Origin of the sequence: Enterococcus sp. AZ091 (genome assembly GCF_051714805.1) — a bacterium.
Classification (GTDB): domain Bacteria; phylum Bacillota; class Bacilli; order Lactobacillales; family Enterococcaceae; genus Enterococcus_D; species Enterococcus_D gallinarum.
Window position 1 is genome coordinate 1,895,050 of record NZ_JBIOSO010000001.1, and the last position, 214,951, is coordinate 2,110,000.

Here is a 214,951-nt window from a genome sequence, read left to right on the forward strand (position 1 = left end):
TTCAGTGAAGATCATCTATGGCATAACAGTACCCTAAAGGGGGAGCAATGTTATGATAGAAGTAGTCGGTGTACGCTTTCGCGCTGCGGGACAAATCTATTTTTATGCGCCTGAGAAGCGAGATTACACGTCGGGGGAACGAGTGATCGTTGAATCACAAGAAGCAAAGTTTATGGCGACCGTCGCGATTCCTAAGCAGTTGATCGATTCGCAAGATTTGCCTTATGACATAAAGCCAATCATTAGACAGGCCACGCCTAAAGATATCGAGAAAGAAAAGAAAAATCGTCAAGATGCTGAAGAAGCGCTGATCATTGGCAAGCAGAAGATTCGAGCGCACAATTTACCTATGAAACTTGTTAGGGCAGAATATACATTTGAGCGGTCAAAGATGCTGTATTATTTTACAGCGGATGGTCGAGTTGATTTCCGCGAACTAGTCAAAGATTTGGCGAGTCATTTTCATACAAGGATCGAGTTGCGACAAATCGGTGTACGAGATGAAGCAAAGGCGATCGGCGGAATTGGTCCATGCGGCCGCAAGCTCTGCTGTTCGACGTTCTTAGGCGATTTTATCCCTGTCTCGATCAAAATGGCCAAAGATCAAGGGCTGTCTTTGAATCCGACGAAAATTTCCGGGTTGTGTGGTCGTTTGATGTGCTGTTTGAAGTATGAGAATGATGAATATGAACAAGCAAAACGAGAATTACCGGATCGCGGCAAAGAAGTTGAGACTCCGGATGGAAAAGGAAAAGTAGTCGGTCTGGATTTATTGCAGCGCATTATCAAAGTCCGTTTGTACGATCGACAAACGCCCATAGACTATGAATATGAAGAACTAGTGACAAAATAAGTAGGTGACCATAATGAGCATGGACAAGCGATCGATTTATGATGGATTGAATCAGTTAGAAAATGAACTGCAAAATTCGTTGAATAACTTAGCAGAGATGAAACAGTCTTTGCAAGAAATCGTTGAAAAAAATACGACGCTAGAATTAGAAAATCAACGTTTACGGGAACATATCCGTGAATTGAATCAAGTGGCCGAAGCGCCCGCAGAATCGGTCAAACAAGAATTGTCCAAATCGCGAATGAATTTGGAAAAGATATACGAAGAAGGATTCCATGTTTGTTATGACTTATATGGATCTAGAAGAGAACATGATGAACCGTGTGCTTTTTGTCTTGAAGTGATCTATCGAGAAAGCGGACGATAATAGGAAATGACCAGCGCAGGTTGCTGGTCTTTTTTTGAAAGTAGGGAAAGTATGCAGAAACAACAAAGCTATAAACAATCGAATGGAACGCTTTATTTAGTGCCTACACCAATTGGAAATTTGGAAGACATGACCATTCGTTGTGTCAAAATTTTAGGGGAAGCCGATTTGATTGCCAGCGAAGATACTAGGAATACCCAGAAATTATTGAACCATTTTGAAATAACGACACCGCAACGAAGTTTGCATGAACATAATTTCAAGGAACGTGTGCCGCAACTCATCGATCAATTGCTAGCTGGAAAAATAATTGCACAATGTAGTGACGCAGGGATGCCATCGATCAGTGATCCTGGTCATGAATTAGTCAAAGCGTGCATTGCAGCTGATATTCCAGTGATTGCCTTGCCTGGTCCTACAGCAGGATTGACTGCTTTGATCGCTTCTGGTTTGTCTCCGCAGCCCAATCTTTTTTATGGCTTCTTACCTCGAAAAAAGAAAGAGCAAAAAGAAGCATTGGCTGAGCTGGCGAACCAGCCGGCTACGATGATCTTTTATGAATCACCTTACCGCTTGGCAGCGACGATCGAAAATATGATTACTGTTTTTGGTGCAGAACGTTCTGCAGTCATCTGTCGAGAGTTGACAAAAATCCACGAGGAATACTTGCGAGGTTCTTTAAAGGAACTGTTGGACTATCTAGGGGAAAATACGGTCAAAGGAGAGTGCTGCCTTTTGGTTGAGGGATCGACGGACTCTGTCGAAATCGTTTATGACGGAAGCCTTAAAGAGCAAGTAACAGCTCTGATGGAGACCGGGATGTCTTCTAAGGAGGCTATCAAGGAAGTGGCGAAACGCAATCAAGTAAAAAAACAAACGGTCTATCATGCCTATCACTTAGACGCTTAACCGATGCCTGTGCATCGGTTTTTTTGAATAATGAGTTTCATTTTTAGTGGCATGGATGATTGGGTGAAACCGTCACAAAAGGACATGATATACTAGTTTAAAAAGGAGAAAAAGATGAACATACGAGACATGCAAAAAGCGATCTATCAAAACAAAATCGATCATCAATTTAATGTCACCAATATTGAAAAGGAATTTTTGTCATTATATGGTGAAGTGGCTGAAGCTTTTGATGCTTATCGCAAAAAACAAAATGTGGGGGAAGAATTGGCAGATGTAGCCATCTACCTTCTCGGTTTAGCGGAGATCTTATCGATTGATCTAGACGGAGAGATTCAGAAAAAAATGAAAATCAACCAAGCCCGCCGCTATACCAGTTATGGCAATGGGTATGCAAAACGAATCGATGAATGATGGTTCGTCATTCGATTGAACTGACAATGAATTGTTAAAGGAAGTGGGAAACGAAATGACAACCAACTTAAGCATGCGTGAGCTAACAGAAAAAGATTTAAAGGAAGCTGTTGAAATGTATATTGCAGTCTTTTCAGCGGAACCATGGAATGATCAACTGACCGTTCCTCAAATTACAGAATATGTGTCATCCATGATGGCGATGAATACTTATATTGGCTATTTTCTAACGGACTCATTGACCAATGAAAAGATAGGGTACTCGTTAGGCTTTATTAAGCCGTGGTACCAAGGAAAAGAATATGTCATCGATACCTTTTTAATTGCTGGCAAGCATCAAGGGAAAGGTTTCGGCTCTGCTTTTTTAGAAATGATCAAAGAAGAGTTGGTCAAAAAAGGCATTCCCACGATACTATTAGATACAGAAGAAAAGATGCCAGCTGCCGATTTTTATAAAAAGAATGGCTTTAAGCCTTTGACGGATAATGTGACTTTTTATGCGTCGTTTTGATCGCCATTACCCAAGAAAACCATCACTCGAATTGCAAATGTCAGATTTCTTAACATATAAAGTGAGCTTTTTTCAGAATAATTGCAAAAATTAAAAAAAACACTAGCGATCTCCTGAAAATGATGGTAGGATATCTAACATAAAAAGGAGTGATTGGAATGGGAACAGGCAATAGTGGGTTTATTTTGGTTTGCAGTGGGATGGTCTTTTTAATGACTCCTGCGCTAGCTTTTTTTTATGGTGGATTGGAAAGGCGAAAAAATATCTTGAACACAATGATGATGGTGATTTGCACCATGGGACTAGCTTCAGTTCTGTGGGTGGCGGCTGGGTATTCGCTTTCTTTCAGTGGTACCGGTGCCTTTATCGGCAACATCGATAAGTTATTTTTCCAGCAAGTTTCCATGACGGACGGAGAAGGGATTCCTGAAGGATTGTTTGCGGCTTTTCAAATGATGTTTGCACTAATCACAACAGCGATCATTACCGGATCAGTCGTAGGACGAATGCGTTTTTCAGCTATTTTCTTATTTATTGGCTGCTGGCTGTTTTTGGTTTACTTTCCGATGGCCCATATGGTTTGGGGTGGCGGCTTCTTAGATGCTATCGGTTCGATTGATTTTGCAGGAGGCAACGTTGTCCATATTAGTTCAGGAATCAGCGGTCTCGTGCTAGCATTAGTCGTGGGTAAGAGACGCGAGTTTCATCAAACGGAGTATCGTCCCCATAATATTCCATTTGTCGTATTAGGTGCAGGGTTGCTATGGTTTGGCTGGTTTGGCTTCAATGCTGGATCAGCATTAGCTGCTGACGGGATCGCCATTCAAGCGTTGTTAACGACCAATACGGCAGCCGCAGCTGCGATGCTCTCCTGGATGTTGATTGAAAAAGTTCTATTAGGGAAGCCAACCATTGTCGGAGCTTGTACCGGAGCTGTCGTGGGTCTGGTAGCAATTACTCCTGGCGCAGGTTTTGTTTCCCTTTGGTCATCCTTTGTGATCGGGGCATTAGTGAGTCCGTTTTGTTATTACTTTATTTCGGTCATCAAGCATCGCTTAGGTCTGGATGATGCTTTGGATGCTTTTGGTTGTCATGGGATTGGCGGAATCTTTGGTGGAATCATGACGGGGATTTTCGCTGATCCTGCTGTCAATCATCAAACTGGGTTGCTCTATGGTGGAACAGAATTGTTCATTGCGCAGATCATTAGTATCGTATTTACGATTCTTTTTGCGGGGGGCATATCCTTTCTATTGATCCATGTGATCAAACGCGTGCTACCGATCCGGGTCACAGAACAAGAAGAAGCTATTGGAATGGATCGCAGTGAACATGATGAAACAGCTTATCCAACGTTCATGGGGCTGGATTCATAGATGGAGGAATGCAGATGAAAAAAGTAGAAGCGATCATTCGACAAGAAAAATTAGAAGAATTAAAGGCAGCTCTTGATCAAATAGATATGGCTGGAATGACGGTGAGTCAAGTATTGGGCTGTGGTAATCAAAAAGGGGTCAAAGAATTTGTTCGGGGACAAGCAGTGATTACGACACTTTTGCCTAAAGTAAAGGCGAGTTTTGTTGTAGCAGATGAAGAGGTTGAAGCAATCATTGAACTGATTTTGTCTATCTGCCATACAGGTGAAGTAGGTGATGGTAAAATTTTTATTTACCCAATCGAAGAAGCAGTACGAATCCGAACCAATGAACGAGGCCCATCAGCGCTGTAAGTCTAGACGTTTTTAACGAAGCGAACCAAATTTGAAGTCTTAAATCATAACGGGAAGCAAAAAGAATTTCTGTCTTTTTTACAGGGATTCTTTTTGTTTGCAACAATCGCCGATGCTTGGAATGAGCCTCTTGATAGGGAACTTCTGTTCGTTTATAATAGAGGAGAATGGAGTGGTGAAGATGGCTGAGTTGCGTTTTCCGTTAAAAAACGATACTTCTCGGAAAATCATCCATATCGATATGGATGCCTTTTTTGCATCAGTAGAAGAAAGAGACAATCCTGAATTGGCTAAACATCCCTTAGTGATTGCCCGCCACCCAAGTGATACTGGGGGTAGAGGTGTCGTCACGACTGCCAATTATAAAGCACGTCAGTATGGGATCCATTCTGCAATGAGTGCGCAAAAAGCCTTTGAATTGTGTCCTCATGCCGTCTTTATACCTGGCAACCATCAGAAATACCGCGAAATTTCTCAGCAAGTCCGAGAGATCTTTGGGCGCTATACCGATGTGATTGAACCGGTTTCTATCGATGAGGCTTATCTGGATGTGACCGTCAACAAGATCAACTGTCCTTCAGCGATCAAAATTGCTCGCATGATCCAGCAAGACATTTGGCAGACGACCCAACTTACTTGTTCAGCAGGCGTCAGCTACAATAAGTTTTTAGCCAAATTATCTTCGGATTTTCACAAACCCCGGGGGTTGACGGTAGTGATGCCGGAAGATGCCGTGGTCTTTTTAAAAAAATTACCGATTGACAAATTTCATGGTATCGGTAAGAAGACAGTGCCGAGAATGCACGAATTAGGGATTTATAAAGGATCTGACCTTTATGAATGGAGCGAAATGGCATTGATCCAAGAATTTGGAAAAATGGGCTACTCGTTATACCGGAAAGTTCGAGGAATCCATGATTCTCCGGTCAGTGTGACGAGAGAACGCAAATCAGTCGGAAAAGAACATACGTATGGCAATGCTTTAACCACAGAAGATCAAGTCATCAGTCAGCTAAGAAACCTGGCAGAAGAAGTAGAAAGATCATTGAAACGTACGCAAAAACACGGAAAGACTGTGGTGTTGAAAGTGCGTTATGCCGATTACTCCACCATCACAAAACGGGTCACGTTGCCAGAGTATATGCACAAGAAAGAAGCTATTTTTTCACAAGCTAGTTTGATTTGGGAGGAGATTCTAGGAATCGAAAAAGGGATCCGCTTATTGGGGATCACAGTTACGAATCTTGATCCATTAGCTTATGAAAATATCGTATTGCCTTTGTGGGAAACCGAATAAAATATATGGAGGCGCATAATGACGACAAACAGTCAATGGAAAGCGTTACTAGAGGAATTCATGGCGCAAGAAAATCCAGCACGAGGAGTTCAAATGCGGGCGTACATGCGGAACCAATTTGACTTTTTAGGGATTCCGTCACCTGTACGCAAACAAATACAAAGACCTTATTTTGCTGCAATGAAAAAGGCCGCCATCGATTGGGCATTTGTTGAAACCTGTTGGCAACTACCTTATCGTGAAATGCAATATGTAGCTATCGACTATCTGGTAACGATGCAGTCGGTCCTCCAACCAGACGAACTGGAGAAAATAAGTGAATTAGTCCTTCAAAAGTCTTGGTGGGATACTGTGGATGGCTTGAATAAAGTTGTTGGTGGGCTGACTATGACCTACCCGGAATTGAGCCAAAAGATGCTTGCTTGGAGCAAAGCAGAAAATTTATGGCTCCGGCGCATCGCCATTGACCACCAACTGCTTAGAAAAGAAAAAACCGATCGCGAGCTTTTAGAGACGATCCTTTTAAATAATTTAGGTAGCGATGAATTCTTTATCAATAAAGCGATTGGCTGGAGTTTGCGCGATTATGCTAAAACAAACCCTGAGTGGGTGCAGGCTTTTCTGTTAACGCACAAAGATCAGTTAGCTCCGTTAAGTATCAAAGAAGCAAGCAAACATTTGTAATGATGGTGTGTTTTATGATCAAAATAAAAGGGACTGTGCCATAAGTCTCCTACAAGTAACACTATCCGAACATTAATGATTATTGCTCCTGCGGTGCAGGGACTCCTCGTCGCAAAAGTCAGAGGAATCTATCCTAGCAATAGACTATTATTCGGTTAAACTTGTTGGATGATGACTTATGTCACAGTCCCTTTTATCTTTTGTATCAGTTTGAAATCTGAAGTTTATTCAAGTCGTCAAATACTCTTTTTGATTTGTTCATAGCTTTTTTCTGCGTCTTTGCATTTGTCCCAAATCACCGCTTCGCCTAGTGCTAGGGATTTAGGAACATCAATGATTCGTTGATTGCTGCTACCGCGAAATTGCAGATTCAAGTTGCGTTTGCTCAATTCGAAACGGCCATCAACTAGGATATCGATGCGAGACAGCAACTCAAGCTTATCTTCTGTTTCCAACAGTAGTTCCTCGAAGGTGTAACCAGACCAGCTCCAAATATCTTTGCCATGACCGAACTCGGAACGGACTCTGTTTACCACTTGCAGACATACTTCAGTATTCAAAAAAGGTTCGCCGCCCAATAGTGTTAGTCCCTGAACATAATCGTGCCGCAAATCTTCAATGATCTGTTCTTCGAGTTCTGCTGTGAATGGGGTGCCATAGCGGAAATTTTGGACTGCTTTATTGAAACAGCCTTCGCAAGCAAATAAACAACCACTGACATACAGGCTATTGCGGATACCTTCGCCGTCAACAAAGTTGAAGGCTTTATAATCTGCAATATGATTTTGACTATACTCTTTTGCTTGCCATTCTTTGGGGCGAGGATTTCTCATGTGCAAAACTTCTTTCTAACTATTCGATTATTCGATAAAAATGTCCTTCGCGACTGTAGCAAAAACCATTAGAAAGCACAAATGCGCGAGCAATTCCAGCACTCGTTTTCTGCGGACTCCTGACCAACAGTTGTCAGTTAGAAAGAAGCAGAATTTGCTTACGCTTTAGTCGCGTAGGGGACACTTGTTTCAGTCATTATGTTTCATATGTTTGACACGAGCGGAAATTTCTTTGTGACGACCGTGAACCATTGGTCGAGCTTGAGGATTTCCTAGGTAACCGCATGTTCGTTTGACGACGTCACAACTCTTTGGATCGTGATTGCCACATTGTGGACATTCGAAGCCGCGTTCAGTTGGATTGAAATCACCTTCATATCCGCATTCATAACAATGATCGATCGGAGTGTTGGTTCCTAGATAAGCGACACGATCATACGCATAATTCCAAACTGCTTCAAGAGCTTTGGGATTTTGTTGCAGAACTGGGTATTCACAATAATGAATAAAGCCGCCCGAACAATACTTTGGATAGTCTTTTTCAAAATCCAACTTTTCAAATGGCGTTGGATTTTTGCGGACATCATAGTGGAAGCTATTTGTGTAATATTCTTTATCTGTGATGTCTTCAACGATGCCGAATTTTTCTGTATCTAAACGACAGAAGCGATCGGTCAAGCTTTCGCTTGGTGTGGAATAGACGCTAAAATGATAGCCGTATTCATCGCCCCAAGCATCTGCATGGGCTTTTAACTCTTTCACGATGGCTAACGTGAATTCTTTTGCTTCAGGATCATTTTCCCACTCACCACCAAAGAAAGCAGCAGCTGCTTCATACAATCCAATATACCCTAAGGAAACAGTAGCACGTTTATTTTTGAACAACTCGTTGACACTGTCTTTGCGATCGAGGCGTTTGCCGAATGCGCCATACATATATAGGATTGGTGCATTTGCCGGACTCGCTTCTTTGCAACGTTCTACTCGGTAAACAAGCGCATCTTTGACGATTTGCAGACGCTGCTCCAGAAGAGACCAGAATTTGTCGCGATCTCCGTTAGCTTCTAGGGCAATGCGGGGAATATTCAATGTTACGACCCCAAGGTTCATCCGTCCTACATTGACTTCTTCGCCATGTTCATCTTTCCAGCCTTGCAAGAAAGAACGGCAGCCCATCGGTACTTTGAAACTACCCGTCAATTCAATCAACTTGTCATAATTCAAGACATCTGGATACATCCGTTTCGTTGCGCATTCCAGAGCCAATTCTTTGATGTCGTAGTTTGGATCTGTGGGTTCCAGATTTACGCCGCGTTTGATACTGAAAATCAACTTCGGAAAGATTGCTGTCCGTTTTTCGCTGCCAAGTCCGTTGATCCGGATCTGTAAGATTGCACGTTGGATTTCTCGCTCAAACCAGTTTGTTCCCAGACCAAAGCCTAAGGAAGTGAAAGGTGTCTGTCCATTTGAAGTAAACAAAGTATTGATCTCATATTCCAAACTTTGCATCGCATCGTAAATGTCTTTTCTTGTCTTGTTCTTCGCGTAAGCTTCTTGGCGATCCTCGCCGTCGATCCATTCACGCGCATCTTGCAAGTGTTTTTGATAGTTCAATTCAGCAAAAGGTGCAAGTAATTCATCCGTCCGGTCTGCAGAACAACCGCCATATTGACTAGATGCCACATTGGCAATGATTTGAGAGATCTGAGCTGTCGCCGTTTGAATCGATTTTGGTGATTCGACTTCTGCGTTTCCGATTTTGAAACCATTGTTCAGCATGCCTTTGAAATCGATTAGACAGCAGTTAGTCATCGGAGTATAAGGATGATAATCTAAATCATGATAATGGATATCACCTTTTTGATGGGCGTTCGCCACATGAGGGGGCAGCATTTTCAAGCCGATGGATTTCCCTACGATCCCTGCAGTCAAGTCTCTTTGAGTATTGAAGACATTGCTGTCTTTATTGGCATTTTCGTTGACCACTGTTTGATCTTTATTCATTAATTTATTGATCGTAAAGTTGATATCCGTCGCTTTGCTGCGTTCAAAATCGCGACGTGTCCGATAGTTGATATACTCTTCGGCCAATGCATATTCATTTTTTGCTAATAAAATATGCTCAACGATGTTTTGGATTTCATAAATTTTAACGTTTTTGGTAAACCGTTCGGCGATCTCATGATCGATTCCTTCTACGATTTCTAAAATCCGTTCATGATCGAGGGGAGATAGTTCTCCTTTAACTTTTCTTTGGGCTTTTACTAATGCATCGTAAATTTTTTGGTCATCGAAATCTACTAAGCGACCATCACGTTTCACGATCTTCAATTGGGTTAATTGAGGATGGCTACCCCCGCTTTGTTCAGTATTTCTCTTTAAGTCCATCATTACTATCACTCCTTATCTTCTCCAATATCATAAAACAAAATATGGTTTTCGGCAACTATATATAGTGGCTTTTATTCGCTAAATAATTCAGTATGCACAATATGTAGTGTATATTCAAAAGAGGTTTTCAATAAAAACTTGATGATAACAAGGACTTGCATGTTTCACGTTTCACAAAATGAATAAAAATTGTAAAAAATTTTTATGTGTAAAAACGAAGCAGGGGCGATAGAGAAGAAAATATGCTACCATAAAGAAAATATGAAGAAAAGTAGAAATAGATCAAGGAGAATTTGCATGAAAAAAATGATCGATGTGAAGCACCTGACAAAAACCTATGGAACCCGCTTCAATCAAACCAAAGTCCTAGACAATCTTTCTTTTTCCGTTGATCAAGGGGAATTTGTGGGGATCATGGGACCAAGTGGTGCTGGAAAGACGACACTGATGAATATCCTTTCCTCCATCTTACGTCCGAGTCTAGGTTCTGTTGCAATCGGAGGGCAAGAAATCACCCGCTTGTCAGAAAATGAGCTAAGCGATTTTCGCCGAAAAGAAATCGGCTTTATTTTTCAAGATTTTAATTTACTAGACACGTTGACTGCCAAAGACAACATTATCTTACCACTGGCGATCGACCGTCTTTCGGTCAATGAAGTTGACCGGCGATTGGCACATCTGGCGAACTTATTGGGAATCGCTCATTTGTTAGACCGCTACCCAGAAGAACTATCGGTCGGTCAAAAGCAACGGGTGGCCGCCGCCAGAGCAATCATCAGCCGTCCTTCCGTGTTGTTTGCAGATGAACCCACGGGATCCTTAGACTCAAAAGCGGCGACAGAGCTGTTGCGTTATTTAGCTGAAATCAATCTGCAAGAAGATATGACGATTCTCATGGTGACCCACGATCCTTTCACTGCAAGTTATTGCCATCGGATTTTGTTTATTAGAGATGGTGTCTTTTTTGCAGAGGTAGTCAAAAAAGGGTCCCGCAAAGAATTTTTCGAAAAAATCATCGATATGCAAGCGACGATTGGAGGCGGGGATCGCCATGCTCTATAAAATTGGCTGGCGCAGTTTTTTGCAGCAGTTTCGCAATTATGTCGTTTACTTTGTGTGCATGATGACGGCAGTCATGATTTTTTATTCATTTAGTGCTATGATGAATGACCGTTTGCTGACTCAACGAGTGCAGCAAGACATTCGCATCGATGGCGTATTAGGTTTTGGTAGTACGATCGTTGCTGTTGTGGTGCTTTTTTTTATGCTAAGTGCCAATCATTTCTTCTTGAATCAACGGCAAAAAGAGATCAGTGTTTATCAGCTCCTGGGTTTGCGCAGAGCAAGGTTAAGCTGGCTGCTGCTGAGAGAAACGTTCCTCCTAAATCTTTTTTCCCTTGTTGTGGGCATTTTCATGGGGATTATATTTTCGAAATTTTTCTCAATGATCTTGATTCGAGTGATGGGACTATCCATCACTAGTCATTTTTTTAATTCGCCTCGTTCGATTTTGACTACCGTGTGGGTATTTTTGCTTGCCATGGTAGTTTTGAGTGGTCAAGTGGTTTTGTTTGTCTGGCAGAATCCTTTGATCGATCTAATGAAGAACAACTATACACTGCCAGTGAGCAAAATGAAGTGTCGCCCATTTCGGATGGCAATGGGGATCATCGGTTTGCTTCTGTTAGGGATCGGCTATTACTTAGCTCTGACGCTACGAACGACACTGGAGCGCTATATTAATTATACAGAAGATTATACTGCTGTTTTATGGATTCCATTGCTGATTTTATTTTGCTGTATCACAGCGACGTATTTGTTCTTTGACTGCACATTGCCAATGTTGTTGCATGTCTTAACGCTCCCCCGCAAAAAAATCAGCAAAGGCACACGCTTGATTGCATTCAACAATATCCGGGCTTATTTGCAGCGGACATGGAAAAGTTTTTCATTACTGACGATCATTACTGCGATCGCGATTTCTTTGATTGGTGGCACGATGGGGGTGATTTCCTTGAATTATCAGGCGACCAATCGTGATTATCCCGTCGATTTTCAAGTCGCAGCAGAAAATGCGGAAGAGTTAAAGCAAGTGATTCTGGAAAATCAGAGTCAGGTCGTCGCGGAGCAGACGCTCACTTTTCGTATCGTGCCGTTAAACATCAACGCGAAATACTTGGCCAATCCGATAAGTACAGGACAAGAAACCGTATTGGTCAATGCGCTTTCTTTATCCGATTACCGAGCATTTCGTCGATTGGTGCCGGATGCACCTGCGGTTTCTTTAGGAGAAAATACTGCTGTTTTGTTTGATGATGATTATGATATTGCATACAACTTGAGAACTTACCAAAAAAATATTGCGCTGGAAAATGGTAAAAAACTCCTCTTAGACAACACGTATCAAGATTATTTTGGTGATATTGCGTTGCGTTACACCTTACCCAATGTATTAGTCGTCAATGACAAGGATTTTCAGGACATGTCGGGATTTGACTATCGATTGACTTATTTCAATGTTCAAACGGAGAATCAAGAGCAATTAACTCGGGTGTTAGATGATCGACTTTCAGTCGAATGGACCTATCCGTTTTATTACAAGCGAAGACAGGACAAAGGCCATGTCAAGTATCAGCTGCAAACGGAGATCTCAGAGAAGCAACAATCATCGAAGGAGTTTATTACTGGTTATCGCTTGAACTTCGCCAATCGCTATCCGAATATGCGGGCCATTAGACGGCAAGGCGGTATTATTTTGTTCGTTTCTTTATTTGTCGGGGTAATCGTTTTGATCACTACGTCTAGCAGTTTGATTGTACGGCAATTTTCTAATACGGAGCGGGAAAAAAGAAATTATCGTTTATTGCGTACACTCGGTTATAGCAAAAAAGAAATTCGTTCGATCGTCTACTGGCAGAATTTTTGGGTTTTCATGCCAGGTACATTACTCGCGATTTTACATGCCGCATTCGCAATCAACACGCTGACGCAAATCATCGTGAGTCCAGGGTATTGGGTGGCACATCTGTTTGCAGGTGTTGCAGCCGTCGTATTCTTTATTGCTTATTTGATTACAGTTAAGTTATGCTTACGGATCATTGAAGAGTAAGCTGTCAGATTTTTTTCAATTTTGAGCTGGTACAAGACACGAGGAATGGTATAATTTAAGGGATAAATGAGTAGAGGAGTAGATAGGATGGATAAAAAAGAAGAGCAATTACTGATTGATCTGACAACTGCCCGTGGTGTTCCGGGGAATGAAGAAGAAGTACGGGAAGTCTTCAAAGCATATGCGAAAGACTTTGCCGAAGATATTTTTTACGATGGGTTAGGAAGCGTGATTGCCAAACATGTAGGGGATGGCGGCGGACCTAAAGTTTTTATTTCCGGACATATGGATGAAGTTGGCTTTATGGTGACAAAGATCACCGATAAAGGTTTCATCGAGTTTCAAACATTAGGCGGCTGGTGGGGCCAAGTGATGCTGGCACAAGAAGTAGAAATCAAAACGCAAGCTGGCAAATTGGTTCATGGTGTAATCGGTTCTAAACCACCTCATGTGTTGACGCCGGAAGTTCGCAACAAGCCTTATGATATCAAAGACATGTTCATTGATATCGGTGCTTCTAGTGAGGAAGAAGCAAAAGATTGGGGCGTACGTCCTGGAGATATGATTACGCCATATATCCAATACAAACGGATGAATGACAGTAAGTTTTTGCTAGCTAAAGCGTGGGATAATCGTATTGGAACAGCAGTTTCTTTGCGTGTGTTGGAAACGTTGGCTGCTGAAGGGCATCCAAATTGCTTGTTTGCTGGCAGTGATGTCATGGAAGAAGTAGGATTGCGTGGCGCACGAACAAGTACGCACCTAGTGAATCCAGACATCGCGATTGCTCTTGATACGGGGACAGCTGGTGATACGCCAGGAATGACTCCAAAAGAAGCAGATTCTGTATTGGGCAAGGGGCCGCAAGTTTTGATTTTTGATGCATCGATGATCCCTCATAAGAAACTCTTGAATTTTGTGATCAATGTTGCGGAAGAATTAGAGATTCCTTTCCAATATACGGTGATCACCGGTGGGGGAACAGATGCCGGTCAAATGCATCTGACCCGTGATGGTGTACCATCGATCGCGATTACAGTTCCAGTGCGCTACTTGCATTCCCATACTTCTGTCATTCATGAAGATGACTACTTAAATACAGTAAAATTAGTAACAGAAGTTGTTCGTCGCTTAGATGACAAAACCGTGAAAGAATTACGAAGCTATTAGAAGGAGTAGAGGATGAGAAAAAATAGTGAGATCCGCTCCATGGCATCACGCGCATTAAAGGGCATGTGGGGGCGGTATATTTTAGCCTTTATTGCTACGATAGCCATTCAAAGCATGGTTAGCAGTTTGGTGCTGTCATTGACAAACCATACCTTTCAACAGACACGAGAAACAATCATTGATTATATTTTGGAATACTTTGTTTTTTTCGCATTGACGATAAGTTTAAATATCATGGCACTGTTCTTGATTCGTCAGCGGGAGATCCATGTGTCGGATATTTTTCTTGTTTATGACAAGCGTTATTACGTACCTTTTCTATTGCTGAATTTGGTGAATGCTCTCGTAAATTATCTGATTAGTTTTGTGACGTTTTTACCCCATTTAGTTGTTGGCGGAATGAATCAGTACCTTGATTTAGTCTTGAATGTCAACAGTCGGATCACTGTTGACTGGAGTCTCTTCCGTTCGTCGATTTCCTTCATCATCAGTTTTCTTATTTCTGTGGTCCTTTTCTTATTTGTCTCCCAGATCATAAGCGGATTATTTCAGTTTGCGATCTATGTACGATACGACCATCCAGAAATGACGACGCTACAAGCGATAAAAGGAGCTTGGCATTTAATGAAGAATCATATCGGTCAGTATATTTTGCTGCAGATTTCTTTATTAGGATGGATGGTTTTAGGTTTGTTTGCTTTTGTTATCGGTCTATTTTGGGCGCTGGCCTACGCAAACACTGCGAATGCCGCCTTTTATCAAGCGTTGATCGAAAAAGAAAATGATCGCGTTCTTAACTAAAGAACACCTCTTGTAAAGATATGATCCACGGTTGTGACGTTGGGTGACTCAATGCAGCAATGAGAGAGAAAATCATCGATTTCTTTTGCTAATGAGCTCCAGATGTCGCAGCCGTTTTTGCTGTTTATTTTTGAGTAATCCAATGCTTTTGTGATAGCATAGGGATAAGGAGGCGGAAGTATGAAACTAACAGTTTTAGGATGTTTAGGCGCATATCCCTATAAGGGTGAGGGAACTACTGGCTATTTATTAGAGTCTGAGGGATATCATTTGTTGCTGGATGCTGGCAGCACGACACTGATTCAATTGGAAAAAATCTTGGATCCGTTAGCATTGGATGCTGTGATTTTGAGTCATTACCATCACGATCATATCGCAGATCTGGGTGTCTTACAGTATTATTGGCAGCTATTTCCTAAGCAAGCAGAGCGGAACGTATTGCCCATTTATGGGCATGGAGAAGACAGTATTCATTTCAATGAGTTGACCATGGCGGGAGTTACAGAAGGGCATGATTATTTACAAACAAAACAGTTGGAATTGGGACCGTTTTCTGTTACATTTATGAAGACGATTCATCCTGTAACTTGTTATGCCATGCGCTTTGTGGAGAATAGTACAGGTAAAATATTTGTATTCACAGGCGATTCCGGCTACTTAGAAAGTTTTGTCGATTTTGCCAAAGATGCCGACTTATTTTTAGCAGATACCTACCTCTTTGCAGGGAATGAACGCCACAAAGCTCATTTTACTTCTCAAGAGTCTGGAGAAATTGCTGCCGCAGCGAAGGTCAAAAAACTGGTTTTGACTCATCTGCCACAGCATGGTGATCTGGAGCAACTGAAAGAAGAGGCAGCAGCGGCGGCCAACGGGATACCGGTTGAATTGGCAGCAGTTCAAAAAATCTTTGAGATTTAAACCCGAGGAGGAGTAGCAGATGCTTTTTGTACCAAATGAAAACAACGACCCAAGAATCAACCTAGCCATTGAGATCTTTTTGCTGCAGGAAATGAAGGTGGATGAACCGATCCTGCTGTTTTATATCAATGAGCCGTCGATTATTATTGGACGAAATCAAAATACGATCGAAGAAATCAATAAAGACTATGTCGATGCTCATGGGATTCATGTGGTTCGCCGTTTTAGTGGCGGTGGGGCTGTCTATCATGATTTTGGAAACTTGAATTTTAGCTTTATCATGCCGGATGACGGTAATTCATTCCGTGATTTCGAAAAATTGACGAAACCAATTGTTCAGGCGCTTCATGAAATGGGCGTCGAAGGGGCACAATTAAAAGGCCGCAACGACCTAGTCATTGATGATATGAAGTTCTCTGGGAATGCAATGTACGCCACCAATGGTCGAATGTTTGCTCATGGGACCATCATGTTTGACAGTGACATTAATGAAGTGGTCAATGCGTTGAAAGTGCGCAAAGATAAAATCGAATCAAAAGGGATCAAATCGATTCGTTCTCGCGTGACGAATATCAAACCTTTCTTACCAAAAGACAAACAAGATATGACAACCGAAGCGTTTCGTGAAGAGATTCTTTTGAAGATTTTTGGTGTGGATTCAGTCGACCAAGTCAAGACCTATACATTGACTGAGGAAGATTGGGTCAAAATCAATGAAATTTCCGACAAGTATTATCGAAACTGGGATTGGAATTACGGGAAATCTCCTGCGTTTGATATTGAACGCCGCAAACGATTTCCAATTGGATCGATCGAAGTTCGCGTTAACGTTCAAGAAGGCAAGATTACAGAAGCAAAGATTTATGGAGATTTCTTTGGATTAGGAGATATTGCTGACGTTGAACAAGCTTTTATCGGCACCCGCTATGATAAATCTGCATTGAAAGATGTGATTGATCAAATTGATGTCAAAAAATATTTTGGCAATATTACCCCTGAGGATTTGTTGGAATTAGTTTATTGATTTTCCAGCAAATCAAAAAAAGATGTGGATATAACGAAAATCCATAGAATAGCTGAAATGCACTAAGAAAAAGCAGCCACAGATCGTAGAATCTGTGGCTGCTTTTTCTCTTAGTGAACATGCCGTTTTTTTACGGGTTGCGCTTTTTTCTTTTTGCTCTTTGCTTAGTAAGCTCGGGCAATCCAAACGGTGTGTTTAGCAGGTTTCCCGCTGACGATGTCAACTGTTTTTTCCATAGGAGCTTCAAATGGGATATTTCTGGTAGTAAAGCCAGTTTCTTCTTTGATCTTGGCTTCAGTTTCTTCTGTCCCGTCCCAACCAATTAAGACAAAACCAGTGACTTTATCTTCTTTTTTGCAGGTTTCGATATGTGTTTTTAACTCTTCCAGTGTTTCGATATCGTAATACTCGTTCTCTTTGTTTCTGTTACGAGCTGCTTCAAGCAAACGTGGTGTCATCGCAGCCAATTGCTGATCCACGAAATCAGCAAGGTCATCAAATGCTACGGTTTGTTTTTCGGCAAGATCACGGACTTTGACCATTACATGCCCATTTTCTAAATCTCTTGGACCACATTCGATTCGTAAGCAAGCGCCCTTTAATTCCCACTCGTTAAATTTGTAACCTGGCGAATTGTCAGAATCGTCTAAGCGAACACGAATACCTTTGGCTTTGAAAGATGCAAACAACTCTTCCAATTTTTCTAAAATGGCAGGATTTTTCTTCCAAGGTCCGACTGGCATCAAGACGATTTGCGTAGGGGCGATCGTTGGTGGGAAAACCAATCCGTTTTCATCACCGTGAGTCATGATCAATGCGCCTAACAAACGTGTAGAAACACCCCAAGAAGTTGTATGTGCATAGGTATGTTTGTTTTCTTTCGATAAATAAGTAATATCGAAAGCTTCTGCAAATTTCGTCCCCATATAATGGCTCGTACCGGCTTGGACAGCTTTTCCATCTTTCATCATGGCTTCGATGGAGTAGGTATCCACCGCGCCAGCAAAACGTTCAGAAGGTGTTTTTTGTCCTTTGTACACTGGAATGGCTAAAAATTCTTCGCAAAGACGTGCATATTCATCCAAAATTCCTAACGTCCGCTTTCTTGCATCTGCTTCATCTTCATGGGCGGTATGTCCTTCTTGCCATAAGAATTCAGAAGTGCGGAGAAAAGGCAGTGTTTTCTTTTCCCAACGAAAAACATTGGCCCATTGATTGATTTCATATGGTAGATCACGGTAAGAATTGATCCAATCAGAAAAGGCTGAACCGATCATAGTTTCAGAAGTAGGACGCAATGCTAATGGTTCTTCTAATTTTTCATTACCGACTTCTGTCACCCAAGGCAATTCAGGAGCAAATCCTTCAATGTGATCCGCTTCTTTCATGAAAAAACTTTGGGGGATCAGCATTGGGAAATACGCATTGCGAATGCCTTCTGCTTTTAAAAAGCGATTAAATTCTTCTTGAATATGTTCCCATAGCTCAAAGCCATCAGGACGGAAGATGATTGATCCTTTAACTGGCGAATAAGCCATCAATTCGGCTTTTTGAATGGTCTGAATGTACCATTCTGTAAAATCATTTTTTTGTGTCATTGTTTTTCCTCCTTAAAAAATAAAAAAGCATTCCGTCCTATAAAAAGGACGAAATGCTTGGATTTCGCGGTACCACCTTTGTTGACTATTGCTAGTCCAACTCATGAAGGATAAGGTCTTCACACCGACCGTTTTGCGGTCACTACCATTGGCAGGTTCTTCTTATTAGCGGGTATTGGATTTCCAGCTTGCTCCAACTCTCTTTAACCATCATAAGAATACTGATCCAAATCTTACATTCATGCTAAATCGAAACTCGGAAAAAAGCAAGCTTTTTTTGTCATTTTGTTATTCATTACTGACTAGCTCTAGGAAATCTGGCAACCCATCTGAAGAAAATGTCAGAGAAAAACGAGTGGCTTGTTCCTCATGTAAGACCGAGCAAGACCCAAAATTTTGCTGGGTCAGTTTTTCAATAATCTGAAGATCAAAATAGTTTTCTTCTTCAAAGGTTTCAATATTCGGTATGGCTTCTTTTTCCGAAGTAGCCAAAGTTGGAAACTGACAGCTGACGAACAACTGATTCTGCTGTTTGATAGCACTTAGATGAATCTTCCGCAGGGCGCGATCTTTGAGTAGATACGTTTCCCGAATTGCATAGTCCATTAAATGAGCAAATAATTGTAGAAAATCTTCTTCAGCTAGTTCTTTGATTGCGGGAATATCCACATCATAAGAGAATTCAATGCTTTTTTGCTGAGTCAATTGCTGATAACTTGTCAATAGCAGGGTTGTTAGAGAATGATCTTCACTTTTGATTGGACAGGATTCTTCTAGCGTCTGCTCGATTAGGTTGATTTGATCAAAAGCTCCCAGCAAACTGTTGTCTTCCAGCATGACTTTTGCAGTATTCAACTGTTTGCGAAAACCGAGAAAAGCTTGTTGCCATTGATTGATTTGTTGTTGAATTATCGGTTGTTGTTCTTCATACAAGCGAATCTTGAGTCCTGCGATATCCTGTTTTTTTGTTTTCCCCTCATTATAGAAAAACAAACGCAGCAAATCATAGCACCAGCAGACAATAATCAAGAGTACGAAGAAAATCGTATTCCAATTGATTTTTGATTGATCGCTGTTTAGGACATCTTGAATGTAGATAAAGCAGTGACCAATCGCGGATAAAACGATCCAGGGAGAACAAAGAACAAAAAATTGATTCTTTTTAACCGCTTCATAGATGGCAGCAAAGGATGTCACAAAAGTGCTAAAAATATTCAGTAAATGGATATAATCCATAATCTCCGGCAAGTGGAGTTGATGGGAAAAGACAGATAAAATGGCTGCTGCACCACAAATGCCATGGAAGATCACCCAAATCTTGTACTTCTGTTGAAGAACTTCCATTTTCGATAAATAAAAGCCGATCAAGAACATTGGGGTAATGATCGATAAGACATTCAACATCACTGAATTTATGGTGGGGTTAAAGAGCAACCCTCCAAGAATATCGCCAAAACCGGCTTCTAGTCCAGCTGACAGTGCAAAAGCACTGAATAATAATTTCGAAACGAGTAATTTTCGTTTCTTAACTAATTTAATCCCTACATAAATCAAATTAAGCAAGCTGATAAAACCTGTCAGAAGAAGCATGAAAATATTGGGAATCGAATGACGAAAGACATAACTGACTAAAGCGTTTGAAGAACCAAGAAAGACCTCAGCGGGATATCCTGAATAATTTTTGAAAGGACTAGATACATAGATACGTAGTGTTTGGCCTTGGTAATTTTCTGGCAAGGTGACAAAAGAGAGGGTTTTCCCAGGATTCACAAGACCATCTGCTACTTCTTTTTTATTGGTATATAAAAGTTTATCATTTAAATAAACCGTCATTTTCTGATGATCGCCCACCAACAGCAATGTCGGGTAGTAGTGCTCATTGGTGATTTTACGTTCCATTACCAAATTTTCATTGGTAGGAATATTAGGCAAAAAATTCACATAGTTACTGTCGAAAGTTGTTTCTGGTTCTGCTGCAGAATAATACAGCCAATCTTCCTGTTTTTCAATAGAAGGAAGACTGATCACTGGATTAATCAGAGCAGAAATATAGAAAAAGATAATTCCCAGAGAAAAAGCAGAAATCGTTAAGAAGGGAATTGCATTCTTCAAGTTTAGTTTGTTATTTTTTTAAACATATATGAATTCTCCTGTTTTTTTATTCACGTCTAGAATAAAACAAAACAATTGATTAAGTCAAATGATAATGGGTGTTATACCAGAAATAATAAAATAACTAATAAAAAAATCATTTAAAAAAGCGGACTCATATTATTTGAAAAAAATCATTAATCGTTATAATATAAACGTAATATACAAAAATATCAAAAATAAAGGAGAACTGTGATGAAAAAAATTTCTAAAACAAGTATCCTTCTTTCTTTTACAACATTAATTATTATGCTTCTTTCTTTACTCATGATTGTTATTCCAAAAATGTTAGGGTTACGCATCGCTATTGTGAAGAGTGACGCAATGGAACCAACATATTCCTCTGGAAGTTTATTATTTGTTAAAAGTGTGGATGCAGAAAATTTGATTGTCGGCGATGCAATCACTTATTTTGTGAATCAAGGGGAACAAATATACACGCGGCGAATTGCTGCAATTGATCAAAATGAGCAAGTGATGTATACGATCGGAGACAATCAAGACCACATGGAAACGACCAAAATCAGAAAAAGTCAATTACTTGGCCAACCTTTGTTCCATTTGCCTCGAATCGGTCATCTAGTCACGAGCGAAACTGTTTCTATTGTAAAAAAGCTTTATTTGGTTTTCACCATTTATATTACAGCAACCACTTTTTTGGTGATGATTTCTCAGATCAAACAAGGGAAACGAATGGTAATGTAAGTTCCACTGATCAATAACAAATACCGCAAACAAGTTCAGCAAGTGCTGTCCTGTTTGCGGTATCTTTTTGTTTAGAATCAGATTTGTTGTTTATTCTATCCCTTTTTTTAGCTTCATACTGGAAGCAAAGTAAGGATCAATCCAGCGCCAAGAAGTCCAAGTCCAAACAACCAATCCTTAAGGGTGACTGAATAATTCACTGCATAGGTTCGAGGTGCATCACCGACAAATCCGCGAGATTCCATGGCTGCAGCTAGAAGTTCTGACCAGCGGATCGATTTGACCATCAGTGGAATCAGTGGTTTTAAGGATAGTTTGGAATAAGTGATTCCTCGAGATTTAAGACTAAACTGGATGTTGCGGTACTCTTTAGGAATCATAGGTGCCATATGAAAGGCTGCCATTAAGCCATAAGCAAAAACAGGAGGCAAGCGAAGTTGCTGTTGCAAAGAATAGATCAGCTCTGTTAGTGAGGTCGTAGCGGCAAAGACACTTCCTAATGTCCCAAAACAATAAACGCGACTGGCGAGACGAATGCCATAGGCATATGCCGCTGTCGTGCTGCCGTTTTGACCTTCTTGGAAAAATAATAGCCCGGTAAAAAAGATCCCGACTGCACTTAAAGACAAGAGAAAAAGTAACTTGAGCAATTTTTTCAGAGGCAGATAAACCAAGAGCAGCAACAAGAAAAATAAAGTCAAACTGCTATTTAGCAATAAATTATCTTGAAAAGAGACGAGCAAAGCCAGCGCGGATAAAGTCAGCAGCTTGACTGTTGGGTTTCGGTACTTCATTGGAAGACTCCTTTACAAAATGATTGAAATCGAATGTTCGGTCACAAAAATCTGACAGAAGACGCAAATCATGGCTAATGATGAAGACCAGTGTACCGCTGGCCGCTTTGTCTGCCAATAACGACATCAATTGCCAAGACTGCCGCAAATCTTGTCCATAGGTTGGCTCATCAACAAGCAAAATCGGGATCTCACGATCGATCAAACAGGCAACAGCTAATCGCCGTTGTTGTCCTTGGCTTAATAGGAAAGGAGAATCTTCCTGTTTCTCCCATAGTCCCAATTGGTTCAGCTTTTCAGAGAGATCCTCTCTTTCTTGACCATTGGCTAATTCTTGTGCCACGGAGGAAGCTAGAAACTGATCCTGCGGGTTTTGCATGACCCAGCTCATCCGATCGAAAGGACGACTGCGAGAGGTCAAGCATTGCTCTTGGTAATAGATCGTTCCATCATAGGGAACTTGCTGCAACAGGGCTTTAAAAAAGGTTGATTTTCCTATCCCGCTTTTTCCTGTGATGCCTATTCGTTCTCCGGTCGAAAAGACTTCGTCTTTGATCAGCAGAGAATGTCTGCCAATTGGCAAACGAAAATTTTCAAACCGCAAGAGGGGCTGCGGCTCAATAAAAGTGGGGGACGGTTTAATCATAGTTTGTCTTAGCTGCTCTTCTTGCTCTAAAAGCAACTGAGAAGGAACCGACTGAAAAGCATCTGTTAATAGGAGCCATTCCTGCACCCAGTCAGCGACCGGTGCTACTTGATGGTCGATTAAAAGAATTCCGATTTTCTTTTTTTGTTGAATTTCTGTTAATTTTTCAATCAATGATTGGGCGGTCAGCGAATCGAGATTAGCGAAAGGTTCATCTAATAGAAGATAGCGGCTTTCTAAAACAAGACAGCATGCTAACGCTACTAGTTGTTTCTCCCCACCTGAGAGGGTTGTCAGCACTCGATCTTCTAAATGACGAATCTCGCAAAAATCGAGTGCTGTCTCAATACGACGAGTCATTTCGTTTAATGGAATGGCTCTGTTTTCCAAACAAAATAACAGCTCTTCTCGGGGAGTTCGCATACAAAACTGCGTATCGGGATTTTGAAACATCAAACTAACGGATGCAATCCGTTGTATAGGGGATAAATCAGTAAAATCTTTCTCATCGATCACATAGTGTCCAGATTCGAACCCTTGATCCGACAAACCGGCTAATAAGCGAAAAAACGTACTTTTTCCTGAACCAGAAGGACCATAGATCCCTTTGATTTCCCCAGGAGCTAATTCAAAGGTAGCGGTAAGTTTTTGCTCATCAATCGTAAAGACACAGGAGTCTAGTGCTAAACTCATTCTTTCACACGGCTTTGTTTGAAGCGAGTATGTTGAGCAATCGGATAGCTATTCAAAACCCCCATTTTTGCTAAGTGATCACAAACCACTTTAACAAGGACAGCTGAAAAAAGGAGCGCGGAAAGCAGACGGATCACGAAAATAGTCAGCAGTAATTGCCACTTTAAATCAAGAAAGCTGGAACGGATCATGCCCCAAATAAAACTGGTGACAGTCGCTCCCAAAGCTCCCAGGATCAAAGAAGACCAGCCAAATTTTCGATAGCGAAAAGCGGCAAAGCCAGCCTCTGTGCCGATTCCTTGAAGAAAGCCGCTGACAAAGATAATTGGACCATAAAAGTTACCCATGAAAACCTCCAACAAAGCGGCGATCATTTCAGTAATCGTGGCTGCACCTGGTTTTCTTAGTACGTAACCGGCAAATGCAGACGCCATAAACCAAATCCCAAAGAGAAATTCATTCGCTAGAATGGCGAGGCCAAATGGAGTTAACAAGGTGCTGAGTAAAACCCCCAAGTGAACGGCCCCTAAATAAACGACACCGAATACGAGAGAAACGATGCCTACCATGATCACATCCTTTAATTGCCACTTACTCATGCAAAGAGGCCTCCTTCAACGAGGGACTATTGACTGAAACGGTTCCTTCAAGAACATAATGAGGCAGCTTTTCGTGTGCATAGGCCAGTGCTTGTTCAAAATAGGCGAATAATTGAGCGGCTGTGCCAGATAGCAGCGTCACGTAATGGGCCGATTGCGGTTGTAAGCCCATGGCATCCGCCAACGAGACGATATGCGCAATTTCTTCCATATAATCTTCACGTCCAAAGACATAAAAAGAATATTTGCACTGAACGATGAACGTACCTTTTGCAGTAATTTGCTGATGATTTGGCCGTTCATGCTTGCCGCTGAGAAAGGCATCACCAGCCAGATCTCCTGGACAGCCTTTCGAAAAAGTGAACTCACCGACCAAATGTGTTTTTGGGTCATAGGCATTGACAAAAAGAGCTGCTGCCGCATCAATCACACTGGCAGCTTCACCACGGTAGAGTGTACTGAAAAGATCTGTCTGCTGCCAAACGGCTGTGGTATCGGTCTCTTTGATGCTTCGAAGAATGTGAGAGGCAAAATCATCTTTCATTGGATAAAGACTGATGCGGCATCCCGTGATATCGATTTGATTCATTGAACAATTTTCCATAGTATTCTTCCTTTCGAATGATTTTCTGTCTACAAAAAAAGCGTTCCTCCTTTTCTATCCACGGGTAGACAGAAAAATGGGAACGCGAAATAAGCTGCGCAACCACTTCCCTACGTTGGTATTAACCAAATCAGGTTCAAAGGGACCAGACAAACTGTCTATCTCAGCATAAAGCGCCCCTAGTGGATAATTCGATTCAATTACTTTCTGAGTGTAGCACAGACGATTTGAAAGAACAAGTCAGACAGCGCGAGCAAAAAGACAAATGAATCACTGCAGATATGAAAGAATAGACATATAAAAAAACATCTTTTTAGGTGTTGACAGATTGTTTTCCCTTGTGTAAAGTAAATAATCAAAAGTAAAACGTAAGTGTTACGATTTGTGTAAAGTAAATCGTAACAGGCTCTCTGGTGTTTTTTTTAGGAGAAATGATCGTTTTGCTAAATCAAAAAAGGGGTGCTGGTAAAGAGATGAATAAATTTTTAAAAATAACAGGTATTTCGCTTTTAACCATAGGGTTGGCTGCTTGCAGTGTGACAAAGGAATCAGCGAATGAACAGACAGAACAATCAAGTGATCCAACGATTCAAGTCCTCGCTAGTTTTTATCCTATGTATGATTTTACTCGCAATGTGGTGGGAAATGAAGGCAATGTCGAATTGTTGATGCCGGCAGGAACAGACTCACATGACTATGAACCATCGGCTAAAGATATGGCAAAAATCCAAGAAGCGGATGTCTTTGTTTACAATAATGAGAACATGGAAATGTGGGTTCCTGCCATTGAATCTACATTGAAAGAAGGAGATGTCACCGTTGTGAAAGCTACGGAGGGGATGGTGTTGCTGCCGGGTGATGAAGAGCATGACCACGATCACGAGCAGGATCATGAAGAAGGGCACTCTCATGAATTAGATCCTCATGTCTGGCTAGCACCAAGCCTTGCAATCAAACAAGTAGCAAGCATTCGTGATCAGCTAAGCAGGGCTTATCCAGAAAAGAAAGCTGCTTTTGAAAGGAATGCTGCGGCCTATTTAGAAAAATTGCAGTCATTGGATGATTCTTATCAGTCAGCATTTAAGAATGCCAAGCAAACGCATTTTGTCACCCAGCATGCTGCTTTTGGCTACCTCGCTTTGGAATACGGACTGACACAAGTTCCGATTGCTGGACTGTCTCCCAATGAAGAGCCTTCAGCGGCACGTATTGCTGAGTTGAAGCATTTTGTAGAAGATACCGGGATCAAGACGATTTACTTTGAAGAAAATGCCAAAGACAGTATTGCCAAAACACTGGCAACAGAAGCTGGTGTCGATTTATCCGTTTTGAATCCGCTGGAAGGATTGACACAGGAACAAATGGATCGTGGGGAAGATTACATTTCCATCATGGAACAAAACCGAGACGCATTGATGCTGACTACTTCACAAGCCAATGAGAAAGAAGTGAAAGAAGCAGAGAAAGAAAAAACCGTTTATAATGGGTATTTCGACGACGCAGATGTTCAAGACCGCTCACTCACGGACTGGAAGGGAGAGTGGCAATCGGTCTATCCTTATTTGAAAGACGGCACGCTGGATCAAGTTTTTGACTACAAAGCAAAACAGAATAAAAGCATGACGGCCGAGGAATACAAAGACTATTATACAACTGGCTACCAAACAGATGTTGCAGAAATTACGATCACAGGAGATACGATGGCATTTACCTTTGAAGATGGCACAACCAAGAAAGCAACCTATCAATATGTAGGCAAAAAGATCTTGAATTACCAAGCAGGGAATCGCGGCGTCCGTTATTTGTTTGAATCAAAAGATAACGATGCAGCCTTCAAATATATTCAATTTAGCGATCACTCGATTGCACCAACTGATTCCCATCATTTTCACCTTTATTTTGGCAATGAAAGTCAAGAAGCATTATTGTCGGAAATGGATCATTGGCCAACGTTCTATCCGACTGATCTGTCTGGATTAGAAATTGCACAGGAAATGCTTGCTCATTAAAAAAAAGATTGACAATTACTGCTCTTTTCGTCAAAGTTAAACTGATAGAAAGGAGCGGTATTTTTTTGGAAAAAACATTGAAAAAATTAGCAAAAGTAATCGATCACATGATGGATCATGTCGCGTTGTTCGGTGGTCCGAGTGTTGTCAGTAATGATGATTTAGATCATTACTTAGATCCGGTTTTTTATTTGATTTTTTGTGCAGAACAAAAGACGAATAAAAGAATGCTGACAGACAAAGAGTTTGTCGAATGGGTCTATACGGAAATGATGCCTCAAGAGATTCCTTATGATTTGAATTTCCTCCCCTTTGCTAAATTAGCTATTGAAGATTTTTATTATTGCATGTATAAAGAACAGCACATCACAAAAGAACAATACCAAGAGATTATCTTTGTTCTTGCAGAAAAACAGCCTGTGTTTTACTCTCGCATGTCAAAACCGCATTTCTGGTCTTCAGAGAAGAAAGCGGCAATGCTAGAGATGCTTCATGATGTCGAACCGGAAGATCATGATTTGGTTCCGATCGAACATCCCTATGAAAATCAACGATCGCCAAAAATCGTCCCTTTTCCAATAAAAAAAGTTCCTGAAGCTAGCGAAGAAAGAATCGCTGCATATCAAATCCGTATTGATTTGGAAGGTTTCAAGCCGCCGATTTGGCGAAGGATGCTCATTCCTGCAGGCATTAGTTATGAACAACTCCATAATATGATCCAAATTGCTTTTCAATGGCAGGATTCGCAGCTCTACCTTTTTCTTGCCGGCAATAATTCAATCGATGTGCCGAACACGGAACCTACAAATGCATTAGTGATCGACCATGATTTCCAAACCTGTCAAACACTGACCTACATTTATGACATGGGTGCTGACTGGACCCACAAAATAAAAATCGAGAAAATACTGACGGCTGCTGAAGCAGGTGAAACAGTCACGCCTGATTGTCTAAAAGCGGTTGGTGATGTGCCAAACGAAGAGCAACCAGAGGAACAAAGAGAATCAGTGAATGTTGAAACAATCAATGAAGAACTCCGGGATTACTGGGAATCTGATCCGTCCGACTAATTTTTTTCTCGGAATAAGTGCAATAATCGATTCATACGATGGTGTGACGAATCTGTTTAACAGTTCGTGACATCTTTTTTGATTGATCCTTGTTTGATTAAGGTGTTGACCATTCATGAACTACATCAAGCTAGCTGATATAGAAATACTCATTTCTGTGGCGACACGCCTGGTTTGATACAGATTCTAATTTTTTAACTCTAGAGCCAATGATTCAACAGATTGATTTTCGAGTACATTCGAGTACAATAGTTCGTAATGATACTGGACAAGCGACGATGCTCTATCTGCTGTGAGGTGCATCTTTCAATCGCTCTAGAAGATGGGCTATCTGTTCTGGCGACAGCTGAGAGCAAGTGAGGGGAGTTTTTATGAAAAAACGAGAATTTATCGTTCAAGATTTGCTTAGTAAAATTTATCAGGAAGAATTTATTGAAGGAAAATTACCGAATCAAAGAGAACTTGCCAGAAATTATGGCGTTTCCCGCTTTACGATTCAACAAGCAATCAAAAATTTAGAAGAAATCGGCATCGTTCGTGTGGTCCAAGGATCGGGAATCTTTATCCATGAGAAGTGGGTCAAAAATCCCATGATCTTTAATTCCTTGACACGGACTCCTTACGTTCGGATCCACTCCAAAATGATTTCTTTGAGTAAAGCACCCGCTACCCCAGATGAACAAAAAATCTTTCAGTTAGCAGACAATGAAGAAGTTTGGACCTTTGAACGGGTGCGAATCGTCAATTATAAGATTGAACAGCTAGAAACGTCGAAGCTACCGGTAGGATTATTTCCTAATGTCACTCAAGAGGTAGTAGAACATTCAATTCAGCGCTATGTTGAGAGTTGCGGATATCGGATTTCCCACTACATCAGCAGTTATACCCCGATTGCGACTTCAATGGCCCAGTCGGCAATCTTGCTGTGCAAACGGGGGACCCCAGCGATGCAAATCACGAATCGGGCAATTTTGGAAGATGGGCGGGTCTATGAATTCAGCAACATCGTCGCCATCGACTATGCAGTCACCTATATTCGACCTTTCGATCGAGAAATCCATCGTTCACGCATCGATTGATCGGCAGAGGAAGAGCCACAAATTTCCTAGACGATAAATCAAAAAAACTCAGAGCTCTGATTCAACAATTTGAGTCAGGCTGCTGAGTTTTTTAGGATTATTATTTAAGGTGTGATTAGTGTACCATCCGGCGTTCTGCTTTGTGTCCACTCATGGGGGCGGTAAACGACCGGAAAATCAGCCGCAGCTTCTTCATCAAATGTAATACCGATCCCGCTTTTTTCCATTGGATAGAAGAAGCCGCCTTTGGGTTGGGGACTGCCAACAAACACGGATTGGGTATTTGCCGGCAACTCGATCGTTTCTTGGATCGCGGCATTGTGCAGATGGATATTCAAATGCGTATTGACTGCCAAGCCGACTGGACTGATATCAGAAGGCGTATGCCAGGCAATTCGAACCCCCATCGCATCGCAAAAATGAGCTAGCTTCAATGCTGGCGTAATGCCGCCAATCTGTGATACATGAGCCCGCATGAAATCGATCTGCCGATTTTTGACTAGTTCTTGCCATTCCATTGGATTATTGAACAATTCACCTGTTGCAATGGGGGTTGCTGACTGACTGCGTAATTGTGTCAGCCAGTGATTTTGGTCAGGCGGCAGAATATCTTCCAAGAAAAAGAGCTGATAAGGTTCTGCTGCTTTGGCGAACTGAATGGCTTGATTCGGATGGAGGCGTTCATGAACATCATGCAGCATTTGAAATTGGTTGCCATATTTTTCTTTGATCGCTGCGAACATCTTCAAAGTCGTTTCCATATAATCTGTCTGATCAAAGTAAGAGCCGGAGATTGGTTCTTCGGGTGTTTGCAACTGGCTTGGATTCCCGCCATAGAACCCGAGCTGGCAACGAATATAGCGATAGCCGGCTGCCAAAAAACGATCGATTTCGTGATAGAGATCGTCTAAATTATCTGCTACCGCATGAGTATAAGCAGGGATCGCGGTTCTTGCTTTTCCCCCCAGCAGTTGATACAGAGGCATATCAGCTAACTGTCCCTTGATATCCCATAATGCCATATCAACACCAGAGATGGCATTGTTTGTGATCGGACCGTTGCGCCAATAGGAATTGACATTCATGACTTGCCAGATGTCTTCGATTTCATTCGCGTCTCTACCCATCAGAAGGGGACGTAAATATTCGTCAACGACTGTTTTGACTGCTAAAGGACGAAATTGAAACGTACTACAGCCTAGTCCGGAAATTCCTTTATTGGTTTCTACTTTAACGACAACAAGGTTATGGCGATCAGGTTTGATCGCAAAGGATTTGACGTCGGTGATGATCGTTGGTGTCATTTTATTCACTCCAATTTTTGTATCTAGTTGATATAGCCATTGAAACACGCAGAGCAACCGCTGTCAATTTGGTCCAAAAAAAGATGACTATGGCTCATAAAACCAGTCCAATTTTAGATAGATTCTTATTTATTTGTTGATACATAGCCTTTTTAGTCGGTTTTTTTAATAAAAGGACTGGTTTTACAAGCGGGTGCAGCCATGCTACTATGTGTGTGAAAACGGACCCACTTGAAAAGGCGCCTCAAGATTCAAGTCCGTTAGCAAACAACAGGAGGAAAAAATGATGATGAAAGAAGACATCGTAAAACAGATCATAAAAGATGTTGGTGGATCCGAGAATATCAATAATGCTTGGCATTGTATGACGCGGCTTCGTTTTGATTTGAAGGATGAAAAGAAAGTTGACTATACTGCTTTAGAAAAAATACCTAAAGTGGTGGGAACGAAATATCAAAGCAATCAGCTCCAAGTGGTGATCGGTACAGATGTAGCGGATTATTATGCTCCATTAGCCAAAGAACTTGGTTTGGATGAAAAGAGTCAAGAGTCTTCAGAGAAAAAAGGCGCTGTCTCGTTGTTTATGGATACAGTCTCCGGTGTATTCGGACCAATTGTTCCAGCAATCGCTGGGGCAGGAATGATTAAAGGGTTGATGGCAGGATTGGTTGCCTTAAATGTGATTTCCAATCAAACAGATACGTATTTAGTCATTGATATGATCGCCAGCGGCGTATTTACCTTCTTGCCATTTTTTGTTGCTGCTTCTGCTGCGCGCATCTTTAAAACGAATCAATACTTGGCGATCGCCATTGCTGCAACATTACAATTTCCAACGATGACGAATGCAGTTGCTGAAGGCAATATTTCGGCCTTTCGACTGTTTGGGGTTTTACCAGTTCCCGTTTTCAATTATGCGGGTACCGTTATTCCAATCATTTTTGCTGTTTTAGCATTAAGCTACATTTATCGCTGGGTAGACAAGGTATTGCCGCAAGTTCTGCGGACCGTCTTTACACCGACGATTTCCTTGTTTGTGGCTGGACTGATTACACTGACAGTTATTGGTCCAATCAGTATTCATTTAGGCAATTTGCTTGCAGATGGTGTAGCTGGCTTGTTTACGATTTCTCCTGTATTGGCAGGAATTGTTGTAGGTGCTATTCGTCCAATTGCGATCTTTACCGGATTACACCATGCAATGACGCCAATCGCATTACAAAACTTTGCCAATCAAGGGTATGATATGTTGATGCCAATGATGTTCATGGCAAATATGGCGATCACCGGCGCAACCGCAGCGATCTACTTTAAAGTAAGATCAAAAGAAGAAAAATCAATCATTTTGTCCTCAGCTGTGTCAGGATTGCTGGGCATCACTGAGCCAGCATTGTTTGGGATTTTATCAAAATATAAAAAAGCATTTTTAGCAGCTACCATCGGTAGTTCGATTGCATCAGCGTTCATCAGCTTTTTTGGCGTAAGGATCTATGGCTATATTTTATCCAGTATCTTTAGTTTGCCGGCTTATATTGGTGAATACTTTATCTATGCGGTCCTAGGCATTGTCTTGGCGATCGGTTCCTCTTTTGCTCTGACTTATTTCCTAGTCCCTAATCAAGCAGAAACAGAAACCTTCACCAACGAACTTGATTTGCATGCTGTAACGCAAGGAGAATACATTCCATTGGAAGATGTACCCGACGAAGTGTTTTCAACAAAAATGATGGGTGAAGGGTATGCCATTCACTCTAAAGACGGCCAAATCTATTCGCCAGTCAGTGGTGAAGTCACTTCGGTTTTCCCTTCCAAACATGCGGTGGGAATTACCACATCGAATGGTGTGGAAGTTCTAGTCCATATGGGAATCGATACAGTTTCTCTTGATGGCAAAGGCTTTGAAGTATTCGTAAAAGTAGGAGAGCAAGTAACCCCACAATCGAAACTAGCAGCGATGGACTTGCCTTATATCGAACAACAAGGCAAAGAAACGATGGTCATCGTCCTAATCACGAACATGGAACGTGTCCAACAATTTTCAGGAACGATCGGTCTTGAAGGAAATCATCAAGCCGGTGCCCTATTAGAAAAGGTAATTTTAAACGCTTAAATTCAAGAAAAAAAGAGGTTTAACAAGAGGGGAGATGCACCTGGCAAAAACAGCTGCGGCATATTCTGTCCAATTGTTCGAAAGAAAGAGCTGCGACAAGACTTTTGTCACAGCTCCTTTTTTTTACCATCAGTGACGTTGAGTAATATAGGCAGCTATAGGTTTACTATATTTCTCAAAAAGTTTTTGCTTTTCAGAAGGGTTCTGACCTTGATTAAAATATTCAGCCAGTAAATAACCGATATAGGGACCTGTGGTTAATCCAGAAGACCCCAGTCCGCTGGCGACCACTAATCCTGGCTCACTGGGAAGCAGTCCAAAAAATGGCGCAAAGTCAGAAGTATAGGCCCGTGTTCCTACGCGAACTGTCATTGGTGCAGCAAACAATTTCTCTGGGGCTGCCAAAAATGAACCGATGCCAGTCAGCAATTGTTGCTTTGCTGCTTCAGTGGGAGTCAGATCCCAACCGCCATCATTTTCGTGAGTTGCTCCTAAAAGGATCTTCCCATTCGCAAAAGGAATCAAATCGCCTTCGCCTTCTAACATCGCCACTGGCCAATCTTTTGCTGACGCTGTCGTTTCGAAGGAGAGCAGCTGTCCTTTTTGGGGACGAACATCGACGTGGTAGTTCAAGTGTTCTAACAGTTGGCCTAATCCTGGTCCGGCGGTTAAACAAACATGATCCGCTGGAATTTCTGCGTATCTAGTAGAAACGACCCAATTTTTTTCTTTATAAAGTCTAGCCTTCCCTTGGATGAAAACGACCCCATTGGTACGGGCCCGTTCTTCTAGGAACGCTAGATAAGCAGCGCCATCTAGTCGACCTCCTCCGGAAATTTTCAAAGCCGGTAGTGGTTTGAGCAAAGGTAAAGCTTGCTGCGTTTCAGCAGGAGAAAGACAGGTGATTTGACCGATTTCCGGTGCCTCTTTGCGCCGTTCCTCCGCCAGTTCCGCTAATGCTGCCAACTGATTTTCTGGGCGAATGATCAATGTACCTGAGCGTTGATAAATATCTGTGGTCAGTGAGAAATCTTGTGTCAATTTTTCGAAAAAAGCAGCCCCATCTTTAGCTAATTGATACCATCGTTTGTTTCGCCGTTTCGAAAGCCAGGGGGAAATGATCCCGGCACTCGCTTTAGTAGCTTGTCCCGTAGGGTCGTCAACCACGGTCACTTGGTACTTCGTCGTATCTAGATAATTTGCTAAGGTCATCCCAATGATGCCGCCACCGATAATTACGATTTTTTCCATAAAACTGCAAACTCCTTTTTTGTTTCAATCATTGTTCCATATTCTTCTCAAAAAATCAAAGACTGAAAGTTCCTGTCGAAAGTGATTCCCAAACTGTTCCCATTTCAAATGACTGGATTTTCTCGTATAATGGACATGGAAAAGAGGATATTATGCAATCAATCAATCAAGTTTTAAGAGATAAATTCGGTTATACCAGCTTTCGGGAAGGTCAAGAATCAATCATCAATGCCATTCTTTCTCATCAAAATGTTTTAGGCATCATGCCGACTGGCGGAGGAAAATCTGTATGTTATCAGCTCCCGGCTTTATTGTTAGACGGTCTGACATTAGTTATTTCACCATTGATTTCATTGATGAAAGATCAAGTAGATGCATTGAATGACATGGGTATCCCGGCCGCTTATATCAATAGTACCTTATCAGCTCCGGAAATCAACCAAAGGTTAAGGCAAGCATCGAAAGGAGAAATCAAGCTCCTGTATGTCGCTCCAGAGCGTTTGGAATCAGATCATTTTCGCGAATTGCTGCGCTATGTTCCTATATCCCTACTCGCTGTTGATGAAGCCCACTGTATTTCACAATGGGGACATGATTTTCGTCCTAGCTATTTACGCTTAGCGGAAACGATCCATAGTTTTGATCAGAGGCCAACGGTGGTGGCATTGACAGCTACAGCAACGCCAAAAGTTGCCCAAGATATTGAACGACTGTTGCTGATTCCACCAGAGAACCAAGTGAAAACGGGTTTTGCTCGCGAAAATCTATCTTTTGAAGTTATCAAAGAGCAGAAAGATACTTATTTGCTGACCTATTTAAAGATGAACAAAGGGCAATCAGGGATTATTTATGCCAGCACACGCAAAGAAGTCGAACGAATCTATCGTTTATTGAAACAACAATCTATCAATGCTGGACGCTATCATGGCGGATTAACTGAAGAAGAACGTACGCAAAACCAAGAAGATTTTCTTTTTGATCGTCTTCAAGTGATGGTAGCAACCAATGCTTTTGGTATGGGAATCAACAAGAGCAATGTGCGCTTTGTGATCCACGCCCAGATCCCCGGTAATTTAGAATCTTATTATCAAGAAGCCGGACGTGCCGGACGAGATGGTGAACCTAGCGAAGCCATTTTATTATACGCTCCGCAGGATTTACAGATTCAGCAGTTTTTTATCGATCAATCTGAGTCCGATATTCAGTATCGTCAAAATGAATACCTCAAGTTGAGAGAAATGAGTCAATATGGGCATACACAAATGTGTCTTCAACGTTACATATTGCGGTATTTTGGGGAAGACGGTCCCGATTGTGGCCGCTGCAGCAATTGCTTAGATGAACGAGAACAGGTAGATATCACCGTTGAGACGCAAAAAGTGTTGTCCTGTGTGAAACGAATGGGTGAACGTTTTGGCAAAAAGTTAGTGGGGAAAGTGTTGACCGGATCAGCAGATCAGAAAGTCACCCAATGGGGATTTGAAAAATTGCCAACCTATGGTTTGTTGAAAGATTGGTCACAAAAAGAAGTCAATCAACTCATTGACTACTTAACCGCATCAGGCTATTTAGTCCCTTCGGAAGGACAATACCCCCTGCTCAGTGTGTCAGCTGCCGGTGTAGAGGTTCTTTTAGGCAAGGCAAAGGTTTACCGGAAACAAGCCAAAGTACGTCAATTGGTCGTCGATGACGAACTGTTTGACCAATTACGTTCCCTGCGATTGACGCTCGCACAAGAACAAAACTTGCCGCCGTATGTCGTCTTTTCGGACAAGACATTGCGGGAACTTGCGGAGCAGCAGCCTAAAACCCCTATCGAATTTCTACAGATCAAAGGTGTTGGTCAAAACAAGTTAGATAAATACGGTGATGCGTTTCTGGCTGTGTTGAAAGAATACCGAGAAACAACAGAAAAATAGTGCTGCTTTACGATTCAGGAAAAAACAAGGAGAAACCAAGATGCTGAAGATTCGTTATGCGCAAAAAAGGGATACGACATTCTGGCTAGAGCTAGATAATCATTTGTCAAAAGCAGGATTAGCAAAAAAGTTCCAAGATCAACAGGCGTTGATCTTAACCGATGAGGAAGAACCTGTGGGGATTCTTCGCTACCAATTGTTTTGGGATACCATTCCCTTTTGTACCATGCTGGTGGTCAACGAATCCCAGCAGAGAAAAGGGAGAGGAAGGCACTTCCTCCGCCTTTGGGAAGCAGAAATGCGGAAACAAGGGTATGGGATGTGTATGACCTCTACTCAGTCTGATGAGAGCAGTCAGCGTTTCTATCGAAAATGTGGCTACAAAGATGCCGGTGGGTTGCTTATGGACGTACCAGGTTTTGAACAGCCGTTGGAATTGTTTTTTGTGAAGCCGTTATGATCAAAAAATCGTCTATCACGTTATCTCAAGCGAGCCAATTCGAGGTTCGCTTTTTTATTTTTCTTGTGCGGAGTTTGTTAGAATGCTGAAACGCATTCCAAACTTTGCAACAGGTTGATTTGAAAGCGGTTCCTGTTCCAATGGACGCCAAACTTCCCTATAATAAACCTACCGATAAAAAAGTAAAGGAGTTTCATCAATGAAAGAAAAAGTGATGGATGCGATGCAGAAGTTTTCGAAAGCCATGTTTGTTCCGGTACTGATATTGCCGATTGCCGGAATCTTGATCGCAATTGGTAATGTTTTCACAAATGTTCGTTTGATTGAGCGTTTCCCATTTTTGGATAATCCGATCACAACTGGTTTTGGGAGTATATTATCTGCTTCGCTCCTACCGATTTTGACGAATCTCGGCATCATATTTTGTGTAGGGATCGCTCTTGGTCTTGCCAAAAAGAAAAAGGCAGAAGCCGGTTTTACAGCGTTATTAGGCTATCTGGTATTCTTATATGCCATGAATAAATTCTTGGAACTTCGGGGGATGCTAGTAGCGGCAGATGCACTTCAAGGATCAGGACAAGCACTGGTCTTAGGGATTCAAGTTTTAGACATGGGTGTTTTTTTAGGAATCATTTTAGGAATTATTGTTGCATTGATTCATAATCGTTTCATCGATACCACGTTCAATAACGCCTTTCAGGTATATGGTGGTGCTCGTTTTGTGTTTATCATTTTGATTCCAGCCGTCGTTTTGTTGGCCATTCTGTCTTCGATCGTATGGCCAGTGATTCAAACGGGTATTGATGGCTTAGGTGGAATCATTCAAGAAACAGGAAACTTCGGCATCTTCTTGTATGGGACGCTAGAAAGATTATTGATTCCAACTGGACTCCATCATCTGATCTATACGCCATTTCTCTATACATCACTTGGAGGAGTCGCTGAAGTCGGTGGTCAAGTCTTTGAAGGAGCCCGTAACATTTACTTTGCAGAAATTGCGGATCCGGCAGTAAAGGTTCTCTCGCAAAGTGTCATCTGGGATGCACGAGGAATTTCAAAAATGTTTGGCTTGCTTGGTGCCTGTCTAGCTATGTATCAGACCGCAAAACCAGAGAATAGAGTCAAGGTCAAAGCTATTTTGATCCCAGCAGTGGTGACTTCCTTTATTGCTGGGGTAACGGAACCGATCGAATTTTCGTTTATGTTCGTTGCACCAGTTTTGTTCGTGATCCATTCCGCATTAAGTGGACTGAGTATGGTTGCATTGAATATTTTTGGCTCAAGAGCGATTGGTCCGAATGGCTTTATTGATTTCCTTTTGTATAACTTGCCGTTAGGGATTGAAAAGACTCGCTGGCCCATCTATATCGCCGTTGGCATAGTATTTTTCTTTCTCTATTATGCTCTTTTCCGCTTTTTGATTACCAAAATGAATTTGAAAACAGTCGGTCGGGAAGATGAAGGGAATGAAACAAAATTGTATTCAAAAAAAGAGTACAAAGAGAAACGGTTAGCAGGAGCTGGTGTTGGAGTGACGGCAGAAGTAATCCCTTCATCTGTACCAACGGACTCGATTTCAGCATTGATCACGAAAGGTTTAGGTGGAGACAGTAATATTAAAACGATTGACAACTGTTACACACGATTGCGTTTGAAACTAAAAAATCCAGAACTAGTGGATGAGACATTGCTAAAAGAAGAAACCCAAGCCAAAGGCGTTATCAAGAATGGTGAGAATGTCCATGTTGTTTATGGATTGACTGTACCAAAAGTACGAGAAGAATTAGAAAAGTTTCTTGGACGAGAAGGAGAGATTGAATGATGAAGAATTTTTCAGTAGTGATTGCCGGTGGAGGAAGTACCTTCACACCAGGGATCGTGATGATGCTGTTAGATAATCAAAACCGCTTCCCATTGAGAAAGCTGACACTTTATGATAATGATGAAGCGCGACAAAGAACTTTAGGTGAAGCATTGACGATCTTATTAAAAGAACAGGCACCACAGATCGAATTTTCTTATACGACGGATCCGCAAGCAGCTTTTACTGGTGCTGACTTTTGTATGGCTCATATTCGAGTAGGCAAATATGACATGCGGGAAAAAGACGAGAAGGTTCCTCTACGCCATGGTGTGTTCGGTCAAGAGACTTGCGGACCTGGCGGTATCGCTTATGGTATGCGCAGTATCACCGGAATGTTGGAAATCATTGATTATATGGAAACGTATTCGCCAGATTGCTGGATGTTAAATTATTCGAATCCGGCAGCGATTGTAGCAGAAGCCTGTCGTGTGTTGCGACCTGACGCAAAAGTGTTGAATATTTGCGATATGCCAGTGGGCACCTTGCGACGGATGTCGCAAATTATTGATAAAAATCCAGCAGACTTAGAAGTTCGTTATTTTGGCTTGAATCATTTTGGCTGGTGGACCAGCATCAAGGACAAAGAAGGCAACGAATACATCCAACAAATCAGGGAATATGTTGCACAGAATGGCTATCTCACTCAAGTTGAAGTGGACACCCAACATACAGATCCTAGTTGGCAAGAAACCCACAAAAAAGCCAAAGATCTTTTGGCTCTGACACCAGAGTATTTGCCAAATACGTATTTAAAATATTACTTATACCCAGATTACGTTTATGATCATATGAAAGAGCATCCCGAATATACGCGTTCGAATGAGGTCATGGAAGGAAGAGAAAAGCGAGTCTTCGACCATGCGAAAAAAATCATCGAACAAGGATCGGCAGAGGGTATCGCATTTGAAATCGATGCTCATGCAACCTTTATTGTGGATCTGGCACGAGCAATTGCGTTCAATACGCATGAACGAATGGTCATGATTGTTGAGAATAACGGGGCAATCGCTAACTTTCCTGATGATGCCATGGTGGAAGTTCCTTGTATTGTTGGCTCTGATGGACCAGAAGCTTTGGCACAAGGCAAGATACCATCTTTCCAACAAGCCTTGATGTTCCAACAAGTCACTGTGGAAAAATTAGTGGTGGAGGCATATGTGGAAAAGAGTTACCAAAAAATGTGGCAGGCGTTAACCCTTTCCAAAACCATTCCTAGCGCAAAAGTAGCCAAAGATCTCTTAGATGATCTGGTCTCAGAAAATGGTGATTATTGGCCGGGACTCCACTAAAATGTTTCACATGCTGAGAAACATTTCTGATCAAAAGATGTCACTTTGAAAAAACTTACAACAATTAGTGCTCACTAAAAAGTCTGAGGATGACAGAGGAGATAGAGGATCTGAATGATAAACGAGAGGGAGTGCATCTGTGGTGCAGTAGTTGATGGCTGCAAGCTGGATGTTTGCCAACCCTCTTGTCAATCATTCGGATTTTTTTGCTGGAATCACTGACATTCTAAATGTTTATCAAGAATTCAAAGGGAGATGAGCAATGGTCTTTTTGTGGGGATCTTTTTTAAGTATGCTAAAATAGAAATGAATTAGCAGAGATAAGGGAGCGAGAGGAATGTTTTTAGGGATTGATATTGGAACGACGGCAATAAAAATCGGTTTGTTGGAAGAACGGAAAATCATTTATCAACGTTCTTTTCCTATTTATACCAAAACAGAAAAAGGTCGCACACAGTCTGCGTCAGAAATTATAGCTGTACTTTTGAAAGGGATCACGGAGATTCCCTCCTCTTTACGAGAGCAAATAACAGCGATTGGGTTCAGTACAGCGATGCATAGTCTAATGCCAGTGATAAATGAGAAATTTGAAGAAATCTATATTTGGTCAGATAATCAGGCTAGCCAAGTGATTGCAGAGTTTCGTCAATCCTCATTGTCAGAATCGTTTTATCGGCAGACTGGGACACCGATCCATGCGATGTCGCCATTTGCTAAGTTGCTTCACTTCAAATCCGCTGGCGGTTTTGATGGTAAGACAAAATGGTATGGGCTGAAAGAATTGGTGATGCTTTTATTTACCGGAGCTCCTTGGATCGACCGAAGTACTGCATCGGCAACAGGCCTCTACTCCCTTGAAGAAAAAAATTGGAGTCAAGAGATTCTTCACTATTTGGACCTTTCCATTGAACAGTTTGCGCCAATCTGTGACACGACCGATCGGTTTCCTATTGCTGCGTCCGCTGCCGCTCGCTATGGATTGAATGAAACAGTAGAGATCATGTGCGGCGCCAGTGATGGCTGTTTGGCGGCTTATGCAGGGTATGTATCGACTGGAATCAAAAATAGTTTGACGATCGGCACTAGTGCTGCTGTTCGAAAGGTGACGGATCAACCGGTGTTCGATCAGCGGCAAAATTTTTGTTATTACCTTAAAGAAGGTCAATATGTCATTGGTGCTCCGTCGAATAATGGGGGGTGCGTCCTTGCTTGGATCAAAGAAACATTGGCACAAGATCCTGACACTTTCTATGAAAGCCTCCCAAGAATCATTGAAGAAACCATAATCGGTAGCCATGGTCTGCGCTTTTTTCCGTTTATCAATGGGGAACGGGCTCCTTATTGGACATCTGATATCAAGGCGTCTTATCATGGTTTGACGATTCAACATACTCGGGCAGATATGATTCGTGGAGCAATTGAGGGGATGTTGTTGAATATTGGTGTTTTAAAAGAAATGGCAGCAATTACCGATGAAGTGACGATCAGCGGTGGCGTTTTCCAATCGAAAGCCATTGCACAATTAACAGCTGATATCTTGGGCGTGACATGTTATTTGTCACCGGCAAACGAACCAATTTTTGGTCTTTATGATCTTTATTTTGGTCATCGTTTGGCAGCAAGAGACCACTTGCAGACCATTACGCCGAATCAAAAAACGAGCGCAGCCTACGCGTCGCTCGCTGAACATTATTTTGACTAGCAGAAAAGGTTGCGGCTGAAGTATCAGCGAGATTGAACAACAAGATTGAACAACAAGATTGAACGACCTGAAAGCAACTGAATGGCTTCATTTATCGATTAGATGCGAAGCGGGCCAGCCAGATAGCAGGGGTGATCCTAGAATTTTTTGGCTACTCCATATGTTGAAGCCCCGGACTCTTTTAGTTGATTTCGGCAGTAAATGCCTCTACGAGGTACTCCATTAGCAGTAAAAGCTTTCCGTAAAAACTCGTATATTGGATGTTCTGCGTATCATATGGTCGTTCATCAGTGACACCAAAAGAAAAATTTGCTAGTTGATGGGCTCGGTGTTCACCATTGCCGCAAAAAAGGACAGTGGGGATTTGATGGTCATTCGCTAGTTGCATTTTTTCTAGCACTTTCTGTGTCTCCCCCGATTTAGAAATCGTGATCAGCATACTGATGTTGTCGATATTATTACTAATGATACCGCCGGAATCAGAAGCACTCACCAGTAAAGTTTTAATACCATTAACCAACATTTTTTTATGAAGGTATTCTGCTATGATACCAGAAAAGCCAGTGGCATAAATGGTAATGAATTTATCATTGTTTTGAGCATAAATTTCTTTGATCGCATCAATAGAGGCTGCAATGCCTTCTGTGTTGATCTGATAGTCAATGGCTGCTTCAGTGGTCATTTGACGATTCAGCCGATTTTTTAAGAAATAAAGTAATTCCAAATAGCCGGAAAAACCTAATTTTTGTGCTAATCGCACCAGTGTTGCTGGAGAAGTATAAAGCTCTTGCGCGATTTTTCGCAAAGGGACGCCTTCGATTTTGTCCGTATGAGACACCAAATAAGTGAGGATGTGCTGCTCGCTTTCGGAAATTTTTTTTCCTTTGGTCAATACATTTAAGTCCATGCTATTGCTCCTTTTCGTAGTAACATCATCATACAATGAAGAGAAACAGAAAGTAAAACTTTTTTCTTTATCCTTTTTTTAAACAACCTTCTTACACCGTCTTCGCAAGAGAAGATGGATAAGTTTGGTTGTTTATTTCATTATAAGAGATTATAATTTCTTATATAGAAAAAACAAAGGTGGAATACAAATGACGAAACCCTATGGGACTGTTTTGATTAAAGCCGCGAAAATCATGGATTATCTTGCGGAAGAACCCAACAAATCGTTGCAAGAGATCGCAGCTGCTACAGACTTAACCAATTCAACCGCGTTAAAGATTCTCGAAACATTACAGCTGATCGCCTATGTTGCAAAGGACAAGCAAAAAGAATACCGCTTAGGATCTAAACTCGTCAAATATGCCAATAAAAATATTCAAGAACTTGACTTGGTAGAGATCAGTCTGCCATTTTTGGAAGAATTGCAGGAAAAAGCCGATGAGACCATCCATTTGGGGGTTTTGACAGCGAATGAAATCTTGTATGTCAATAAACTGGAACCTCAAAATCAAACTATTCGCATGTCGTCGAAGGTGGGAATTTCAAGACCTTTATATAGCTCAGCGATGGGGAAAGCTGTATTGGCAGAATTCGATGAGACAAGCTATGAAGCTTATTTAGATGAAACACCTTTACAACCTTATACTGAGAACACCATCACGAATGTTCTTAAATTAAATCAAGAGTTAAGAGAAGTGCGTCAGCTGAAGATCGCTTTTGATGATGAAGAAATGGAGAAAGAGATTTTTTGTATCGGCGCGGCTCTTTTGAAAGATGAGGAAATTGTCGGTGCTTTCTCAGTCAGTCTGCCAAAATACCGATTGACCGAGAGCTATAAACAAACATTGCTTCAAGAAATACGTGCCACAAAAGATAAAATCGAAGCAGCTATTTGAAATACTTTTGGAAACCCCTTGCAAAAGAAAAAAGACCAGGTATAATAAAGATAAGATTTCTTTATAATAAAACTTAATTTCCAAATAGGAAATTAAGAACGGAGGGGTTTATGAAAAAAGTAGAGCGATTATCAAAGTTAAAAGCCTGTGGAATCGTTGCAGTCGTTCGAGGCACTACAAGGCAAGAAGCGCTGGAAGCTAGTCGTGCCATCGTCCGAGGCGGTATTAAAGGAATTGAATTGACCTTCACGGTTCCGCAAGCTGCTGAAGTGATTGCAGAGTTAGTCAATGACTATCAAGAGGACCAAGAAGTGATCATAGGAGCTGGCACGGTACTTGACGCAGTGACTGCCCGCTTAGCGATTATGGCTGGCGCAGAGTATATCGTCAGTCCGACATTTGATCGCGATACAGCTGAGATTTGTAATTTGTATCAAGTACCTTATTTGCCAGGCTGTATGACGATCACTGAAATGAAAGAAGCCTTGAAATCAGGCGCAGACATCATCAAGCTGTTTCCAGGAAGTGCCTATGGTCCTAGTATCATTTCCGCTTTCAAAGCACCATTGCCCCAATTGAATATTATGCCTACTGGCGGAGTCAGCTTGGAAAATATGTCTGAGTGGTTCAATGCCGGAGTGGTCGCTGTTGGTGTCGGTGGTAATTTGTTAGCGCCAGCTGCTAGTGGTGATTTCGAGAAAGTGACAGCGGTTGCTTCACAATATGTGGCCAAGTTAAATGACATTCGAGGTAACTGAGATGACTAGAATTATTACCTTAGGCGAGATTATGTTGCGCTTATCGACTAGTTCTGGTGTACGCTTGGAGCAAAGCGGACATTTTGCTGCACACTATGGCGGTGGTGAAGCAAATGTTGCTATCTCTTTAGCTAACTATGGGCACGACGTCTCTTTTGCAAGTAAAGTCCCGGCAAATGATCTCGGAAAAGCTGTTACCCATCATTTACGCAATTACGGAGTGGATTGCAGTCTGCTTCTAAGCGGTGGTCCCCGGCTGGGTACTTACTATATGGAATCTGGTGTAGGAGAACGTGCAGCAAAAGTCATTTATGACCGTGCAGGGTCAAGTTTTGCGGAAATCAAGACCAATGAATGGTCAGAAGCGATCTTTAAAGATGTCGCACTTTTCCATGTATCCGGCATTACACCAGCGTTATCCGAGACGTGGCGGGATTTGACCCTTTCACTTGTTAAGCGTGCGAAAAAAGCAGGTTGCAAAATCAGTTTCGATATCAATTATCGTGGCAAACTGTGGACGACAAATGAAGCCGCCGCCTTTCTAAAGGAAATCCTTCCTTTGGTCGATTATTGTTCGGCGGGCAAGTTGGATGCACAAGTTTTTATGGAGATTCCAGCCTATACAGGGCAAGGAAATGAGTTGCTGTATTATTACCAACAAATGAACCAGCGTTATCCGAATATTGAACTGTTTTATTCGACAAAACGAGAAGTGCTTTCCGCCAGTGCTAATACATTGATGGGTACTCTTTGGCATAACGGCCAATATGCAGCTTCTCAAGAACACCGCATCGATCCTATTGTTGATCGAGTAGGCGGAGGGGATGCTTTTTGTGCAGGCGTCCTGCATGGCATTCTAAGTGGGTATTCCTCTCAGGAAACCATTGACTTTGCTACCGCAGCATCTGCATTAAAGCACACGATTCATGGAGATTGTAATCAATTTACAGAAGCGGAAGTAGCTGAATTTTTAGCAGCCGGATCTGGAAAAATCATTCGCTAGGAGGAACCAGCATGCAAGAAATGGAAACCCGTTATACACACAGCCCAGCAGATATTCGACACTATAGTACCGAACAATTACGCAATGAATTTTTGGTAGAGAAAATTTTTGTACCCGGAACGATCCAGTTGACTTATACCCATAATGATCGCATGATCTTTGGCGGAGTAACGCCTACGGATCAACCATTAGAGATTCAATTGAGCAAAGAGTTAGGCGTAGAATACTTTTTGGAACGCCGTGAACTAGGTGTGATCAATATTGGCGGTGCAGGAACCATTGAAATTGACGGCACCAAAGAAGACATGAAAAAGCAAGACGGATACTATATCGGAAAAGAAACGAAACATGTAGTCTTTTCTTCAAAAGATCCAAATGATCCGGCGAAATTCTATGTATCCAGTGTACCGGCACATCATAAATACCCGAATGTAAAAATCAGTATCGATCAGGTCAAACCAATGGAAACAGGTGAAGGCTTGACGCTGAATGAACGGAAGATTTATCAGTATATTCATCCGAATGTGTGTGAAAGTTGCCAGCTGCAAATGGGGTATACGATTTTAGAACCAGGTAGCGCTTGGAATACGATGCCTTGTCATACCCATGAACGCCGTATGGAAGCCTATGTTTATTTTGATTTCGCCAATGAGGACACAAAAGTTTTCCATATGATGGGTAAACCAGATGAAACCAAACATTTAGTAGTCGCAGAAGAGCAAGCAGTCATTTCCCCAAGTTGGTCGATCCATTCTGGAGTCGGAACAAGCAACTATTCCTTTATTTGGGCAATGTGCGGGGAGAACATCACATACACAGATATGGACATGGTTCCCATGGATGAGTTGAAATAATAAAAGAAAGAAGGATGAAGATGGATTTTTCAATGGATCACTTTCGTTTAGATGGCAAGATTGCATTAGTTACCGGCGCAGTTTATGGGATTGGCTTTACGATCGCCCAATCTTTGGCAGCAGCTGGTGCAACGATCGTCTTTAATAATTTAACACAAGAATCAGTCGATGAAGGCTTAAAAAATTATCAAGCAGCCGGCATCAAAGCCCATGGCTATGTCTGTGATGTCACCGATGAAGCAGCAGTCAATGAAATGGTCAAAACCATAGAGGAAGAAGTAGGTGTCATTGATATCTTAGTCAACAATGCAGGGATCATCAAACGGATCCCAATGTTGGAGATGTCAGCCGCTGATTTCCGTCAGGTAGTTGATGTTGATTTGAATGCGCCATTCATCGTTTCTAAAGCCGTTTTGCCTTCCATGATCAAAAAAGGACATGGCAAAATTATCAATATTTGTTCTATGATGAGTGAACTTGGCCGCGAAACCGTTGCTGGTTATGCAGCTGCTAAAGGTGGGCTTAAAATGCTAACCAAAAACATCTGTTCTGAGTTTGGTGAAGCAAACATTCAGTGTAACGGCATTGGCCCTGGTTATATCGCGACACCGCAAACTGCACCCTTAAGAGAGATCCAACCAGATGGATCTCGTCATCCCTTTGATCAGTTCATTGTGGCAAAAACGCCAGCAGCGCGTTGGGGAGAGCCCGTAGACTTAGCCGGTCCTGCTGTCTTCTTGGCTTCTGACGCTTCTAATTTTGTCAACGGACATGTTCTCTATGTGGACGGTGGTATTTTGGCTTATATTGGCAAACAGCCTGAGTAATCCTCCTAAGTTCCTGATTTCTAAAACAGGCGAACTTAGCAATCAAAAAAGCTCCTATTCTTCGCACATCCTCAATGGATTTTGCAAAGAGTAGGGGTTTTCTTTGTCGAATTTTCCGATAAAAAAATGAATGGAAGAACCTCTTCTCTGAGAAGGCGGATCGTGGTTCTAGCCAAGTTCGATCAAGAAGAAGGGGGGAGCCGCTTACTAAAGAACAAACAGTTAGTTTTCTTGCAGCTTTGCTCTAGTTTTTTTCTTTATTTGATAAATTTTTTAGACTATTCAATTGTCATTGGATATGAGTAAATAAATTAGGGGTTCTATCGATTTTCCACTAAATCAATTGATAGAAAGAACAAATTAAATTAGGAGGATTAAGATGAAAAAATGGTTTCTAGTAGCAATGCTATTTATTTGTAGTGTCTTTGTTAGTACGCAAAAGGCAGCTGCCCAAACGGAGGGCTCGATCACAGATTCCTCTTATTATCGCAACGCTTTAACCGAGAAGATTCCTGCAGATAATGCTTTTATTATGAGAAATGGTGAATCAACCACGATAGAAAAAGTGTCTGGAGTCGTGAATAGTGAAAGAATAGTTACTGGGATTAATTCTGTAAAAGAGAGCGCTGCTCTGATAAGAAATGTTGGGTATTATCAAGGGCATCCGGTCAATGTCAAGGTGACTGTCAAGATGTTGGAACCTTCAGGTGCGGATATGCTTATCACGAAAAACGAATTTCTAAGATTGAAAATATGGGCAAATGGTACCTCAGAAATCACCTATGAATTTTTAGACGATAAGATGCAGCCAATTCAACTAAAGACGACTTTTAATGAAATGGGTTTGAACAAATGGAAAGACATACGAATTCCTCAGGCTGCTACTGCCATAGAACATATCTTTGCTGCTCCCGATTCCACGATCCAATACAGCGAAGACGAGCAAGGCACTTTGACGTTAAAAGGACAAGGAAACGCAGATAATTGGTCAGATGATGCTTGTAAACTGGCAATCACAACAAAATCTATCTCGAAGTTTCAGTTTATTGTCAAAAATAATGACTCAAGATCTTCTATCGCTGGGATATCTGAATTAAAGTATTTATCCGTTTTTTTCCCAGCAGTTGAATTTCCTTATGCCTATCCACAAACACTAGCCACTCAGAACATCGAAAACAATGAAGTGATCACTCGTTTCCAACAAACAGTTCCTTACACTGAAACAAACAATTCTCGAACAACTTTATCTTACAGAATCGAAAATCCAGATCAAAATCAGTTTCAATTAAAAGGAGTCGAGATCAAAGATTTTTCTGGAACGGATCGAACAAATTGGTTTGACCAGACCATCGATGATGAGGGGAATTTGCTTGTTCATGCAAAAGCTTCTACACTAAAAAACCGGGCCTTTTATGACAATAGTTATCAGTTTACCATTCACCACACCTTTACTGGAAGTGCAGAACAACCGGTCGATCCTGCACTGATCGAGAATGACTGTTTTCAACTTCAACCAATTCTTTATGAAGATATTGGTGATGGTGAACAGTTAATCGGAAAACTTTCTGCGTCCATTTACTACTATAACGAAGTGAAGATCAAATTTGTTGATGAAAACAATCAACCGCTCTTAGATTCGGGGGAAATCAGAGGGCTGATCACCCATTCTGTTGATTTATCTTCGTTCTATCCCACCATTACTGGGTACTATCCGATCCGAGAAGAAAAAGACCACATCATTGTCATGCCAGATTCTCAAGAAGTTTTCCATCGTTACAAAAAAGGTGTCCCACTACTCTTTACATTAAAAGACCGACAACAAAGAATCGTGATTCCACGCTTTTCTAAAGAAGTCAAGTTATCTTATGACCTTTCCCATGACAGCCATCAAAGCGTCCAAGTTGTTGCCCAATATGGAGAGAAAAAACAGGTGCTAAGAAACTATGATGTGGGAAATACACAAACGGAAGACTCGGTCGTTTTCGAAGTACCAGAAGAATGGCTTAATAAAGAGGTAAAATTATATCTAGAGAATAAAGAGGGGGATCAATCAGCAGCAGAAACTCGCGTGTTTGTTCCTGAGTCAGGACCAAGGCTGCAAGTGCCGGCAGTCTTATCTTTTGGAACACACCCTATTCCAGCTTTTAATCAGTATCTTTTTGCTGAAAGTCAGCCAATCAAAGTGGAAGATAACAGTCGCTTAGAAAAAAGCAAATGGACAGTGAAAGTAAAAATCGATACGCCGCTTAAAAACAGTCAGCAACAAGAGCTGCGAGATGCGCTGATTTTTGTTGATAAAACAGGGGATATTCTCTTGTCGGACAAAGCACAGCCGGTCTGGGAAGGCAGTGGATCCGCCACATTAGCTGAGAATCGATTGAAGCTGTTATTGCGACCAACGGATCATGTCGGGGAGTATCACGGCTCGCTGGTTTGGATGTTTGAAGATGCGCCTCAGTAAAAAAATTTTCTATCCGTAAAGTTCAACCTTTTTTCATAATAAAACAAAGTAAGAAACAAGCCCTTAATTCACTAAGGCTGCGACATTCACATAGCTGAAATAAACAAGCAACGTGTTTCCAAAGGGAGAAAAACACGTTGCTTGTTGTTGATTGGTAAACAAAGAATTCTAACCGAATTACAGCAATATCTCACTGCTGAGAGAAAGATTCGCTTCTTTGATTGCTTGACAAATCAAGCGAGCAACGATTAAAGCCCCTTGATCATTCAAGTGAGTATTGTCACTGATACCTTCGGGATAATTCGGATATTCGTTTTTTGAAAGATGCAAAAAAAAAACTGGCGAGCTTGCCTAGTTGCAAATGTGGAAAAATAGTTTTGCGTCATCGTGAATATATCCAGACAAGGAATCTCAAAGGCAGCAGCAAAATCTCTCATAGCTTCTGGATAAGGTCCCACGGTTAGGGGATCCAAGTCATTATGCTGATGGAACTTCAAGCGAGTGATAGAAGTCAGTAAAACTGGATTTGCTTGCTTTTTTGTGCAACAGCAATAAACTGTGCTAAATTTTCTTGATGTTCTTTTGGCGTCGTTCCTCGTTCAGGATCTGTTTTCTGATCGTTATGCCCAAACTGAATCAAGAAATAGTCTCCGGGTGCAAGTAGTTGCTCTGCGTGCAAGAGGCGTTCTTCTTGAATGAAGCTTTTGGTTGAACGTCCATTCATTGCTAAATGAATGACCGTAACCTCTGGGGAGAGGAAGGTTGGTATTTTTCTCCCCAGCCAGTTTCCGGACGCTTGTCATTCATTTTTGTTGCAGCAGTTGAATCACCGGCAATAATTAGTTTAACCATCATCCACCTCTAAAAATCAAAATAATCCGCTGCATTTTGGTAACAGATACCTTCAACAAATTCTTTTAACTGTCTGGTATCACATGGTGCTTCGCCGCGAAGAATGAGTTCTCCCAACCATTCACAAAAAACTCTTCGGAAATATTCATGTCTGGTATACGAAAGAAAACTACGGGAATCAGTCAGCATACCAACAAAATTTGCTAACACGCTACCATCTGCAAACTTCGTCAATTGCTGACGCATGCCGGCACGGGTATCGTTGTACCACCAGCCAGAACCTAATTGTATTTTATTTTTACTTTCTTTTTGATAACAGCCCATCAGTGCCACCAGTACGTCATAATCATTAGGATTCAATGAATACAAAATCGTTTGAGGAAGAGCCTCTTTCCTCTCCGCAGCATCCAGTAATGCTTGAAGTGAGCCAGTGATCGGCTGATCGTTGATGCCGTCATAACCTGTGTCAGGTCCCAATTGATTGAGCATATTCGTGTTGCAGTTTCTATAAGCATGAAGATGCAGTTGCATCGTCCAGTCATGGTTGTGATATTGTTCAAATAAATGAAGCAAGAGGGCAGAGCGATAGACTGCTGCTTCTGCTTCTGTAATGATTTCCTGATTTCTCGCTTTTTCAAAGATAGCTTGAGGAGACACGCTGTTTTCTAGGAAATGCAAGTGATCCAATGCGTGATCGGATAAGCGACAATTCATTTGGTGAAAAAAAGTAATTCGGCAGTCAAGTGCTGTTAACAAATCTTCATAGCTATCGATCCTGTGGCCAACAACTGTTGCTAATTGATCGATATAGTCGTTAAATCCACTTTGTTGGATATTTAAGGCTTTATCAGGACGAAAGGTTGGTAATACCCGAAAGCGGCTTTCTTCGTTAGCCAATTTGCGATGAAATGCTAGTGAATCTGTCGGATCATCGGTAGTACAAATGAGTTGCACATTGCTGTTGGCGATGATTTCTCTTCTGCTAAAGGTCTTTGATTGCAATTTTTGGTTGACGATTTGCCAGATTTCTGGCGCGTTTTCTTCATTGATCATAAGATCGACACCAAAGAAACGTTTTAACTCCAAGTGGGTCCAGACGTAAAGGGGGTTGCCGATAATTTTAGGAACTGTCTGGCACCAAGCAATAAATTTGTCATAATCCGCTGCTTCGCCAGTAATCAACGATTCATCTACTCCACATGCCCGCATCAACCGCCATTTGTAGTGGTCACCGGCCAACCAAGCTTCGGTGATATTTCGGAAAGGATGATCATCATAAATCTCTTGGGGATCTAAATGGCAGTGGTAGTCAATGATAGGCATTTTCTTGGCGTATTGATGATACAAATCTTTGGCAAAGTCATTCGTTAGTAAAAAATCATCATTTAAAAACATTGGCTTCCTCTTTTCTTCGTTTATAAAGTGACACCATTCTTGAAGATGGCGATTTCTCGAACATTATTTGCTTCATTACGGGTTTTGGTCCCACTAGCGACCGCAATGATCGCTTGAATAAAATCAGCGAGAACGTCTTCCATTGGTTCATATAATAACCGACCTGCATTGAAATCCATCCAATGGGGTTTCTTCTCGAATAATTCTTGGTTGGTGGCAACTTTCATCGTAGGGACAAAGGCACCAAAGGGGGTTCCTCGTCCTGTCGTAAATAAGACCAACTGACAATCAGCCGAAGCGAGAGCAGAAGCAGCCACTAGGTCATTACCAGGTCCTTCAAGAAGACTGAGACCGCTTTCGCGGATTTTATCTCCGTATTTCAAGACGTCGACGACCGCAGAGGTGCCGGATTTTTGCGTGCAGCCTAAAGACTTATCTTCCAATGTGGTGATTCCACCCGCTTTATTGCCTGGAGAAGGATTCTCATAAACAGGTTCGCCATACGAAAGAAAATAATCTTTAAAGTCATTGATCAGATGAAGAATCTTTTCAAAAGTTGCTTGGTCTTTGGCACGAGACATCAATACTTGCTCGGCACCAAACATTTCCGGTACTTCCGTCAACACAGTGCTGCCACCTTGAGAAACCAAGAAATCTGAAAATGCTCCTAATAACGGGTTGGCAGTGATACCAGAAAATCCATCTGAGCCGCCGCATTTTAAGCCAACTTTTAACTCACTCAACGGAACGTCTTCACGTCGATCATCTTTGGCTGCTTGCAGCAATTCGTGCAATAATGCTTCACCCGCTTCGATTTCATCTTGGCTTTCTTGAGCGACTAAGAATTTGACACGATCTGTGTCATAATCACCTAGCTTTTCTTTAAATTCAGCGACCGTATTGTTCTCACATCCGAGTCCGAAAACGAGCACCCCACCAGCATTTGGGTGTTGCACAGCATCAATCAAAATTTGCCGGGTGTTTTGGTGATCTTGCCCTAATTGAGAACACCCATAAGGATGTTTGAGAATCGTGACCGAGTCAAAGGTTCCTAAGTCGGGACGACTTTGTTTGAAATTTTCGACGATGATCTCAGCGATTCCATTGATACAGCCCACTGTGGGTACGACATACAAATCATTACGAATCCCGACTTTGCCATTTTTTCTCCGGTAGCCTTTAAAAGTCAATTGGCTTTTTGGATACACTACTGGTTGTAGATTCGGCTCATAGGTATAAGCCAGCGTTCCTGAAAGATTGGTCTTGACATTGTGGGTATGTAAACACTGTCCAGCTTTTACATCGGACAAAAGATGACCAATAGGGTAACCATACTTGATGACGTGATCGCCTTTATTCAAATCAATAAGTGCGATCTTGTGACCTTGAGGAATCTCCTCTGTAAAACTATAGGATCGGCCTTCAAATGTAAGCTGTGTCTCTTTCGTGATTGCATGCAGAGCAACCGCAACATTGTCTTTTGGATGCAATTTGAGAAAATCGCTTTTGTTTTTTATTTCTGTCATAATCATTCCGCCTTTTTTTGAGTCGGCTCATTTTTTAATGAGTCAACGAGGTGTCGAGAACCCTTGTATGAAAGTAGCACTACCATTTGTGAAACTTCTTTGTTGAACACGCTCAAGTCCACTCCCCATAACTTTTCTTGTCCTAGAATAAAACTGACTTGTTTAGAAGAGTCGAGCGCCCGTGCCTTTTCAAAGAGAGCTAGCACAGCTTCATCGTCTTGACAATCGGTCGTTAAATACAAGTAAATCAGTCCGGCTAATGATGCAATGATTCTTGGCGGCAGTAACTGTTGCTGATGATGACGGAGCAACAACGGCAAGAGACGTGCTTTAAATTTTGAGACGCTATTCAAGGCGATCGACTGCAGTTGATGATGAACATAAGGATTTTTAAACCGTTCTTTGATCTGTTCCGCATACTGGATCAATTCTTCTTGCGGCAGGTCTAGCATAGGAATCAGTTCTTCATTGAATAGCTCATCAATGAAGCATGTAAAATCAGGATCAAGCATCACCTCTTCAACCGTTGCCAAACCAGCTAGAAGGGCCAGAGGGACCATGGCTGTATGAGGCCCATTCAAAAGATGCACCTTCCGTTCACGATAGGGGGTTAGGTCTTCAGTAAAGATTACATTCAAACTCGCAGCTGGCAATGGAAGTTTCTGAGATACGGTATGCGATGGGTCTTCGATCACCCACAACATGAATGGTTCGGCAGTGACCATCAAACGGTCCTCATACCCGTGTAATTGATTCAACTCCTCTGCTTTTGATTGGGGGTAACCAGGAACGATTCGATCGACTAAACTACAGCAGAAAGTATTTTCATTTTCTAACCAAGTATGAAAGCTGTCCTCTAGTTGCCACAGTGAGCAATATTGTTGGATACACGCTTTTAATTTTTCTCCATTTCGATCGATCAACTCACAGGGAATGATCGTGTAACCTGATTTATTCGCTTGGTATCGTTGATAGAGCAGCGCAGTTAATTTAGCCGGAAAACTTTTTGGCGGCATATCTGTCCGTTTATCTTGAGGATCAAAGGCAATTCCTGCTTCAGTCGTATTGGAAACAATGATGTCCAAGTCATCAATTTCAGCTAGAGCTAAATAATCCTGCCATTGTTCATAGGGATTCAATACGCGGCTAATCGTCGTGATGATCTCAGAGGTTTGGACAGGACGGCCGTCTGCTAATCCTTCTAAAATTACCGTATACAAATGATTCTGCTCCGCCAATAGAGATCCTAGACCTTGTTGAATTGGTTGGACTACTACAGCGCTGCCATTGAAGAGACCTTGCTTATTCATCTGCTGTAGCTGCCAGTTAAAAAAGCCTCGCATAAAGTTTCCTTCGCCGAATTGAATCACTTTTTCCGACTTGCGAGTAGGATGAGTCATTTCAGTTATTTTTTTCATTGTAACCTCCAATATTCATTGATTTATAATGAACGTCTGCCATTTTGCACACGTTAACATTTTTTGGCAACAGCCAAAAGCATTCAAGAAGCGAATGCTAGAGGGAATCTCTGATTGTTAGTTCTGTATCTAAAAGGTATTGTTTTTGTGAAACAGAACCGTTGATTGAATCTAGAAGCAGTTGTGCCCCAAGCTGACTCATTTCAAAAACGGGCTTGCTAATGGTTGTCAACGGGGGATTCGTATATTTTGAAAACGGGACATTGTCAAATCCAATAATGGCGATATCGGCAGGGATTGCAAGGCCATATTCAAGACAAGTGTTGATTGCGCCAATGGCCATGTCATCGTTGGAACAGAAAATCACTTCTGGCGGCTCTGCAAGTTCCAGTAATTGTTTGGCACATTTTCGACCGCTCTCGATAGAATAGTCTCCAGTGACAGCGTATTCTGTTGGAAACGCTAGCCCGTGCTTAGTAAGAGCCCGCATGAAACCTTTCTTACGCTCTATACTGGAACGAAAAGTTGGCTTGCCTTCAATGATCGCAACTTTTTTATAGCCTAACTGAATCGTGTAGTCAATGGCTTGATAAACGCCTTGCGCATCATTGCTTGTGACATTTAAAAATGATGGCTTATCCATTTGCCGATTGAGAACGACCACCGGCAAATCTAAGTGACTGATTTCTTCGATGAAAGTGTCATCTTGATCGCTTTGACTCATAACGATGATGCCATCCATCCTTGGCAAGTCCTCAACTGGACTGGTGAGGGTCGTCATATCGTGGACCGCTAAGCGATACTCTGGCGGTAGGGTGGTATTGATTCCCTTGATCACTTCAACCAAAAAGCGATCCGATGTACCTGCCGACAAATTAGAAAAGTAAAGGCCAATAATATACGACTTCTGATTGACTAGACTTTTGGCATTGACATTCGGCGTATAATTTAAAGAACGCGCAATGTCACCAATTTTCTTTTTTGTGGCTGGCTTGATTAGTGGACTGTCATTTAACGCTCTTGAAACCGTGGTATGGGAGACGCCTGCGATTTTTGCAATATCTTTGATAGTGACCATATGTATCCCTCGACTTTCTCATTGGTTTTAGCATATATCCTAAAGAGAGGAATGTCAATATATCAATAATGCACACGTTAACTTTTTTCTTTGAACCTGTATTCACAAGAAATTTTTTATGCTAGAATGGACATATCTTAAGAAATGATTCTGTCAGTAATTACAGGAGAAATCTCATGAAAAGGGTAGGGCTAATCAGAAACATTCAACCTTTTTTTATAACATTTTCCTTCCAGTTTCTATAATTGGAAGCGTTTTAATAATGGCGTTTGGAAGTTTCATTTATCATCGCACGTATAAGGATATTCAGAAAACATTGGTCCAAAATCAGCAAAATTTCGTTCAGCAAGTCAAAGGAAATCTCGATCAAAAAATTCAGATCGCTTTAAAGGATTTGCACAGCTGTGCAAACTAGCCTTTTAATAGAACCTTTAAAGAAGGAAGGGGAAAAGAATGGAAATTAGTATTGACATCAACGATTATTTAAATGAAAAGTCAGTGACAGCAACAATCCAAGGGTATATCGATCAGCTTCATCAGGCAGGAGGAGGGAGGCTGATGTTTGCCTCGGGTGTGTATCCAACAAGTTCACTGATGTTAAAAAGTAATGTTGAACTCCATCTACAACCGGGAGCTGTTCTTCGATTCTCGGATGATCCCAAAGAGTATCCAGTGGTGGTTTCGCGTTGGGAAGGGGTGAAACGGGAAGTCTATGCTTCTTGTATCTATGCCGACGGTGCCGAAAATATTGCAATCACAGGTTTTGGCACGATAGATGGTCAAGGTCAGAAATGGTGGGATGTCTTTCGCAATCATCCAGAGCAGCTAGAATATCCGCGACCAAAACTGATCAGTTTTGATTCCTGTCAGCAAATCACATTGCGAGATGTTAGTTTGGTTAATTCTCCTAGCTGGACAGTCAATCCAATCTTATGCCAAGACATCACTGTGGATAATATTAAGATCAAAAATCCTGCAGACTCGCCAAATACTGATGGCATTGATCCGGAGTCTTGCAAAAATGTTCGTATCAGCAATTGTTTGATCGATGTAGGGGATGATTGTATTGCCATTAAATCAGGAACAGAAGAGACAAAAGAACGCGTTTCCTGTGAAAATATCACGATCAGCAACTGTCAAATGCTCCATGGTCATGGTGGGGTCGTTTTAGGAAGCGAAATGAGCGGAGATATTCGCAATGTGACCATCTCAAATTGTATATTCCAAGACACCGATCGCGGCATTCGTTTGAAATCTCGTAGAGGACGCGGCGGGGTTATTGAGGATATTCGAGTGAACAACCTAATTATGGACAGTGTGATTTGCCCATTTACGCTGAATTTGTATTATTTTTGTGGTCCCAAAGGAAAAGAAAAGTATGTTTGGGATAAAAATCCTTACCCAATCTCTGAGGAGACTCCTCAGTTTAGGAGAATTCATTTTGCCAATATCTCCGCGCGAAATGTTCATGCTGCTGCTGGTTTTATTTATGGTTTATCTGAACAATTCATTTCAGATATCTCGTTTCATGAAGTAGCAATTTCCATGGCAAAAGAGCCCATACCCGGAAAACCAGCTATGATGACTGGAATGGAAGAGATGACTAGTCAAGGATTCTATATTGGCTGTGCTAAAAATGTTCATTTTGACCGTTTAGAATTAGTCGATGTTGAACATGCCTTCCATATCGAGAATAGCCAGGGGATTGAAGTTGACCGTTCCCAAGAAAATGGTAAGCCTCTCGTGCTTCATGGTGATTTTTCGTGAAACAGCGGCAAACGTTGCAAAGGTTTGGATCATTTCATAGAAAGGAACCAATAGTTCTTGTAAGAAAGTTCTTTTATGAGAAAACGATTGTCTCGAAAAGTTTTTGTTAGAACTCAATTAACAAGAACCAGTGTCGGCTTATTTTTGCCTATCCTTATGAGAAAAAGCTAGTGCCGTTTGTTCTTTTCAACCACTCTCATGGAGGCAGTTTTTCTATTGGCAAAGAAGAATTACGCAGTAGCAGTCACTATTTGCAGCCAGAAAGTTTTCTCGAAACATTGATCGCTGAGGGCTATGCAGTTGGAGCAATCGATATTTGGGGATTTGGTGAGAGAAAACATGGTGAAAGTACGGTGTTTTAAAATTTTAGTTCATAGGACAAACCACTCTGAACCACCATACTCAATAACAATCAACAGTTCTGAAACTACAATGATGCGTATTGATGGATCAGAAAGTAAATCAGATATAAAAACGGCTGGCAGCCTAGAGGGGGCTTGCCAGCCGTTTTATATCGTCTGTGCTTTATAAGAATTTATTTTATTAGAGAAGCCAACTACGCCAAAAAGGGTTTCCGAAAAAACAATTATCAAGCCGAAAGTGGTAAAATAATGCGAATGCTGCTTAATTTCAATAAGGAAGGATTTTTGAAATGGAAATTAAATTTTTGCAAAAAGATCAACCAAACTGGTTGGCTTATGCGGATCAAATTGCCAGCGTCGATTGGAAAGCTGCTGCATTTGTAGCAAATAAGATGCGTCAGAGAATCTATAACGACTGGGAAGGCGTTTTTGTGGCTGTTGCCCACAATCAATTAGCTGGATTTTGTACGATCGTCAAAGAGGATATTGTCCCTCTTCAAGTCGCTCCTTTTATTGCGACCGTGTATGTTGCTCCCAGCTATCGCGGCAATCATCTTAGTCAGCAATTGGTATCTGCTGCAGAACGACGCTTGCATCAGATCGGTTTTGATACGATCTATATTGTCACTCAGCTGACAGGTTTGTATGAAAAATTGGGCTATCAACAAATTGAGACAGCCACCGATCGCTTTGGGAGAAGGATGCGTGTTTTGGCAAAAAATGAAGAATTCTGCTAGTCAAGCAAATCTCTTTACTTACTTTAAGTTAGTGTTATTATTAAAGTAACAAGTCATCCATTCGAGATGAGAAAAGGAGCAGAAACAATGACGGTGATTATTCCAGAATTTCAACTTCATGAACAGACTCAAATTGGGAAAGTTGTCTTAAAAGTAGCCAACTTAGAAAAAATGATTGCTTTTTATACTCAAGTGATCGGACTATCATTGATCGAAAAAAATCAGCAGACAGCTCGCTTAGGTACGGCAGAGAAAATACTGCTTGAATTGATCAAAGTCGAAAATCCATTGCCTCTCACAAGGAAAACAGGACTGTTTCATGTCGCTTTCCTTTTGCCGACTCGCAAAGATTTAGGCAATACATTGATCCATTATTTGCAAAGCAATGCACCGATCGATGGCGCCAGTGATCATGGCTACAGCGAAGCATTGTACTTAACAGATCCCGAGGGGAATGGGATTGAAGTGTATCGTGATAAACCTAAATCTGAATGGGATATTCGAGAAGATGGCGAAATTGTTGGAATTACAAAAGAAATGGATGCAGAGGGGGTTGTCGCAGCAGCAGACAGCCAACAATCAAGTTTCCCCACAGGTACTATTGTGGGACATGTTCATTTAAAAGTTGCTGATTTAGCCCAGACAGAAACTTTTTATACCCAAGTCGTAGGACTGAGCTTAAAAAATAATTTTGGGAACCAAGCAAAATTTTTTGCGGCAGGAGATTATCATCACCATATTGGCTCGAATACTTGGATGGGCAAAGGTGTGACTCCTATGGCAGACAATGATCTAGGATTGGCTTATTATACCTTTGTGCTCCCAGACAAAGAAGCCTTTGAGTCATTGCTCACGCATCTTGAGAAGGAAAATGTATCCTTTACTCTTGAATCAAGTAGGCGTTTGGCTTTATTGGATCCAAATGGTATCCAAGTCAAAATGGAATACTAGGTAAAAATGATAGCTTTTGATGTTTTTGAATCCTTGATAGCAGTTTCAGTCTAAAGACGGATGGGGAAAGATCGGCTTTATGAGATACTTGGCATATCAAAAAAGGAGTGCAGGAACATGAAATGGTGGCATCTGATGAATACGCTATGGGTTTCATTGATTTTAACTAGTTTGCTGGTACTATTTGTTCAAGACCCATTTATGACTAATTATGGCATCGATCCAATGGCGAAATTTGCTTACTTGGCATTGATTGGTATTCTTGCGATTGGATTATATGGCGTCCAATCCGTCTGGAAACATCAATTAATGAAAGTATCAATGACAAAAAAATAAGCGGGGACCCGCCAGCGGGTCCTTTTTTGTTTTTGAAAGTCAGTTGCGGATGTGAAGCAAAAAATACCTTTTAGATGATAGTTTGCCGGGCAGCAAGTTTTGTGCACATTGATGAGGGGTGACTGGCGGGTTTGACAAAATAGATGCCAGTAAAAAGTATCAGGGCTGTGCGGACTGATTCCAGCACAACCCCATGAAAATCAGGAGATATCTATGATCTGATAAGAAAAGCCATTGACCGTTAAAAAGTTGAATACATCCTTGGTAGCAAGGAAGATCGTCTTGGTATTTGTATTAGGATGGAAACTCATTCGTGGTTCTTTAGTGATTTCGCGCTCAAAGAAAATCTGAATATCTCGCTCCGAATTGTTTAAGAGCCCAAATATGGAGACAACGCCAGGTGGCAAGTGCATTTTTTTCCTCAAAAGATCAGGAGAAGCTAATTTGACTCGTGATTCACCAGTGATTTCTTTGAGCAGATTTAGATCAAGCCGTTTTTGATCGTCCATTATTAGGAGATAATAGGCGGTCTTTTTTTTATTGGTTAAAAACATCGATTTTGTTCGAACCCCATCAATTCCAGCAATATAGCTGTCTGCTTCCGCAGTTGTACTTGCAGGCGGGTGTTCGATCACTTCAAAGGAAATGTTCAAGTCGGTCAGTTTTGCAGCAACAGATTCAAAAGGATCCAATACGATCAACTCCTAGTCTCTTTTTTATTACTATATCATAAGTATAAGTTTTAAAATGCCTATTCAATCGCATGAAAGATAGAGAGAGTAACAAAAAAGCAGCGTAGCTGCTAGTGTAGGTCGTTAGGTCGTTAACTTTAGTGATCGAAATCTGAAAACAGATCTGAAAAAATTTCTCATAAAGAATTGAGGAGCAAAGAGCTTTCGTCATGCGCATGGATCGAGCGTCTGTCAGTGAGAAGAAGCTGCTTTTTACAGGCTGATTCTGCCATTAGTTGTCAAAATAACCCCTTTTGCTTGATAAAGAGCAAGTAAGCGTCTCGTTACCAAATTATTTTTCCAAAGATTCATAAGCAGAAAGTTACTGAGATTCTTCGGCTGCAAGTTTGAGACCAAATTTAGAGATCACCCACAGTAGAACAGCAGCAATCAGGGTACCAACAAATCCAAAAAACATGTCTAGGGGATCGGGGGTATTCATAACGCCTAATACCGTTTCGCTTAATAAATTGGCAATCAGCAAGAAAATAGTCAATCCGAGAGTATAGGTGAATTTGACGCCCATCAATAACCAAAAATACCCTAGCAGACCAATGATCAAGCTAATAGAGAAATTGGAAATGTGTAAATAAAAGTCGGGGTAAATCGCTGTAAAAAAGGTTATATCTAGATATTTTGATAAATAGGCAAATAGTGCCAAAAAAATCAGTAGTAAATAGAGTAAAGATGCCCAAACTTTTGGGTAATAATGTAGCTTTATTTGATTTTTCAATATGAACTCCTGTAATCGATTGATTGGCTCAAAAACGTAGCTATTGTTCTGGTATAGTTAGGGATTGTTAATAAAAAACGCAGCTAGTGTTTTTTTTATTTGTTTATAGTCTTTTGTAACAAAATAGTTGGCTGGGACATTGATGATCGGCAGATCATTTTCGTTGTCAAACGGGACAAATGGATCAGGTACAACCAAATAATCCACTTGGTCTTTATCGCGGAAATAATTGATTGAGACATCATAATCATTGGCGAAATAATTCTTAAGCTCAGAATAATCTGCAAAAAAGAACGCTGGTGACAATGTGGTATAACTGAGCCCATTACTTGCAGTCAAAACGAAACAGATTTTTTTCATCTTATTTCTCCTTTTTTATGATTTTATTCGTACGTATATGTTAAGGGGGAGATCGATGAGAATGGTGTAAAAATACTAAAGGATCAAGAAAGTGTCCTGCACGTATTTACCAGACAATGTTTAAACCAAAACAGCTCGGTTGTCTGTGTCTTTTTATAGACAAGTTCATTCTTTTTTACTGGTCAATCGAGTGCTGTTAATTAGTGAGATCTGACTAACGACGGTCTAAATGAAAAGCAATTATTTGCTGACTCTAGTTTCTTTTTTTTGGTTTCTTTTATCATAGAGAAGTTTGAGCAACTCATAGAGAGCCGTGAGTACTGCAATGCAAAAAAGTAAAGTCGTATATCTGATAAGAAAAATTAGATTGAACCATAATCCGTAGACCATCGGCATAACCACGATCAAGCAAAGATACAATTCGATTTTTCGGCGTCTCCTCAATTGCAGCCATCGTTCATCAGACATGTTCTCGCTCCTTTGATCAAGATAGAATTTCCATGCAATCTTCTATGTGTTTGACTCTACGTATAGACAAATAGAAGAAATACTTAGAAACAGTATAACCGAAAATGACAAAACCACATAACTAGGACGGCAATTTCGTCCTAGTTGTGTTTTTGTCATAGATTTATAAATAACAATTGCATACAACTAATTGAACTGGAAATACAAAAAAAGCAAATTACCGAAGTAATTTGCCGGTACGATGCAGACGATGGGATTTGAACCCACACGAGCTAAGCTCACACGCCCCTCAAGCGTGCGTGTCTGCCGTTCCACCACGTCTGCTTATTGTTTTTGTAGACTGACAGCTGATTGCAGCCATCACGTCTAAAAAACATGTTACCGATTATCTTCACGTTTGTCAATGCTATTTTAGGGATTTATAAAAGGGCATTTTTCTCGCTTTTTATTGAAAAAAAATATTTAAGTGGCAGAATCTGGTATAATGAGAAAATAACTTTGGAGCTTTAAGGAGATTGATAAATGAACTACTTTAAAAATCTGCTGGCTAAATCGATTCGGCAGCGCCGTTTTTTGTTTACGATGATGGCAGCGTTCTTGATTGGTGTGGGGCTCGCTTTTTATCTTACATTCATGGAACCAGTGAATGTACAGGCAGAAATCACTATGCAAAAAGCGCAAGCATTACGGCTTGTAGACAATTATCAGAATTATCCAAATGAATCTCAGGACAAGCAAGAAACCTATCAACTGCTGCTGGCAAACAACACATTATCTAATCGGCAAGCCTCGAATCTAATCATGGAAGAATTTCCTCGTTTCAATCGGACCAGTGAAGAGATTGCAACAATTCAGCTGCAATTATGGGAAACCGCTTTACCAGATAAAGCCTTTTTACCATCTATCTGGCAATTGCAGCAAAATAAAGTGGTAGCAGCGCAGTTAGAAGAACAGGAAAAAGCTCCTTTTCTTACTGTTGACAATGCGCAGACTGCTGTTGCGTTGACTATTCAAGTGTTATTGGGATTTGGCTTTTTATTCTTGGCATTTTTTGCTAGCGATAATTTGCTGGAAGAAAAGCGCCATTTTTCTCTGATCCATTCCTATCCACAAGTCTTCCCTATAAGGATGATCAGTAAAGTCGGGGTAAAGATGATTGGTCATCTGGCAACGATCAGCCTGTTGCTTCTAGGAATCACTGCGGCCATGTCGGTGATCGGACGATGGGGGGATTGGCACTATCCAACGGCTATCTATTATCATCATACTTGGCATGCCGTACCTTTCTGGCAATACTTTCTATTGGTACTCGTGCTTTTGACAAGTTTGATTATTGTGACAGAATTACTGGGCTTTGTGGCCAATGTTTTGATTCCAAATCGCTATGTTTCTTTTTTTCTCCTTTGTCTTTGCTATGGTCTCGGTACAATAGCTAGTACACCATTCAGTAAATATTCCCCTTTTGCTGTTTTTGATTTGCAAAAGATCCTCACAGGTGAGTTTGCAGTCAGATCGCAATCGACAGTCGGGTTAGGGACAGCTTTGATCCTTCTTTTCTTATGGGGGGGGGGAGCGGTCGCCTTCTTGTTGATCGCAGATAAGAAAAACTGGCTAGCGAAAGGAGTCATATAATGAAAAATTATTTTCTCTTTGAACTACAGCAATTAATCAAAAGTAAAAAAACGATCGGGCTATGGTGCTTGTTAGTAATCGTTGCTGGCGTATACAGTTTTCGTGATCGCACCTATCGGCCAATTGAGCGAATAGACAAAAATGAAATTGAACAGCGGTATTTGACTAGACAATCCTTTTTGGATGAACAAGCAGAAAATCCCTCAGATCATTGGTCCGCCGTCATGGCAGTAGCGATGTTCGAGCCATGGAATCAAGCAGATAGCTTACGATTAACTTCCCTAGCTGCCAATGATTGGCAAAAGTATGCCAAAGCAACGAGCCAATGGTATCAGCTGAGTCTCCAATATACCGATGATGAAACAATTTTCTTCACGCCTGACTATTATACTTATCAGAACTATTATGCGGCTTATGATGGGAAATACGGCTATGCCTCCACTGCAAAATGGATGGAAAGTGCCAGTCAATTACCAAACAAAAAGCTTTCCAAGTATGTGTTGGAACAAAAAACGGGTATCCAATCTGTCCAGCGGGCATTTACGAATTACTTGCCGTTTCTCTTTCTTGGCGTGACGATCTTTTTGGCAATCGATAGTCTGACCAAAGATCGTCGACACAAAAGCTTATTCTTATCTTTGCCGGTGACGGTAGATGAGATTCTTTGGGCGAAAACAGCGGCACTGTTTATTGTGTCAACACTGATGATGATCAGTACACTCGTTTTGATTTGGATCGGTGTCGGCTGCCAATTCGGCTTTGGCTCATTGGACCTACCCGTCAGTATCTTGTCTTCATCCTTTGATGCCCGTTATCCTATTTCTTCTGCCGATGTTTTTTATACACGCCCTGTTGGAGTTTTCTTACTTCAGTGTATGGGGGTAGGAATCGTGCTGCAATTGATCTATATCCGAGGCATTCTCTTGCTTAGCACACTTTGGCGCTCAGAATTAGCCAATCTCTTTCTTGCTGGTTTTGGCTTGATTAGTCCACTTATTTTTCAGAGACGCTGGTTTAGTGCATTCTTGGATAAATCAAATGATGCCTATTTGTATCAAAATTATGGTCAGATCCTTTCAGGATTCAGCCGTTTTTATTTTGGGTCCTCTGAGTTTGTCCTTGCGAAAGGACTGCTGCTTTTTGGTGTAGTGTGGCTGCTGATCGAGATCGGTCTTTTTGTTCGTGTACAGCAGAAGCAATTTAAGCTTGTTTAGGAGGTTTGGAAATGTTAGCAATGAAAAACGTAACTGTGACATTTAAACGAAATGTTTTGGATGATTTAACGTTGGACTTTCATCCTGGAGAAATCGTCGGCTTAGTGGCGCCGAACGGTACTGGAAAATCAACACTACTCAATGTATTGATGAATTTTGTTCAGCCGACTAGTGGGGAGATCTTTCTCGATCAAACACAGCTTTACACGTCCAAGAAGTCAGAAATGGCAGCTCACCAGAAAATCTCTTTTTTCCCTGATCAGAACGATCTATATAATGATCTCAGCGGATTAGAACATTTAAAACTTTATCAACGAATGTGGCGATCAGAGGAAGCGCTGATTGATCAAACCGTGAATCAATTAAGAATGACTGACTATATCAAGCGGCCGGTTGGAACCTATTCGTTGGGGATGCGTCAAAGACTGTGTTTTGCGATGCAGATCGTGACAGACACGCCCTATATGTTGATGGACGAAGTCATGAATGGGTTGGATCCGACCAATGTGGAATTGATTTCTAACGTTTTAAAAGGGTTGCGGGAGAAAAAGAAATCGATCCTGATTGCTTCCCATATTTTGACCAATTTGGATAGTTATGCAGATCGCGTTTTGTTTTTGAAAGATGGCAAGATTATCCATGAATACCTGGGAAAGAATTCTTTAGTAGATGAACCAATTTATTTAAAAGCAAAAGATCCAGAGTTTTTGGTTTCATTTCCCGAATTAACAACATTGACAATCGATCTTCAAGAACAGGTCTATTTAATCGAAATCAGTGATCCTCAGCTGCCGCAACGCTTTATTGAAGCTGGTTTTACAGAATTTTCAATTGGCCATCTCGCATTAGCTGAACGCTATTTAAAATTCTTTCCAGAGAATGACTGAACAAAAACGAATGAACGGCTAGGCAATAAAAGAGCGTTCATTCGTTTCTTTTAGAAAAGAATTTATTTAAAAGTCGTAAAGTTCTGTCAATTTGACCGTTTTTTTTCTAAACTTTTTGCTATAATAAATGCAATCTTTTAAAAAAGAATATCACTAGAACCAAGGTAATTTGCATTGATTCTACTGTCAAAGGAGAATTCGAATGAGAAAATTTGAAAAGTCATCAAAACTAGAAGGCGTAAGTTATGATGTCCGGGGACCAGTCCTAGAAGAAGCAGAACGGATGCAAGAAGAAGGCATCAGCATCTTGAAATTGAATACAGGTAATCCGGCACCATTTGGTTTTGAAGCGCCAAATGAGATCGTCCGTGACTTGATTATGAATGTGCGGGAGTCTGAAGGCTACTCTGATTCTAAAGGGATTTTTTCAGCCCGCAAAGCCATCGAGCAATATTATCAATTACAAAAGTTTCCAAATGTGACGATCAATGATATTTATACCGGAAATGGTGTATCAGAACTGATCACCATGTGTATGCAAGGGCTATGTAATAATGGCGATGAAGTGTTGGTGCCGATGCCTGATTATCCTTTATGGACGGCATCGATCTCTTTAGCTGGTGGAAAACCTGTACACTACATTTGCGATGAACAATCTGACTGGAACCCAGATATTGAAGATATTCGTTCAAAAATCACAAGTAAAACGAAAGCCATCGTGATCATCAACCCTAATAATCCTACAGGTGCTGTCTATCCAAAAGAAGTATTGCAGCAAATTGTTGATGTGGCTCGCGACCATGACTTGATTATTTTTTCTGACGAAATCTATGATCGGTTAGTGATGGATGATTATGTTCACGTCCCAATCGCTACATTAGCTCCGGATCGCTTTGTTGTGACTCTTGGTGGATTGTCTAAATCACATCGTGTAGCCGGATTCCGGGTTGGCTGGATGGTCCTTAGCGGGGATAAGAGAAACGTTAAAGATTATATTGAGGGCTTGAATATGCTTTCCTCTATGAGGCTTTGTTCAAATGTTCTTTCTCAGCAGATCATTCAGACGGCGTTAGGTGGCTATCAAAGTTCGGATGAACTGCTGCTTCCAGGAGGAAGGATCTATGAGCAAAGAGAGTATATTTATCAAGCATTGAATGACATTCCTGGTTTATCAGCCGTTAAACCTAAAGCGGCATTTTATATTTTCCCTAAGATCGATGTCAAACGCTTCAATATTAAGAATGATGAACAGTTTGTGTTGGATTTTCTGCATGAGCACCATGTGCTATTAGTGCACGGGGGCGGATTTAATTGGCAAGAACCAGATCATTTCCGAATCGTTTATTTACCGAATATGGATGATTTGAAAGCAACGACCGAAAAGATGCGGGAGTTTTTAGCCACTTATCAGCAAAAATAAGTAAGCAATAGTAGGAATGAACAATAGTAAAAAAAACGAACAGTTGGCTCCTTATCCTGTACCTTGTAGCAAGGCATCGGACCAGATCCAACTGCTCGTTTTTTTGATTGATCGAATATCTTAAAATCATAGCGCTTATTGCATATGCTTAGTCAGCAGTCTGCTGACATTTTTTTTACTGATGATCATTCGATCATTGAATTTTTCCAGCATTTCTTCGCTAGGGTCTGTCACTTGCACAAGAACCGAATTTTCATATTCTCTTTCGACTTTTCCTGCATAGACCTTGCCTTCCCAAGTGAAGGTAATGGTGCTGTTAATCGTCATAGAAACACCTCGTTTTAAATTGTTAAAAAATACCAAGATATTGTTGGAATTGCTTTCCTTTTTGCTATTATGTGCTAAAATGAAGAAAATTAAAAATGCGAATTCGCATTTTTTTTAATGTTGAAAAAGTTGGAGGAGAGTCATGGCAAATTCACAAGAATCCTTTGGCCAAATCATTCGCACGTTCCGCAAAAAGCGCAAGATGACACAAAAGATGTTGGCAGAAGATATCTGTTCACAAAGTGTTTTGAGCCGGATCGAAAATAATGAAGAATTACCGAATGTATTGGTCATGCATCAAATCTGTCAACGATTAGGCGTTACCTTAGATCAAGTAATGATGCTCCATGCTGAAGAGATCAATCGAACGAATCAAGTGTTCGCTCAAATGGAAAGCCATTTTGTTCATAAAGAGTACCAAGAGTTATTGACCAAACTGCAGGATAAAACGATCATGGACTATCTATATTTGGACGCAGACATGCAAATGTACTATTACTTTTTAGGGAGTTGCGAATATTTCTTGTTCCAAGATTATGAAGCAGCGATTGAAAGCCTTAAAAAAGGCTTATCCTACTCTTATCAGCAAGATAAAATCAATATCTCTGTGATGGAGATTCGACTCTTAAGTTGTATGGGGCGAGTGTATAATGATATGCAGCAATTAGAAGAAGCACGTTTTTATCTAGAAAAAAGTTACCATGGGGTGCAAGTGCTGCCGGCAGAACGGATGACCACAACCTTGACCAAAGTATTCTACAACTATGCAGTTTTTTTAGCGAAACAAGAAGAATTCACCACTGCTTTACAAATTCTAGAAGAAGGTATCGATCTTGCCAGAGAAAAGAACAGTTTCTATTTTTTAGAAGAATTATTTGAACTGAAAGGCCATGTCTTTGTCGCTCTTGACAATCAGCAAGCAGCCGATGAAAGTTTTGCTCTTTATCAAGCGGTCGTCGATATTCGAAATTCATCGAGAAATGGTGTAGACCTTTCTTGACTTCTTACTCAAATAAGAGTAATTTTAAGGAAGAAAAGAAATAAGGAGCGATCAAGATGAAAACATATATTTATGCGGACAAATTCTTTTTGAAGTCAGCTGTTCATGGGGCAGGTTATCTGGAGATCATTGACGGCAAATTTGGCGATATCGTCAATGAAGTACCGGAAGATGCGGAAGTAACTGATTATTCTGGGCAATGGATAGCTCCAGGACTCGTAGATACCCATATCCATGGGTTCATGAACCACGATGTCATGGACAACGATGCAGAAGGGATCAAAGCTATGTCAGAAGGCTTATTGTCTTGTGGTGTAACTTCTTTCTTGCCGACGACATTGACTTCCAGCAAAGAACGTCTAAGAGATGTAGCAGAAACTGTCGGACAAGTGAAAGATTCTGTTACCGGTGCGAAAATCCAAGGGATTTATTTTGAAGGACCTTTCTTTACTGAAGAACACAAAGGCGCTCAAAATCCAATCTATTTTGGTGATCCAGACATCGATACATTCCACGAATGGCAGGAAGCTTCTGGTGGGATTATCAAAAAAATTGCCTTAGCTCCTGAACGTAAAGGCGTTACCGATTTTGTGTCTCAAGTGACAGAAGAAGGTGTTGTGGTTGCCTTAGGTCATAGTAATGGGACTTTACAGGAAGCTGAAGCTGCTGTTGAAGCAGGAGCCAGTGTTTTTGTTCATGCCTATAACGGAATGAGAGGACTAAATCACCGAGAACCAGGGATGGTAGGAGCATTGCTATCATTAAAAGAAGTATTCTCTGAATTGATCTGTGATGGACATCATGTTCATCCGCAAGCGGCTGAGATCTTGATGGAAAAAGCCGGGCATGACCATGTTGCTTTGATCACCGACTGTATGATGGCAGGAGGTATGCCGGATGGAGATTATATTCTTGGAGAATTCCCTGTTGTCGTAAAAGATGGAACAGCTCGTCTAAAAGAAGGAAACTTGGCCGGAAGTATTTTGAAATTAAAAGAAGCCATCAAAAATGTTGTTGAGTGGGAGATTGCTACCCCGCAAGAAGCAATCATGATGGCAAGTCTAGTGCCAGCAATCAGTTGTAAAATCGATGACAAATGCGGCATGATCAAGAAAGGTCGAGCAGCTGACTTTATCGTGTTGGACCCTCAAATGAATCTGCAAGCGACATTTTTAGATGGTGTTTGCCGGTACGAAGCTTAAGCAGAAAAAAGACACAGATCGCCAATTGGTGATCTGTGCTTTTTTTGTAAAAACGTTTAATTGTTTTATCGATTTTCATCAATAGCTGGAAGGTAGATCAAATTTTTCTTGCCCAACAAAAGAAAACAGCAAAAACGCCTTCCTCACAAGCTGTCTTGATACGTAAAAAGCTAAGTAGTGAGAGGGCGTTTATTTTTGTTCTTGCTGCTTGGAGATTTCTTCTTGAACATCTTCCAGCATAGTTTTCAATTCCGTTTCTCTTTCCTTCAATACAACCAAGTCTTCTTTGATTTCTGCTTGTTTTTCTTTTTCGGGAGGCCTCAAGACAAAATTGATGAAGATCGCAATCAGCGTACCAATAAAAGTGTCTAACACGCGATCTAATGCAAAAATAAAAGACTCTCCTTGTGGAACACTAAGAGTGATCAATAACATCGTAGCAATCCCAGAAATAATACCGGAATTATTATTGATCCCATCCGAAAGAACGATAATGAAGGCCACTAAAGCGGGGAGTACCAATAACTCGATCAAAAAATCATTGTGGAAATACTGTTTCATGAAGAAGTAGATGATGGCAGTAGCCCCACCGATCGAATTTCCTAAAACTCGTGATTTCCCAAAAGAAAGGGTCGTTGTTAAATCTTGACGTAGTGAGAAGACAGCGGAAAGGGCAGCGATCAAAGGCTGTCCGCGATTCAAAAATCGAAACAGCAAGATACACAACATGACAGCAATTGCGGTTTTTATCGTTCGCATCCCTAAACGAAAGCGGCCAAATTGCATGATCGATTTCCTCCTTTTCTTTAATCATAACCAAAATAACCGATAAATTCTAGTGAAATCCTTTTTTGTTTAGTATACTTTGAAAGGAGGTGCAGAATGAAAATTGGAATGAGAACAGTCAAGACAGCGATTGCTTCGGGTTTATCGATGGCAGTGGCTCAAGCGATTGGGTTATTATATGCGCCAGCCGCAGGGATCATTGCGATTTTGAGCGTAGGCAACACAAAGAAAACATCGCTTTATACGGGCATTGGACGCTTGATCTCACTGGCACTGGCGACAATTCTGGCATTTTGCAGTTTTTCGCTTCTGGGATATAATCCTTTAGGGTTTGTGCTCTTTTTGTTTTTGTTCATCCCAATGGCTGTCCGTTTTTCATTGACAGATGGCATCGTGGTCAATTCAGTCTTAGTAACGCACTATTTACTGGAAGAATCCTTTGCTTGGCGCTTGATCGTCAATGAATTCTTGCTCATGATTCTCGGAGTTGGCTTTGCATTAGTATTTAATCTTTATATGCCAGATGGAGAAAAAGAACTGAAAGAATTGCAGCAAGAAACAGAAAAGACGTTTAAAAGACTTTTAAAAGATATGTCTGAACACTTAAATCAACCTTCTCGATTGACCTTGCAAGGGCAATGTCAATCATTATTGGCAAAGATTCGACAAGGACAAGAAAAAGCACAGGTCCATCAAGAAAACCAATGGAGCCAAAAGAATAGTTACTATGAAGCGTATTTCGCGATGCGGCGTGCGCAAGTTCGTTTGTTGACAGAAATGATTGGTCTCTTGCGATCCATTTGGGTAGAAGAAGTTTATACAGAGAAATTTCGTGCCTTGCTGCTGTATACCGCAGAAACATTTGATGAAGCTAACGACGGCGAAGACCTTTTGCTAAGGATCGAAGAGTTGTATCAAGATTATCGACAAAAACCGCTGCCTAGAAATCGCGAGGAGTTTGAAAATCGCGCGCAATTGTTTCAATTTTTGCAGTCGTTTAAACGTTTTATTGAAATCAAAGCCGAATTTGCTGAACGGGATCATTAAGAAAAGGAAAGAATACGACTGCCCAGCGAATCAAATCGCTGGGCAGTCAATTGTTTTATTTTGTTTGCTTCCAAAATTGTTGCATCTGGTCTAAGACGGCAATGACGTCGCTTGTTAGATGGATCGATCCTTTAGAAGTCCCTTCAATAGTTTTAATCATATTGGCGATTTCGTAATTTAGTGCTTGGGTCGTATCGCCTGTTTCAATAAACTCATTGGAGCCATCACGATAGTGGATGGTTGCTTTATCAGCCCGCGGATATTCTTCGACTGTGATATAGCCTTCTTCAAAAGCAACGATTCCTGTTTTTGGCATTTTAGCTTGGAAAGTTAGGGTCACACTGGCCATTTCATCAGCTGGGTTACGCAAAATCGTCACGGATTGTTCATCAACGCCGGTTTCAAAAGGCTTCATGCTGCTGAATTCTACCTTTGGTGACTCACTCATGAAAAAGCGGGCAAAAGAGACGGCATAAGTACCAATGTCAAGCAGTGCACCGCCGCCTAAATCAGGATTGAAAAAACGATTTTGAGGATCAGGATCCTTGTAACTGCCAAAAGGTGCTTGAATCATTTTTAATTTTCCTAGTTTGCCAGAGGCTACGATTTCTTTTAGACGGTGATAAAGCGGCATGTTGTAGATGGTCATCGCCTCTTCTAAAACCAATCCTTTTTCTTTGGCTAAGGCCAGTTCTTCAGCAAGTTCATCGCCACTTGTAGTGATCGCTTTTTCGCAAAGAACGTGTTTCCCTGCTGCCAGTGCTGCCATGATGTAGTGATGGTGGATATCATTTGGTACCGCAATATAGACGATATCGATCGATGGATCAGCCAACATTGCTTCAGCAGATTCATAAGCCTGAGGAATCGAGAAACGTTCCGCAAATGCTTGGACTTTTGAGTAACGGCGGGCACAGACACCGTACAAATCGCTAGCATGGCTTGCAAATCCAGCGGCAAATTGTGTGGCGATGTCTCCAAGGCCAATTATGCCCCAACGATATTTTTTCATTTTCTATCAGCTCCTTCGTTTTTAGTATAACAAAACTTAGTGAATCTTAAAAATATTGCAAAGCCAAAGTTAAAAGTTCCATTTATGTCCAGCTTTCAGTAAAATAGATACAGGAGGGATGTATGATGCATAACGTGTCTATTGCAATTATTTTAAGTACAGTTATTGAACAATATTCTACGGAAGCTCGTTTCTATGAAACGCAGCTTGGAATCGATCGAGAACAATGGGAGGCTTGGAAAAATGGGACAGCGAGTTTGACACCTGCTGAAAATCAGAAAATCAAATTGCTGTTCTCTGATTATGAATGGATGCTGATTCAAAAAATTGTTCGTCAAACGGTGATCTATCCCGAAAAGAGAACAAGTGCGGTAGCTGAATTCAAGAAAATGAAGACACAGATTGCACGCACGTGGCTTTCAAATGATTTGGCAAAAGTGGAATTATTAACACAATCTGAAGAAAGTACCCAATACCTTGATTTAAGAGTCAGTATTACGTATGATGAATGGGGCTATGACGACATTTTGAACTTCCGTCTGCCTGCTTTTGTCCAACAACAAATCAAGAATGAGAAAATTGAGTTGTTGGCATGGGTCAAAGAGAATTTAGAAGAGACATATAATTAAAGGTAGGGTTTTTTTGAAAAAATATTTAGGTATCTTAGCTGCTGCTGGCTTTCTATTAATTAGTTTGGTAGCTAGTCTGCAGCAGGAACATTCAGCGAGCAGCGAAACAATCGCAAGTAGTCAGACAGTGGCGTCTAGCAGTGAAAAAGAACAAGCAAGAGTCTCTCAGAAGAGTAAAGATTTTCCCAAAATATCTTTAGATGATTGGGCGCTTGTTTTAGTGGGCCCCCTGAATAAAGGAACTGAAATCGATACGGGGGGATTAGCAAAATTAACCAATGGCTATCTCGTGGACAAACGAATCGTTTCTGACTATGAAAAATTAAAAGCTGCCGCAGAAAAAGCTGGTCATCCTTTAGTGATGATCTCCGCCTTTCGCTCCATCGCCTCGCAAAAGGCTGTTTTTGATCAGAATGTCACGATGCTGATGAGTCAAGGACAAAGCAAAGAGAAGGCAATCGAAACAACCAAACGAACGATGACAGAACCAGGTTACAGTGAACACCATACGGGTTTAGCCGTAGACGTAGTTGATCGACAATGGTATGATTCTTATCCAGAAACCGTATTGGACCATCGATTTGGTGAGACAGATGGCGGCAAGTGGCTGCAAGCGCATGCCCGGGAATACGGCTTTATCATTCGTTACCCAGAAGGAAAGCAGGCCATTACTCAGATCGATTATGAACCTTGGCATTTACGCTATGTTGGTGTAGAAACTGCTACATATATTGAAAAACATCAACTGACTCTGGAAGAATTTCTAGAGCAAGTAAAAGAACAGGAGGAAGAAAATGAGTAAACGACGCAAAACAACGAAGACTCGACTGCCGTTTGTCTTTTTAGGTATCCTCTTGATTGGACTTGCTTTTATTTTTTCAATGAACAGTTTAGCCGATCCCTTGCCGAAACAAGAGGATAGTGAAGAAATGACTCAGCAAGAATTTATTGATCGCATTGCACCTCATGCACAGGAATTGCAAAAGGGGTACGGTATTTTACCGAGCATTATTTTAGGGCAAGCCATCTTGGAGTCTGATTGGGGCAAAAGTACACTAGCTAGTGAATACAATAATCTTTTTGGAATCAAAGCATTTGGACATAGTAAAAAAGTGACATTAGATACCCAAGAGTTTTATAATGAGCAGTGGGTAACGATCCAAGGCGATTTTCGAGTCTATGATTCGTGGGAAGAGTCCATGGATGACCACACGATGCTCTTTGTCAATGGCGTAGACTGGAATCCAGCGCTCTATGTAAATGTTTTGTCGGCAACAGACTACAAAACAGCTGCCAAAGCATTGCAAGAAGCTGGTTATGCCACAGATCCGGATTATGCAGAGAAAATCATTCGTGTAATTGAAACCTATCATTTAAATCAATACGACCAATAGACGGAAAGAAGTGGGTGCCCATGGAAGAAAAATACATGCCAAAGATCACAACGGAACTGCGAAAAGATATCGTGAAAGTTCCTAAAGTTATCAGACAAGCAAGCGGGATTCAAATTTTTGGCAAACAGATCCGCTCGATCATTTTTACTACAGATATTGCAATCATCCGCAATACCAATGCAGATGCGGTGATTGCCGTCTATCCCTTTACCCCGCACCCTGCGATTACCAAAGCGATTATCGAGGCAGCTGATATTCCCGTATTTTCGGGGGTCGGAGGAGGTTTGACTCAAGGATTTCGTTCTTCTTATATGAGCATGTTTGCAGAAGCGCAAGGTTCCATTGGTGTGGTGCTAAATGGTCCGACACCACTGAAAACTGTGGAGCAGGTCTGTAAGGTCATTGATATTCCTGTGATCAGTACCGTAACTAGTAAATATACCAAAATTGATGAAAAATTGAAGTTAGGTGTCAAAGTGATCAATATCAGTGCTGGAAAAAAAACCGCTGAGACTGTTCGTTATTTTCGCGAGCGGTATCCTGAATTGCCAATCATCGCTACTGGAGGCCCTACAGATGAAAGTATTTTAGAAACGATCGAAGCAGGCGCCAATGCAATCACCTATACACCACCTTCCAATGGAGAGTTATTCAGCAAAAAAATGCAGCACTATCGGGAAATGGAAAAACCTGATTAGTGAGCGTTGAGAAATAAAATGAGAACATTCTTATTTTGGAAGAGTTTTCTAAACTTGCCTTTTTAATCAATCTTCGGCATAATCGAACCTATCATTCATAAAATTTAACTTGTATATCGTCGTAATAAGGTCGACAGTCTCTACCCGATACCGTAAATATCGGACTATAAGTAAAAAAAGTGCCATTGATGCACCTTTTTTGCTTTAGCAAAAAAGGTGTTTTTTTGTTGATAGGCCTAAATGGAAAGGAAAGAGGTATAGGATGAAAAAGTTGATCGAACGGATCGAAAAAGACGGAAATGTTTTAGGTGATGGCGTTCTGAAAGTTGATAGTTTTTTAACGCACCAAGTGGATCCGGAATTAATGCAGGAAATCGGCACGACATTTGCCAAACGATTTCAAGCAGAGCAGATTACTAAAGTAGTGACTATCGAAGCTTCAGGGATTGCACCAGCTTTATTTACGGCACAAACATTAGGTGTGCCAATGATTTTTGCCCGTAAAGCCAAAAGTCTGACAATGGACGAAGAATTATTGACAGCCTCGGTTTATTCCTTTACCAAGCAAGTCACGAGTCAAGTATCGATTTCTCGGAAATTTTTGTCTGCGGAAGACAATGTATTGATCATCGATGACTTTTTAGCAAATGGCCAAGCAGCAAAAGGATTGATCGAATTGTGCCAGCAAGCCGGTGCAACGGTTGCTGGTATCGGAATCGTCATTGAAAAATCCTTCCAATCTGGACGAGCATTGCTTGAAGAAATGTCGATTCCTGTTGTTTCTCTCGCGCGGATCGCTTCCTTATCCGAGGGTAAAGCAACTTTCTTGGAGGGTGACGCTTAATGAACGAACAAAATGGACGCTCTGCTGTCTTAGGGTTGCAGCACTTGCTCGCGATGTATGCGGGTGCTGTCGCAGTACCACTATTGATTGGAACCGGGTTAGGATTTAATGAAGCCCAAATGACTTATTTGATTTCCATTGATATTTTTATGTGCGGGGTAGCAACATTGCTGCAATTGACCGTCACCCGTTTCTTCGGGATCGGATTGCCGGTTGTCTTGGGCTGTGCCATCCAAGCTGTTTCACCATTGATTTTGATCGGAACTAAGTCAGGGATCGGTGCCATTTATGGAGCCATTATTGCTTCTGGTATTTTTGTTGTTTTGATCTCCGGTGTCTTCTCAAAAATCAAAGTCTTGTTTCCGCCATTGGTTACGGGAACTGTCATTACAGTGATTGGTTTGACGTTGATCCCCGTTGCCATTACCAAAATCGGTGGTGGGGATGCTGCCGCAGCTTCCTTTGGCGCACCAGACAATTTACTCTTAGGTTTTGTCACGATTGCATTAATTATTGGTATTCAGATTTTTGCCAAAGGATTTCTTTGTTCGATTGCTGTTTTGATCGGTTTGATCGGCGGAACTTTGCTAGCAGCTGTCTTAGGGTTAGTTGATTTATCCGCGATTTCTCACGCGCCTGTCTTTCATTTGCCGCAGCCGTTTTACTTTGGGTTACCAACCTTTGATATTTGGTCGATTTTATTGATGATCATTATTTCAATCGTTAGTATGGTGGAGTCTACGGGGGTCTATTTTGCACTGGGAGATATTACAGGACAACCTGTTTCATCAGAATCATTGAAAAAAGGTTATCGGGCTGAAGGGTTAGCAGTGATTCTGGGCGGAATCTTCAACACATTCCCTTATACGGGCTTCTCACAAAATGTAGGGCTCGTACAGTTATCTGGTATCAAAACCCGTAAACCGATTTATTTCTCTGCGGTCTTTTTGATTATATTAGGTTTGTTTCCGAAAGTTGGTGCTTTGGCGCAAATCATTCCTGAAGCTGTATTGGGTGGCGGGATGTTAGTCATGTTCGGCATGGTGGCTGTCCAAGGGATGAGAATGTTGTCGAAAGTCGACTATTCAAATGACAAAAATTTGCTGATTATCGCTGTTTCACTGGGATTCGGCTTAGGGTTCAACATTATGCCAACTTTATTTAGCCGCTTACCTGAAACCTTGCAAATGTTTACTGGTAACGGAATTGTTATGAGCAGCATGACTGCGATTATCTTGAATCTTTTATTCAATGGCTTACCAAAAAAAGAAGCGGTCGAATCAGGAGAATTTAACGAAGTTTGATTTACGAAAGCATTCTGGTCAACAGGATGCTTTTTTTGTTTTAGAGAGAAGAAATAATCTTTTGTTAAAAGACGAACAATATATCTCGTATTTTTTCTATAGTTCGATTTTCTTTTGACTTTATGGATGTCACTTGCTAGTATTTAAGTGAATAATCGAAGGGAGTTGTCTTATGGAACAAGTAGCAGTCATTATGGGCAGTACGTCGGATTGGGAGACGATGAAACACAGTTGTGAGATTTTAGAGGAGCTTGGGATTCCCTATATCAAAAAGGTTGTTTCGGCTCATCGGACACCGGACTTGATGTTTTCCTTTGCCGAAAATGCAAGAGAAAAAGGGCTGAAAGTAATCATTGCTGGTGCTGGCGGTGCCGCTCATCTGCCAGGTATGGTCGCTGCAAAAACAACGTTACCCGTGATTGGCGTACCCGTCCAATCACGAACATTAAATGGATTGGATTCGTTACTTTCCATCGTACAGATGCCGGGAGGCGTTCCTGTGGCAACGACAGCGATTGGAAAAGCTGGTGCAATCAACGCGGGACTACTTGCAGCTCAGATGCTTTCCATGTATGATTTAGGAATAGCGGAAAAGTTGGATCAACGAAGAAAGACGTTGAAAGAAAAAGTAGTGGAAAGTAGTGATCAACTTGATTAAACCTTTGATGCCCAATGCGACGATCGGAATCGTTGGCGGCGGACAATTGGGGCGTATGATGGCAATGAGTGCCAAAAAAATGGGTTTCCGTGTCGGCGTGCTGGATCCAACAGCCAATTGTCCGACAGCACAAGTAGCTGACTGGCATATTGTTGCTGCTTATGACGATGTCTTTGCACTGGAAGAAATGGCGCGGCGTTCTGATGTGATTACTTATGAATTTGAGAATGTCAGCGTAGAGGCTTTGAATTCGATTTTGCCCTATGCAAATATTCCCCAGGGAACTGATCTATTGGCAATCACCCAAGATCGCTTGTTAGAAAAATCTTTCTTAGAAGCCAATAATATTGTTATTGCACCTTATGCGACAATCATCAGTCCTACCGATATTCAAGATGCCATCGAGAGTATCGGCTATCCTTGTGTATTGAAAACGACTCGAGGAGGCTATGATGGCAAAGGGCAATATGTTTTATACAGCACAGCTGATTTAGCGCCTTCGATGAATCTTTTGCGGGAAGGAACTTGTGAATTAGAAGCATGGATCCCTTACGAAAAAGAACTCTCGATCATGGTGGCAGGGAATGGTCGTGAAATCACCACTTTCCCAGTGGTTGAAAATATCCACCGCAACAATATCTTGCATCAAACGATTGCACCTGCTCGAATCGATGCTGAGGTAGCGGAGGAAGCAGAACGGATCGCGCGTGTGATTGCGCAAGCCCTTGATTTACGCGGTGTTTTAGCGATCGAGCTGTTCTTAACGAAAAGCGGCGGACTATATGTGAATGAGTTGGCACCACGCCCACATAATTCAGGTCATTACTCGATTGAAGCTTGTTCTATGAGCCAGTTTGATGCCCATGTACGTGGGATCTGCGGTTGGCCGCTTGCAGAGGTTAAACTGTTGAGTGATGCGGTCATGGTGAACATCTTAGGTGATGAACTCATTGAAACATATGACCTGATTGCTCATAAGCCAGATTGGCAATTCCATTATTATGGCAAAGAAGAAGCAAAGAGCGGTCGGAAAATGGGACACATTACGTTGTTGACCGAAGACATTACTGCTTCATTGGAAGAAATCTATCAAACGAATATTTGGGATTAAAGGAGAGTAACGCATGTTAGAACGTTATACAAGACCTGAGATGGGCAAAATTTGGACAGATCAAAATCGATACCAAGCATGGCTAGAAGTCGAAATCTTAGCTGATGAGGCGTGGGCCGAGCTTGGTGAGATTCCCAAAGAAGATGTGGAAAAAATTAGAGAGAAGGCAACTTTCGATATCGACCGTATCTTAGAGATTGAAGCACAGACGCGCCATGATGTGGTCGCATTCACCCGGGCTGTCTCTGAATCGCTTGGTGACGAAAGTAAGTGGGTCCACTATGGGCTGACTTCTACTGATGTGGTAGATACGGCTTATGGTTACTTGATGAAGCAAGCGAATGACTTAATCCGTAAAGATCTAGAAACATTCACAGCTATCATTGGTGAAAAAGCAAAAGAACACAAATATACTGTCATGATGGGACGGACCCATGGGGTGCATGCCGAACCGACGACATTTGGGTTGAAGCTTGCCTTGTGGTATTCTGAAATGAAACGCAATATTGAACGTTTCGAACGAGCGGCGGCTGGAGTTGAAGCTGGGAAAATCAGCGGTGCAGTAGGAACATTTGCCAACATTCCGCCATTTGTTGAAGAATATGTATGTAACAAGTTGGGGATTCGTTCTCAAGAAATCTCTACGCAAGTGTTGCCGCGAGATCTCCATGCAGAATATTTTGCTTCCATGGCACTGATTGCAACAAGCATTGAAAAATTTGCGACAGAAATCCGTGGATTGCAAAAATCAGAAACAAGAGAAGTTGAAGAGTTTTTTGCTAAAGGGCAAAAAGGGTCTTCCGCAATGCCGCACAAACGCAATCCTATTGGTTCAGAAAATATGGCGGGATTAGCACGAGTGATCCGCGGCCATATGGTGACGGCGTATGAAAATGTTTCTCTTTGGCATGAACGAGATATCTCTCACTCTTCTGCTGAACGGATTATTATCCCGGATACAACGATTTTGATTGATTATATGCTCAATCGTTTTGGAACGATCGTCAAAAATCTGACTGTTTTCCCAGAAAATATGAAACGTAATATGAATGCGACTTTTGGCTTGATCTATAGTCAACGTGTTATGTTGAAATTGATCGATCATGGCATGACTCGAGAACAGGCATATGATCTTGTTCAGCCGAAGACGGCACAAGCTTGGGACGAACAACGGGATTTTCGACCATTGTTAGAAGCTGACCAAACCATTATGTCTACGTTAAGTGAAAAAGACTTGGATGATGCATTTGATTATCATCATCATTTAAAGCAAGTGGATACGATTTTTGCGCGCGTAGGTTTAGGTGAATAGGGAATAAACCAAAAAAAAAAAACAAAAGGCACGCTGCTTCAGTAAGCAGCGTGCCTTTTGGGGTAGTTTTATTATTTAGTTATAGTTTTCGGAAAGATAAGACAAAAGATCTGGGGCTAATGCTGTAGCAGAAGAGTTTTCTTGCCGATCTTCTAGCATGGACACCATCAAATACTTTTGATTCTGGGCATCGAAAGCAAATAAGAAGCTATTTTCCTGTCCTTTCTCATCTTGTTTCTCCTTGATCTCAGCTGTTCCAGTTTTGGCAGCAAGAGGCAAACCGAGAGCTGCTAGGGAATGGGCTGTCCCATTCTCATCGGTAACGACAGCTTTCAAATCCTCATTGATCAGTGAAATCGTCTCTGGTGAAATCAACTCTTTTTTCGTCTTTGTTTCTGCACCCATCACTAATCGTGGATAAACCAGAGATCCTTGATTGGCGAAAACAGAGTACATCGCTGCTTGTTGAATTGGATTGATCAACAATTCTCCCTGGCCATAGCCAGTGTCTGCCAGCAAAATCTCAGAATTGAAGGATTTGTCATTGCTGATTTGTGCAGGGTTCATGGCAATCGGCAAGTCCAATTCTTCACCGAAAATAAATTTCTCCAAACCAGCACGGAATTTGTCTTCACCCATCGCCAATGTTTGTTGAGCCATATAGATATTATCCGAATAGACGAGAGCGTTACGCAAGTTAACGGATGCGACATCGCTGACCCGAGTCACGAAGTAATCTCCCCAAGAGCTATCTTTTTGCCATTTCAATCCGTTGATTGAAAGGACGGTTTCTGGATTGATCGTTCCATTGTCTAAACCGATGGCTGCTGTGATTGTTTTAAAGGTTGAACCGGGAGCATAACCAGTTGCAAAGCGGCTGATAAATGGTAGATCTTTGTTGTTTTGGTAAGCATCATAGTCCTCTTGTGAAATTCCGTTGGTCATTTTATTGGGATCAAAACTTGGAGAACTAGCTAGAACGAGCAGATCCCCTGTGGTTGGTTCAGTGACCACGGTAGAACCAGCCTGATCCTTAAGGGAATCAAAAGCGATTTTCTGTGCTTTGGCATCGATCGTGAGTTGAATCGTTTTGCCGTCAGTTTTTTTCGTTTCGATCAATGCTTTTCGCTCTGTGCCTTTTTCATCGGTGATCGCTATCTTACCACCGTTTTTTCCTCGAAGTTCTTTGTCAAAAGCTGCCTCGAGACCAGAGCGGCCAATTTTTCCATTGCTGGCTAATGTATCATCTTTTTCAACATCTTCAGCCGTAATGTCTCCTACATAACCAATCAATTGTGCAGCGGCTTCACCTAATGGATAGGTTCTGCCCGCGGTTTCTTGAATGCTTGCACCGGTTGGGAGATCAGCTGTGGGTTCCACGATTTTCAAAGGAACAAAGTAATCGTCTTGCACCCAAGATTGATCCAATGCTTGCTGGATCGCTTTCTCAGTCAGGTCAAACTGCTTAGCGATCGCTTTGATTCTTGACTCTTTATCCTCTCCATCTCCTAATTGTCCGGGAATCACCCCAAGCTGGTACAAGGTGCCATTAGCAGCCAGTGGTGTTTTGTTGCGATCCACTATTTCACCTCGAACAGCCTCATCAACAGAAATACTTACTTTATCTTGTCCAGCCATGTCAGGGAAAATCAGGTTTGGAGCCCAATCGATTTTTGGCTGATCTTTTTCAAATTTGATGGTTCCGGAATAATTCAGATCTTTGATTTCCCCCAAGCTAGTAGTGAGAGATAACTGATACGTAAACTGATAATCTGCATCTTTGACATCATCGCTTAAAGTGATTTTGGAACCCTTGATGTTGGCAGCATCAATTCCGCTGAAAATTGTTTGATATTTTTCTGCTACTTGATCATTGGTATAACCATTTCTTTCTGCGCTATCAGAAAGAATCAAGGATGGTAATTTGTCGAATTTGTTTTTTGAAAGGTTCTCAATGAATGAGTGGACGACTTTCTCTGCCTGATTTTGTCGTTGCTGTTTGTCATAATAGCGATAGCCGAAAAAGCCACCTACTACAAGCAATAAGAGCAGAGGAAGAACAATCAGTAAAGTCTTCCGTTTTTTTGGTGGTTGATTTTGAGAGCGGCGATTTTGTCGTTCCATTTTTCTTAATTCCCTTCTTGGTTAAGTATCGGTAACTCTTCGCGATTCCGATAAAGCGGCAGCAGCAAGCAATAATCTGCTAACAGTTGCTCCATAGTGAGCGTAGAAATCTGATCTTTGAGATAGACTTTGCCAATCTGTAATTCGCTTTTTTTTACAGTAGTCAGCCGCTCTAGAGCAGCGGGCCATTCTCGGATCGGCTGATAGCCATATTGCGTATGATCCAGAGAGAGGACAAAATCTTGAGGTAGAGTTTCAAACAGTGCCGGTTTCTCTGACCAGCAGCGAGCGATTTGCTGTTGGTTTTTCGGCTGATCAATCACACTTAACCAGACAAAAGCATACTCACGAGTAATACCGATCTGGAAGTGGGCATCCATCTTATAACCTCGCTTGTTTGGTCCAAAAGCTGCCCAAGTTTCTTCTGGAGGATAGACACTTCGCCGTCGGTGCTGTGCGATATGCAGATAAAAAGGAGTGTCTAGCTTTTCTGTGAAAAAAGGGCAGACTTTTTCACCAATTTGCTGAAAAATCGGTTGGATCTCTTTACGAATTTCCTGCATTCGTTCTTCCAAGCTCGAAGCTTGGAAGACGTGAAAGCTTTTATTAGTAAATAACATAGAGTAAAATTCCTTTCTTGTATTCTAAGAGATAGTATAGCAAAAAAACACCCTTAAAATCGCAATTTAGGCGTTTTTTAAGAGTGTGTTTAACTATTTATAAAATTAGGTTTTAAAGGAGTGAAAGTCTTTTCCTCATTGAGTAAGTTTAGCAAGACATCCAAAAAGGCAGTTTGCATTTCTTCCATATTGAAATAAATACGGAAACAATAGGTGTGTTTAAAGAAAGTCTGCTGATGGATTTGATGGATAATCAATTCTTCGTTTAATCCGTTTTTATATTGGAGTACCCGTTTTCGATGTTCGGAATAATGAGGCCGGGCATGTTTTTTGAATGGACTGAATAAATAAAAAGATGTCATTTGATTTGCGGTCAACACTTGTTGAACGGCAAGTAGTTCATTATGTAGCTGTTTTCTGTCGCTGTCCGATAAATGAGCGATAAATCGTTGCGCTTGATTTTTCAGTGACCACATGAATCAATTCCTCCTTGGAGATACCAGTATTCACAAAATCAATATAACATGAAAAAAAATAAATGTAAACGCTTTATAGCGTGTGAACAAGTCGGAAATCAGCAGAACAAAAAATGATTTTAAGTTAAACACGAACGTTTAAAGAAAAATTAGTTGTTAATGTACATTATTTTGTTGACCCTTATTCTTTGCGTTGTTAGAATAGAAAACAACAAGAAGAGACTAAAAATCTATGTGAAAAAACTAACTTTTGTGAGGTGTCCGGTGGTGCAAGAAGAATTGATTTACGAAGGGAAAGCAAAGAAACTCTTCAAGACTAACAAAGATGAAGAGCTCCGTGTGGAGTATCTCGATCAGGCTACCGCGTTGAATGGATTGAAGAAAGATGCAGTTTCAGGAAAAGGAGCGCTGAATAATCAGATTACCAGTCTTATTTTTCAAGAATTAGAAAAGCAGGGTATTCCAAGTCATTTTATCAAAATATTGTCTAAACACGAACAATTAGTTTGTGAAGTTGAAATGATCCCGTTGGAAATCGTCGTCCGTAATACGGCTGCCGGCAGCTTTTCTAAGCGCCTGGGAATTGCTGAAGGGGAGCAGCTGCCTTTTCCGATTATTGAATTTTATTACAAAGAAGACCGCTTAGACGATCCTTTCATCAATGAAGATCACATTCGTTATTTGGGAATCGCCACCCCTGAGGAAGTTGCTCAAATCAAAATGCTTGCTCGACAAATCAACACCGCATTGTGCCAACTCTTTGAGAAAATTAAGATCCACTTGGTCGACTTTAAAATTGAAGTCGGAAAAAGTGATGGGAAAATTCTTTTAGCGGATGAGATTTCGCCGGATACTTGTCGCTTATGGGATCTGACAACGAAAGAACATTTGGATAAAGATGTCTATCGTCGTGAAATCGGGGATCTGATTCCTGTTTATCAAGAAGTATTAAATCGCTTAGAAAAGGAGTATAGTTCATGTATTTAGTCAAAGTTTATGTCACTTATAAAGAGTCGGTCTTGGATCCTCAAGGAGAAGCAGTCAAAGGAGCGGTTCATCGTTTGGGGTATCAAAATGTCTCTGAAATACGTATTGGGAAATATTTTGAGATCAAAGTTACAGACAGCAATAAAGAATCAGTAGCGGCAGAAATTGAAGAAGTTTGTGACAAGTTACTGGCAAATGTCAATATGGAGACTTATCGTTATGAAATCATTGAGATGGAGGACAAGGAACAATGAAATTTGCAGTAATCGTTTTTCCTGGTTCGAATTGTGATGTCGATTTAATGTATGCCATCAAAGATGTGATGGGCGCAGAAGCCGAATATGTGTGGCATGACGAGGCCTCGTTAGCTGGCTTTGATGGTGTATTGCTTCCAGGAGGTTTCTCCTACGGGGATTACCTTCGCTGCGGAGCCATCGCACGTTTCTCGAATATTATGGCAGAAGTCATTCGTTTTGCAGAAGAAGGAAAACCGGTCTTTGGTACGTGCAATGGCTTCCAGATCTTGACAGAAGCTGGCTTGCTGCCAGGGGTTTTACGCAGAAATGAATCGCTGCACTTTATTTGCAAGCCGGTACAGTTGCAAGTCAATAACCAGACGCCTTTTACCTCTGAATACCAGCAAGATGAACGGATCACGATCCCTGTCGCTCATGGAGAAGGAAATTACTATTGCGACGATCAAACCTACCAGGAACTGGAAGCCAATAACCAGATTGTCTTCCGTTATGTGGATAACGTTAACGGGAGTTTACATGGTATTGCCGGCATTTGCAACAAGGCAGGCAATGTTTTAGGGATGATGCCCCATCCTGAGCGGGCAATGGAAGAGTTGCTTGGCTCAAAGGATGGCAAGAAGTTCTTTGCGTCTTTATTGAAAAATTTCGGGAAGGTGCCAGTACATGAATAAAGCAATCATAGCAGAGCCAACACCACAGGAAATCAAAGAAACCAAGCTTTATCAACAATGGGGGCTCACTGATGAAGAATACCAAATGATTTCAGAAGAAATATTAGGTCGACTACCTAATTATACAGAAACGGGTCTCTTTTCAGTAATGTGGAGCGAACATTGTTCCTATAAAAATTCCAAGCCGGTCTTGCGCAAATTTCCAACCGAAGGCCCGCAAGTTTTACAAGGGCCAGGCGAAGGAGCGGGAATCGTCGATATTGGTGATGGCCAAGCAGTTGTCTTTAAAGCAGAAAGTCATAACCATCCTTCGGCCGTGGAGCCTTATGAAGGCGCCGCAACCGGCGTCGGTGGGATTATTCGTGATATTTTCAGTATGGGGGCGCGGCCCATCGCGATCCTAGATTCGTTGCGTTTTGGCGAATTGACGAATGAGCGGACCAAATACCTTTTAGAAGAAGTCGTGGCAGGAATCAGCGGCTATGGAAATTGTATCGGAATCCCTACAGTCGGTGGTGAAGTTGCCTTCGATGCCTGTTACGAAGGGAATCCATTGGTCAATGCGATGTGTGTCGGTTTGATCGACCACAAAGATATTCAAAAAGGACAGGCCAAAGGCGTTGGTAACATAATCATGTATGTGGGAGCAAAAACAGGTAGAGACGGGATCCATGGTGCAACATTTGCTTCCGAGGAGTTCGTGGAGGGAGAAGAACAGCAGCGCTCGGCTGTCCAAGTAGGAGACCCCTTCATGGAAAAATTGTTATTAGAAGCTTGTCTTGAGCTGATCCTTGAACATTCAGACAGTTTGATCGGTATTCAGGACATGGGGGCAGCCGGTCTCGTTTCTTCCAGTTCTGAAATGGCTTCAAAAGCTGGTTCAGGATTAAAACTTTATTTAGATGATGTACCGCAACGAGAAACTGGTATGACACCTTATGAAATGATGCTATCAGAATCTCAGGAGCGGATGCTGATCTGTGTGAAACAAGGACATGAAGCAGAAGTTGAAGCGTTGTTTCAAAAATACGGATTGGAAGCGGTAGTGATTGGTGAAGTAACCGATGATGGCGCGTATCGCTTGTACCATCAGGGAAAAGAAGTTGCCAATTTACCTGTTGATGCTTTGGCAGAAGATGCGCCAACTTATCATAAAGAAAAAGCAGAACCTGCTAGAATCCAAGCATTTCGTCAACAGCCTGATTTTGAACCAGTCATTGATGATGCAACAGCAGTCTTTTTACAATTGTTGCAGCAACCCACGATTGCTTCAAAAAAATCGATTTTTGAAACCTATGATTCTCAAGTGAGAACCAATACCGTTGTTGGCCCAGGAAGTGACGCTGCAGTCCTGCGGATCAAAGGGACCAACAAAGCTTTAGCTATGACCACGGACTGTAATGCTCGCTACTTGTACCTTGATCCTGAACGAGGCGGACAGATTGCTGTAGCAGAAGCAGCTCGCAATATTGTTGCTTCTGGGGGACGACCACTAGCGATCACAGACTGTCTCAACTATGGCTCGCCGGATAAACCAGAAGGCTTTTGGGAGTTATGGACATCGGCAGAAGGGATTGCCAAAGCTTGTGAAATTCTAGAAACTCCTGTTATTTCAGGTAATGTTTCGCTGTACAATGAAACCAACGGGCAGGCAATCTATCCAACACCAGTGATTGGTATGGTAGGGCTGATTGAAAAGGTCGAACATATCACCACACAACATTTCCAGACACCGGAGGATTTGATTTATTTGATTGGAGAAACGAAGGCCGACTTTAACGGCAGTGAACTCCAAAAATTACAAAATGGGTCGATCAATGGCCGTTTGATGGCATTTGATCTATTAGAAGAAAAACAGAATCAGGCAATCGTCTTATCTGCGATCCAGGCTGGACTTGTAAAAAGTGCCCATGACTGTGCAGAAGGCGGATTAGCTGTTGCATTAGCTGAATCTGCGTTTAAGAAGAATGTCGGTATATCTGTTCAACTAGATTTGCCGCAATCTTGGCTTTTTTCAGAAACACAATCGCGATTTGTGCTGTCCATTGCTCCAGAAAATCAAACCGCTTTTGAAGCTTTGGCAGGTGATAGCGCTTGTCTCATCGGAAAAGTTACAGCAGAACCGCAACTAAAAATCCAAGGTAGCGATGGAATGATCGTAGTGGAAACAGCCTTAGCACGTAAGAAATGGGAGGAAGCAATTCCATGTCTATTGAAGTAAAAAGCTTGAATGAAGAATGCGGGGTTTTTGGTGTCTGGGGTCACCCAGATGCTGCCCGAGTTACTTATTTTGGCTTGCACAGTTTACAGCATCGGGGACAAGAAGGCGCTGGGATCGTCGCAAATCAGCAAGGCAAACTTGCCGGACATCGGGATCTTGGCTTATTAGCAGAAGTTTTTTCCGATGAACGACTTCTTCAACGATTGACAGGTGAAGCAGCAATCGGACATGTTCGCTATGCTACTGCAGGCAATGGCAGCGTCGATAATATCCAACCTTTTCTTTTTAAGTTTTTTGATCAGCAGATTGGGTTGGCGCACAACGGGAACTTAACCAATGCCAAGAGTTTGCGGAAATCACTTGAGTCTGAAGGAGCCATTTTTCATTCAAATTCAGATACCGAAATTTTGATGCATCTGATTCGCCGCAGTGGTCAAGCGAATTTGCTGGATCGCATCAAAGAAGCGCTGAATCAAGTGAAAGGTGGATTTGCCTATCTTTTGCTGACAGAAGATGCGATGATCGCTGCTCTTGATCCAAATGGATTTCGGCCACTCTCGTTAGGAAAAATGGTCAATGGTGCTTATGTGATTGCTTCAGAGACTTGTGCTTTAGAAGTGATCGGAGCTGAATTTGTTCGAGATATCTGTCCTGGGGAAGTTGTCATTGTGGATCAAGCGGGCTACCGTGTTGAAACATATACGGAAGAAGTCCAACCAGCGATTTGCTCAATGGAATTCATTTATTTTGCACGACCAGATTCGAATATTGCCGGCGTCAATGTCCATACTGCACGAAAAAATATGGGACGTAATCTTGCCCAAGAAGCACCGATCGAAGCAGATATGGTGATCGGTGTACCGAACTCATCCTTATCGGCCGCCAGCGGGTTTGCAGAAGAATCTGGCATTCCTTACGAATTAGGATTAGTCAAAAATCAATACATTGCACGAACATTTATCCAGCCCACTCAAGAATTACGGGAACAAGGCGTTCGGATGAAGCTTTCTGCCGTCCGCGGTGTGGTTGAAGGAAAAAAAGTGATCATGGTGGATGACTCGATCGTTCGCGGCACTACTAGCCGACGAATCGTTCAATTGTTAAAAGAAGCCGGTGCCAAAGAAGTTCACGTTCGGATTGCTTCACCGCCATTAAGATATCCTTGTTTTTACGGAATCGATATTCAGACGCGGAAAGAACTGATCGCTGCTCGGCAAAGTGTCGAAGAAATTCGCCAAACGATCGGTGCCGATTCGTTGGCTTTTCTCAGTGAGACTGGCTTGATCGAAGCAATCGGGTTAGATTTAGATGCCCCCTATTCTGGATTGTGCATGGCCTATTTCAATGGTGATTATCCTACACCGCTTTATGATTATGAAGAAAGCTATTTAGCGTCGCTCGAATAAATGGTACAGGAGGAACTCAAAGTGGCAAATGCTTATGCAAAGGCTGGTGTTGATGTGAACGCCGGGTATGAAGTCGTTGATCGAATCAAAAAACATGTCAAAAGAACAGAACGGTTAGGTGTAATGGGTGCCATCGGTGGCTTTGGCGGCTGTTTTGACTTGTCAAACTATCCGCTGAAAGAACCAGTGCTGGTATCCGGTACTGATGGTGTAGGAACGAAATTATTAGTAGCGATCCAACAAAATCAACACCAAACGATTGGAATCGATTGTGTTGCGATGTGTGTCAATGATATTGTCGCTCAAGGAGCAGAACCGATCTATTTTTTGGATTATGTCGCAGTGGGCAAGAATGATCCCGAAAAAATCGAACAAATTATCGCCGGGGTTGCAGAGGGCTGCGCTCAGTCGGGAGCGGCTCTGATAGGCGGTGAGACAGCAGAAATGCCAGGGATGTACTCGGAAGAGGACTATGACTTGGCTGGTTTTGCGGTGGGAATTGTTGAAAAATCTCGTCTGATCACGGGAGCATCGATTGAACCGGGACATTTTCTGATCGGGCTGCCTGCTTCTGGTATCCATTCAAACGGGTATTCATTGGTTCGCAAGATCTTTTTTGAACAGCAAGGTTTTCAAATGGCAGAGAAGTTGCCGGAATTAGGCGGAAAAACTCTCGGAGAAGAATTGTTAACACCAACGAGAATCTACGTATCCGCTGTACTGCCGTTACTTGAAAAACAATTAATTGACGGTATCTCGCATATCACGGGTGGCGGCTTTATCGAGAATATTCCCCGGATGTTGCCGCCGCAGACAACAGCAGAAATCACACTGGGAACGTGGCCGCAACTGCCGATTTTTGAGGCTCTAGCTTCTTATGGAAAAATCCCGGCCCATGAAATGTATGAGATCTTCAATATGGGGATTGGGATGGTTCTTGCTGTTGCACCAGAGAAGAAAGAACAAGTGCTAGCTTTGTTAAACGAGCAGAATGAAGCAGCTTACGTTATTGGTAAAGTAACGGAGGCTCAAGAACATGCGGTTCTTTTACAAGGAGATCCGCTATGAGGATCGCTGTTTTTGCATCAGGAAACGGCAGTAATTTTACCGCAATTGCCGATGCGATTAGAGGAGAAGAACTCAAAGGGGCTACATTAGCGCTGCTGTTCTCAGATAATGCCGCCGCATTTGTCTTGGAACGGGCTAAAGACGCGGGGGTACCGACATTGCAGTTATCCCCGCAGAAATTTCCTTCGAAAGCAGCGTTCGAAGCCGCACTGTTGAACGAGTTGGCGGAACATTCGATTGAGCTGATCGTTTTGGCAGGCTATATGCGGATCGTTGGACCTACGTTGCTAGCCGCTTTTCCCAATAGAATCATCAATCTGCATCCCTCATTGCTGCCTAGTTTTCCTGGAAAATCCGGTATTGCCGATGCCTTTCATTATGGAGTGAAGGTGACTGGGATCACCATTCATTACGTTGACAGTGGTATCGATACGGGGCCGATCATTGCGCAAGAAGTGGTACGTATCGAATCGGAAGATACATTAGAAAGCTTAGAAGCAAAGATCCATCAATTAGAGCATCGAGTCTATCCAGCGGTCATAGCTGAAATCATTCATAAAGGAGACCATCAATCGTGAAAAAAAGAGCGTTGATCAGTGTGTCAGATAAACAAGGGATCGTATCTTTTGCCAAAAATTTAGTACAAAACGGCTACGAAATCATTTCGACAGGAGGAACAAAATCTGCTCTGGAAGCGGCTGGTCTTGAACCGATTGCGATAGAAACGGTCACAGGATTTCCCGAAATGATGGACGGACGTGTCAAAACATTGCATCCAAAGATCCACGGTGGTTTGCTGGGTCGCCGGGACCTGCCTGAACATTTAGCAGCAATGGAAAAACATGACATTGCGCCGATCAATCTGGTTGTTGTCAACCTTTATCCTTTTAAGGAAACGATTGCCCAAGCGGATGTGACAGAAGAGCAAGCCATTGAGAATATCGATATCGGTGGACCAAGCATGCTGCGCTCCGCTGCAAAAAACTTTGCTGCAGTGACAGTGATCGTTGATCCTAAAGATTATCCCCTCATTCTAGATGAATTGACGGAAACCGGTCAGACGCAGCTTGCCACGCGCAAACGCTTAGCGGCTAAAGTATTTTGCCATACAGCAGCTTATGACGCCTTGATCGCCGATTATTTGACAAAAGCAGTTGAAGAATCTGAACCGGAGAAGTTGACACTGACGTATGAATTGAAACAAACGTTGCGCTACGGAGAAAATAGCCATCAAACTGCTGCTTTTTATCAAGATGCATTGCCAGTTCCTTATTCGATCGCTAGTGCAAAACAACTTCACGGCAAAGAATTGTCCTACAACAACATCAAAGATGCGGATGCCGCTTTGCGAATCGCAAAAGAATTTACGGAACCCACTGCAGTCGCTCTTAAACATATGAATCCTTGTGGTATCGGAACAGCGACGACGATTTTTGACGCTTTTGAACGGGCATACGAAGCAGATCCAGTTTCGATTTTTGGAGGAATCATCGTATTGAATCGCCCCGTTGATGAAGCAACAGCTGCGGCACTGCATCAAATATTTCTTGAGATCGTGATTGCGCCTGCTTTTGAACCAGCGGCGCTGGATATTTTGACGAAGAAGAAAAACATTCGCTTGATGACGTTAGATTTTGTAGCAAATCCTGTCGAAACAGAAATGGTCTCTGTATTAGGTGGTTTATTAGTTCAAGAACAAGATACATTAGCAGAATCTCCTAAGGATTGGACGGTCGTAACGAAACGTCAGCCTAGCAAGAATGAGTTGGAAGCAATGGCTTTTGCTTGGAAAGCGGTAAAACATGTCAAATCAAATGCCATCGTTTTAGCGAACCAATATCAAACAGTTGGAATTGGTGCTGGCCAAATGAATCGCGTGGGTTCTGTAAAAATCGCCATTGAACAAGCTGCTGAAGCTGGAAAATTAACGGATGCAGTTTTAGCTAGCGATGCGTTCTTCCCAATGGATGATAGCGTGGAATATGCTGCAAAACGGGGAATCAAGGCAATCATTCAACCTGGAGGCAGTATTAAAGACCAAGCGTCTATCGAAATGGCAGATCAATACGGAGTAGCGATGATCTTTACTGGGGTTCGGCATTTTAGACATTAAAAGACATTAAATTCAGGAGGAGCAGATGAAGCTTTTAGTTATTGGTAGTGGTGGTAGGGAACATGCAATCGCCAAGAAATTACTCGCAGATCCGATCGTAGAAACAGTCTACTGCGCGAAAGGGAATCCGGGCATGGTCAGCGATGGTATTCAGGTAGTTGCTATCCCAGAAACAGACCATCAAAGCTTGATCGCGTTTGCAAAAGAGATGGCCATCGATTGGACCTTTGTAGGCCCTGAAGTTCCTTTGCTTAATGGCATCGTTGATGATTTCCAAGCTGCAGGATTGAACATTTTTGGCCCAAATAAAGCAGCGGCGATGATTGAAGGTTCGAAGGAATTTGCCAAAGAATTGATGGCAAAATATCAGATTCCAACCGCTGAATACCAGTCTTTTGTAGATAGTGAAAAAGCGAAAGCGTATATCCAAGAAAAAGGTGCCCCAATCGTAATCAAAGCAGACGGTTTAGCTGCTGGAAAAGGGGTCGTTGTCGCAGCAACAGTGGATCAGGCACTGGCTGCGGTAGAAGAAATGTTGGAAGAACAAAAATTTGGTCAAAGTGGTGCCAAAGTTGTGATCGAAGATTTTCTGGAAGGAGAAGAGTTTTCGCTGCTGGCTTTTGTTCATGAAGAGCAAGTTTATCCCATGGTGATTGCGCAAGATCATAAACGAGCGTTTGATGGGGATGAAGGACCGAATACTGGTGGAATGGGAGCTTACTCTCCTGTTCCGCAAATTCCTCAGTCAATGATCGATCAAGCAATCGAGACGGTTTTGATCCCGGCTGCTACAGGAATGATTGATCAAGGAACACCCTTTACGGGTATTTTATATGCGGGGCTGATTGCCACAGTTGAAGGACCTAAAGTGATTGAATTCAATGCTCGTTTTGGAGATCCAGAGACGCAAGTCGTTTTGAGTCGGCTAACGAGTGGGTTAGCTCAGATTATTGATGCATTGCTCAATGGAAGACAGCCGGAGATTACTTGGGATCAGCAGTTTTCTGTTGGTGTGGTCGTGGCGGCTGAAGGGTATCCAGAAACCTATCAACAGGGAATGATCATTCCGCAAAAAGCGGCTGAAGATGTTCAACTGTTTTATGCAGGGGTTGCTGAAAGAGCAGGAGAATTGGTGGCAGCAGGCGGGCGAGTATTTTTAGCGGAAGGGCAAGGTGCTTCTTTGGAGGAAGCGCAAAAGAAAGTTTACCAAGCGCTAGCAAAAATGCCTTTGAACAAGATGTTTTATCGAAAAGATATTGGTGCCAAAGCATTAAAGTAACCGTAACTTCTCTTTGGTTCCATCGTTTAAACAAAAGATCGCTGGTGAGAGAACAGCGATCTTTTTTTCTTAAAAAGAGGTAGCGTTTTCAAACGGATATGCTAAAATAGAAGAGCAAACAGAGGAGGAAAAATACGTGAAAAAAATTAAATTTGGTTCAACCGATTTAGAAGTTTCAAGTGTCATTTTGGGATTGATGCGAATCAATAATGCAAAAGATCCTGTAGCTGTACTGACGACAGCAATCGAGAATGGTATTACTTTCTTTGATCATGCAGATATCTATGGCGGTGGCGAATGCGAAAGTATTTTTGCAGATGCCCTTGCACAAACCGAATATAAAAGGGAAGATCTTTTCATTCAATCGAAATGTGGTATCGTCCCAGGGAAAATGTTCGATTTTTCGAAAGAACACATTATTAAATCCGTTGAAGGCAGTTTGAAACGCTTGAAAATGGATTATCTTGACGCGTTGCTGTTGCATCGCCCGGATACGTTAGTGGAGCCCGAAGAAGTCGCTGCTGCTTTCGACGAGCTGGAAAAAGCGGGAAAAGTTAAGTATTTTGGAGTCAGCAATCAAAATCCTGGTCAAATCGAATTGTTGAAAAAATATGTCTCTCAACCATTGCTGGCCAATCAATTGCAATTTGGCATCATGCATACTGGAATGATCGATCGAGGCATCCATGTCAATATGACGGATAGCGGCAGTGTCGATCATGATGGCGGCATTCTTGAGTATTCTCGGCTGAATGATATGACGATCCAAGCGTGGTCGCCATACCAATATGGATTCTTTGAAGGTGTCTTCATCGGAAATGAGAAATTCCCAGAACTGAATGCAAAACTGGAAGAATTGGCTGAGAAGTATCAAACGACTGCGACAGGAATCGCATCTGCTTGGATTCTACGGCACCCAGCAAATATGCAGGTGATCGCAGGCACGATGACGCCGCATCGTATCGAAGAGATCGCTAAGGCATCTACGATTGTATTGACACGCCAAGAATGGTATGAAGTATATTTGGCAGCTGGCAATATTTTACCTTAAAAAAAGAAGAAACCCTTTATTTAATGGAAACTATCTCAGGAATGTTCGTAAAAGACGAACATTCCTGTTGCTTTTTAAAAAAAAGATTCTAAAACACTTGTATTTATGAGTGAGCTGGTTTAAATTGTTGTGGGCATTAAAAATAGGCGACAGCCATTTGATGCTTGCTTCACTCTTATCAAGATTTGGAGGATATTTTTATGTTTGACATGAAAGTTTTTGATTACGAAGATATACAATTGATCCCTAATAAATGTATCGTGAATAGCCGTTCAGAATGTGATACGACGGTTACTTTAGGCAAACATTCATTTAAAATGCCGGTCGTTCCTGCAAATATGCAAACGATCATTGATGAATCAATCGCAGAATTTTTAGCTGAAAATGGCTATTTTTATATTATGCATCGCTTTGACGAAGCAGCCCGCATTCCTTTTATCAAAAAAATGAAGGAAAAAGGCCTGATCTCTTCGATCAGTGTCGGTGTCAAAGACTATGAGTATACTTTTGTCGAAACATTGGCTGCTGAAGGACTGGTGCCTGATTATATTACGATCGATATTGCCCATGGACATTCCAATGCTGTCATCAATATGATCCAACATATCAAAAAACATTTACCAGATGCTTTTGTGATCGCAGGGAACGTTGGTACACCTGAAGCGGTCCGAGAATTGGAAAATGCCGGCGCGGATGCAACGAAAGTCGGGATCGGACCAGGGAAAGTTTGTATCACTAAAATCAAAACTGGTTTTGGAACTGGTGGGTGGCAATTAGCTGCATTACGCTGGTGTGCAAAAGCAGCTCGCAAGCCGATTATCGCCGATGGGGGAATCCGCACCCATGGAGATATCGCAAAATCTGTTCGTTTTGGGGCAACGATGGTCATGATTGGTTCATTGTTTGCTGGACATGAAGAATCTCCCGGGGAAACAAAAGTCGAAAATGGTGTCGTTTTAAAAGAATACTTTGGCTCTGCTTCTGAATTCCAAAAAGGGGAAAAGAAAAACGTCGAAGGGAAAAAAATCTGGATCCCTTACAAAGGTTCTTTGAAAGATACTTTGGTTGAGATGCAGCAAGATCTACAATCATCGATCTCCTATGCCGGTGGCAAAGACCTCGAATCGATTCGAAAAGTTGATTATGTGATCGTGAAAAACTCGATTTTCAATGGCGATACAATTTAAGTTGATTCGGCTGTAGAATTGACAGTGGCATGAATAAAAGTTCGATCCAAAAGATTTCTTTGGTCTTACAGCAAGCGATAGGAAAACATTCTTATCACTTGCTGCTGAGGGCAACAAGTCTTTTGGTTTTTTTATTTTCAGCGCTGACCTTCTGCTTTTTGTGGAATCATCTCTATCGACTATTTGGTTTTTCTTAATCTTTCGTTATAATAGAAGAAATGATGAAAAAAACTAAAAAAATATTCTGAGCTAAAAGCGGATATTCAGTTGACTAAGTGAGTAAGAGCAATAACAATAAAGTAAACATGCAGAAAGAAGCAGGTGAGTGTTTGACTATCAAAGTAATGTCCGTTTTTGGGACAAGACCGGAAGCCATCAAGATGGCGCCTTTGGTAAAAGAATTAGAGGCTGATCCTCGATTTCAATCAATTGTCGTGGTGACAGCCCAACATCGCGAGATGTTAGATCAAGTATTAGAGGTTTTTGCGATCGAACCTGATTACGACTTGGATATCATGACATTGGGACAGACGTTGACCGGCATCACTACAAAAGTCTTGCTGGAATTAGAACCGATTCTCCACCAAGAAAAACCGTCAATTGTGCTTGTTCATGGTGACACAACAACGGCATATGCCGCAGCAACCGCAGCTTTTTACGCTCAGATCCCGATCGGTCATGTTGAAGCTGGTTTGCGGACGTGGAATAAACGATCACCCTATCCGGAAGAAGCCAACCGGCAACTCATCGATGTGCTAGCGGATCTTTACTTTGCTCCAACGCTTCAAAGTAAAGAAAATCTACTTGCGGAAAATCATGATCCAGAAGCCATCTTTGTCACTGGCAATACCGCGATTGATGCCATGCGCTACACTGTTTCTCAAGACTATCAGCATCCTACACTAACAGACAGAAAACAGCGAAAGATTTTGTTGACGATGCACCGCAGAGAGAATTTAGGTCAGCCGATGAAGAATGTTTTTCAGGCATTGGCTCGAATCGCAGGCGAGTTTCCAGAAGTCTCAGTCGTTTTTCCGATGCATAAAAATCCCAAAGTTCGAGAAATTGCTCAAGAAACTCTGGGTGCTTTAGAGAATGTTACATTGATTGAACCTTTAGATGTCATCGATTTTCACAATTTTGCCAACCAAAGCACATTGATTCTAACTGATTCCGGCGGTGTCCAGGAAGAAGCCCCTTCTCTCGGTGTTCCTGTATTGGTGTTGCGGGACACAACTGAACGTCCAGAAGGCATTGCGGCAGGAACGTTGAAATTGGTCGGTACAGGGGAAGAGGATGTGTATCAAGCAACGAAGCAGTTGTTGCAGGATCATGCTGCATATACCGCAATGGCGCATGCTGAAAATCCTTATGGTGATGGTAAAGCAAGTCAGCGAATCAAAGAAGTATTGGCTCAATATTACCGTCTGTCCGGAATGGCAGATCCTTCGATCCAATGATCCAAAAACTGAAAATGGAATTGAAAAATAACAAAAGTATTTTCACATAATGGTTGACCTATATAATTAGATAGACTATAGTGTGGATAGAAATAAATAATTGTTAGGTGAGGCTCCTATATGGACACAAGCTGCTGCCGCAAAAGTATCGAGAGATGCTTAGTTGGTAGGACAGGTCTAATCGTGAAGGTTAAACCCAAAGCAGCTGATAACGTCAAGTTATCTACGCCCTATAGTGCTAAAGCTCTACAATGATCATGAGTTTTTTACGCATGCTTATTGGGAGCATGCGTTTTTTTGTGTTAATGGTCACTGATGCCTTTATTTTAGCTGATACATATAGACCTTTATGAGGTGCTGCAAGACAATTGCTGACTGCCTTTATTTTTGACCAACACTTCTGCATGATCCAGAGTTTCTTGCTTGATAAACAGAGAGGAAGATGAACATGGAATACCCCAGTCCCCAGATGAACAATAAAAAGAATGCTAGGGGTAGCAAATGCAACTCCTAGTTATAGGAGGAAAAGAAGATGTTAAAAAAATTATCTAAAGATCAAGAATTAAAATTACTTGCACAACTTTCGGAAAGAGAGTTGCTGATGGAAATGCGGACTTCGTTTAATGGACTATCAAAAGAGGATGCAGCAGAACGTCTGGACGAATATGGACCAAACCAAGTAGATGCACAAAAACCAACACCTGCTTGGCTGATGTTTTTAAGTGCTTTCAAAGATCCTTTTGTATTAGTTTTGGCTTTGCTGATGGTCATTTCTTTTTTCACAGGTGATTATGAAGCAGTGGTCGTGATGGGAATCATGATCTTAGCAAGTGTTACGATCACATTCGTGCAAGAATATCGTTCGCAAAAAGCAAGTTTGGCCTTAAAAGAATTAATTGAAAATACATGTTCTGTCACTCGAGACGGCGAAACGATCGAGATTCCGATGGATGAAGTCGTACCAGGAGACATCGTGACATTGGCAACCGGGGATATGATTCCGGCAGATGCTATTTTGATTTGGACAAAAGATTTATTTATCAATCAATCTTCTCTGACCGGAGAATCTATGCCGGTGGAAAAATTTGTCGATGCTGGGATCAAAGATTCTAAAGAAACGATTTCCGCATTAGATATGCAAGATTTGGTTTTCATGGGAACGGATGTCCTTAGTGGACAAGGTAAAGCAATTATTTTAAAAACCGGTCAAAGTACTTTTTTTGGTGATATTGCCAAAAATGCAACGTCAAAACGAGGAAAGACTACTTTTGAGGATGGTTTGACGAAAGTCAGTAAATTGTTGCTGCGAATGGTAATGGTTTTGTTTCCCATCGTCTTTTTGATCAATGGATTGACAAAAGGCGACTGGGGAGAAGCCCTTTTCTTCGCAATCGCTGTAGCTGTTGGCTTGACTCCGGAAATGTTACCAATGATCGTCACAAGTAATTTGGCAAAAGGTGCCATGTCGTTAGCTAAAGAAAAAGTGATCGTCAAAGAATTGCCTTCGATTCAAAACTTGGGCAGTATGGACGTTTTATGTACGGATAAAACCGGCACGATCACTGAAGATCGCGTCGTATTAGTGCAGCATTTGAATCCGTTTGGTAAAGAAGACCAACAAGTGTTGGATATGACCTATTTGAATTCCTACTATCAAACAGGTTGGAAAAATTTGATGGATATTGCGGTATTGAACTACTTCGAAGATACAGAGCGCCAAGCGCCTTATCAAGAAGTCATCAAAGTGGATGAAATCCCCTTTGACTTTTCCCGCCGGCGTTTAACAGTGGTTGTCAAAGCAGATGGGCACCAGATCATGGTCACAAAAGGTGCTGCTGAGGAAATGGAGAAAGTCTGCAAATACGTGGAAGTCAACGGACAAGTTCTGGAATTGACAGATGAATTAAGAGAAAAACTTCGTGAGGTAAATCACCGCTTGAACAAACAGGGCATGCGTGTCCTAACAGTAGCAATCAAGCGAGATGCTCACGCAGAAGCCGTCTACACAGTTGAAGATGAACAAGATATGATCATGATCGGATTCATGGGCTTTTTAGACCCAGCGAAAGAGTCCGCAAAAACAGCTATTGCTTCATTACATGGTCATGGTGTCAACGTGAAAGTTTTGACTGGTGACAATGCGATCGTGGCGCAAAAGGTGTGTAAAGATGTGGGGATCGAAGTGAACGACTATCTTCTAGGGATAGACGTTGATCGTCTCTCTGATGAAGAATTGGCTGAAAAAGCAGAAGCGGTCAATCTATTTGCTAAGTTGAATCCTATGCAAAAGTCACGCATCATTCAGTCGCTGCAAGCCGATGGTCATACTGTCGGATTTATGGGAGATGGAATCAATGATGCGCCTGCACTACGGGCTGCTGATGTCGGTATTTCTGTAGATACGGCCGCAGACATTACCAAAGACGCAAGTTCGATCATTTTATTAGAAAAAAGCTTGAATGTGTTAGATAAAGGGGTCATTGAAGGCCGTAAAGTTTTCACAAACATGATGAAATACATCAAGATGACATTGAGTTCAAACTTTGGGAATGTTTTTTCGATCCTTGTCGCTAGTGCATTCTTGCCTTTCTTGCCAATGCTTTCTATTCAATTGCTGGTGCAAAATCTAGTCTATGATATGGCACAGTTGACTATTCCTTGGGATAATGTGGATGTGGAAGAACTAGAAAAACCAGTCAAGTGGCAAGTCAGAGGCTTATTGAAATTCACCGTAAGCATTGGACCAGTCAGCAGTATTTTTGATATCTTGACATTCTTCGTGATGTGGCATGTGTTCCAAGCAAATACCATTCAAGAACAAGCGCTGTTCCAAGCCGGCTGGTTCATGATCGGTCTTGTGACGCAAACATTAGTCGTGCATATGGTCCGGACGCGTAAACTGCCATTTTTCCAAAGTATCGCATCGCCAGCAGTCTTACTGTCAAGCGTTCTTGCGATTTTGGTAGGTTTCGGTATTATCTTGTCGTCGCTGCACACAGTCTTTGATTTTGCAGCGCTACCATCTTCTTACTGGCCATGGTTTGTCGGCATTATTCTTGCCCACCTGGTAAGCGTAGAAGTAGCTAAGAGAATCTATATCCATTATACAAAAGAGTGGATCTGAGAAAAGAAACGGATAGTCATAAAAGATTTTAACTTTTATGCTATCTGTTTCTTTTTTATTCTATTCTGTATTATTTTTTCTCATTATCAAAAAAAACTAATTTTACTAAGTCGGAACATTCACAAGGGAAAGTCCTCGAGGTGTTACGTTTCTGTTTAGTTAAAAGGCGAAGTCTGTACTATTCTTAAAAGAAAAAAAGAATTTAATAAGGAGCAAAGCAAGAAAGCGATTGCTTAAATGTGATTGTTTTCACTAATCGTTTCTTAAGAGTTGGTCTAATGGGAATCGTTTTATTAAAAAAAAATACCTTTTCACTTGTCTTATTCTCGTTTAAATGATAATTTATAGTAGTAAATGATTTTTCGATGATACAGATTTTATCCCTGTTACATTCGAAAGTGAATTTTTATATCAGAGAGGAAAGTGTGTCAAGATGGCAAAAAAACAAAAAGCACTTGATTTCCAAGCAATTTTGGAGCAAGTCAATGCAGATTTTCCAACTTATCAAGCATTAGATAAAGACGGAAAAATCGTAAATCCAGATTTAGTACCTGATCTAAGTGACGACGAATTAGTCGAGTTGATGACTCGCATGGTATGGTCCCGTGTATTAGACCAACGCTCTACTGCGTTAAACCGTCAAGGTCGTCTAGGTTTCTTCGCGCCAACAGCTGGTCAAGAAGCAAGTCAATTAGCAAGTCATTTTGCATTTGAAAAAGAAGATGTGCTTTTACCTGGTTACCGTGATGTCCCTCAATTGATCCAACACGGCCTTCCATTGAAAGAAGCGTTCTTATGGTCTCGCGGACACGTAGCTGGAAACCTTTATCCAGAAGACTTGCAAGCTTTACCACCACAAATCATTATCGGTGCGCAATACGTGCAAGCTGCTGGTGTAGCTCTTGGTCTGAAAAAGCGCAACAAGAAAAATGTTGTCTTCACTTATACAGGTGATGGCGGTTCTTCACAAGGGGACTTCTATGAAGCAATCAACTTTGCTGGTGCTTACCATGCAAACGCTGTATTCTACATCCAAAACAACGGTTTTGCGATTTCAACACCTCGTGAAGTTCAAAGTGCTGCGCCAACATTAGCTCAAAAAGCAGCTGCAGCTGGTATCCCAGGAATCCAAGTGGATGGTATGGATCCATTAGCAGTTTACACTGTCTCAAAAGCAGCTCGTGAATGGGCAGCAAATGGCAATGGACCAGTTTTGATTGAAACATTGACTTACCGTTATGGTCCACACACATTATCAGGGGATGACCCAACGCGTTACCGTTCAAAAGATATGGACAGCGAATGGCAACAAAAAGACCCATTGGTTCGCTTCCGTACGTACTTGACTGAAAAAGGACTATGGTCTGAAGAAAAAGAAGAACAAATCATTGAACAAACTAAAGAAGAAATCAAAGCTGCAATCGCTGAAGCTGACCGTGTACCTAAACAAAAAGTTTCAGATTTCTTGAAAAATATGTTTGAAGTACAACCTCAAAACATTAAAGAACAAATTGCAACTTACGAAGCGAAGGAGTCGAAATAGTCATGGCACAAAAAACAATGATTCAAGCAATTACAGATGCCTTAGCTGTTGAAATGGAAAACGACAAAGAAATTTTAGTCTTTGGTGAAGACGTCGGTAAAAACGGCGGGGTTTTCCGGGCAACAGAAGGTTTACAAGAAAAATTCGGTGAAGATCGTGTTTTCGATACCCCTCTTGCTGAATCTGGTATCGGCGGTTTAGCTTTTGGTTTAGCACTAGAAGGTTTCCGTCCAGTTCCAGAAATTCAATTCTTCGGATTCGTTTTTGAAACATTTGATGAAATCGTTGGACAAATGGCACGTACTCGCTACCGTATGGGCGGCACACGCAACTTGCCAATTACGATTCGTTCACCATTTGGTGGTGGTGTGCATACACCAGAATTGCACTCAGATAACTTGGAAGGATTGATTGCTCAATCACCAGGTATCCGTGTCGTGATTCCATCAAACCCATACGATGCAAAAGGATTGTTAATTGCTTCTATTCGCAGCAATGATCCTGTTGTTTTCTTAGAACATATGAAACTTTACCGTTCATTCCGTGAAGAAGTGCCAGAAGAAGCGTATGAAGTTCCATTGGATAAAGCAGCGGTGACTCGTGAAGGAACAGACGTATCGATCATCACTTATGGTGCAATGGTTCGTGAAGCAATCAAAGCAGCGGATAACTTAGCAAAAGAAAACATCAATGCTGAAATTATCGATTTGCGTACAGTTGCTCCTCTTGATGTGGAAACAATCATTAAATCTGTTGAAAAAACAGGTCGTGTGGTTGTTGTTCAAGAAGCTCAAAAACAAGCAGGCGTAGGCGCTCAAGTCGTTTCTGAAATTTCTGAACGTGCGGTTCTTTCATTAGAAGCACCAATTGGACGTGTATCTGCTCCAGATACAATCTTCCCATTCGGTCAAGCAGAAAATATCTGGTTGCCAAATGCTAAAGATATCGAAGACAAAGTGAAAGAAATCGTGAACTTTTAATAGTTGAAGAAGGGAAGAATAGAAAATGGCATTTCAATTTAAATTACCGGATATCGGTGAAGGGATCGCAGAAGGCGAAATCGTAAAATGGTTCGTTAAACCCGGCGATACCATCAATGAAGATGACACTTTATTGGAAGTTCAAAATGACAAATCAGTTGAAGAAATCCCATCTCCAGTCACAGGTACTGTAAAAAATATCCTTGTATCAGAAGGAACAGTTGCCAATGTTGGTGATGTATTAGTAGAAATCGATGCACCTGGCCATGAAGACAATGAAGGAGATGCAGGTGTGGCAGCGCAAGCCCAAACTCCTGCACAACCAGCTGCTGTTCCAACAACGGAATCTGCATCTGCTGGTTCTTCAGAAGGCGAAGGCGTATTCCAATTCAAATTACCAGATATCGGTGAAGGAATTGCAGAAGGCGAAATCGTAAAATGGTTCGTTAAAGCTGGCGACACCATCAATGAAGATGATACTTTATTGGAAGTTCAAAACGACAAATCAGTTGAAGAAATCCCATCCCCAGTCACAGGTACTGTAAAAAATATCCTTGTATCAGAAGGAACAGTTGCTAATGTTGGTGATGTATTAGTAGAAATCGATGCTCCAGGACACAACAGTGCACCAGCTGCTAGTTCTGCAGCGCCAACTGCAGCGCCAGAAAAAGTTGAAACTTCTGGCTCAGCAAGTGTCGTTGAAGCTGCTGATCCAAACAAACGTGTATTAGCAATGCCTTCTGTCCGTCAATTTGCTCGTGAAAAAGATGTCGACATCACACAAGTAACTGCAACTGGCAAAGGTGGCCGCGTGACAAAAGAAGACATTGAGAACTTCCTATCTGGTGGCGGAGCTTCAGCAACTGCAGAAGCAGCAGCTCCAGCAAAAGAAGAAGCGCAAGCACCAGCAGCTGAAAGCAAACCAGCAGCACCAGCTAAAGCCTTCAAGTCTAACTTGGGTGATTTAGAAGAACGTGTAGCATTAACTCCGACACGTAAAGCAATTGCGAAAGCAATGGTCAACAGCAAACATACAGCACCTCATGTAACATTGCATGATGAAGTAGAAGTAACAAATCTTTGGGATAATCGTAAGAAATTTAAAGAAGTTGCTGCTGCCAATGGCACAAAACTTACTTTCTTGCCATATGTTGTAAAAGCATTGACTGCTACAGTCAAAAAATTCCCTATCTTGAATGCTTCAATCGATGATGCAAAACAAGAAATTGTGTACAAAAACTACTACAATATCGGTATTGCTACGGATACGGATCATGGGTTATATGTACCAAATGTCAAAGATGCAGACCGCAAAGGAATGTTTGCTATCGCTGATGAAATCAACGAAAAAGCTAAACTTGCTCATGACGGCAAACTTTCTGCAGATGACATGCGCAACGGAACGATCACTATCAGTAACATTGGTTCTGTAGGAGGTGGCTGGTTCACACCAGTAATCAACTACCCTGAAGTAGCTATCTTGGGTGTTGGTACAATCGCGCAACAACCAATCGTCAATGCTGAGGGCGAAATCGTTGTCGGCCGCGTAATGAAACTTTCATTGAGCTTTGACCACCGAATCGTTGATGGTGCAACAGCGCAACAAGCAATGAATAATATCAAACGTCTATTAGCTGATCCAGAGCTATTAATGATGGAAGGATGATTAACAAATGGTAGTTGGAGATTTTGCTGTTGAATTAGATACAGTTGTAATCGGTGCGGGACCTGGCGGCTATGTAGCTGCCATCCGCGCAGCGGAAATGGGACAAAAAGTTGCGATCATTGAAAGAGAATACATTGGCGGTGTTTGTTTGAACGTTGGTTGTATCCCTTCAAAAGCATTGATTGCAGCAGGACATCATTACCAAGAATCACTAGATTCGACAATGTTTGGTGTAACAAGCGAAAACGTATCACTTGATTTTGCTAAAACACAAGAATGGAAAGACAACAAAGTTGTGAAAACATTGACTTCAGGTGTTGGCTTCCTATTGAAAAAACACAAAGTTGAAACAATTGAAGGGGAAGCTTTCTTTGTTGATGATCACACATTACGTGTGATTCATCCTGATTCAGCTCAAACTTATTCTTTCAACAATGCAATCATCGCGACAGGTTCTCGCCCAATTGAAATCCCTGGTTTCAAATTCGGTGGACGTGTGCTTGATTCTACTGGCGGATTGGCATTGAAAGAAGTGCCTAAAAAATTCGTTGTTATCGGTGGCGGTGTCATCGGTTCTGAACTTGGTGCTGCTTATGCAAACCTTGGAGCAGAAGTAACGATTCTTGAAGGTTCTCCTCAAATTTTGCCAACTTATGAAAAAGATATGGTTAAATTAGTTGAAGAAGACTTCGCTAAAAAAGGTGTAACGATCGTTACTAATGCAATGGCTAAAGAAGCTGTTGATAATGGCGATAGTGTAACGGTTAAATACGCTGTTGATGGCAAAGAAGAATCAGTGACAGCTGACTATGTGATGGTTACAGTTGGTCGACGTCCGAATACAGATGACATGGGCTTAGAGCAAGCCGGTGTTGAAGTTGGCGAACGTGGATTGATCACAGTCGACAAACAAGGCCGTACGAACGTATCAAACATCTTTGCAATCGGAGATATCGTGCCTGGTGCAGCACTTGCTCATAAAGCAAGTTATGAAGCAAAAATTGCTGCTGAAGCCATTTCTGGTAAAAAAGTTGCTGTTGATTATAAAGCAATGCCAGCGGTTGCCTTTACTGATCCAGAATTAGCTTCTGTCGGTATGACGATCAAAGATGCAAAAGATGCTGGAATTGAAGCGAAAGCTTACAAATTCCCATTCTCTGGAAATGGTCGTGCATTGTCTCTTGGTAAAACAGAAGGATTTATCCGCTTAGTAACAACAGTAGAAGACAATGTGATCATCGGTGCGCAAATCGCTGGTTTAGGTGCAAGTGACATGGTTTCAGAATTGGCTCTTGCAATCGAATCAGGTATGAACGCAGAAGATATCGCGTTAACGATCCACCCACATCCATCTTTAGGTGAGATCACCATGGATGCTGCTGAGTTGGCATTAGGCTTACCAATCCATATTTAATGATAGAAGACTCGTTCATCCTTTCGATGAGCGAGTTTTTTTATGGGATCAAGTATCAGTGAATGGCATAAAATACTGGCGATTGCCTACTTGATTGCTGTAGCAAATCTGTCTGAATTATGCTATATTAAGTTGCTATCTAAAACGGATGAAGGCGGGGATTGTATGCGTAAACAATTGGGTGGGAAAACGATTCGTCTCTATTATACAAGTCTGCAATTTCTTTATTGGATGATGTTTTGTTCAATTTATGGATTTGCCACATTATTTCTGATTTATTTTAAGATCGATCCAGCAAAAATCGGTGGGATCTTAGCACTTATCAATATTTTTTCAGCCGCGCTTCAGCCTTTCATCAGTCAAGTGATCATTAAAAGAAAAAGGATTCCCTTGATTGCTGTCCTAAAAGGGATGACACTGAGCCTGATTATCGCTCTTCTAGTAGGGTTATTACTGCCAGCACTGACGATTATCAGTTTTATCATTGGTGCAATCGTGCTAGTTTCCATGCAGTCATTTATCAATCCTCTTGCATTTGAGTATGTGAACACCGGCTATGGGATTAATTTTGGTTTTTCGAGAGCAGGTGGTTCACTAGGATATGCCGCAACCTCTTTCTTATTAGGGCAGTTGTTGGCGAGCTATTCGGCTGCGCTTCTCCCAATAATGGCATTAGTAGAAGCAGGACTGTTTTTTGTCCTCTTACTTTTGCTGCCCACAGTGAAGACAAGGGTTCTGCCGTTGAAGATAGAAGAGAAGCATTCGGATGGGTTAGGAAAAAAATATCCATTTTTACTTTTGTTATTCATAGGATTCAGTTTTCTGTTCAGCTTTCACACAATGATCAATAGCTTCTTGGCACAGATTTTTGCTTCGATCGGAGGCGGCAGCAAAGAAGTAGGAATTTCATTAATGATTGCTGCATTATGCGAGTTGCCAGGAATGATATTCTTCGAACGTTTGGTCAAAAGAAAGTCCAGCAAGTTTTGGCTTTTGTTTTCTAGTATCGCATTTGCAGTCAGAGGAGTAATGATGTTGCTTACCAGCACGATTGTTATGATGGAAATGACACACCTATTGCAGGGCTTTAGTTTTGCTTTATTTATCCCAGCGTCTGCTTATCTCTTCAATCACGTATTGGCAGATGAAGATCGGGTATTTGGACAAACGCTGATCATTATTGCGACGACATTAGGCGGTGTGCTGGGGAATATCTTAGGCGGCAGCCTTTTACAGAACTTCGGTGTCTGGCAGATGTTATTGTGCGGCACGTGCTTTGCTTTGATTGGAGCGTTATTGACGCTATGGGGGATCCGTAAGCTGCCAAAGGCCTCTGTTGTTTCCGATCTTTCCGAATAGCAGACAAGGAATGACAAAAATAGCTAGAGCAATGTTCAAAAATGATAACGAAAAAGAGTGGCGAACAATCATCGCCACTCTTTTTCGTTAAAGTGAATCAGCCTAGCCGGGTTATTTCTTTTCTAAAACAGCGATGAATTCCCGCATATAATCGGGCAGGTCAGGTGGTCTACGGCTTGAAACGATGTGACCGTCGGTGATAACTGGTGTATCCACCCAAGTAGCTCCGGCGTTTGTCATATCGTCTTTTATGCCAGGGGTGCTAGTCACTTTTCTTCCTTGCAATATATTCGCGGAAATCAAGACCCAGCCGGCATGACATATTTGACCAATGACTTTTTCTTCTTTGTCCATTGCTTGAACAAAAGAAATGACTTGTGGGAATCGGCGCAGTTTATCCGGTGCCCAACCGCCAGGGACTAAGATGGCATCATAATCAGCCACATGGATGTCGTCAAAAGCAAACGCGGATTCTGCAGGAACTCCGTATTTTCCTTTATAGCTTTTATGGGCTTCTTCGCCAACTAAATCCACTTGAGCGCCTTCTTCTCGCAAACGGTGAACAGGGTACCAAAGCTCTAAATCCTCGAAATCATTGTCGACTAACGCGATGATTTTTTTATTTTCTAAGCGCAAATGAAATCCTCCTTTATTCTTGCTATTCTTACTGTAACATCAAGGAAAAGGAAACACCAAAAGAATGCTTTTGAAGAAAGACGACTAGCATTTATCTGTAAAGTTTAGCCGCAAGAGTAAAAAAAGCAGTCGTTAAAGAAAATAGAAGATCAATGAAGGGATAGTTTTAGCAGTGTAAGCTTTGTAACGAATAATAAATTAGGTCATAATCAAAGTAACCAATAAGTCTTAGCAAGCCTTAACAAGTCTGAACAGATCTGAACAAGACTGAATAGGAGCGTGAAAATAGGGAACCTTTTGAAAAAGCTAGACAATCTATTTACCAGAATGTACGTCCATTGGAACTTGAACGCTGGCAGGTTTATTTTGAAGACGGTAACCGAGAGAATGTTTTACAGATGTTAGAGGTCTATCAAAACGAGGATGGCGGCTTTGGTCACGGCTTAGAGCCAGACAATTGGAAACCCAACAGCACCCCGATTGCGGCGTGAGCTGCCTGCAGTATTTTATGAGAGATCAATTGCCTTGATGCTAAAAATCCTATAATACAGGGGATCTTGAGGTAGTTGTCCAGTGGGAAAGATTTTTCTGAAGGGAAATGGCGGAACCAAGTACCTCCGACTGCTTTTACCCCCATGCCATCTGGTGGGAGAGTCCTGTAGGTGTGCCGGCTAATAATCCCACCGTGAGTTTTGCTGGTATGATCATCCGCGTGGAAGCTACTGGTTTATCTCAACAAACGGAGGGAATCCTTCAAACCGCCATTGAAGCTTTCTCAATGAGACAACGATGATAGGCATACATTAGTCGTTTAATTGGAAATGCTAAACTATTGTAAAAAAACACATGATCAACCTCTTTTGGAGAACATAAATTTTCAAGAAGTGTTGTGCCAACAAATTCGTCAAACCGTCTCGAAAGACCCAGAAGAATGGTTCACTTCTTACACCAGCAAACCATCGGACTTTTTTTCTCGAAAGAACAACTGCTCACCATTTTTGATAAAGAACTTTGTCAGCAAGAAGCCGCTAAAATCTCAGAGAACCAGCTAGAAGATGGTTCTTTCCCTATTCCATGGCAATGGGGCACAGAATATACAAAGTTTTATATCAGCGTGAATTGGTGGAAATCCGTTCAGATCATCAAGAATTTTTTATTTTTGCATGCTTTTTCAAAATAATTTGAAGCTTCTCATTGCAGTTTGATTTAGAAGGCGGTACTTTGAAAGTAAAGGAGGGACTAGTATGGTCGATGAAAAAAAGAAAGATTTCAATAAGATGCTCCATGAGACGAAAGGAATGCCGAAAATCAAGCAAATCACAGATGAAAAGAGTATTGAGAAATATGGGGGAAAGAGAATGCTTTTGGCTCCTCCAGTGGATTACAATCAAATCATGGGGCGTATCCCATTAGGCCAAGTGATGACGATTAGTAAGATTCGCGAGTATCTGGCAGAAAGGTATGGCGCCGATTTCACAGATCCAATCACCGCGGGTATTTTTGTTTCCATCGCAGCATGGGCTAGTGAACAAAGAAAAACAGATAAAATTCCTTTCTGGCGGACATTAAAAGCGAATGGGGAGTTAAACCCTAAGTATCCAGGCGGAATCGAGAAACAAAAAAGCGCTTTGGAAAACGAGGGACATACGATCCTTATTAAGGGAAGAAAAAACCTACGCTATTATGTTAAAGACTTTACTGAAGTTCTAGCACAACTATCTAAATGAACCAACGTGGAATGAGTTAAGGTATCTCGTATTTTAGTTAGAGCTAGGACTAAGCTCGATTAAGTCTGTAAAAGGCGATATAGCCTAGGCATCATGGGGTCTTCTTCAAAACATTCGTTCATTTTTTTAAATAGGGGGTGCATCTCTCATTGAGAGGTGTCCTCTTTTATTTTGCGACAGAGTCTCTGACCAATTTGTATTTTTATGGTACACTGAATAGGACGAATAGGGGTGATTAAAATGCGTGATTATCAATATCCTCTAGATCTGGACTGGTCAACAGATGAAATGGTTATTGTAATGAATCTATGGGATCGCTTAGAACAAGCCTACGAGAAAGGGATCCCGGCAGCGGAGTTTTTAGAAGCTTATCAGCAGTTTAAGAAAGTTGTGCCAGGTATTGGGGAAGAGCGCCGTTTAGGCAGAGATTTCGAAGACTTGAGCGGATACTCATTGTATCGAACGGTTCAAGCGGCCAAGACGACAAGCGGTAAACTGAAAATGAAGGAGTAGAAATCAACCATGCAAGAAATCGTTAGTGAAATCCATAGCTGGATGATTGCAGCAGGGGAAAAAATCAAAGAAAACCTAAATAAAGAGTCTCTGATCGTTGAAACAAAATCAGGTCGGAAAGATTTGGTGACTGAACTGGATAAGGCGACGCAGGATTTTCTAATTGAGAAGATTCAAGCCTTTGACCCAGAAGCAAAAATTCTAGGGGAAGAAAATGGTTTAGATCGACTTTCAGATTTTAGTGGACGAGTATTTATCATTGATCCTATTGACGGAACCATGAATTTCGTGTTGGAAAAAGAGAATTTCTGTATCATGATTGCTGTATATGAAGAAGGCCAAGGACGTTTTGGCTTTGTTTATAATGTCATGAAAAATGAATTTCTTTGGGGTGGTCCGGAAATTGGGGTCTTTTGCAACGGAAAAAAAATCGATCCGCCGAAAGATATCGCTTTAGAGGAAGGATTGATCGGATTAAATGCGCCCATGTTGATGCATAATCGTCATCATGAAGTCGAAATGAGTGAACGGGCACTAGGTGTACGGATGACCGGTTGTGCGGGCATCGAATTGATTGCGCTGGTCTTAGGTCAGCGCGCAGGCTATATTTCCAACCTAGCGCCATGGGACTATGCCCCTGGCGGTATCTTAATGGAAACATTAGGTTTGAAGATGGCGAATATCACCGGAGAGGAACTTGCTCTAGATGGTCGGGAATTGTTTATTGGTGGCACACCAACAGCATTTCAAGAATTATTGACGATCGCAAATCAATAAATGACGAGCAGATATCTACGGGTATCTGTTTTTTTCTGTAAAAATGAAAACTTTGCACTATATTTCAGAAAGAAATTCTGGTATAATGGCTTGTCGAGTGCAATGTCACCAAAAAAGGAGTTTATAAATTGAATATTAGAAATGATATCCGCAACGTCGCTATTATTGCCCACGTTGACCACGGAAAAACTACATTAGTTGATGAATTATTGAAACAATCCCAAACGTTAGATAGCCATACCCAATTACAAGAACGGGCGATGGATTCAAATGCGATCGAGAAAGAACGTGGTATCACGATCTTAGCAAAAAATACGGCCGTTGAATACAATGGCACAAAAATCAACATCATGGATACCCCAGGACACGCGGACTTCGGTGGAGAAGTGGAACGAATCATGAAAATGGTCGACGGTGTTGTCTTAGTTGTTGATGCGTATGAAGGAACGATGCCGCAAACACGTTTTGTATTGAAAAAAGCGTTGGAACAACATTTAGTGCCGATCGTTGTTGTAAACAAAATTGATAAACCATCTGCTCGTCCAGAACACGTTGTCGATGAAGTGTTGGAATTATTTATTGAATTAGGGGCAGATGACGACCAATTAGATTTCCCAGTCATTTACGCTTCTGCAATCAACGGTACATCTAGTGCATCAGACGATCCAGCTGATCAGCAAAAAACGATGGCGCCATTGTTCGATACGATCATTGAACACATTCCAGCACCAATCGATAACAGTGACGAACCTTTGCAATTCCAAGTATCATTGCTTGATTATAATGATTATGTTGGACGTATCGGAATTGGTCGTGTCTTCCGCGGATCAATCAAAGTCGGCGACCAAGTTGCATTGATGAAATTAAATGGAGAAGTCAAAAAATTTCGTGTAACGAAACTTTTCGGTTTCTTTGGTTTGAAACGTTTAGAGATCCAAGAAGCCAAAGCCGGTGATTTGATCGCGGTTTCCGGAATGGAAGATATCTTCGTTGGTGAAACAGTGACACCAATTGATCACCAAGATTCATTACCTGTGCTGCATATTGATGAACCAACATTGCAAATGACATTCATCGTGAACAATTCTCCTTTTGCTGGTCGTGAAGGAAAATTCGTTACAGCACGTAAAATCGAAGAGCGCTTGATGGCTCAATTGCAAACAGACGTGTCATTGCGTGTTGATCCAATTGGACCTGACTCATGGATCGTTTCTGGCCGTGGAGAACTTCATTTGTCGATCTTGATCGAAAATATGCGTCGTGAAGGTTTTGAATTGCAAGTTTCTCGTCCAGAAGTCATTGAACGTGAAATTGATGGCGTGAAATGTGAACCATTTGAACGTGTTCAAATCGATACACCGGAAGAATACATGGGATCAGTCATCGAATCATTGGGCATGCGTAAAGCAGAAATGCAAGACATGATCAATACAGGAAATGGACAAGTGCGGATCATTTTCTTGGCACCTGCTCGAGGATTGATCGGTTATACGACAGAATTCTTATCTATGACTCGCGGTTACGGCATCATGCACCACACCTTCGATCAATATTTGCCAATGATCCAAGGTCAAATCGGTGGTCGTCATCAAGGCGCACTTGTTTCTATCGATACAGGTAAAGCAACGACTTACTCGATCATGAGTATTGAAGAACGGGGAACTGTTTTTGTTGAACCAGGTACCGAAGTATACGAAGGAATGATCATTGGTGAAAACTCTCGTGACAAAGACTTAACCGTTAATATCACGAAAGCAAAACAAATGACTAACGTTCGTTCAGCAAACAAAGACCAAACATCCGTTATCAAGAAACCTCGCATTCTTTCTTTGGAAGAATCATTGGAATTCTTGAACGATGATGAATACTGTGAAGTAACCCCAGAAAGCATTCGTTTGAGAAAACAAATCTTGAACAAGAGCGAACGGGAAAAATCACAGAAAAAGAAAAACAGCTGATAAATAAAACACCTAAGGAAGTTTAAGACTTCTCGTGTAGATGATTTTCCGAAGGATGGAAAAGGAATTGCTCTTGTGGTGCAGCGGCTCTTCGCCGCAGAGCCTAAAAGCAATCAGCCGATTCTGTCCTTCGGATGTTTTTTGTTCAAAATGTTGGCGAAGAGCCACCATCGAAATAAACAGCGCTTGCAATTTCAGTGATTCCTTTTTAAAATGAGAAAAGCAAGCACAAAGGAGAAACCTATGAAAAATTATCCTGTTAAGAAGAACCAGGAGCTTGAAGTCGATATTTTAGATCTTTCCCATGAAGGAAATGGCATCGCCAAAGTCGATGGCTATTTACTTTTTATTGAAAACACATTACCCGGCGAACGTGCGCTAGTCAAAGTCTTGAAAGTTGGCAACAAATTCGGTTTTGCCAAAGTGATGAAACTGTTACAAGCGAGTCCAGATCGTCAAGAGTTGCCTAATGAAGATTTATTGCGAACCGGTATCGCACCTTTGAGTCATCTGAAGTACGAAAAACAATTGGCATTCAAACAACAACAAGTAGAGAATGTTTTAGCAAAAGTCGCGAAAATGCCGCAAGTTGAGGTATTGCCTACGATCGGCATGGAACAACCTTTTGGTTACCGCAACAAAGCGCAAATTCCCGTTCAAAAAATCAAAGGGCAGTTGACTACTGGTTTTTACCGCAAAAATAGTCATATCTTGGTGCCAATCGAAGATTTCTATATCCAAGATCCGGCGATCGATCAAGCGATCGTAACCGTGCGGAACATTTTGCAGCGTTTTAACGTCAAAGCCTACAACGAAGAAGCTCACGAAGGCTTTTTACGGCACGTTGTGATCCGTCGCGGACACCACTCGGGAGAAATGATGGTCGTTTTAGTCACACGAAAAGCGAAGTTTTTCAAAGGAGAAGAGATTGCTGAAGTCATTCATGAAGAGCTTCCTGAAGTAGTATCGGTGATCCAAAATATCAATGAAGAAAAAACCAATGTCATCATGGGTGATGCAGAGAAAGTCCTTTATGGAAAATCTTCGATTGATGACCAATTGTTCGATAAGACGTTCCAAATCTCTGCCAAATCTTTCTACCAAGTCAATACGGCCCAAACAGAAGTGATGTATCAAAAAGCGTTTGAATTAGCAGATCTACAGCCGGATGACATTGTCGTGGATGCATATGCCGGAATCGGAACCATCGGAATCAGTTTAGCTGATCGTGTCCAAGAAGTTCTCGGAATGGAAGTTGTTGCTGAAGCGGTCGAAGATGCCAAAGCAAATGCTGCGAGAAATGGCTTAGAAAATGTTCATTACTTTGTAGGCAAAGCGGAGAAGATCATGCCTCAATGGTTACGTGAAGGCATTCAGCCAACTGTTGTCTTTGTCGATCCGCCAAGAAAAGGTCTAGAAGCTAGCTTTATCGAGACAACGGCTGCGGTTAAGCCAGAGCGCATTGTCTATATTTCTTGCAACCCAGCCACACTAGCACGTGACCTAGCGCTATTTGCAGAAGAAGGCTATGTGACAAAACAAGTCCAGCCAGTTGATCTATTCCCACAAACCACTCATATCGAGACTTGTGTGTTGCTACAACGAAGAACTATGTAGAAATCCTTAATTTTAGGCACTTTTTCAAGCATATCGTGTTTACAAATGAAGGTGATAAAATCCGAAATAAAGAGATTAAAAACTATATCAATGTTTCAGTAGTTGTTGATATAGAGTGTGGAGATACAAAAAATAAATAATTTTAGATATAAGGGATACTAAAAAAGTATTCCTTTTCTATTGGCAGTCGTTCTTATATAGGACGGCTATTTTTTATATAAAAGTGAAAGGAGATTTTTAATTTATGAAAAAACTATTAAAAAGATTATGTACAGGAGTACTTGTTCTCACAAGTATTCTTACCACGATTCCAACACAAAGTATTCATGCTTCTGAAAAGCAATACTGGACAGAATCAGTAGAGCGTGTTGGTTTTATTGAAAAAGTAATGAATGATGGTTCGATTGAATCGACATTTAATGAAGGAAGAATGACAGTAGAAGGAGAAACTGCTTACTGTATTGATATTAATGAAGATTTCAAGAATGGTTATAAGACAAGAGCAGACGCAAGCACTCGTATGAGTGAGGAACAGATTAAAGATGTTGCATTGTCGCTAGAATATCTGAAAGAATATCGTAATTCCAATAAAGAATTGAATGAAAAACAAATATATTTGTTAGAACAGTGTGTTGTATGGCAGAGACTGAGTGTTCATCTAGGATGGAATTGTGATAATGTCAGAGCTTCTTATAATGAAATTTCAAAGGACATTCAAGATAAAGTGTTTTCTGATACGAAGGCTTTCGTCAATGAAAATAAGAACCGTTATGAATGTGGTGGATATATCTATTCTGGCGAAGGACAGGAGTTAGGACAATTCTGGGCAAAGTTAAATGTAGGAAAAGCTACTCTTAAAAAGACTTCTAAAAATCCCACCATTACAGATGGAAATAAACAATACGCTATTGCTGGCGCAACCTATGGCGTCTTTTCTGATAAAGACTGTACAAAACAGCTTGCCACTCTTACGACAGATCACAATGGGAATACTGAAACGATAGAAGCGACAGCTGGCACAGTCTATGTGAAAGAATTATCTGCTCCAGCAGGTTATCAATTAGATACAACAATCTATCCATTAACTATTACTGCTGGTGAAACAGCTACTTTAACAGTATCAGATACACCAAAGGTTGCAGAGCCTTTAATTGAACTGTTTAAAGTTGATATGGAAATAAAAAAAGCAACAGCACAGGGAAATGCTTCTTTAGAAGGGGCAGAGTTTACATGGAAATATTATGATGGTCTTTATAATAAGGATAATCTTCCAGATAAAGCTACAAAAACATGGATCACAAAAACAATAAGTGAAAAAGATAGTGATGGATTAACTCATTATGTGACACGTTTATTTGATACCTACAAAGTATCTGGTGATGATTTTTATTTACAGGATGAAAAAGTTGTTCTTCCAATGGGAACATTGACTGTTGAAGAAACAAAAGCTCCAAATGGTTATTTACTTGAAGGTGCTTATTTACAGGTAAATGGCAGTGAAGAACAGATTAAAGGTCTATATTTAACACAGATTACAGATAATGGAGAGACTGCTGTATTATCTGGTGGTAATAAGGTATCTGTATCTGACAAAGTTATTCGTGGTGGTGTCAAAATTCAAAAAAGAGATTTGGAAACAGGTGAAACAAAGCCACAGGGAAGTGCTACTTTAAAAGATACAGAATTTGAAATCACATCATTAAATGATGAAAAGGTACTTGTTGAAGGAAAACTTTATAAGAAAAATGAAGTGGTAAAAAAGATTCATACAAATATTGAGGGACTGGCTTCTACTTCTGCTGAACTGTTACCATATGGAAACTATAGTATTTCAGAAAGTAACGCTCCAGAAGGCTATTTAACAGAAGGCTCAAAGGCTATTGGATTTTCTATTACAGAAAATGGACAGCTCATTGATTTAACAGATGAAGCTCATTCTATTTATAATCAAGTGAAACGTGGTGATATAGAAGGAGTGAAAATTGGTGCTGGTACACATAAGCGCCTTGCAGATGTTCCATTTAAGATTATAAGCAAAACAACAGGAGAAAGCCATATTATCGTAACAGATAAAAATGGACAGTTCTCGACTTCATCAGACTGGGTGTCTCATAAACAGAATACAAATGAAGGAAAGAGCAGTGAAGATGGTATCTGGTTTGGTACTGCTGAACCAGATGATACAAAAGGTGCATTACTTTATGACACTTATGAGATTGAAGAATTACGCTGTGAAAGTAATAAAGGTTTTAAGCTCATTCCACCATTTGAAATCGTAATTTCTAAAAATAAAACTGTTGTTGATTTAGGAACACTTACAGATGAGTATGAGAAGGAAATTTCCATTCATACAACTGCTACAGGAAAAGATGGAGGAAAGTCAATCGTTGCTGGAAAAGAAGTAACTATTATAGATACAGTAAAACTTGATGGTCTGGAAAAAGGCACAAAATATCAGTTAAAAGGCTGGCAAATGGTAAAAGAAGAAAATGCGGAACTTATCATTGATGATAAACCTGTAGAAAATGATTATACATTTGTTGCTGATGATGAAGCTATGAATATTGAGATTTCTTACACATTTAATGCTTCTTCCCTTGGTGGAAAGAACCTTGTAACCTTTGAGGAATTATATGATCTTTCTGATCCAGAAGAACCTGTTAAAGTTGCAGAACACAAAGACATTTCAGATGATGGACAGACGGTATCAATTACTGAGCGTATCATTAACATTCACACTACTGCCACAGATAAAGAGGGGAAAAAAGAAATTAAAGCAGGAAAAGAAGTGACAATCGTAGATACTGTTACTTTAGAAGGTTTAGAAGCTGGCATAAAATATCAACTTGTCGGATGGCAAATGCTGAAAGAAGAAAATACAGAGCTTATGATCAATGGGAAGCGTGTAGAAAATTCTTATGAATTTGTTGCTGAGAGTGAAAAAATGGAAGTAGAAATTAGTTTTACATTTAATGCTTCTGCTCTTGGAGGAAAGAACATTGTAACTTTTGAGGAGCTGTATGACATTTCTAATCCAGAAGAACCTGTTAAGGTTGCAGAACACAAAGACATTTCAGATGACGGACAGACAGTATCAGTTACTGAACGTATCATTAAGATTCATACTACTGCAACAGATAAAGAAGGTAAAAAAGAAATTGAAGCAGGAAAAGAAGTGACTATCATAGACACTGTTACTTTAGAAGGCTTAGAAACTGGTACAAAATATCAACTTGTTGGCTGGCAAATGGTAAAAGAAGAAAATACAGAACTTATAATCAATGGAAAGCGTGTAGAAAACTCTTATGAATTTGTTGCTGACAGTGAAAAGATGGAAGTAAAAATTAGCTTTACATTCAATGCTTCTTCTCTTGGAGGAAAAAATCTTGTAACCTTTGAGGAACTGTATGATATTACAAATCCAGATAAACCGAAAAAAGTTTCAGAGCATAAAGATATTAAGGATAGCAATCAGACGGTTACAGTGAAGGAGAAGCCAGAAAAACCGAAGACACCTTCTCCAAAAACACCAGAAAAGCCAAATCCTGTGCCAAAGACTTCTCTTCCAAAGACAGGAGATACAACTAATTTCTACTGGTTGCTGGGATTACTTTTAGTATCTGGTACAGGTATTGTTGCTTACAGTTTCCATAAGAAACGTCAAGAAGATAAAAACTAGGGGGCGTTAGAAATGAAAAGAGAAAAAATACGCTCTCCGCCCAAAATTTATGAAGCGAAAAGATGAAATCAATAAATAAAAAGAAATAAAGAAAGAAAAGAGGGTAAAATAATGGAATTAAAATATGTTGTACCGAATATGGAAAAAACATTCGGTTATTTAGAATTTGCAGGTGAACGCGAAGTTATCACCGAAAGAGACAAGCAGAATCGTAAGGTCATTGCCAAACGAAGTTATAACCTGTTTTCAGATGTACAGAAGGGAGAAAATGTTGTGGTGGAAATTCCCGCGCAGGCAGGTGAGAAAAATTTCAAATATGAACAGAAAGTTGCTCTTGTTAATCCAAAACTCTATGGCAGAGGATATGCAATCGGGGAAATGGGACATACTGATTATGTAATAGTTGCGGATGATATTGTAGCAGTTGTAGAAAAGTAAAGGAGTGAAGAAAACATGAGATTATCAAACGGATTTGTTATTGACAAAGAAAAAACCTTTGGAGAATTAAAATTTGCAGCAGTACGTGAAGTGTTCTTAGAAAATGAAGATGGAACACTAAGTACTCAGCTAAAAAAGAGAATCTATGATTTAAAGTGCAGTACACATAGAGGGATGATTCCAGTGTCTGTACCGCCAGAAGTTCCATTAAGAGAATTTCCATATAATGCAGAAGTGGAGCTTGTGAATCCAGAAGCAAAAACGATATCGCAAAAGACTTTTACAGGTGCAGATGTGGACTGGTATGTAAAGGCGGAAGATATTGTGTTGAAAAGTAAAGCTGGTCAACAAACAGCTCATTCACAGAACAGTATTCCACAAGGACAGTCAAAAAAGTAACAGGATAAGGAGGATAGATGAAATTGTGGAAGTATAAGGGAAGACGTATTAGAGCTGGTGATAAAAATCTTGTCTATCACTTTTGCGCAGGAACACTTCTGATTCTATTTGTAGGAATCCTTTTCCTATTGAACTTAGCAGAAATTCTAGGTACGGATTGGAAGCAGGTTAGCCTGTTAAATCATGGATTTAGGCTTTCCTTATATCACATAATAACAATACTAATTGCGACTGGTAGCTGTGTACTAGTCGCTTTTTGGTATTATTCTAGGCATTATGATGATCTAAAGAAACGGATACACTGTCAAAAGCTGGCACGTATGATTTTAGAGAATGGCTGGTATGAATCAGAAATCATACAAAATAGCAGTTTTTTCACTGACTTGTCTTCTGGCAGAGCGAAAGAAAAAATTGTCTGGTTTCCTAAACTGTATTACCGCATGGAAAAAGGACTGCTTCATATTCGAGCTGAAATAACACTTGGAAAATATCAAGATCAGTTATTATGCTTAGAGGATAAATTAGAAAGTGGTTTATACTGTGAACTTACAGATAAGACATTACATGATGGTTATGTAGAATATACTCTTCTTTATGATATGATTGCAAACCGTATCACCATTGATGAAGTACAAGCAGAAAATGGTGGGCTTAGACTGATGAAAAACCTTGTGTGGGAATATGATTCACTTCCTCATGCGCTGATTTGTGGAGGAACTGGCGGAGGAAAGACTTATTTTATCTTGACGATTATTGAAGCACTTCTTCATACAAATGCACAGCTTTTTATATTAGATCCAAAGAATGCAGACCTTGCAGATTTGGGAGAAGTGATGGATAACGTCTATTACAAAAAAGAAGATATGATTTCATGTATTGATGATTTTTATTCTGGAATGGTGAAACGAAGTGAAGAAATGAAACTACATCCGAACTATAAGACAGGAGAAAACTATGCTTATTTAGGACTTGAACCCTGCTTTTTGATTTTTGATGAATATGTCGCTTTTATGGAATGCTTAACTACAAAAGAAAATATGGCTGTTCTTAGTCAATTAAAAAAGATTATTATGCTTGGACGACAGGCAGGTTATTTTCTGATTGTTGCATGTCAAAGACCAGACGCGAAATATTTCTCAGATGGAATTAGAGATCAGTTTAGTTTTCGTGTTGCACTTGGACGTGTATCAGAACTTGGATACGGCATGATGTTTGGGTCAGATGTGAAGAAAAAGTTTTTTCAAAAACGTATCAAAGGACGTGGTTACTGTGATGTTGGAACAAGTGTTATTACAGAGTTTTATACACCTCTTGTACCAAAGGAACATGATTTTTTACAAAGCATTGGAAAGTTATATAAAGACAGAACTATTTCAGAAGAAAAGGAGTGAGATATGACAGTGATCACCTATACAATAAAATCTATGGAAGAAATTATTCATGCAGATGAATATATCCGTGATTTTGAGAAACTGACACCATACTATTTACATCCATATGCAGAAAGTATGGCATTATCAGTCTTTCGAGAATTTACTTCTGATATGAAATGTTCTGTTTATTTGGACAGAAAAGTGACAAAAGATGAACAGCGTGATTATGAATTAATATTTGATATTGTAGAAAATGACAATCAGTGCAGTGTCAGCTATAGAGGATATGATTAAGCAGTTTAAGAAACTGATACTGATTGTATGATGAAAGGAGAATGAAAAAATATGATTGATTTAAAATTCAATTTAACTTGTATTTCGTCGATCGATACACATAATTCAATCCGTTGTATTGGTTTAGAATATGATAAATTTATGTCTGACGTATTATCCACAACAGATATTCAATATGAATATCATCAAAATTATCCAGAGGGATTACTACATGATAAAATAGCCAGTCTGCTTGATGATATAGAAGAAAAGAAGTACCTCGATTTCCCATTTTTATTTTCTATTGAATTGGATAAGAAAATATCTATGTTGGATTGTAACTGTCGTTACACTTTTCTTTTCATGGATAGAAAACACTTAAAAAAGATTTGTCATGAATATTCATTGGACGAAGAAACAAAGAAGAATTGTTTTTCAACAGATACGGCTTTTATTGTAGTTTATACAGGAATGTGTGCTTTTTGATACAAAGCAAGGCAGGAACGGTCAGCGGAGCGACCCAGACCGTGTATGCCGTTGCTGGTGTGGCGTCAGCCACGCCAGCAGATAAAACCCCTCGGTATCTAACAGAGGGGTACGTTTGCAAAGAGAAAATTGAGAAAAAACATAGGAAACACAAGGCTTAGGAGGTGTTTTTTATGCAAAAATCACCTGTGAAGTGACCTTAAAATACTTCACACATGACAGATTGGAGGTATGGTTCTGAATGAAGAACAATGGATAACAGAATTACGAAAAAAACGGATTGCTTATGGCATATCACAAAGTAAGCTGGCAACAGCTTCTGGTATCACAAGAGAATATTTAAACAAGATAGAAAATGGAAAAATGAAGCCTGCACAGGAGCTTTTGGAAAATCTGCATAAGGAACTGGCAAGGTTCAATCCAGAAGCACCACTGAGTATGCTGTTTGATTATGTGAAAATTCGTTTTCCTACTTTAGATATACAGCATGTGATTAAAGATATCTTAAAGATCAATATCAATTATATGATCCATGAAGATTACGGGCATTACAGCTATACTGAGCATTACTGTCTTGGAGATGTTTTTGTTTATACTTCAGCTAACGAAGAAAAAGGTGTTCTTTTAGAGTTAAAGGGTCGAGGGTGCAGACAGTTTGAATGTTACCTGCTGGCACAGGAGAGAAGCTGGTATGACTTTTTCATGGACGCATTGGTGGAAGGTGGGGTGATGAAACGAATTGATCTTGCCATTAACGACCATACAGGAATTTTAGATATTCCAGAGCTTGCAGAAAAATGCAGAAAACGTGAATATATCGGAAAATCCAGAAGCTATAAATTTTATTTATCTGGGGAGCTTATTAAGCACAGAGAGGATGAACCAGAATATATGGGGCGTACATTGTATATGGGTTCTTTGAAATCAGATGTATATTTCTGTCTGTACGAAAAGAGATATGAGCAGTATATCAAGCTAGGAATACCGCTAGAAGAAACAGATACAATAAATCGATTTGAAATACGACTGAGAAACGAGCGTGCTTATTATGCGGTTCGAGATTTACTCACTTATTATGACGCAGAACAGACCGCTTTTTCGATTATTAACCAGTATGTGCGGTTTGTAGACGAAGAACCAGATAAGCGAAAAAATGACTGGAAACTCAACGATCGCTGGGCTTGGTTTATTGGTGATCAAAGGCAAAAGCTGAAACTTACTACTAAGCCAGAGCCTTATACATTGGAGCGTACCTTAAACTGGTTACAACATCAGGTCGCTCCAACTTTGAAAATGTTGAAAAAAATTGATTACAGTAATGGAACAAGTTATTTAAAAACAATCGAAGAGCAGGCAAAGCTGACGGAGAAACACGAAAAAATCATCCAACAGCAGACAGCACCTGTTAGTGATTTGATTGAAAGTTAGGAGTGATAAAAAATGTGGTAATTACTCATGAAATCATAAAAAATAAAGGAGTGAATAAAGAATATGAAAGAAGGATTCATTAATTTTTTGTTTCTTGTTCTCGGTTCTGGAATAGGGGTTACAGTGATGTCTTTAGTACAGGCAGGAAAAGAAGCAGATAAACAGATGAAAGAATGGAGGAATGAAAAATGAATTTTGGAAATAATTTGTATCAGTGGTTTTTATCCAATGCACAGAGCTTAGTATTGATGGCGATTGTAGTAATTGGTATCTATTTAGGCTTTAAGCGTGAATTTTCAAAACTGATTGGTTTTCTTATAGTTGCGTTGATTGCTGTTGGGCTTGTATTTAATGCTGGTGGTGTGAAAGATGTGTTGCTAGAACTCTTCAATAAGATTATCGGTGCATAATTAAAAATATTGTAGATAGTTTATTAAAATGTTATAATTTAGGTGCTTTATTATTTAAGTTTAAATTATGGAGGTAGATTTGAAAAAGATTATTAATGGATTTAGTATAGGAGTTGTCTGTGCTGGTATTAATATGTTGTTTCTTTTGTTTGCGCCAGACTTGAGTATAGACATATATCTATCAACAGGTATTACATGGATTGCAATAGGAGTTTTAATTTCTTCTTCTGATTTTAAAGTAAATAGTGTATTAAAAGGAATGATCATTTCTTTTTTAGTATCTGCTAATTCGTTGATATATACAATGTCATCTTCAATTAGTGGTGTACTATGGATGGTAGTAAATACTGCTCTTATTGGTGGAATTGCAGGCTATACTATTGAAAAAGTTAATTTCAAACGGAAGCATGAATAAACGAACAACAAGTTTACAAAAAGTAAAATCTTAAAAAGCAGTTAGTATTTAATATTGACTGCTTTTGTATTATATAATAACCATTAAATACAATTGATAAAAGTAATAAAATTTATAAGTTTATAATTTATATTATAGTTTAAGGTAGTATTAATATTAGTACTGGGTATTTAATATGAGAATTTATGTGTAAAAGAATTAGATTTTATTGGAGTATTTTTAATAAAGATGTTATAATATACACAATATTTTAGTAACGGTTACAGGAGGAAATAATCATGGAATATGCTTTAGCTTTTGGATTTGTTGTATATCTGATATTCGCTTCTGAAGATAAGAAAAAGTTGAAAAATCAGATTAAAGATCTACAAAAACAGCTAAATGAATGTTGCAGACGAACAGGAAATCAAGAGTTATGTTCTTACTTTGTTTCAGATGAGATAAAAGAAAAAGTTCTGCATTTAAAAAATATTGGAAAACTAACAGAAGCTGTAAAAGAAATTCGATTAGAAACTTCTATGGATTTATTAGAAGCCAAAGAATATGTGGATAAGTTATAATAAGGAAGCAGAAGGGATGAAAGATATTATGAGAAAAATAAACAATCCAAAAAAGAATTTCAAAAGTCTTATATGTTTAGGAATAGGGATAAGTCTAGGTCTGATGTGGGGCATTGTTTTAAAAAATGTTCCGATTGGGCTTTTAATAGGTCTTTGTGTTGGTTCTTATTATGCAGTTATTACAAAGAAAAGAATACAAGAAGAAAATAGTCATGATAGTAACAATAATATTAATTAAAAATAATGTATTTATTGTGATGGATAAAGCGGTTAGTCTTAGGATTAACTGCTTTTTCATTACTAATTTTTAAAAGATATTGATGGAAAAAATTATAAGAGTGGTTATATGTAACTAATTAATAAAATTAGCAGAGTATATTACTTGGTATTTATATTTTGTGTTATTTTATATATTAGGATACTTGTCTAATATTTACTGTTTTGTTATGATTTAATCATATAATTAGAGAGTATTAAAATCAGTTAAGGTTTTTATAAGGAGGTGTTTTCTAATTGTAGATTTCATTTGTGAATTATTGTTTGAAGTTATTTTTGATACAATAGTAGAGTTTGCAGAAAAGAGAAAACGATTGGGTTTAGCATTATTTTTAATATTAGCAGTTGTGATATCTTTTTTAGCAATTATATTTCTTATTATGACAGTTAAAAATTTTCTGAAAAATGATTTTATGTATGCTTTTATCATGATAGTAGTATTTGGTATTGTTAGTATATGTACTTATTCTGCATGGAAGAAAGTTATTCAACATTTAAAAAGATATTATTTTACAAGATGATAATAACTATATAAAATCAAAGAAAAAAGATCTGCCTTTAAAGAATAATAGAAAACTAAGAGAAGATATGAAAGGAATTTAATTAGAAACTTCTATGGATTTATTAGAAGCCAAAGAATATGTGGATAAATTATAACAAGGAGGTAGAAGCTATGGAAGAGATTAATAATAGAAAGAGTAATCCTCAAATAGATTTAGAAACTGTTATATGTTTAGGAACAGGATTAGGTTTAGGATTTATTTTTGGATTAGCTCTTAATAATATTTTAATTGGTCTTTTAATAGGTGCTTGTATAGGATATTATTATGCGGTCATGGATGATGACAACGATAATAATGAATAATTAAAAAATAAATAGTATATGAAATGGATGAAGCAGTTAGTCTTAGGATTAACTGCTTTTTATATTTTAGGAGTAGAGAAAGAAAGGATGATAAAAAAATGACAGAATTAAATGTGTTAATTGAAGCTAAAAAACAGTCAGAAGGAGAACTACTTTCTGCTTGGTTTGAATTACCTATTGATGAAGATGAGTTCTTTGAGAAGCTCGGTGTATCTGTAGAGAGTACCGATTATAAAATTATTGAAAAGCAAATACCTTTTCCAGATGATGTAGGAGAAGATACAACAGTAGAGAGATTAAATGATCTATATGATCTGTTTATGGATTTACCAAGGGATATACAGGAAGAATGCAGTTCATTTTTAGATTATTATTCCAGTTTAGATGAATTACATCATCATAGATACGATATGATTCACTATGCTGGATGTAAAAGCATGGAGGATGTAGCAAGACATATTTTATCAGAAAGCCCAGAGTTTCAGTCTTTATCAGAACAGTGTATTCGTTACTTTGATTTTGAAGCCTATGGAGAATATCTCAATGATAATGGCAATTTTTTAGAAACAGAACAGGGTATTTATGAGCTGGCTTAAAATGGAGGTGATAACATATGACAGATGATATGCGTGTTTATATTGCAAATTTAGGGAAATATGTCGAAGGAGAACTGGTTGGTGACTGGTTCTCTTTTCCTTTAAATGAAGAAGAAATTGCAGAACGGATTGGTTTAAATAGTGAATATGAAGAATACGCCATCCATGATACAGAGAATTTTCCAATGGAAATATCAGAATATACATCAATTGATGAATTAAATCGTATCTATGACATGATTGGAGAATTACCCGATTATATTGCTGATTCCTTAGAAGAATTTCTTTCTGGATATGTGACGCTGGAAGAACTGGTAGAACATAAGGATGAAGTTTATTTTTATCCAGACTGTGACGATATGACAGATGTTGCTCATTATTTTATTGATGAATTACAAATGCTTGGAGAGATTCCTGCAAGTTTACAGTATTACATTGACTATGAAGCCTATGGACGTGATTTAGACATTCGAGGAACGTTCATAGAAACAAGAACAGGAATATGTGAGCTGGGATGGTAGAAGGTACTAATTGCTAGTAGGAATGACAATATAAAATTTAAATAAATGATCATTTAAGAATGTAATAAAATGATACATTCATTGAAAAGAAAGGAGCAGACAATGAAGAAAATTAGAAGCTATACAGGTATCTGGAATGTCGAAAAGGTATTGTATGCCATCAATGATTTTCAGCTTCCTTTTCCAGTTACCTTCACACAAATTACATGGTTTGTTATTACTGAATTTATTATCATACTGTGTGCTGATGTACCGCCTTTATCTATGATTGAAGGAGCATTTCTTAAATACTTTGGGATTCCTATCGCTGTAACATGGTTTATATCACAAAAAACTTTTGATGGGAAGAAACCTTACAGTTTTCTAAAATCGCAGATAAGATATCGGATAAGAGCTAAAATCACTTATGCAGGAAAAGCCGTGAAACTGCATAAGCATACAGTTAATGAAAGGATAACGGCAGTTAGGAGTGTGACCTATGTTCCCCATTAAATATATTGACAATAATCTTGTCTGGAATAAAGACAGTGAGGTATTTGCTTATTATGAGCTTATTCCTTATAATTACAGTTTTTTATCAGCTGAACAGAAATTTCATGTCCATGAACATTTTCGTCAGCTGATTTCACAAAACCATGAAGGAAAAATCCATGCTTTACAGATTGCAACTGAAAGCTCCATTAGAAATATACAGGAACAGTCGAAAAAGCTTATTCGTGGAAATCTTCGACATATAGCAGAACAGACCATTGATGAACAGACAGAAGCTTTAGTTTCTATGATAGGCGATAATCAGATTGATTATCGCTTTTATCTTGGATTTAAACTTATGGTAACAGACCAGCCGTTAAATCTAGAGAATATGAAAAAATCTGTATTTTTAACCATTAATGAATTTATTCATGAAATCAATCATCATTTGATGAATGATTTTGTTTCAATGGATAATGATGAAATCAATAGATATATGAAGATGGAAAAATTATTAGAAAACAAAATTTCCCGCAGGTTTAAGATAAGAAGACTTGAAAAAAATGATTTTGGCTATCTTATGGAACACCTTTATGGAAAGGACGGTGTTGCTTACGAAGATTATGAGTATTCTTTACCAAAGGAAAAGCAGGATAAGGAAAGCGTGATTAAGTATTATGATTTGATACGTCCTACTCGCTGTCTGGTTGAAGAAAATCAGCGTCATATTAGATTAGAACATGAAGAGACAGAAAGCTATGTTACTTATTTTACAGTTAATGCTATTGTTGGAGAATTAGATTTTCCATCCAGTGAGATTTTCTACTACCAGCAACAGCAGTTCACTTTTCCTGTAGATACATCCATGACAGTTGAGATTGTAGAAAATAGAAAAGCATTAAAAACTGTACGCAATAAAAAGAAAGAACTAAAGGATCTGGATTCACATGCTTATCAGTCTGGAAGTGAAACAAGCTCAAATGTACTTGACGCATTAGACAGTGTAGATGAATTAGAAGCAGATTTAGATCAGACAAAAGAAAGTATGTATAAATTATCTTATATTATACGGGTATCTGCTCCAGATCTTGATGAATTAAAGCGTCGCTGTGATGAAGTCAAAGATTTTTATGATGATCTAAATGTCAAACTAGTTCGTCCAGCTGGAGATATGTTAGGACTGCATTTAGAATTTCTTCCTGCCAGTAAGCGATATATTAACGATTATGTCCAGTATGTGAAATCTGATTTTTTAGCTGGGCTTGGCTTTGGTGCAACACAGCAGTTAGGAGAAAGTAAGGGAATCTATATTGGCTATTCTGTTGATACTGGACGCAATGTTTATTTACTTCCTTCTCTTGCTTCACAGGGAATCAAAGGAACAGTTACTAATGCTTTAGCTTCTGCTTTTGTTGGAAGCCTTGGAGGTGGAAAATCCTTTTGTAATAATCTTTTAGTCTATTATTCGGTACTCTTTGGAGGTCAGGCAATTCTCCTAGATCCTAAAAATGAAAGGGGAAACTGGAAGGAAACACTTCCAGAAATTGCTCATGAAATCAATATTGTTAATCTAACAAGTGAAAAGAAAAATGCAGGACTACTTGATCCTTTTGTGATTATGAAAAATGTAAAAGACGCAGAAAGTTTAGCAATTGATATTTTAACATTCCTTACAGGTATTTCTTCAAGAGATGGAGAGAAATTTCCTGTTCTTCGTAAAGCAGTACGTACTGTTACCCAGAGTAATAAAAGAGGTTTGTTACAGGTTATAGAAGAACTAAGAAAAGAAAATACACCTGTATCAAGAAATATTGCAGAGCATACTGAAAGTTTTATTGACTATGATTTTGCTCATTTGCTTTTTTCAGATGGAACATTAGAAAACGCCATCAGTCTTGATAATCAGCTTAATATTATTCAAATAGCTGACTTAGTTCTTCCAGATAAAGATACGACTTTAGAAGAATATACAACCATAGAGATGTTATCGGTAGCTATGTTAATTGTCATTAGTACCTTTGCTTTAGATTTCATTCATAGTGACCGTTCCATATTTAAAATTGTTGATCTTGATGAAGCATGGGCAATTTTGAATGTAGCACAGGGAGAAACACTATCTAATAAACTGGTTCGTGCAGGACGTGCTATGAACGCAGGGGTTTATTTTGTGACACAGTCTTCTTTTGATGTTTCAAAAGAAAGTTTGAAAAACAATATCGGTTTGAAATTTGCCTTTAGAAGTACAGATATCAATGAGATTAAACAGACCTTAGAATTTTTTGGAATAGATAAGGAAGATGAAAATAATCAAAAGCGATTACGTGATTTGGAGAACGGACAGTGTTTATTACAGGATTTATATGGTCGTGTAGGTGTGGTACAAATCCATCCTGTTTTTGAAGAACTGCTCCATGCTTTTGATACAAGACCACCAATGGAATCGGAGGTGAGGGAATGAAACATAGATGGCGGAGGCTTCTGACAAAACAGAAGCTCTTTCGTTTGTTAAAGATAACAGTTATTGCAGTAGTGACGATACTGGTTTTTCTATCCTTTTTAGGAACTGTCGCTCATGCCACAGGATTAGTGGATGATACTGTTAATGTTGAAAATCTTTATTCTAAATATCCTTTAGAAAACTATACCTTAGATTTTTATGTTGATAATTCTTGGAGCTGGCTTCCATGGAACTGGTTAGACGGTATTGGAAAATCAGTTCAATACGGGCTGTACTGTATCACGAATTTTATCTGGATTGTCAGTTTATATCTATCAAATGCTACAGGCTATGTAGTACAGGAAGCCTACAAGTTGAATTTTATCAATGACATGGCGGACAGTATAGGAAAAAGTATGCAGACACTGGCTGGTGTTACAAAAACAGGCTTTTCCAGCAGTGGTTTTTATGTAGGATTTCTTTTAATGATTATTCTTATTGTGGGTATGTATGTGGCATATACAGGACTGATTAAAAGGGAGACAACAAAAGCCATTCATGCAGTAACAAATTTTCTTGTGGTGTTTTTGTTATCTGCCTCTTTTATTGCCTATGCGCCTGAGTACATTAAAAAAGTAAATAGCTTTTCATCAGATATTAGTACAGCTTCTTTAGATTTAGGAACAAAGATCATGCTGGCTGGTTCAGATCAAAAAGAAAAAGACAGTGTTGACTTGATTCGAGATAGTCTGTTTTCCATACAGGTAGAACAGCCTTGGATGTTATTACAGTTTGGAAATTCAAATAAAGAAGAAATTGGTATTGAGCGTGTAGAAGAATTAGTATCTGTTAGTCCAGATGAAGAAGATGGAGAAACCAGAGAAGGGGCTGTTAAAAGTGAAATTGAAGATTATGACAATACAAATTTAACTTTGCCAAAGGTAATTAATAGACTTGGCATGGTCTTCTTTTTGCTTATCTTTAATCTGGGAATTACAATTTTTATCTTTTTACTAACAGGAATCATGATATTCAGTCAGATACTGTTTATTATTTTTGCCATATTCCTGCCAGTCAGCTTTTTATTAAGCATGATACCAACCTATGAAAATATGGCAAAACAGGCGATTGTTCGCGTTTTTAATACCATTATGACACGAGCAGGTATTACACTGATTGTTACAGTTGCTTTTTCAATTTCCACTATGTTTTATAATATGGCAGGAACTTATCCATTCTTCATGGTGGCATTTTTGCAGATTGTAACCTTTGCAGGTATTTATATGAAACTTGGTGATTTAATGAGTTTATTTTCACTTAGCAGTAGTGACAGTCAAAGTATGGGAAGAAAGATATTTCACCGTCCTTATCGTTTTATGCGTCAAAAAGCAAGAGGGATGGAACATAGTCTTGCAAGAGCTGTTGGTGCAGGAGCTGTCACAGGTGCAGTGGCTGGAAGTAGATTTTCTAAAAATAGAGGATCTTCTTTTTCTACAGGTTCTAAAACACAGGAGAAAAGACCTTCTGGTATTTCAATAGGTAATAGAGCAGGAGCAAAGTTTGGTGCAGTTTTAGATACGAAAAACCGTGTGAGAGATAAAGCAAAAGAAGTGAAGCAGGGAATAAAAGAACTTCCAACACAGGCGGAATATGCAATTTATTCTACAAAAGAGAAAGCTAAAGGACAGGTATCTGATTTTAAACGTGGAGTTGTACAGGAAAAAGAAAAAAGACAGGCAGGGCGTGAGGATAAATGGAGGAATCAAAGAGAAACAATTGCACAAAAACGACTGGCTATGCAAAAAGCACAGGAAAATAGACAGTTTAAAAGAAAGAAGGAGACCCCATCTACAGGGAATGAATCACCTTTACATGAAAGACCTTCAACTACCTTTACAGAATCGGTTCAACGCCCTACACTTTCTAAAAAGACAGACCATTTAGAAAGAAGACCAGAAGAAACTAGAAATAATAGTGATTCTACTAAAAGACAGGAAGAAACAAAAGAGCGTCAACGTCCTAATGAAAAGATGATGAAAACACCTTCCAGTATTAAAAAACAGACCATTAAGGCAAAAAGTCCAGTAGAAAAAGCTACTGCTCCACAGCAGGTCAAAGAGAAAGAAAAGACAGCTAACATAACAAAGAAGAAAGCAGGACGTAAACCATGAAAATAAAGCATATTTCTATTATCAGTAGTTTACTTCCTGTTGCTTTGGTCATCTTATTGTTTTTTGGAATTTTGATAAGCAGTGAAGAAGAAAACAGCAGTGGTAACTTTTCTTCTGGTACTGCAAGTGCAGGAATGAATCTTTCAGCAGAAGTCCTTAAGCATAAGGAGATGGTTGAAAAATATGCGAAAGAATACGGAATTTCAGATTATGTAAATATCCTTCTTGCCATTATACAGGTAGAAAGCGTAGGAACAGCTAAAGATGTTATGCAGAGTTCGGAAAGTTTAGGATTACCAGCAAATTCTTTAGATACAGAAAGTTCTATTAAGCAGGGCTGCAAATATTTTGCCTCCCTGCTTTCTTCTGCAAAAAATCAAGGAATCGAAGATATTAATGCCGTAATTCAAAGTTATAACTTTGGTGGAGGTTATCTATCTTATGTATCTAAAAATGGAAAGAAACACAGCTATACGCTTGCGGAAAATTTTTCACGTGAAAAATCTGGAGGGAAAAAGGTCACCTATACCAATCCAGTTGCAGTTAAAAGAAATACTGGCTGGCGCTGGAGCTATGGAAACCAGTTTTATGTAGAATTAGTTAATCAGTATTTAACAGTCACACACTTTGATGATGAAACAGTACAGACAATTATGAATGAAGCCTTGAAATATGAGGGAGGAAAATATGTCTTTGGGGGTGCTTCTCCAACAACATCTTTTGACTGTAGCGGTTTAACACAGTGGTGCTTTGGAAAAGCTGGTATTTCACTGCCTAGAACTGCACAGGAACAATATGACGCTACACAGCATATTCCAATTTCAGAAGCCAAAGCTGGAGATTTAGTCTTTTTTCATAGTACCTATGACGCTGGAGAATACGTCACTCATGTAGGAATAGTTGTATCTTCTTCTCAGATGTATCATGCAGGATCTTCTGGAATTGGTTATGTAAGTTTAACAGACAGCTACTGGCAACAGCACTTGATTGGCGCAGGAAGAATCAAACAGTAAATAAAGAGAGAAAGGATTGAAAATCATGTTTAAGAAAAAAGAGAATCAGAAAAAACAAAGAAAAGAAAAAATAGCAACGATAAAAGTTGGTACACATAAGAAAAGCGTCATTATTTTATGGATTCTACTTATCAGCAGTTTATTATTTGGTGTATATAAGAATTTTACAGCTATTGATAAACATACTATTCATGAAAAAGAAATTATTGAATTAACATTAAATGATACTAATGGCATTGAAAATTTCGTTAAGAACTTTGCGAAGTCTTATTATACATGGAGCAACAGCAAAGAAAGTATCGAAGCTCGACAAACTGCAATCAGTCGTTATCTGACGGAAGAATTACAAATGTTAAATATAGATACTGTAAGAACAGATATACCTACTAGCTCCGCTGTAAAGGATGTATTGATTTGGAAAGTAGAAGAACATGGAGAGTATGAGTATATCGTTACCTACGAAGTATATCAGCAGATAACTGAGGGAGATCAGAAGAAAACAGTCAAATCAACTTATACAGTTGTTGTTCATACAGATTTAAATGGAGATATGGTAATTATAAAAAATCCAACTCTTGCCCCAGAATATGAAAAGTCAAGCTATGAACCAAAAGTTACAGAAGCAGATGGAAGTATTGATCCTATGGTAATAAAAGAAGCAACTTCATTTTTGGAAACCTTCTTCAAACTTTATTCTAGTGCAACAGATAAAGAACTCGCGTACTATGTATCTGGAAATGCCTTAAAAGAAATAAAGGGTGATTATATTTATTCAAAACTAATCAATCCAGTATTTACAAATGATGGAGAGAATCTAAAGGTAAATGTATCTGTGGAATTTATTGATAATCAGACAAAAGCTATTCAGATTTCACAGTTTGATTTAACACTTCATAAAGACAGCAACTGGAAAATTATCCAATAGCATAACAAAATAAGAATAAAGAAATAAGAAGGTTTTATTTTGATTTAACAGACTTTAAAGATCAATTTGTTTAAATGTTCCTCTAATATAATTTTTTCTTGATGAAAAAGGAGGAACAGAAAATGAAAAAATATGCTTATATAAGGGTTTCTAGTAAAGATCAAAATATTGATAGACAAGTTATGGCTATGGAAAGTATAGGTTTAATCAAAAAACAAATGATAATTGATTATCAAACAGGAAAAGATTTTAACCGACAAAACTATAGAAAACTTGTTAAAAAATTAAAAAGAGGTGATGAGCTGTATATTAAATCCATTGATCGTTTAGGAAGAAATTATGATGAAATTTTAGCAGAATGGCGCTATTTAACAGAGGTAAAGAAAATAAATATCATTGTTTTAGATTTTCCGCTATTGGATACACGGCATAAAGTAAATGGGATTACAGGAAAATTTCTTGCAGATTTAGTTTTACAGGTTTTATCCTATGTTGCACAGGTAGAAAGAGAAAATATCAACCAGAGACAAAGAGAAGGGATTAAGGTTGCAAAAGAAAAAGGGATAAAATTTGGAAGACCTAAAAAAGAATATCCAGATAACTTTGATACAGTTGCAGAGCTTTGGAAGAAAGGTACTATCACTCTTAGAGAGGGAGCAGATCTGCTGGATGTTAGCCATACTACTTTTTCAAGATGGGTGAAGCAATATAATTTTAAATAATACACTATTTAATTTAAATAGAGAAAGAACAAGGATAAAATTTCTTGTTCTTTCTGTTTAATACCTTTATTACTTTAGAAAAGATAGAATATTTTCGATTTATAACTTTCAAATTCATTATCATAAGAATTTTTTATTTGTGTTATAAATAGTAAATACTTTTTTACTCTTTGAGTAAACGTTCATTATTTTGAAATTGAAGGGGAGTAAGCCCAGTATGCTTTTTAAATATCTTTATAAAATGAGAAACATCATAAAATTTAAGTTCCTTAGCAACAGTACAAGGAGGTAACTGAGTTAATAGCAGATATTTGGCAACGATAATTTTTTGTTTTTGAATATAGTTTCCAATACTTATTCCCACTTCATTTTTAAAACAACGTCGCAATTGAGAATTTGATACAAAAAAATGCTTTGCGACATCAGAAAGCAGTAATTGGTCATAAATATGTACATCAATATATTGAATAATACGACGAACAAACAAAGAATATGAACTTATAGAAACTCCATGTAATAATTCTGTAAAATACACTATAGCACTATCACGTATAGTTAATACATCCATAACCTGTTTTTGTTTTTCAATTTCATTAATGTAATAATTCCTTACGGATAAACATTTAATAATATCCACGCCCATCTGAATACTAAACCAAGAAATTTTCTCCAGTAGAATAATACAGTAGTTTTTTTCATTTCGGATATCATTTGTTTCGGGGATAGGAAGAATACCTAGAGGAGTTTGTTGAACTAATTCAGTTAATAGAGCAGTATCCCCTTTAGCCATTATTTCCATTAAGTGGTGTTCTAAATAAAATGGTGTTGTATATGATTTTAGGGCTTCTTTTTGTAATGGATGATTATATGATTTTAATTGTTGTTTTTGATATTTAATAAGATTTTGAATGTATTTCATATAATATTCCTCTAAATGTAATGAAAATAAATTATCAATAATAACAAGTAAATCTCTAAAATCACTAGAAGAAAATACTGGTAGTTGCTTGAGATATTTTTTTTCTGATGATGTACTTGTTTTTACTATATTTTCATCGATCCCCTGTCCATTAAAGACAGGTCCAATAGAAATAAAAACATCTTGTAATGGAAAAACTAAAAAAATTTCATTAAATTTTCCATATTGGATAGAGAGTTTTTTTCTCTTATTAAATTTAATAGGAAAAGAATAAGGGAGAGGTTTAGGGGTGTCAATTCCATCAAAGACTAAAGCCTTTCCATTAATATCATAGATAGTAATAGGAAAAATAACTATATTATTTATACTTTTTAATTTTTGTAAGTTCTCTATAGATAGATCCATTCTATGCTCCTTCCATTTTTTATAACAAACTCTCACTAATTTACATATTAATAACTGGATAAAAATATAATATAAGAAATTTTTTGTATTTGTCAAACAGCATAGTTCGTTCATGGAATGTTTTATGGATAGAAGGATAGAATTTATTCCATAAGATTTATGTATATAATGATAAAATGCTGTAATATTAGTTCGTTTTCAATTATTTTGTTTCAAAATCTATACTTTTTGTTACAACGATTTACTTAATATAAAAAATACAAAAACCTCCTTTCTTCTTGGTTTTATGATATAAAAATGGAATATTTATTATTTTATTTTTTCTGTAACAAAAAGTATAGGTTTTGTTACAGTTTTATATTTTGAAGTCAAGGGGAGTGGGGGGTGATGAATAAAGCAAAAAGAGTATATAAAAAGTATAAATTCTTATGGAAAGGAGATATTTAGATGAATTACAAATATAGAGGAAAAGGGAATAAACCTCTTAAAGAAGAAAAAAGACAAGTTAAATATGGATTAAAAAAACTTAGTGTTGGACTTGTTTCCTGTATTATTGGATGTACTATCTTCTTCGGTTCTAGTGTATCTGTTTTTGCGCAGGGTTCGTATGATTCTAATACTGGCGTCTTTGAGTTTACAGAGGAAGAAGAAAAAAATGAAAAAGCCAGTGTGCAAGTCTCTTATGAATTAATAGAAGGAGAATTGGAACCTGCTATTAAATACACCTTTAGAATGAATCCGGAGCATACTAATTTGCTCGGTAGGATTCTGGTCGGATTCGTTTTGCCTCAATCTGTAAAAACACCAACAAAAATTGTGAAAACAGAGTATCGAAAAGATGGTCAGGAAGCTGAAAAGAAAGAATATAATAGTATTCAAGAGTGGATAGGAAACCAAGCTTCACAAGATTTTGGTACGAAAAATCGAACAAAAGGGTTATTTGGTGTATATGAGACTAAGGATGATAATACAGGACAAACAATAAAGGGTAATATCCAAGATTTTACTACTGTATTTAATGATCAGGTTGAATATGGATATGATAAAGATGGAGAATTCTTACAAAAAAAACCAAATGAACTTGAAGGATATCAGGAACTGATTGAATATCGTGATAAAGATGCTAGTATGATCTTTTCATCTTGGGAAAGTACTAATAAAGATGTAGAGTATGTATTTGAAGTGACTGCTCATTTAAAAGATCCAAGTAATAAGGATGCTAATTTACAAGCTCTGGGTTATATTAGTTCTGCTAAAAATGCAACAGAAGTTTCAAAATATCGTATGGCAAGTATTGATGCTACTTTAGATAGACTGGAAAAAACAGAGGGTAAAAAATTAGATACTGTGTCATTGACGGCAAACCAAGTACCGGTAATTCATGTGCAAAATCCAGGAACAGCAGGAAATCGAATTGTTTTGTACCGTGGAGAAAAGAATGAGATTCAGGATGTATGGGTAGAGGATGCAGAAGATAAAGATTTGAGCTTGGAAAACAAACATTTATCGAATGGAGAAAATAGTATAAATCCATTAGGGAAAAAAATAAATGCAACTTATGACAAAGAAGGAAAGAAAATTGTTGTAAATCCTGATTTAGATGCTACAGTAGGAATTTATAGCATTAAGATTGGTTCGGGTGAGGATGGAAGTATAAAAGTCACAGATAGTGCTGGAGGAGAAGCAAAACCTGTAGAAATCTTTGTACAAGTCAAAGCACAAAATGAAAAATATCAGCCAAGCTTAAAGGATAATAATCCAGTAGAAACAAAAGTTGGAACACCGTTTACAAATGACGATATCATCGGAAAAGTAAACGTGCCAGAAGGCGGAACAGCAACAGTTAAGGAAAAACCAAACGCAGATAAAGATGGAACAGGTAAAGCAACAGTAGAAGTTGCATATAAAGATGGATCAAAAGATACTATCGAAGTTCCAACAAAGGTAAATCCTCAGACAGAAGCTGACAAGAAACAGCCAAGCTTAAAGGATAATAATCCAGTAGAAACAAAAGTTGGAACACCGTTTACAAATGACGATATCATCGGAAAAGTAAACGTGCCAGAAGGCGGAACAGCAACAGTTAAGGAAAAACCAAACGCAGATAAAGATGGAACAGGTAAAGCAACAGTAGAAGTTGCATATAAAGATGGATCAAAAGATACTATCGAAGTTCCAACAAAGGTAAATCCTCAGACAGAAGCTGACAAGAAACAGCCAAGCTTAAAGGATAATAATCCAGTAGAAACAAAAGTTGGAACACCGTTTACAAATGACGATATCATCGGAAAAGTAAACGTGCCAGAAGGCGGAACAGCAACAGTTAAGGAAAAACCAAACGCAGATAAAGATGGAACAGGTAAAGCAACAGTAGAAGTTGCATATAAAGATGGATCAAAAGATACTATCGAAGTTCCAACAAAGGTAAATCCTCAGACAGAAGCTGACAAGAAAGCACCAGAAATCAAGGGCAATAAAGAAATTGTTCTATATCGTGGGGAAGCAGTAGGAGATACTGGATTAACTATCATAGATGATTCTGGAAAGATTGTTTCTGTGAGCTTGAAGCAATGGGCAAATAATGATCAATCTGGATTCGATTGGTTTACTGTTGATGGAGCTGAATTAAATAAGAATGGTAATGCTAAAGCAGATAGTCCATTTAAATTAATATTAAAAGGAACAGATACTAATGAAAAAGGAATAGTTCCTATTAGTTTTAAGACAGGTTTTTACACAAGATATGTTTCTGCAATAGATGGAGCTGGAAATGATTCGGCAGGGAAAAATCGTAAAGCTGGGAATCCAGCAGAAATTAAAATTTGGATTAAGGAACAGGCAGAAAAGTATGACCTTGATAAACTAGATAATCCAATAACTGTGGTAAATCCAAACAGCTTGACAGATAATGAGAAAATAGAGGTCGCAAACGCTGTGAAAGAAAAGAATCCAAACTTACCAGAAAATATAAAAGTAGAGGTAGGTAATGATGGAACAGTAACAGTCACTTATCCAGATGGTTCAAAAGATACACTATCTGGAACAGATGTGGTTGCAGAGAAAGGAACAACATTAGTAGATCCAAGTAAAGTAGATACAGATGGAGACGGCTTAACAGACGGTAAGGAAACTAAAATAGGAACAGATCCAACAAAAGTGGATACAGATGGAGACGGCTTAACAGATGGTAAGGAAACTGAAATAGGAACAGATCCAACAAAAGTGGATACAGACGGAGACGGATTCTCAGATGGAGAAGAAGTTGAGAAAGGAACAGATCCACTAGGTGCAGATTCAAAACCAGTTAAACCAGTAGATCCAAGTAAAGTAGATACAGATGGAGACAGCTTAACAGACGGTAATGAAACTGAAATAGGAACGGATCCAACAAAAGTGGATACAGACGGAGACGGATTCTCAGATGGAGAAGAAGTTGAGAAAGGAACAGATCCACTAGATGCAGATTCAAAACCAGTTAAACCAGTAGATCCAAGTAAAGTAGATACAGATGGAGACGGCTTAACAGACGGTAAGGAAACTGAAATAGGAACAGATCCAACAAAAGTGGATACAGATGGAGACGGATTCTCAGATGGAGAAGAAGTTGAGAAAGGAACAGATCCACTAGATGCAGATTCAAAACCAGTTAAACCAGTAGATCCAAGTGAAGTAGATACAGATGGAGACGGCTTAACAGACGGTAAGGAAACTGAAATAGGAACAGATCCAACAAAAGTGGATACAGACGGAGACGGATTCTCAGATGGAGAAGAAGTTGAGAAAGGAACAGATCCACTAGGTGCAGATTCAAAACCAGTTAAACCAGTAGATCCAAGTAAAGTAGATACAGATAGAGACAGCTTAACAGACGGTAAGGAAACTGAAATAGGAACGGATCCAACAAAAGTGGATACAGACGGAGACGGATTCTCAGATGGAGAAGAAGTTGAGAAAGGAACAGATCCACTAGATGCAGATTCAAAACCAGTTAAACCAGTAGATCCAAGTAAAGTAGATACAGATGGAGACGGCTTAACAGACGGTAAGGAAACTGAAATAGGAACAGATCCAACAAAAGTGGATACAGATGGAGACGGATTCTCAGATGGAGAAGAAGTTGAGAAAGGAACAGATCCACTAGATGCAGATTCAAAACCAGTTAAACCAGTAGATCCAAGTGAAGTAGATACAGATGGAGACGGCTTAACAGACGGTAAGGAAACTGAAATAGGAACAGATCCAACAAAAGTGGATACAGACGAAGATGGATTCTCAGATGGAGAAGAAGTTGAGAAAGGAACAGATCCACTAGATGCAGATTCAAAACCAGTTAAACCAGTAGATCCAAGTGAAGTAGATACAGATGGTAAGGAAACTGAAATAGGAACGGATCCAACAAAAGTGGATACAGACGGAGACGGATTCTCAGATGGAGAAGAAGTTGAGAAAGGAACAGATCCACTAGATGCAGATTCAAAACCAGTTGCACCAGTAGATCCAAGTGAAGTAGATAGAGATGGAGAGGATTCTTCTCAACAGGGAGAAAAAGAATCAGATTCAAAAGATCAAAAATCGACTTCTAAAACAGAAAATGCTGGTAAATCTACTAAAGGAAGTAAACAAGCAGTGAAATCATCAGGAAAGCAAGGTAAATTACCACAAACAGGTGATGTGGCAAGTCCTTTAGGATTCCTTGGTTCTTTATTAGCTAGTGCAGGTGCTTTACTTGCCTTTGGCAAAAGAAGAAAAAAATAAAATGAAGTAGAGTAATTTCTAGCTTCACAAAGTAAAGGCAAGGGAGTGGGAATGAACCGCTCCCTTGTTGTAATTTATGGAGGGGATTTATGAATAAGAAAACTTATCTGTTTATAAGTTTATACAGTATATTAACAGTTCCTTTATTCTATGAACAGCCTATATATGCTCAAGAAAATACCAAAATTCCGTTGACTTTAGAATCAGCAAAATTAATTTCAGAAGGTAAAATTCGTTTAGAAGGGGGGCAAGTAGATTCTCTTTTATATAAAGGAATATTGTTATCTCCAGATAAAGATAATGATTTAGATGGGGTGTTAAATTCTGCTGAGATTTATACTTATATGAAAGATGGAAAACAATACTACGGGTATTATAGTCACCCGTTGCTTAATGATACAGATGGAGATGGTTTATCAGATAAAGAAGATGAGAATCCACTTGTATGGAATATATCTTTAAGAGATATGGTTATGTTTATGGAATTAGTTTATCGTGACGATGATTATATTCATAAGGTTTTAGATGAAAGTAATGAATTAACAGATTTATATGATAACCGATTAGAATATTCTATGATGTACAATGAACTATCTAGATTTTGGGAAGTAAAAGAAATTCATCATTTAAATGAAGGTTTTGACGCTATTTTATTTGAAACTAAAAGTAATTATCCATATTTAGAAGATGGAACAGTACAGGTATTAGGAATCAGAGGAACAAAAGGTGCAAGTGATTTTGATGATGATTTAGCCATATTTGTAGGAGCAAATCCAAAACAGGCAATTGTTTTGGAAGAACTTCTAAAAAACTATGATACGAATAATAGTGTTAGTAATCTTTATGTTACAGGTCACTCGTTAGGTGGATACTTAGCACAGAGGGGACTTATTGAAGCACAGAGAAAAGGCTATGACTGGTATAAACAAGCTTATACCTTTAATTCCCCTAAAATCAAAGGGAATTTATTTAATAGTTGGCTTGATGATATAGCGGATAAGGGAAATGAATTAACTAAAGAAGGTAAAGCAGTCCATCATATTGTTGATAATGACAGTACAGTTGGTATGGTAGGAACATTTGAGGGAGCTATAAGTGTTGGAAGATCTTCAAATGGGCATGGATCTAGAACATACTTTGAAGAACTGATCAATAAACTACCAGAATTTTCAGTTGGCAAACGAACAACCATGAATGGAACAGGGTATGAAGAAGAAACACTTAAGGATCTGAATTTCAATGAAACAGTAACGGATAGTCAAGTTTATACGGATATTGAAGTAGAAACCGAAGAAATTATAGAAGGAGAATCTGTTGATTTAACAGATAATTTAAGTGGCATACCAAGTGATGGAAAGATAGAAGATTTGACTGATTATTCGGCAATCAATTTAACAAAATCAGGTGACTATAGTGGAAAGGTTCGTGTGACTTTTTCAGATGAGAGTGTGAAAGAATTTACTGTACCTATTGTTGTTACTGCAAAAGAAACTCATGTAACGAATACGATTTATGTCAGAAATGGTGGAGTATATGATTTAAGTGGTAATGGGTCAAAAGAAGCTCCATATGGCAGTATTTTATATGCTATTGAACAGGCAAAAGATGGGGATACAATCATTCTAACAGAAGATATTTCCTTAAATGGGACAAAAGACCTTGTGATTGATAAACAGCTTACAATTGATGGTAAGAATTATGGTATTTACTTACGTGGTCATAATATTGTTTTGGAAAGTAATACTGTCTTGAGAAATATTGGTTTACGATTTTTAACAGATGGAGCAATTAATCTTGAACGATTAAATATTGGAAAAATTATTGTGAATGATTATGAATTAACAATGGATAACGTGAATACCTTGGTAGGTAGAAATCAAAGTGATGATAGACCAATGTTAGTTGCTGGAGGTATAGATAATACCAATCAAAGAGGAACTGGAGCAAAAATTAAACTGTTAAATTCTACTTCAGAAACACGATTTAAAAGTATTGTATTGGGAAATTTATCTGGAGAGAAGCGAACGTCTACAGACCTAGAGATAGATGGATTTGCGAGATCAGATTTAGGAATGATGGCTTCTAGTTTCAATCAAGATCCAATTACTGGTGAAGTAAAAATTCAGTTAAACGGCAGTAAAGTGTCACGCCTAGTTAATGGTGAAAAGGCTTCGTCTGTTAAAGTGATAGTTGGTAAAAATCAAAGTATCTATAGTGCAAATTTTGATCAGATAACAGATCTTGTTCTTGAAGAAGGTGCAACAGTAATACTAGCTGATAGTAATCAGAATCTTGGAAAAGTTATAGTGAATAAGGGAGCCAGTCTTAATTTACAGGATTCTCCAGAGACAAAAACAACGACTATAGAGACAGAAGGAACAATTACAATTGACCCAAATAATAATAAACTTATAGTTACAGATACGATTAAAGGAAATGGAATATTCAGGATTCAGGTGTGGGGAGGTATTCCAGAGTTAGATCGAGAAATTATTCATTTTACAAATGGAAAGCCAAGTAATATTCATACAGATATTTGGAACCCGTTATATGAAATTCATAAGGGAGCCACAGGGTATAGCTTGGTTAAAGCAACAGATATTTCTATGGAAACAGATAAGTATGATCCTAAGAAACCAGTAGAAAAACTGGAAGTAGAAGATCCAACAAAGGTTTCAGAAGATGAAGAAAAGGCACTTGTAGAAGTTATGAGAGAAGTCAATAAGGACTACCTGCCTAAAACTGTTAAATTTTGGATTGAACCAGAAGAAGGATTGATTGTCCTTTATGAGGATAGTTCAGAAGATATTATTCCTCTAGATGAATTGATTAAAAAGAAAGAAAAGACTTCGGATAATGATAAAGAGGAATTAATAGAAGGTATAAAATTAGAGGAAATACCAAACATACCAGAAGAGAACATTCTAAAAGAAGAAGTGTATCAAGGGGATTCGATTAATTTAGAAGACAATATACAAGGATTGCAAAAGGAAAGTAAGATTGAAGTAATTGAGGCAGTCACAAGTGAAACAGCAGGAGAATTTGAAGCGAAAGTAAAAGTAACATTCAAAAATGGATCAAGTAGAATTATTTCAGTACCAGTAACAGTAAAAGAGAAAATCAGCGCAAGCATAATAGAAGAAATACCAAACATACCAGAAGAGAATATTTTAGAAGAAGAAGTATATCAAGGAGAGCCAATTACTTTAGAGGATAACATTCAAGGCTTGCCAGAAGGAAGTAAATTAGAAGTAGTTGAAGAAGTCACAAGTGAAACAGCAGGAGAATTTGAAGCGAAAGTAAAAGTAACATTCAAGAATGGATCAAGTAGAATTATTTCAGTACCAGTGACAGTAAAAGAGCGAATTAGTGCAGGAACCATAGAAGAAATTCCAAATATACTAGAAGAAAATATTTTAGAGGAAGTAGTATATCAAGGAGATCCAATTACTTTAGAGGATAACATTCAAGGTTTGCCAGAAGGAAGTAAATTAGAAGTAGTTGAAGAAGTCACAAGTGAAATAGCAGGAGAATTTGAAGCGAAAGTAAAAGTAACATTCAAAAATGGATCAAGTAGAATTATTTCAGTACCAGTAACAGTAAAAGAGAAAATCAGCGCAAGCATAATAGAAGAAATACCAAACATACCAGAAGAGAATATTTTAGAAGAAGAAGTATATCAAGGAGAGCCAATTACTTTAGAGGATAACATTCAAGGCTTGCCAGAAGGAAGTAAATTAGAAGTAGTTGAAGAAGTCACAAGTGAAACAGCAGGAGAATTTGAAGCGAAAGTAAAAGTAACATTCAAGAATGGATCAAGTAGAATTATTTCAGTACCAGTGACAGTAAAAGAGCGAATTAGTGCAGGAACCATAGAAGAAATTCCAAATATACTAGAAGAAAATATTTTAGAGGAAGTAGTATATCAAGGAGATCCAATTACTTTAGAGGATAACATTCAAGGTTTGCCAGAAGGAAGTAAATTAGAAGTAGTTGAAGAAGTCACAAGTGAAATAGCAGGAGAATTTGAAGCGAAAGTAAAAGTAACATTCAAAAATGGATCAAGTAGAATTATTTCAGTACCAGTAACAGTAAAAGAGAAAATCAGCGCAAGCATAATAGAAGAAATACCAAACATACTAGAAGAAAATATTTTAGAGGAAGTAGTATATCAAGGAGATCCAATTACTTTAGAGGATAACATTCAAGGTTTGCCAGAAGGAAGTAAATTAGAAGTAGTTGAAGAAGTCACAAGTGAAACAGCAGGAGAATTTGAAGCGAAAGTAAAAGTAACATTCAAGAATGGATCAAGTAGAATTATTTCAGTACCAGTGACAGTAAAAGAGCGAATTAGTGCAGGAACCATAGAAGAAATTCCAAATATACTAGAAGAAAATATTTTAGAGGAAGTAGTATATCAAGGAGATCCAATTACTTTAGAGGATAACATTCAAGGTTTGCCAGAAGGAAGTAAATTAGAAGTAGTTGAAGAAGTCACAAGTGAAATAGCAGGAGAATTTGAAGCGAAAGTAAAAGTAACATTCAAAAATGGATCAAGTAGAATTATTTCAGTACCAGTAACAGTAAAAGAGAAAATCAGCGCAAGCATAATAGAAGAAATACCAAACATACTAGAAGAAAATATTTTAGAGGAAGTAGTATATCAAGGAGATCCAATTACTTTAGAGGATAACATTCAAGGTTTGCCAGAAGGAAGTAAATTAGAAGTAGTTGAAGAAGTCACAAGTGAAACAGCAGGAGAATTTGAAGCGAAAGTAAAAGTAACATTCAAAAATGGATCAAGTAGAATTATTTCAGTACCAGTGACAGTAAAAGAGCGAATTAGTGCAGGAACCATAGAAGAAATTCCAAATATACTAGAAGAAAATATTTTAGAGGAAGTAGTATATCAAGGAGATCCAATTACTTTAGAGGATAACATTCAAGGTTTGCCAGAAGGAAGTAAATTAGAAGTAGTTGAAGAAGTCACAAGTGAAATAGCAGGAGAATTTGAAGCGAAAGTAAAAGTAACATTCAAAAATGGATCAAGTAGAATTATTTCAGTACCAGTAACAGTAAAAGAGAAAATCAGCGCAAGCATAATAGAAGAAATACCAAACATACTAGAAGAAAATATTTTAGAGGAAGTAGTATATCAAGGAGATCCAATTACTTTAGAGGATAACATTCAAGGATTGCCAGAAGGAAGTGAATTAGAAGTAGTTGAAGAAGTCACAAGTGAAATAGCAGGAGAGTTTAAAGCAAAGATAAAAGTAACATTCAAGAATGGATCAAGCCGAATTGTTTCAGTACCAGTGATAGTAAAAGAACGAATCAGTGCAGGAACCATAGAAGAAATCCCAAGTATTCCAAAAGAAAATATTTTAGAAGAAGAAGTATATCAAGGAGATCCTATTGATTTAGAAGATAATATTCAAGGTTTGTCAGAATTAAGTAAATTAGAAGTAGTTGAAGCAGTTACAAGTGAAAAAATAGGAGAATTTGAAGCAAAAGTAAAAGTAACATTCAAGAATGGATCAAGCCGAGTTGTTGTAATACCAGTGATAGTAAAAGAAAGAGATACTACAAGTATTGACAGAGAAAAAGATGAAAATGAAAGTGATTCAGAAAATATAAAATTAAAATCAGAAAAAGAAACAAACCAAAGGATAGAAAAAATATCAAGTATTTCTAAAAAGGATGTTTTAGAGGAAGAAGTTCATCAAAATTCACAAATTAATTTAGAAGAGAAGATTCAAGAATTAGCAAAGGAAAGAAGATTTTCTAAAAGTAGACTTCCTAAAACAGGAGATGTTTCAAATACAGTTCCTTTATTAGTAGGAGTGGTCTTAAGCATTGTCGGCTTATTTGGATTCTTTTTAAAACGTAAGAATAAAAGAGAAGAATAAAAAAGCAGGAGGAGGTTATGAATCATCATATTAAAAACTCTGAATGTATTGAGATAAGATATATAGTGTATTATAAAAATCTAATTAAAGAAATTTTAAGAGATTTAAACACAGAAACCTTTGATCAAAGTGTAAAATTTTTAAATCATATCATGATAAAAATTCATCATTTTCAAGAACTGTGTGTCAGTAATAAAACTGGAAAATCTTATATAGAAATGATTAGAAAAGTAGAGGATAGGCATTCTTTTTCAGATATATTAGAAAATGAAGAAATAGATGTTTTAGATTTGTTCATACAAATTCATTTTCTATTTGTTAGTAAGTAACAGAAAAGAAGTTTTTAAGTCAAGTTTATAATAAGAAAGTGAGTTATAAAGTATGTTTGGAATAAATTGGTTAGGCATTAACAAAGGGGATATAAAGGCAATTTTAAAATCTTGTGCGAAATCACAAAGAATGTCATTATCTGAGTTTAGAGCATTTTTGCAGGAAACAATAGATGAAGAAATGTATAGTGACGATCCAGAAGTGCAAGAAAATTTTAAAAAGCATTTTGGGAATAAAAGACCTACTCCAGAAGAGTATATATAAAGTAATGAAACATTCTAAGTTTAAATTCTAATAATAATGATAATAGGATATTACGATGAAAAATGATATAACTATTAAATATTTCTTTATACCTTTTCTTTAAATAATTAAATATAACATGGCTTTAGCCCGTACAGACAATAGTTTTGTGCGGGCTTTTTTAGTACCCGAAAAAATTTTTTGAAAAATTTTCAAAATAGGCTATTAAATCACACTTTGCTGTACAGATATGGAGTGGAAAGGGGGAAATACTTTTCAAGTCATAGCTGGAAAGGGGGTGAGATTGTGAAGCCTTCTGATTTCCAAAAGACAATACAATGTCAATTTGATTGCAAATTAAAAAAAGTTGTAAAAGGTATTCTTAAAAATTATCAAAAAGAACTGAAACGTCGAAAGAAAAAAGAAATATCTTTTAGCGAATTACCAGATATGACTGTTGAAAATTTTGCTGTATCTGATGACTATGATACAGATTATACATTCTTTTCAGTATGTGGAAGTGATATTCGAATATATGATGATGAACTTGCCAAAGCATTGAAGGTTCTGCCAGATAGAAAACGTAATACTTTGTTGATGTATTACTTTTTGGAAATGACTGAAAGTGAAATTTCCAACTTACAGAAGATTGCACAAAGTTCTGTATTTAAAAATAGGCATAGTGCTTTAAAAACTATGAAAGAATTACTTAAGGAGGAAAAGTAGAAGATGAAACAATTATTTAAGCAACCATCATATTATTTGATTTCATCCGCAGTTGATGGTGACACAAAAGCCATTGAAAAAATACTGGCATTTTATGATCCATATCTATGCAAGTGCTGTCTACGTCCACTATATGATGAATATGGAAATATTCATATTGTTGTGGATATGGATCTAAAGGGACGTATAAGAGAAGCGTTAATTAAAATGATTTTAACGTTTGATATTGAGAACATAGCATTAGAAACAGAAGAATAAATCGTTATTGTCAGAGTGTAATGTTATATTTTTTTCCTCTTTCCAGCTCTGTAACGATTGTTCAAATATGAAAGTACTGCTTTCAATATAGATCTTTGAAAACAGAATAAAGTAGACAGATACGTTTGTGAGGTAGCAAGCCACGGGAACTGTACGCCATGACCTTTATAAAAAAGCGAGCGATTTAAGCAGTGATCCGAAAGTGACAGGTGGAAACGTTGCTTTGCCATGACCTACCTTAACAGAATAATGATACGTCCGCATGGCGCGGTTCTGCCCATAGGAATGGGAATAGTTGAAATACTAGCGGAGCTTTCCAAAGCCATCTGTCTGTTTATATATAAAGCAAGGGGGATTTTATATGGAGAAAAAGTTAATACGATATAGTATGCAGATTGCCATGTTAAACCAGCTTCTTGCCCGCAAAATGATTTCTGAAAAAGAATATGCTTTAGTAAAGTCAAAACTTATGCAAGATTATAAAATTGTTTCAGATATAACTGCTTGAATTGTAATTCTTGATTTTATATAATTACAATATAAAAAGGAATACAAAATAAAAGGAGTGGTTTTATGAAAGAAGTAGAAGTAATCAAAGCAAGGAGTGATTTGCAAACTCGTACAAGAGGAAAAACAATTGAACGAATGCGTGTTGGTGCATATTGTAGGGTTAGTACGGATAGTGAAGATCAGTTAAACAGTTATAAGTCACAGGTAACATATTATGCAGATATGATTAAAAAGAATACAAAATGGGTGCTTGCAGACATATATGCGGATGAAGCAATTACAGGTACACAAGTGACAAAAAGAGAAGACTTTCAGCGTATGATAAATGATTGTATGAATGGAGAAATTGATATGATTATTACTAAATCAATTTCTAGATTTGCAAGAAATACGTTAGATACTTTAAAATATGTTCGAATGTTAAAAGAACGTAACATAGCTGTCTATTTTGAGGATGAAAAAATAAATACATTAACTATGGATGGAGAGTTACTCTTAGTAGTACTTAGTTCTGTGGCACAGCAGGAAGTTGAGAATATATCTGCAAATGTAAAAAAAGGCTTAAAGATGAAAATGAAACGGGGAGAGTTGGTTGGATTTCAAGGATGTCTTGGTTATGATTATCATAAAGAAACGAAGACTATTACTGTAAATAAAGAAGAAGCCGAAATTGTACGTTATATTTTCAAAAGATATGTTGAAGGTGCTGGGGGATCTGTTATTTCACAGGAACTCGAAAATTTAGGATATAAAACTAAATATGGTAGTTCTAGATGGGTACAGTCAACAGTCATTGGAATTATCAAGAATGAAAAATATAAGGGCGATTTATTACTTGGAAAAACTTTTACAGTTGATCCAATCTCAAAACGAAGATTAGAAAACTTTGGAGAAGAAGATCAATTTTATATTCGAAATCATCATGAGCCGATTATTAGTGAAGAAGTTTTTGAAAAAGCACAAGAAATTCTTGCTAGAAGAAGTATAAATAGAGGAAAGATTGGAGACGGTAATACAAAAAGAGAGAAATATAGTAGAAAGTATGCTTTCAGTTGTATTTTGGAATGTGGTTTTTGTGGAGATACTTTAACCAGACGTAATTGGCATAGTAATTCACAATATAGTAAAGTTATATGGCAATGTGTGACTTCTACAAAAAAAGGCAAGAAATATTGCAAGCATAGTAAAGGTATTCCAGAAACTGCTATTGAAGGAGCTTTTGTAGAAAGTTATCGCTTGTTATGTGATGATAATAAAGATGTTATGGAAGAGTTTTTGCAGAGAATAGAAGATACACTTAATAATAGCGTGATATCAAAAAAATTAGAGAAAGTAGAAAAAGAGATAGGTATATTAGAGAAGAAAATGAGTAAACTTGTAGATATGCGCTTAGAAGAAGTTATTGATAAGGAAACTTATGAAAGTAAATATCTTGATTTGGTAAGTAAGCAAGATAAGTTAATTGTAGAAAGAAAAAAAATTAAAGAAACTTCTGATAATGAAAAAGATATAAAAAAACGATTGAAAGTGTTTAAGAAAACTTTAGAACAGAATGAAGTTCTTGATAAATTTGACCGCCATGTGTTTGAGAGCATTGTCGAAAAAGTGATTGCAGGCGGACTTGACGAAAATGGAAATGTTGACCCTGCACAGCTTACATTTGTTTACAAAACGGGATTGAAGAATAGTGTAAATGGTGCAAGATTCAAGCCACAAAGAAAGAATGCAAAAGGACGAAATATAATAAATAATTTGTGTTCACATGAAAGCAACAGGGATAATAAAATGTGTTCTATTAGTAGTAATGACACATGTGGAATGTGTGGTCTTGTTGACACGTCTTGAAAATAGATAGAGTGAGATATGATATACTGAGAGTTGGGACATTTTGGTTCTGGCTCTTTGTTTTAGTTTGGAGAAACAGATTGATAAGGTGAAAAGATATAGATTAGGAAATAAGTTGGAGAATGGTATAGCTGGGTGCGTGAACAAAATTTTTAGTATTCATAACAGTTTTGGATGATATACAACAAAAAAATTTTCCGTGATATAATTGAAGATACTTTTATTTGTTCTGGTGAGGTGGATTAGATGGGCAATTCAATGGAAATACGTAAACAACTTTTTAGGGACTGGGCAAAAGATAACCTAGGTGAGAAAACTGGGATCTGGTACACACCGTATCTTGAAAAACTTGGGTTATTGTTGAGCAAATTTGAATTAAGTAACAGCTATTTTGAAAATTTTTTTTACTACGAGACATATGATGAGTTTAAAGAAGTATATCAGAAGATTACTGGAGATAAGGACAGTTCATTATTAGAACTGATGAAAGGGAAAAGGAAAAAATACACTAAGGAATTTGTAAAGATCAACGAATCCTTTAAACGTCATTATGCACAAATGGATTATGACAATGGGAATCGAAGCCAACCGACTAATTATGGTGGTATAGCGCAGTTAGGAACAATCTTGAGATCATATCTAAAGTTTTTGTACTATACTGAAAATCCAGAAAAGATTTACCCGAAGAGAGAACAAAAGTCTTCGAGCTTAGATGGTCAAGTTGATGACAGTGTGAATTACTGGCTCTATGTTCCAGGCGATGACGCTAATCTTTGGCAAGAACTTTTTCAATCGGAAATCATAGGGTTTGATTGGGACTTTCTTGAAGATTTAAATCAATATGAGAATAGACTTGACATCCAGAAGGCTATCTCAGAACATCGGAAAGATAAAAAAAATTCATTAAATGAAGCAAAAGAGATTTGGGACTTCTACAGAGAAATTAAGCCTGGTGACATTGTTTATGCAAAAACAAATGGTAACCATATTGTTGGAAAAGGTGTTGTTAATGGAGATTACTACTTTGATAGCAATGTTTCAAAATATAAGCATCGTCACAATATAGACTGGACGAATAAGGGGTCATGGAACTTAAGCGACCAAGTTTCACAAAAAATGCTGACTAACCTCAATAATTATCCTGATTTTATTGTTTACTTGGATCAGCACATCAATGGAGAGCCAATTGATGAAAAGTTACATTTAATTAATGAATTCAAAGTTTGGCTTTCGCAACAGGTACAGCAAAATGGAGAATTATTAAATGATAAAACTATCAGTCAAAAGATTTCTTCTCTCAAAAGTATTGAAGTTACGTTTACAGTGATTATTTTCGGTGAAACTGATACCGAAGCGTTAAAGAATATCAAGGAAACGGTTCTTAATGATGAAACCTACGACAGATACAAGGGTGTATCAGGAAGTTCTATTGACTATTATATTCGATATGTGGAATCAAGACCATCAGCTAGAGAGAATGAATCATATTCCAGAGAAGATTTTCTTTCAGAAGTATACATTGATGAACATGCTCTTGGAAAGCTTCAATCAGTTTTACAAAATAAGAAAAATTTGATTTTGAAAGGTGCTCCCGGAGTAGGAAAAACTTTTATCGCTGACAGATTGGCATATCTAATGATGGAAGAGAAAGATGATTCGCGGATTCAAATGATTCAATTCCATCAGAGCTATAGTTACGAAGATTTTATTGAAGGATATCGCCCCAAAGTGGATAGTGATGGTTTTGAATTGAAACAAGGACCATTTGTTAAATTTGCACGTAAAGCTTCTCGTGATCCTGAAAGAGATTACTTTTTCATCATTGATGAAATAAACCGTGGGAACATGAGTAAGATTCTAGGAGAACTCATGATGTTAATTGAGACTGACAAACGCGGCAAATCAGTCAATCTGCTCTATTCAAATGAAAAATTTTCAGTACCGGCCAATCTTTATATTATTGGTATGATGAATACAGCCGACAGAAGTCTAGCATTGCTGGATTATGCATTGAGACGTAGATTTTCTTTTTATGATATAGCACCAGCTTTTGAAAATTCAACGTTCACTGAATATATCAATAATATTGGTTCACCGATTAAGATGATCAAAGTAATAGAAATAATCATATCTCTAAATAAAACCATTATAGCTGAGCTTGGTAAAGGTTTCCAAATCGGTCATAGCTATTTTGTTGGTGATGCATTTTCCATAGACGCAGAATCAAGACTTATTGAAGTAGTAGAATATGAAATTATTCCTCAACTCTATGAGTATTGGTTTGATGATGAATATAAAGCTGAGAGCTGGGCGAATAAGTTAAGGAATGCTTATGATGGAAAAAAACTCTAAGATACCGATTCGAAATATCTATTACATGCTGTCTTATGCTTACCAAACAATTGGACTATCAGAATATCAACGAATGAATGTTGAGCAGTTTGATAACGTGAAAGGTTTATACATTGAGATTTTGAAAATCGGTCTTCCTGTTTTAATTCGAGGTGGTCTAATTAAAGATTACGTTCAAGAAACTGATAGGACAACAGTCATCAAGGGGAAAATTGATATTGGTTCTTCCATCAAGCAAAATGCCCTGGTGGATAAAAAATTAGTAGTTCTATACGATGTGTTCTCTGAGGATGTGCTTCTAAATCAGATTTTAAAGGCAACAATTCAATATCTCTATAAATTACCAGATATTTCAAAGCCAGATAAGAGATTTTTCTTTGGGTTATTACCATATTTTTCCGATGTAACAGACATTGAGCTATCACTTAGACTTTGGAAGAAAGTTGAATATAATCGACAAAATATACGTTATCAGTTTCTTATTGATGTCTGTAGATATTTGTATGAAGAGTTACTCTTGGATGAGTCGAATGAAGAGCAATGGATAAGAGAAATGAAAGATGAACAGCGATTATCGTCACTCTACGAAAAATTTGTATTTGCTTTCTATAAACGTGATACCTGCTACAAAGTGACACACCCACAAATTCCATGGATAGTAGGGGATGGTTTCATTGAAGCTTTGCCGAATATGCAAACTGACATTGTTTTGAGTGATGGTGCTAAGACCTTAATTGTGGATACAAAGTTTTATTCTGAGAATATGGCGACCAGATTTATTGGGAGCGATGCAAAGCAAAAGACTGCTAATCTTTATCAAATTTTCACTTACGTTAATAACTGGATTTCAAAAGATGGTGAAGTAGTAGGAGGCATGCTCCTCTATGCTAAAACGATAGAGGAACATCAGCCAAACCATCACTATGAATTAAATGGCTATCCGATTAGTGTAGTGACACTGGACTTGAATCAAACTTTTGAAGATATAAAAAATGAATTGTTGAAACATGCCTCCCAATTTTTCCAACCTTGACCTATTTTCTAGGCAAGGTTTTTTTTGAAAAACTAGATCAATAAAATTATCAAATAACTGTATCGATTACAGTAATTACCGCTTTTTTTGAACACTCAGTTCTTTCAAATAATAGGTGAAATCATTGCTGATTATTTCATTCTTTCCTTGTACCGAAATGTCCTAAAAGCAACACTTAATCTTGATAATAAGCAATAGGTTGCATATAATATAGGTAACCTATTACCTATTATGAAAGGGAAATGCTGATGAAGGCCCCAGAAAATCCTAGACATCTATTATTTGGTGGAACATTTATCCTAGCGAACAAGCTCCAATTTGCAGGAGACAAATCTGTCACTGGATTAACCACGAAACAATGGTTTTTACTAATGAATCTTAGAGAACTTTCTAAAGTGAGTGTACCTAGCGTCAATGATTTAGCGAGTACGATGAATACAACAAGACAAAATATTGCCAAGATGCTCGACACAATGGAAAAAGAAGGACTTGTATCAGTTAATCAGAGTGCCCAAGATAAGCGGGTCAAAGAAGTTTTCGTGACAAAAAAAGGACAACAGTTGGCAAAACAAAGTGAAAAAGAAAGTCAAGATTTTCGAGATAAAGTTTTTACAGGAATGACAGACAATGAATTGGCAATTGCTTCTCAAGTCACACTAAAGATGATAGAGAATCTGGAACGCATAATCAAGGAGATGGATCATGATGAAGGATAACCTAGCGGTTGTATACTTTTCTAAACATGGGATGACAGAAAAATATGCCAGATGGATTGCAGAAGAGTTGAACGCAGCACTTATCGACGGGAAAAAAGTCAAAGACGTAGAATTGCGTAAATATTCATTTGTCATTTTTGGGGGTCCTATTTATGCTGGGAAAATCACTGGTGTTGATTTACTGAAACGAAACCTTTTCGATCATCTGGTTGTATTTACAGTTGGTCTGAGCGATCCTGTCGGTACGGATTATGCTGATTTAGATAAGAGTCTTCAAAAATTAAAAAGCATTCCCGAAGGTATTTTTCATTTTCGAGGCGGAATCGATTATACACAATTAAGCATGGCAAATAAACTGCTGTTAAAAGTGATAATAAACTCGTTAAAAAAAGTACCTGATGCTGAACTTACTTCGGAAAACAAAGCATTGATCGAAACATATGGACAGACGGTCGATTTTAGTGATAGAACCGCTATTGAACCGTTGGTAGCTTATGTAAGAAAGTTAGTTGAGAAGGAAAGTTAAACTGATAAAGTCATACACTTAATGAGGTGGATGATTCATCTTACATGTGGATTGAATGGATTGTTAAAGACGTCTCTGCAAAAGAGTCGTCTTTTTGTTTTCAAAGGCAAACCAATTTAATCAAAATTGGTAACTTCTGAAGTAGATGATTGATTCATTCTCCATTTTACTTTCAAACAGGGAAATAGTAAACTTGAGGAAAATCAATGCGATAGTTTTTCACTCACCGTTCAAGACATTCGGTTGAAAAAATGACAAAAATCCTGCAAAACGAATGCTTATCGGGTTTTCTTCGAACAGGATTGACCAGAGAAACAAGGAGAGTTGCTAGAGACGTGCTACTAAGTTTTTTACAGGAAATCCAGTTTATATTTGCTTGCAGTCTAATTTAGGCAGAGGAGAAGGCTATGGATAAACTTTATTTGGAAGACATAGAAGAGATTATCGCACATCGATACGACAATGGCGCCGATTACTGGACGACTGAGGACCGAAAATTATTGAAAGGGGCTCCGTTTACCACGTTGGAAAGTCCGATGTACTTACTTGAACTGGGAGTGTCTCCCCAGGATGCGATCCTAACAGAAACAGCGGAGCTGATTTTCAGCACTTGGAAAGAAGATGGTCGTTTCAAAACTTCCCCATCTGGTGGGCTGTATCCTTGCCATACGGCGTTAGCCCTAAGGAACCTTTGTGTTCTCGGTTATGCGGAAGATCAACGGCTTCTTAAGACCTTCGACTATTTTATTTCCACACAGCAAGAAGATGGGGGTTGGAAATGCAACAAGTATAGCTTTGGTCGAGGACCTGAAACGGAGTATTCTACACCGATGACGACATTAACGGTATTAGATGCCTTTCGCTATAGTCCATTCGCAAAGAATCAAGCGGTTATCCATCCTGCGATCGAGTTTCTGTTGACGCATTGGAGACTGAAAAAGCCAATCAGTCCTTGTCATTATGGCATTGGCACGCTGTTTATGCAGACGGAATACCCTTTCAGGGGATATAATCTCTTTTATTATCTGTATGTTTTGTCCTTTTACCCTTATGCGAAACGAGATGAGCGCTTTTTGGAAGCGTTACACCAATTTGAAACAAAATTAGTAGAGGGCAAAGTCATTGTAGAACGTGTTGTGCCGAAGTTAGGAAAGATGAATTTTTGTAAAAAGGGACAGGCCAGTCAATTAGCAACGAAACGTTATCAAGAAATATTAACCAACTTAGCATAGCATTTTTGGCAATTCAGCAGAACAGGAGGCAAGAAAATGACAGAAACTTGTTTGACACTTCGTCCATTGACCAATGAGATCGAACTAGTCGATCGCTGGTTAAGAAAAGAGTATATCAAGAAATGGCTTGGTTCGGCAGAAGATTGGTTGACGGAAATCAGAAATGAAACAGGAGAATTTGATTATATCCATCATTTTATCGTCCTTCTTGATGATAAGCCCATCGGATTCTGCCAATATTACGTGTGTGAAAAGACCGTTAAAGGGTATCCATGGGAACATGAGCCGGCTGGAACATTTGGCATTGATTATTTCATTGGGGAAGAGACGTATCTCAAAAAAGGATTTGGAAATATGCTGATCAAAGCACTCGTCATCCATATCATGAGCCATGAACAGGCTCGTCGAATCATTGCAGATCCAGTGCCAGAAAATCAAGTTTCAATCGCTGTGTTGGAAAAAAACGGCTTTGAATTGGATGAAGGAACTGGGCTTTATTTCAAAGATCTTTCAGAATGAATGTTGAAAAGCAAGGCAGTTACGAAAACTATGCTTTTTATCTAGAAGTAAATAGGTGTGTTGAAGTGGACTAGAGACGAAAAGAACTTTTCTTTAAAAGTGTTCTTGGTGCAGAAACGAAAGTGAACCTGGTAAAGGAGTCAGAAGAATGGATCGATATGTTGCTTTATTAAGGGGAATCAATGTCGGCGGGAAAAATAAGTTGAGTATGTCTGAATTAAAAGAAGAATTAAAGAAAGACGAATTTACAGATGTTGTCACTTATCTAAACAGTGGCAATGTTATCTTTTCCAGTAACAGAGAGGACCCACAGATTTTAGCCAATAAAATGAGAACAAGGATCAAGCTCGGCTTTGAGTTAGACATTCCCATTCATGTGGTTTTACAAGCCAAACTAAAAGAATTATTAGCAAATGCTCCTGAATGGTGGGGAGATGAGAACAAAGAAATTTATGACAACGTCATATTTATGATGAAGCCATTGTCTTTTGAAGTTTTACTGACTGAGATTGGTGAACCAAAAGCGGATTTTGAAAGAGTGTATCCTTATAAAGACATTGTCTTTTGGTCCTTTATTCGCAAAGAACATCAAAAAACAAATTGGTGGGCAAAGACCGCAAAGCCAAAGGTAAAGGATCAACTGACCATCCGAACAGCCAATACTGTAAGAAAAATTGTTGACATGTGATCAAAGAAAGTCCTGTCGATTATTGGCTGATTCCGCTCTTAAACTCATTGTGAAAGGTTTAGGTAGTGTTCTCTAATTACTGGGTTCTGTTGGTCATAAACTGACTTTGAGTGTCGCTTTTTTCAAAGCATGGAAGAAATCAATTGAATGCAAAACTGTTCTGAAAATTTTAATTCTCCGAAGAAGGAACCTTGTAATCCATTTTTAATGGATTTATGCTTATTCTTGAAAGGAGAATGATGATGAAAAAAGCAGAATTGCATGAGTTGATTACGAGTACCCAGCCAAATATTTGTCAAATTGTTGCATACAAGAACCACGAAGAAGTCTATTCAGATGAATGGAATCATTATCAGAGAAATGATGCTTGCCATGTGATGTCGGCGACAAAAAGCGTAGTATCGTTGTTGATCGGAATCGCCATCGATCAGGGAAAAATTCATAGTATTGAAGATAAAGTCCTTGATTATTTTCCTGATTATAGCGTGAAACGAGGAGAAAAAACGATCTATGACGTGACCATCAAATACTTACTCACCATGCAGGCACCTTATAAAGGAAAAGGAGATCCTTGGACAAAAGTCTGTACTAGCCAAGATTGGACGAAAGCTTCTTTAGACTTTTTGGGTGGAAGAAAAGGGTTGACGAATCAATTTGATTATCGAACAGTTTGTCTGCATATTTTGACTGGTTTATTATGCCAAGCAACAAAAATGACCACGGTTGATTTTGCAAACAGCTATTTATTTGAACCGATCGGTGTCAGCCGACACTACAATTACCATGCCGAAACAGCAGCAGAACACAAGCAGTTCACCATCGGAAAAGAGCCAAAGGAGCCGGTTTGGTTTTGTGATCCATTGGGTGTTGGTACAGCTGGTTATGGTTTGTGCTTGTCAGCCAGCGATATGGCGAAAATTGGCGAACTCTGCTTGAACCAAGGCCGACACAAAGGAAAACAAATTGTCTCTGCTGAATGGATCGCAGAAATGAGTACACCAACGCAGCCAGCTCTAATCCAATTTCAGCAGATGCACTATGGGTATTTATGGTGGATACTAGACCCAAAGCAGAATGTCTATTCAGCAATTGGCAATAGCGGCAATGTCATTTACGTTGATTCGAAAAACAAACTGGTTATTGCTGTAACCGCGTATTTCAAACCTACGGTCCTTGATCGGGTCGACTTTGTAGAAACGTATGTGAAGCCATTTGTCCTGACAGAAATAGTCTGAGCCCTTCACTTATTGAAGGGACGAATGGAAAGGAGCGGCGACTGCGTTCCATGAGAATCTTCTTAAAAGAACGTTGAACGAATGAGCATTTCTTGGACAGATACCAACACAAATTAACGATAACGGAGGAACTCTATGGTCAAGGCAACGATTCGTGCCAGTATTGATCAGGATATCCAAAAGATCTGGCAAATTGTCACCAATCTTCAGGACTATTCCTGGCGAAGTGATTTAAGTAAAATTGAGGTGATCAATGAAAGGCAGTTTATCGAATACACAAAAAGCGGGTATCCCACAACATTTACGATTATCGACAAAGAGCCTTTCACGTTGTATTCATTTACGATGGAAAACACAAATATGCGAGGGCGTTGGCAAGGAAAATTCACCAAATCAGGTGCTCAGACAGATATGATCTTTACGGAAGAGGTAACGCTGAAGAAGTTTTATTTGAAACCATTTTCTAAAAGATATTTGAAGAAGCAACAGGAGAAATATCTCGCAGATTTGACAGCAATCCTAAAAAGAGAGAAAGAAGTTACGGAAAAATCCCATTGAAATGTATTTCGTTGCTGGCTGCCAACCGCAGCAGACTGCAGCACATCAAGCATAGAACAGACAAGAAAATGACTTGAGACAATCACAAAAGAAAAAGTTTTAAAGGAGTTGACCAATGTTTACTTTTGAGAGAGTGACTGACGCAAATGAACAGGAAGCTGTTTCCATCTATTTAAATAATCAGCCGTATTTTTCTTTAACGGATGATGTGGCTTCCTTGCAGTTATTAAAACAAGATATGGTAGATAAGCCTGAATCAGTAAAGAAAGAAAATAAACGCTTTTTTTTAGTTAGAAAGGATACAAAGCCGGTGGCGATCCTTGACTACTTAGTTGACTATCCAGAAGAGCAAACCGCTTATATTGGATTATTGCTGATCAATGAAAAGAGGCAAGGACACGGGAAAGCAATCGTTCATAAATTAGAAGAAATTCTTCTTTCTGAAGGGATGACGAAACTAGCCTTGGCCGTTTTATTGAATAATCAACCAGCGGGTAAATTTTGGCGATCGTTAGGTTTTCGGCCCACTAAAGAAACCATTGCTCAAATGAATCAAAAGAAAGTCAAGGTTCTTTCTTACGAAAAAATTTTTGTTCACCCAAGATCAAGGAACTAGCGAGTCTATTTTCAATAAGCAAAACGTCAGTTGACTCTCTACTTGAGATAAGGGTCAAGATGCAATGAGGAGGGGTATCATGTATTTTTGCACACCACGTTGTTTTATCCGTGATTTTAGGATCGAAGATATCCCAACAGTTATGACCTATAGAAATGATTTAGAGTGGATGAAGTACCAAGGTTTCAAAAACATGGAAAAAGCTGCGTATATCAAAGAACTGCTGCATACAAAAAGTTTTTCTGAAGGCAAAAATTTAGCAGTTGTGCACACTTTAGATGAACGGCTGATCGGTGATATCTATTTAAAAAATGAAGCAGATTTTTTCTGGATCGGTTACACGATCCATCCTCATGAGTCTCAAAAAGGATACGGCTCAGAAGTGATTCAAGCGACGATACAGTGGCTGTTTGATCAAGGTGTTCAATCAGTAAAAGCAGAGGTAGCGCCTGGAAATCTAGCTTCGATAAAACTTTTAGAAAAACTGAATTTTTCGTTAGTCAAAACGGAAGAAGACGCACTCTATCAGTTGCATCGCCTTGACTACCCACAACAGAAAAATAGGATAAAACAGGAACAGTGAATCAGAAAGTTCTCTTCAAACAATAAAAATCTTTTTACCTTGTTAAGAAGCCTAGGCTAACTTGGTAAAAAGATTTTTTTTTTGACGAATCCGCTTCACGTTTCTTTGACAAAAGAGTTGGTAAGTGCTCCTAATTTGGTGATGGTTCGAGCAAAGATTATGCTTTTCTATTTTCTCCATTTATTTAATGCGGGCATCATTCGCTCAAATACGGGGAATAAGATCAAATAAAACAGGAAGTTTCCGCTAGCATGAAACAAATCAAATACGAAGCCTTGAAGATAATAGGCTGTAAAAGAAGGAAACTGATAAAGCCAAACTTCCATCATAGAAACGATCAAACCGTATAGAATACCACAAATGAACGCTAGAAGTGCTTGGGTTAAGCGGCTTTGCTTTATGAGAGATATTTTTCCTCCCAGATGAAAAAAAGTAATCATAGCAGCCAGTGCTACAAATTGGCTGATCGTCCAAGGCCCCATCCCTAAGTAGATATTTGTACCAAGCAAACTCAATAAAGCAACGATCAAAGCATCAGACAAACTGCCTGCCAGGGCTAATAAAAATAAAATAGCACTCATGGGCTGAACGTTGGGGATCCAGACAAAAAATAAGCGTCCAACGATACAAGACGCAGTAAGGAGTGCTAATAAAGAAATTTTTTGAACGGAAAATATATGGCTATGAGGCTGGAACATCGAAATCGCCGTCTTTCTAATTGATAATCATTCTCATTATACATGAAAAAAAATAAATTTCAAGATTGAAAAACACATTATGTAGTGTGATAATGAATTTCGGACACAATATGTTGAGTATGGGAAGGTGGCACAAAAAATGAAATACAGTAAACAAACGATAAACAAGCTAAACGAGGACATTCATATGTTCCCAGAAGTCTCAGCAATCACTACTGAGATGACGAACACATTTGAAGGAATTTCTCGCTTGATCATGCTCGATCGCTATTCTTTCAAGGATCAAAACCACCAAACATTAGATAAGGGTGATTTGGTTATTTTAACCACAAAAGAAGATCCTCAATATCCTGCTCGAGGCATCGGATGGGTAAAGTCTATTGATGACGACATGGTCTCCATAGAGGTTGAAGAAGAGTATCGCTCAGCTATAGAAAATACTGCTGAACAAGTTAGTGGTCTTGTTAAACGACGGAAAAATGAGATCGAAAAACCACTGGAACTTTATTTCGAACAAATCGCTCGCCGAGTCGCTAGAGGGATTTCCGATAAAGAGTTAGAGCAGGAGTTGTTTCTTGAGCAGTTTTATCAGCAAATTGCCGAACAAAATCTGATTCCGGCAGGTCGAGTCCTTTATGGCGCTGGTACTAATTCTCAAGTTACCTATTTCAATTGCTTTGTGATGCCTTTCATTCACGACTCTCGTAAAGGAATCGCTGTACACAGACAAGAAGTGATGGAGATTATGAGTCGGGGCGGAGGAGTTGGTACTAATGGTTCAACCTTACGGCCAAAAGCTTGTGTGGTCCATGGTGTCAGCGGGCGATCCTCTGGTGCCGTCTCTTGGTTGAATGACTTAGCCAATTTGACGAATCTGGTCGAGCAAGGGGGAAGTCGTCGCGGCGCACAGATGATCATGATGGCTGACTGGCATCCAGACATTTTGGCGTTCATTATTTCTAAAATCCAGAATCCTGCAGTATTGCTGCAGTTAAACAAAACATTGAAAAATGACACCATCAAACAGTTAATCAATGAAAAACTTCATTTTGATCCTTTGTCAAAAATGGAAGAAAAAATGTATACCCATATTGCTCAGCTTCCAGAATCATCAGATACCGAGCAAAATGAAATGATCAAGACAGCAAAAGAAAAGCTACGGCATGGAGGAAGTTATACGGTTAAAAACAGCGACTTCCTGACTGGAGCGAATATTTCTGTTTGTTTGACAGAAGAATTCATGGATGCAGTAAAGAAAGACGATTGGTATGCGCTGCGTTTCCCAGATATCGATAATTATTCCGAAGAAGAAATGGCGGAATACGATGCAAAGTGGGCAGAAGTCGGAGATGTGCGAGAATGGGAAGCCGTCGGTCATAAAGTAAAAACCTATCAAAGGATCAGGGCTCGTGAATTGTGGAATTTGATCACTTTTTGTGCCACGTACTCAGCTGAACCCGGTATCTTCTTTATCGATAATGCCAATAAAATGACCAATGCTACAGCCTATGGGCAAAAAGTGGTTGCGACGAATCCTTGTGGTGAACAGCCGTTAACACCTTATGCTGTATGTAATCTAGCAGCAGTCAATTTGGCAAACATGGCCGATCATCAAACGGGGACAGTTGATTTTGCTAAATTAAGAGAAACGGTTAAAACCGCGGTTCGTTTTCAAGATAATGTCATTGATGCGACCCCTTACTTCTTTGATAAAAATGAGCGCCAAGCGAAAGGTGAAAGACGTGTTGGACTTGGCATCATGGGCTTAGCCGATCTACTGATCTATTGTGAGAAAACTTATGGTTCAGCAGAAGGCAATCAATTAGTCGATCAGATTTTTGAGACGATTGCTATCACCGCCTATGAAGCCTCCATTGATTTAGCAAAAGAAAAGGGCAGTTTTCCATTTTTGATTGGGAAAGATGATCAAGAGACACAAGCATTACGAGAGAAGTTTATTGACACAGGGTATATGAAAAAAATGCCAGCCCATATTCGTGAAGGGGTGATGCAATTTGGGATTCGCAACTCACATCTTTTGACTGTCGCACCAACAGGATCGACGGGAACGATGACCGGTGTGTCAACAGGATTAGAGCCTTACTACTCCTTCTCCTATTTTAGAAGTGGCAGATTAGGCAAATTTATTGAGATCAATGCAGCAATCGTTGAAGAATATCTTGCGAATCATCCGGAACAAGCCAAAGATCAGCTGCCAGACTTCTTCATTTCAGCAATGGAACTGTCCCCAGAAGAACATGTTGGTGTTCAATGTGCGATTCAACGCTGGGTGGATAGTTCGATTTCAAAAACTGTCAATGCACCGAAAGGGTATTCTGTAAGTCAGGTGGCGAAAGTCTATATGGATCTCTACGATGGTGGTGCCAAAGGCGGTACTGTATACGTGGATGGCAGCCGTGACTCACAAGTATTGACTTTGGAAGCAATCGACAATGAAATAAACACTCAAGTAGAACCAGCAGAAGATCAATTTACCACCCAAACGAATGAACCAGTGATTTCTGGTGACATTTGTCCCATCTGTCATGAAGGAACAATAGAAGAAATTGGCGGTTGTAGTACATGTACCAATTGTAAAATTCAATTGAAATGTGGTTTGTAAAAATAGATCATTAGTGATTGAAGAGATAAGGGATATACCTGTGTTTCAGTAAAAATTTAGTATGTTTTTCGATGGATAAAAGAGTAGATTTTAATGACGTATGTCGGGAAGGAATAAATAAATGAAAAAATTGTTAGTCGTAATCGTGTTGTTAGGCGGATTATTTGTCACTAGTGGCTGTCAAGGAAATACGCGTACATCTTCAGAAAATACCCAAAATGCACAAAGTGCAGAAAGCACAGAACGTTCTGTTGATCAGAAACAATTAACAGCTACGATTGTTATCACGAATAAAGGTGAGGAAGTCACCTCAAAAGAAGTTGCTTTTCAAGAAAATGAATCACTACTGAAAGTAATGAAAGAAAACTTTACGATTGAAGAAAAAGATGGCTTTATCACTTCGATCGATGGAATGAGTCAAGATCAAAAGAACAATGTATTTTGGGTCTATACAGTCAATAATGAAATGAGTGATAAAGGTGCCCAAGAGCTGTTTTTGAAAAAAGCTGATACGATCACTTTTAATTTACAAGCATTCTAACTCACCCTTTAAGAGGTGTAACATATGTTTTCAACCGAGGCCCCCCAATAAGGACTAGGATCCAGCAGGTCTCTTTGGCTTGCACGATGTATCGTGCCATTCAGTATCCTCGAGTTGCTACTTATGTTGCAGCTTTTTTTTCTTGATACAAATCAATTTGTTTTTCGCTCCTTTTCGTTAAACTAGCGCTGAATCATCCCTACAAACAAAAAAGGAGTGGAGACATTGAAGATCCAAAAAAAGATACAAGCAAACCAAGTGTTGCTGACAATAATCAGCGGTTGTCTGATCGTCACTGCATTTGGTGGGAAATATTTATTGCAGCAGCAGGTACTCTATGAGAGTTGCTTGTTTATTGCTTCTGTTATTGGTGGTCTTCCCATTGCTATCCAAGCTTATCAAGCGGCAAAAGTGAAAGTCCTTAGTATTGACTTATTAGTGACTGTGGCAGTGCTGGGCGCCCTTTTTATTGGGGAATACAATGAATCAGCTATTGTGACCTTTCTTTTTTTGTTTGGTCATGTTCTTGAACAAAAAACGTTAGCCCATACGCGATCAGCAATTCAATCTCTCATCAATATGTCGCCGGCAAAAGCCTGGAAATATATCCCCTCAGCGAATGAAGACGCCGTTGAAAAGACGGCAGAAGTAGCAATTGAAGAAGTCAAAGTGGGGGATCGCTTGCTGGTGAAAGCAGGTGCTAAAGTGCCAGTGGATGGCATGATTGTTGAAGGATCGGGCTACTTAAAAGAAGCAGCAGTGACGGGAGAAGCTGAACTTGTTAGAAAAGCAGTAGGCGCAATGGTTTTTGCAGGAACGATTCTCGAAAACGGTACATTAAAAATCCGAGCTCAAAAAGTTGGAGAAGAGACGACATTTGGTAAAATCATTGAACTCGTTGAAGAGGCACAAGATAGCAAATCAGCTGCCGAACGTTTGATTGACCGTTTTGCCACCTATTATACACCTCTGATTTTGGTGCTGGCTGTTCTCATAGGCTTGATTACTAAAGAGATTCGTCTAGCGATCACGCTACTGGTGCTAGGATGCCCCGGAGCGCTTATTATCGGTGTTCCGGTCGCCAATGTTGCGGGGATCGGGAATGGTGCCAAGAATGGAGTACTGATTAAAGGCAGCGAAGTCATGGCTACTTTCAGCTGTGTCGATACGATTGTTTTTGATAAAACAGGGACATTGACTGAAGGCAAGCCAAGTGTGACTGCCGCAAAGATTTTTACCGATAAAGACGATTTAGCCTTAACGGCAGCCGTAGAAGCAGAATCCGATCATCCATTAGGTCAAGCGATTCTTCAGTATGCAAGAACTGTCGGGGAAAGTTGGGAAGCAGTCCATGTGGAGCAGACGAAGATCCATAAGGGACGCGGTGTACAGGCGGTTGCAAATGGCCATGATGTGTTGATCGGTAACAGACAATTTATGATTGAACAAGGGATCGAGCTATCGATGGAGGTACAACGGCAGGAAGATGAATTACGAGGACAGGGTCATTCAATCGTTTTAGTAGCGTGTGATCAGCAATTGACTCAATTATTTGGTATCAAAGATGCGATTCGTTCAGGGGCATCAGAAACGATTCATGCACTGAGAAAAAGCGGCATAAAACGGCTGATCATGCTGACGGGAGACCATCAACACACCGCAAATTTGATTGGCCACACGTTAGGGTTAACAGAGATTCATGGTGAGCTTTTACCTGAAGAAAAAGCGGACTTTATTCGACATTTACAGAAAAAAGGGGAAATAGTTGCTTTTGTGGGAGATGGCATCAATGATAGTCCTTCAATTGCACTTGCTGATATTGGGATTGCGATGGGCAATGGGACAGATGTGGCAGTCGAAACCTCTGATATTGTATTGATTCAATCACGGATCGAGCAATTAAATTATGCCTATCAACTAACGAAAAGAACCGTCAGAAAGATGAAAGAAAACATTCTGATTGCGTTAGGAACTGTTTTATTCTTGTTAGTAGGTTTGGTCTTTGGCTTCATCTATATGGCCAGCGGGATGTTTTTCCATGAGTTAAGTATTTTGCTTGTTGTCTTGAACGCGATGCGCTTGCTGGCGAAACCAAATAAGTCAAAACTTGATACAAATCAATTATTAGTGACACAAGAAGAATTAAAATAAGACTATCAATAAAGGAGGAATAGTCATGAAATCAATTATTCAATTACAAACCTTAACTTGTCCATCTTGTATGCAAAAAATCGAACAAGGGTTGAGTCGCCAGTCTGGTGTAACAAAAGTGAATGTTCTGTTCAATGCCAGTAAAGTAAAAGTAGAATTTCAACCAGAAATCATCACTCCGCAAGAAATCCAACAAGTGATCGAAACGCTAGGTTATGTCGTTGAAGGGATTCAACTAAAAGAGTTGGCTTGATATTACTTGAAACAAAGGAATGAAGCCGAAGGAAGTTAATAGGAAAGGGACAATGGATCTTTTCTATTACTATCGTTAATTATTTTTTCGTGTATAGATTTAGCCGATAGACGATCACGGGATTAATGGCTTATTTCAAAGCAGTCGGGTAGGCTTCAACAAGGAGATTTAGTCTCAACAGTATTGATGAAGAAGGAATCCTTGAATGGGTGCATCAAGTAGTAAACTTCCAGAAATTTATGTCAACACTAGTGCTAATTGGTGGGTGTACGATGCTCAAAAAAAGTGGTACATTAAAAAAGAAACGTCGCGTGTTAACATGCATGGCTGTTGAGCAATCGCAGCTGTTGTTGCTGTTTGAGACATTCTATAAAAGAAGTTCGGCAGGACTGAGTTTTTGAGTTTTCTAAAGAATTTTCTGCGTGATTGCAAGGCCATTGATTCCTTGGATAGGACAATTTTACGGGGAAACTGGTAGCGAATAGGAGAGGATTTCCATGGCAAAGGATCATATGTGTGTTTCATTAGTGCCATTGTTCAATCATTTAGATGAAACGGATCAACGAGTGATTCACATGCTGGTTACACATCACATTAAGGAAAAAGGGGAACTGATATTTACCCCAACCAGTGCTGATCAGTTAGTGATCGTTGCTCGTGGAAGCTTGAAGGTCTATCAGCTTTCCGCTAATGGCAAAGAGCAAGTCCTGCGTGTCATTGAACCCGGTGGCTATGAGGGAGAGAAACAACTATTTGGTGTTCGAAACGAACTATTGTTTGGAGAAGCGTTGGAGAAAACAGAAGTTTGTGTTCTCAAACAGCGAGATTTTACGCAGTTGTTGCTGGATTACCCCCAGCTAAGTTTGAAATTATTAGAAATAAATGCGCAAAAAATGCTAAAAGTCGAGCAGCAAGCACGCTTTCTGATGATGGAAAAAGTTGATGAACGATTAGCAACTTATCTACTAGATCTAGCAAAAGTTGCCGAATCAGATCAAGTTGTGCTGCCTATGAAAATGAAGGAGCTGGCGTTGTTTTTAGGAACCACACCCGAAACTCTTTCAAGAAAATTAAAACGCTTTGAAGAGAAACAATGGATCCGCCGCAATAAGCGAACGGTGTGGCTGCTTGACCAAGATCAGTTAGCAGATCTTTAAAGAAAGAGACTTTTATTCAAAAGCAGCTTTACCATCTGTTTCCCGCGAAGGGGACCTCACATCTGCCAATAAATCAGTGCAAACCTTCTGAATTTCAGTAGATTGTGCAATCAACGATTGACAAACGGTCAAAATCCAAGTAGATTTAATCAGGATGCTAAATTCTTTTATCAAAGTGATTTGTTTTATCAGATAAGAGAGGGTCTGGGGAAAACGAGGTGGAAATAGTGAACCAAAAAGAAAAAATGCTTGAACTGATCAAAAAGAAACAAGGTGGTGGCCGTTCGAAACAAATGGACACACCAAAAAATGATCGCAAGAATATGCGTAAAGGACCAAAGATTTTCAATAAGTAATAAATGAGCGCGACTCATTGAGTATAACTGCGTAAGGAAATCCTCCTTACGCAGTTTTTTGTCTCTTTTAGAGAGGGGTACCGACTGATTTTCTCAACACAAAGTACTCCTCGACTTCGCCGCTTTCCTTTTGTATGATTAAGGAAAAGAGAATAGGAACGGAGTGAGAAAATGAATGTGAAAGAGGCATTGATGGCTGGAGCAGAAAAAAGTATTTTTTTGAATGATATTGAAGTCGATCCGAAAACCATTAAAGCAGTATTGATCAATGAAGTCGTTCCCCTAGATCCAACAGATGATTTTTATGGGGCAACAGATGGCGCTTATCTTTCTACGACGTTGCCGTTGTTTCAACAAGCTGGGATCTATGTAGATTCTGCCCATGACTTATTGGATTTAGGGATTTATTTGACCAATGCGATCAAAACGCCAAAACACACGACGACAATTGAAACACAAACTATCACTGAAAATCTACCGCTATTAGAAAAAGAGTTGTCGTTATTTCCAAATATTGAAGTGATTATGCTAATGGGGGATGTCGCCAAAAAAGCCTTCAATCAAATCGCCAAAAAGCAGCAAAAAAAGAATGCGATTCCCTCCGTTGCAACTTACAAAATACGCCAGACTGAAATCTACTATGGAAAGATCCGCTTATTGCCTTCTTATATTATGACAGGGAAGAATGTATTGATCGAAAAATCTAAAGTCACGATGGCAGCCGAGGATATCGCGAAAATGTATCAAGTGATTACGAAGGAATGATTTGATTAGCAGACGATCCCATGAGCTCGCAGGATGACAGATCTTCCGCTGAAATTATAGGACACACTGGTGTAAGGGACTTCCAGCGAACTCATGCGAACCTTTCTGTACAAGTATTTTCGGATCTGCTATACTTAAGGAAATCATTTACTGAAGGAGGAAAAGTCATGACAGCGGCAATGAAATTGTGGATCGATCTTTTGAATCGTTAATTTAATACTATTCAAAAGTCTAGGTGATCGCGATTTCAAGGGATGAGTGTCTACTTTTCCAATTATTTATGAAGGGATAGCGCCAGGCTATGCCTTTTTTGTGTTTTCCTTTTTCCTAGACGAGAGAGGGAGATCATTCATGGAAACATTAACAGTCCAATTCAAACAGATCAAAAAACAATATGGCGCTAAAGAAGTCTTGTCAATTGAGGCGTTATCCGCCTATCATGGAGAACGAATCGGGATCATTGGTAGAAATGGTGAAGGAAAGTCAACACTGTTAAAATTAATTACTGGAGAAATCCAGCCTGATAGTGGCACGATTCAGACAACCACGACCTTTAATTATTTTGCCCAAATTGGAGGGATCGAGGATTCTTACGATTTTTCATCCGTTGACTGGGAAATCATGAGCCGCTTTTCGTTACCAAAACATTCAATGGATAGCTGGAGCGGTGGGGAAGCCGCAAAGTCACGATTGGTTCGAACACTATCGAACTATGAAATGGGTCTTTTGTTGGATGAACCTACCACCCATCTGGATCAGAAAAGTATTTCATTGCTTATTGAGGAGTTGAGGCATTACTATGGTACATTGCTTTTTGTCAGTCATGATCGGTTTTTCTTGAACCAATTAGCAACGAAAATTTGGGAAATTGATCAGGGGTGTGTACGGGAATATCACGGAAACTTTGATGCGTATAAACAGCAAAAGGAAATGGAATTACTGCATCAAAAACATGCGCTTGAAAGTCACTTGAAAGAAAAGAAGCGCTTGGAAGCGGCGCTTGAAAGTAAACTTCAGCAAGCTGAAAAGATTAGTAAAGTTTCTAAAAAAATGCAGCAGAAAAATAGTCGTCCTGATCGATTGGCATCATCCAAACAAAAGGATACAATTCAAAAGAATCTTCATAAAACAGCAAAGGCAATGAAAAGCCGTTTGGATCATTTAGGTGAGCATCATTCATTGACTGAGCCGAGACAAATTATTTTTCCAGCACCAAAAGGCATAGAAATTCATAATCCTTATCCTATAAAAGGAGACAACGTTTCAATTCAATATGAACAGAGAGTTTTGTTTGATGATTGTGATTTTCAATTTGGATTAGGAAAGCGTATCGCGATTGTAGGTGCAAATGGTTGTGGAAAAACGACTTTATTGAATCATATTTTAAATGATGGTAAAGGAATTGTCTTATCTCCTAAGGTAGTTTTTGCTAGTTACCAACAATTGTCCTATAAAATGACTGAATCGGAATCAATTCTTGTTTATTTAATGAAACAAACCGATTATTCTGAATCATTTGTCAGAAGTATTTTGCATAACCTTGGTTTTTATCAAACAGAAATTTTAAAGCCCGTAAAAAATTTGAGCGGAGGAGAAGCGACACGAGTTCAAATTGCGCTGCTTTTTGTTAAACCAGCAAATGTTCTCATTTTGGATGAACCAACTAATTTTATTGATCTTCCTACGATTGAAGCCCTGGAAAAACTAATGAGGGATTATCTTGGAACAGTTATATTTACTTCTCATGATCAATTATTTGTTGATCAAGTTGCTAATGAGGTCTATCAAGTCGTCGATCAAAAACTTAAAAAAATCACTTAAACGTATGGCCATTTTCTTAATCGCATATGCTCGTAACGTTGAACGCAAAATCGTGAAAGGGTTTGCTGCAACTGCTTTAATGTGGTAAAGTATAGTCATAATTGAATGAACAGGTGATGAAGTTCGGCATAGCTGATAGTACACAATCAGTGCTATAGGTATGACTGGAAAAGAGTAAATAAAATCAATTGAACAGGCTAAAAATAACCGCTTTTGTAGGTTTATTTAAGTTGCCTAGCTATTGATTTTATCTTACTCTAACTTCTCTTTTCACGGAAGCGATGGGCAACCATCGCTTTTTTTTATTCTTTTATAGTAATCACGCAAAAGGAGGACTAAAGAAAACTATTCAGTTACACAAATAATCAATCAAAGGAGCAGAAAAATGCGAAACGAAATGAAAGACTTCATTAAACAGCCAAAAATCTATCAACAAACCGATACTCCATTCTGGACAGATGACTATATTTCTCAGAAAATGCTAGAAAATCATTTGGATCCGAGTATAGATGGGGCCAGTCGAAATCGGTCCTTTATCAAAAAATCTGCTAGCTGGATCTGTCAAAAAGTCCCACCAGCAGATTATCCAAGCCTTCTTGATCTAGGGTGTGGACCAGGGCTCTATTCAGAATTGTTTGCTGAATCTGGCTATCAAGTAACAGGGGTAGATTTCTCAAAGCGATCGATCGACTATGCAAAAGAGTCTGCACGAAAAAAACAGTTGCCTATTTCCTACCTAAAACAAGACTACCTTGAGATGGAATTGACAGAAACTTTTGATTTGATCGTGATGATCTATTGCGACTTTGGTGCATTATCTGCAAACGATCGACATCTGCTGGCAGCAAACATTTATCGCTAGTTGAAGCCTGGCGGAAAATTCTTGCTAGATGTCTTTAGTGCAACGAAATATGATCAGACTGTAGTGCAGCAATCATGGGACTACTCAGAAGGAGCTGGCTTTTGGAGCGAGAACTCCTATCTTGCATTGAATAAGACCAGTAAATATCCCAACTTTGTTTGGCTAGATCAAACAATGGTGATCACTCAAGAGGATCAGATAACTTACAATGTGTGGACTAGTTGTTTTACAGAGCACTCATTGGCTGCCGAACTGGCTGCGGTTGGATTTAAAGAGTATCAGCTTTATAGCAACGTTTGTGGCGAAAGCTATACGAAAGAGAGTGAAACAATCGCGATGTTGCTAAAGAAGTAAACGGTAGGGTTACATTTTAGGGGACAATTGGCTAAAATAAAGAGGAGGGATAAAATGAAAAAAGTCTTATTGTTTCTGATGAAGATTCCTTTTTCTGCCCATCAAAATTAATGCAGATTTGTGAAGGAATATAGGGTAACAATCAAACAAGATTTGTGCAATAAATATAAAACTGCAGAAACATCGTTGAGAGGAGGAGTATCATGGAAGAATTACAAAAAATACCGAATGTAGGAAACGTTCTTGCCGAACACTTGCATGCGATTGGCATCGATTCGGTGGAGAAAATGAAGTCTGCAACAGCAGAAACCATTTTTATGCGTATTCGTACCCAACGGGATCCCGGGGCTTGTCTACACATGCTCTATGGGATTGAGGGAGCAATACAAGGAATTCCTAAAACGCAGATTTCAGCTGCAAGAAAGCAAGAATTGCGAACGTTTTTCCAGACTGTTTCTTGATTGATTTGCAAAGGGAGTCAAACCAATCAGATTTGTGATCTAAAAGACAAAAAAGAAGGACCAAACAATGCCTGACAACTTCCGCGAAAAACATTGGAAGTGTCTGATTGATTGTTCGGTCTTTTTTGTTTTTTAGGGCATAACTTTATGCTAATTACCTTTAAGCAGTTCTCTCAAAGTAGGCATTTCTTGGACTTGGTATTTTTCTTTAAAGGCGGCGATTTCAGCTGCCGAAAATTTTTCTGGATCCAATTTCAATTCCTCTACAGGAAGTGGACGAGCATTTTCGATCTTGATATCAATAACTACAGGGCCGTTGCTGGTTTTTGCTGCATCAAAAGCAGGTGTTAGGTCTTCGTAACGAGTGATGGTATATCCTTTTGCACCAAGTGCTTCCCCAACTTTCCCAAAGTCTGCGCCTTCTAGAAAGACTCCAAATTTCTTTTGTTCGGTATCCTCTTGTTCTGCTTCAATAAATCCAAAAGAATCATTAGAGAAGACGATATTGATGATTGGTAATTGGTATTTGACTTGGGTCAAAATATCCTGCATTTGCATGGCGAAACCGCCATCCCCACTCAATGTAAAGACTTGGCGATCGGGGAAACTCAATTGGGCGGCAATTCCTCCTGGAACACCGTTCCCCATCGTAGCGAACCAGCCAGAAGTGGTAAAACGCTGTTCTCCTGTCATGTCTAAATGTCGAATACTGTTGATCGTCACATTTCCGACATCACTGACGAAAATCGCATTCGGCTCGGCAATGCGGTTAATTTCTTTGAAGATCGGTTCTGGACGAAGAGGAGCTTGTTGATTGGTGTCAAAGTGATGGCGCCAAGCATGCCAGCGAACAATGTTTTCTTGATTTGCTGCCAGCCATTGGTCTGCTGGTCGCTCGGTTCCTAGGGTGACCCATTGATTCAACGCAGTGATCCCATCGCCTAACACCGAGACATCTGTGTTGTGCCGACGTCCAAATTTCGAGGAGTCAATGTCAACTTGAACAAAACTGGCTTTCGGATTAAAGAAACGACGACCAAATGGAAAATCGCTCCCCACGAAGACAATCAGATCCGCTTCGGCTAGTGCTTCGTTCGCAGGTTTTGTGGCAACTCTTCCGGCAAAGCCAAGAAAATTCTTATACATATCAGGAACGATTCCTTTCGCTAAAACAGAAGCCGCAACTGGCATTGAAAAGAACTCGGAAAATTCTTTGATCGCTGGAAATCCGCCGAATACCCCTTGTCCAATATAAAGAACGGTTTTTTTTGCTTGTTCAAAATAGGGGAGGGCAGCTTTTAAGTCTGCTTCATTAGGTAGGATCACCCCAGTTTTATGGTTTTTGGCTGTGGCGATCTCTTGGGCTTCAATCTCTTTAAAGCCAAAATCAACGGGAATCGTCACGACAGCGACGCCCCGAAATTTATAGGCAGCCTTGATAGCTTCATCTACCACGTGTGGTAGACTTTCAGGGGACATGACCGTTCGATTGTAGATGCTGACATCCGCAAACATCGGATTTTCATTCATTTCTTGGAAATCATTGTAATTCATTGAACTTGATGCCACTTGACCGAGTAATGCTACTACGGGCACATTATCCATTTGAGCATCATACAATCCATTGATTAGGTGGGTAGCTCCAGGGCCTGCTGAACCAAAGACAGCTCCGACTTTACCAGTTAGTTTGGCATCGGCAGCGGCGGCGAGAGCACCTGCTTCTTCATGGCGAACTTGGATATAGCGAACGGATTCGCGTTCTTGGTATAGTGCATCCATTGTGGAATTAAATGAACCGCCGGGAATGCCATAAATGTGATCGATCCCCCAAGCCTCAAAGACTTTTACCATGGCGACACCTGCATTGATTTTTGTCATTTTCTTCACTCACTTTCTCCTCTTTCTTTCAGTATAAAGTATTCTAAAAAAGACAACAAAAAATGTGACTCGACTCACAAGGGAAGCTCCCGGTTATCAGCAATCAAATTCAACAGAGGAAAAATAGTACAAAGAATAGAATACCTGCAAAAAAAGATGCACCTGTGTCAGATGCATCTAAAATCATGGTACCCTTATTCAGTCATCAGAGGCTTGTTCGCTAGAAGCCCTAGAAGTATGCGATTCTTTATGAAACTAATTGGATAATTCTGCGATAAAACGAGCCGCGATTTCTTTGGGGCGGGTAATCGCACCGCCTACCACGATACCTGCAACCCCTAGACGCTGAACTTGTTTGGCTTGTTCAGGAGAATGAATTCTTCCTTCAGCGATGACGGGCAACTGTTCAGCGACAAGTTGTTGGATCAGTTCGAGGTCGGGTCCATCTGTTGGCTCACGGTCTTTGGTATAACCCGCTAATGTTGTGCCAACAAAATCGACCCCAGCTTGGTAAGCATTGCGGCCTTCTTCAAAAGTCGCAATATCTGCCATCAGCAGCTGGTCAGGATACTTTTCTTTGATTTTTTTGATAAATGCATTGATGGTTAGACCATCGTGCCTTTTTCGCAAAGTACAATCCAGCGCAATGACTTCGACACCGGTTGCAACTAATTCATCTACTTCGCGCATCGTAGCAGTGATGAACGGTTCTTCAGGTAGGTAGTCTCTTTTTATGATACCGATGATTGGCAAGGACACTTTTTCTTTGATTTGCTGGATGTCTCGTACAGAGTTGGCACGAATTCCGACCGCACCTGCTTCTTGAGCTGCCACCGCAAAAAGAGGGATCACGCCACCTTCTTCGGTATAAAAGGGTTCCCCTGGCAGAGCTTGACAAGAAACGATCAAGCCACCAGATATTGCTTGTAAAAATTCTGTTTTGTTCATGGATACAGACTCCTTTTCTCGATTTGGTAGCTAGCGCTACGAATGCTACTAAGTTGATTTTGTCAATTTTGTCAATTTTTCAATTAAGTCAGCTATTCAAAGCGGCTTCTACCTTTGACTTCTTCAAAGGGACTATAGCATGGAAAAATGGCTTTTGTAAATGATTTCTCTCGGAAGCAGTCAAATGGACAATGACTGCGAGGGCTGTGAAGATCCTTCTCGTTTTACTGAAAACCGCCGCTCATTCTCAAAAGGAACACTTCAAGCAAGAAACAAAACAAGTTTAGGGCTTTTTCTCATCAAAAAAGCTTTCCCAGAATTCAGATTCTGCACTGAGACAGAAATGATACTGGGAAAGCGCTCTTCAGTTGCAATTATTTTGTAGCGGCTCGTTTGAAAACAGGAATTTCATTATTAGAGCCATAATCATTCATAGTGATTTCTTTTAATTGAGTCAGATCTTCTTCTGAAATTGTAAAAGCAACATCGGCGTTGTTTTTCATATGTTCAATGGATGCTGTTTTCGGTAAAGGAAGGAGATCTAATTGGAGGCAATAGCGAATCGCTAACTGTGGCACTGATACATGATATTTTTTAGCCAAAGAACGAAAGAGGCCCGCAAACATTTACTAGTCGAAGAATGAGAAAATTTGCGGCAACGTTTTGAGGAACTAAAAGGGACTTTGAATCGTTTAGATAACAAAATCAAGTACTATGACGAGCAATGGCAAGAGTAAGGATTGCTGCATTCCCGAAAGACGAAGGGCGTGCAGCAGTCCTTTTTTAACTATTGTTTGTTTTCTCAGAGATTACGATATTTATCAATGTCCAATGGCTGGTTTTCCGATAATAATTCGTAGTCAAGCTGATTCGATTCATCATCATGGATAATGTGCAGCAATTGGTTTGATTCCTTGATGGGTCCTAGGCTGATAATAGTAAATCGATCATTGATTACTTCCAAATTCTGGAGTGCCCCTGTAAAAACTTTACGTATATGGTGCGCAGTTTTTATTTTTTCCTCTGCTTTTTCTACCGCTTTTGTTAATGTAAAGCCTTCATCAAGGAAACGTTTGATCAATTCAACTTTGATTACCGTAGGCAATCGATATTTACGTGGGGCATTCTCTTCTTGAGGGACCGATTCGATCAATCCTTTTTGTTCCCAGTAGCGTAACTGTCGCGGGGAGACTTCACACATTTGGCTCAGCTCGCTGATCCCTACCAGCAAATTGTCATTTTCTAATAATTTACGAAAGGTTTGATACATGCTTTCTCCATTCTTGTAAAGGTATTTGTTTATATTGTAACTTGTTTTACTTTTGTGTCAAGTAGGTTGACAAATAAGTGAGAAAGTTTTAAAGTGTATAGTGCTGTTGAAAAATTTTGTGAAAAGAGTGTGAAATATGACAAATAATCGTCCTTTAGATATATACGGTAAACCGTACAATCGTTCTTTATTGGTTGTCGTTTTGCTGATCGGTACGTTTTGTACAGTATTGAATCAAACATTACTGACGACTGCCTTTCCAACCTTGATGAATGCCTTCGATATTACGGCTTCTGATGTTCAATGGTTGACGACCGGATTCTTGCTTGTTAATGGGATCATGATTCCAATTACCGCTTGGCTGATTAATAAATTCAATTCGAAAAATTTGTATTTAACTGCCATGACGATTTTCTTGATTGGTACAATTGCTTGTTTTGCAGCACCTAATTTTTCGATCTTACTATTAGGTCGTTTGATTCAAGCTGCCGGTGTTGGTATCTCCATGCCGTTGTTGCAAAATATCATGTTATCGATCTTTCCGCCAGAAAAACGCGGTTCTGCAATGGGAATGTCGGGGATCGTTATTGGGTTGGCACCAGCTTTAGGCCCAACACTATCCGGCTGGATCATTGACCACTATACTTGGCGCTATTTGTTTGGAATGGTCATTCCAATCGTTATTTTAGTATTGATCTTAGCTGTCTTCTTGATGAAGAGTGTTATCGAGCTGTCTCATCCGAAAATTGATATTTTTTCTGCCATTCTTTCAACCATCGGTTTCGGAACATTGTTGTATGGTTTTTCCAGTGTCGGAGACAAGGGCTGGGGAAGCGTGGAGGTCATTAGTTTCTTAGTAGTTGGGGTCTTGTTTATCGCCTTTTTTGCTTGGCGCCAATTGCACATCGAGCATCCATTTTTGGAATTACGCGTCTTTTCATCGAAAACATTCACATTAGCGGCCATTCTTTCAGGTGTGACCAATATGGCCATGGTGGGCGCAGAAATGGTCTTGCCTTTATATATCCAAAATATTCGGGGAGAATCTGCCTTTCATTCTGGTTTGATGCTTTTACCTGGGGCATTGGTAATGGGGGCGATGATGCCGATCACTGGGGCAATTTTTGATAAGTATGGGGCAAAGCGTTTAGCTATTACCGGTATGTTCATTTTGACTGCTGCAACATTGCCTTTTGCCTTTTTAACAAAAGACACACCGATCTTGCATATCGTCATTCTTTATGCGATTCGTATGTTTGGGATTTCCATGGTTATGATGCCAGTTACTACTTCTGGTATGAATGCTTTGCCAGGAAACTTGATCAGTCATGGTACAGCAGTTAATAATACTTTCCGTCAAGTTGCCAGCTCAATTGGAACGGCGATTTTGATCAGTGTCTTATCAAATGTAACCAAAGGAAATCTTCCAAGTGATGGCTTGTTGAAGGCAACACCGCTTGCTTACAAAGAAAAAGCGATCGAAGCAACGCTTTCTGGTTATCATGCTGCTTTTTATGTCGCTGTTGTCTTTGGCTTTTTAGGCTTTTTGATTGCCTTTGCATTGAAGAAAAAAGAGCCTCAGTTGACTGTTCTTAAAGGAGGTGACGGCAAATGATGTTAGTGATTGTCGTCATCAGTGTAATTGCCTTTGCGTTATTAAATGTTTTTGCCAAAAATAAAGTCCAAACTGTTATTTCACTTCTCTTTGGTTTGGTTTTTGTCTTAAGCTTAACAGCAATGATGGCCAATCTATCCGCACATTTTGGGATGGAAAAAACCACCACAACGACTACACAGCCGTTAGTTTCAAGCAGTGACAATGATCAGTTGCCAATGCTGTTGTATCAACCTTTGGGTGATGGAACTGAGAAAATCTATTTGTACCGCACAGATGAGTCGCAAAAGAAACCAAAACAAACAAGAATGGACCATGTGACGAATCATGTCGTCGAAGATGCCAAATCGGCACAAAAAGAAACGAAAACGACCCGTTGGACGTATAAAAATGATTTTTATCGTTTCTTGTTTGGAATAGCTGGGAATGATGAAGAGTTTATTCGTGAAAAGAATACGTTCTCTCTTCCAGATTCTTGGACTCTCTTAACTGTTGATCAAGCGAAAAAACTAGCCAGTCTTGTTGAAAACCAACAAGAAGCGATGAAAACAGAAGCACAAACTTTTGTTCAAGAGAAGATGCAAGCCGCTTTGATGGCTGACCCAACAATGGATGCGGCGGAACAAAAAGCAAAAATCAGTCAATTCACTGCAGAATATCAAAAAGAAGCAATAGCAAAACTGATTCAAGAAGCAAAAAAAGAATAAAAAAATCCCTCTGCTCCAAGAGAGTGAATCACTCCCAAAAGTTAGCTTTTATGGCTATTGGCGAATGGTTCAATCACTCTAGTTGCAGAGGGATTTTTTGTTGATTAAAAAGTGAACTGCTCAATGCGATCAAAGGCTTCTCTTAGCATTGGCATTGATTGCGTAGCAGCTAAACGGACATAATGATCACCAGTCGTCTCACCAAAAGCTTTACCGGGAATCATTAGCACGCTAGTATCTTTTAAAAGTTTTTCAACGAAAGTAACAGAATCCAAGCCAGTTTTTTCTATGTTGATGAAGGCATACATACTTCCTTTGACAGGAGACAAAGAAAGAAAAGGAATAGTAGCGACTCGTTGCTGAATGTAACTTAGCCGTTTTTTGAAGGTTTCCACGACTGCTGGAACAAGTTCGTCGTAGTGATTCAACGCATAGATTCCCGCTCGTTGTGAGGGGGTAGGAGCAGAATAAGCAATACTTTCATTAATCAACTTGGCTGTCTGATTGATGGATAAAGGAGCGATCATGTAACCAATCCGCCAGCCAGTCATAGCAAAAGCTTTTGAAAAACTGCTAAAAGTAATCGTCCGCTCAGGCGCAAAAGTGGCCATAGGAACAAACTCTTCCATAAAACAAAAGGCTTCGTACACTTCATCTGACAAGATCAACAAATCATTTTCTTCGGCAACTTCAGCAATTGCTTTAAAAGTTGTCGGCGAAAAGACAGCACCAGTGGGATTGTTGGGAGAATTAATGATAATGGCTTTTGTTTTGTCGGTAATCGCTGCTTTTAATACATCAATAGCGATCTGAAAACCATCTTTTTCTAAGGTAGGGATGAAAACCGGGCTTCCGCCAGCCATTTCAACTTGCTGCTTATAAGGAGAAAAGTAAGGCTCATGGATAATTACTTCATCTCCAGGATCCAAGATCGCGCACAAGGCAAGATACATGCCATGTAACGCACCAACTGAGGCCCGTACTTGATCGTTGGCGAAAGTCAATCCATAATGGTTCTGATAAAAATCGACAACAGCTTGAATAAAATCGGCACTGCCATCAGAAGCCGTGTATTTTGTATGTCCATTTTTGACGTCCGTAAAAGCGGCAGCAATGATCGACTGATCAGTAATCAAATCAGGATCGCCGATGGACAGATCTATCAAATTTGGTGTTTTCTTGGCAATCGTTGCAATGTCCATTAGTAGATTTTCTTCGGGTGTTTGAAATCGTTGTGCAATCATCGACTGTTTCATAGGCTCATCTCCATTTTTTATAGTACTTTTCTTAAAAAATCTTGTGTGCGGCTATTTTGCGGATGGTCAAAGATCGCTTCAGGTGTTCCTTGTTCTTGAATGATACCGTCAGCCATGAAGATCACGCGATCCGCTACTTGCTTGGCAAAGCCCATCTCATGAGTCACAACGACCATCGTCATGCCTTTCTCGGCGAGTGCCTGCATCACCGCTAATACTTCACCAACCATCTCCGGATCAAGTGCAGAAGTCGGCTCATCAAAAAGCATCACATCTGGATCCATAGCCAACGCACGAGCAATAGCTACTCGCTGCTGTTGCCCACCAGATAAACTTGCAGGATAGCTAGTCGCTTTGTCCGCTAATCCAACTTGTTCCAAAAGTGCGTAGGCTTTTTTCTCAGCGGTCTCTTGATCTTGTTTTTTTACTTTTATGGGGCTGATGGTGATGTTCTCCAAAACTGTTTTATGAGGAAACAGATTAAAGTTTTGGAATACCATACCCATTTTTTGACGAATTTGATCGATCACAATCTCTTTAGCCAAAAGATCGTTTCCTTCAAATTCGATTTGACCACTGGTAGGTTGTTCTAAAAGATTCAAACAACGCAGAAAAGTACTTTTGCCGCTTCCAGAAGGTCCAATGATCACAACGACTTCACCCGTGGAGATTTCAAGATCGATCTCTTTCAGAACTTCTGTCGCACCAAAATTTTTTAAAAGTTTTTTTACGCTAATCACTTGTTTTCATTCTCCTTTCTGCAACTCCTAGTAATCGTGAAAGAGCAAAAGTCAAGACAAAATAAATCATGGAAACAATCACGTATGGTAGGAAAGGTTTGAAACTGGCACCTTGGACGACCCCTGTTTGGAAGATCAATTCGGAGACACCAATGACAGAGACAACAGAAGACTCTTTGATGACTGTCACAAATTCATTGCCGAGAGCAGGTAAAATGTTCTTGATGGCTTGCGGAAAAATAATGAAGCGCATCGCTTGAACTTGATTCATTCCTAATGAACGGGCTGCCTCCAACTGACCTTTGTTGACCGCATTGATCCCCGCACGAATGATTTCAGCCACATAGGCGGCACTATTAAGTGCAAGAGCGATACAACCTGCCGTTAATTTGGATAAATCCAGACCTAGTACGCCAGTCCCAAAATAAACGATAAAGATCTGTACTAAGAGCGGGGTGCCTCTCACGTATTCAATATAAACAATCGCAATCCAACGCAAAATTTTTGACGCAGAAAGTTTCATAAATGCCAGTAGACTACCAGCAATCGAGCCAAAGAGTACACCGACAAAGGCTAAAAAAATAGTATAACCGGCTCCTGAGAGATAAAAGGGCAGATATTTGCTAAAGAAGCCTTCTTCAGGTGCTCCTGTTTCTTCATTGAACATTAGAGCATAGGCTTCATCTTGATATTGACTCAATAGATCGTTATCGACAATCGTCTTGATGGAAGCATTGATTTTTTCCAGGAGCAGCGGCGCCTCTTTTGAAATAGCAATCGCTGTTTCTTTCGTACCTTTCTCAAAGACCACATCGTCGGCAATTGCTAAGTTATCATTTGATTGAACATAGGCTTCCGCCACAGGACCTTCCATCACAACAGCATCCACTTTTTTTGAGTTTAAATTTGTGATCAGATCCGGAACTTTTTGCAAAGAGGTTACAAGTGAGCCGGACAACTCATTTTTAGCTAATTCTTCTTGTGTGGTTTGTTTTTGAGCACCGACAGCTACACCATTGAAATCTGCTGTTGATTGAAACCGGTTCTGATCTTCTTTTCGAACAATCACTTTTTGTTGGACTTCCATATAAGTGTCAGAAAAGTTGACTTCCTTTTTACGTTCATCGGTAGCAGCCATCCCCGAAATGACAAGATCGATTTTTCCAGTTTTTAATGCTCCTAACAGCGCATCGAAACCTAATTCTTCAATTTTAAGATCGGCACCTAGATCATCAGCGATTTTTTTGGCAATTGATAGATCAAAGCCGACAATTTCGTCTTTGCCATCAATCGTGGTATGAAATTCATAGGGGGCATAATCCGCAGATAAGCCAACGATCAATGCGCCATTTTGTTTTATTTTTTCATAGACGGGATCTGTTGTTTCAGCGTGTACCAGTTTTGTGGTAACACAAAAAAACAGGACGATCAGTATCATTGTTGAAGCGAACCATTTACACATCTTTTTCATTCAATTACTCCTTTTTTGTTTTAAAATACAATAATAGCTTGAATTATGTATAAAAATACAACAAACGTTAGAAATATCGTATCATACCTTTTTGGGAAGTCAATCCCTTTCTTGGAAAAATCACGAAATATATTTGAGTTTTCAGAAAAAACAGTGTTTTCTATAAGTTTACAGGTTGAATTGTTTTTTACAAATTTGTAATATAAGAAAATTTATTTCAGAAAATTTCCGGAAATTATGAAAATATTTAAGATTCATTCGGCTTTTTTGATTAGCTTAAAAGAAACTTGTAACAGTTAATCGATCTTCTGTTTACTATTAAAGCCTTATTTAGCAAGGTTTTAAGTATTTCTATTTTTTATTTGGTACGTTATTTAATTTCTTTTATCAAAGTGAAATATTTCGTCATCGAACTGTTACCAAGGACTTAACGTATCTTGCTATTATTTATCAAGTCGTTACGACGAAAACTTACATAGAGCGAGGGAAATAAAATTTATGAAATCAATTAAAACATTCGTATTAACTACAGCCACAATTGCTGGTTTTGCTGCATTAAGTACAACTGCTAACGCAGACGAAATCAAACACGTGGTGAAATCTGATGACACATTATCTGGTCTTTCTTTAAAATACTTTGGTAATTTAGATCATATTGATCAAATTGCAAAAGACAACAAACTGAAAGATCCTAACATCATCTACGATGGTACAACTCTGATTATTGACACCGACAAAAAAGTATCATCAGATAACCAAGCAAGTGAACAACCTGCAAAAGAAACCACACAAGCAGAAGACCAATCTGCCAACGAAAACCAATCTGAATCTGCAGCAAGCAGCTATTCTGGAACAACGATGACGATGGAAGCAACAGCATATAGTTCTGATCCAGCAGATGTTTTAGGCGGCGGAACTGTGACAGCTACCGGCCAAAACTTGTTGGAAAATCCGATGGCAGTTGCGGTGGACCCATCTGTGATCCCTCTAGGCACAAGACTTTATGTTGAAGGGTATGGAGAAGCCATCGCCAGCGATACCGGTGGTGCGATCAAGGGAAATATCATCGACGTGCATTTCCCAACTAATGCACAATGCGAACAATGGGGCCGTCGGACCGTTCAAGTAACGATTCTTGATTAATTTCTCCAAATTTTAAGAACAGACCCATGCACGTATGAGGCTAGGGCATAAGTAAAAACAGTCAGAAAGATTTTCGAGAGGACAGTTGTTCCTTAAAGATCGGGTCTGGCTCAACTTATGCCTAGCCTTTTTGTATACTCAGATAAAAAAAGGATGCCTCTGTGAACTTTGCCCAAGACATTTTGCTTTTTTCTTGAGATAATGAATCAAAGAGGAGGCGTTCAAGTGAAGGTAGTATTGATACGGCATGGCGAAAGCGAAGCAAATTTTGAAAACTATTGGACGGGCTGGCTGGATGTGGCCTTGACAGCAAAGGGTCGGGAACAAGCTTGGCAAGCGGGAGAAAAAATCAAAGAATTGGGTATTTCTTTTGATGTAGCATTTGCTTCTTATCTTCAGCGAACCATCATCACCTGCAACACTGTTTTGGAAGCAAGCGCTCAATTGTGGGTACCTACCTATAAGACATGGCGGTTGAATGAACGACACTACGGACAGTTAGTCGGTGTCAATAAAGATGAAATGGTTGCTCGGTATGGAAAAGATCAAGTCCAAAAGTGGCGACGAGGGTATAATGAACCGCCGCTGTATGTTTCAGAAAATCATTTTGATCGTCGTTATGACGACTTAGATCCACGCTTGATTCCTAAAGGAGAAAACCTAGGAATGGTCGTTGAAAGGATCACCCCTTTTTGGTCGGATGATGTTGTTCCCTTCATTCGATCAGGAAAAAATGTCTTGATCACAGGCCATGGCAATAGTTTGCGGGCTTTAGTGAAGTATTTGGAGAATGTACCTGAAGAAGAAGTCGACAAAATCGATGTCCCCAATGCAGAGCCAATCATTTATACCTTTGATTCACAAGCTGTTTTACAAGAACGACTGGGATAAAGACGAACATTATTACTAAAAACCGCGCTTTCGTATGAAGTTTCATCGAAAGTGCGGTTTTCTTATGCTATAATAAGAAAAATTTTATGAAAGGCGGGCTCTTATGAAAGCAGTATTGACCGTTATTGGAAAAGACAAGGTAGGGATCATCGCAGGCGTCAGCCAACTATTGGCAGAATTAGACATCAATATCCTCGATGTTTCACAAACCATCATGGAAGAATACTTTACGATGATGATGTTATTATCGATGGAGGCAAATGCAGATTTTGAAACGATTCGTGAGCAATTGCATACCAAAGGCGAAACACTAGGTGTTAAAATCAGTATTCAAAACCAAGAAATTTTTGATACCATGCATAAATTATAGGAGGGCTTCTATGGAAATCAATCAAATACTAGAAACCATTCGCATGGTTGAAGAAGAAAATCTTGATATTCGTACCATTACAATGGGAATCTCTCTTTTAGACTGTATTGATGCCGATATCGATCAGATGTGCGAAAAAATCTATCAAAAAATTACGACAAAAGCCAAGAACTTGGTGCGAGTTGGCGAACAAATCGAAACAGAATATGGTATTCCAATCATCAACAAACGAATCTCTGTTACCCCGATTGCCATTGTTGTGGCAGCCAGTCAACCGACGCCACAAGACTGTGTGAAGGTAGCTAAAACATTGGATCGGGCAGCTGAGACAGTAGGGGTCAATTTCATCGGTGGCTACAGTGCTCTGGTTGAAAAAGGGTATCAAGGCGGTGATTTAGCATTGATCCAATCGATTCCAGAAGCGCTGGCAGCAACGAACTTTGTCTGTTCTTCGGTCAATATTGGATCAACCAAAACTGGAATCAATATGGATGCTGTTCGGTTAATGGGGGAAACAGTCAAACAAACGGCTGAAGCCTCAGATATGGGGTGTGCAAAATTAGTTGTTTTTGCTAACGCAGTGGAAGACAACCCGTTTATGGCCGGTGCTTTTCACGGTGTCGGAGAAGCAGATGTCGAGATTAATGTAGGCGTCAGCGGTCCTGGAGTGGTCAAGCGTGCGCTTGAAAAAGTCAAAGGAGAATCTTTTGACGTCGTTGCAGAAACAGTCAAAAAAACGGCTTTCAAAATAACCCGTATGGGGCAACTCGTAGGACGTGTAGCTTCAGAGCGTTTAGGGGTTCCTTTTGGGATCGTCGATCTTTCTTTAGCACCTACTCCGGCTGTAGGGGATAGTGTGGCGCTCATCTTGGAAGAAATGGGTCTGGAATCCGTTGGAACTCACGGGACAACGGCTGCATTGGCGTTGTTGAACGACGCCGTCAAAAAAGGCGGCGTCATGGCCTGCAATCATGTTGGTGGTTTATCGGGTGCTTTCATCCCGGTTTCAGAAGATGCAGGCATGATCAAAGCAGTTGAAAGTGGTTTGTTGAATCTAGAAAAGTTAGAAGCGATGACAGCAATTTGCTCGGTGGGCTTAGACATGATCGCAATTCCTGGAGATACTACTGCAGAAACGATTGCTGCGATGATTGCTGATGAAGCAGCAATCGGCGTCATCAACCATAAAACAACGGCGGTACGTATCATTCCGGCTAAAGAAAAACAAGTAGGAGACCGCATCGAATTTGGTGGTTTACTAGGCACAGCACCTGTTATGAAAGTTAATCCAGCTAAATCTGCTGACTTTATTCAGCGAGGCGGCCGAATTCCTGCGCCGATTCATTCTTTCAAAAACTGATCATCTTCTGAAACTGCGATATAAGGAACACACAAATCAAATGCTCTCGATTGGACGAAAAGGTGATTACTTTTCGAACATTCGCTCATAAAGACCTAATGGTATTTTGGAGGGGATGCTAGTAAAAAAATCGGACATTTTGTTTAGTGTAGCACTTAGTTCGCAGTTTCTTCTTTGTGATCTAAGGCTTTAGCCCTATGCTGATCATCTGGAAGTAATATACAATTAACGTAATTTTATACAGATAGGGGTGTCAAGAATGAAAAAGAGGGTAGTGGGCAGCTCCATACTGGTAGTGATCGTCATGTTCGTGCTACTTGTTCCCCAAAAAGTATTTGGTCAAAGTTTTGTGAAGGATAATGCAGGGGTCCTCTCAGCAGAGACAATCGCAAAAATCAATCAATTAAACCAAGAGAGGTTCCAAACGTTGCCAGGAAGTCCAGAATACGCTGTTGTCACGCTTAAAAACTTAGACGGCCAATCGATCGAGACAGTAACCAATCAGTTATTTGATGAATACAGTTTTGGTCAATCCGCGTATAACAATGGCTTAGTCTTTGTGTTTGCCATCGAGGACCGGGAATTTCGTTTAGGCTATGGGGATGGCTTAACGTATATTTTTTCTGATTTGTCAGATGATGACCTGATCGATGAAGATACAAAAGATCTTTTGCGTGATGAAGACTATGATCAAGCTGTTTTAAATGCTTCTGATCGCGTCTATGAGGAAATGAAAACAGCGGACGAAACGGTTGGTCTGAACAAAATTTATGCGGATGGGCAACAGCTACTGGCAGAAAAAAAGGCCCGAGAAGCCGCAGAGTCAAAGAAATTCTGGTTGCTGTTTTGGCAACTTGTTAGTTCAGTTAGTGCATTGGTTATTGCAGCTATTAGCGGAGTGATAGGCTGGCGCAAGCGCCAAACGAAGAAAAGCTTTCAAGCAGCCAATGTGATTCCTCCTCATATTCATTCGGATCCAGCGTTTGATGAAAAGGCTTTTTACAGATGGGCAAGTAAAAGAAGGAATTATCAGACCTTCAATCACTATATTGTTGCTGGAGAGTGTTTGAAGGCGTTAAAAATGTACCTGCTTAGTGAAGTTATTCCGAGGCAATTAGTTGAGTTTGAAAGAATCAGTCCGCAACCAGCTAGAAACCAAATGATTCAACAAGCATTGAAAAATCCGCAGTTGGCCGATCAATTCGTGCAAGAATATATGAAAGATCATAAAAATTTGAAGATCTTTGGGCAAGAGTTAGCCCAAGGCCATGACACATTGCGAACCTATGAAACACAATTGCAGCGGCAACTCAAGGAACAATTACGAGATTATGATTTAGCTGGAGATATTCTTGCAGAAAATGCTTATTTGATTCCACAGTATAAAAAAGAGATTCAGCAGTTGGCGGAAGAAGAAATTCAGCGGCGTAGTCGCAACAACGATTATTTGGCTATGCTGCTTACGAAGGAAAAGACGTATCCTGAAATGGTGCAGACGAGTTCTCAGGAAATAGCTAGCTTGATTGATTCTGTTAAAACGGATGCTTTGTTTACTATCGATCTCCATGAAGTATATAAAAATCATCCAGATCTACAAAAACAAGTAGGTGATTTTTCGGGGGAAGATCGTTCAGAACTATTGAATAATGCTCGTCGTGAATACAATCCAACCACTATGGATCAATCTTTAGTTTATTTGTTACTCATCAATCATGTCACGCGACAAGAACAGGTCATCGCAGAGAGTAAAAGCTCGGATAGTGATTTCGGTGGCTTTGGCGGTGGGTCCAGTAGTGGGGGCGGAATTTCCGGAAGTTGGTAATTTTTAAGGGCTGTGACAAAAGGTTGTCATAGCTCTTTTTTCGAACGCACGGTAAGTGGTCGCTTTTGCAGTAATAAGCCGTAATTTCTTGCAACTAATCACTTCTGTCTCAACCACTTTGCCTTTTGATCTAAAGACAAAGGCGGACTTTTGTGATAAACTTTGTAAAGTTGCTGAAAAAAACATTTTTTTCACGGAAACATTTCAGCTTATTTTTAGAAAATGAGGGTTGTACATGTATCATTCGTATATTTGGGACTTTGACGGCACATTGTTTGACAGTTACCCAATCATGTTAGAGGCGTTTCTTAAAACATTGAAAGACGCTGGATTTGATCCCGATTCGAGAGAAATTTATCGCATCTTGAAAGCATCGTCATCAAAACAAGTAGCTGAGAAGTATCAATTGGATTTCATTGATTTTAGCGCTCGTTTTAAAGCATATGAAGCACTAGATGAGCGGCTGCCCGTTTCATTTCCGGGAACGAAAGAAGCTTTACAAGCAGTAGTAGACCATGGCGGCAAGAATTATATTTTGACCCATCGCGACGTTGTTTCAACGAAAGAACTTTTAATGAAAGAAAATCTTGACCATTTGATCGTAGAGATCGTGGGACCGGAGAATAATTTTCCCCGCAAGCCGGACCCAACGTCTTTGAATTATTTAGTGGAAAAATATCAATTGGACAAAACAACGACTGTAATGATCGGTGATCGTGCGATGGATGTGCTGGCTGGACGAGGGGCAGGGGTGCAAACGATGTTCTATGATATTGAAGGATTGCTAACTGATTTGGATGCAGACCATGTCGTTCATTCCATGAAAGAAATCGAAGAAATTATCAAGTCTTGAGCAATCAAGACTTTTTTTGCGTACTTCTTTTTGAGGTGATTCATTATGGACAAGTGGGTGGATTTTGGGAAAAAATATTGGCATTTATCCTTGAGCGCGCTGTTGGTCATTCTTTTTCTATTTGGTTTGTTTTTTACCCCGAATGAGCCAGAATGGCCCGAAGCAGAAGAATCTTCACCAATTTTCGAATCAGAGAGTAGGAAAGAGTCATTGGATCAGATCGTTGTAGATATCAAAGGAGAAATCCGAAATCCGGGTATTTACACCTTACCTAGTGGAGCTCGACTGTATGAGCTGATCCAATTAGCGGGCGGGGTCACTGATGAAGGAAATGAAGACGTCATGAATTTTGCCCAAGAATTGTCAGATAAACAATTAGTAATCGTTCCTCATTTAGATGATCCGGTAGTCTACGCTGACAATGGAGCAGAAGGAACACTTGCTCAGAACCAGATCGATTTAAATACAGCAGATAGCAGCCAGTTACAAGAGCTTCCAGGCATTGGCGCGAAAAAGGCAGAGGCAATCATCGCTTACCGTGAAGAAAAGGGTTTTTTTAAAACCGTGGAAGAAGTGAAAGAAGTTTCTGGTATTGGCACTAAAACTTATGAGGCTTTGGAGGGGTTGATCAAGGTGCGATGAAAAATAAGAGAAAGAATAAGAGAATAAGCTCGCGATTCAGTGGCTTTTCTGTTTCGTTGTTGTAGGGGGTATAGGGAGTATAGAGGTATAAGGGGTATAAGGTAAGTAGAGAAGTCATTTTTATTTAGTAGAGCGATCGGGTGCAACAAGTCAATATCGCGACGTATTATGCTAACAAAAACACACTCTGTCGCAGGCGGCCGGTGGTTGTAAAAATTAATCTTTTGCTCAAAAAGAGTCAATCGATACAACTATATGTTGTATCGAATGCTAGGGGATCTAAGGAATTTATCGTGTGAATACAAAGTAGACCTTTTCTCACTGTGTAATCCATTTGTTTATTTCAGCAGGAAAAGATTTGCTAAAGGTAAGCTATACCGATTACATGAAAAATTCTTCATTTTTCCCAAGAGAAAATTAAAAATAATTTTGAAAACAATTTTTTTACCTAAACTTTTCCTCAGAATGCTATCAATTTCATTTCTTCCTATTTCCTGATAGTTTATAATAACGGACGTAATAAATTCGGGAAAGGAGCGAGCCTATGCTGGAAAGGTATATAGAAAAATGTGTGATTCGTCAAGTCTATCTTTGCGAGCAGTTGTATGAGAAGGAAAGCATGCTTATTGACCGTTTAGCCGAACAGCTGGATGTCTGTCCTGCGACCATTATCAATGACATTGATAAAATTCTGCTTTTACTGAAAGAACGCATTGCTACCGCCACTCACGAGAAGCATACATATCAAGTGGTTTTTACTGCCGGATCTTCCTTATCAGAGCTTACTCAAACCATTTATCAAGGATCCTATTTTTTACAAGTTCTCTATCAATTTTTGATTGGAGAGAGAAGTTGGCAAAAAATATCGGAAGAGGTGTTTATTTCATTAAGCAAGGTTTATACCATTCGGACAGACTTATGGAGATTTTTTGAGGAAATGGGCTATTTAAATGAAGAGCAAGAGGAGGTCGAGATCCCCGAGAAAGACTTCCGCTATCTTCTATTGGCTGTAATGAACTATTTAGGAAAACGTCCTGAAAAAAATCAGTCTTTTATTGAGCAGGCTTGTGAAGAACTGATCCAATTCGTGGAACAACGTTTTTTTCTGCGTTCTTATCCTGAAGACGAACGTCAAATCATTCATTTAGGGATCCACATCGGATTAGCAAGAAGCCGAATAGCTCCTATTTGTTTTGCATCAAGGGACAAGGAGATGGCACGACAGACACCGCTATTTCAATTATTACAGCAAGGTCTTAAAGAACTTGTAGTTTCTTTGTGTAGCAATGAGGACGAAGAATTTTACATCTATTCACTTTTTAATTCACGCAAGTATCAGTGCAATAATCTGGAGCTGTTGCAAAGAGATTTTGCAGTCGTTTATCGTAATCACATTCATCGCTGTCCGGAGATGTTGGAACTCACGCATTTATTACAAAACCGATTAGGTATCTCCGAGAAAAATCATTTGTTGTTCGAAAAAGCGTTACTACCGTTTCTTCGTTCCGCTTGGGGGGACATGCAGATCTTTCAAACGGATCGTCTATTCTTTCTCTATCCAAGTGAGAGGGAAATGTTTGATCAAATAATGGAGAGCCTTGGGTTATGGGCAAACCAAAACCAGCAGATGATTCGATGGAATGACAATCTGGTTCGTAAATTGACGATTTTACTAAGTTTGCTTCCTGATGCTGAAAAAACTGAACATTTGGAAGTGTATATTGTTGCACCTTCTGATTTTAAATACTTGTATTATCGCCAACAGTTAGAAGAAATGTTAGATGAGCACTTTACCATAAGCAATATGATCTATCACCAATTAACTGATGTGGTGGATGATGTCTTTTTTTGTACCAAACGAATGATTTTGTGTGATGCTTCTCTTTACCAAGAAACACTTCAAACGAAAAATACTAAAATTTATCCGGTGACTTTCAGCACTGTTTCCTCTGTTATCTTAGCTATCAATCAGACACTATATCAACGAGTCGAGGAAATCTTTGCAACAAAGAGTAATTGAAAAGACTGAAAAAGATAATTATTGATACAAAGAGAGGGATTGCGCACAGCCGTGCGCAATCCCTCTCTTTGAACTAAAGTAGTGCAAGCGAATGGCACTACTTGGGACAGTTCCGCAATAGAAGTAACGTTGAGAGCTCTAATGATTTTGGGGAAGTTTCTTGCTAGAACGTGTTGGCCTTTTTAATGAGTAAAGCCGTAGGTTTTGATTTCTTGTTTTTTATGATAGACCAGATGAGCCTGATCAAGTGCCAGCAGAGCTTCTTTCATGTCTTGAATATAATCGTGGGCCATATTCATACCAAAGTCTGCACGAATGACCAATCGTTGGATGATTTGGTCGTCTAAATTGGCTGGTAATGGATAAGCTGGAACTTGCCAACCTTTCATGAGTAAACGGTCTGCTAAGTCATACAACGTCCATTCCCGTTTTGGATCGTCTTTCAACTTGTAGCAGACGATCGGAAGTTGAGCGCCATCATTGATCATTTCGAATAGACCGGTTTTTTCGATTTCTTTTGCCAAATAAAGAGCAACTTTATGGGTCTTGTCATGAATCGCTTTGTAACCATCAAAACCATAGCGCACAAAATTATAGTATTGTCCGATCAACTGAGCAGCACTGTGGGAGAAGTTGATGGCCATGGTTGGTAACTCACCGCCTAAATAGCTGACTTTAAATACAAGTTCTTGAGGCAAGTAAGATTGATCGCGCCAAAGTACCCAACCCACACCCGGATAAACGAGACCGTATTTATGACCGGATGTGTTGATTGATATGACATTTGGTAATTGAAAGTCCCAGACGAGATCCGGTTCAGTAAAAGGGGTATAGAGACCACCAGAAGCAGCATCCACATGAATGTAGACTTTATAGTCCGTTGTTTGGTTGTATTGTTCAACAAGTTCATTCAATCCTTTAATGTCGTCATAGCGTCCTGTATAGGTGATTCCTAGAATGCCAACGATGCCGATCGTATATTCATCAACATAGTCCATCACTTTATCAAGATTGATCGACAAATGGTTTTCATCCATAGGGACTTCTCTCATCTCGATATCCCAGTAGACACAAAATTTTTCCCAACAAACTTGATAACCGCTTGAAATCACTAAATTAGGTTTATGAGCATTTAGGTCGAGACCGAGTTTTTCCGCCCGATTACGCCAAGCAAATTTCATTGCCATCCCACCTAACATACAGGCTTCTGAAGAACCAATGGTAGAAGTGCCCATGAATTTTTCTTCTTTGCTTGCATGCCACAAATCTGCAATGATATTCACACAGCGATTTTCAATTTCTGCTGTTCGTGGATACTCAGATTTGTCGATGGCATTTTTTTCTAGAGTTTGTGTCATCAGCTTAACTGCTTCCGGTTCCATATAGGTTTGACAGAATGTAGCTAAATTCAAACGGGCATTTCCTTCATCAAGTAGCTGATCTTGTACGAGCTGATAGGCCATTCTAGGTTCAACAGATTGCGGATTTAGTTTGTATTTCGGTAAATCTTCTCCTTCACAAACAGCTCCAAAAATTGGTTCCAAATAGTCTGCTTCTTCGCGGTTTTCTTTTCCATATAACATGATAATTCCTCCTAATAGATAAAAATACGGTTAATGTTTGATTGTATACTTCTCGTTTTGAACGATGTGGTGTTCTCCTCGAGCGCTTGGATAAGTGGCAGGGTTCACATCTCCTGTTTTCATATGAACCGGTTCATCGATTTGAGCTTCTTTGCCACGTTTGTCATGAAGTTCATAGAGAATGAATGGTAACAATAAAGTAACGATGAAACTAATCAACAAGATGACTTGGTAAGTTCTGTCTTCACTGGCAGGAATCGAAGAAGGTGGGAAGAACGAAACGAATAATGCGAGCAGCGACATGATGAGCCCTAATCCTGCGATTATTGTTTTTCCGATTGTTTTTCCTGGAACATTATAGGTACGAGGAAGATCTTTTTTCTTAAAAAGCAGAACAAAATAGCCCAAGAAAAACAGCAAATAACCAATCAAATAAATCACTACTGTCAGAGAAATAGCTACCAAGAAAGATAAGTTGTTTCCACCGCCGCCAAACGTTAGAACAGCACCCCATATTGAAACGATGATTCCTTGAATCATGATTAGCGGAACAGGGACGCCATGTTTGTTGTGCTTTCGCAAAAAAGTCGGCAGTAATCCTCGTTGTGCCGCTGCAAACATACCTCTTGATGGGCCAACGACCCATGAGCTGACCTCACCCATGACACCAAAGGCAATCATTAGTGCGATTAACTTCACTAGCCAACCAAGATGCGGATTGAAGTGAAGCAACAACGATTCAAAGGTTTGAATCACTCCGGCACTGAGAGATAATTCTTTTTGCGGAATGACCGCAGCAACAGAGAAGCCGCCAATAGCGTCTAATGCAATGGCAAGAATGACTAGCAAAATCATTGCTAGTGGATAATTTTTTTGCGGATTTTTTAGTTCATTAATGTGGGAAGCAGAGGCCTCTACACCCATATAAGCCAAAATAAAAGAAACAAAAACCACGAGAGTAGAAACTTTTGAAAAGTCAGGGATAAATGCTTTTTCACTCAGGGGTATTTGAATAGGATTTCCACCGATGAAATAAGCTGCTGCTAGCACAAATAAGAGGATAGAGGGAATGACGATCCCGATAACAAATCCTGCTTTTGCAATTTTTGCTGTTCTTTTGGTTCCACCTAACTGAGAAAACGTTAAGAGCCAAAAAATAATCAGCAAACCGATGTACTTCATCAATGGATCATTGTTGAGGGCGGGAAAATTCAACACATAAGAAAGTGCCCCTAAGATGAAGTAAATCATCGTAACAAACCCGACAGTAATCTGAAACCACTGAAAGAAGATCGCTGCAAAGCCAAACCGTTCGCCTAATGTTTCACTGACCCAACTAAATATCCCACCGTTCTGCCAGCCTTTTACCGTCGACATTTCTGCCGCGCAGAGTGCAACAGGCAAAAACCAGAGGATACCTCCTAATAATAAGAAGAAAACCAAATGAAGTTGTGACGTGGCAAAAGTTGGGTACTCGTACACAGTCAGGACCATCGAGGCTGTTAGTGCGAAAAAACCAAATAAAGATAATTTTTTCTCGTTCATCAAATCGCTTCTTTCTAAGTCTAATATCATTTTGGCGCTGTTATCTCGGAGGAGAAAGCTGATGTATGCTTCTGTTCATTGTGTGTCCACCTCTTTTCTTACAAAACGAAGTATAAAACTTTTTGGGTGAGAAAATTTCCAAGTTTTTTCTGAAAACAAAAGTGAAAAAGAAAAAAAGCTGGAAATAAAAAAGAAGCGTGTATTTTGCTGTTAAAAAAAAGCAAGAGCACTCGAAAGGCGTATTATTTTATGTACCCCTGAAAAACTAGAAATAGACAGATGGTGTTGCTACAAAGGTTTTATGAAAAATTTGCGTTAGGCAAGTGTTTCAATGAATGGGAGGAATCGGAAGAAGAAAGAGAGAAAAGGCGAAAAAACTATTATACCTGGGAAGAGTAAAGTGAGGATCTTTCGTTCCATCCGTTAGTAGCATCAAATATTAGTAGCATCAAAGAAAATAACAAGCAGTTTTATTCCCAGTCCCTTAATCAAAAACAATACCCAGCAGGTAGTGGAGTCATTTTGAGAACTGTTTGACTGACGGTAGCAGTAGGAAAAACAAGCAGAAGTGAATGGAGAAAAAGACACTAAAATTCATTAGCCCCTAGATTAATCAGTGGGGGTATAGTATATTATAAAAAATTGTGTACTATTATTTCGCAATCGGAAAAATAGAAAAAGGAGGTACGCAGATGACAAGCGATCTGAACAAAGAGAATCAATGGGTTAATTCTCAAAACCGATCGATAGAAGGAAATAAACGAATCCCTTGGGACCAGTATTTTATGGCTCAAGCTGTTTTACTTTCTCTTAGAAGTACATGCTCTCGGTTAGAGGTGGGGGCGACACTAGTCAAGGACCGACGGATTATTGCCGGCGGCTACAATGGCTCAGTTAGTGGAGACGTTCATTGTATTGATGAAGGCTGCTATGTGGTTGACGGACATTGTATCCGCACGATCCATGCAGAAATGAACGCATTACTGCAATGCGCCAAGCTAGGTGTTTCAACCGACAATGCCGAGATTTATGTGACACACTTTCCATGTTTGCCTTGTACGAAGGCGATTTTGCAGGCAGGCGTCAAGAAAATTCATTATCTGAATGACTACCGCAATAATCAATATGCTCTAGATTTGATTCAACAAGTTGGTGCTACCGTCCACCAAGTTGAACTTGATCCAGCATATTTTGAAAAATTATCTTTTGGTGCCTTGAATGGGGCTACACATACAAACATGCCGTGACCATTTCCTTTTTGTTGGAGTGATCATTGGTTGCTGGGTAACAGGTTTCTATTTGAAATCTGTTCTTTTATTTATTATCGCAAGTTATCTTCTTCTGGGACTACTGATAAAAAAACAAGTTGCTTTATTGGCACTTTGTTGTCTTGGCAGTGTATTGATAGGGGGACGTATGGTCAGTTTTCAAAATCCTCAGTTGGAAGAAGGATCGTTAACTGGTGAGGTTCTTATCTATCCTGATACGATCAAAGTCAATGGTGATTTAGTGACATTTGAAGGGAAACTGCCTGAAGGTAAAGTGATGGGGCGTTATCAAGTTTCTTCTCTTTCCGAAAAAGACCAATGGCTCAGCCGACAAAATTGGCAGAAATCACTAAGAGTACATGGAAATTTCAAGATAGCAGAGCCAATCCGAAACAAACATGCCTTTGATTACTCATTTTATTTGGCTAGCAGGAACTTCTTAGGAACATTGACGATTACTGAGATTCTCGCAAGCAAACAAACTGCCGGGATTTCTTCGATCCACAGGTGGCGAGCAGCAGCAGTGACTCACGTGAAGCAGTTTTTCCCTGAGAAACTGGCATCTTATATAAACGCATTGTTATTTGGATATAAAGATCATGAGTTTCAAGAGATCCGTCAATTATTCAGCAGCAGTGGCTTGCTGCACTTTTTTACTGTGTCCGGACTGCATGTGTCTTTCTTTTTCTACTGGTTAGAACGAGGTCTGAGACGAGGAAAGCTCACCAGAGAGGAGATGCTGCTTCCTCTTTTGCCAATTATCCTGATAGCCGCCATTTTATTTGGTGGTTCTATCAGCGTGATTCGAGCTGTTCTCGCTTATGGGATGACCGTTCTTTTGCGACTGTTTTCCTGTCACCTTTCAGCCTGTGATCGTTACGGTATCGTGCTTTTTCTAACACTTATGATCGACCCAAAAGTTTTTCTGCAAACGTCCGGGCAGCTATGTTTTTTGATGACTTTTTTATTGCTCATGCAAAGAAACGTACAGGTTTCCTCAGTGATCCGTTCTCAGTTTTTGCCGTTATTGGCAGCGCCGCTGCTGATGCACTTATTCTATGAATTTCCTTTGTTGGGTGGGATTTTTACTCTTCTTTTGCTTCCGTTGTTTCAACGTTTTATCTTACCTAGCTGTTTTGCTCTTTTTGCCGTAAGTCTTTTGATACCAAAAATACCCTATCTGGATAGTTGGAGTGAAACACTTTTGCATGGAATAGAGGAAATCGTCTTTTTTCTTGGAAGATTTGCCCTCACGACTGGAAGGATTCCCATAGAACTTGCTATTTTCTGTAGTCTTCTTGGTTTATTTTTGTATCAGCGACATCAGTTCTTTTTTTGTTTCTTAGTCAGTTTGTTTTTACCGCTACTTTTACAGCGTCTTTTTGTTCCTGCTGCCGTTACATTTGTCGATGTTGGGCAAGGTGATAGTATTGTCTTACAAACAGCCTTTAACCGGGAAGTGTATGTGATTGATACCGGCGGCAGTTTATCTTTTCCTAAAGAGGCGTGGCAGCAACGCGCGTATCAAGAAAATGCACACGCCTCATTGATTCCATTTTTAAAAGGCGAGGGAGTCAGGCAAATCGATGGGCTTTTTTTGACTCATGGAGACACGGACCATCTAGGTGATGCATTGGCATTAATGACAGCAATCCCTGTCAAAAAAATATACCTAGTTCCTGGAAGTGAACACCATCCTCAGATTGCCGCGTTAATCAAGCAGCTTCCGCAAGGAACTGTTCACTGGACAAAAGTGGGTGAAACCATTGGTCGCGACCTTACTATCACTGTTTTAGCTCCTGAGTCTGGGCAAGGTGAAAATGAAGATTCTTTAGTTTTGAAGGCTGAAATTGAGAAGTGGCGCTTTTTATTTACCGGTGATTTAGATCAAAAAGGGGAAGAAAAGTTGATTCAACAGTACCCTCATCTCCAGGCAGAAGTGGTAAAGCTAGGGCATCATGGCAGTCGTACCTCCACTTCTGCTCGTTTTATCGAGAGCCTTTCACCCAAAATCGGAATCATCTCTTGTGGCAAAGACAATCGCTATGGACATCCACATTCTGAAGTTTTGGAAGTGATGGAAGGAAGAAGCATCTTGAGAACAGATCAGCAGGGGATGATCCGCTTCAGCTGGTCAAATTGGCATCGTGTCCAACAGCTAGAAACATGGCTAGACTATCGATTAGAATGATGATAGGATGGAAAAGAAAGCGGGGGAATCTATGGAACTGCAAAAAGCGTTGCAAGAGATTCGGACGAAATCTCTGCAACCTATCTATTTAGTGACAGGCACAGAAAAATTTTTACAAGAACAAGTACGTCAAGCATTTTTGACGCGTTTTGAAGTTTCAAAAGATGACTTGAATTTTGCTTCTTTTGATATGGAAAGAGAGCCTTTGGATTTGGTGATTCAAGAAGCGCAATCGTTGCCGTTTTTCGGTGATCAGCGATTGATCTTTGTGGAGCGGCCTTTTTTTCTAACAGCAGAAAAAAAAGCCAATGTTCCAGAACATGACCTTGATGATTTTTTGCTGTATTTAAAAAATCCAATGGACACGGCTGTTTTGGTGATTTTTGCCGAATATGATAAGCTGGATGAACGAAAGAAAATCACGAAGCAGTTGAAAAAAGCAGGGATCATCATCGATGTGGCACCAATGAAAGAAGCGGATGTTCGTCGGTACTTGCAACAGACATTGACAAACGATGGTATTGAAATGACTAGAGAAGCTTTTGAACTGTTCCTGCGGTTGACTGATCTCCATTTATCAAAAGCGATGCAGGAGCTGCAAAAATTACGCTTGTATGCAGGAAAAGATGCGAAGATCACAAAAGAAATCGTTCAGCAATTGATTCCTAAAACCTTAGAACACAATGTTTTTGAATTGACTAATGATGTGTTACAAGGAAAAGTAGCGGATGCCTGGCGGTTGTATGATGACTTGTTGTTACAAGGGGAAGAGACCATTAAAATCAATGCAATTTTGATTGGACAAGTACGCTTGCTTTTACAAGCGTCGATTCTGATGAAGGTCGGCTATCAACAGGCAAATATTGCTGAGACACTAAAAATCCATCCCTATCGGGTCAAGTTAGCGATGCAGCAGGCAAGAAAGTTCAATGAAAAGCAATTAGCAGCCCTTTATCATGAATTGATTGAGAATGATTATTTGGTGAAAAGTGGTCAAATCGATAAAGAATTTCTGTTTCAATTGTTCGTTTTAAAGCATGGTAAAAGACAAGGGTAAAAGAAAGCCGAAGCAATCATTTGATTGCTTCGGCTTTAATTTGCTTATTTCGCAATTTTTTTACTTAAACGAGATTTGTCACGACTAGCTTTGTTCTTGTGGATCAATCCTTTAGTCTCAGCCATATCGATTGCTTTAACAGCATCTTTATATAACGCATCTACGTTATCAGCACCAGCTTCAACAGCTAGATCAAATTTTTTGATTGCTGTGCGCATTGTGCTTACTTGAGATGAATTCTTAGCATTAGCCGCTTCGCTTGTGCGAACACGTTTGATTGCAGATTCAATGTTTGGCATGTATTTCACCTCCAAAAATAAGTTCTTATACGTTTGAAACGTATAAATCAACACTAGTCATTATACCTAATGCAAGTTTCATTTGCAATAAAAGTTGTAAAGAAATTTTACTTAACACAAAAAAAGGTGCTTTTGCCAGCTATTTTTTCTTGTTCTATATTATTATTTTAATCCTTTACATATTTTTTAATGAATACTTACAAAAAGTTTACACTTTGTTCACTTTCTATGCTATGATTACTTCGGAATTTTTAAATGAGGTGTATAAATGTGAATATGGCTTTAGTTATAACCATCGTGCTCTCGTTAGGCGTTATTTTCGTCAATGGGTGGACGGATGCTCCAAATGCAATTGCCACCGCAGTCTCTACGAGGGTCCTACGTCCAAATGTCGCTATTGGAATGGCGGTAGTGATGAATTTCCTTGGGGTCTTAGTGATGACGTATTTCAATGCGCAAGTTGCTGAAACCATCAGTAACATTGTCAGCTTTGATACTGCTGGCGGCTTTCATGTTGCACAAATTGCTTTAGCTGCTGCACTTTTTTCAATCGTCGTCTGGACGGTTGCGGCTTGGTACTTCGGTATTCCAACTAGTGAATCCCATGCATTGATTGCTGGACTTACAGGAGCAGCAATGGCACTGGGCGGATTACATGCAGTAAACGGACAAGAATGGGTCAAAGTACTGATAGGGCTGGTGGTCTCAACATTGATGGGGTTCATTGGTGGGTTTATCATCACCAAATTGATCGTTTGGCTCTTCCGGGGAACTTCTCGTCGTAAAGCAAATAAAGTTTTTACGATCGGGCAAGCGGTCGCAGCTGGAGCAAACGCTTTTTTGCATGGCGCACAAGACGGTCAAAAGTTTATGGGGGTCTTTATGCTAGGTCTTTACTACAATAACCTTGTAGAAAAAAGCGGCAACGGCTTTACGATCCCTTTGTGGGTAATGGCGTTATGTTCTCTTACTATGGGAATCGGAACCTCTGTCGGTGGGATGAAAATCATTAAATCTGTCGGCATGGACATGGTCAAACTGGATAAATATCAAGGTTTTTCGGCTGACTTAACAGCGGCAATCTGCTTGTTCTTATCTTCCGTGTTTGGGATTCCCGTTTCGACGACACATACAAAAACAACTGCCATCATGGGTGTTGGCGCATCACGTCGCTTTTCCAGCGTTGACTGGCGCATCGTGAAAGAAATGATTTATGCTTGGATCTTGACTTTCCCAGGCTGTGGCTTGATTGCCTATGTAATGGTAAAAGTATTACTTGTGATTTTGTAAGGAGAGAGAAGAATGGCACGAAAAAAAAGTTTTGATTATTTTGCAGCGATGGAGCAGCTGGCAACCAATGGTCATTTAGCGGCAAAACGTTTCTCAGTTCTGATAAATGATTATTCAGAAGCAGCGTTAACTGAAGCAGCAGCAGAAATTCACGCATTAGAAAAAGAAGGCGATCAAGTGATCGCAGAATTGACCAATGAATTATATGATTCTTTTATCACACCGATCGATCGTGAAGATATTTTGATCATTTCTGAACGCTTGGACGATATTTTAGATGGCATCATGGGATTGACTTATTTATTTGAAAATCTTGTGATCAAGTCATTACGTCCGGAAACAGCTGAATTCGCTGGCATGATCGAACAGGCCACACAAGGTGTGCAGACGGCATTAAAAGAGTTTCCTAAGTTCAAAAATTCAAAGACGCTACGACAAATGATCAATGATGTCAATCGTATCGAGTCTGAAGCGGACCTTTTGTACTCTAAATTGAAAAAGGCCCTTTTCACTGATGAAAAAGATGTCTTAGAAATCATTAAATGGAAAGACATTTATGACCGCTTTGAAACAATCATCAACGACACAGAAGGTGCTGTCGATATTATTGACGGCATGGTCATCAAAAATACGTAATTTAGCTAAAAACACTGCGATGTCCAAAAGGACATCGCAGTGTTTTTATTATAAAGATACTAACCAATAAACGATCAAAACCGCACCAAGTACGATACGATACCAACCAAAGAAAGTGAAATCGTTTCGTTTGATATAATTCATCAAGAAGCGGATGGCTAACACGGAAACGATAAAGGAAACGATCGTTCCAGTTAATAAGATAACTGTTCCTTGCAAGTCAAAAGCATTTCCAACTTTAAGAAATTTGTATATTTTCCATATACTTGCACCGAACATGGTAGGGATACCTAAGAAGAATGAAAATTCTGTTGCGACAAAGCGGGAGGCACCAATCATGATTCCTCCAAGAATCGTAGCGCCAGAGCGTGATGTTCCGGGAATCAATGCTAATACTTGAAACATCCCGACAATTAGTGCTGCTTTATAAGTGAACTTGTTCAAATCGGTACATTTTGGTTCTTTGTTTTTGTTTCTTTTCTCAACGACGATGAAGCCGATCCCGTAGATGATCAGAACGATCGAAACAGAGAGGAAATTATAGAAGTGAGCGTCTAACCAATCGTCCAGTGGCAAACCAATGATGACAGATGGTAAGACAGCAATGATCACTTTCGACCAGAGTGTCCAAGTGTCTCTCTTTTCCAATGCATTTTTGGTGGGTGAAAATGGGTTTAATTTATGGAAATAGAGGTAAACAACCGCCAGAATCGCTCCTAACTGGATCACGACGTTGAACATCGCCATAAATTCCGGGCTTACTTTCAACCCAATAAATTCATCAGCAAGGATCAAGTGACCGGTACTACTGATGGGAAGCCATTCGGTAATGCCTTCAATGATCCCGAAAAGGATGGCTTTAATAAAATTCGCAAAAAACATTTGTTCAGTCCTTTCTTGTATGGTGAAATACATTACATAGTATACCTGTTCTAGGAAAAAATACCAAACACTTCCTAAAAAAAGAGCAGTTTTTCTTGCTGAAAAAATCGTCAAGCCGAGGATCTTTTCAGCAAAAAACTACTCTTACTTTTGTTGATTCATTATTGCAAGAAAATCAAGCGAGGAGATCTTGTGAAAGGGCAAGTCCTTTCTTGATATATTCAGTGTTGCCCACTTCCGCAATTGTGAATTCACCATTTTCATAAATCAGTCGGGTAACCGAACCATTATCAATGTCCATACGCACGTTGTTTTCGTTATTAATCAAATGCAGCAAGAAGGCGATGGTTAGACCATGGGACACAACTAACGCATTGCCGCCGCCTTTTTTCTCAACCCGATACGCGATGTCTTCAAAGCCGGTTTTGACCCGTTCAGTCAATTCATCAAAGGATTCGGCCCAATTCGCTGTGTCCGCACGATGAATCGCATTGGCAACAGCCTCAAAGCTGACATGGCTAGCAATCATATTGTCATAATCAGGGAAATCCAACACACGAGGAATGACGCCCCACATTTCTGCATCATAAGCCCCTTCTAAAGACCCAAAACACCATTCTCTGATTCGTTTATCAATATGATAAGGAATCTGAGGCCCACGTAAATGCTCGCCCAAGATCAAGCGCATGGTTTCGATAGCACGACCACTATCACTGGATACTGCTTCCACAAAATCGATCTCCCGGAGACCAAGCCCAAGATAATGGATTCCTTGTTCACCTGTGCGGGTCAATGGAGTATCACACCATCCCTGAACGCGCTGTAATGTATTGAACATTGTCTTACCGTGTCGCACGACATATAATTCTGTTCTTGCCATATCGTTTCCTCCTTTTACATTTATCTAAAAAATGGATTTGTCCGTTTTTCGTTTTCAATCGTCGTTGGCTCACCATGCCCTGGATAAACAGTTAATTGGTTGGGCAGAATAAACAACTCAGATTGGATACTCGTTAATAATTGTTCCAAATTACCAGTTGGTAGATCCGTACGTCCAATACTGCCTTTAAAAAGGGCATCTCCTGAAACGACAAAATCATCAAAAATAAAGCTGACACTCCCAATGGAATGTCCCGGAGTTGCCACAACGCGAAAAGAGATGCCGTCAATTTGATAATCTTTTAACGCCAATTCACGCTCTGCAGGACGTGCAGTAATACCGCCTAAGTCAGGATGGCGACCAGAAAGATTTTTTAGAGGATCTCCTAACCAATCTTGTTCTAATGGACTGACATAAACTGGGATACTGTAATAGTCTCTTAAGTGATCCACTGCACCGATATGGTCATAATGAGTATGGGTCAATAAGATTGCACTAGGCTTTGCTTCTGTTTTTTCGATTTCAGCAATGATTCGTTCAGCCTCTGCTCCCGGATCAATGATTAATAAATGCCCATCTTGCCAAACCAAGTAACAATTCTCTTGAACAGGGCCGGTGACTAAGCCAATGATTTTCATATTTTAACCTCCTCTGTTTCTTCTTTTAGTATAGCCTAAAGTATTCAAGGAAACAAAAAAAGCTTTTTAAAGATTCTCAGTTTTGCTCTTTATTTAGGAAAAAGCAAAAGAGCGTAAAATGGCTCTTCTTGCGCTGGTGGAAGAAACCAAAGAGAAAATGAGATTAAAAAAATCTGCAAAAAACGGCAGTTTGATTAAAAATAGGGTCGTTTTTAAAAAACTATCCCGAAAAATTTTCTAAGAAACCTCCGTAAAAAAAATACACTGTTATACTGTAATTAATTTAAAAAACCTTAATTATGGAAATAGTGGAGGCGGTAACATGAATAAGAAAGTATGCCTAGTTTTATGCTCATTCTTTTGCAGCTTGTTACTCGCAAGCTGTGGGCAAGAAAATCAAGCAATCAAAACGAGCGAACCTACGACAGCTACTGCGACCAAGCTCAGCTCCACAAATGCCGAGAATGTCGACTTGATGCTGATTCAAGAAGAAAGCAGTCAATTTCCGCAAAGCCAAGGTGTCTATGATCTGCAAGGAGAAGAATTGACCATCGTCAAACAATACTTGCCTATGACAGAAAGTAGCAGTGATGAAACGTTGAGTGGTTCGGCACTCAAAAAAAGAAATGAAACGATCCAAGCAGACTTTGAAAAAAATTTTGCTTCCGCGAATCTTCGCTTAAAAGATGATCCCTTTGAAATCTACGAGACGACCTTACACGGGGCTTCGTTTTCCATCGATGGAAAATATTTATTTTTACGAGCCCATGGGTTGGAATTAAAATTTCAGTATGATGAAGCAACCAATCGTGCCTACGATGAGAACAATGTGCGCTATGAAGTTCAAGTGGATCAGTGACGGATACTAATGAGAAATGCCTGAAAATCAGAACAGTATAAGAAGTTTAAGAGAAATAGATGCCACAAGAAAGTGACAAGTCGATTGAGACAACTTTCGATTGCGATAATGCCAAGAATTAAAACACATCATTAGGCAAGAAGAGAGGTTGTTTTTGATATGCTGTAACCATTGTAGGCATTTTTTAAGAAAATGTGAAAAAGACTGCAAATCCTGCAGGCTTTTTTTGTTCGCTTTAAAATCAGTGAAGCTTCCGATATAATAGCTCCGAGAAGGTGATCACGTGTATAAAGGAAAAATTGCTGTCCGAAAAATCGTTGAATTTATTTTGCGCCGTGGCGATATCGATAGTCGCAAAGTCAGTAACCATACTGCTCAAGAAGGCGCTCGTATCCATCGACGATTGCAAAAAGAAGCCGGCGATGCCTATCAAAAGGAAGTCTTCTTCAAAATAGAAAGCGAGATCGAAAAGGACAAGTTGACTATCGAAGGACGTGCAGACGGCTTATTCTATGACGAAGAGAAACAATGTTGGGTAATCGATGAGATCAAGACGTCAGAACCCTACTTTGAAGATCTTCCTGAGGATCAAATCGATTTATTTTTTGCTCAAGGGATGGTTTATGCTTATATTTACCTTCAAGAAGAAAAGTTGACGGAAATTGAAGTCCAACTAACTTATTACCAGACGACGGAGCAGCTGATTACCCGCGTCCGTCGCCATTTTACAGTGGAAGAACTTACTGAATTTTATACCCACTTGATCAATGAATATCATAAATGGCTGGTTTTTCAGGAAAATTGGCGCCGTGTTAGAAATACTTCACTACAACTGTTAAAATTTCCTTTCGAAACGTATCGAAAAGGGCAACGGGAATTGGCTGCTGCCGCTTATAAGACGTTAAAAAACGGCAAGCGATTGTTTGCTGAAGCGCCAACAGGTACTGGAAAAACCATATCGACTCTTTTTCCTGCACTAAAAGTATTAGGAGAAGGGGATGGCGATCGTTTGTTTTATTTGACGGCAAAAACGATCACTCGCCAAGTAGCTGAAGATGCTTTAAGCAAGTTGGCGGATAACGGCAGTGAAACAAAAAGTGTGACCCTCACTGCCAAGGATAAGATTTGCTTTTTAGATGAACGGAATTGTACGCCGGAACATTGCCCATATGCGAATGGCTATTATAACCGAATCAATGAAGCGCTATGGGATCTGCTTCATCATGAAAATCAAATCACACGAGAAGTGATTGAAACGTATGGAAAAAAGCATACCGTCTGTCCCTTCGAACTTTCGCTGGATGTCAGTGTGTTTTGTGATGTCATTATTGGTGATTATAACTATCTGTTTGACCCGACTGTTTATCTCCGACGCTTTTTTGAGGAACCAGAAGAAGATTACTTTTTCTTGATTGATGAAGCCCATAATCTCGTCAATCGTTCAAAAGAGATGTATTCAGCAGAGATTCGTCGCAGCACGTTTAAAGATCTTAGAAATCAATTGCCAATGGATCAACAAAAGCTTCGTCGAGCATTGAATAAAGTGGAGAAAGAATTCTCTGCGATTGAAAAAATCGCTGAGACGGATCATTGGGAGTACCATCATCAAAAAGAACCCCATGAAACGATGAACAAGCAATTAGCAAAGCTAGCTGAGCTTATGAAAGAATGGCTACCAGCTAACCCTGAACATACGGCTCAGGAAGCGGTGCTGCAAAGTTATTTTGAAGTGAATCACTTTTTGAAAATTGCTGAATTCTATGACGATCATTATGAAACAACAGTAGAGGTCACTCGATATGAGCTGACTCTTCGTCAATTTTGCATTGAACCGGCTCCTTTTCTACAGCAAGTGTTAGACAAAGGAAAAGCCAGCTTGTTGTTTTCAGCCAGTTTCACGCCTCTTGATTATTACCAGGAAGTGCTGGGAGGCGGAGAAAAAGCATTACGCTATCGACTGCCAAGTCCATTTGATCCTGCAAATCAAAAAATCCTGATCGCAAATTACATCCAGACGACTTACCGGCAACGGACAGCCAGTCTGCCAGCGATCGTAGATGCCCTTAATCGAATGGTTCACGCAAAGTCAGGCAATTATATGGTTTTCTTTCCTTCTTACCAGTATTTGGACGAAGTAGCAGAAGCATTTCATCACGCGTATCCGACTATTAAGATGATCGTACAGGATACAGCTATGAATGAAACGGAACGAGAAAATTTTTTAGCGGAATTCAAATACGACACGGCGGACGCTGAAGAAAAAAATTCGTTGATAGGATTTTGCGTATTGGGCGGAATTTTTTCGGAAGGCATCGACTTGAAGGGAACTCGTCTGATCGGAACGGCGATTGTTGGTGTCGGATTGCCGCAAATCAATCACGAACAAGAACTGATTCGGGACTATTATGAAGAAAAAAAACATGCTGGTTTTGCCTATGCCTATCGGCTGCCTGGAATGAACAAAGTTCTGCAAGCAGCGGGACGTGTCATTCGTGATTCTACGGATCAAGGCGTGATCCTGTTGCTGGATCAGCGTTTTCATACAACGGCTTACCAGCAACTGTTTCCATTGCATTGGCAACACGCCCAAACCTGCTTTCGACCAGAGCAGCTTAGCAAAGCAATGGACCATTTCTGGCAAAAACAAAAAGACTTTCAGCACCGATCGTAGACCGTACATGCGGTTTGCGATCGGTACAGAGAGAAGTCAACGATAATTTGTGAATTGTAAATCGATCGGTAATTCAAGCTTGCGCAGCAGCTGGATGACTTCTTGTAAATCGTCACGGCTTTTACCAGTGACACGAATCTGATTGTCTTGAATCTGCGTTTTAACTTTCAATTTTGCATTTTTGATGGCGGCCGTAATTTTTTTCGCCTGTTCTTTATCAATGCCGTTGATCAATTCTGCAGTCTGACGGGCTTTGGCGCCAAGTGCATGTTCAGTCTGTGAGAATTGGATATTTTTTGTCGGAACATTTCGTTTGATGAGTTTGCTGCTTAACACATCTTTGATTTGTTCAAGTTTGAATTCATCGTCTCCCACGATCGTTAATTTATTGCCATCCATTTTAATTTCAACTGTCGAACCTTTAAAGTCAAATCGATTCTTTAATTCTTTTTCTGCTAGTTGGATGGCATTTTTTACTTCTTCTGTATTGATTTCAGATACAACATCGAAACTTGCTTCTTTTGCCACAAAGATCATCCTTTCTATTTTTCTTTGATTTTACCATGAGTCAGAAAAAAGAGGGGAGAGAAACTAAATTTTTGCAAATAATAGTTTCAATTTTAGACACAAACTGCTATTCTTTGGAAGGAGATTTTTTGTGAAGGAGAAATGGCATTGTGAGTAAATTATGGACGAAACATCAGCAGTCGGAAAGACTGAAAAAAATCGGGGTTATTTTGTTGTCAGGATTGACCGCAGCGATCGCGTTGAATTTCTTTTTGATTCCTGCAAAAGTACTTTCTGCAGGGATGAATGGTGTTGCCCAGTTGATCGTAGCAGTCGGGTGGGAACAATTCGGCTTGCATCTTAGTACCGGTCTCTTTATTTTGCTTTTGAATGTGCCAATCTTTATTTTAGGCTTTATCAAACTAGGCAAAGCTTCCACTTGGATGAGTTTTATTAACGTTGTAGTGGTCTCTTTAATAACGATGATTTTGCCTCAAGGAGAAATCACAAACAATATCCTCGTGAATTCGTTGATTGGCGGCGTATTACTTGGTGTTGGAGTCGCTTATTCGTTAAAAATGGGTTTCACAACGGGAGGAATGGACATCCTCTCATTGATTTTATCAAAAACGACAGGTAAGACTGTCGGCAAATATATGTTTATGCTTAATGGCATCATTGTTATGCTGTCAGGGTTTATTTTCTCATGGGAGAGCGCCTTGTACACGATCATTTCCATTTTTGCTATGAGTTATGTGGTGGATATGCTTCATACAAGCCATCAAAAAGTTACGGCATTGATCATCACCACCAAAGCGGAATCTGTCGGCAAGAATATTTCAAAACATGTGTTTCGCGGTATGACATTGTTGCCATCTGTAGGAGGGTATTCTGGTGTTCCTGGAAATATGATTATGATGGTAGTTACTCGTTATGAAATCTATGATTTGGAACAAGCTGTTTTAGAAGCGGATGAGAATGCATTTATCAACTTTGTTCCGACTCAATCGATCACAGGACGTTTTGCAACAGACGATGAACAGCGTACATTCAAAACAACCGGAGTCTTTCCAGAATTGAAAGTTAACAAAAAGAATCGTCCCTAAGGAAAACGAAAGCGAAAGTGTCATTTACAAAGGGATTAAAACAAGTTATGATTTGAACAGATCATCAAAGGAGGTTTCGACTATGCCTTATACTGAAGCAGAAAGCGAAGCAATCAAAGAACGTGTCTTAGCAGCGTTAGAAACAGTTATTGACCCAGAATTAGGGATTGACATTGTCAATCTTGGTTTAATATATGAAATCGAATTTGACGGGGAAACAGGCGATACAGTTATTAAAATGACATTGACCACTATGGGTTGCCCATTAGCCGACGTTTTGACCGAACAAATTCATGAAGCATTAAGCGACATTCCAGAAGTCAAAAATCCAGAAGTCAAGCTAGTCTGGTATCCCGCTTGGACGACCGATAAAATGAGCCGTTATGCACGGATCGCGTTGGGGATTCGCTAGTGGATTTGCTGATTCCAATGCAGCGGCTGTTAGTTTCGTAAGTCGTTTGAAATAGTATGGATGTATAAGTACATTTCATTCTCTAAATAATCCGTAGAAATTTTGGAACTCTTTTATTAACTTTTAAGATAAGTTAGTAAAGGAGTTTTTTAGTTAAACAATTTTTTATTAGTATCTGTTGCATTTTCAATAAGGAAACGCGACCCCATACCCCTGTTAAACAGGAAGCTTTATAGTAAAAGAAAAGAGAGACTGAATTTAGCGAAATGAACGATTTTCGTGCGACGACTGCTTGTCGTTTCAGAGACCATTTTTGTAAAAAATGATAAAATAATGATCGATAACTAAAGAAAAGGAATCCGGCCTATGCTATTAACAAAGAAAAAACTCTCTCGCCTAGCGGCTCCCTATAATGAAGGAGATATGAGTATTGGTTTTGCCGAATCACAAAGTATAGAAAGTATAAGCAGCAAAACGATTTTACTTGTGAATGATCGCCAAGTAATCATTTTATTTTTGAACTTTTTTCAAACAAAAGTCATTGATCACAAGGCTTACGCCAGAAAAGATCTAATCAATGAGCAATTAAGTCAAGGGTTCAATGGGTTAGACGTTGTTTGGCGTTTTACAGTCCAAAATAAAAAATGGCGTTTTCGCATACTAAAGAAAATAGTCACACTAGGAAAAATGCAAAGAGAATTGATCGAGCGGCTCTAAAAGAGGGTACGTACCTAAATTGTAAAAGAATTTTGAGCGGTAAGTTGATGAAGACTGATTGTCTTTTTTTCAAGGATCTCAGCGAATAGAGAATTGCTACAAATAAAATAATGACGAAACCTAAAACGGCAATTGCATTTTGCATACTAGAAAGGTAAACTATTTTCAATGAAGAAAGGAGACGAACAATGTTAACGACTAAATTTGGTGAATTCACCTACGACAATCCCTTTATGAATGCTTCCGGCGTTCACTGTATGACCACTACGGATTTGGAGGAACTTGCAGCATCAGAAGCCGGTTCTTTTGTTACAAAAAGTGCCACTTTAGCACCGCGAGAAGGAAATCCCGAACCGAGATATGTGGATCTCGCTTTAGGAAGTATCAATTCAATGGGATTACCAAATAAAGGCTTAGACTATTATTTGAATTTTGCTTTAGAGAAACAAGAAGCAATCGCTCCTGAAGCACCTTTCTTCTTTTCTGTTGCAGGCATGAGTGTTGAAGAAAATATTGAACTTCTAAGAAAGATTGAAGCTAGCAACTTTCGTGGTATCACAGAGTTGAATCTTTCTTGCCCGAATGTCCCAGGAAAGCCACAAGTTGCTTATGATTTTCCATTGACAGAACAAATTTTAGAGCAAGTTTTTAGTTTCTTCACGAAGCCTTTAGGCGTGAAATTACCGCCTTATTTTGACCTAGCGCACTTTGATCAAATGGCTGAAATTTTGAATAAATTCCCTTTAACATACATCAATTCTATCAATAGTATTGGTAATGGTCTATATATAGACCCAGAAACAGAAGCAGTAGTGATCAAGCCTAAAGAAGGCTTTGGCGGTATCGGTGGCGAGTATGTCAAACCAACAGCACTCGCCAATGTTCGGGCTTTCGCGACCCGACTAAAATCAGAAATCAATGTAATCGGAACTGGCGGCATTCGTTCTGGACAAGATGCATTTGAGCATTTGTTATGCGGAGCGACGATGTTACAAATCGGAACGGAATTACAAAAAGAGGGACCAGCGATTTTTGCCCGTCTGAAAAAAGAATTGACAGAAATTATGACTGCCAAAGGCTACACATCGATCGATGAATTCCGCGGTAAACTTCGCTCATTGTAGCCGATTAGCAAATTGCTGCTGAAGGAGGAATGGCATGATCCAGTTTAGAAAAGCGATGCTCTCTGATTTGCCGGAAATGATGGCTCTCTTTGAGATGGGCATACAATCCTTAAAAAAACAAGGCTCACCTCAATGGCAAAATGGCTATGGTCCCACTCGTGAAAAAATCAAAGAAGATATCAATCAACAAGAAAGTTATCTCTTGTTATATGACGATCAAATTGCTGCTTCTGCCGCTTTAGTCAAAGGGGTCGATCCCGTTTATACTGCGATAATCGAAGGTAGTTGGTCAGGGGATGGGCCATATGCATCAATCCATCGTGTCGTAGTCAGTGACCATTTTAGAGGCAAACAATTGAGTGCACATTTACTAAAAGCGCTAGAGGAAGAAGCGGTAGCAAAAGGGATCCATGATTTACGGATTGATACCTATCAAGCAAATATTGGAATGCAGAAAGTGATCGAAACCTGTGGTTATCAATATCGTGGGCAAATTGTTTTCCCTATTCCACACGGTGAACGACTGGCCTATCAGAAATTAATCTAATTGATTGGGTGAATATAGTAATATCTGCTGTAATTGCCAGACCATAAGCGGAATGGCTGAGCCATACTAATTCCTTAATTCCCTTAGCGGGTTCAGGTCGAATTTGGGCAGCGTGTTCAGCTCATAAAGTAAGATGTTTTTTGAAAGATTGATCATGACGGAAAGAAAGATAGCAAGTTTTGCGTAGCTTTATTATGCAGGGCTTGCTATCTTTTTGTTTATTTTTATTCCGAATAGACGAAATTAATTAAATGTATAAAAATAGAGAGTTATCACTTTATTTTAATATTGTGCATATGGTAAAGTTGATTTGAGTAAACAATGGAGGAGAATCCAATGAAAAAAAGAAAAAGTATGCGTAAGGCGTTGGCAATGCTAGCGGCTCTATTGATCACCCTTGGACAAGGGGTGCCTGCGGTTGAAGCATTGACTGTCTTAGAGAATAACGCAGAATCAGCAATAGTCGATTCAGGCTCATCAATCTCAGCCGAATCAAATGAATCCTCAGAACCATCTGAAGACCGAACGGCCGATTCTTTCGAAACGGCATCAAGCAGTCAAAGTATGGAAACAGAAGAATCCATTGATGAAAGTCATTCTACTGAACCATCGTCTTCTAGTGAAACGACTGAGGAAACAAGTGAAAGTACAAGTACGTCTGAAAGTGAGACATCTTCCTCAAGTAGCAGTGCGTCGACAACGGATTCAACCAAGGATTCTACAACGCCTAGTACGTCTTCTACTACCGAAAGGCCATCAGGAACCAGTCATTCATCAAAGCCAAATGATACGACAGCAAATTCCACCCAAAGTTCTTCGGAACCAAAGACATTCGACACAGGTTCTTCAGTCAGCCAATTGCCGCCATCCAATCAGCCTATAGCAGATTCTTCCCAGACAGTTGATTTATCAGATAAATTGGTTACCGCCCCAACTGATTCTAATTTGAATGGCTATATCTTGCCGTTGTTGAATCAGTTAGCAAATGAACGATCCGCAGCGCTGATTTCAGAAGCGTTGAATCAACTAGGCAAACCATATGAAAAAGATGCGCAGGGTACTGGATTTAATAATCTTTCGTTGCCTATTGCTGTTTATCGTGGCGTTTTTGATATAAAAGGGATCGAAACTTATGATCAGCTCAGCCGGGTAGGAAAGCAAACATCACTTGAAAAAGCCGTACCTGGAGATCTTTTGTTTTGGAAAGACGGTCAGCAATTAGTCAAAGCAGCAATTTACCTTGGACAGGATAAACTGATCATGGCAGATCAACCCCAAGCGGAACAAATAGTCAAGGAAGAAAAAGCGGCGACAGAAAACAATGGCGTACGCATTTATACTATTACTGATAAACAGAATAGTACTGCGGAAACAAAACAATTGATCCAAGAAGATCAGGTAAACAAACCAGATGTAGTGGTTCATTTTTCTGACTCGCAAAAAGTAACACCTCATGGACAATCACTAATCGCTAAGTATGCGGCTAGCTATGATTTTCGCAAGAATCCGCAAACAGAAGCATTTGTTGCGGCAATTGCAGAAGATGCTCGGGAACTAGGCTTAACTTATGGTGTGTATGCGTCGGTTATGATTGCACAGGCAATTTTGGAAAGCGGATCTGGTCAGAGTGGCCTTGCTTCTCCCCCGTATTATAATTTGTTTGGAATCAAAGGAACTTCCGGTAGTCGTTCCGTTTCTATGATGACAGCTGAGGATAATGGGACCGGAGAATTTTATACGATCCAAGCTGCTTTTCGTGCCTATACAGGATACAAGGAGTCGTTAAAGGATTACGTTCATTTACTGCGGACAGGAATTAGTGGGAATGCTGATTTTTACAAAAAGGTTTGGCGTTCTGAAGCAAAAAACTACCTGCAAGCGACTGAATATTTAACGGGGCGTTATGCAACGGATACGAGCTACAACAATAAACTGAATTCATTGATTGCTGTCTATGAATTAACGAAATATGATGAAGCCAAAGCTGGCAGCGGCGTTGTCCTGCAATCAAAAGAAGCGATTCCCAAAGAGTATCGGCAGCTGTTGGTGTTTCCTGATTATAACGGTGTAAATTATAATACCTCAGGTTCTTATCCAGTCGGACAATGTACTTGGTATGCTTACAATCGGGTCAAGCAATTGGGCGGCAGTGTGGATGAATACATGGGGAATGGTGGAGAATGGGGAGCAACCGCAAAACGTTTAGGCTATAAAACGGCGGCTACTCCAAAAGCAGGCTATCTGATCAGTTTTAGCCCAGGCACTGCTGGCTCTAGCACACAATATGGACATGTCGCCTTTGTGGAAGCGGTTGGCAAAGATGGCATTTTAATATCAGAGGGCAACGTTATTGATGGCAAAACGATTTCTTATCGAATCATTCCCAATGAGCTTGCTTATTCGCAAAGTGTCAGTTATATTGTCCCAAAATAAAATTTCGACCAAAAACTCTAGCGAATCGTAAAAATTCGGTTGTCAACTTCTGCCACAATTGCTAAGATAGAGCACGTAAAGGACGGTGCCGAATGAAAAAACGTATCAAAAAGAAAAAAGCCTATAAAAAGTATATCCAAGACATATTCACAGGATATGAAGAAATGTTGGAAAATCCTGAGCTCAAGGAGAGATCCTTTAGTTATTTGAAAGAAGAAACAGTCTTGAGACGTGATGAAAACGATCAGATTCGTTTTCGGACTCGGGACATTGATTAAACTGCCTATTTTAGGCAGTTTTTCTTTTTCAAAAATAATTGAAAGTATTTCAGAAAAACACTTGCTCTTTCATACGCTTAATGATAAAGTAGTGAACGTTGGCAAAACACGCCGACAGTCAAAACCTTTCAAAAAAACTTTTTGGAAAAAGGGCTTGACCAAAACAGAAACAGATGATATTATAACGAAGTCGCAAATTTAAGAAATCAATTTGATGCTGATGCAGCAACAAAAAAGATTGAAAAAAGTTGTTGACAAATAACAATTCATTTGTTATTCTAATGGAGTCGCTGATGACGCACAGGAAGTTGTTGAATAAACACTTTCGAAAAAAACTTTTAAAAAAAGAGTTGACATTCACTTGTTGATCTGATATGATTTAAAAGTTGCTAACGCAGCGCAGTAGACCTTTGAAAACTGAACAAAGCAAGCAAACGAACCAATGTGTAGGGCGCTTCATTTATGAAGCAAAATACATGCAAGCAATAGCTAGCAAAGTTAATTTTATTTGAGCTTAGCGATCCTATGGATCGTTCAAACAAATCATTATGAGAGTTTGATCCTGGCTCAGGACGAACGCTGGCGGCGTGCCTAATACATGCAAGTCGAACGCTTTTTCTTTCACCGGAGCTTGCTCCATCGAAAGAAAAAGAGTGGCGAACGGGTGAGTAACACGTGGGTAACCTGCCCATCAGAAGGGGATAACACTTGGAAACAGGTGCTAATACCGTATAACACTATTTTCCGCATGGGAGAAAGTTGAAAGGCGCTTTTGCGTCACTGATGGATGGACCCGCGGTGCATTAGCTAGTTGGTGAGGTAACGGCTCACCAAGGCCACGATGCATAGCCGACCTGAGAGGGTGATCGGCCACACTGGGACTGAGACACGGCCCAGACTCCTACGGGAGGCAGCAGTAGGGAATCTTCGGCAATGGACGAAAGTCTGACCGAGCAACGCCGCGTGAGTGAAGAAGGTTTTCGGATCGTAAAACTCTGTTGTTAGAGAAGAACAAGGATGAGAGTAGAACGTTCATCCCTTGACGGTATCTAACCAGAAAGCCACGGCTAACTACGTGCCAGCAGCCGCGGTAATACGTAGGTGGCAAGCGTTGTCCGGATTTATTGGGCGTAAAGCGAGCGCAGGCGGTTTCTTAAGTCTGATGTGAAAGCCCCCGGCTCAACCGGGGAGGGTCATTGGAAACTGGGAGACTTGAGTGCAGAAGAGGAGAGTGGAATTCCATGTGTAGCGGTGAAATGCGTAGATATATGGAGGAACACCAGTGGCGAAGGCGGCTCTCTGGTCTGTAACTGACGCTGAGGCTCGAAAGCGTGGGGAGCGAACAGGATTAGATACCCTGGTAGTCCACGCCGTAAACGATGAGTGCTAAGTGTTGGAGGGTTTCCGCCCTTCAGTGCTGCAGCAAACGCATTAAGCACTCCGCCTGGGGAGTACGACCGCAAGGTTGAAACTCAAAGGAATTGACGGGGGCCCGCACAAGCGGTGGAGCATGTGGTTTAATTCGAAGCAACGCGAAGAACCTTACCAGGTCTTG

The 214,951-nt window shown here is 39.7% G+C and carries 199 protein-coding genes, 1 tRNA gene, 1 rRNA gene, 3 riboswitches and 1 other annotated feature (2 of these 205 running past the window's edge); of the genes, 156 read left to right on the forward strand and 45 right to left on the reverse strand.

The genetic code is table 11. From position 1 onward, the window contains the following. The 10 genes from holB to IGJ28_RS09505 all read left to right on the forward strand — a co-directional run. A protein-coding gene (gene holB / locus IGJ28_RS09460; RefSeq protein ID WP_103300018.1) for a DNA polymerase III subunit delta' crosses the window boundary here: on the forward strand, positions 1-37 show its end. The gene continues 908 nt to the left of window position 1, outside the view; the window shows 37 of its 945 coding nt (coding positions 909-945); its start codon lies beyond the left edge, outside the window; its stop codon occupies positions 35-37. Positions 38-52: 15 nt separating this feature from the next. Beyond that, positions 53-853 (forward strand): PSP1 domain-containing protein, encoded by an 801-nt coding sequence (locus IGJ28_RS09465; RefSeq protein ID WP_003127095.1) that lies wholly within the window; start codon positions 53-55, stop codon positions 851-853. 19 nt (positions 854-872) lie between these two features. Next, positions 873-1,220 (forward strand): DNA replication initiation control protein YabA, encoded by a 348-nt coding sequence (locus IGJ28_RS09470; protein WP_003127096.1) that lies wholly within the window; start codon positions 873-875, stop codon positions 1,218-1,220. 51 nt (positions 1,221-1,271) lie between these two features. Then, positions 1,272-2,129, forward strand: coding sequence for a 16S rRNA (cytidine(1402)-2'-O)-methyltransferase (gene rsmI / locus IGJ28_RS09475; RefSeq protein WP_103300019.1), 858 nt, complete (start codon positions 1,272-1,274; stop codon positions 2,127-2,129). Between the two features lie 114 nt (positions 2,130-2,243). Then, a complete protein-coding gene (locus tag IGJ28_RS09480) occupies positions 2,244-2,543 on the forward strand; it encodes a MazG-like family protein (protein WP_003127098.1) in 300 nt (99 codons plus the stop codon). A gap of 55 nt (positions 2,544-2,598) precedes the next feature. Further along, entirely contained in the window at positions 2,599-3,054 is a 456-nt protein-coding gene (locus IGJ28_RS09485; RefSeq protein WP_103300021.1) for a GNAT family N-acetyltransferase, read from the forward strand. A 158-nt stretch (positions 3,055-3,212) separates the two neighbouring features. After that, positions 3,213-4,430 carry an ammonium transporter gene (locus IGJ28_RS09490; protein WP_005472395.1) on the forward strand — a complete coding sequence of 406 codons (1,218 nt, stop codon included), beginning with the start codon at positions 3,213-3,215 and terminating at the stop codon, positions 4,428-4,430. Positions 4,431-4,444: 14 nt separating this feature from the next. Continuing rightward, positions 4,445-4,783, forward strand: a complete 339-nt coding sequence (locus IGJ28_RS09495; RefSeq protein ID WP_103300023.1) for a P-II family nitrogen regulator — start codon at positions 4,445-4,447, stop codon at positions 4,781-4,783. Between the two features lie 181 nt (positions 4,784-4,964). Then, positions 4,965-6,080 (forward strand): DNA polymerase IV, encoded by a 1,116-nt coding sequence (dinB, locus tag IGJ28_RS09500; RefSeq protein ID WP_005472399.1) that lies wholly within the window; start codon positions 4,965-4,967, stop codon positions 6,078-6,080. Between the two features lie 18 nt (positions 6,081-6,098). Then, positions 6,099-6,764 (forward strand): DNA alkylation repair protein, encoded by a 666-nt coding sequence (locus tag IGJ28_RS09505; RefSeq protein WP_371823154.1) that lies wholly within the window; start codon positions 6,099-6,101, stop codon positions 6,762-6,764. Between the two features lie 236 nt (positions 6,765-7,000). On the opposite strand, the gene nrdG is transcribed toward IGJ28_RS09505, so the two are convergent. After that, entirely contained in the window at positions 7,001-7,597 is a 597-nt protein-coding gene (gene nrdG, locus IGJ28_RS09510; protein ID WP_003127104.1) for an anaerobic ribonucleoside-triphosphate reductase activating protein, read from the reverse strand. A 189-nt stretch (positions 7,598-7,786) separates the two neighbouring features. Then, the gene (nrdD, locus tag IGJ28_RS09515; protein WP_138371776.1) at positions 7,787-9,988 is read right to left on the reverse strand and encodes an anaerobic ribonucleoside-triphosphate reductase; all 2,202 of its coding nucleotides are present in this window, start codon (positions 9,986-9,988) and stop codon (positions 7,787-7,789) included. Positions 9,989-10,285: 297 nt separating this feature from the next. Between nrdD and IGJ28_RS09520 the strand changes: the two genes are divergently transcribed. From IGJ28_RS09520 to IGJ28_RS09545, 6 genes are all read left to right on the forward strand, one after another. Further along, the gene (locus IGJ28_RS09520; RefSeq protein ID WP_438845342.1) at positions 10,286-11,050 is read left to right on the forward strand and encodes an ABC transporter ATP-binding protein; all 765 of its coding nucleotides are present in this window, start codon (positions 10,286-10,288) and stop codon (positions 11,048-11,050) included. Further along, a complete protein-coding gene (locus IGJ28_RS09525; RefSeq protein WP_438845343.1) occupies positions 11,040-13,097 on the forward strand; it encodes an FtsX-like permease family protein in 2,058 nt (685 codons plus the stop codon). Before IGJ28_RS09520 ends, IGJ28_RS09525 begins: the two co-directional genes overlap by 11 nt. Before the next feature lie 87 nt (positions 13,098-13,184). Then, positions 13,185-14,267, forward strand: a complete 1,083-nt coding sequence (locus IGJ28_RS09530) for a M42 family metallopeptidase (RefSeq protein ID WP_003127109.1) — start codon at positions 13,185-13,187, stop codon at positions 14,265-14,267. Between the two features lie 12 nt (positions 14,268-14,279). Then, positions 14,280-15,068: a DUF975 family protein gene (locus IGJ28_RS09535; protein ID WP_156247321.1), complete on the forward strand. Its 789-nt coding sequence runs from the start codon at positions 14,280-14,282 to the stop codon at positions 15,066-15,068. Positions 15,069-15,248: 180 nt separating this feature from the next. Next, complete coding sequence (locus tag IGJ28_RS09540; RefSeq protein ID WP_003127111.1) at positions 15,249-15,986, forward strand: MBL fold metallo-hydrolase; 738 nt, start codon at positions 15,249-15,251, stop codon at positions 15,984-15,986. A gap of 19 nt (positions 15,987-16,005) precedes the next feature. Next, positions 16,006-17,010 carry a lipoate--protein ligase gene (locus IGJ28_RS09545; protein ID WP_242387425.1) on the forward strand — a complete coding sequence of 335 codons (1,005 nt, stop codon included), beginning with the start codon at positions 16,006-16,008 and terminating at the stop codon, positions 17,008-17,010. Between the two features lie 164 nt (positions 17,011-17,174). Here the strand turns inward: IGJ28_RS09545 and proS are convergent, their stop codons facing one another. Both proS and IGJ28_RS09555 read right to left on the reverse strand, forming a co-directional pair. After that, the gene (gene proS / locus IGJ28_RS09550; RefSeq protein ID WP_156247323.1) at positions 17,175-18,608 is read right to left on the reverse strand and encodes a proline--tRNA ligase; all 1,434 of its coding nucleotides are present in this window, start codon (positions 18,606-18,608) and stop codon (positions 17,175-17,177) included. 41 nt (positions 18,609-18,649) lie between these two features. Next, positions 18,650-18,852, reverse strand: a binding site (T-box leader). A gap of 44 nt (positions 18,853-18,896) precedes the next feature. Beyond that, on the reverse strand, positions 18,897-20,720 hold the full coding sequence (locus IGJ28_RS09555; protein ID WP_252711848.1) for a hypothetical protein: 1,824 nt from the start codon (positions 20,718-20,720) through the stop codon (positions 18,897-18,899). Between the two features lie 234 nt (positions 20,721-20,954). On the opposite strand from IGJ28_RS09555, the gene IGJ28_RS09560 reads away from it, so the two are divergent. Continuing rightward, positions 20,955-21,464: a signal peptidase I gene (locus tag IGJ28_RS09560; protein WP_103300029.1), complete on the forward strand. Its 510-nt coding sequence runs from the start codon at positions 20,955-20,957 to the stop codon at positions 21,462-21,464. A 113-nt stretch (positions 21,465-21,577) separates the two neighbouring features. Here the strand turns inward: IGJ28_RS09560 and IGJ28_RS09565 are convergent, their stop codons facing one another. Genes IGJ28_RS09565 through IGJ28_RS09580 form a run of 4 tightly spaced genes read right to left on the reverse strand, consistent with a single transcriptional unit; the run spans position 21,578 to position 24,800 of the window. Then, complete coding sequence (locus IGJ28_RS09565) at positions 21,578-22,258, reverse strand: energy-coupling factor transporter transmembrane component T (protein WP_040013728.1); 681 nt, start codon at positions 22,256-22,258, stop codon at positions 21,578-21,580. After that, complete coding sequence (locus IGJ28_RS09570) at positions 22,185-23,597, reverse strand: ATP-binding cassette domain-containing protein (protein WP_252711849.1); 1,413 nt, start codon at positions 23,595-23,597, stop codon at positions 22,185-22,187. Before IGJ28_RS09570 ends, IGJ28_RS09565 begins: the two co-directional genes overlap by 74 nt. Beyond that, positions 23,594-24,196 (reverse strand): ECF transporter S component, encoded by a 603-nt coding sequence (locus IGJ28_RS09575; RefSeq protein ID WP_103300031.1) that lies wholly within the window; start codon positions 24,194-24,196, stop codon positions 23,594-23,596. The genes IGJ28_RS09570 and IGJ28_RS09575 overlap by 4 nt, the downstream gene beginning before the upstream one ends. Further along, a complete protein-coding gene (locus tag IGJ28_RS09580) occupies positions 24,189-24,800 on the reverse strand; it encodes a YkoF family thiamine/hydroxymethylpyrimidine-binding protein (protein ID WP_003127122.1) in 612 nt (203 codons plus the stop codon). Before IGJ28_RS09580 ends, IGJ28_RS09575 begins: the two co-directional genes overlap by 8 nt. Before the next feature lie 90 nt (positions 24,801-24,890). Then, positions 24,891-24,991: riboswitch (TPP riboswitch) on the reverse strand. 282 nt (positions 24,992-25,273) lie between these two features. Between IGJ28_RS09580 and IGJ28_RS09585 the strand changes: the two genes are divergently transcribed. The 3 genes from IGJ28_RS09585 to IGJ28_RS09595 all read left to right on the forward strand — a co-directional run bounded on the left by IGJ28_RS09585 (position 25,274) and on the right by IGJ28_RS09595 (position 28,958). Next, a complete protein-coding gene (locus IGJ28_RS09585; RefSeq protein WP_252711850.1) occupies positions 25,274-26,809 on the forward strand; it encodes a zinc ABC transporter substrate-binding protein AdcA in 1,536 nt (511 codons plus the stop codon). A gap of 65 nt (positions 26,810-26,874) precedes the next feature. After that, positions 26,875-27,879 carry a plasmid pRiA4b ORF-3 family protein gene (locus tag IGJ28_RS09590; RefSeq protein WP_005472426.1) on the forward strand — a complete coding sequence of 335 codons (1,005 nt, stop codon included), beginning with the start codon at positions 26,875-26,877 and terminating at the stop codon, positions 27,877-27,879. Between the two features lie 371 nt (positions 27,880-28,250). Beyond that, the gene (locus tag IGJ28_RS09595; RefSeq protein WP_252711852.1) at positions 28,251-28,958 is read left to right on the forward strand and encodes a GntR family transcriptional regulator; all 708 of its coding nucleotides are present in this window, start codon (positions 28,251-28,253) and stop codon (positions 28,956-28,958) included. 104 nt (positions 28,959-29,062) lie between these two features. On the opposite strand, the gene IGJ28_RS09600 is transcribed toward IGJ28_RS09595, so the two are convergent. Continuing rightward, a complete protein-coding gene (locus tag IGJ28_RS09600) occupies positions 29,063-30,262 on the reverse strand; it encodes an enolase C-terminal domain-like protein (protein WP_103300033.1) in 1,200 nt (399 codons plus the stop codon). 286 nt (positions 30,263-30,548) lie between these two features. On the opposite strand from IGJ28_RS09600, the gene IGJ28_RS09605 reads away from it, so the two are divergent. Continuing rightward, the gene (locus IGJ28_RS09605) at positions 30,549-32,372 is read left to right on the forward strand and encodes a glucose PTS transporter subunit IIA (RefSeq protein ID WP_103300103.1); all 1,824 of its coding nucleotides are present in this window, start codon (positions 30,549-30,551) and stop codon (positions 32,370-32,372) included. A gap of 129 nt (positions 32,373-32,501) precedes the next feature. Here the strand turns inward: IGJ28_RS09605 and IGJ28_RS09610 are convergent, their stop codons facing one another. Continuing rightward, a complete protein-coding gene (locus IGJ28_RS09610; protein ID WP_171917720.1) occupies positions 32,502-33,623 on the reverse strand; it encodes an NAD(P)/FAD-dependent oxidoreductase in 1,122 nt (373 codons plus the stop codon). Between the two features lie 152 nt (positions 33,624-33,775). Here IGJ28_RS09610 and recQ point away from each other — a divergent pair, with 152 nt between their 5' ends. From recQ to IGJ28_RS09635, 5 genes are all read left to right on the forward strand, one after another. Beyond that, the gene (recQ, locus tag IGJ28_RS09615) at positions 33,776-35,542 is read left to right on the forward strand and encodes a DNA helicase RecQ (protein WP_438845344.1); all 1,767 of its coding nucleotides are present in this window, start codon (positions 33,776-33,778) and stop codon (positions 35,540-35,542) included. Between the two features lie 40 nt (positions 35,543-35,582). After that, positions 35,583-36,002: a GNAT family N-acetyltransferase gene (locus IGJ28_RS09620; protein WP_252711853.1), complete on the forward strand. Its 420-nt coding sequence runs from the start codon at positions 35,583-35,585 to the stop codon at positions 36,000-36,002. Positions 36,003-36,201: 199 nt separating this feature from the next. Continuing rightward, positions 36,202-37,824, forward strand: coding sequence for a PTS transporter subunit EIIC (locus IGJ28_RS09625; RefSeq protein WP_252711854.1), 1,623 nt, complete (start codon positions 36,202-36,204; stop codon positions 37,822-37,824). Continuing rightward, positions 37,824-39,155, forward strand: a complete 1,332-nt coding sequence (locus tag IGJ28_RS09630) for a 6-phospho-alpha-glucosidase (protein WP_003127146.1) — start codon at positions 37,824-37,826, stop codon at positions 39,153-39,155. The genes IGJ28_RS09625 and IGJ28_RS09630 overlap by 1 nt, the downstream gene beginning before the upstream one ends. A 337-nt stretch (positions 39,156-39,492) precedes the next feature. Beyond that, positions 39,493-40,857, forward strand: a complete 1,365-nt coding sequence (locus tag IGJ28_RS09635; protein ID WP_252711855.1) for a gluconokinase — start codon at positions 39,493-39,495, stop codon at positions 40,855-40,857. Between the two features lie 181 nt (positions 40,858-41,038). On the opposite strand, the gene IGJ28_RS09640 is transcribed toward IGJ28_RS09635, so the two are convergent. Further along, the gene (locus IGJ28_RS09640; protein ID WP_086269236.1) at positions 41,039-41,764 is read right to left on the reverse strand and encodes a MurR/RpiR family transcriptional regulator; all 726 of its coding nucleotides are present in this window, start codon (positions 41,762-41,764) and stop codon (positions 41,039-41,041) included. Positions 41,765-41,948: 184 nt separating this feature from the next. On the opposite strand from IGJ28_RS09640, the gene IGJ28_RS09645 reads away from it, so the two are divergent. From IGJ28_RS09645 to IGJ28_RS09670, 6 genes are all read left to right on the forward strand, one after another. Then, positions 41,949-42,701, forward strand: a complete 753-nt coding sequence (locus tag IGJ28_RS09645) for an IclR family transcriptional regulator (RefSeq protein WP_252711895.1) — start codon at positions 41,949-41,951, stop codon at positions 42,699-42,701. Between the two features lie 110 nt (positions 42,702-42,811). Beyond that, positions 42,812-43,459 (forward strand): bifunctional 4-hydroxy-2-oxoglutarate aldolase/2-dehydro-3-deoxy-phosphogluconate aldolase, encoded by a 648-nt coding sequence (locus IGJ28_RS09650; RefSeq protein ID WP_003127150.1) that lies wholly within the window; start codon positions 42,812-42,814, stop codon positions 43,457-43,459. 1 nt (position 43,460) lies between these two features. Next, the gene (locus IGJ28_RS09655; protein WP_103300039.1) at positions 43,461-44,462 is read left to right on the forward strand and encodes a sugar kinase; all 1,002 of its coding nucleotides are present in this window, start codon (positions 43,461-43,463) and stop codon (positions 44,460-44,462) included. Positions 44,463-44,473: 11 nt separating this feature from the next. Beyond that, on the forward strand, positions 44,474-45,316 hold the full coding sequence (kduI, locus tag IGJ28_RS09660) for a 5-dehydro-4-deoxy-D-glucuronate isomerase (protein WP_003127152.1): 843 nt from the start codon (positions 44,474-44,476) through the stop codon (positions 45,314-45,316). 20 nt (positions 45,317-45,336) lie between these two features. Continuing rightward, positions 45,337-46,143 (forward strand): gluconate 5-dehydrogenase, encoded by an 807-nt coding sequence (locus tag IGJ28_RS09665; protein WP_034704712.1) that lies wholly within the window; start codon positions 45,337-45,339, stop codon positions 46,141-46,143. Between the two features lie 379 nt (positions 46,144-46,522). Continuing rightward, positions 46,523-48,604: a hypothetical protein gene (locus IGJ28_RS09670; RefSeq protein WP_135171963.1), complete on the forward strand. Its 2,082-nt coding sequence runs from the start codon at positions 46,523-46,525 to the stop codon at positions 48,602-48,604. Between the two features lie 177 nt (positions 48,605-48,781). Here the strand turns inward: IGJ28_RS09670 and IGJ28_RS09675 are convergent, their stop codons facing one another. The 7 genes from IGJ28_RS09675 to IGJ28_RS09705 form a co-directional block, all read right to left on the reverse strand. Then, on the reverse strand, positions 48,782-48,934 hold the full coding sequence (locus IGJ28_RS09675; protein ID WP_237559012.1) for a hypothetical protein: 153 nt from the start codon (positions 48,932-48,934) through the stop codon (positions 48,782-48,784). Positions 48,935-49,115: 181 nt separating this feature from the next. Beyond that, complete coding sequence (locus tag IGJ28_RS09680) at positions 49,116-49,328, reverse strand: hypothetical protein (RefSeq protein ID WP_311809718.1); 213 nt, start codon at positions 49,326-49,328, stop codon at positions 49,116-49,118. A 2-nt stretch (positions 49,329-49,330) separates the two neighbouring features. After that, entirely contained in the window at positions 49,331-49,456 is a 126-nt protein-coding gene (locus IGJ28_RS09685; protein ID WP_301554794.1) for a hypothetical protein, read from the reverse strand. 9 nt (positions 49,457-49,465) lie between these two features. Then, a complete protein-coding gene (gene uxaC / locus IGJ28_RS09690; RefSeq protein WP_138371788.1) occupies positions 49,466-50,851 on the reverse strand; it encodes a glucuronate isomerase in 1,386 nt (461 codons plus the stop codon). Positions 50,852-50,871: 20 nt separating this feature from the next. Then, on the reverse strand, positions 50,872-52,377 hold the full coding sequence (locus IGJ28_RS09695; protein ID WP_252711857.1) for a UxaA family hydrolase: 1,506 nt from the start codon (positions 52,375-52,377) through the stop codon (positions 50,872-50,874). 2 nt (positions 52,378-52,379) lie between these two features. After that, positions 52,380-53,795, reverse strand: a complete 1,416-nt coding sequence (locus tag IGJ28_RS09700; RefSeq protein ID WP_252711858.1) for a tagaturonate reductase — start codon at positions 53,793-53,795, stop codon at positions 52,380-52,382. Between the two features lie 97 nt (positions 53,796-53,892). Then, a complete protein-coding gene (locus IGJ28_RS09705; RefSeq protein ID WP_438845345.1) occupies positions 53,893-54,873 on the reverse strand; it encodes a LacI family DNA-binding transcriptional regulator in 981 nt (326 codons plus the stop codon). A 453-nt stretch (positions 54,874-55,326) separates the two neighbouring features. On the opposite strand from IGJ28_RS09705, the gene IGJ28_RS09710 reads away from it, so the two are divergent. From IGJ28_RS09710 to IGJ28_RS09730, 5 genes are all read left to right on the forward strand, one after another. Further along, positions 55,327-56,640, forward strand: a complete 1,314-nt coding sequence (locus tag IGJ28_RS09710) for a glycoside hydrolase family 28 protein (RefSeq protein ID WP_438845346.1) — start codon at positions 55,327-55,329, stop codon at positions 56,638-56,640. A 170-nt stretch (positions 56,641-56,810) separates the two neighbouring features. Then, complete coding sequence (locus IGJ28_RS09715) at positions 56,811-57,002, forward strand: hypothetical protein (protein ID WP_252711861.1); 192 nt, start codon at positions 56,811-56,813, stop codon at positions 57,000-57,002. A gap of 290 nt (positions 57,003-57,292) precedes the next feature. After that, positions 57,293-57,739 (forward strand): GNAT family N-acetyltransferase, encoded by a 447-nt coding sequence (locus IGJ28_RS09720; RefSeq protein WP_438845347.1) that lies wholly within the window; start codon positions 57,293-57,295, stop codon positions 57,737-57,739. 87 nt (positions 57,740-57,826) lie between these two features. Beyond that, the gene (locus IGJ28_RS09725) at positions 57,827-58,690 is read left to right on the forward strand and encodes a VOC family protein (protein ID WP_208774235.1); all 864 of its coding nucleotides are present in this window, start codon (positions 57,827-57,829) and stop codon (positions 58,688-58,690) included. A 117-nt stretch (positions 58,691-58,807) separates the two neighbouring features. Beyond that, positions 58,808-59,026 (forward strand): hypothetical protein, encoded by a 219-nt coding sequence (locus IGJ28_RS09730; protein ID WP_005472469.1) that lies wholly within the window; start codon positions 58,808-58,810, stop codon positions 59,024-59,026. A 200-nt stretch (positions 59,027-59,226) separates the two neighbouring features. On the opposite strand, the gene IGJ28_RS09735 is transcribed toward IGJ28_RS09730, so the two are convergent. The 4 genes from IGJ28_RS09735 to IGJ28_RS09750 all read right to left on the reverse strand — a co-directional run bounded on the left by IGJ28_RS09735 (position 59,227) and on the right by IGJ28_RS09750 (position 61,642). Next, complete coding sequence (locus IGJ28_RS09735; protein ID WP_138371794.1) at positions 59,227-59,718, reverse strand: prolyl-tRNA synthetase associated domain-containing protein; 492 nt, start codon at positions 59,716-59,718, stop codon at positions 59,227-59,229. A gap of 361 nt (positions 59,719-60,079) precedes the next feature. Next, complete coding sequence (locus tag IGJ28_RS09740; RefSeq protein WP_003127172.1) at positions 60,080-60,490, reverse strand: hypothetical protein; 411 nt, start codon at positions 60,488-60,490, stop codon at positions 60,080-60,082. A 57-nt stretch (positions 60,491-60,547) separates the two neighbouring features. Then, positions 60,548-60,850 (reverse strand): hypothetical protein, encoded by a 303-nt coding sequence (locus tag IGJ28_RS09745; protein ID WP_103300049.1) that lies wholly within the window; start codon positions 60,848-60,850, stop codon positions 60,548-60,550. 710 nt (positions 60,851-61,560) lie between these two features. Beyond that, positions 61,561-61,642 (reverse strand) — tRNA-Leu (locus IGJ28_RS09750). 198 nt (positions 61,643-61,840) lie between these two features. Between IGJ28_RS09750 and IGJ28_RS09755 the strand changes: the two genes are divergently transcribed. From IGJ28_RS09755 to IGJ28_RS09770, 4 genes are all read left to right on the forward strand, one after another. Beyond that, entirely contained in the window at positions 61,841-62,950 is a 1,110-nt protein-coding gene (locus tag IGJ28_RS09755) for a hypothetical protein (protein ID WP_438845348.1), read from the forward strand. Further along, a complete protein-coding gene (locus tag IGJ28_RS09760) occupies positions 62,950-64,164 on the forward strand; it encodes an ABC transporter permease (protein ID WP_252711862.1) in 1,215 nt (404 codons plus the stop codon). Before IGJ28_RS09755 ends, IGJ28_RS09760 begins: the two co-directional genes overlap by 1 nt. Positions 64,165-64,175: 11 nt before the next feature. Beyond that, on the forward strand, positions 64,176-65,051 hold the full coding sequence (locus tag IGJ28_RS09765; RefSeq protein WP_252711863.1) for an ABC transporter ATP-binding protein: 876 nt from the start codon (positions 64,176-64,178) through the stop codon (positions 65,049-65,051). Between the two features lie 202 nt (positions 65,052-65,253). Further along, positions 65,254-66,471 carry a pyridoxal phosphate-dependent aminotransferase gene (locus tag IGJ28_RS09770; RefSeq protein ID WP_003127177.1) on the forward strand — a complete coding sequence of 406 codons (1,218 nt, stop codon included), beginning with the start codon at positions 65,254-65,256 and terminating at the stop codon, positions 66,469-66,471. A 135-nt stretch (positions 66,472-66,606) separates the two neighbouring features. Here IGJ28_RS09770 and IGJ28_RS09775 read toward each other — a convergent pair whose 3' ends face one another. Further along, positions 66,607-66,798: a DUF2187 domain-containing protein gene (locus IGJ28_RS09775; RefSeq protein ID WP_021150977.1), complete on the reverse strand. Its 192-nt coding sequence runs from the start codon at positions 66,796-66,798 to the stop codon at positions 66,607-66,609. Positions 66,799-66,940: 142 nt separating this feature from the next. On the opposite strand from IGJ28_RS09775, the gene IGJ28_RS09780 reads away from it, so the two are divergent. Both IGJ28_RS09780 and nagA read left to right on the forward strand, forming a co-directional pair. After that, positions 66,941-67,798 carry a helix-turn-helix domain-containing protein gene (locus IGJ28_RS09780; RefSeq protein WP_252711865.1) on the forward strand — a complete coding sequence of 286 codons (858 nt, stop codon included), beginning with the start codon at positions 66,941-66,943 and terminating at the stop codon, positions 67,796-67,798. Positions 67,799-67,854: 56 nt separating this feature from the next. Then, positions 67,855-69,000 (forward strand): N-acetylglucosamine-6-phosphate deacetylase, encoded by a 1,146-nt coding sequence (gene nagA, locus IGJ28_RS09785; RefSeq protein WP_103300052.1) that lies wholly within the window; start codon positions 67,855-67,857, stop codon positions 68,998-69,000. A 189-nt stretch (positions 69,001-69,189) separates the two neighbouring features. Here the strand turns inward: nagA and IGJ28_RS09790 are convergent, their stop codons facing one another. Then, positions 69,190-69,786, reverse strand: a complete 597-nt coding sequence (locus IGJ28_RS09790; RefSeq protein ID WP_003127183.1) for an FUSC family protein — start codon at positions 69,784-69,786, stop codon at positions 69,190-69,192. 96 nt (positions 69,787-69,882) lie between these two features. Between IGJ28_RS09790 and IGJ28_RS09795 the strand changes: the two genes are divergently transcribed. After that, positions 69,883-70,833 carry an aromatic acid exporter family protein gene (locus tag IGJ28_RS09795; RefSeq protein ID WP_005472481.1) on the forward strand — a complete coding sequence of 317 codons (951 nt, stop codon included), beginning with the start codon at positions 69,883-69,885 and terminating at the stop codon, positions 70,831-70,833. Between the two features lie 55 nt (positions 70,834-70,888). Here IGJ28_RS09795 and IGJ28_RS09800 read toward each other — a convergent pair whose 3' ends face one another. Next, complete coding sequence (locus tag IGJ28_RS09800; RefSeq protein ID WP_438845349.1) at positions 70,889-71,845, reverse strand: Gfo/Idh/MocA family protein; 957 nt, start codon at positions 71,843-71,845, stop codon at positions 70,889-70,891. Positions 71,846-71,970: 125 nt separating this feature from the next. Between IGJ28_RS09800 and IGJ28_RS09805 the strand changes: the two genes are divergently transcribed. The 9 genes from IGJ28_RS09805 (at position 71,971) to purB (ending at position 79,795) form a co-directional block, all read left to right on the forward strand. Then, entirely contained in the window at positions 71,971-72,474 is a 504-nt protein-coding gene (locus IGJ28_RS09805) for a hypothetical protein (protein ID WP_034704725.1), read from the forward strand. 13 nt (positions 72,475-72,487) lie between these two features. Next, positions 72,488-73,276 (forward strand): M15 family metallopeptidase, encoded by a 789-nt coding sequence (locus IGJ28_RS09810; RefSeq protein WP_156247350.1) that lies wholly within the window; start codon positions 72,488-72,490, stop codon positions 73,274-73,276. Continuing rightward, a complete protein-coding gene (locus IGJ28_RS09815; RefSeq protein WP_003127188.1) occupies positions 73,269-73,868 on the forward strand; it encodes a glycoside hydrolase family 73 protein in 600 nt (199 codons plus the stop codon). The genes IGJ28_RS09810 and IGJ28_RS09815 overlap by 8 nt, the downstream gene beginning before the upstream one ends. Positions 73,869-73,888: 20 nt before the next feature. Then, complete coding sequence (locus IGJ28_RS09820; RefSeq protein WP_029486902.1) at positions 73,889-74,566, forward strand: hydrolase; 678 nt, start codon at positions 73,889-73,891, stop codon at positions 74,564-74,566. Between the two features lie 89 nt (positions 74,567-74,655). Then, positions 74,656-74,753: riboswitch (purine riboswitch) on the forward strand. A gap of 75 nt (positions 74,754-74,828) precedes the next feature. Beyond that, complete coding sequence (locus IGJ28_RS09825) at positions 74,829-75,410, forward strand: xanthine phosphoribosyltransferase (protein WP_003127190.1); 582 nt, start codon at positions 74,829-74,831, stop codon at positions 75,408-75,410. Then, positions 75,410-76,714, forward strand: coding sequence for a nucleobase:cation symporter-2 family protein (locus IGJ28_RS09830; protein ID WP_438845350.1), 1,305 nt, complete (start codon positions 75,410-75,412; stop codon positions 76,712-76,714). Before IGJ28_RS09825 ends, IGJ28_RS09830 begins: the two co-directional genes overlap by 1 nt. Before the next feature lie 172 nt (positions 76,715-76,886). After that, positions 76,887-77,372, forward strand: a complete 486-nt coding sequence (purE, locus tag IGJ28_RS09835; RefSeq protein ID WP_003127192.1) for a 5-(carboxyamino)imidazole ribonucleotide mutase — start codon at positions 76,887-76,889, stop codon at positions 77,370-77,372. Then, positions 77,365-78,483 carry a 5-(carboxyamino)imidazole ribonucleotide synthase gene (gene purK / locus IGJ28_RS09840; RefSeq protein ID WP_029486900.1) on the forward strand — a complete coding sequence of 373 codons (1,119 nt, stop codon included), beginning with the start codon at positions 77,365-77,367 and terminating at the stop codon, positions 78,481-78,483. Before purE ends, purK begins: the two co-directional genes overlap by 8 nt. Before the next feature lie 13 nt (positions 78,484-78,496). Next, positions 78,497-79,795 (forward strand): adenylosuccinate lyase, encoded by a 1,299-nt coding sequence (gene purB, locus IGJ28_RS09845; RefSeq protein ID WP_252711866.1) that lies wholly within the window; start codon positions 78,497-78,499, stop codon positions 79,793-79,795. Positions 79,796-79,870: 75 nt separating this feature from the next. Here purB and pbp4 read toward each other — a convergent pair whose 3' ends face one another. The 3 genes from pbp4 to IGJ28_RS09860 form a co-directional block, all read right to left on the reverse strand. Then, positions 79,871-81,919 carry a penicillin-binding protein PBP4(5) gene (gene pbp4, locus IGJ28_RS09850; RefSeq protein WP_219645235.1) on the reverse strand — a complete coding sequence of 683 codons (2,049 nt, stop codon included), beginning with the start codon at positions 81,917-81,919 and terminating at the stop codon, positions 79,871-79,873. 5 nt (positions 81,920-81,924) lie between these two features. Further along, positions 81,925-82,539 carry a DUF1054 family protein gene (locus IGJ28_RS09855; RefSeq protein WP_147735629.1) on the reverse strand — a complete coding sequence of 205 codons (615 nt, stop codon included), beginning with the start codon at positions 82,537-82,539 and terminating at the stop codon, positions 81,925-81,927. An 89-nt stretch (positions 82,540-82,628) separates the two neighbouring features. Then, positions 82,629-83,015, reverse strand: coding sequence for a hypothetical protein (locus IGJ28_RS09860; protein ID WP_147735630.1), 387 nt, complete (start codon positions 83,013-83,015; stop codon positions 82,629-82,631). Between the two features lie 264 nt (positions 83,016-83,279). Between IGJ28_RS09860 and purC the strand changes: the two genes are divergently transcribed. From purC to IGJ28_RS09950, 18 genes are all read left to right on the forward strand, one after another. Then, positions 83,280-84,002, forward strand: a complete 723-nt coding sequence (purC, locus tag IGJ28_RS09865; protein ID WP_219645234.1) for a phosphoribosylaminoimidazolesuccinocarboxamide synthase — start codon at positions 83,280-83,282, stop codon at positions 84,000-84,002. Further along, positions 83,993-84,256 (forward strand): phosphoribosylformylglycinamidine synthase subunit PurS, encoded by a 264-nt coding sequence (purS, locus tag IGJ28_RS09870; RefSeq protein WP_003127200.1) that lies wholly within the window; start codon positions 83,993-83,995, stop codon positions 84,254-84,256. Before purC ends, purS begins: the two co-directional genes overlap by 10 nt. Next, complete coding sequence (gene purQ, locus IGJ28_RS09875) at positions 84,253-84,930, forward strand: phosphoribosylformylglycinamidine synthase subunit PurQ (protein WP_252711867.1); 678 nt, start codon at positions 84,253-84,255, stop codon at positions 84,928-84,930. The genes purS and purQ overlap by 4 nt, the downstream gene beginning before the upstream one ends. After that, the gene (gene purL, locus IGJ28_RS09880) at positions 84,923-87,151 is read left to right on the forward strand and encodes a phosphoribosylformylglycinamidine synthase subunit PurL (protein WP_252711868.1); all 2,229 of its coding nucleotides are present in this window, start codon (positions 84,923-84,925) and stop codon (positions 87,149-87,151) included. Before purQ ends, purL begins: the two co-directional genes overlap by 8 nt. Then, positions 87,136-88,557: an amidophosphoribosyltransferase gene (gene purF / locus IGJ28_RS09885; RefSeq protein WP_060814870.1), complete on the forward strand. Its 1,422-nt coding sequence runs from the start codon at positions 87,136-87,138 to the stop codon at positions 88,555-88,557. The genes purL and purF overlap by 16 nt, the downstream gene beginning before the upstream one ends. A 21-nt stretch (positions 88,558-88,578) precedes the next feature. Then, on the forward strand, positions 88,579-89,625 hold the full coding sequence (gene purM / locus IGJ28_RS09890; RefSeq protein WP_252711869.1) for a phosphoribosylformylglycinamidine cyclo-ligase: 1,047 nt from the start codon (positions 88,579-88,581) through the stop codon (positions 89,623-89,625). Further along, positions 89,622-90,203: a phosphoribosylglycinamide formyltransferase gene (gene purN, locus IGJ28_RS09895; protein ID WP_021150959.1), complete on the forward strand. Its 582-nt coding sequence runs from the start codon at positions 89,622-89,624 to the stop codon at positions 90,201-90,203. The genes purM and purN overlap by 4 nt, the downstream gene beginning before the upstream one ends. Beyond that, positions 90,200-91,738 (forward strand): bifunctional phosphoribosylaminoimidazolecarboxamide formyltransferase/IMP cyclohydrolase, encoded by a 1,539-nt coding sequence (gene purH, locus IGJ28_RS09900; protein ID WP_252711871.1) that lies wholly within the window; start codon positions 90,200-90,202, stop codon positions 91,736-91,738. The genes purN and purH overlap by 4 nt, the downstream gene beginning before the upstream one ends. Positions 91,739-91,763: 25 nt before the next feature. Next, the gene (purD, locus tag IGJ28_RS09905; protein ID WP_003127208.1) at positions 91,764-93,017 is read left to right on the forward strand and encodes a phosphoribosylamine--glycine ligase; all 1,254 of its coding nucleotides are present in this window, start codon (positions 91,764-91,766) and stop codon (positions 93,015-93,017) included. A 136-nt stretch (positions 93,018-93,153) separates the two neighbouring features. Further along, entirely contained in the window at positions 93,154-94,068 is a 915-nt protein-coding gene (locus IGJ28_RS09910; RefSeq protein WP_003127209.1) for an aldo/keto reductase, read from the forward strand. Positions 94,069-94,277: 209 nt separating this feature from the next. Further along, positions 94,278-95,255 (forward strand): GMP reductase, encoded by a 978-nt coding sequence (guaC, locus tag IGJ28_RS09915; RefSeq protein ID WP_003127210.1) that lies wholly within the window; start codon positions 94,278-94,280, stop codon positions 95,253-95,255. Positions 95,256-95,584: 329 nt separating this feature from the next. Next, positions 95,585-96,715 (forward strand): non-hydrolyzing UDP-N-acetylglucosamine 2-epimerase, encoded by a 1,131-nt coding sequence (gene wecB / locus IGJ28_RS09920; protein WP_081131368.1) that lies wholly within the window; start codon positions 95,585-95,587, stop codon positions 96,713-96,715. Between the two features lie 92 nt (positions 96,716-96,807). Beyond that, a riboswitch (M-box (ykoK) riboswitch) is annotated at positions 96,808-96,978 on the forward strand. A gap of 269 nt (positions 96,979-97,247) precedes the next feature. Then, the gene (gene mgtA / locus IGJ28_RS09925) at positions 97,248-99,839 is read left to right on the forward strand and encodes a magnesium-translocating P-type ATPase (RefSeq protein WP_438845351.1); all 2,592 of its coding nucleotides are present in this window, start codon (positions 97,248-97,250) and stop codon (positions 99,837-99,839) included. A 433-nt stretch (positions 99,840-100,272) separates the two neighbouring features. Next, positions 100,273-101,382 (forward strand): pyruvate dehydrogenase (acetyl-transferring) E1 component subunit alpha, encoded by a 1,110-nt coding sequence (gene pdhA, locus IGJ28_RS09930; protein ID WP_003127214.1) that lies wholly within the window; start codon positions 100,273-100,275, stop codon positions 101,380-101,382. Between the two features lie 2 nt (positions 101,383-101,384). After that, complete coding sequence (locus IGJ28_RS09935) at positions 101,385-102,362, forward strand: alpha-ketoacid dehydrogenase subunit beta (protein WP_003127215.1); 978 nt, start codon at positions 101,385-101,387, stop codon at positions 102,360-102,362. A gap of 25 nt (positions 102,363-102,387) precedes the next feature. Next, entirely contained in the window at positions 102,388-104,028 is a 1,641-nt protein-coding gene (locus tag IGJ28_RS09940) for a dihydrolipoyllysine-residue acetyltransferase (protein WP_041120264.1), read from the forward strand. Between the two features lie 7 nt (positions 104,029-104,035). After that, a complete protein-coding gene (gene lpdA / locus IGJ28_RS09945) occupies positions 104,036-105,442 on the forward strand; it encodes a dihydrolipoyl dehydrogenase (RefSeq protein WP_003127217.1) in 1,407 nt (468 codons plus the stop codon). A 165-nt stretch (positions 105,443-105,607) separates the two neighbouring features. Beyond that, a complete protein-coding gene (locus IGJ28_RS09950; protein WP_252711896.1) occupies positions 105,608-106,801 on the forward strand; it encodes an MFS transporter in 1,194 nt (397 codons plus the stop codon). A gap of 111 nt (positions 106,802-106,912) precedes the next feature. On the opposite strand, the gene IGJ28_RS09955 is transcribed toward IGJ28_RS09950, so the two are convergent. Continuing rightward, positions 106,913-107,437: a type 1 glutamine amidotransferase domain-containing protein gene (locus IGJ28_RS09955; RefSeq protein WP_003127221.1), complete on the reverse strand. Its 525-nt coding sequence runs from the start codon at positions 107,435-107,437 to the stop codon at positions 106,913-106,915. 338 nt (positions 107,438-107,775) lie between these two features. Between IGJ28_RS09955 and IGJ28_RS09960 the strand changes: the two genes are divergently transcribed. From IGJ28_RS09960 to IGJ28_RS10105, 30 genes are all read left to right on the forward strand, one after another. After that, entirely contained in the window at positions 107,776-107,928 is a 153-nt protein-coding gene (locus IGJ28_RS09960; protein WP_252711873.1) for a hypothetical protein, read from the forward strand. A gap of 107 nt (positions 107,929-108,035) precedes the next feature. Beyond that, positions 108,036-108,230: a hypothetical protein gene (locus IGJ28_RS09965; protein WP_003127223.1), complete on the forward strand. Its 195-nt coding sequence runs from the start codon at positions 108,036-108,038 to the stop codon at positions 108,228-108,230. A gap of 138 nt (positions 108,231-108,368) precedes the next feature. Then, a complete protein-coding gene (locus tag IGJ28_RS09970) occupies positions 108,369-108,617 on the forward strand; it encodes a hypothetical protein (RefSeq protein WP_231496592.1) in 249 nt (82 codons plus the stop codon). A 64-nt stretch (positions 108,618-108,681) separates the two neighbouring features. Further along, positions 108,682-109,164: an MGMT family protein gene (locus IGJ28_RS09975; protein WP_060814866.1), complete on the forward strand. Its 483-nt coding sequence runs from the start codon at positions 108,682-108,684 to the stop codon at positions 109,162-109,164. A gap of 240 nt (positions 109,165-109,404) precedes the next feature. Beyond that, a complete protein-coding gene (locus IGJ28_RS09980; RefSeq protein ID WP_060814865.1) occupies positions 109,405-109,677 on the forward strand; it encodes a UPF0223 family protein in 273 nt (90 codons plus the stop codon). A 9-nt stretch (positions 109,678-109,686) separates the two neighbouring features. Then, the gene (locus IGJ28_RS09985; protein WP_003127227.1) at positions 109,687-110,454 is read left to right on the forward strand and encodes an inositol monophosphatase family protein; all 768 of its coding nucleotides are present in this window, start codon (positions 109,687-109,689) and stop codon (positions 110,452-110,454) included. A 128-nt stretch (positions 110,455-110,582) separates the two neighbouring features. Then, positions 110,583-112,412: a translational GTPase TypA gene (gene typA, locus IGJ28_RS09990; RefSeq protein WP_003127228.1), complete on the forward strand. Its 1,830-nt coding sequence runs from the start codon at positions 110,583-110,585 to the stop codon at positions 112,410-112,412. Between the two features lie 243 nt (positions 112,413-112,655). After that, entirely contained in the window at positions 112,656-114,029 is a 1,374-nt protein-coding gene (gene rlmD / locus IGJ28_RS09995; protein WP_438845352.1) for a 23S rRNA (uracil(1939)-C(5))-methyltransferase RlmD, read from the forward strand. 244 nt (positions 114,030-114,273) lie between these two features. Beyond that, positions 114,274-117,708 carry a VaFE repeat-containing surface-anchored protein gene (locus tag IGJ28_RS10000; RefSeq protein ID WP_438845353.1) on the forward strand — a complete coding sequence of 1,145 codons (3,435 nt, stop codon included), beginning with the start codon at positions 114,274-114,276 and terminating at the stop codon, positions 117,706-117,708. A gap of 111 nt (positions 117,709-117,819) precedes the next feature. Beyond that, positions 117,820-118,146: a YdcP family protein gene (locus tag IGJ28_RS10005; RefSeq protein WP_321041413.1), complete on the forward strand. Its 327-nt coding sequence runs from the start codon at positions 117,820-117,822 to the stop codon at positions 118,144-118,146. Between the two features lie 15 nt (positions 118,147-118,161). Further along, positions 118,162-118,545 (forward strand): YdcP family protein, encoded by a 384-nt coding sequence (locus tag IGJ28_RS10010; protein WP_438845354.1) that lies wholly within the window; start codon positions 118,162-118,164, stop codon positions 118,543-118,545. 17 nt (positions 118,546-118,562) lie between these two features. Continuing rightward, positions 118,563-119,936 carry an FtsK/SpoIIIE domain-containing protein gene (locus IGJ28_RS10015; protein ID WP_438845355.1) on the forward strand — a complete coding sequence of 458 codons (1,374 nt, stop codon included), beginning with the start codon at positions 118,563-118,565 and terminating at the stop codon, positions 119,934-119,936. Between the two features lie 3 nt (positions 119,937-119,939). Beyond that, positions 119,940-120,212: a hypothetical protein gene (locus tag IGJ28_RS10020; RefSeq protein ID WP_438845356.1), complete on the forward strand. Its 273-nt coding sequence runs from the start codon at positions 119,940-119,942 to the stop codon at positions 120,210-120,212. Positions 120,213-120,263: 51 nt separating this feature from the next. Further along, positions 120,264-120,677: a hypothetical protein gene (locus IGJ28_RS10025; protein WP_438845357.1), complete on the forward strand. Its 414-nt coding sequence runs from the start codon at positions 120,264-120,266 to the stop codon at positions 120,675-120,677. Between the two features lie 231 nt (positions 120,678-120,908). Continuing rightward, on the forward strand, positions 120,909-122,105 hold the full coding sequence (gene mobT / locus IGJ28_RS10030; RefSeq protein WP_438845358.1) for a MobT family relaxase: 1,197 nt from the start codon (positions 120,909-120,911) through the stop codon (positions 122,103-122,105). A gap of 63 nt (positions 122,106-122,168) precedes the next feature. Continuing rightward, positions 122,169-122,297, forward strand: coding sequence for a DUF3789 domain-containing protein (locus tag IGJ28_RS10035; protein WP_438845359.1), 129 nt, complete (start codon positions 122,169-122,171; stop codon positions 122,295-122,297). Next, positions 122,294-122,515, forward strand: coding sequence for a hypothetical protein (locus IGJ28_RS10040; protein WP_168931723.1), 222 nt, complete (start codon positions 122,294-122,296; stop codon positions 122,513-122,515). Before IGJ28_RS10035 ends, IGJ28_RS10040 begins: the two co-directional genes overlap by 4 nt. Positions 122,516-122,594: 79 nt before the next feature. Continuing rightward, positions 122,595-122,930 (forward strand): hypothetical protein, encoded by a 336-nt coding sequence (locus IGJ28_RS10045; protein WP_438845360.1) that lies wholly within the window; start codon positions 122,595-122,597, stop codon positions 122,928-122,930. A gap of 278 nt (positions 122,931-123,208) precedes the next feature. Further along, positions 123,209-123,490 carry a hypothetical protein gene (locus IGJ28_RS10050; protein WP_438845361.1) on the forward strand — a complete coding sequence of 94 codons (282 nt, stop codon included), beginning with the start codon at positions 123,209-123,211 and terminating at the stop codon, positions 123,488-123,490. Positions 123,491-123,506: 16 nt separating this feature from the next. Continuing rightward, complete coding sequence (locus IGJ28_RS10055) at positions 123,507-123,728, forward strand: hypothetical protein (protein WP_438845362.1); 222 nt, start codon at positions 123,507-123,509, stop codon at positions 123,726-123,728. A 298-nt stretch (positions 123,729-124,026) separates the two neighbouring features. Continuing rightward, positions 124,027-124,287: a hypothetical protein gene (locus IGJ28_RS10060; protein ID WP_438845363.1), complete on the forward strand. Its 261-nt coding sequence runs from the start codon at positions 124,027-124,029 to the stop codon at positions 124,285-124,287. Between the two features lie 152 nt (positions 124,288-124,439). Further along, positions 124,440-124,631 carry a hypothetical protein gene (locus tag IGJ28_RS10065; protein ID WP_438845364.1) on the forward strand — a complete coding sequence of 64 codons (192 nt, stop codon included), beginning with the start codon at positions 124,440-124,442 and terminating at the stop codon, positions 124,629-124,631. Positions 124,632-124,729: 98 nt separating this feature from the next. Then, positions 124,730-125,227, forward strand: coding sequence for an antirestriction protein ArdA (locus tag IGJ28_RS10070; RefSeq protein ID WP_438845365.1), 498 nt, complete (start codon positions 124,730-124,732; stop codon positions 125,225-125,227). Between the two features lie 17 nt (positions 125,228-125,244). Beyond that, complete coding sequence (locus IGJ28_RS10075; RefSeq protein ID WP_438845366.1) at positions 125,245-125,748, forward strand: antirestriction protein ArdA; 504 nt, start codon at positions 125,245-125,247, stop codon at positions 125,746-125,748. A 102-nt stretch (positions 125,749-125,850) separates the two neighbouring features. Continuing rightward, positions 125,851-126,240, forward strand: coding sequence for a conjugal transfer protein (locus IGJ28_RS10080; RefSeq protein WP_438845367.1), 390 nt, complete (start codon positions 125,851-125,853; stop codon positions 126,238-126,240). Further along, positions 126,227-128,677: an ATP-binding protein gene (locus IGJ28_RS10085; protein WP_438845368.1), complete on the forward strand. Its 2,451-nt coding sequence runs from the start codon at positions 126,227-126,229 to the stop codon at positions 128,675-128,677. Before IGJ28_RS10080 ends, IGJ28_RS10085 begins: the two co-directional genes overlap by 14 nt. Next, complete coding sequence (locus tag IGJ28_RS10090; protein ID WP_438845369.1) at positions 128,674-130,827, forward strand: CD3337/EF1877 family mobilome membrane protein; 2,154 nt, start codon at positions 128,674-128,676, stop codon at positions 130,825-130,827. Before IGJ28_RS10085 ends, IGJ28_RS10090 begins: the two co-directional genes overlap by 4 nt. Continuing rightward, positions 130,824-131,840: a bifunctional lytic transglycosylase/C40 family peptidase gene (locus IGJ28_RS10095; protein WP_438845370.1), complete on the forward strand. Its 1,017-nt coding sequence runs from the start codon at positions 130,824-130,826 to the stop codon at positions 131,838-131,840. Before IGJ28_RS10090 ends, IGJ28_RS10095 begins: the two co-directional genes overlap by 4 nt. Positions 131,841-131,865: 25 nt before the next feature. Next, positions 131,866-132,765 (forward strand): conjugal transfer protein, encoded by a 900-nt coding sequence (locus IGJ28_RS10100; RefSeq protein ID WP_438845371.1) that lies wholly within the window; start codon positions 131,866-131,868, stop codon positions 132,763-132,765. Between the two features lie 122 nt (positions 132,766-132,887). After that, a complete protein-coding gene (locus IGJ28_RS10105; protein WP_438845372.1) occupies positions 132,888-133,487 on the forward strand; it encodes a recombinase family protein in 600 nt (199 codons plus the stop codon). Between the two features lie 163 nt (positions 133,488-133,650). On the opposite strand, the gene IGJ28_RS10110 is transcribed toward IGJ28_RS10105, so the two are convergent. Beyond that, the gene (locus tag IGJ28_RS10110) at positions 133,651-134,811 is read right to left on the reverse strand and encodes a YSIRK-targeted surface antigen transcriptional regulator (RefSeq protein WP_438845373.1); all 1,161 of its coding nucleotides are present in this window, start codon (positions 134,809-134,811) and stop codon (positions 133,651-133,653) included. A 447-nt stretch (positions 134,812-135,258) separates the two neighbouring features. Between IGJ28_RS10110 and IGJ28_RS10115 the strand changes: the two genes are divergently transcribed. From IGJ28_RS10115 to IGJ28_RS10205, 19 genes are all read left to right on the forward strand, one after another. Then, a complete protein-coding gene (locus tag IGJ28_RS10115) occupies positions 135,259-139,566 on the forward strand; it encodes a Rib/alpha-like domain-containing protein (protein WP_438845374.1) in 4,308 nt (1,435 codons plus the stop codon). A gap of 89 nt (positions 139,567-139,655) precedes the next feature. Beyond that, positions 139,656-145,475, forward strand: coding sequence for a Rib/alpha-like domain-containing protein (locus tag IGJ28_RS10120; RefSeq protein ID WP_438845375.1), 5,820 nt, complete (start codon positions 139,656-139,658; stop codon positions 145,473-145,475). 17 nt (positions 145,476-145,492) lie between these two features. Beyond that, positions 145,493-145,804, forward strand: a complete 312-nt coding sequence (locus IGJ28_RS10125; protein ID WP_438845376.1) for a hypothetical protein — start codon at positions 145,493-145,495, stop codon at positions 145,802-145,804. A 52-nt stretch (positions 145,805-145,856) separates the two neighbouring features. Then, positions 145,857-146,069: a hypothetical protein gene (locus IGJ28_RS10130; protein ID WP_438845377.1), complete on the forward strand. Its 213-nt coding sequence runs from the start codon at positions 145,857-145,859 to the stop codon at positions 146,067-146,069. 285 nt (positions 146,070-146,354) lie between these two features. Then, entirely contained in the window at positions 146,355-146,774 is a 420-nt protein-coding gene (locus IGJ28_RS10135; protein ID WP_438845378.1) for an RNA polymerase sigma factor, read from the forward strand. Between the two features lie 3 nt (positions 146,775-146,777). Next, positions 146,778-147,032, forward strand: coding sequence for a helix-turn-helix domain-containing protein (locus tag IGJ28_RS10140; RefSeq protein WP_438845379.1), 255 nt, complete (start codon positions 146,778-146,780; stop codon positions 147,030-147,032). A 361-nt stretch (positions 147,033-147,393) separates the two neighbouring features. Beyond that, positions 147,394-147,540 carry an SHOCT domain-containing protein gene (locus IGJ28_RS10145; protein WP_005339673.1) on the forward strand — a complete coding sequence of 49 codons (147 nt, stop codon included), beginning with the start codon at positions 147,394-147,396 and terminating at the stop codon, positions 147,538-147,540. Positions 147,541-147,605: 65 nt separating this feature from the next. Continuing rightward, positions 147,606-149,387, forward strand: a complete 1,782-nt coding sequence (locus IGJ28_RS10150; protein WP_438845380.1) for a recombinase family protein — start codon at positions 147,606-147,608, stop codon at positions 149,385-149,387. Positions 149,388-149,633: 246 nt separating this feature from the next. Next, positions 149,634-151,739, forward strand: coding sequence for an AAA family ATPase (locus tag IGJ28_RS10155; RefSeq protein WP_252711875.1), 2,106 nt, complete (start codon positions 149,634-149,636; stop codon positions 151,737-151,739). Next, entirely contained in the window at positions 151,723-152,772 is a 1,050-nt protein-coding gene (locus IGJ28_RS10160) for a 5-methylcytosine restriction system specificity protein McrC (protein WP_060814861.1), read from the forward strand. The genes IGJ28_RS10155 and IGJ28_RS10160 overlap by 17 nt, the downstream gene beginning before the upstream one ends. Before the next feature lie 248 nt (positions 152,773-153,020). Then, on the forward strand, positions 153,021-153,488 hold the full coding sequence (locus tag IGJ28_RS10165; RefSeq protein WP_060814860.1) for a MarR family winged helix-turn-helix transcriptional regulator: 468 nt from the start codon (positions 153,021-153,023) through the stop codon (positions 153,486-153,488). After that, positions 153,475-154,014: a flavodoxin domain-containing protein gene (locus tag IGJ28_RS10170; RefSeq protein WP_003127237.1), complete on the forward strand. Its 540-nt coding sequence runs from the start codon at positions 153,475-153,477 to the stop codon at positions 154,012-154,014. The genes IGJ28_RS10165 and IGJ28_RS10170 overlap by 14 nt, the downstream gene beginning before the upstream one ends. A 407-nt stretch (positions 154,015-154,421) precedes the next feature. Continuing rightward, positions 154,422-155,246 carry a prenyltransferase gene (locus tag IGJ28_RS10175; protein WP_060814859.1) on the forward strand — a complete coding sequence of 275 codons (825 nt, stop codon included), beginning with the start codon at positions 154,422-154,424 and terminating at the stop codon, positions 155,244-155,246. A 36-nt stretch (positions 155,247-155,282) separates the two neighbouring features. Continuing rightward, positions 155,283-155,765 (forward strand): GNAT family N-acetyltransferase, encoded by a 483-nt coding sequence (locus IGJ28_RS10180; protein WP_113849782.1) that lies wholly within the window; start codon positions 155,283-155,285, stop codon positions 155,763-155,765. A gap of 148 nt (positions 155,766-155,913) precedes the next feature. Continuing rightward, positions 155,914-156,453: a DUF1697 domain-containing protein gene (locus IGJ28_RS10185; RefSeq protein ID WP_060814858.1), complete on the forward strand. Its 540-nt coding sequence runs from the start codon at positions 155,914-155,916 to the stop codon at positions 156,451-156,453. Positions 156,454-156,695: 242 nt separating this feature from the next. Further along, a complete protein-coding gene (locus tag IGJ28_RS10190; protein ID WP_252711876.1) occupies positions 156,696-157,688 on the forward strand; it encodes a serine hydrolase domain-containing protein in 993 nt (330 codons plus the stop codon). A gap of 135 nt (positions 157,689-157,823) precedes the next feature. Further along, a complete protein-coding gene (locus IGJ28_RS10195; RefSeq protein ID WP_138371806.1) occupies positions 157,824-158,246 on the forward strand; it encodes an SRPBCC family protein in 423 nt (140 codons plus the stop codon). 115 nt (positions 158,247-158,361) lie between these two features. Next, positions 158,362-158,862: a GNAT family N-acetyltransferase gene (locus IGJ28_RS10200; protein WP_003127245.1), complete on the forward strand. Its 501-nt coding sequence runs from the start codon at positions 158,362-158,364 to the stop codon at positions 158,860-158,862. Between the two features lie 79 nt (positions 158,863-158,941). Continuing rightward, positions 158,942-159,445: a GNAT family N-acetyltransferase gene (locus tag IGJ28_RS10205; protein WP_228073945.1), complete on the forward strand. Its 504-nt coding sequence runs from the start codon at positions 158,942-158,944 to the stop codon at positions 159,443-159,445. A gap of 167 nt (positions 159,446-159,612) precedes the next feature. On the opposite strand, the gene IGJ28_RS10210 is transcribed toward IGJ28_RS10205, so the two are convergent. After that, positions 159,613-160,143, reverse strand: a complete 531-nt coding sequence (locus IGJ28_RS10210) for a hypothetical protein (RefSeq protein WP_138371808.1) — start codon at positions 160,141-160,143, stop codon at positions 159,613-159,615. A 139-nt stretch (positions 160,144-160,282) separates the two neighbouring features. On the opposite strand from IGJ28_RS10210, the gene IGJ28_RS10215 reads away from it, so the two are divergent. The 11 genes from IGJ28_RS10215 (at position 160,283) to IGJ28_RS10265 (ending at position 171,487) form a co-directional block, all read left to right on the forward strand. Beyond that, the gene (locus IGJ28_RS10215) at positions 160,283-162,766 is read left to right on the forward strand and encodes a vitamin B12-dependent ribonucleotide reductase (RefSeq protein WP_438845381.1); all 2,484 of its coding nucleotides are present in this window, start codon (positions 160,283-160,285) and stop codon (positions 162,764-162,766) included. 121 nt (positions 162,767-162,887) lie between these two features. Next, on the forward strand, positions 162,888-163,307 hold the full coding sequence (locus IGJ28_RS10220; RefSeq protein ID WP_252711878.1) for a DUF4430 domain-containing protein: 420 nt from the start codon (positions 162,888-162,890) through the stop codon (positions 163,305-163,307). A 225-nt stretch (positions 163,308-163,532) separates the two neighbouring features. Further along, positions 163,533-165,458: a heavy metal translocating P-type ATPase gene (locus IGJ28_RS10225; RefSeq protein ID WP_252711879.1), complete on the forward strand. Its 1,926-nt coding sequence runs from the start codon at positions 163,533-163,535 to the stop codon at positions 165,456-165,458. Between the two features lie 25 nt (positions 165,459-165,483). After that, positions 165,484-165,711, forward strand: a complete 228-nt coding sequence (locus IGJ28_RS10230; RefSeq protein ID WP_060814852.1) for a heavy-metal-associated domain-containing protein — start codon at positions 165,484-165,486, stop codon at positions 165,709-165,711. Positions 165,712-166,208: 497 nt separating this feature from the next. Then, on the forward strand, positions 166,209-166,868 hold the full coding sequence (locus IGJ28_RS10235; RefSeq protein ID WP_103300072.1) for a Crp/Fnr family transcriptional regulator: 660 nt from the start codon (positions 166,209-166,211) through the stop codon (positions 166,866-166,868). A 227-nt stretch (positions 166,869-167,095) separates the two neighbouring features. Continuing rightward, a complete protein-coding gene (locus IGJ28_RS10240; protein ID WP_257152403.1) occupies positions 167,096-167,224 on the forward strand; it encodes a hypothetical protein in 129 nt (42 codons plus the stop codon). A 171-nt stretch (positions 167,225-167,395) separates the two neighbouring features. Then, a complete protein-coding gene (locus IGJ28_RS10245) occupies positions 167,396-167,989 on the forward strand; it encodes a uracil-DNA glycosylase family protein (RefSeq protein WP_103300073.1) in 594 nt (197 codons plus the stop codon). 351 nt (positions 167,990-168,340) lie between these two features. Then, a complete protein-coding gene (gene abc-f, locus IGJ28_RS10250) occupies positions 168,341-169,810 on the forward strand; it encodes a ribosomal protection-like ABC-F family protein (RefSeq protein WP_252711880.1) in 1,470 nt (489 codons plus the stop codon). A 385-nt stretch (positions 169,811-170,195) separates the two neighbouring features. Then, positions 170,196-170,672 carry a class I SAM-dependent methyltransferase gene (locus IGJ28_RS10255; RefSeq protein ID WP_252711881.1) on the forward strand — a complete coding sequence of 159 codons (477 nt, stop codon included), beginning with the start codon at positions 170,196-170,198 and terminating at the stop codon, positions 170,670-170,672. 21 nt (positions 170,673-170,693) lie between these two features. Then, a complete protein-coding gene (locus IGJ28_RS10260; RefSeq protein ID WP_252711882.1) occupies positions 170,694-171,026 on the forward strand; it encodes a hypothetical protein in 333 nt (110 codons plus the stop codon). A 203-nt stretch (positions 171,027-171,229) separates the two neighbouring features. Beyond that, positions 171,230-171,487, forward strand: coding sequence for a TfoX/Sxy family DNA transformation protein (locus IGJ28_RS10265; protein ID WP_208775270.1), 258 nt, complete (start codon positions 171,230-171,232; stop codon positions 171,485-171,487). Between the two features lie 150 nt (positions 171,488-171,637). On the opposite strand, the gene spxB is transcribed toward IGJ28_RS10265, so the two are convergent. The 4 genes from spxB to IGJ28_RS10285 all read right to left on the reverse strand — a co-directional run bounded on the left by spxB (position 171,638) and on the right by IGJ28_RS10285 (position 175,583). Then, positions 171,638-173,365, reverse strand: a complete 1,728-nt coding sequence (gene spxB, locus IGJ28_RS10270; protein ID WP_438845434.1) for a pyruvate oxidase — start codon at positions 173,363-173,365, stop codon at positions 171,638-171,640. Between the two features lie 255 nt (positions 173,366-173,620). Further along, positions 173,621-174,313: an N-acetylmannosamine-6-phosphate 2-epimerase gene (locus IGJ28_RS10275; protein ID WP_029486887.1), complete on the reverse strand. Its 693-nt coding sequence runs from the start codon at positions 174,311-174,313 to the stop codon at positions 173,621-173,623. A 374-nt stretch (positions 174,314-174,687) separates the two neighbouring features. Continuing rightward, positions 174,688-174,915, reverse strand: coding sequence for an aldo/keto reductase (locus IGJ28_RS10280; protein WP_241547318.1), 228 nt, complete (start codon positions 174,913-174,915; stop codon positions 174,688-174,690). A gap of 200 nt (positions 174,916-175,115) precedes the next feature. Further along, complete coding sequence (locus IGJ28_RS10285) at positions 175,116-175,583, reverse strand: MerR family transcriptional regulator (RefSeq protein WP_438845382.1); 468 nt, start codon at positions 175,581-175,583, stop codon at positions 175,116-175,118. A gap of 136 nt (positions 175,584-175,719) precedes the next feature. Between IGJ28_RS10285 and IGJ28_RS10290 the strand changes: the two genes are divergently transcribed. After that, positions 175,720-177,198, forward strand: coding sequence for an MDR family MFS transporter (locus IGJ28_RS10290; protein WP_060815128.1), 1,479 nt, complete (start codon positions 175,720-175,722; stop codon positions 177,196-177,198). After that, positions 177,195-177,905, forward strand: coding sequence for a DUF4811 domain-containing protein (locus tag IGJ28_RS10295; protein WP_147735645.1), 711 nt, complete (start codon positions 177,195-177,197; stop codon positions 177,903-177,905). The genes IGJ28_RS10290 and IGJ28_RS10295 overlap by 4 nt, the downstream gene beginning before the upstream one ends. A gap of 104 nt (positions 177,906-178,009) precedes the next feature. Here IGJ28_RS10295 and IGJ28_RS10300 read toward each other — a convergent pair whose 3' ends face one another. Genes IGJ28_RS10300 through IGJ28_RS10310 form a run of 3 tightly spaced genes read right to left on the reverse strand, consistent with a single transcriptional unit; the run spans position 178,010 to position 181,372 of the window. After that, the gene (locus tag IGJ28_RS10300) at positions 178,010-179,161 is read right to left on the reverse strand and encodes a pyridoxal phosphate-dependent aminotransferase (RefSeq protein ID WP_252711884.1); all 1,152 of its coding nucleotides are present in this window, start codon (positions 179,159-179,161) and stop codon (positions 178,010-178,012) included. A 17-nt stretch (positions 179,162-179,178) separates the two neighbouring features. Beyond that, positions 179,179-179,901 (reverse strand): amino acid ABC transporter ATP-binding protein, encoded by a 723-nt coding sequence (locus tag IGJ28_RS10305; RefSeq protein ID WP_113849766.1) that lies wholly within the window; start codon positions 179,899-179,901, stop codon positions 179,179-179,181. After that, on the reverse strand, positions 179,894-181,372 hold the full coding sequence (locus IGJ28_RS10310) for an ABC transporter substrate-binding protein/permease (protein WP_438845383.1): 1,479 nt from the start codon (positions 181,370-181,372) through the stop codon (positions 179,894-179,896). Before IGJ28_RS10310 ends, IGJ28_RS10305 begins: the two co-directional genes overlap by 8 nt. 498 nt (positions 181,373-181,870) lie before the next feature. On the opposite strand from IGJ28_RS10310, the gene IGJ28_RS10315 reads away from it, so the two are divergent. From IGJ28_RS10315 to IGJ28_RS10350, 8 genes are all read left to right on the forward strand, one after another. Further along, complete coding sequence (locus IGJ28_RS10315; protein WP_021150913.1) at positions 181,871-182,515, forward strand: 3D domain-containing protein; 645 nt, start codon at positions 181,871-181,873, stop codon at positions 182,513-182,515. A 225-nt stretch (positions 182,516-182,740) separates the two neighbouring features. Next, on the forward strand, positions 182,741-183,406 hold the full coding sequence (locus IGJ28_RS10320) for a 2,3-bisphosphoglycerate-dependent phosphoglycerate mutase (protein ID WP_216448880.1): 666 nt from the start codon (positions 182,741-182,743) through the stop codon (positions 183,404-183,406). Between the two features lie 103 nt (positions 183,407-183,509). Next, positions 183,510-183,776, forward strand: coding sequence for an ACT domain-containing protein (locus IGJ28_RS10325; protein ID WP_003127269.1), 267 nt, complete (start codon positions 183,510-183,512; stop codon positions 183,774-183,776). Between the two features lie 10 nt (positions 183,777-183,786). Next, positions 183,787-185,136 (forward strand): PFL family protein, encoded by a 1,350-nt coding sequence (locus tag IGJ28_RS10330; protein ID WP_252711886.1) that lies wholly within the window; start codon positions 183,787-183,789, stop codon positions 185,134-185,136. A gap of 259 nt (positions 185,137-185,395) precedes the next feature. Beyond that, complete coding sequence (locus IGJ28_RS10335; RefSeq protein ID WP_242387383.1) at positions 185,396-186,958, forward strand: TPM domain-containing protein; 1,563 nt, start codon at positions 185,396-185,398, stop codon at positions 186,956-186,958. A gap of 235 nt (positions 186,959-187,193) precedes the next feature. Further along, complete coding sequence (locus IGJ28_RS10340; protein WP_003127274.1) at positions 187,194-187,811, forward strand: HAD-IA family hydrolase; 618 nt, start codon at positions 187,194-187,196, stop codon at positions 187,809-187,811. A gap of 45 nt (positions 187,812-187,856) precedes the next feature. Beyond that, the gene (locus IGJ28_RS10345; protein ID WP_252711888.1) at positions 187,857-188,453 is read left to right on the forward strand and encodes a helix-hairpin-helix domain-containing protein; all 597 of its coding nucleotides are present in this window, start codon (positions 187,857-187,859) and stop codon (positions 188,451-188,453) included. A 544-nt stretch (positions 188,454-188,997) separates the two neighbouring features. Further along, positions 188,998-190,473: a DNA-binding protein gene (locus IGJ28_RS10350; RefSeq protein ID WP_103300084.1), complete on the forward strand. Its 1,476-nt coding sequence runs from the start codon at positions 188,998-189,000 to the stop codon at positions 190,471-190,473. A gap of 182 nt (positions 190,474-190,655) precedes the next feature. Here the strand turns inward: IGJ28_RS10350 and IGJ28_RS10355 are convergent, their stop codons facing one another. Together IGJ28_RS10355 and gadC are read right to left on the reverse strand one after the other, a co-directional pair. After that, entirely contained in the window at positions 190,656-192,056 is a 1,401-nt protein-coding gene (locus tag IGJ28_RS10355) for a glutamate decarboxylase (RefSeq protein WP_081132155.1), read from the reverse strand. A 30-nt stretch (positions 192,057-192,086) separates the two neighbouring features. Next, positions 192,087-193,601, reverse strand: a complete 1,515-nt coding sequence (gadC, locus tag IGJ28_RS10360) for a glutamate:gamma-aminobutyrate antiporter (protein ID WP_005472579.1) — start codon at positions 193,599-193,601, stop codon at positions 192,087-192,089. A 692-nt stretch (positions 193,602-194,293) separates the two neighbouring features. On the opposite strand from gadC, the gene IGJ28_RS10365 reads away from it, so the two are divergent. The 3 genes from IGJ28_RS10365 to holA are packed head-to-tail and all read left to right on the forward strand — an operon-like array spanning position 194,294 to position 198,117. Continuing rightward, positions 194,294-194,848 (forward strand): ComE operon protein 2, encoded by a 555-nt coding sequence (locus tag IGJ28_RS10365; protein ID WP_195957707.1) that lies wholly within the window; start codon positions 194,294-194,296, stop codon positions 194,846-194,848. Continuing rightward, positions 194,820-197,060, forward strand: coding sequence for a DNA internalization-related competence protein ComEC/Rec2 (locus IGJ28_RS10370; RefSeq protein WP_438845384.1), 2,241 nt, complete (start codon positions 194,820-194,822; stop codon positions 197,058-197,060). Before IGJ28_RS10365 ends, IGJ28_RS10370 begins: the two co-directional genes overlap by 29 nt. Before the next feature lie 31 nt (positions 197,061-197,091). Then, the gene (gene holA, locus IGJ28_RS10375; protein WP_003127282.1) at positions 197,092-198,117 is read left to right on the forward strand and encodes a DNA polymerase III subunit delta; all 1,026 of its coding nucleotides are present in this window, start codon (positions 197,092-197,094) and stop codon (positions 198,115-198,117) included. Between the two features lie 44 nt (positions 198,118-198,161). Here holA and rpsT read toward each other — a convergent pair whose 3' ends face one another. Beyond that, entirely contained in the window at positions 198,162-198,416 is a 255-nt protein-coding gene (rpsT, locus tag IGJ28_RS10380; protein WP_003127283.1) for a 30S ribosomal protein S20, read from the reverse strand. Positions 198,417-198,671: 255 nt separating this feature from the next. Here rpsT and IGJ28_RS10385 point away from each other — a divergent pair, with 255 nt between their 5' ends. After that, positions 198,672-199,706 carry an inorganic phosphate transporter gene (locus IGJ28_RS10385; RefSeq protein WP_003127284.1) on the forward strand — a complete coding sequence of 345 codons (1,035 nt, stop codon included), beginning with the start codon at positions 198,672-198,674 and terminating at the stop codon, positions 199,704-199,706. A 12-nt stretch (positions 199,707-199,718) separates the two neighbouring features. Then, the gene (locus IGJ28_RS10390) at positions 199,719-200,342 is read left to right on the forward strand and encodes a DUF47 domain-containing protein (protein ID WP_156247375.1); all 624 of its coding nucleotides are present in this window, start codon (positions 199,719-199,721) and stop codon (positions 200,340-200,342) included. A gap of 48 nt (positions 200,343-200,390) precedes the next feature. Here the strand turns inward: IGJ28_RS10390 and IGJ28_RS10395 are convergent, their stop codons facing one another. From IGJ28_RS10395 to IGJ28_RS10405, 3 genes are all read right to left on the reverse strand, one after another. Next, positions 200,391-201,224, reverse strand: a complete 834-nt coding sequence (locus tag IGJ28_RS10395; RefSeq protein WP_003127287.1) for an undecaprenyl-diphosphate phosphatase — start codon at positions 201,222-201,224, stop codon at positions 200,391-200,393. Positions 201,225-201,399: 175 nt separating this feature from the next. Then, positions 201,400-202,104 (reverse strand): histidine phosphatase family protein, encoded by a 705-nt coding sequence (locus tag IGJ28_RS10400; RefSeq protein WP_005472589.1) that lies wholly within the window; start codon positions 202,102-202,104, stop codon positions 201,400-201,402. Between the two features lie 20 nt (positions 202,105-202,124). Further along, on the reverse strand, positions 202,125-202,742 hold the full coding sequence (locus IGJ28_RS10405) for an MBL fold metallo-hydrolase (protein ID WP_195971859.1): 618 nt from the start codon (positions 202,740-202,742) through the stop codon (positions 202,125-202,127). 322 nt (positions 202,743-203,064) lie between these two features. Between IGJ28_RS10405 and IGJ28_RS10410 the strand changes: the two genes are divergently transcribed. After that, positions 203,065-203,601 (forward strand): hypothetical protein, encoded by a 537-nt coding sequence (locus IGJ28_RS10410; RefSeq protein ID WP_003127290.1) that lies wholly within the window; start codon positions 203,065-203,067, stop codon positions 203,599-203,601. Between the two features lie 283 nt (positions 203,602-203,884). Beyond that, the gene (locus tag IGJ28_RS10415; protein ID WP_252711890.1) at positions 203,885-206,272 is read left to right on the forward strand and encodes an ATP-dependent DNA helicase; all 2,388 of its coding nucleotides are present in this window, start codon (positions 203,885-203,887) and stop codon (positions 206,270-206,272) included. A 36-nt stretch (positions 206,273-206,308) separates the two neighbouring features. Here the strand turns inward: IGJ28_RS10415 and IGJ28_RS10420 are convergent, their stop codons facing one another. Next, on the reverse strand, positions 206,309-206,800 hold the full coding sequence (locus IGJ28_RS10420) for a YajQ family cyclic di-GMP-binding protein (protein ID WP_195957710.1): 492 nt from the start codon (positions 206,798-206,800) through the stop codon (positions 206,309-206,311). Between the two features lie 149 nt (positions 206,801-206,949). Here IGJ28_RS10420 and IGJ28_RS10425 point away from each other — a divergent pair, with 149 nt between their 5' ends. The 8 genes from IGJ28_RS10425 to IGJ28_RS10460 form a co-directional block, all read left to right on the forward strand. Next, on the forward strand, positions 206,950-207,885 hold the full coding sequence (locus IGJ28_RS10425) for a YitT family protein (RefSeq protein ID WP_003127293.1): 936 nt from the start codon (positions 206,950-206,952) through the stop codon (positions 207,883-207,885). An 82-nt stretch (positions 207,886-207,967) separates the two neighbouring features. Next, positions 207,968-208,297 carry a metal-sulfur cluster assembly factor gene (locus IGJ28_RS10430; protein WP_005472593.1) on the forward strand — a complete coding sequence of 110 codons (330 nt, stop codon included), beginning with the start codon at positions 207,968-207,970 and terminating at the stop codon, positions 208,295-208,297. Positions 208,298-208,663: 366 nt separating this feature from the next. Then, positions 208,664-209,014: a hypothetical protein gene (locus IGJ28_RS10435; protein WP_438845385.1), complete on the forward strand. Its 351-nt coding sequence runs from the start codon at positions 208,664-208,666 to the stop codon at positions 209,012-209,014. Positions 209,015-209,202: 188 nt separating this feature from the next. Next, positions 209,203-210,138, forward strand: a complete 936-nt coding sequence (locus tag IGJ28_RS10440) for a dihydroorotate oxidase (RefSeq protein WP_252711891.1) — start codon at positions 209,203-209,205, stop codon at positions 210,136-210,138. A 34-nt stretch (positions 210,139-210,172) separates the two neighbouring features. Beyond that, a complete protein-coding gene (locus IGJ28_RS10445; RefSeq protein WP_438845386.1) occupies positions 210,173-210,685 on the forward strand; it encodes a GNAT family N-acetyltransferase in 513 nt (170 codons plus the stop codon). Between the two features lie 336 nt (positions 210,686-211,021). After that, a complete protein-coding gene (locus tag IGJ28_RS10450) occupies positions 211,022-213,118 on the forward strand; it encodes a glucosaminidase domain-containing protein (RefSeq protein ID WP_252711892.1) in 2,097 nt (698 codons plus the stop codon). A gap of 92 nt (positions 213,119-213,210) precedes the next feature. Then, complete coding sequence (locus IGJ28_RS10455) at positions 213,211-213,396, forward strand: hypothetical protein (RefSeq protein WP_003127300.1); 186 nt, start codon at positions 213,211-213,213, stop codon at positions 213,394-213,396. A 544-nt stretch (positions 213,397-213,940) separates the two neighbouring features. Next, positions 213,941-214,951: ribosomal RNA gene (locus IGJ28_RS10460) — 16S ribosomal RNA — on the forward strand (it continues 549 nt past the right edge of the window).

Coding starts and splice junctions, on each gene's coding strand:
- IGJ28_RS10350 (WP_103300084.1), top strand. CDS start 188,998: ATGCTGGAAAGGTATATAGAAAAATGTGTGATTCGTCAAGTCTATCTT.
- IGJ28_RS09725 (WP_208774235.1), top strand. CDS start 57,827: ATGACGGTGATTATTCCAGAATTTCAACTTCATGAACAGACTCAAATT.
- dinB (WP_005472399.1), top strand. CDS start 4,965: ATGGCTGAGTTGCGTTTTCCGTTAAAAAACGATACTTCTCGGAAAATC.
- IGJ28_RS10325 (WP_003127269.1), top strand. CDS start 183,510: ATGAAAGCAGTATTGACCGTTATTGGAAAAGACAAGGTAGGGATCATC.
- recQ (WP_438845344.1), top strand. CDS start 33,776: ATGCAATCAATCAATCAAGTTTTAAGAGATAAATTCGGTTATACCAGC.
- IGJ28_RS09480 (WP_003127098.1), top strand. CDS start 2,244: ATGAACATACGAGACATGCAAAAAGCGATCTATCAAAACAAAATCGAT.
- IGJ28_RS09710 (WP_438845346.1), top strand. CDS start 55,327: ATGGAAATTAGTATTGACATCAACGATTATTTAAATGAAAAGTCAGTG.
- IGJ28_RS10275 (WP_029486887.1), bottom strand. CDS start 174,313: ATGAACAAAACAGAATTTTTACAAGCAATATCTGGTGGCTTGATCGTT.
- purE (WP_003127192.1), top strand. CDS start 76,887: ATGGAACAAGTAGCAGTCATTATGGGCAGTACGTCGGATTGGGAGACG.
- IGJ28_RS09800 (WP_438845349.1), bottom strand. CDS start 71,845: ATGAAAAAATATCGTTGGGGCATAATTGGCCTTGGAGACATCGCCACA.
- IGJ28_RS10040 (WP_168931723.1), top strand. CDS start 122,294: ATGAATTTTGGAAATAATTTGTATCAGTGGTTTTTATCCAATGCACAG.
- purL (WP_252711868.1), top strand. CDS start 84,923: ATGAATAAAGCAATCATAGCAGAGCCAACACCACAGGAAATCAAAGAA.
- lpdA (WP_003127217.1), top strand. CDS start 104,036: ATGGTAGTTGGAGATTTTGCTGTTGAATTAGATACAGTTGTAATCGGT.
- IGJ28_RS10455 (WP_003127300.1), top strand. CDS start 213,211: ATGAAAAAACGTATCAAAAAGAAAAAAGCCTATAAAAAGTATATCCAA.
- IGJ28_RS09490 (WP_005472395.1), top strand. CDS start 3,213: ATGGGAACAGGCAATAGTGGGTTTATTTTGGTTTGCAGTGGGATGGTC.
- IGJ28_RS09610 (WP_171917720.1), bottom strand. CDS start 33,623: ATGGAAAAAATCGTAATTATCGGTGGCGGCATCATTGGGATGACCTTA.
- IGJ28_RS09755 (WP_438845348.1), top strand. CDS start 61,841: ATGAACTACTTTAAAAATCTGCTGGCTAAATCGATTCGGCAGCGCCGT.
- IGJ28_RS10255 (WP_252711881.1), top strand. CDS start 170,196: ATGCGAAACGAAATGAAAGACTTCATTAAACAGCCAAAAATCTATCAA.
- IGJ28_RS09780 (WP_252711865.1), top strand. CDS start 66,941: ATGGCAAATTCACAAGAATCCTTTGGCCAAATCATTCGCACGTTCCGC.
- pdhA (WP_003127214.1), top strand. CDS start 100,273: ATGGCAAAAAAACAAAAAGCACTTGATTTCCAAGCAATTTTGGAGCAA.
- IGJ28_RS09605 (WP_103300103.1), top strand. CDS start 30,549: ATGATGAAAGAAGACATCGTAAAACAGATCATAAAAGATGTTGGTGGA.
- IGJ28_RS09775 (WP_021150977.1), bottom strand. CDS start 66,798: ATGACGATTAACAGCACCATTACCTTCACTTGGGAAGGCAAGGTCTAT.
- proS (WP_156247323.1), bottom strand. CDS start 18,608: ATGACACAAAAAAATGATTTTACAGAATGGTACATTCAGACCATTCAA.
- IGJ28_RS10335 (WP_242387383.1), top strand. CDS start 185,396: ATGAAAAAGAGGGTAGTGGGCAGCTCCATACTGGTAGTGATCGTCATG.
- mobT (WP_438845358.1), top strand. CDS start 120,909: ATGGTTCTGAATGAAGAACAATGGATAACAGAATTACGAAAAAAACGG.
- IGJ28_RS10400 (WP_005472589.1), bottom strand. CDS start 202,104: ATGGCAAGAACAGAATTATATGTCGTGCGACACGGTAAGACAATGTTC.
- IGJ28_RS10195 (WP_138371806.1), top strand. CDS start 157,824: ATGGTCAAGGCAACGATTCGTGCCAGTATTGATCAGGATATCCAAAAG.
- IGJ28_RS10340 (WP_003127274.1), top strand. CDS start 187,194: ATGTATCATTCGTATATTTGGGACTTTGACGGCACATTGTTTGACAGT.
- IGJ28_RS10395 (WP_003127287.1), bottom strand. CDS start 201,224: ATGTTTTTTGCGAATTTTATTAAAGCCATCCTTTTCGGGATCATTGAA.
- IGJ28_RS10295 (WP_147735645.1), top strand. CDS start 177,195: ATGATGTTAGTGATTGTCGTCATCAGTGTAATTGCCTTTGCGTTATTA.
- IGJ28_RS09505 (WP_371823154.1), top strand. CDS start 6,099: ATGACGACAAACAGTCAATGGAAAGCGTTACTAGAGGAATTCATGGCG.
- IGJ28_RS09985 (WP_003127227.1), top strand. CDS start 109,687: ATGCAAGAAATCGTTAGTGAAATCCATAGCTGGATGATTGCAGCAGGG.
- rsmI (WP_103300019.1), top strand. CDS start 1,272: ATGCAGAAACAACAAAGCTATAAACAATCGAATGGAACGCTTTATTTA.
- IGJ28_RS09825 (WP_003127190.1), top strand. CDS start 74,829: ATGAAAAAGTTGATCGAACGGATCGAAAAAGACGGAAATGTTTTAGGT.
- IGJ28_RS10065 (WP_438845364.1), top strand. CDS start 124,440: ATGGAAGAGATTAATAATAGAAAGAGTAATCCTCAAATAGATTTAGAA.
- IGJ28_RS09650 (WP_003127150.1), top strand. CDS start 42,812: ATGAAAAAAGTAGAGCGATTATCAAAGTTAAAAGCCTGTGGAATCGTT.
- IGJ28_RS09670 (WP_135171963.1), top strand. CDS start 46,523: ATGAAAAAATGGTTTCTAGTAGCAATGCTATTTATTTGTAGTGTCTTT.
- IGJ28_RS10160 (WP_060814861.1), top strand. CDS start 151,723: ATGGAAAAAAACTCTAAGATACCGATTCGAAATATCTATTACATGCTG.
- IGJ28_RS10365 (WP_195957707.1), top strand. CDS start 194,294: ATGACAAGCGATCTGAACAAAGAGAATCAATGGGTTAATTCTCAAAAC.
- IGJ28_RS09495 (WP_103300023.1), top strand. CDS start 4,445: ATGAAAAAAGTAGAAGCGATCATTCGACAAGAAAAATTAGAAGAATTA.
- IGJ28_RS10300 (WP_252711884.1), bottom strand. CDS start 179,161: ATGAAACAGTCGATGATTGCACAACGATTTCAAACACCCGAAGAAAAT.
- nagA (WP_103300052.1), top strand. CDS start 67,855: ATGAAAACATATATTTATGCGGACAAATTCTTTTTGAAGTCAGCTGTT.
- IGJ28_RS10070 (WP_438845365.1), top strand. CDS start 124,730: ATGACAGAATTAAATGTGTTAATTGAAGCTAAAAAACAGTCAGAAGGA.
- IGJ28_RS09465 (WP_003127095.1), top strand. CDS start 53: ATGATAGAAGTAGTCGGTGTACGCTTTCGCGCTGCGGGACAAATCTAT.
- purD (WP_003127208.1), top strand. CDS start 91,764: ATGAAGCTTTTAGTTATTGGTAGTGGTGGTAGGGAACATGCAATCGCC.
- IGJ28_RS09575 (WP_103300031.1), bottom strand. CDS start 24,196: ATGAGTAAGTGGCAATTAAAGGATGTGATCATGGTAGGCATCGTTTCT.
- IGJ28_RS09585 (WP_252711850.1), top strand. CDS start 25,274: ATGAATAAATTTTTAAAAATAACAGGTATTTCGCTTTTAACCATAGGG.
- uxaC (WP_138371788.1), bottom strand. CDS start 50,851: ATGTTTTTAAATGATGATTTTTTACTAACGAATGACTTTGCCAAAGAT.
- IGJ28_RS10355 (WP_081132155.1), bottom strand. CDS start 192,056: ATGTTATATGGAAAAGAAAACCGCGAAGAAGCAGACTATTTGGAACCA.
- IGJ28_RS10210 (WP_138371808.1), bottom strand. CDS start 160,143: ATGTTCCAGCCTCATAGCCATATATTTTCCGTTCAAAAAATTTCTTTA.
- IGJ28_RS10220 (WP_252711878.1), top strand. CDS start 162,888: ATGAAAAAATTGTTAGTCGTAATCGTGTTGTTAGGCGGATTATTTGTC.
- IGJ28_RS09730 (WP_005472469.1), top strand. CDS start 58,808: ATGAAATGGTGGCATCTGATGAATACGCTATGGGTTTCATTGATTTTA.
- IGJ28_RS09655 (WP_103300039.1), top strand. CDS start 43,461: ATGACTAGAATTATTACCTTAGGCGAGATTATGTTGCGCTTATCGACT.
- IGJ28_RS10085 (WP_438845368.1), top strand. CDS start 126,227: ATGTTCCCCATTAAATATATTGACAATAATCTTGTCTGGAATAAAGAC.
- IGJ28_RS09485 (WP_103300021.1), top strand. CDS start 2,599: ATGACAACCAACTTAAGCATGCGTGAGCTAACAGAAAAAGATTTAAAG.
- purQ (WP_252711867.1), top strand. CDS start 84,253: ATGAAATTTGCAGTAATCGTTTTTCCTGGTTCGAATTGTGATGTCGAT.
- IGJ28_RS10190 (WP_252711876.1), top strand. CDS start 156,696: ATGAAAAAAGCAGAATTGCATGAGTTGATTACGAGTACCCAGCCAAAT.
- IGJ28_RS10020 (WP_438845356.1), top strand. CDS start 119,940: ATGACAGTGATCACCTATACAATAAAATCTATGGAAGAAATTATTCAT.
- IGJ28_RS09820 (WP_029486902.1), top strand. CDS start 73,889: ATGGAAGAAAAATACATGCCAAAGATCACAACGGAACTGCGAAAAGAT.
- IGJ28_RS10000 (WP_438845353.1), top strand. CDS start 114,274: ATGAAAAAACTATTAAAAAGATTATGTACAGGAGTACTTGTTCTCACA.
- IGJ28_RS10180 (WP_113849782.1), top strand. CDS start 155,283: ATGACAGAAACTTGTTTGACACTTCGTCCATTGACCAATGAGATCGAA.
- IGJ28_RS10410 (WP_003127290.1), top strand. CDS start 203,065: ATGAATAAGAAAGTATGCCTAGTTTTATGCTCATTCTTTTGCAGCTTG.
- IGJ28_RS09520 (WP_438845342.1), top strand. CDS start 10,286: ATGAAAAAAATGATCGATGTGAAGCACCTGACAAAAACCTATGGAACC.
- mgtA (WP_438845351.1), top strand. CDS start 97,248: ATGTTAAAAAAATTATCTAAAGATCAAGAATTAAAATTACTTGCACAA.
- IGJ28_RS09540 (WP_003127111.1), top strand. CDS start 15,249: ATGAAACTAACAGTTTTAGGATGTTTAGGCGCATATCCCTATAAGGGT.
- rlmD (WP_438845352.1), top strand. CDS start 112,656: ATGAAAAATTATCCTGTTAAGAAGAACCAGGAGCTTGAAGTCGATATT.
- IGJ28_RS10385 (WP_003127284.1), top strand. CDS start 198,672: ATGAGGTGTATAAATGTGAATATGGCTTTAGTTATAACCATCGTGCTC.
- IGJ28_RS09965 (WP_003127223.1), top strand. CDS start 108,036: ATGGCGGAACCAAGTACCTCCGACTGCTTTTACCCCCATGCCATCTGG.
- IGJ28_RS10430 (WP_005472593.1), top strand. CDS start 207,968: ATGCCTTATACTGAAGCAGAAAGCGAAGCAATCAAAGAACGTGTCTTA.
- IGJ28_RS10075 (WP_438845366.1), top strand. CDS start 125,245: ATGACAGATGATATGCGTGTTTATATTGCAAATTTAGGGAAATATGTC.
- IGJ28_RS10130 (WP_438845377.1), top strand. CDS start 145,857: ATGTTTGGAATAAATTGGTTAGGCATTAACAAAGGGGATATAAAGGCA.
- IGJ28_RS09565 (WP_040013728.1), bottom strand. CDS start 22,258: ATGAAGTACCGAAACCCAACAGTCAAGCTGCTGACTTTATCCGCGCTG.
- IGJ28_RS09950 (WP_252711896.1), top strand. CDS start 105,608: ATGCGTAAACAATTGGGTGGGAAAACGATTCGTCTCTATTATACAAGT.
- IGJ28_RS10435 (WP_438845385.1), top strand. CDS start 208,664: ATGCTATTAACAAAGAAAAAACTCTCTCGCCTAGCGGCTCCCTATAAT.
- IGJ28_RS10450 (WP_252711892.1), top strand. CDS start 211,022: ATGAAAAAAAGAAAAAGTATGCGTAAGGCGTTGGCAATGCTAGCGGCT.
- purF (WP_060814870.1), top strand. CDS start 87,136: ATGTCTATTGAAGTAAAAAGCTTGAATGAAGAATGCGGGGTTTTTGGT.
- IGJ28_RS10205 (WP_228073945.1), top strand. CDS start 158,942: ATGTATTTTTGCACACCACGTTGTTTTATCCGTGATTTTAGGATCGAA.
- IGJ28_RS09525 (WP_438845343.1), top strand. CDS start 11,040: ATGCTCTATAAAATTGGCTGGCGCAGTTTTTTGCAGCAGTTTCGCAAT.
- IGJ28_RS09815 (WP_003127188.1), top strand. CDS start 73,269: ATGAGTAAACGACGCAAAACAACGAAGACTCGACTGCCGTTTGTCTTT.
- IGJ28_RS10095 (WP_438845370.1), top strand. CDS start 130,824: ATGAAAATAAAGCATATTTCTATTATCAGTAGTTTACTTCCTGTTGCT.
- IGJ28_RS10150 (WP_438845380.1), top strand. CDS start 147,606: ATGAAAGAAGTAGAAGTAATCAAAGCAAGGAGTGATTTGCAAACTCGT.
- IGJ28_RS10290 (WP_060815128.1), top strand. CDS start 175,720: ATGACAAATAATCGTCCTTTAGATATATACGGTAAACCGTACAATCGT.
- IGJ28_RS10310 (WP_438845383.1), bottom strand. CDS start 181,372: ATGAAAAAGATGTGTAAATGGTTCGCTTCAACAATGATACTGATCGTC.
- IGJ28_RS10215 (WP_438845381.1), top strand. CDS start 160,283: ATGAAATACAGTAAACAAACGATAAACAAGCTAAACGAGGACATTCAT.
- IGJ28_RS10155 (WP_252711875.1), top strand. CDS start 149,634: ATGGGCAATTCAATGGAAATACGTAAACAACTTTTTAGGGACTGGGCA.
- IGJ28_RS09620 (WP_252711853.1), top strand. CDS start 35,583: ATGCTGAAGATTCGTTATGCGCAAAAAAGGGATACGACATTCTGGCTA.
- IGJ28_RS09745 (WP_103300049.1), bottom strand. CDS start 60,850: ATGAAAAAAATCTGTTTCGTTTTGACTGCAAGTAATGGGCTCAGTTAT.
- purS (WP_003127200.1), top strand. CDS start 83,993: ATGTATTTAGTCAAAGTTTATGTCACTTATAAAGAGTCGGTCTTGGAT.
- pbp4 (WP_219645235.1), bottom strand. CDS start 81,919: ATGGAACGACAAAATCGCCGCTCTCAAAATCAACCACCAAAAAAACGG.
- IGJ28_RS10120 (WP_438845375.1), top strand. CDS start 139,656: ATGAATAAGAAAACTTATCTGTTTATAAGTTTATACAGTATATTAACA.
- IGJ28_RS09545 (WP_242387425.1), top strand. CDS start 16,006: ATGCTTTTTGTACCAAATGAAAACAACGACCCAAGAATCAACCTAGCC.
- holA (WP_003127282.1), top strand. CDS start 197,092: ATGGAACTGCAAAAAGCGTTGCAAGAGATTCGGACGAAATCTCTGCAA.
- IGJ28_RS09630 (WP_003127146.1), top strand. CDS start 37,824: ATGAAGAATTTTTCAGTAGTGATTGCCGGTGGAGGAAGTACCTTCACA.
- IGJ28_RS09470 (WP_003127096.1), top strand. CDS start 873: ATGGACAAGCGATCGATTTATGATGGATTGAATCAGTTAGAAAATGAA.
- IGJ28_RS10170 (WP_003127237.1), top strand. CDS start 153,475: ATGATGAAGGATAACCTAGCGGTTGTATACTTTTCTAAACATGGGATG.
- IGJ28_RS09980 (WP_060814865.1), top strand. CDS start 109,405: ATGCGTGATTATCAATATCCTCTAGATCTGGACTGGTCAACAGATGAA.
- IGJ28_RS10265 (WP_208775270.1), top strand. CDS start 171,230: ATGGAAGAATTACAAAAAATACCGAATGTAGGAAACGTTCTTGCCGAA.
- purN (WP_021150959.1), top strand. CDS start 89,622: ATGAGGATCGCTGTTTTTGCATCAGGAAACGGCAGTAATTTTACCGCA.
- IGJ28_RS09705 (WP_438845345.1), bottom strand. CDS start 54,873: ATGGTCACTATCAAAGATATTGCAAAAATCGCAGGCGTCTCCCATACC.
- nrdG (WP_003127104.1), bottom strand. CDS start 7,597: ATGAGAAATCCTCGCCCCAAAGAATGGCAAGCAAAAGAGTATAGTCAA.
- IGJ28_RS10330 (WP_252711886.1), top strand. CDS start 183,787: ATGGAAATCAATCAAATACTAGAAACCATTCGCATGGTTGAAGAAGAA.
- IGJ28_RS10175 (WP_060814859.1), top strand. CDS start 154,422: ATGGATAAACTTTATTTGGAAGACATAGAAGAGATTATCGCACATCGA.
- IGJ28_RS10100 (WP_438845371.1), top strand. CDS start 131,866: ATGTTTAAGAAAAAAGAGAATCAGAAAAAACAAAGAAAAGAAAAAATA.
- IGJ28_RS09790 (WP_003127183.1), bottom strand. CDS start 69,786: ATGCAATTTGGCCGCTTTCGTTTAGGGATGCGAACGATAAAAACCGCA.
- IGJ28_RS09830 (WP_438845350.1), top strand. CDS start 75,410: ATGAACGAACAAAATGGACGCTCTGCTGTCTTAGGGTTGCAGCACTTG.
- IGJ28_RS09975 (WP_060814866.1), top strand. CDS start 108,682: ATGGTCGATGAAAAAAAGAAAGATTTCAATAAGATGCTCCATGAGACG.
- IGJ28_RS09940 (WP_041120264.1), top strand. CDS start 102,388: ATGGCATTTCAATTTAAATTACCGGATATCGGTGAAGGGATCGCAGAA.
- IGJ28_RS09570 (WP_252711849.1), bottom strand. CDS start 23,597: ATGAGTTTAGCACTAGACTCCTGTGTCTTTACGATTGATGAGCAAAAA.
- IGJ28_RS10110 (WP_438845373.1), bottom strand. CDS start 134,811: ATGGATCTATCTATAGAGAACTTACAAAAATTAAAAAGTATAAATAAT.
- gadC (WP_005472579.1), bottom strand. CDS start 193,601: ATGAACGAGAAAAAATTATCTTTATTTGGTTTTTTCGCACTAACAGCC.
- IGJ28_RS10370 (WP_438845384.1), top strand. CDS start 194,820: ATGGGGCTACACATACAAACATGCCGTGACCATTTCCTTTTTGTTGGA.
- IGJ28_RS09665 (WP_034704712.1), top strand. CDS start 45,337: ATGGATTTTTCAATGGATCACTTTCGTTTAGATGGCAAGATTGCATTA.
- IGJ28_RS09970 (WP_231496592.1), top strand. CDS start 108,369: ATGGTTCACTTCTTACACCAGCAAACCATCGGACTTTTTTTCTCGAAA.
- IGJ28_RS10050 (WP_438845361.1), top strand. CDS start 123,209: ATGGAATATGCTTTAGCTTTTGGATTTGTTGTATATCTGATATTCGCT.
- IGJ28_RS10200 (WP_003127245.1), top strand. CDS start 158,362: ATGTTTACTTTTGAGAGAGTGACTGACGCAAATGAACAGGAAGCTGTT.
- IGJ28_RS10115 (WP_438845374.1), top strand. CDS start 135,259: ATGAATTACAAATATAGAGGAAAAGGGAATAAACCTCTTAAAGAAGAA.
- IGJ28_RS09935 (WP_003127215.1), top strand. CDS start 101,385: ATGGCACAAAAAACAATGATTCAAGCAATTACAGATGCCTTAGCTGTT.
- IGJ28_RS10230 (WP_060814852.1), top strand. CDS start 165,484: ATGAAATCAATTATTCAATTACAAACCTTAACTTGTCCATCTTGTATG.
- kduI (WP_003127152.1), top strand. CDS start 44,474: ATGCAAGAAATGGAAACCCGTTATACACACAGCCCAGCAGATATTCGA.
- IGJ28_RS10185 (WP_060814858.1), top strand. CDS start 155,914: ATGGATCGATATGTTGCTTTATTAAGGGGAATCAATGTCGGCGGGAAA.
- IGJ28_RS10025 (WP_438845357.1), top strand. CDS start 120,264: ATGATTGATTTAAAATTCAATTTAACTTGTATTTCGTCGATCGATACA.
- IGJ28_RS09765 (WP_252711863.1), top strand. CDS start 64,176: ATGTTAGCAATGAAAAACGTAACTGTGACATTTAAACGAAATGTTTTG.
- IGJ28_RS10140 (WP_438845379.1), top strand. CDS start 146,778: ATGAAACAATTATTTAAGCAACCATCATATTATTTGATTTCATCCGCA.
- IGJ28_RS10005 (WP_321041413.1), top strand. CDS start 117,820: ATGGAATTAAAATATGTTGTACCGAATATGGAAAAAACATTCGGTTAT.
- IGJ28_RS09795 (WP_005472481.1), top strand. CDS start 69,883: ATGAAAATTGGAATGAGAACAGTCAAGACAGCGATTGCTTCGGGTTTA.
- IGJ28_RS10440 (WP_252711891.1), top strand. CDS start 209,203: ATGTTAACGACTAAATTTGGTGAATTCACCTACGACAATCCCTTTATG.
- IGJ28_RS10235 (WP_103300072.1), top strand. CDS start 166,209: ATGGCAAAGGATCATATGTGTGTTTCATTAGTGCCATTGTTCAATCAT.
- IGJ28_RS09720 (WP_438845347.1), top strand. CDS start 57,293: ATGGAAATTAAATTTTTGCAAAAAGATCAACCAAACTGGTTGGCTTAT.
- IGJ28_RS10445 (WP_438845386.1), top strand. CDS start 210,173: ATGATCCAGTTTAGAAAAGCGATGCTCTCTGATTTGCCGGAAATGATG.
- purB (WP_252711866.1), top strand. CDS start 78,497: ATGTTAGAACGTTATACAAGACCTGAGATGGGCAAAATTTGGACAGAT.
- IGJ28_RS10390 (WP_156247375.1), top strand. CDS start 199,719: ATGGCACGAAAAAAAAGTTTTGATTATTTTGCAGCGATGGAGCAGCTG.
- IGJ28_RS10035 (WP_438845359.1), top strand. CDS start 122,169: ATGAAAGAAGGATTCATTAATTTTTTGTTTCTTGTTCTCGGTTCTGGA.
- IGJ28_RS10405 (WP_195971859.1), bottom strand. CDS start 202,742: ATGAAAATCATTGGCTTAGTCACCGGCCCTGTTCAAGAGAATTGTTAC.
- IGJ28_RS09695 (WP_252711857.1), bottom strand. CDS start 52,377: ATGACAGAAATAAAAAACAAAAGCGATTTTCTCAAATTGCATCCAAAA.
- IGJ28_RS09535 (WP_156247321.1), top strand. CDS start 14,280: ATGAGAAAAAATAGTGAGATCCGCTCCATGGCATCACGCGCATTAAAG.
- IGJ28_RS09700 (WP_252711858.1), bottom strand. CDS start 53,795: ATGAAAAAAATAACTGAAATGACTCATCCTACTCGCAAGTCGGAAAAA.
- IGJ28_RS09855 (WP_147735629.1), bottom strand. CDS start 82,539: ATGTTATTTACTAATAAAAGCTTTCACGTCTTCCAAGCTTCGAGCTTG.
- IGJ28_RS09685 (WP_301554794.1), bottom strand. CDS start 49,456: ATGGTTAAACTAATTATTGCCGGTGATTCAACTGCTGCAACAAAAATG.
- IGJ28_RS09640 (WP_086269236.1), bottom strand. CDS start 41,764: ATGGACTTAAATGTATTGACCAAAGGAAAAAAAATTTCCGAAAGCGAG.
- IGJ28_RS10055 (WP_438845362.1), top strand. CDS start 123,507: ATGAAAGATATTATGAGAAAAATAAACAATCCAAAAAAGAATTTCAAA.
- IGJ28_RS10105 (WP_438845372.1), top strand. CDS start 132,888: ATGAAAAAATATGCTTATATAAGGGTTTCTAGTAAAGATCAAAATATT.
- guaC (WP_003127210.1), top strand. CDS start 94,278: ATGAAAGTTTTTGATTACGAAGATATACAATTGATCCCTAATAAATGT.
- IGJ28_RS10145 (WP_005339673.1), top strand. CDS start 147,394: ATGGAGAAAAAGTTAATACGATATAGTATGCAGATTGCCATGTTAAAC.
- IGJ28_RS09860 (WP_147735630.1), bottom strand. CDS start 83,015: ATGTGGTCACTGAAAAATCAAGCGCAACGATTTATCGCTCATTTATCG.
- IGJ28_RS10125 (WP_438845376.1), top strand. CDS start 145,493: ATGAATCATCATATTAAAAACTCTGAATGTATTGAGATAAGATATATA.
- rpsT (WP_003127283.1), bottom strand. CDS start 198,416: ATGCCAAACATTGAATCTGCAATCAAACGTGTTCGCACAAGCGAAGCG.
- IGJ28_RS09635 (WP_252711855.1), top strand. CDS start 39,493: ATGTTTTTAGGGATTGATATTGGAACGACGGCAATAAAAATCGGTTTG.
- IGJ28_RS10090 (WP_438845369.1), top strand. CDS start 128,674: ATGAAACATAGATGGCGGAGGCTTCTGACAAAACAGAAGCTCTTTCGT.
- IGJ28_RS10345 (WP_252711888.1), top strand. CDS start 187,857: ATGGACAAGTGGGTGGATTTTGGGAAAAAATATTGGCATTTATCCTTG.
- IGJ28_RS09625 (WP_252711854.1), top strand. CDS start 36,202: ATGAAAGAAAAAGTGATGGATGCGATGCAGAAGTTTTCGAAAGCCATG.
- nrdD (WP_138371776.1), bottom strand. CDS start 9,988: ATGATGGACTTAAAGAGAAATACTGAACAAAGCGGGGGTAGCCATCCT.
- IGJ28_RS09600 (WP_103300033.1), bottom strand. CDS start 30,262: ATGACACCAACGATCATCACCGACGTCAAATCCTTTGCGATCAAACCT.
- IGJ28_RS09530 (WP_003127109.1), top strand. CDS start 13,185: ATGGATAAAAAAGAAGAGCAATTACTGATTGATCTGACAACTGCCCGT.
- IGJ28_RS09595 (WP_252711852.1), top strand. CDS start 28,251: ATGAAAAAACGAGAATTTATCGTTCAAGATTTGCTTAGTAAAATTTAT.
- IGJ28_RS09560 (WP_103300029.1), top strand. CDS start 20,955: ATGAAAAAAATTTCTAAAACAAGTATCCTTCTTTCTTTTACAACATTA.
- abc-f (WP_252711880.1), top strand. CDS start 168,341: ATGGAAACATTAACAGTCCAATTCAAACAGATCAAAAAACAATATGGC.
- IGJ28_RS09760 (WP_252711862.1), top strand. CDS start 62,950: ATGAAAAATTATTTTCTCTTTGAACTACAGCAATTAATCAAAAGTAAA.
- IGJ28_RS09580 (WP_003127122.1), bottom strand. CDS start 24,800: ATGGAAAATTGTTCAATGAATCAAATCGATATCACGGGATGCCGCATC.
- IGJ28_RS10165 (WP_060814860.1), top strand. CDS start 153,021: ATGAAGGCCCCAGAAAATCCTAGACATCTATTATTTGGTGGAACATTT.
- spxB (WP_438845434.1), bottom strand. CDS start 173,365: ATGACAAAAATCAATGCAGGTGTCGCCATGGTAAAAGTCTTTGAGGCT.
- IGJ28_RS10015 (WP_438845355.1), top strand. CDS start 118,563: ATGAAATTGTGGAAGTATAAGGGAAGACGTATTAGAGCTGGTGATAAA.
- IGJ28_RS10315 (WP_021150913.1), top strand. CDS start 181,871: ATGAAATCAATTAAAACATTCGTATTAACTACAGCCACAATTGCTGGT.
- IGJ28_RS10080 (WP_438845367.1), top strand. CDS start 125,851: ATGAAGAAAATTAGAAGCTATACAGGTATCTGGAATGTCGAAAAGGTA.
- IGJ28_RS09770 (WP_003127177.1), top strand. CDS start 65,254: ATGAGAAAATTTGAAAAGTCATCAAAACTAGAAGGCGTAAGTTATGAT.
- IGJ28_RS10245 (WP_103300073.1), top strand. CDS start 167,396: ATGAATGTGAAAGAGGCATTGATGGCTGGAGCAGAAAAAAGTATTTTT.
- IGJ28_RS10285 (WP_438845382.1), bottom strand. CDS start 175,583: ATGTATCAAACCTTTCGTAAATTATTAGAAAATGACAATTTGCTGGTA.
- IGJ28_RS09680 (WP_311809718.1), bottom strand. CDS start 49,328: ATGAATGGACGTTCAACCAAAAGCTTCATTCAAGAAGAACGCCTCTTG.
- IGJ28_RS09805 (WP_034704725.1), top strand. CDS start 71,971: ATGCATAACGTGTCTATTGCAATTATTTTAAGTACAGTTATTGAACAA.
- IGJ28_RS10010 (WP_438845354.1), top strand. CDS start 118,162: ATGAGATTATCAAACGGATTTGTTATTGACAAAGAAAAAACCTTTGGA.